This is a genomic window from Endozoicomonas sp. 8E (assembly GCF_032883915.1).
In the GTDB taxonomy this organism is placed as follows: Bacteria; Pseudomonadota; Gammaproteobacteria; order Pseudomonadales; family Endozoicomonadaceae; genus Endozoicomonas_A.
In genome coordinates, this window is the sequence record NZ_CP120717.1 from 3,102,771 (window position 1) to 3,333,456 (window position 230,686).

Consider the following 230,686-nt stretch of genomic DNA (forward strand, 5'->3'; position numbering starts at 1 on the left):
GGCGATTCAGATTAATACATCTGAGGAAGAGCAGAAGGAGCTGGAAAAAGGTATTGCTCAGTTTATGGACATGATTGATGGTACCCTGAAAAAAGGAGAATCCGGGACCTTTGAATACATACCTGGCAAGGGAGCGAGAGTCATTATTGCCGGAGAGGAGAAGGGGACCATACCCGGCAAGAAACTATTCAACGCAATACTTAAGGTTTGGATTGGTGAAACTCCGCCCAACCAGAAATTTAAGGAAGACATTCTGGGTTTGAATGCCAAGGGGTAGTGCTTTTCACAATGGGGTGCTTTCGGTTTTGTCTTCGAGGCTGTTTACAAGGCGACTTTCCTCCGCTGCCAATGTCGAGGCAAACCGGCCAGGTATTTATGACTTGAATTCAGGCAATGTTTTTCTCTTCTCAGCCGATGCATGGATAGAGGTGTCGTCGATCAGCCAAGAGGAGAAACTGATGAGTAAGTCTATAGAAAAAGCCGTTCTCACCATGACTGAATCGGCCCAGGGGGAATATGTTATCCGGGTAACCCAGGGTGGCACGATTCTCTTTGGGGATGTCATCCTTCGCCTGCCAGCAGGTTTGGGAGAGTCGCTAAAAAGTGATCTGGCCTCAGTCATGGCAAATGCTGTCCTGAGGCACATCAGTAGTGCTGACAAAGAAGCTATTCGCGAGGTTGAAGGTCTTTTCCTCCAGTGGGGATGCTTTGATATTGCGGATGATAGCTGCATCTAGCAGCCTGTCGGACTTAAGACTGTCCTACACGGCAACTGCTCCTGCGTTGCTCTAGCTCCTGCATCCATGCAGTCGTGCGGTTGCAATAAATTGGTCTAAAAATCCCTGTTTCTTCGTCAAATAGCTCGCTATTCTCCTCAGAAACAGAGATTTTTATCCTCAATTTCTTGCAATCCTCGCTACGGACGCTTAAGTCCGACAGGCTGCTAGCTGAATTAATATTCCCGTATTAAATATCTTGCCTTCTCAGGTTAGAGGTGCCTGTCACAGAAGTGCAATCACGAGTCAAATGTTCAGGATGGTATTTTTTGTCCTCTCTTGCAGTAGAATGTTTGAGAGTCGGTCAGTTCTGTCGGATACTGGCTGTATTGTATCGCTATTCTGCAGTGATCGTTTCAGTGCGACGAAGTGCAGATGAATTGTACAATGGAGCTTTTTGCCGAATCGGCATTATGAGCATCAACAAAAACTAGAGATTACCATGTCTGATCAAGTTAGTATTGTCATCGTTTCAGCTTCACGTTCTCCCATGGGAGGCTTCCAGGGGAGTCTTTCAGAAGTCTCAGCGCCTGAACTGGGCGCTGTTGCTATCCGTTCTGCCCTTGAGAAAAGTGGCCTTGCTCCCTCCGATATCTCTGAAGTTCTGATGGGCTGTGTGTTGCCTGCAGGCTGTCGGCAGTCTCCTGCCAGACAGGCTGCCAGGGGAGCGGGTCTACCGGACTCTACTTGCACGACAACCGTCAATAAAGTGTGTGGCTCAGGGATGAAAACCGTCATGATGGGGGCAGCTCAGCTAAAATTGGGCGAGGCTGATGCAGTGGTTGCGGGCGGTATGGAGAGTATGACCAATGCGCCCTACTTTCTGGAAAAAGCTCGCTCAGGTATGAGATTAGGGCATGGTGAGATTAAAGATCACATGTTCACTGACGGGCTGGAAGATGCCTATGAAGGCCAGGCCATGGGCGTTTTCGCCGAGCAAACCGCCAAACGTTTTGAAGTATCCAGAGAATCGATGGATGACTATGCTCTGGAATCTTTGAGAAGAGCCCTGGCTGCCATTGAGGAAGGGGCATTCGAAGATGAAATTGCTCCGGTGGAAACACGTCGTAATGGTGAAATTTCGGTGGATGAACAGCCCGGCAAGGCCCGTCCTGAAAAGATCCGGAAGCTGAGACCTGCGTTCGAGAAGGAAGGGTCTGTCACAGCAGCAAACTCCAGCTCTATTTCCGATGGTGCAGCAGCTCTTGTTTTGATGCGTGAGGAAGATGCTTTGGCCAAGGGTTTGACTCCTATTGCACGCATCAAAGGTTATCAGAGCCATGCCCAGTTACCGGCAGAGTTTACTATTGCTCCCATTGCTGCCATCAGTAAATTGCTGGAAAAGGTGGATTGGCAGGTAGAAGATGTAGACTTGTTTGAAATCAATGAAGCTTTTGCGGTTGTGACCATGGCGTGCATGCAAGAGCTGGGTCTGGATCACAGCAAGGTCAACGTCTTTGGCGGCGCCTGTGCACTGGGCCACCCACTGGGAGCCAGTGGCGCCCGGATTATTGTGACGCTGCTTAATGCCCTGAAAAAGAAGGGTGGCAGCAAAGGTGTTGCATCCCTCTGTATTGGTGGTGGTGAAGCCACTGCTATCGCACTTGAGCTTATTTAATGAGTCTTGAGCTCAGGATTTTTGACGACTTGGTCGTTTATTAATCGCCACAAGCAAAAGGAGTCTGTAATGATTTTCTGAAGTCCGGCAGGCTCCGGAGGTTTACAAACAATAAGAGGCCGTTAATGAACTTTACCCTGACAGAAGATCAAATCGCTTTTCGTGATCTTGCCACCCAGTTTTCCCGGCAAGAGCTGTTGCCCCATGCGGCTGACTGGGATAGAGAGAGTACTTTTCCGATTGAAACCCTGAGAAGAGCTGGCGAACTGGGATTTTTATCCCTGTATGCACCTGAATCAATGGGGGGGATGGGCTTATCACGGCTGGACTCGAGCTTGGTTTTCGAACAGCTTGCCATGGGATGTACCTCAACTACAGCTTATATGACCATCCATAACATGGTGGTCTGGATGGTAGGACTGGCTGCCAGCGATGAAGTACTGTCCGAGTGGAGTGAGGCTCTGGTGACAGGTGAAAAACTGGCTTCTTATTGCCTGACAGAACCGGGTTCCGGGAGTGATGCTGCTTCTCTGAAAACCCGTGCCGTCAAGGAAGGAGATGAGTATGTCCTTTCCGGTTCGAAAATGTTTATTTCAGGTGCAGGCAGCACCGATCTCCTGTTGGTCATGGCCCGTACGGGACAAGAGGGACCAAAGGGTATCTCTGCTTTTGTGGTTCCCGCCGACAGTGATGGTATTACCTATGGTCGTAACGAAAAGAAAATGGGTTGGAAAAGTCAGCCAACCCGGCTGGTAAGTTTTGACAATGTCAGGATTCCCGGCAGCTCTCTTCTGGGTACGGAGGGAGAAGGCTTCACTCTTGCTATGAAAGGTCTGGATGGTGGTCGAATTAACATAGCCACCTGCTCTGTCGGTACTGCTCAGCAGGCGCTGAATACTGCCAGAGAATACCTCAGGGAGCGTAAGCAATTTGGAAAAGCTCTGGCCGAGTTCCAGGCTTTGCAGTTCCGGCTGGCTGATATGGCCACAGAGTTGACGGCAGCCAGGCAGATGGTCAGGCTGGCAGCCTTCAAGCTGGATCAAAAAGACCCTGAAGCCACTGCTTATTGTGCCATGGCTAAACGTTTTGCCACGGATGTTGGTTTTAAAATCTGTGATGAGGCGCTGCAACTGCATGGGGGTTATGGTTACATCAATGAGTATCCTCTTGAGCGGCATGTCAGAGACACCCGGGTGCACCAGATTCTGGAAGGGACCAATGAGATTATGAGACTGATCATTGCCCGAAGAATTCTGGCTGATGAATACGCAGGACTGGAATGAACTATGTCTGATCTTTTAAAGCTTTCTCTGGAAGGCCATATCGCCACCATCCAACTGAATAACCCGCCGGCCAACACTTGGACACTGGAAAGTCTGAATCTCCTTCAAGAGATGGTTGATGAATTGAATGAAAATCCGGGGGTGATCGCCCTGATTATTTTCTCTGAAGAAGATAGATTTTTTAGTGCCGGAGCAGATCTTAAGCTGTTTGCCGATGTTTCGCCTGAGCAGGCCCGGCCCATGGCAGAAGCATTTGGCAGGGCTTTTGAAACACTGACAGAGTTTAAGGGTATCTCTATTGCAGCAATCAATGGGTTTGCCCTGGGTGGTGGGCTTGAAGTGGCGCTGGCCTGTGATCTGAGGGTGGCTGAAAGACAGGCCTTGTTGGGTCTGCCAGAAGCATCAGTGGGTCTGCTGCCCTGTGCAGGTGGTACTCAGAATTTAATGTGGTTGGTGGGCGAAGCCTGGACCAAGCGGATGATATTGCTGGGTGAGAAAGTGGATGCTGAGAAAGCCTGTCAGATTGGTCTGGTGGAAGAAGTCGTAGAGCAGGGGCAGGCTTGTTCAATGGCCCGGGAGCTTGCTGAAAAAGTGAGTCAGCAAAGCCCTGATTCTGTTATGGCCAGTAAAAAGCTGATTCAAATGAATCGGCTTTCGTCAAGGAATAGGTACGCTGTCGAGCGAGATCTGTTCCTGAAGTTGTTTAAAGGTCAGAATCAAAATGAAGGTGTTAAGGCTTTTCTGGAAAAGCGCTCACCTGAATGGCGCTACGAGTAGGTAAAAGTTAAACCCGGCTTAGCCGGGTTGTTATTTGAGTATCAGTCGTTGCGAAACAGTGTTTGTATCAGGTGGAAGCCGAATTGGGTTTTGACCGGACCATGGATCTTAAGAACTTCTTTTCGGAACACCACCTGGTCAAAGGCTTTTACCATCTGTCCCTGACGAAACTCGCCAAGGTCTCCTCCCTTCTTGCCAGAGGGGCACTGGGAGTGCTTTTTGGCCAGCTGGTCAAAGTCAGCTCCCTTGTCCAGCTGTCTTTTGAGCCTTTCTGCTTCTTCCCGCGTTCTAACCAGAATGTGTCTTGCACAGGCACTCGCCATAAGATTACTCCTGAGTGGTTGAACTTTGGTTAGTGGCCGTTTTGCAAGTGTCACTTTGAGCGGGTTGTCCGGTCACCACCAGTTTGAGTTGCCCCACAAAGACTCGTTCATTCTTTTTCTGGCGAGTCAGTTGTCTTTGATACAGAAGAATTTCGGCGTTGACAGCTTCTTTCAGTTTGACTTTGCCAGCAGGTTTGCCATTCAGGTCGACGCGGTTTCTGCCTTCCTTGATCGATGATAGGTAGCGGTCCTGCTGAGTAAAGAGTTTCAGGGCTTTTTTGATGGTACTGACCGGAAATTCACCGGTCTGTTTCATTTCATTATGGATGCCGACTTTAAGGGGGCGCGGTGAAGCCACTCGAAAGGCTTCAGGCCAGCGTTCCCTGATCAGGCGGAGTGCTTCAGAACTGGATATTTCATCTCTATCGTTAGCTGAAGGCTGTTCATCAGAAGAAGAAAGGTTACTGCATTGAGTATCTGCCTTTGAAATAGTCAGATCTTCTCTTTCTGCATTGTGCATATTGTGCTCATGACTGATTACTTGAGATGTTTGTTCTGTACAATTGTACTGCATTGTGGGCTTCTATTGGTATATTTTGAATCTGAACTTTTGTCTCGTTTATTAATGAATATCAAGGGCTTTGGATTTCAATACCCCAAAGCTGATCATTTCAAGAGCCTTTTCGTGTGTCGATCTCAAATAGACTGGAGGGGCGACGCCGGCTTCATAGGCTTGTATCCACCTCTGTGCACACAGACACCATTGATCACCCTCTTTGAGACCGGGAAAGTGGTAAGCCTGATTGGGAGTAATCAGGTCGTTACCCTGTTCGAGGGAAAATTCCAGGAAATCCCTGGTGACTCTGGCGCAGACAACGTGCTGTCCAATATCATTCCTGTCAGTATGGCAATATCCATCCCGGTAGATTCCGGTGATAGGATCAAGGCAGCAGGGTTGAAGGGGTTCCCCGAGAACATTTTTTTGATCAGAAGCCGATGCGCTCATGCCATTTTCCATAGACAGTCCTGAGGAGAGAGTTAACAGCAGGTTGCTTCGGCAGTCAATGAAGAATTTTCAGTAAGATCCTGACAGTAAAGAGGGGAGTGTCAGGACCTTGATTTTTATTGTTATTTGCAGACATAGTCGTTTAGCTTTGTCTAAGACATTACTGCTTGTATCAAGGTCTGATAGATGTGTGGTTTTTTGCCTGTTTGAGCGTCATTTGCAGTGCCTGTTCTCTGGGCAGGACTTTGTAAATACTTCTCAGATATTCGGCTTCAAGCTCTAAAGAGTCTTCAGCGTTTATAGAACCTTCTGTCTTTACAGTTTCTTCTAATCTGAGGTTGTTGAATTCTTGATGTTTTTCTTTCAGTTGCACATTGGCTCTGAGGTATTTCAGATAAGCTTCCATGTGACTTTGTTCAGGTTTGCTCATTCTTGTTCCAAATCGCCTTGGTCGAAAAATGCGTGTTTAGCTAAAAAGTGATCTGTTTGAGCTAAACGTATTTTCAACATTAAAAATAATGAATCCTATTCAACTGTTGTCCTGACATCCTTTCTTCGGACGGGCTGCCCGTTGTGAGAGTGTGATATGCACAGCGCGTGCCAATGATAGAGGGGTGGGTATTAATACCTATTCTGGTGCGTTTTTTCTTTGTATGGGGTGAGTGCGTAAGTGGCTTTTTTGGGTTGTTCTTCACAGTGCTACGTTACGATTGGGATCGCGGGTTACACATTGTTCCAGGGTGAATCCCGTCGGCGAGTGCTTTTTCTCATTGGTTTGACAGATTTTTGTCACTACGAATCTTACGGGCAACCACCCATTAATGAAATCTGCTCTTTGTCGGCCAGCCAGACCTCCTGTTTGCCTGATCGTTTGTAGCGCTCTTTAGTCCTTATATAGCCAATAGTTTTGTTTCCCTTGGACATTGTCCCCAGAGCGCAGCTGAAGACGAGGATATTATGCATAGATGGGTTGTCATGCTGATTGGATTCACGCTTCACGCCAAGGCTGATAATACTGCCTATATCAACTGGATCGCCGGTTTACCTGACCAGGGGATTCCTGTGGAGGACCTGGACTGGCAGCGCCTCGTTGCCAGTCCCTCTCCGGCAGTGCTTCAACAAATGGTTCGTCGGTACGCTCTTTATGTTGATAGAGGGCGTCTTGATAAAAGATTGTTTCAGCCAGGCTGGCAGATAGATGATCAACCACGTAAAGAAAAAGATCAATCACAACGCTATTCAATTGATGACCTTAAGAGTCTTGAGCCTGATCTGCCTCAATATCGTGCTTTGATCAACAGTCTGAAAAAACTCAAGAACTGGAGCCTGATGGCTGCTCAGGAATTTCCGGATGATCTTATTTTCTTTAAAGATGACCAACACCCTGCTGTTGCCCGCCTGAATGAGTGGTTGATGGATCTCGATCTTGCAGAGCATTTGGAAGGAAGTGTTTATACTCAAGCGCATAAGGATGTCCTGACGCAAGTGCAGCTTCAGTTTGATCTGATGCCGGACGGCAGGTTGGGGATCATGACGCGTCAGGCATTGTTAGCCATAACTCACGAAAGAATCAGAACGCTTAAGGCTAATCTTGAGCGCCTTCGCTGGTTGCCATCGACACTGCCATACCCACACATTCGTGTGGATATTGCGGGTTTCAATGTTGCCTGGGTCAAGAATAAAACCCATCATAAGATTCATAAGGCGATCGTTGGAATGCGTCATAAACAGACACCCGTTTTCAATGATCAGGTCGAAAGTGTGACATTCAATCCCGTCTGGAAAGTTCCTCATTCTATAGCCGCCCATTCGATGTTAAGGGCTGAAAGGAAAGAACCGGGATTTTTAAAGCGTGAAGGTTTCGTCGTTTATGAAAGCTGGGAGGACCGGGCACCCGCTGTTGCAATCGATAAAGTCAACTGGCGATCCATGACGCCCGGAATATTTCGTTACCGGCTTGAGCAGCAACCCGGTGAGAAAAACCGATTAGGGCGCTTTAAGCTGGACCTGCCGAATCAGTTCGGTGTCTATCTCCACGATACGGATAAGCCTGAGTTGTTTGAAGAGGAAAGGAGGATGTTTAGTTCAGGCTGTACCCGGGTTGAAGGGATTGCCGATTTGATTCAAACCATCTTTCATCAGCAATCTATGGCATGGGTGCACAAAACCGCCCCTGAAGAGCTGACTTACAAAAGAATGCTTTTCCAGCCTGTGCCTATCTATTTTGTTTACTTTACAGCCTGGCCCGATGAATCGGGCAGAGTCCGGTTCAGAGAAGATATCTATCGGCAGGACGCTGCCATGACCAGCTGGTTCTGAACATCAGGCAGAGAGACATTATAAGTAGTTGACGGAGCAGGGTGTTTTGTGGAAAATGCGCTGCATCCAGACGAGATGTCTGTTTTTTGGTGGGCCCTGTCGGTCCCCTCGCAATGATCAGCTGTGAACCCCGCCAGGCCCGGAAGGGAGCAACGGTAGCAGTGACATCATGTGCCGGGGTGTGGCTGGCGGGGTTTGCCTCCATCTGTATTGCCCTGTCCTTTAAATATCCTTATCAGACCCCTGTGAATCGTGCATTCTTTCGTTTTCTTGGTTAGCATAGAGTCCTCAGTTTCAGTTACCGGTATTTAAGCTTTTCAATGAGCTATCAGGTTCTTGCACGCAAATGGCGACCCCGTTCTTTTAAAGAGCTGGTGGGCCAGACTCACGTATTACAGGCTCTGGTCAATGCGTTGGACCAGGATCGGCTGCATCATGCTTATCTGTTCACGGGCACACGAGGAGTGGGCAAGACAACCATTGCCAGAATTCTTGCCAAGTGCCTTAACTGTGAAACAGGGGTCAGCTCCACTCCCTGTGGGCAGTGCTCTGCCTGCTGCGAAATTGATGAAGGTCGTTTTGTTGATCTTATTGAAGTGGATGCTGCTTCCAGAACCAAGGTGGAAGATACCCGTGAGCTGCTTGATAATGTTCAGTATGCTCCTACCAGAGGGCGTTATAAGGTTTATCTGATTGACGAAGTGCACATGCTCTCGGTGCACAGTTTTAATGCGTTGCTAAAAACCCTGGAAGAACCACCTCCCCATGTAAAGTTCCTGTTGGCTACCACTGATCCTCAGAAGCTACCGGTCACCATTCTGTCGCGATGTTTGCAGTTTGGGCTGAAAAATATGACACCGGAAAGGATTGTCGGTCATCTGGAAAATATTCTCGGCCAGGAAGCTATCCCTTTTGAAGGTCCGGCCCTCTGGCAGCTGGCCAGAGCAGCCGATGGCAGTATGAGGGACTCTTTGAGCCTGACCGATCAGGCCATCGCATTCGGTAATGGTCAGGTAACCGAGCAGGAAGTCAGTGCCATGCTCGGTACTATTGATCAGGGTCAGGTCATGAAGATGGTCCGGGCTCTTTCGTCGGGTGGGGCTCCTGAGGTGCTGGCCGCTGTTGCTAACCTGGCCGAACATGCACCGGACTACAGGGCAGTATTGGATGATATGCTTTCCATGCTGCATCGGATTGCCATTGCCCAGGCAGTGCCTGAGGCAGTTGACAATAGTCAGGGTGATCGTGAGCAGGTTTTGGAACTGGCGGGTAATATGCTGGCTGAAAGTGTTCAGCTCTATTATCAGGTTGGTCTGATCGGGAAAAGAGATCTTCCGCTGGCGCCGGATCCACGGGGCGGCTTCGAAATGGCTCTATTGAGAATGCTGGCATTCAGGCCTGAGCCTGTTGCCATTCAGGTGCCACAAAGTGCCCGGCGTGAAGTGGAGGCCCAGTCAGCAGAGGCTTCAGAACCTGTTGTATCATCTCCTGATCCGGAACCTGAGCCTGCTGGTGTAATGCAGCCCGAGAGTCAGCAGCAACGGGCTACTGAAGCATACGAGCCAAAAAATCCTCTGTCATCACCTATGGCTGAAGAGCACCACCCTCATACCATTGCAGCTGACCAGCCCGCTACTGCCATTGCAGAAACCCCCTTACCGGAAGACTTTTCTCCTTCAACGGTATCCAATCTGGAGCCGGCTCAGGTACACGAATCCGATCAAAGTGTTGTTGAAGAGGTTTCGTCACTGCTTGAAGTCAGTCAGAAAGAGGAGGTGGAGGAAGATGTTCCGCCACCAATATCCACTTATGAAGCTTATGCGTCTGAGCAGGCATCACGAGGTATGGTCGATCAGCCAGAGCCTGAGTCAACACAAGTGAAAGAAGAACCTGTTCAGAGTACTGTTCCTGAAGAAAGCATTTCTTTTGCTGACTTGAATGTTGAATCCTGGGTGCCTGTTTTCAGAAGTCTTCCTCTGGGTGGTGTGACCCGAACGATTGCCTCTCACTGTGAGTATGTCAGTCATTCAGCAGGTAGAGTCGATCTGCGACTGGATAGTGGCAGAAGTACTTTGTACAACGACACCCATCGGCAAAGGCTTGAGAAGGCGCTGAGCGACTATTTTGATCAGCCGCTCAGGGTTCAGGTAGAGATTGGTCAGGTTCAGGCAGAAACTCCTGCCGCCTGGCGAGAGCGCAAAATGGCTGAACGAATGGCTGATGCTCGCTCCAGTATTTTTAATGATCAGCATGTGCAAGGTCTGATTAATGAATTTTCAGCTGTCGTCATCGAAGACAGTATTCAGCCAGTTGGCAATGTCGTTAAGTGATGAATAGCCGGGTATTTCAATCATCCGGCGGTCATATTTGTCTTTAGTTCGTCGCTTTCAATAAGCCAAAAGATAACGTAAAGGAGTTTTTATGTTTAAGGGCGGTATGGGTAACCTGATGAAACAGGCCCAGAAAATGCAGGAAGATATGCAGCGTATCCAGGAAGAGCTGGCGAACGCTGAAGTGACTGGTGAATCTGGTGCCGGTCTGGTGAAAGTGATTATGAACGGTCGTCACGATGTCAAGGATGTCCAAATCGATCCAAGCCTGATGCAAGAAGACAAGGAAATGCTGGAAGATTTGCTGGCGGCAGCAGTGAATGATGCGGTGCGTAAAGTGGAAGAAAACAGCAAGGATAAAATGAGTGGTCTGACCGCTGGTATGGGGCTGCCTCCTGGCTTCAAGATGCCTTTTTAAGCGTCATTTTCTTGCAGCAGGCTATTCGTCCAAAACACTTTTGGACAGTCATTGGCTACAGGATTTACTCAAGCTGAGTGGGTCCTGACCGGAATTTGAGTGCGTTTATGTTCAGTCCTCTGATCAAGGAATTGATGAAATCCCTGCGTTGTTTGCCCGGGGTGGGGCCCAGGTCATCCCAGAGAATGGCGTTGCATCTATTGGAAAAAGACCGGGAGGGCGCGCTTCGGCTGGCTAAAGCTCTCACCGAGGCAGCAGAAGGGGTAGGGCGCTGCAAGTCTTGCAGAACATTATGCGAGAGTGAATTGTGTGATATTTGCAGTAATCCGGGACGTGAGAAATCAACACTTTGTGTGGTAGAAAACCCTTCTGATGTGATGGCTCTGGAACAGGCTGGTGGCTATTCTGGACGCTATTTTGTTCTTATGGGGCATCTTTCACCGATCGATGGGGTTGGTCCTGACGAAATCGGTGTGACCGACTTGCTGGAGCGAGTGTCCGATTTTCAGGTTAAAGAAGTGATTCTGGCAACTAACCCTACGGTTGAGGGTGAAGCCACGGCTCACTTTATTGCAGAAGAGCTCAAAAATATGGGCGTAGAAGCCAGCCGGATAGCACATGGTGTGCCGTTGGGTGGTGAGCTGGAGTACGTTGATGGTGGCACTCTGGCCCATGCATTGGCAGGCCGACGAAAGCTTGAGCTATAAAGCAGCGAGGCTTGGAGATGTTGTAGATTATTTAGGACAAAAGTACTGAATTCGATTTACAAGGCCTGTGGTTTTCGCTTCACCTGTTCGTATTCGGGTGTATCGATCCGTAGTCATCCAGTTAATGGTTTTCTGTGTGCCTGTCAAAGAATCCGGGAAGTAGGTGTTGATATAGAGGGTGAAGCCGCCATTATCTGTACCAAAAGCGGTTTGCCAGCCTGTGTCACTATCGAGCTGAACTCGATAAAAACAATTTCTGCTGAAGCTGCTGGCCTGAAGCTTTCCGTCTCTGGCTTCATGAATCACTTTTTTAGTTGAATCCGGATCGGGAAACTCTTTCCATTCAATATTCTGACACTGGCTCAGTATTGTATGGGTCAGCACTTTACTGGCTTGCCCATCCGCTTTCTGAACAAGGGTAGTATTTTTTCTGTCCGACTGAATATGGGCTCTGAGTACGGTTTTCAGGCCGCCGAAGTCTCCGGGTATCAGTTCAAGCCGAGTTTTGTAGTAACAGGTGGGCAGGTAATTGTAAAAGGCCTGTTCCTCATTGATCCAATGGAAACAGTCAGGATTAAAGCTGGTGTTGCTGCTGAGGTCTAATTTCTCTGGAACAGAAGGGCACCATCTGCGAATGGATTCAAAGCCAAGAGGTTTTTCACTGGTGCCGTTAATGCTTTCAACGATCAGAGTGTTTTTCTGTGCGGCAGAAATTTTGAGTATATAAGCCTCGGCATTTTCCAGGCTGCCGTAGGGGGTAAACAAGAGAGCATCTTTATTGACAGCGGCTGCGAAGAACCAGGCTTGATCGAACTCTACCTGGTAGTGGCAATGAGGGTTGAAATCGTCCGGGGTGCCTGTTGCTACATCCACCCAGGGGGATTCGAGAGGCATCCAGGCAGCAAAAAATCCAAGAATTGTCGATAAGCCAGCAGCCATTGGAATACACCATAACACTATGATGTAACCATTCTAGTTATTGTTTTAGAAGGCTGCCGACTAAGTGATTACCAGTTGTAGCCAAATGTCACCGAATGAAAATCAATGGATTCATTCATGCTGTGCAGCCCGGCATTGGAGTAATGAAACCAGCCATAGCTGAGTTCAAATTGCTGATGAGCTCCAAATTCAACACCTGCCATAAGTCGGATCTCGAATTGGGAGTGACCGCCCATATTGATAGGCGATCTCTTCTCTTTCTCCAGATCTTGTTCAGAGAGGTAGGCGGCACCCACCCCAAGATCTATAAACGGACGCACGCTGGCGTTGGGAAGAAATCCCATTCTTAATACTGGCGAAAAACTAATAGTGGTTACTTTGTCTTTGCCGTCTGGACTGGGATTGTCACTGGCCGAGAGATGACTTTTCCATGAGCTGGCAGCCAATTCAAAATAGCTGCTGAGCACAATGCTATCAGACTGATAAAAGTCCTTTTTCCAGTCCCAGGTGATACCCAGGCGCAGATTGGTGTAATCTGCTGAACGACCTGAAACAAGGTCAAGGTAATGGCCATAGCTAACATTGATACCATCTGGAACAAAGTCCTCTGCGTGAACGCTCTGTGTCTGGGTCAGCAGCGACGCTGACAGGCACAGGCTGGCAATAGCACTCTTCATATACTTCCCCTTGATATTATTCTCTTAGTGGTTTCCACGCATTAGCTATCGGCCGATAAAAATGAAACTTTATGAGAAATTTGCAGATAGCTTATTGCCGGGGGGATTTGATTGGAGAAGAGGGCTAAAATCCTTTGCGCATTGGTCACGCAGACTTATTTGTAATAAAGAGTAGTTATTCCACAACTGTTCTCAACTTGCTTGGTATTTCAAGTGACTAAGGGGGATCTCCCACCGATATTAGGTAGAGGAGGGTGTTGAGCAGAGGTGTATACAAAGAGAGGGAGAGCCATTAAATCAATATGGCTCGGGTGGTCAGTGCTGCTCTACGCAGCACTGCTATAAGAGGAGGGCAGGGGGTCGGCTTGTCCAGAGATCAGGACGGGTGCTTGCTCTGATGGTCTGAATGTTGAAGTGGGTTTCAGAAATTCTTCGTAAAAGCTCAGACTGTTATTACAGGTAAGTCGGTAGTATTTGAAAAAACTGCCATTGATCTGGGTTTTCTGAAACAGGTAGGAATGCAGTTGTTTGAATAAATGACGGTCAACAGGCTCAGGACTTTTCCAGAATGACTCCAGAGATCCCTGATGGGTAATGCCCTTGATATCATAAAAAGCTCGTCCCATGACCTTGGTAGGCAGGTGGTGCAGAAGGGCGGAGATCCCAACGGTACTGTTAACGGTCACTACGCCACAGCTGTGATGATATAAATCGGGTAATGGGATGTCGTGGCAGTACAGCACTCTGTCCTGAATGCCCAGATTGGTTGCCAGGTCTTCAATAAACTGACCGTATTCTGTGTAGCCCCTGTCCATCGGGTGGTGTTTGAAGCACAACACCTTGTCTAAATCTGCATGCTTCCAGAAGGAGACTATGACTTCCTGAATAAAAGCTTTCACTGACTCATAAGGAGAGTGAAAAATCATCTGGGAGTCGTCGTGAACTTGCAACGGAACCAGATAAAATCTCTGATCAAACTCATTATCCAGACGAAATTGCGTTTGCTTGTCATAACTTTTAAACAGCAGTTTTCTGGCAAACCCTCTCAACCAGTAAAAGCCTTCTTTGACCGGATTAGTAGCCCTGTGATGCCTGTACTCAGAAAATTCATCCCTTGAGAAAGAACTGGCCCAATAATAAAAGGCAGCGTAGCGGGTTCTTCGTTTCATCGTGCCGCCGATTGTCTGGCTGGATTTAGCTGAGCACGGCGTTATTCTCTCCAGGCTTTCACGGCTGAGATCCATCTGGCTCAGTGAGTTAACGCCTCCGGACTCCAGTGTAATGGTGTCAGGTCTTAAGTAACCTTCTTCGAAGACACAAAATTGAACACCAAGGGCATCACAGACCGGCTTTGCAGTTCTGTGATAATAACGGCAGTCACCCAAGAGAAAAACGGCTTCGATACTATGTTCGGTGAGGTACTGTTCAAGAAAAGCGGCCCAGTTAGCTGGTTTTCCCTTATAGTGGGTCTGAACATTAGCCCATGAAAAAAGCCGGTCACCGCCATTAAAGTTGATTTTGTGGGTGGTGTAACCCGCTCTGGAAAAGGTTCGTGCCAGTCGCTTGAAAAATGGTCCCAGTGGACCCTGCAGAAAAAGTACGGCAGATTCAGTCATAGTCTAAACCAGATCCTTGTATATGACCTGGGTCGTTTTTTGGCAGTGGTGTGTTTTACAAATCCTAACATAAGCCAGTCTAAAAATATAACTGAAAGTAATCAAACTGTTGTCACAAGTAAGCGGGTTTAGAGATCTAAAGCTATTGCCTTAAATAATACTGTATTCTTCTTTGGGAAGGCTATACGTATAGTACGTTGTAATGATTAAACTCAACTTAACAGTTGATCCTAAAGTGCTTAAACAATTTACGTTCATGCAGCCAGCCAACAGAGTCTTTCCAAGCGTGTAGAAAATTTTCTGAGATCACTGCCAGAGTCTTGAGAGCGCGAAGAGATAAACTTATTGGGAGTGGTTGCAGTGCTGTCAGGAGTGATATGTAAGAAAGATTATTCTGAACTTGATCATACGTGCAGTGTCAGGTATCGAGCAAAATGACACTCTGACACATTACGGGAAAATCCACGTCCTTTCGACGTGGTCATGAGTACTTGTCACTGAAAATTCTTCATTGCTTCTTCAGCAAACAGCTTGATCTCCTGCACATGCTTATCGATAACAGCTTTGAGAATATCAATATTCAGTTTCTGGTACTCATGAACGGCAATATTCCTGAATCCGATCACTCTCATCATACTATCTGCCAGCTCGACAGGCACATAACCATGGTCTGACAATAGAGAAAACGAGTCCCGACTTCCCTGAGGGATGCCCAGCTGATTCAGGCGAATTACCCGGTTTGCCAGGTCCAGTGCGGCCTGTGATGCCCGCTGGATATTTAAAATAATGGAATCCTGACGGGTAAAATTCGTCGTCAGTTCATCTTCGTACCCGACATACTCTTCTTCGATACGAGCAAGGCCCCGTTGAATAATACTGTATTTGTTCAGAATCACATCATCCATTTTTAACCCTGCTCAATAAGTCATTAATAATCTCGCGGCGGTCTTCCTGAAGTTGCTGATATTTTGAGAAAACATGGGTTTCGAACAGGTCACATGCCATTTCATCTATCCTGGCCAGCCAAACGCCATGCTGAAATACTTCTTTCTGGAGAACCGTAGTTGCGTCTTTCAAGTCAATCAGGTCAACATCTTTACCAAAGTGGCAAGCAAGCTCTTGTGCTTTATCCCACAAAAGTTGTTGGGAGGTTTTTCCGGATATAAAGACCGCCAAATCTATATCGCTTCCTGCTGTGGCGTGTCCAGTCGCCTGACTGCCATACAAAACGATTCCAAGCAAAGTTTCACCAAAAGCTGCTTTGAGTAAATCTACAATATGGGAAGCGTCTAAATTTTCTTGCATGCTGTTTCATTGAGTGATGTTTATATCATTATCATAACACCGCTCAAAGTATTGTGGACCCCAGAAACTGGACAGGCGGTTAAGTTGACTCTGGTTCCCATGTCTTCTTCAGGCCCTTTTGGTTCCTGTGTGGGAAACCGGACTTTATATTAAGGTGAAGAGGGGAAACTCCAGAAGGGACTGGCAGCATTTGATAGAGGTCACAGTTGCCTTAGATGGTTGATATTAATGGCCATTACTTCGTGATATGCAAAGTTGTTATAAGCTCTCAGATCATCCGTTAAAATTAAACACCCCAAACTCTTTGCTGCCAAAATGACGGATGTATCAGTGATCCCAATATGATTAAGGCCATCTGTACTAATTACTTCATCTTTATGAATATATTCTTCATTCACTAGGGAGCGTTCTTATCTAACCAGACGATCAATTTACTGACGTTGTCATGCTAACCAGATCATGATGGCTGCTATCTGAAGCATTCCCATATAATTGCGTGCCAAGCGTTCATAGCGAGTTGCAACTCGCCGAAAGTTCTTGAGCTTTTGGAATAGTCGCTCAATTAGATTTCGCTCCTTGTAGATTTCTTTGTCATATTTTCGCTGATCTATCCTATTTCGCTTTGGAGGAATCACTGCTTCAGCACCTGACTTCTTGACCTCGAGGAGGAATGCATTTGAGTCATATCCCTTGTCAGCAAGAACGAAGTCCGCTGAAAACCCCTCTATCAAGGCATTTGCCTGTCCGTACTCTGATGCTTGTCCAGCTGTGAGAATGAAGCGAACAGGATTACCAAGTGCATCCGTCGCAGCGTGGATCTTGGTTGTTAAACCTCCCCTTGATTTTCCAACTGCTTCGGCACTGTTATCCGTTTTTTTGGAGCACCGTGTTGATGAACACGGGTGATTGATCCGTCAACCATGAGGTATTCCATATCACAATCCTGACTCAGTTCTTCAAAGACTTGATTCCATATTCCTTTCAAGCTCCAGCGACTGAATCGGTTGTATATATTGTGCCAATCACCGAACTCTTCAGGCATGTCTCTCCAAGGTGCTCCGGTACGAGCAAGCCAGAGAATCGACTCAATGAATAACCTGTTGTCAGCTGTTGGTCCGGGGTCAGAGACTTTACCGGGAAGCATGTCTTTGATCCGATCCCATTGTTCATCTTTGAGTACTGTGCGAGTCATAGCAAACCTAAATGCCATACTCTAGATCACTTTTAGGTGTCTTTCCGGTCAGGTTACTGATGTTTTTATCTGTTCGGTCGGTTGGATAAGAACGCCCCCTAAATAGAGTGTTGGGAGAATTGAATCTAAAAAGACTTTGAATCTGTGTTCGGGTATTTTTTCCAGAAAATTCCAAGCTTCAGCTAAAACCTGAGGAGTAACGACAATTTTTGAAAACTGAGACACATAACCATCAAACCAATGGAAATCTTGTTCAGAATACATTGTTGTACGTTTGAATTTTGGTACATATGTAGGTTGATATTTACCAACTAGATATAGAACAAGTAAATTTGTATCTAAGAATGCACCACCATTTCTGTACTGTATCAATAAATCAGTGAGCATTTTGAAATACTAGACTTTACGAATTTTCATAGAGATCACTTCACTTGTGTTAGCATCGACTTTAAATATTTTATAGCTTGTTACTTTATTTTCTATGCTTCCAAGTGCGTAAGAATCAGACATGCCAAGAGTAATTAACCAAAAGCCATCTTCCAGTTCAACTTCCTCAATTGACAGTTTTACCCATCTCTGAAGACACATCTTCGAAATACTTTGCTGCTGCTTGAGCTGCTTCTTTTGGGCTGATAGCCATCACGTTTTCCCATGGCTTATTAATGTTGAGCCGAATAGCGAAGGATCTAGTTAAAAACCAGTATCATCTTTGAGTTGATCAGAGAACTCAATTATATAACCAAAAATGCCTGACTTTACAACTTTTATGTGCACAAATTGTTTGATAGCAGTTTTTTCAAAACTATGAGTGGCTGCTAATCCCAACGCAGGCTCATTGAAATTTTTGGTATGCCCACATGGGTATGAACTTATGAGGTGAAAGTCTTCTATGGTTAAACCAGCATCAGATTTGGAGCTAAATACGCAGAGGATCTCATACACCGGACAGTAGATTAAGCTAAGTTTTCTGGCTGTAACAGGGCCCTTCAGGAGGGAATCGAGAATACCAATCAGCTATCTCAGAGAATGCCACTGAATGTATAAAAAATATCTAACTAAACAGAGCCTCTTTTAAATAGCCCACCTTTCGTTGTTTTCTGCTTAACCATCGGTTGATAAAGTGGCCACATCTCAGATGTTGAGCAACGTTCTTGCTCGATAGAAGCAATAACCCTCTCTGGTGTCGTATATATTCGGGTTTGCCAGTTGATTTACATAGGGTAGCAACACAACTCATCACATTGCTCAATGCAGTCAAAAATATCACCGTCCGTCACAATATGGTTGATCCAACGGGTTATCCTCAGAATGTATTTTCACGCAGGGATAGAAATGATTTACAGCCTTCCTTGATACAGTCGAAGGTCACTGCTAATTTAGTATTACTTATTTTTGATAGTAATACGGTGTGTTTATGCCTAAATTAACCAGTAAAAGACAAGTAACAATACCTAAGGATATCTGTAACAAGCTTGGGCTTTTGCCCGGCGATACTCTGAAGGTGTTTGAGCGGGACGGAGTTGCTCATCTGGTAAAAATGTCTAGTGAAACACTGTCGGGTACACTAGCTTGTTCTAAAGTCACAGAGTCAGAATCTGCGGCAAACCATGATGATTTGGATTTTAAGGAAGTTTTGAAAGAAAAAGCTGCCAGAAAATTCAGAGGACAGGAATGATTGCTGTAGATACCAATGTGCTGCTTCGCTATCTACTACAGCCACTAGACAGTCAAAACCCGGCCTGGCAAACGCAAAAGGCTCTCCTTACGATCGATTCAGCAGAGGAGGTTTTTTTGTCAGACATAGTGTTGGCTGAAACCGAATGGGTGATGGAGGCTGTTTTTAACCTGACCAGAAACGATATCCATCAAGTGCTTTATGAGTTGGCATCCAATACACGTTTTTTGTTTGAAGACTGGGAGGCATTCCAATGCGCCTTGATGGATTATAAAACTTACCCAAAAGTGGATTTTTCCGACTGCCTGATTGCCAGAAGGGCTCATAACAAGAAGGCAGAGACGCTCTATACGTTTGAGAATAATCGTAAATTGGGCGCATTACCAATAGTGACTACTCTTACAGATCGTCATTAAGGCAAGAAGAACTGCCCCCCCAAAAAAACTATCTAACTCAATAGAGCTTCTATCAGGTACCCCACCTTTCGTCGTTTTCTGCTTAACCATCGGTTTATAAAGTGCCCACTCTCTGATGTTGAACAACGTTCTTGCTCGATAGAAGCAATAACCCTCTCTGGTGTCGTATACCTTCGGGTTTGCCAGTTGATATACATGGGGTAATAACAGTGCGCAAAATAGATCAGTTCCTCCAGGTTTCTCGTACGATAACGCCTGTTGCAGGTTAGATGATCAACGGTCACCCCCCATCCCGCATAAAAAGGCTGGCCCCAGCAGTGGACTGTTTTTCCGAGTGTCAGGGCTTCAAAACCTGCCAGAGAGGTCATGACGTGTAACTCATCACATTGCTCTATGCAATCAAAAATATCACCATTCGCCACAACATGATCAACCCAGTTCAAGGCCAGACTCTCAGGAATATGTCCCTCTCTCCCTGCTAAAAGAACATCAGGGTGAGGCTTGTAAACAATAAAAGCATCAGGCGCATAGGTTCTGACCGCCTTGATCAACTCAAGATTGGATGAGATCTCAGGGCTGCCCCATTGAATAGAAGCATCGCTGTCCACCTGACCGGTAATCAGTATCTTGCGCTGATCCGTTCTGGCTGACGCAAACAGGGATTGTTCAGAGCCTTGCAGATTATATTTGCTGATTCTTTGCTCTTTCAGCCTTTTACGTAAAGCCTTCGCCCTTTCGAGCTGCTTATCATTGAGCTCAATGGTATTGATCGCAGTTTCAAGATCAGAAGGTCGTGAAGCATCAAAATAGATACCCGTTTGATCCAGAATCAATGAACTGGGTCTGCGCAGGTCAGCCCCCAGACCTACTGAACGAATAAATGCGTCTTCAGCTCTGAAAAGCTTAATATTCGATGGTGGATTATAATTATGATGTTTAGCTCCCCAAACCAGAATGCCATCTCCTGATTTAGCCTTTGCTTCAGCCTGCTGAACTGATTTTACAAACTGTATCTTCTCTGAAATTGCCCGGGTAAAACTCTTTAAAAAGGCTCTTTTCCATAAGCTGAAGCCTACCGCATAGAGCGTTTTGACGGGTTGGCAACGTGATCTTCTCTGCAACGGGATAAGCCCAAGAATGTCTTCCAGCTCACACTGTTGAAACGTTTCCGGATCAATATAACGAGTGTATTTCAGGCAGGCAGCAGCAAACAGGCTTTCAATAGTATGCATTTGTTTTCGACGAGGACAGGAAACCCGGTCATCGGTTAACCCCCAGCCACTGTAAAAGGGGACACCAAAACAAACGACATTTTTCCTGTGCCAGAGTGCTTCAAAGCCCAATTGGGAGGTAACAACGTAGACTTTTTCAAAATAGGGGAAAAGCGACTGAGCATTAACCTTGTCGGCAAGAATGCGTATTCTCGGGTTATCAGGAAGATTGCTGCCGAGGTAGCCCTTTTTGGTACCCAGAACAACATCGGGATGAATTTTTATCCAGACTTCAGAATCTGGATTCTCGGCAAGAGCTGCATCCAGCATTTTATTGAAGCTGGAGTCATCGGCTAACCCGAACTTGACGGAACAGTCCCCGTAAGTCTGATCGACCACAAGAATACGTTTCTGCTCTCCAGCTTCAGGCTTCCAGCTATCAACAGGCTCATGATTATATTTAGTGATTTTGTTTTCAGTAATCAGAGCCAGAAGGTTTGAAGACCGCTCTTTTAATGCTGAGCTGAACCAGTCTGGATGGTTAAGAAGGTCTTCAATATCTGAAGGGCAGGTAGCATCGTAATAAATGCCTCGTTTATCAACGATCAAAGCAAAGCGTTTGTCACCCAGGGCAGGGTGGCCCAGATAGCTGATAAAGCCGTCTTCAAGGTGCCAATAAGGGACCCGTTGTTTTTCTGAAAGTTCTACAGCCTGTTGTGTGTTGGCTTTTTTACCCCAGCCCAGAATAACGTGAGAAGGCTGTATTTTTGTGTAAGGCTTTTTCGTTTCTATGCCATCGCAGTGCAAGAGAGCTTTCAATTCTCTTGCTTTACTGATCCCGCGAGAAAGGGTGATAAAAGCTGGTTTTGGTTTTGGAGAAGGCGGCAAGGTAGTCACTGATAGCTGATTGAAATAAATAACTTGGAATCTGAAAATCGATAGGTCTAAAGTGAAAATGCGTAAGACAATGTGTAACCATGGGTAGTACAAGGGGTAGTACAAGACCTGCCTTCGGTACCTACCTCTCCAAAATCAGAGGTTTTGCCTTATCATCAATATGAGCCTTCAAAGGTTCATGAGTGATTGTTCCATAATCTACCAAATCAAACAAATAAGCTGTTGGAAGTTCATCCAGAGCCGCAGCAATACGAGCTACTGTGTGAGGATTATCGGTGGTTAACCAAATTACGATATCAACATCAGATCCTGCTCGATAAGTGCCGATAGCACGGGAACCAAAAATAGCCGCCTGACTGATTTCAGTGAATGCGGACAAGCAGGCAATAATTTGTTGCAGGGTTGCTTCAGGAGGCCCAAACATCAGGGTGTCACTCGCCCGGTAAAGCAATCTGACAGCGCCACTAAAGCTGGGTGATATCTGTGCTGTATAGCCTTGGCAGCCTGTTGCGCCTTCTGATTGTCATAGGCATGACTCATGGTACTGGCTTCCAGCATATCTATCCATAACTGACCATCTGATATTATCTGCTGTTGAAATGCCTGCTTAATTACCTGTCTGGGCGACGGTTGAACCTCGATACCCTCATAGTTCAGGTAGTCTTTCATTACTTTCCAGCCAAGCTCCCAACTGAACTTGAAAGACTGGATCAGGGCGATTCGATACAAAATATCTTCCGGTGCTGCCTGAACAGCAGCTACAGCGGAGTCCAGAACAGCTAGCGCATTCTGATAGTTCTCGAAGCGCTGTTTCCAGCGGTCATCAGGCGTTGGGGTCATGTGGATAAATCAGCAATGATAAAAGGATTAAAATAACAGAAAAACGTACATCAGGTGAATTTTTGGATTGTGGTGCGCAAGAACGGTTACCCGAAGCAGCTCTGGTCATTAAACGTCTTATAAGGCAGCACAGAGCCGCAATGATTGGCTCAGTTCTGCAAGAGGTGCTAGCTTGTTCAAACGATGCCGAACATTATCTCCATCCAAGACATAGGTATGATAACCCTGTCCATGCAGGAGACCATCAACTGCGTTGGCAACGGTAGACTTACCTGAGCCACTCAGGCCAGTGAACCAGATCAGGCTGGGCTTTTGCGATTTCAGGTTCGAACGTGCTTCTCTGGAAACCCTGTGGGAGTGCCAGGCAATATTTTCCATAAGACGAAGCTCCGGTTTCGGAGGCTGTAACATGGCAAAATCATGAAAGTGCCAGCTCAGCAAGAGCCTGAGCGAGAAAGCGTTTACTGTTTGAATTCGACACTGATTTTCTCATCGTAACATCAAACTTCCCAGTTAAGCTTATACTCGATGTGCTAATGTTTCCCGACCGGCCTTACCCAATTGCTCTGTCGTTAAGTCTGTCAGGCTGATGAAAGAGCAGGGGGGTTGTTAATCTTTCCCTGTCTTCAAACCAGGCAAAGCTCTTGATAACAGGATTTAATATTAGTTTTAAAAGACTCAGGTATCGCAGACCAGGACAATGCCTGCACAATTATGGGAATGTTGGAGTCACGTAAGGCTTCATTAAACGCCGCTAGCTGAGCGAAACTATCATTCTCGTCTTGCCCATCAGGGAAGTGAACGACAATGTCCAGGTCACTGGCATCATAATTAGTACCTTTTACGCGGCTTCCATGAGCCCACAGCACAGTGCCATAGGGGAATATCTGTGATGCCAGATCACAGACGGACTTACGATCTTTTTCTCGTAAATCAATCATCTCTGACTCTTCCTATATGCTGCACTATAGCTTTCTCCAAGGTAATGGCATCAGCGATAAAACCTGGCAGCAACGTTAGCGTGTATTCAGTAAATTTCTTACCATAATCGTGGGCCGTGTCATTACGATTATCCCGATAAATCAACCAGCGTTCGGTTTCCTCAACAGACAAAAGGCTATGTTGCGCCGCATGCCTGAAGACTTCTTTGAACACAAGGCGATTTATCGCCTTAGGGCTATGAGCAAAATCCTTCAGACACTTGCGGAGAAGTTTACCAGCCTGTTCGAGGATGATTTCAAACTCTTTCACACAGGCTGAACGGTACATATCGTACTCTATACTGTCTTCTTCACAGCCGAGTAAACGGTTATAAGCAGTATCCAGTGTCTTGATGCAACGAGAAAAAAAAGTAGTGTCTATAGTCATGTGTCTTACTGACAATTGATATTTAGACCATCATATCTCAGAAATTTGATTAGTACAGTCAGTGAAGCTTATTCTCGATGTGCCAATATTCCCTGATGGCCTCACCAATTGTTCAGCAGTTAGCTCTTCAGAGCTGATGTAGTAGTGAAGGCAGACATCATTCAGGCTCACCAGTTCACTCTCAAGTTATCACCGATAAATTACAACCCAATAATTACGACACATCCAAGTCAATCAAAAAGGCAGGGAGGAATCCAGAATAGAACAGAGTTAAACGATGTCAAGAATCAAGATCTGACCCCGCTTTCTTCTCATCCGCTACGCTACCTGATTAAAATCAATGCGTTCAAGGTTTGCTGTATCGACCACTTGCCTGGCTTTCCACAAGTCAAAGCTTTCCTGAAGTGTCATCCAGCTTTCAGCAGAACCACCCAGTACTTCGGACAATCGAATGGCCATTTCCGGTGAAACACCCGCTTTTTCATTCAACAAACGACTGAAAGTACTTCTGGCCACGCCCAGTTGGTCGGCAATTCTGTTAGCAGTCATTGAGGTGAACGGTTCAATGTAGGTACGGTAGATCAATGCCCCCGGGTGAGGTGGGTCAAATGGTTGTATAGCCATCAGTGGTAATCCTCATAGTTCACGATGTAGGCATCTCCGTCTTTAAATTCAAACACAATGCGCCAGTTACCTGATACGCCCACGGCCCAAAGTCCTTCACGGTCGCTCTTCAATAGATGGAGGCGATAGCCCGGCCTATCCATGTCATCAATGGTTTTTTGTTGCAATCAAAAAAAACCAGACGATCTACGAGTTCCCTGTTGTGCAACTAGTAATCATTGTTAAATCCGCTTTCCAATGACCTTCTTCCATCGGTTTGAGGTGATCCGTTTTCAGCAGTGTTTTTGAACTCAACTCAACGGTTAAGTTCACGGCTGTTCTTCAGATGGTTACATCTTTTCGGATGGTCGGATGTTAACGGATTGACCCCGAATTTCTCTTTCCAGTTTCGCGGGATCAGCTTTTGAATATAGCCATTGAGAACTGTATCTTCATTAATACACACCAAAGACTCGTGACCTTGGTACTCAGCATGGATATGTGGTGGTGGATGGTCATCATGATACATTCTGATGTAAATTCCAAAAAAAGAAGAGATCACAGGCATCACAATTAACATCAGCTAAAAGCCTATATAATTGCCTCCAAAGCTAGATTGGTCAACTGTGGGGGGCTTACAACTCCACACAATGAAAGAAATGGCCCAATCTCCTTATTGAAATCCCCCCCCCTTAAGAGGGTGTCGCGAAACTCTCTCCAGCGTGGGAACGAGTTGACTACCGTCATTCCCGGCTTCATTCTCGTCATTCCCGCCTTCGCGGGAATGACGACCTCAGAGCGTGGGAACGAGCTGTTGGAGTTTTGCGACACCCTCTTCAGGGCGGGGCTCAGTGACCATAAAATATACTTTTTGCCTCCTAGTACATAACTCCAGTTTCTTTGTCCTGCAGCAATGCCGGAATTTTCCATTCTGGCATTCTTCTCCCTGATTCAGATCAGGGTGACCTATGCCAGCTCAATACCGTATCCGCCTGTCCATAGACGAACAGCAGCAATTAAAAGACCTCATTCACCAGACCAAGGTGGCCAAGCATAAACGTATTCATGCCCAGATCCTCCTGTGTCTCGATGAAAACGGGCCAAAACTGACGGAGCTCCAGACCAGCCAAACCTGTGGTGTTTCAACGAAAACGGTTCAGAGAACACGCAAACGCTGTGTACTTGAAGGGCTGGATATTGCTGTTAATAGCAAGTTCAATGGCATTGCCCGCCCAAGAAAACTCCAGGGGGAGCAGCAGGCGGCATTGACAGCTCTGGCTTGCTCAACACCACCAGAAGGTCATAGCCGCTGGACGCTACAGCTTCTCGCTGACCGTATGGTTGAGTTGGAGCATGTCAATTCCATCTCGCATCAAACCATTGGCCGAGAGTTAAAAAAAACGAGTTGAAGCCTTGGCAGAAAAAGGAGTGGTGTATTCCAAAAAAAGCAAACGCAGAATTTGTTTGCGCTATGGAACGTGTTTTGGATGTTTATCAACAACCACATGATCCGAATCGACCACTGATCTGTATGGATGAGAGCAGTAAGCAGCATACTTTGGAGGTCAGGACTCCACTCCCTATGAAGCCTGGCCAACCCCTAAAATATGACAATGAGTATGAGCGCAATGGTGTGAGTTCTCTCTTCATGTTTTTTGCGCCACTGGAAGGTTGGCGACATATCGAGGTGACTGATAGCCGAACTGCCTGCGACTGGGCTCACCAGATCAAACAGCTGGTTGATGTTCACTTCCCAAAAGCTGATGTCATCCGTCTTGTCATGGATAACCTGAACACACATACACCTGCATCTCTTTATAAAGCCTTTGAACCAGGAGAGGCTCATCGGTTGGCCAGTAAGTTGGAAATCATCTATACACCCAAGCATGGAAGCTGGCTCAACATGGCAGAGATTGAATTGAGTATTCTCAGTCGTCAGTGTTTAAGTAGACGCATACCCGATCAGGCCGCACTGAAATCAGAGATTGAAGCGTGGGAGTCCCAGCGTAATGGTGTAGAAAGCAAAATGGAATGGCGATTTACGACCGAGGATGCTCGGGTAAAACTCAAGAAGCTTTACCCGACGATCAAATCGGAGTGATGTACTAGGAGGAGATCCCGTGCTTTTTTCGGTTAGATCGGTTTTTAGTTTGATATCATTCAAATTTAATCGTATGTACACTGTATGTGCGTGTTGAGATCTGTCAAGTTTTACTGAGGCGTGACACGCGGCAAATAATGAAGGTGTCTCCACAGTTTTGACTTCAGCGAGAGAGCCTGTGCTAATAGCCGCTTTCTTTTATATTCTCTTCAGGCCTGTTTTGAAGGTTTTCGTATTGTTCAGTAGATTGACTGCAATATGTCCTGCTGTGTCAGGGTTTGCGAGCCGATAAGGTAATTAATTTATGGCTTTATGATATTTTATATTTCTTTATTGAGAAAAAAATAAATCTTATTGATTTATTTAGAGTGAGCGGCTATCAGGAATGGCATTGATAAAAAGAAATGAAGGTCAGTAAGGAAGTAGCTTGTGTGATGTGTCGATTTTGGTTGATTATATTTTCTGTGTTTTTAATTGAAAGTAAATAAGCCGATTTAAGTGAATTTAAAATCGACTTGTTTATCTTAAACTGCCCAGTCAATTAAACCAACAATCTTATTGTCATCAGCAGTTGCGACAAGACATTTTACATGACTGGCTTTCATGGCATTTTCTGCCTCAGAAAGCATAGCATTCTCCGATATACACACAGGGTTCTGGCTCATTAAGTCGTTAGCTTTTAAACCAAGAAGGTTTTCATGGGTTGTCATATAACGTCGCAAATCACCATCTGTAATGACTCCAGCCAGATTATTGGTGTCATCCATGACAATAGCCATGCCAGAGCGGGTTTCAGTCATAGTTAAAATAACATCGTTGACTGGAGTTGATATCGTCACAAAGGGTAAGCGATCTTTTTGCATGACATCTTTTACACGAGTCAGGAGTCGACGACCCAAACTACCCCCGGGATGGAACTTTGCAAAGTCCTGAGGCTGGAAGTTACGAGCTTTAATCAGGGCGACGGCTAACGCATCACCAATAGCGATTGCCACTGTTGTTGAAGTAGTAGGTGCCAGATTGTTTGGGCAAACTTCTTCTTTAACAGAACCATCCAACACAACATCAGCATTTTTTGCCAGTGTTGAATTCTTCCCGCCGGTAATCGCAATAATCTTGGTATCAAAGCTTTTCAGTGAAGGAATCAGCTTTAGCACTTCATCAGTTTCACCGCTGTATGAAATTAAAACAATGGCATCAGCTCTTTCATCAAAACGAATCATGCCCAAGTCGCCATGGAAAGCCTCTCCGGGGTGCATGAAAAAGCTCATAGTGCCTGTAGAGGCCAGTGTTGCTGCTATCTTCTTTCCGATCAGGCCTGATTTACCCATGCCAGAAATTATGACTCGGCCTTTGCAGGCAAGCATTAATTGAACAGCTTGTTCAAAAGAGTCATCAACGCGCTCACTCAGTGTTAAAAGTGCATTACCTTGTTCACGCAGGGAATTGGCCATTATTTGGCGCATATCAATAGTCATTATCTGTTAATCCTTTAATATTTAAACTCAGTAAGTTTTTAATGGTTGAGTTCAGCCCGAACTCGTTCCAGATCATCAGCTGTATCAACCCCATGACCCGGTTGCTCGGGAATACTCTCTACATGTATTCCAATCCCAAGCCAAAGAGCTCTAAGTTGTTCAAGTGCCTCTTGATCTTCAATCGAAGCGGTTGGACTTTGGGCTAGCTGCTGCAGTGTTGCAGCTCGATAGGCGTACATGCCTAAATGTCTTTGAGGTTGAGGAACAGATAAGCTTGTCTTGTCTGAGCTATATAAATCTCGATCCCAAGGGATCGCAGCTCGACTGAAATACAGTGCTAGTCGATTCTGGTTTATTACTACTTTTACAATATTGGTGTCAAATAAGTCAGCCGCTGATGTAATTGGAGTTGAAAGTGTTGCAATACCGGCCTGAGGATTATCTGCAAGGTTCTGAGCCACTTTGCTGATTAGAGCATGGGGCATTAATGGTTCATCACCCTGCAGATTAACAATGATGGTATTATCATCCCACCCCATAATATCTGTAACCTCTGCCAAACGGTCAGTACCTGATTGATGATCAGTGGAAGTCATCACAGCATGAGCACCAAATTGGTGGCAGGCTTCCAGAATTCTTTCATCGTCTGTAGCAATAACGATATTGCCGTCAGCGTTGACACCTGTTTCCAGTGCACGTTCATAAACGTGCTGAATCATTGGCTTACCGGCTATATCCAGCAGTGGTTTACCAGGAAGACGAGAAGAACCAAAACGCGCAGGAATAACGACTTTAAATGTATTTGGAGTCATTTGATTCACGTAGAAAAAACATTAAAACTGTTCTTGGCTGATGAACCAGCCATAGGGAATAAATCAGATTCGATTACTGAGTAATTTCAGTTTGTGGAGATACAAGCTTGTGATATGCCTGTTTTAAATCTGTACGTGAGCCAATCAATAAATCAGCTACTTCTCTTACTACACCTTTGCCGCCATTTGCTTCAGTGACAATATGAGCCATATCTCGCACCTGTTTATAGCCATCGGCCGGAGAAATAGCCAAGCCAACCTGTTCCATTACTGGCAGGTCTAAAACATCGTCGCCCACATAGGCCGCCTCATCGTTATCAATGCCAAGCAAACGTTTTAGCTACGGCAAAATCATGAAAGTGCCTGCCCAGCAAGGACTTCAGCCAGATAGCGTATACTCATAGCCGCTTTCTTTTGTTTTCTCTTCAGACCTGCTTTGAAGGTTTTCGTGTTGTTCAGTAGATTGACTGCAATATGTCTAAAGCCTGCTAAAATTTCTGCTCCGTCATTTCTGCGGATGCGACACTCGTCTTCTCTCATCGCAACATCGAGTTTCCAGTGAAGCTTATTCTCTATGTGCCAATGCTCCCGGCTGGCCTTACCCAATTGCTCAGCCGTTAGCTCTGCAGAGCTGATGTAGTAGCGAATGCAGACATCATCCAAGCTCACCAGCTCACCCTCAATTTCTCTCGATGACAGTGCTATTCCCTGGGTTTTTAAACCCGGCCAGTCGAAGGAAAATTTACAAACTCATCGAAGATATCACTGACAAAATACATCCGGCTTTCTGTGCGACCATGGCCCGGTTTCTCGGGTCATATAGCTATCACCTTGCCATTGGTGCAGCTTCTCCAAAGAGAAGTGATGATCGAAAGCCTTTTCAAGCTTGCCCTGATTGCCTTTGACCGCTAGCAGATAGTCAGCTTCCTTTTCGACTATGGCCTGGGTTATATCTCGCTGACATCCCATGGCATCGAGTGTCGCAAGACAACCCTTGATTTCCAAGAGCTTCAGGAGTTCAAGGATGGCGGTTATTTCATTAGATTTCTCTTCTGTTTTAAGCTGCCCCAGCACCACGTTATTGGCCGCAGAAAAAGCACTAACCCTATGAATCGCACCACGATTTTTACCTTTATCGTAAGGACGTCCGAGCGTCTTGCCGTCGATGGCTATAACGTCTCCTTGAGAGACGTTATGACAGGCATTCATCCAGTCAATAAAGCACTTCTGGAACTGCCTTGGGCTGATGGTATTCACGACTCGCGCTATGGTTTCATTAGAAGGAATACCTTCTTCAAAGTCACCATACTGCTTAAGCCAGTCCAGGCGTTCATGACCAAAATCTTCGATTTCACCCCAGCCTTCTGCGCCAGCAATGACAGCGCAGGTGGTCAGAAAAAGGATGTCTGTCAGCTTGTGGCCGACTTTCCAAGCTTGGCGTGGGTCACTGATAATAGAGAGTTGTGAAATCAAATCGTGAGCATTCATGCTGAGGCCTTATCCTGATGTGAGTTATAAGGCCATAGACGTATTAAAAAGAAAACAAATATAAGCTACAGGTCAATAATTTCAGGGGGGGTCATGATTTTTCCCTGGCCTGTCACCAGACAACCAATGGTGAGATAATTGCAATTGATGGAAAAACAGCAAGAGGCTCTTACGATAAAGGCATGGACAAAGGTGCAATTCACATGGAGAGTGCATTTGCGTCTGAAAACGAATTGGTTCTTGGCCAAATTAAAATTAACGATAAAAGTAACGAGATTACCGCCATACCTGAATTGCTTGATCTCCCGGAAATCTGTGGTTGCCTCATAACTATAGACGCCATGGGGTGTCAGAGGAACATTGCCAAGAAAATAGTTGGTAAAGGCGCTGATTATTTGTTAGCGTTAAGAGGCAATCAGGGTAAGCATTATGAAGCATTTGAGAAACATTTTTCTGTTGAAAAAGTGAATCAATGGAATGGTGATACTTTCAGAATCGAAGAGAAAAGCCATGGTAGGATGGAAACACGCCTTCACATAGTATTGATACCTTTGATGAGTTCGTTAATTTTTCTTTTGATTGGAAAGGAATGAAAACACTCGGGATTATTTTCTCTGCCAGAATGGAAGATAAAGTGTTCAATGCTGATGATATCAGTGTGCGTTATTATATCTCCTCTGCGGAGTTAACAGCAGAAGAATTTTCACATGCTGCAAGAGAGCATTGGGCGATCGAAAATAAACTCCATTGGAAAATGGATGTTGTAGTAATGCGAGAAGATGATTGTCGAATCAGAAGGGGCAATGCCGCTGAAATGCTCACAGGTTTTTGACATATGGCAGTTAATATGTTGAACAATAACAAATCCTTTAAAGCGGGCTTGAAGCGTAAACAGAAAAAGGCAGCCATGAGCACACAATACCTGTCTGAAGTCCTTGCTGGGTGCGGGGTTTCATGATTTTTCCCTAGGACCGGTGGTGTACAAGAGTCATGTGGTCAAAGATAGAGCCTATGAAGAAAGTAGCTAAAACTGTTCGGCGAGACACGCCACTGATCCTGAATTGGTTCAAGACAAAAAAGCATTTTCCAGCGGAATTGTGGAAGGTCTGAACACCAAGATAAAACTCACTACGAGAAAATCGTATGGTTTCAGAACCTATAGATGTGCAGAAATCGCTTTATATCATACAATGGGTAACCTGCCGGAATCAGAAATGACCTACAGATTTTACTGCCGAGGCAAAAATAGGAATAATGCGCCAGATAAAAAACTGGCGCATTATTCTATAGGGTGATAGTTTATAAATATGAATGTTATTTATTACTTCAGCAGCTCTTGATATGGAAATGCAGACAGAAGCGCATCTCTATCAAACTTTATATTCACCGTTTTAGGCATCTTTTTAATAAAGTGTTTACTATCAATACTTCCAACCTCAGAAAGATCAATTACTTTTTGAACTGGGAGGCCTGCACCTAAGAAATAATCATCAAATTTAGTATTATCACCATGAACTTGTGTTTCAGATTGCGATACTGTAACCCACTGTGCAGGTATTCCATAGGCATTGGCAATAATTATTCCATGCAAGGAAGATGATATTATATATTTACACTCAAGCACTTCATTGATGAAACGTTCAATATCTTGATCTGAAACAGATAGTATATCTATAACCTTTGCATCACCAGGGAAATTAATTGCTCGATGTTGATAGTGTGGGATATAACCAAGTTTATACTTTTTCTTTACATTCGGGTTGTAGAACAGGGGTAAAAGTAAAGCAGGGTCACCATATACTGCTGGGCAGTAACCACCATTTCTTAAGACTTCAGCTCGTGTTAGTGGACCTCTTACTGAATGATAAATTGCATTTGGATTTAGTTTCTCTGGTCGTCTAGAAGTACCAGATCCCCACACATGGCATCCATTTTGGGCCCATTTTATTACACTACCAATTGCTAAAGTACCTTTACCCCTTTCAACAAAAACAGGTGGAATACCGGTCATCTTTTCAATTAAGTAAGGGTTTAATATATCTCCCCAATTTCCAGGATATGGGGTTTTAGCCCACCACAATTTAACTCTTTTTTCACCTTGAGCAACTAAGTTTTTAGCACGAACTTCTCTCTCCAAATCAACAAGCTTTGAACGGGCCAAGTTTCTCCAGTCTTCGTACTCACATAATGTTAATTCTTTTAACACATCTAAAGCATCTTTTTGTCGACCCATTTTAATAAAAATATTTGACATTAAGAGGCGTGATTCATATTTCCTAGGATATAGGTATGCTGCTTTAATTGCGAGCTGGAGAGCATCTTTTGGAATAAGGCTGGTGCCTATCTTAGCTAGGTCAAGCAAAATATCAAGATCGGTTGCATTCAAGTGTTTTACTTTTTGAAAGAGCATTTTGTTATGATTGATATTTTTTGATCTCTTTATCCATCCAAGAATTGTCTTTGCTACAAAGTTTGATTTTTTTGAATTCTCATGCTGATCAACAAGGCTTTTGAAATCCTTAACATTGCCTGAATCCCCAAAAAAGAATGCTGCATCATCATTATCACCATTCACAGAAAGAAATTTACGAGGAATTGGAAGAGCTACAATCTCACTACCTATAGCTTTCCACCCCTCTTCAAGGAAATAGTCATCAGTTGCGTTACCCTGATAGTTTTGTTCTGCCTTGTAAATTTCTTCTGTCAATTTCAAGCCACCATCCGAATATGAAAAATATAAAAATGATGGAGCCCATGTTCTTGCAAACTCAATTGGATTAAAGGAGCTTACATCTTTAAAGCCTCTATAAAAAGCAGAGAAATCAACATTGCCTGAGCATAAAAACTCTGGTATGTATTTGATGTCACTATCCACATCTATCCATAAAATAGGCTTTCTCAGTTCTCTAAGCTTATCATAATAAAATTTACTTTTTAATCTGCAAATCTTTGCCCAATCAGTTCCTTCCTCAATATCAATGGAAACAATTGAGTGTTGAAAACCTAATTCATCACAACGCTTTTTTAAATGCTCTGCAGCTTCAAAATAATATTCGTCACCTGCGCAAAAAGAAACAATAACCGGCTTAATCATTTATACTTTCGTCACTTCACAGAAATTAATATATGGGACATAAGGTGAAATAAAGGATTTCTTGTTACAATGCCATAAATTAACGCCTCTATCTTTTAATAAAACAAAGGCATCAAAAATGTTTTTAATTTGTACACTTACTCTTGAGTCTTCGAGTTGTGGTGATTCTTCTTTGTAAAATCTTTCCCCCCCAAGACCATAATTCAAGTCTAAACCAAGCAAATAAATATCTTTGCAACCTAGATATACGGCAGTTTGAATCGCTAAAAGAGTTGTTGTACATCCATAATAAAAACCAATAGCAAGATCAAACGAAAATCCATCACGCTCTAATGGCCTAACATAAAACGTTTTATCCTGATAAAATTTATCATCATGAATGCTTAAGTCACTACGTAAAATCCTTTTGGTTGAAGGGTTTAATAAATCAAAGCAGGAGCTGTTTTTTGAAGGATTTGATATAAATCTACCATCAGAAACGACGTAATAGCTTTGGAGAAAATTGTAATTAGCTTCAAGAAGAGTTGTTGCATTCATTCCTATAACCAACTCTTGATTAAGCATGTTTAAATCATGGTCTAATATTGACGGCCCGTTACACAGTACAAAACATCTTTTACCGTATTCTTTATTAATGAGATCTTTTATGTGATTTTTCGAATACTTCTTGATAAATCTCAACATACTTACCGATTAGTTTATTTGGCAATAAGTGAGTAGAATAATAATCTTTCGACTCCCTCTTTAGCGCATTTGTTAATTCAACGTTCTCTGCAAACATTATTAGGTTACTTTCTAACGACTTGGGTTCAGTGTAAATAAATGGTGGGCAGTTTTCAGAGCCAGCTACATTTCTTAAGCTAATCTTTGAAAAATAATCCGCACGATTAAAAACAATATTCCCTGCACATAAGCCTTCCAAGCTAACCTGGTGATATGCACCAGTTAATACTTCATCAATTGTTACATGAGCTAAACATCTAGCTTTGAATAGTTTGTTTGGGTGCTCAGGTTTATTTAAAAACAACACTTCAACATCATTTCTTGAAGAAACAGCTTCGATTGCTCTTTCAGTCCTGCTACATACCTTGATATTCCAGCGACCACCTCTTTTATGGGAGGGGCTAAACATTACCTTTAGAGGTTCACCTACTTTTCTGTATGTCACACATGGTTGGTATAAAGTTATATTTGGCACCAATGTATAATTTGGATACAATCGTGGTTGATACTGTGCGACTACTAGTTTTTTTGAGAAGTCAAGCCCTAGGTACTTAGAACGTTCATAGTACAAAGGCCCTTCTCTTAGTGGGGAGTGTACTTGATAAATAAATATTTTATGGTTCAGAGTAAATAATTTCTTTGCCAGACTCTGGGGTATGTCGTTATGAATATGAATTATGTCTGCACACTCACACTTGGCCATAATTTCGTCAAAACTATCATTTGCCAAAGTGGCATGACTAATAAAAAAGTTAGAAAGTCCACTATGAGGAGGGTAGTCCCTTAAAATAACACATGATGAATTAATTCCAATATCACAAAGAGTTTTACTTATTTTAGCTGGAGCCCCCACCAGCGGGGTGGGACTTAGATGCACAACTTTATATTCTGACATCTATAAATACACCATTTTTTGTTGCAGATAATAAAAACTTAGCTAATTTAGCTTTATTAATATCTGTCAATAAATTTTTGTATCTGTATAAAATGGACTCTGTAACCATCAGTTTTTTTGTTCGTATTGCTAGCTCATTACACAGGGTGGCATGATCATTAAAGTTACTATTAATATCAGTAGTTAACTCCAATATCACTTTTGATCCGCTATCATTTTTTTTTGAAATTTCAAAATCAAATTCATACGCATTCATTATTGGTAAAAAATAATCTATATCTCTAGGTCCAAGCTCCTGAAGTAAGCGCCTAGCCGTCATAGCAAATCCATCTTTATCTGTAGATATTAAGCGTGGCAAATCTTCTGGAAGTGACTTAGATAAAGAATCCAATATTATTACCGCAGAAACCTGAAGTTGAAAATCTAAATTGGCATACCCATTTGTAACCCAAATAACGTCCCTATTATTAACTAAAGAGACTATATGATGTATTAATCTTTCCCTAGATGTAAATACAAATATAAAACTAAAATCACTTAAATAATCAAAGTATTTCTTGTAAAAATCATCAAAGCTTCCTATCGATTCTTGGATGTTAAGAATTGATAAATTTTCCCTTCCTAAAGGTGAAAAATCATGAGCTACTTCCTGCAATAAAAAAACGAGACTTTCTATATCAGCCTTATGTTTACCATCAAATATAAGTAGTGTTCTCCAATCCTGATTACTATTTTTTCTATTATTTTCTTTTGCTTTTTTTTTACCTTTTTTTTTAATGCCTTCTCTCAGAAAAAATGGTAAAAATCTAGAATCTCTAAAAAATGATGCTGGATCTCTCATAAGCTTTTTCAGCTTCCTGCTAGATCTTTTTTCCATATGAAGCCTGTTTATTTCCAAGGTGTCAAAATCGATTGTTTTTGGTGGGAGTGTACCCAGTGCAGCACTTTCAAAACCGCTGACAAAGTACCTATTAATTGATTTAACTGCCAAATCAAAGTCGCATTTTCTTGCTTTATGATGGCTTTCGGTTATTTTTTTTACAAAATCATTACTGTTCCATGGTTCTGATGATAGCAGTACTGGTTCTTTCACCCACTCTGTAACACCTAAGTTTTTCCAGCATACGACAGTAGTTCCTCTAGATAATGCTTCTCCAGCAACCATTGAAAATGTCTCAAAGAGGCTTGGTATAATAATTATATCAGTAAAACCAAATTTTTTATTGTTGCCTTCAAATTTAACATTTCCATATTTTTTTAGCTCGGTATTATAAAAATCAAATAGCTTTTCATCACCAAGTAAATAGAGATCTTCTGACAAATTTTCAATAATGTTGCGAAGAAATCCAATTCCTTTAAGCCATTCGCCGCGGCCTAGAAAATATATCTTACTATTTCCAGTTTTGTTCTGAAAACTTTCTAATGGGTTGGGGTAAACATAGATATCCCGTTTGAATCCTATTATCTTTTGTGAAACAGATGCGGCATAGCTTGAAGGAGCACTTATAAAATTTGCTCTATTGATCTCCTTTCTTTCATCATATACAGAAGGATCAATCTTTAACCCTTGGCAATAATTTCCAATGCTCTTACTACCATGCAGTCTTATATGTAACTTAGAGCTGTCATGAATCTTCGCTGATGCGTGTAAGGTTTCAGGGGCTTCTATAATGAATATTTTTTTTCTATTTTCTTCATAGAATTCAGCGACCCTTTCTCTAAAGCAAGATATCTTTTCATCTTTCATTCTTGCCACGACTCTGGTCTCAAAATTTAAAGCAAGATCTAAACAGTTTTCAATATATTTACTAACACCACTATTCTCTCTGGCAAAAGGGTCAACAAACACATACATTGCTACACTACCATTGCTAACTAAATGCGCTGTAGGCTTTTAACGCCTGTCAAAACGGACATTAAAGGCTCAGAGCAACCGCAGACTCATAGTTACCTGATAAACACTGACAAATCATGAAAGTGCCTGCCCAGTATTGACTTCAAGCAGATAGCGTGTACTCATTGCTGCTTTCTTTCGTTTACTCTTCAGGCCTACTTTGAATGTTTTGCTATTGTCCAGCAGATTGACTGTGATATGTCCAAAGCCTGTCAAAATTTCTGCTCCATCATTTCTTCGGATATGACACTCGTCTTCTCTCATCGTACTGACAAGTTTCCATTGAATCTTATTCTTGATGCGCCAATGTTCACGACTGGGTTCATCGATACCTCAGCCATTAACTCTTTAAAGCTGATGTAATAGCTAATGCAGATATCATCCAGGCTCACCAGCTCACTCTCAATTTCTCGAGCTGACATTGCTATTCCCAAGGTTTTTAAACCCAGCCAGTCAAGGGAAAAATTCACAAACTCATCCAAGATATCACTAACAAAAAAAACAACCGGCTTTCTGTACGGCCATGGCCTATTTCTCGAGTTATCTCAAACCCTTGCAAGAAAGTAATTTCAAAGCGGAGTCAATACCAGACTCTAAACGAACCGAACACCTTCCAGCTTGGCAATTCGATGAATAGATATTTCCGGGTACTGTGTGTCGTGAAACAGAATAACCACCTTTTACTCACCCCATCGGTCTTCAAGAGCCAGATGTAGGTGAATTTTCTTTCCGAACGGATTGCTTAAACCATTGACTTCAATCAACAAGTCAATATCGCTACCCCTTGCGTTATTTCTGACCCTAGAGCCAAAAAGCCAGACCCGGGCCTGCTGGCCGATCTCTTTCCTGACCAATTCTATGATGTCGTTTTTCTGTTAAGGACTGATTCTCAATGGTCACCACCTAACTTTATATTGTGGAGCTTGATTAGGTACGCTTCGATCTGATCGGTAATTTTAATCAGTTCGGGAGCTATAGCCCAAGTCATGTTGAGCGCATCAGCCCGTTGCGATTCAGCTTCCGGATAGTCGTGAGAAAATGCATTGCGTATCTCACGCATTTTCCTCCAGCTCTCAGCAGAACTCAGGATATGTCGCTTTTCCATCCTTGATAACGTATCTGCCATATTCAAGCCTTCCTCATCTTCCACTCGTAGCAAGTTTCTGAAGAGCTTGTTGCCAATACAGTCTTGCAGGCCTGCAAATCGAACCCTGAAAGCGTCAAGTTTTTCAAATAGCGCTTCGTCTTCCGACTTGAGTGCTAGAGCCGTCAATGGAAAGTACTGTTCAAGCCTTCTGAGCGAAACTTCCATGCGTTTAACGGCTATTTGAGATTCAGACCAATTTTGCTCAAAAAGAGATAGATATTTGGTATTGAGTGGCATTGTAAGTCTCAAAGATCAGAAAGCTTTGAAGTCAGTATGCTGCCAAGAGTGTCCACTTACCAGTTTAAGCGCGAAGCATTGCCCGATAGGCCGGGAGAGTCATCTCTGATAAAAAAGTTGCCCCACCCTCTGAATATGCTCAACCAACGCTGGGTTATCAATGCCTGCTAGAATCGAGAGGTCAAAACTGTAAGGCAATAGCAGATTATCTAGAGCATCATCAATTTTGATCAGCAGGTTTAAATCCAGTGTTTCACCTTTTGCAGCCACCAGGGTCAGATCAATATCCGAACCAGTTCGGTAATTTCCTTTTGCCCTGGAACCGTAAATAACGGCGCGCCCGATTTGCCGGTGCTGGCTTAATACGTCTTGAATGGCTTCTATGGTTTTATCACTTAAGCCAAATTTCATGAGTTATCGTCACTCAGCCTTTTTAACATCAGCTCCAGTGCACTAAATTCGGAGAAGTACTGGTTGATGATGTTTTCATAGATTTCCTGAGCGACTTCTTCCTTATAGGTATGGGATGTCAGGCTTCTGCTTTTAACCATACTCATCCAGATTTCACCCTGGTCTATAAGCCCTTCTTTGAAGGCGAGGCGAGTGACGTCTCTGGAACCGTATATTTTTTCAGCCCCCCGCTCAGTCAAAAAGTCTTTCAGGGTATTGCAGGCCAACTCATGGGTAAACTCAAAGACTTTGATCAAACCCAGTTTTTCAAGCTCACTCAACACACGATGGTTGGCCAGACTGACAGCTGCCTGCAATCGGCTCAGGGCGCGCTGGTAGTTATCAAATTGCTGCTTCCAGCAAATATCTTGCTCTTTGTCCATACATTCCAACTCAAGAAACCTACCACTGTTAATAGTTTCAGGTGTTGAGCAAGAATAGTTCAAATGATGGCTCCTGCGGGAGCCGGTCTATTCCAACCCTACAAGCTGAGCACCACAGCCGTACTCATAGCCACCTGATAAATAACCTGCATAAGATCACTGGTGTACTGCATGGTTTTCTCATCAACTTGTGGCATAACCAGAATTTCATCGCCGGGCCTGACGTCGTATTTGGCCAAACCGCTGCTAAACCAGCCATCGTTATACTCAATTCGTGAAATAGTACCGTCACTATGCAGTATCAGAACACGGGATTGATCCGCTTTTTGAGAGTAGCCCCCTGCTGCAGAAACGTAATCCGCTATGGTTTTGCCATTGTCAAAGACCATGGCATTGGGGAACATAACTTCACCATGCACCTGAACCAGAACGGTTTTATTAGGAATAACGATTCTATCCTGATCTTTCAGTAGCACTTCCATGCGGGTCTTATTCTGGCCTAACAACACCTGACCACGTGGTTTTGCCTGTCGGGCTCTCTCTACAAACTGAAGGATTGATTCTGCATCGGCTTTTCTAAGGTTTGCTTCACCTATGCTTTTGCTTCGTGCTGAAAGTGCCGCTTGTTCAAGCTGTTTTAACTGTACATCGAGCATGGCTTTTTGGCGTTCTGCTACAGACTCTCTGAAGAGCTGCATCGCTTCGATATTGGAGCGGTCGTTGGGGGAGAGGCGGGCCATTAGATCTTTGATGGTGCTGCCATAGGGAAGGATATAAACGGCCTGACCATTGTGTTCACCCTCGACGGAAACGCTGATGGTTCCGGGCATTTTGTCAGAAACAACCGTCACTTCATCGCCACTCTGGAGTTGCACGTCAGCTGTTTTGGCAATAGGCAGGTATTCCACGTTGCGCTTGGCCATCTGGTTTCTGGCAATCCGAACGTGGGTGGCTTCGGGTAATACACCGACCATATCCAGAGCGTCTTTCAAAGCCGTCTGGCCGTTGGCGAATTCAATTTGAACCGGGTTTTCAACCAGTCCATCAAACGCCGCTACCCCTTGTCGTGTGTTGACAACCAGAGTATCACCATCGCCCAGTTGAACCTGTTCAATGGTGCCAGTGAGAAGAAACTCATAGAGGTTAAAAATGGCTCGGGTCTTGCCGTTGCGTTTTAGCTCAACGTTCAGATAACTACCAGACTCTGGACGTATACCACCGGACTTTGCCAGAAAGGCCAGTATTGAATCCGATGAAAAGCCGCCATAAAGGCCGGGTGATTGTACAAAGCCGGTCACAAACAGTTTAACCGGTTCTGCTGCATTCAGGCTGGAGTATACGTTGACATTTTTTTGGTAAACACTGCGAACTTTTTTCTCGATAACCTGGTTCAGGTCTTTGTTGGCAACACCTTGCAGCTTTACAGGCCCTACTTGTGGGATAAAGACATTGCCTTGTGCATCAACCGTAAGTTCTACAGCCACTTCATAGGCACCCCACATTTGTAGGGTCACTCTATCGCCAATGGCTAGCGTGTACTCAGGGTTGAAGCCTTTAAACTCAGCCTGTTTGAAACCTTCAAATAAATTTTGACCGAATACCGGACGTTGTGTGACGGTTTCAACCAGTTCCGGGCCCACTGTTTCCGTTTCAGTGGATTCGGGGATCGGTGTGTTTGCGTAAGCAGCCATACTCAGCATGAGTGCGGCTGTTGATGAAGTGAGTTGTAGTTTCATAAATTCATAGTCTGGGAAATCAGGAATGCTTTAACGATGCTGTTGTCTTGATCCTTCGTCAATCACGATGCTCATGGATAGTGGCGCGAATCATTCGAGCCAGAGCAAATATCATCAGCAAAATCAGCAGTATGTTTATAAGGGAGTAGGCCACTCTGGGGTACTTGGCATCTTGCGCCTGATATGGACTGCTGACGACGACCAGCTGCTTTAATTTACGGCTTGCCTCTGTGCGTGTCGTTTCCAGGGCAACCAGTGCCGATGTATAGGCCTGAGTAGCCAACTCCAGATCCAGTTGTAACTCTTGTTGTTGTGCAGCAAGTTCGTTCAGCGAAGTAGCTTCACTATCGACCAGCTTGTCCTTTTCTGTGGTGATCTGGGATTGAAGTGCACTGATCCGTTGTTTTAATGCAATGACTTGAGCGGAGTTTTCGTTCAGGTAAGACGTCAGGGTCTGTAACTCGGTCTGGCTTCTGATCAGTTCAGCCTGAAGTTCATTCATTATGCCGCTTAGTGCAGCTCCCTGTTCTTCGACGCTCAGTAATCCGGTTTTGTTCTGGAAGTTTAACAACCTTCGTGTGAAGTCCTTCAGTCTTTGTTCAGCCCGCTCGACTTCGGAACGTACAAAGGTTAATTGTTCATTGGCCAGGTTGTGACTGATGTCATTAACAAAGCTCTCACTCTTTAAAAGGATCAGGTCGGTGACTTTTTTGGTGTATTCGGGCTCAAATCCTTGAACTTCCATATCCAGCATGCCATTGGTATCGTTGTATCGCACATTGATATGGCTGCGATAAAAGTCGAGAAAATCTTCCTGACTGGCAGATGGTGTGAGTCTGGAGATCCAGTCAGCAGATTCAATGTAATGCTGTTTCAATGAAAGCTTTTGATCCAGGTGCTCCAGCATATCGGGCGACTGTATAAAGGTCTCCAGAATCTTCTGGTCATTGCTGGCTTGTGGGATTACGCCAAACAGACTGAGGCCTTCAATAGAGCCGCCGCCTGAGTCACTTCGCTCAATAAGAAAGCTGGCTTCGGACACATATCGATCCGAAGCGATCAGGGTAAAGTATATTGCACAAAGTGCCCAGGGAATAAGAACAATAGCAGTAAACCACTGTCCGGTTTGATGAGTCAGAAGTGCTGACTTGAGCTTATGAGCAAGGTTAAGCTGTTTTAGCTTTTTCTTGATGGTGTATGCTGGAGTAACAGGTTTCTTGAGCTGTTCTGGAGTTCGAAGTGATTCGCTTTTGCTGGCTGGTTTTTCTTCATTAGGCGGTGTTTGAGGCGGTGCTTGAATAGTGTCTGGCATATCGAGAGGGTCAGGTAAATTACATGGAGTTATAGGCGGCAATGGCATCATCTATGCTGTTATGCACATGGATAGAGCCGTCTTTTATATAAATGCCAATGTCGCATTGCCGCTTTAGCTCATTAATGTTGTGTGAGACAAAAAGAAAATTGGCTATCCCTTTTTTGGCATCAAAGGTTTTGCGACATTTTTCTCTGAATCGCTTGTCACCTACGGCTGTAAGTTCATCAATCAGATAGTAGTCAAAGTCAAAAGCCATGCAGACTGCAAATGAGAATTTGGATCTCATTCCGGAAGAGTAGCTTTTGAGAGGCATTTCGAAAAAGTCATTTAGTTCAGAAAAGTTTTTGATGTATTCGATCTTATCCTTGATCTCATCTTTGTCTTTTCCATAGATCCGGCAGATAAATTCAGCGTTCTCACGGCCCGTCATACTGCCTTGGTAGCCAGAAAGTCCCAGGGGCCATGAGACATTGCCTTCTATTTTAATGCTGCCCTTATTGGGCTGGTCGACACCAGCCAGCAGTTGCATTAGAGTAGATTTACCACTTCCGTTTGCTCCAAACACTCCGATGTTTTTATCACCTGGTAAAACAAGGTCAACATCTTTGAGTATGTAGTGGCGGCCTTTGGGAGTCGGATAATACTTGGTGACGTTATTGAAAGTGATCACTGTGTCAGCATCCTGCGCCAGTTGGCCCGGAGCATCAGAAGGCCTAAAGTTAACGTTGTTAAGGCCCACATCTCCACGTATTCAAGGCTGAGCAGGCTTGTATCATAGTCGTATGAAAAACCTGAGCGCATAAATTCAAAAATATGGATCAGTGGATTCCAGAGCAAGATTTCCTGTGCAGCAGAAGGCAGCTCGTTGATGGAGAAGAACGTGCCAGAGATGAACATGAGCGGTCTCAGTAGGGCGGGTATAAATTTTCCAGGCTCTGGGTGAAGCGTATTGATAACGCCGAAGATCAAGCCCAGCCCGAATGCAATGATGCTGAGCAAAAGGTAGGCGTACATGATGATCAGACTGTTTACCAGGTTGACTTCATAACCAACCCACCAGGTGATAAGAATTATCCCGGATAAGACAACAAAAGATGTTATAAATTCAAGTATGAAGCGGCTCAAAAAAGTGTCGAAGACTCTTACCTGACGGTATATGAGTAGATTTTTGTTGGCATTCACTGCGCTCAATGATTGCGTTATGACTTTCTTGAAATATAGAAAGGGGGCAATACCGGTGGCCAGAAATATGGGGATTTCAAGGCCTCCGACAGAGCTTCGTCCGCCGAAATAAAACAGCCCCATGAAAACGGCTATCTGCAGGACTGGTTCAATAAAGGCCCAGGCTATGCCCAGCCTGTATGCTCCAAAGCGAGTTTTAAGCTCGCGTGTGAGCAGCGCATGCAGTACAGCATACTGAATTTGTAGAGGTGATCTTGATTGCATCAGAAAAATAAGGTCAGCCAGTCTAGACCGTTAGTAGGTTTGAAGCTTGGAGTTGCATCGATTTATATCCAGGCACGCTACCGCCCTTCGAGATTTGCTTCATGAATTGTCATAGGACAGGTACGAGCACGCATATACTGAAACAGCGTGTTAGGAAATTTGGCTGAGTACTATAAGCTTTGTGTCTTATTCAAGTAATCGTGTATTGTCGCACTTGATTGTTTCGTTTTTGTTACACTGCTTATTGCGGCTATGTTCTTGTACGGGTGCGAAGACAAGGAAGGCGATAAGCTCTAGGTATTAGGGCGGATCAGGTATTTCGGTTGCTGTTGTTTATATGCATATTTTGTTCATGAAGTGTCTGGTTTTGTATGTTTTTTGTAATTTATATGGGACTAATGTCTCATGCAATAGGTAGTATACCTGCTTGGAAAAATAAGAAAAGAATGATAGTCGTCTATCTTGTTGGGCGGCCATGTTGGTGCTTAGCCAGCTATGAAAGGCTTGGTGCATGGTCAGTGTCGTTTAAAGAGTCGTCAATATCGGGCAATCCATCAGCACTTTTGGTGCGATAATATCTGTGGTCATTTTGCTCAGCGGCACTGGGTGATCTTTCGCCCTGGTTTCCTCGCTTTTAGGCCCTCTTTGTAACTGAGTTGCAGCTCTTCTTTTATCTGCTACGTTCAAATCTTGAATAAAAAACCATTAGGGGGCGTTCTTATCCAACCGACCGAACAGATAAAAACATCAGTAACCTGACCGGAAAGACACCTAAAAGTGATCTAGAGTATGGCATTTAGGTTTGCTATGACTCGCACAGTACTCAAAGATGAACAATGGGATCGGATCAAAGACATGCTTCCCGGTAAAGTCTCTGACCCCGGACCAACAGCTGACAACAGGTTATTCATTGAGTCGATTCTCTGGCTTGCTCGTACCGGAGCACCTTGGAGAGACATGCCTGAAGAGTTCGGTGATTGGCACAATATATACAACCGATTCAGTCGCTGGAGCTTGAAAGGAATATGGAATCAAGTCTTTGAAGAACTGAGTCAGGATTGTGATATGGAATACCTCATGGTTGACGGATCAATCACCCGTGTTCATCAACACGGTGCTCCAAAAAAACGGATAACAGTGCCGAAGCAGTTGGAAAATCAAGGGGAGGTTTAACAACCAGTGTCCACGCTGCGACGGATGCACTTGGTAATCCTGTTCGCTTCATTCTCACAGCTGGACAAGCATCAGAGTACGGACAGGCAAATGCCTTGATAGAGGGGTTTTCAGCGGACTTCGTTCTTGCTGACAAGGGATATGACTCAAATGCATTCCTCCTCGAGGTCAAGAAGTCAGGTGCTGAAGCAGTGATTCCTCCAAAGCGAAATAGGATAGATCAGCGAAAATATGACAAAGAAATCTACAAGGAGCGAAATCTAATTGAGCGACTATTCCAAAAGCTCAAGAACTTTCGGCGAGTTGCAACTCGCTATGAACGCTTGGCACGCAATTATATGGGAATGCTTCAGATAGCAGCCATCATGATCTGGTTAGCATGACAACGTCAGTAAATTGATCGTCTGGTTAGATAAGAACGCTCCCTAGGGTAAGTAGTGTCAGTCTTGAGGTAAGAGTCACGGTATTGGAAGAGCGTTGGGACAAGGTGCTTGTTGGTATTGAAGCTGCTGTGAAGTTGATTCTCAGGGAGCAGGATGGGGTGAAGAAAGAGATCACCGGGGTGAAGAATGAGATGGACAGGCGCTTTAATGAGCACGATCAGATACTCACTGGCCTTGAAGGCACAATGGCCTTGATTCTGAGGGAGCAAATATGGGTGAAGGAAGAGTCGGCGGATCACAGTAGGCGCTTCGACAAAGTTGAAGAGCTGTTGGTCCAGATCGTCAACAACCTTGCCAGCAAGTAATCAACTTGTTTTCATGCATGGATCAATAGAGCCTTAGAGCGTACGAACAAGTCATATCGCTAACGACCAATGATTATTTTCAGCCATGAGCGTCAGCTGCTCGATGACTTGGACCTCTTCGCTCTGTGCAAGAAGGTTGAGGAAAAAGCTGATTTTACTGTTCGTGTTTATGGTTTCGAGATAGATGGATCGAAGTACTGCGTCCGAGGTCCTTGGTATAGTGATTTGATCCTTCTCCCAGCGAGCGACTGTTTGGCTATCAACACCCAATATTTCCGCCATGTTTTTCTGAGACATGCCACACTCTATTCTCAAAAATCGCACGTCCTAACCCAGGAGCGGGGTTTTCTTTTCAGTAATATATTTGGCAATGATTCGGTGAAGACCGTGAACATCTTTCACGCCCACATAAGTCTCACCATCTATGGTTTCAATATCGTACCCATCAGCAAGGTAAATGTAAGATAAACCACACTCTGTATAGTGATAACTCATATTTCAGTCCTTTATTCTCGCTGAATGAAAATTGTGCGCGGTTTTTTCGAACATACCTGCGAATGATTATTTTGAAATCTGTCATCATGATAGACAGTTTTTGAAATTCAGAGTGGGCAAAAGAGAAAAATTCAGGAGGGTGAAAAAACGGTATCGGACGGCTCACGCCCTGTTTTATGAAATGGGCAAAAAACTCTGGAACCCTTGGTATAACTGGTCGGAGCGAGAGGATTCGAACCTCCGACCCCCACAACCCCATTGTGGTGCGCTACCAGGCTGCGCTACGCTCCGACGTGCCGCTCTGTGCGGCGGAGCTGTATATTACCTTTCTAATGCGGATTTGCAAGTCTTAGTCTGATTTCCTTCTATAGCCACTTCTGTAGCAACTTCTATGGCAACTATGGATTAGCGTGCAGAAAATGAAGAAATGTTTACTTTTTCTGCGTGTCGCACTATAGCCTTAATGATGAATCCAGTAGGATAACGTCCTTAATCATCTTTCTTATGGGTAACGCCAGTGTTAAATGCAATCAAAAGGGTTCTGACGCTATCTTTTTTACTTTTTGCCAGTCAGCTGATGGCAGAGCAAAAAACAACCGCTCCGGATAAACCGGCTTCAGAAGCTGTGCAGCCTGTTGATGTGGTGATCAAGACCAGTAAAGGTGATATGACGATTCGCCTGAATCCAGAGAAGGCTCCCGTCACCGTAGAGAACTTTCTCACTTACGTAGACAAGGGGTTCTATGAAGGTCTGGTTTTTCACAGAGTGATGCCTGGCTTTATGATCCAGGGCGGTGGTATGACCGCAGATATGAGTCAAAAGCCGACGGATGCACCTATTACGAATGAGTCTGGTAACGATCTTCGAAACAGTCGTGGCACTATCGCTATGGCAAGAACCTCTAATCCGGACAGCGCCACCTCTCAGTTCTTCATTAATCTCGTTAATAATGATTTTTTGAATAATCGTCCGGGTCGTCCGGGCTATGCGGTGTTTGGAGAGGTGATTAAAGGTGACGAGGTTATGGATTCCATAGCTTCCGTGGAAACCGGGAATAGAGGGCCTCACGCAAATGTTCCTGTTGACCCGGTCACCATTCTGGCAGTTGAAAGAGTCAAAACGGCCCCCAATTAAGTAAAACAGCTATAAGCGTCGCTGTTACCTCAATAACTATCAGGTAAATAAGGTTCCATGAAGCGTTGGGCAAAAAATGGTCTGTTAATCATCTTGTTGCCGGTTATCACAGCCTGCGACAGCTTTTGGAATAACAGGCTGGCATTAAAATCCGTTGATCAGCTTGAGATGGAAGCATTGGTTCGGGAGCAGGGCTGGGTTCTGGTCGATGTTCGAGACAGTAACTGGTACAACGGATGGCCTTCGGGCAATGACCCGGATGGGGGGCATATTCCAGGTGCCCGAAACTTTGACCTGGCTTTGATAACAGCCGACCCTGAACGTGTTCAGAACCTTTTGACCAACAAGGGTATATCGCCTGACAGTAATATCGTTGTTTATGGTCGCGACAAGCAGGATGCCCAGGTGCTCGCCCAGTGGCTGGTGGATGAGCAGGGCTTTAATGAGGATCGGATTCGTGTTTTTGAAGAAGGCTTTTCTTCCTGGCTGACCCAGGGTGGCAAGCCTGCCAAGTTACCGGGTTATGAGCGGCTGGTCACACCTGAGTGGCTGGATGAGCAGCTTAAGGTAAATTCCGATCTTATGGTACTGGATGTCTCCTGGGGCAGGGGGGCTCGTTATGTTGTTGAGCATATTCCCGGTGCCTTGCATGTTGAAACCGGCAGCCTGGAGTCGATTATCAAGGAGTCAAAAAAACTGGTATCGGTCCTGCTCAGGCTGGGTATCACTAAAAATACGCCTATTGTCGTATATGGTGATGATATGATTGCCGCTGCACGTGTTTTGTTTGTTCTTCAATATGCCGGTGTCAAAGATGTCCGACTTCTAAATGGTGGGCTTAAAGCCTGGACAGGTTCAGGCTTCCCGGTAGAAAGAGGGATCAACCACGCGACACCTGCCAGACAGTTTGGCAGCCTTATATCTGTTGACCCTGAACTGCGGACCGATACGCTGGCGTTAGAAAAAATTTCGACGGCAAATGGATAAAGTTGAGTCTATCCTCAGGCAGGCAGCTGAAAACAATCATCGTGCTCTGTTGGTTTTATCCGGGACAGAAGTCTGGGCACAGCAGCAGGCTGAATGCCTGTTTCAAAATGCACTCCAGTGCTCAAGTAATCGGGAGCTGCAACCTCTCTGGGTAGGTGAGCGCAAGCGGGGAAATGAAAAATCGATCTCTGCATCTAAAGCTACAAGCTGGTTAGGGCGTGAGATTGATTTCCTGGTATTTAACGGCTTTTCTGGTTTTGATGTCGATGCCTTTGGTCAACTCAGTGGTGCTTTGAAGGGGGGAGGGCTTTTCGTACTTCTGGTGCCAGACCTGGATAGCTGGCCTGATTACTGCGACCCGGACCATAAAAGACTTACGGTTTACCCCCATCAGCCTGAGCACATCGGGGGGCTCTACCTGAAAAGGCTGGCAAACCTTATCAAGTCTGAAACGAGTCTCTCTCTGTTATACGAGAACGGCGACGCTCGATGGCAACAAACTGTTTGTTACGCCGATTTATCTGATTCTCGTCAGGCTGAATCACAAGGCGACAGTGCTTGTAGAACATTGGATCAATCCACGGCTGTTGAATCCATTCTTCGTGTGGCAAAAGGCCATCGGCGTCGTCCATTAGTGCTGAGCGCAGATCGTGGTCGGGGCAAGAGTGCTGCACTGGGTATTGCCTCCGCCCGTTTACTGCAATCGGGGCTTGCAAGGATATGGTTAACGGCACCCTCTCTGGCTTCTGCCGAAGTCGTCTTTAATACTGCTGAATCATTGCTTGATGGGTGTGAAGTCCACCGGGGAAAACTGCTTTGGGAAGGTAATATACTTGAGTTCAAAGCGCCCGACGAACTCCTGCATCCTGATGATGACTCTGTTTGCGACCTCATGCTGGTCGATGAAGCGGCTGCTATCCCGGTGCCACTGTTGACCCAATTGTTAAGGAATCATTCCAGAATCGTTTTCTCATCCACCCAGCATGGTTATGAAGGAACGGGCAGGGGATTTGCTATTAAGTTCAAGTCAACACTGTCTGAACTGACGCCAAAATGGCAGGGTCTGCATCTGAAGCAGCCGATTCGTTGGGTTCGTAATGATCCTTTCGAGGCGTTTGTTTTCAGAGCGTTGATGCTGAATGCTTCACCTGTTTCAGAGGAAACGATAGACGGTGCAGGTATTGGGAACTGTTCATTTGATCGTCTTGAATCGACTCAACTGATTCAGGACGATCAGCTGCTGGCGGATGTGTTTGGTCTGCTGGTATTCGCCCATTATCGAACCCGTCCCTTTGATCTCAGGCATCTGCTGGATGGCCCGAATATCGAGGTCTACTGCCTCAGGTATCAGGAGCGTGTCGTGGCAACGGCGTTACTGGCGCTGGAAGGTGGTATAGAAGACAATTTGAAGGAAGCGGTCTGGCTGGGGCAGCGAAGGGTTCGGGGTCATCTTATCCCGCAGTCTCTCAGTAATCATTGTGGTTTTCCGGAGGCTTCAGGCTTTAGAGGTTTGAGGGTTATTCGAATTGCGGTACATCCTTCATTGCAGGGCAATGGTCTGGGCACTCATCTGTTGAAATGTATTGAAGAGCAGACAAAACTCAGAAAACTGGATTATCTGGGCAGTAGTTTTGGTGCAACCTCAGAGCTGGCGGCTTTTTGGGGTGGTTCAGGCTATCTTCCGGTTCGTGTTGGTATAACCCGTGAAGCGGCCAGTGGCTGTTATTCAATGATGGTTTTGAAGTCGCTGAATGAAGCATTTTGTGTTCTTGTTAAAGAAATGCAGTGTCGTTTTACCTCAGGTTTTCTGACCCAGCTGCCCGGGGTATTCAGAGAAATGGCTCCTGACCTGGCTCGAGTGATACTTCGCTTGAGTCATTCAAACATTGAATCGGTTCTGGATCAGCGAGATCAGATGGATCTGAAATCTCTTGTCTGTTCGGATCGTCTGTTCGAGAGTTGTCTGCCTGCCATTCGCTCCCTCCTTTTATCAAAAATTTCTGACAGCTCTGTCTCTAAGGTCGCTTTGAATGTTTTAATAGCCAAAGTACTTCAGTTGAATGACTGGTCAGAGATAGCCAGGGCGAATGGCCTGACGGGCAGAAAGCAGGCCGTTCAATTTTTAAAGCAATGTGTCCGGGACTTATGCCCGCGACAAACAATCGCTGAAAGCCAGAGTAGCTCCCAGCTTTAAGGAGTCAATTAGAGAAATTTGAGCAATTAACCTCGCCGCCAAAGTTCTCTCTCTTGCAAAGCTTAACGTTTCCGCTTTCAGAATCCAGAACCCATATTCTATGATCCTGGTCTTTACTCTGGATGGGGTAAGCCGTATACCTGCCTGTAATGATGTTTCTTAAAGAATCCGCCGCCCAAACTGCGCTACTGAATAAAGCAGCAGCCAAAATCATCATCAGATAGTTCTTTGGATAGTTCTTTTTCATAAATGAGACCTCATCAACTCTTCAACATGGTTAAATGCAATGCAAGCTTATTAATTAATCATTAGGTAAACCCCCGGCTATGCCGGGGAGACTCGCATAGGTTATACCGAGGCTTCGGTAGCTAACCTCAAAGGTTCCGCCAAGAACCAAGAGGTTTAACTTATGCCAGACTACAAAAGTCTGACTCATACTCGATGGGATTGTAAGTATCACATTGTCTTTATTCCCAAAAAAAGGCAAAAGGTTATTTATGGGAGCTTGAGAAAATTTCTGGGAGCCATTTTCCACGATCTTGCCAGTCGCAAAGGGTGTGAAATTGTGGAAGGGCATTTGATGCGAGATCACGTTCATATTTGCATTAGCATTCCGCCGAAATACTCTGTTTCCAATGTTGTTGGCTATTTGAAGGGTAAATGCGCAATAGCTATTGCGAGACACTTCAAAGGTAAGCAGAGGAATTTTTCTGGTGAGCATTTCTGGGCAAGAGGGTATTTCGTCAGCACAGTAGGTCTTGATGAAGATGTGGTTAGGGAATATATCCGAAATCAGGAGAAAAATGATGAAACACGAGATCAGCTGAAACTTGGTTTTGACACGCGCCCTTGGGCGCAATAAAAGCCCTTTGAGGGCGTCACCTAATAAGCCTCCGGCTCTGCCGGAGGTCATTTAACTTGTCCATATATCTATAGACAACAGCTAAAAGAAATCGTTCACTGCTGAAAGTCCGGCTGGTGTATAAGAGTAGCCCAGGCTGGGCAATCCGTTGTTGAAGTCGGAATGACAGGCAATAAGGAGGTTCGGTAATGACGGATAGACTTTCTCTATCAAACCATTAAAAAATACTGATTTCAGGCATCACACTGACTCGTTTATAGTCAGTGGCACCCTTTTATTTGAGTTTAAATCCTGAATAGAGTTAGGTGGATTTTATGGATCGTTTTACCGTGTTTGGACGTCCGGGCTGTGGCTACTGTGTGCGAGCTAAAGAAGTGCTGGAAAGCCGTGGACTGCCCATGCTGTATGTGGATATTCATGCGGAAGGTATCACCAAGGCAGATCTGGAAAAAACCGTAGGAAAGCCGGTTGAAACCGTGCCTCAGATCTTCCACGGCCAAAAGTACATTGGCGGTTACACAGAGCTGGCTGCCTATTTGAAAGAAGAGCTGGTGGAATCCCTGCAAGGCTGAGGACAACTAGTCGCTGCATCACCGCCACCGCTGCTGCTGCACAACCACAGGCTGCACCGCAGGCCAGTCATTCGGGGTATGGCCAGGCCCGTCGAAGTTCGGCAGCAGCCAGAATGCCCGACGTTACTATCAAAGGCAAAACCACTACAACCAATGAGCCTTTGTGTTAGTGAAAGTGCCAGTTAATGACAAAGACGCTGACAATGGTGGTAATCAGACTCAGAAAGGTAATGAGGTATTGCCGGGTGAAGGAACCCATTTCGGCTCGAACATCGGTGATTTCAGTGCGTACATCGGTGATTTGAGTGCGTACATCGTTGATTTCGGCTCGAACATCCGTGATTTCAGTACGTACACCGGCTATCTCTTTATGCAGTTCAGTACGCACACCGGCTATTTCCGTATGCAGCTCAGTACGCAAGGCGCTGATATCCGAACTCAGTGACTGATAATTCCGCTCACTTTGCAGCTGTATCTGCATAATGGCTTCCTGCATAATCAGGATATCCTTTTTACTGGCGTTGTATTCCGGATCAAGGGAAGCACTGACCTTACTGGCCAGTTCTTCATCAATGCCAATACGCTTGAGCTCTGAAAATAACGACTTTTCCATAACCACCCCGACAAAAACTGAAAAAACAGCATAGATCAGGGATGACACTATGACCAGCTGGCAAGACTAGACCGCAGACCCTATTTTCCAACAGGCTGATGATGCTGAAAAAGAACGTCTGCGCAACCAGTATTGGGAACAGAATCTGGCCCCTGCCATTCCCATGGAAAACTGGGCCGAAGCGAAAAGCATTTTTGATGAGCAGACACGCCCTACCGGTAACCCGACAGGGTTATCTGGGTGATGATGGCAGAAAAGAGTTAAAAGCTGACCACTGCCCACCATCTACCATCAACTACCTACTGACTTTCGAATTCACGCATATTTATAAATTCTGGAGTGCGGGTTTTCTGATATTTTCACCAGTCTGGTGTCACTGCGAGTGAGTCGCTCTTGTTTGGCAGAGGGGTCAAAAGGTTTAATTCGGTTGAACTCTGGTAATGGTTGTCCTTTTTCCAGCTGGACAAAAACAGGCAGGGGTGTATTGATCTGGCCAGGATAGAGTTTACGAAAATCTCTATCCGTTTTTCTCAGTTGTTCAATATCCTTTGCCCAGGTCAGGTTGGCACGCAGATGTGGGCTCAGAATTCTTTTGATAATAACGGTCTCGCCGGCAGGCATCTGCTCAAGCATCTGGATGTCGGTCTGGATCGCGCTGGAAGTCAGGTATTTCTTGCGCAGGTGATCAACTGCCTCATTTGCGGAAAGCTTTACAGAGCCGCTGTGATGGGCTGCCCAGCTGAAGCCAATACGACGGGGTGGAGTCTCAAAGAGTTTGAGTTGACGGTAACTCTGGACGAAATGTATGTGGGCAAACTGCAAGCCACCCAGCATCTTTTGCCTGATCTCGTCCGACGTTTCTTCAATGGCCTCAATACTGTCTCCGTAGAGTTTCCTGAACTCGGACATCGCCTGCTTGAAGTTTTCCCGGGCTTCGTTGAGCTTTATGCCGGTCTGTAGCGTCTCTTTAGAAATACCAACGATTCCGGGCAGTCGGGCTGTTTCCTGTTTATTTTGCTGATCGCTATAGATCAGTCGGGTGCTGGTTTCTGCCGCCAGAGCACGGTCATTCTTGTCCTCGTCCGGGGATTTCATAACCCAAACGGGCAGGAGCTGGTCATCATAGACCTGATCACGAAACTGCCTGTTGACGGTCACCATATGAATCAGGCTGTCTCTGACGGCAATCCTGGCCGCCGTCTTCTGGCTCATGGTGACAGCCTTTCTATTGACCAGTTGGATTCTGTTCGTTTAAACAGGAAACGGTCGTGTAAACGATTGGGTCGCCCCTGCCAGAATTCTATGGCTTCAGGGATGATCCGGTAGCCCCCCCAGAAATCCGGTAAAGGAACCTTGCCTTCCTTGAATTTTCTTTTCATTTCTTCCAGCTTCATCTCAAGCACTTTTCTGCCAGTGATGACTGAACTCTGCTGTGAAACCCAGGCACCCAACTGGCTGCCGTGGGGGCGGCTGGTGAAATATTTTAACGAGTCGGTTTTGGAAATCTTTTCGGCCCGGCCCCGGACGGTGACCTGCCTCTCCAGAGCAACCCAGGGAAACATAATGGCTACATTGGGGTTGTCGGCAATGTCCTGAGCCTTGCGGCTGCTGTAGTTGGTGAAAAAGACAAAGCCCTCAGGGCTCACGTATTTCAGCAGGACGGTGCGCAGGCTGGGTAAACCTTCTCTGGATGTTGTGGCCAGGCTCATGGCGTTGGGTTCGGGCAGTTGTGCTTCGACCGCTTGTTGAAACCACAGGTCAAACTGTTGGAATGGATCGGGATCAAGAGAGTCCAGATCCAGGCCCGCCTGAGTGTAATTCTCTCGCAGATGGCTGATATCCATGTTCATACTTCGCTGATGCAGTGAGTTTATTGTATATGAACCGGTCAGGTCGTGAAACCGGAGTCAACTCTGGCCAATCTTTGCACTGGGCCTGTCGAAGTGCGATACCATTTTGGGTATAAATTAATAAGAAATGATTAACGACACTGTGAACCTAATGCCCTGGTCACACGTGCTTTTTTAAAAAGGGCCACATTTGTGAATAGGGTATTACTTTGTTTTTATTTGAACTTCTGGTTTATTTTTTGTTGTGCGAGTTTTTATTGGTTGAAAGTACTGTGTTCATTCGTATTAATACGATTTGTTGAGCTGGTCTATATCAATGAGAATACAGCCTCTTGTTCAAGATTATAATAATGAGTGGGTGCAGATGTTTGAAGGTGAAAGAGTTTAATCTCTGAGGGTTTTTCCCCCGTCGATTGCGACGAACGACCCACAGAACTCACTTCATGCCCTGTCCCTTGAGGCAGGGTAATTGATTTAGTTTAAGCCATTCTGACTGAAATTAAAGTCAAACATACTCAATACCTTAACCCTGTCTTTCCAATTCCTTTCAGAAGGGAAGGGCCCTCAGGCCTTTGGCTTCCTATACCCAGAGAAAGGGCAAATGAAAAATACAAATACCTGGTTAGGTATTTAACTCTTGTTAAACAGGCTGGTTTTAATGAGCACAACGTCAACGGTCGCACCTTCTGCCAATGACGGCAAGAAGTCCATTATTGAAAGAATCGGAAAAAAGATACCCGACCCGGTCATAATCTTTATCTGGTTATTCGGTCTGACTCTGGCAGGTTCTTTCCTGATGGGAGGCCACAGTTTTGAAGTTATGGGCGCTGATGGTGGTCAGATTGTTCATACTGTCAAAAACATGCTGACCACAGAAAATGTCCGCTGGATGTTTGAAAATGCCATTTTGACAAACTGGTTGTCCTTTGGTCACGGCGTTCTCGGTATCATCCTGATTGTTATGCTGGGGGTCGGTGTTGCAGAAGACTCTGGTCTTCTATCCACCCTGATCAAGAAGGCCGGTCTGAAAGTGAACGATAAATACCTGCCTGCTTTACTGGTATTCATTGGCATCATGAGCAGTGTTGCCACCGATGCCGGTTATCTGGTTCTGATTCCATTGGCAGGCCTTTTATATGCGGGCCTCGGCAAGAACCCTCTGATTGGCATGGCGGCTGCGTTTGCCGGTGTATCTGCCGGGTTCAGCGCCAATCTGCTGCCTGCCACTCCGGTGGATGTTATCGTTGGTGTCAACGCTCAGATTTTTGCTGAATCTCAGGGGGTGCCTTTCACTAATGCAGCAGGTGAAGCACTGACGCCTGCCACCATGCACTATTTCTTTATTTTTGCATCAACTTTTATCCTGGCGACTGTGGGTGCCTGGGTAACCCATAAGTTTGTTACTCCCAAACTTGAGAAAATGGATTATCAGATACCTGAAGATCTGGATATCACCAATTTCGAAGTCACCGAAGCTGAGAACAAGGGTCTGAAGGCAGCACTTTTTGGCCTGCTGGTTTCCATTGCCATTATGACAGGTCTGGCAATGGGGCCGCTGGCTGAATACACCAATGAAGCCGGTAAGGTGGTCAACCCATTCCTTAATAACATCATCCTGATGATTACCATGACTTTCCTGATTGCTGGGGTTTGCTACGGCAAATCGACAGGTAAATTCAAGGTTATGCAGGATGTTATCAATGCCATGGTCAAGCAGATGAATACTGTCGGCTATGTACTGGTGTTGACCTTCTTCTGCTACAATTTTCTGGCTCTGCTGAGCTTTACCGGACTGGGGACTTACATTACCTTTCTGGGCGCAAGTTTCCTTCAGTTCCTGGGGTTGGATAATTTCCCGATTCTCTTGATCATTGGCTTCATTATCACTACGGCAGTCATCAACCTGTTTGTCGGCGGCCTGACCTCCAAGTGGATGCTGCTGGGTCCAATTTTCGTACCCATGCTTTACCAGGCAAACCCTGCTATGACCCCCGATCTGGTGGCCGCGGCATTCCGTGTTGCAGATTCTTCCACCAACATTGTTACACCGATGATGACTTATGCGGGTGTTATTCTGGCCTTTATGAGGAAGTACAAGCCTGATCTGACCATTGGTGACATGATCGGAATCATGATGCCTTACTCTATTGCCTTTATCACTATCTGGACGACTGCGTTGATAGGGTTCTTCGCCTTCAATATTCCTCTGGGTTTCTGATCCCTCAAAGAAGAAAACCGGCCTTCAGGGCTGGTTTTCTTTATCTTCAAATAGTTGGATCCACTCAGTCTTGCTTCGCCCGATCACTTTCTGCCAGAGAGTCCCCTCTTTGAGGCAATGACCCGGAGAGTCGCGGTGAGCCCCGCACCAGTTGTATATTGCTGACCCTGATCGCAAGATAGGTCTACAATACATGACCGATTAATACCAATCGTGCTTTCTAACTCCTGTGATGAGCATGGAGATTTGGGCCTTAAGACAAGGCGGCGTGAGGAGTCATAGCCTTAGCTATGGCGACAATCGCCAACGCAGGATTAAGGCTCAAATCTTCAGCGCAATAGGGAGTTAGAAAGTTCGATTGGTATAATACTCGAACCTTTAATCCTTTCTGTGGTACAAGTGTAATTAGATTGCGACTGCTACTTTTGTACTCTGGTTTAAAAATCTTGACGAATAGAAAAATAGATATAAATACAGGCACCCTTTGTACGTGCGTCTACACGGGCATCTTTTCGAACAGTAAAAGGATGGTAAATTGGCTGTCTCAGTGCTTGATAATTAGCCCTGTCTGCAGAAAGTATTCAGCTGGGATCAAGACCTTTACAAGGTGTGGGAACTTTTATGCTACGAAAGCACATGTCTCTGATTGTCGGAGTGCTGGCAATGATGCTGGCAAGTGGGTGTACAGTGACAGCTGAACGAGATGCAATGGAAAAAAGTCGGGTGGTGGTGAAAAGTCCAGCGGATGATCGGGACTATCGTTTTGTCGAGCTGGACAATGGTCTCAAGGCTCTTCTGATCTCCGATCCGGATACGGATAAGGCCGCTGCCGCAGTGGATGTGAAAGTGGGTAGTTTCCAGGATCCGGACAATCGTCTGGGGCTGGCTCATTTTCTTGAACATATGTTATTTCTGGGCAATGAAAAATACCCGGAAGTGGATGGGTATTTTGAATACATTCGGGCCAATGGCGGTAGTGCCAATGCCTATACGGCTGATACCCGAACCAACTATTTCTTCGATATCAACAGTGACAAGCTGAGACCTGCGCTGGATCAGCTGGCACAGTTTTTTGTCTCGCCTACGCTGGATCCTGCTTATGTTGATCGTGAGCGTAATGCGGTTGATTCTGAATATAAGCTTCATGCCAATGAGGATGGCTGGCGTCTGATGACTGCTCAGAATGCTACTTCAAATCCGGCTCACCCTCGCAGTCGTTTCAATATCGGTAGTCTGGAAACCCTTTCCAATGAAGACGGCAGGTCACTCTGGAAAGACCTCAAGAGGTTCCACGATGCCTACTATGTAGCCGAGAATATCGGAGTTGTCGTCTATGGCAAGGAATCAACAGATGTTCTGGAAAATTGGTTAAAAGAGTCTTTTGCCGGAGTACCTGAAGGCCAGTCGCCGGACACTCATATTGGTCTTGCCCCTTATACACCTGAGCAGCTGGGTGTTCGTATTGATCTGGTGCCTCTGAAAGACGTCCGAGTACTCTCTTTGAGCTTTCCAATGCCCAGTCAATATGAGAATTACCGCAAGAAGCCTCTGGGCTATCTGGCGAGAATACTGGGTTATGAGGGTGAGGGCAGTCTGCACAGTTATCTGAAGGAGCGTGGTCTGATAGAGTCGCTGTCCTCTTATTCCAGCCATTTACCCGGAGAGTTCAGTGAGTTCACGGTTCGAATGGAGCTGACCCCAAAAGGTCTGGAGCAGGTCGACGATATGACTGCCCTGGTGTTTGATTATCTGGATCTGGTTCGCAAAAAGGGGCTGGAGCCCCGGATATACGAGGAAGCTCGTCAGCTTGCAGAACTGGGATTCCGTTACCAGGAAGATGCCAATCCACAACAGACCGCATCCGGACTGGCTTCTCGCATTCACGATATTCCGCCTCAGGATATTTTGCGGACCAGCTACCTGTACGAAGACTTTGATCGCGAGCTGATCAGTGACCTGCTTGATCAAATGAAGCCTTCGAACATGAGGCAGGTTGTTATTGCCAGAGGCCTTGAAACGGACCAGGTCGAGACCTATTTCAAGACCCATTACAGTATCAAACCTCTGTCTGATACCCTGGTGAAGCAACTTTTATCGCCTCAGGTTCATGCAGAAATGACCATTCCCGAGCCTAATGACTTTATTGCCCGGGATTTGAAGCTGCGTGAAAGCACTTCCGCTGATAAGCCTGGGGTGTTAGTGGAAGAGCCCGGCTTTAAAGTCTGGAGTATGACAGACAGCAGCTTTGAAGTGCCCAAAGCTAATGTTCGCATCAAGATATCCTCCGGGAAGGCTTCCGAAACAGAAGCCGATCTCGTAGAGATGCAACTCTACAGCATCCTCTTGAGACGAAGCCTGAATGAATACGGCTATCCAGCCAAAGAAGCGGGCCTCAACTACGGTGTTTCATCCAGCCGGGAAGGCCTGACCATTGCGCTGTCCGGCTATCAGGATAAGCAGGAGCTTCTGCTGAAAGACATTCTCAAGGCCGTCAGGCAATTCAACCCCGATCAGGCCGGGTTTGATCAGGAGAAGGCGCTGCTGATCAGAAGGCTAAAAAACAAACAGTTCCAGCCACCCTATCGACTGGGTATGGATCGTTTGAGTCAGGAACTTTATCCCACCTATCGTGACGATAAGACGTTACTGACAGCCGCCGAAAAGGTCACCTTGAGTGATGTTAAACAGTTTGCCAGTGACTTCTATCGTTCGATTTATATCCAGATGCTGGTCCATGGTAACCACAGTTCGCAAGAGGCTATGAAGCTGGCTGAGCTGGTGGAAAAAGCTTTGCTAACGAAAGAGAACCGTGGTCGTCAATTCAGGCAGCCTCTTAATCTTCTGAAGGACAAGAAGCGTACCATCAAGACTGACTTTAACCACAATGACTCTCTCTATATCACTTACTACCAGCGCCCTGGTACTGATGACAGAGATCGTGCCGTATACTCCCTGCTGGGCAGACTGATGGCGACCCCCTTCTTCAACCAGTTGCGGACTGAGCAACAGCTGGGTTACATCGTCTTTGCCGGTCCCCGTCCTGTTGAACGACATCCTGGCTTAATCTTTGTGGTGCAGTCTCCCGTGCTGGGGCCGGAGGGTATCGAGGAGAGGGTAGAAGCCTTCCTGAAGGGCCAGAAAGAGAGGATAAAATCTCTGACCGATGAAGAGTTGGAGCAGTATCGTCAGGGTCTGATGGGTGATCTTTTGAAGAAAGATGCCAACCTGGATGAGCGCAGCTCCCGTTTCTGGCAGTCCCTGGATGGTCAGGAAGCCGGTTTTGATTTCCAGATGCTCATTGCTGAAGAAGTGAAGACTGTCTCTGTTAAAGAGATTCAGCAGGCGCTGGATACCCTTCTCGAAGATAAGGGAAGATTGACTGTTGAGTCTGTTGGCAAAGCCCAGGCGGACAGGGAAAGCTGAGTTCTCGTATCCAGACCAGACGATTTATCTGGTTTGGATTTATCCCAGAAAAATAGTTGGCTATGGACTTTTCTTGCAGGTGTACTATTTTGTGTACATGCGAACACAATGGAGGCACACAATATGAATTCCACTATGACGATCAGGCTTGAAGACAGTCTCAAAGACCGTTTGGAAAAGCTTTCTGAGGCCATGCAAAGGTCAAAATCCTTTCTCGCAGCGGAGGCAATCAAAGATTTTGTGGAACTCAATGAGTGGCAAGTGGATGAGATAAAGCTTGCTGTTAAGGAAGCAAATTCAGAAGAATTCGCTAGCGATCAAGAGGTTCAGGGGCTTTTTGATCGCTGGGGGCTGGAGAATGGAGATTAAGTGGCTTAGAAAAGCACTAGAAAGTCTGAATAATGAATTAGATTACATTTCACAAGATGATCCAGCAGCGGCACAGAAAATTTTGGAGAGAATACACAAGACCGTTTTAAGTCTTGCTGATAATCCTTCAGCGGGTCGAGCTGGGAGGGTTTCTGGAACAAGAGAGTTGGTTGTGCCAAACACAAGGTGTCTTGTGCCTTATCGCGTTAGGCTCGACCTCAAGAGAGTAGAGATACTGAGGGTTTTCCATTGTTCACGCAGGCCACCCGAAAATTGGTAAAAATAAGTAAGAAGTAATTAGTGTCGCCAAATTATCCACCACAGCCACTCTTTTCTTAAACCCCACCTTAAGAATCCACCGGTTTTTCTGCCTGAAAGAAATGTCTCCCCGAAAAAGCACCACTATTTCCCAACTTTGCTATTAGTTAGAGTCATTGTGAAACTAACGCATAGCGACGGTTGTTGATGAAATGTTGTTGCAGCAGACAGGGGGGGCGATCACCCCGGCGGGCGATGCTGTTCTGGCAGAGTTTGCCTGGTGTGGTTGTGATTGCTGCCGGTTGTACCGGTCACCTGCCAACCGGGATGGTCGGACTGATTCCTTTTATTATGGCTCTGGGTGCCCTGCTGAATATTATTGGCGAGCGTTTGAGCTGGATTCGTAACTATTTGGGCGGAGGGCCGGTTGTTATCATTTTTGGCTCCAGCCTGATGGTAGCGACGGGGGGTATTCCTGCCGAGGTCAGTGAAAGCGTCTCTGATTTTGTCCGAAATCAGGGTTTTCTCACTTTGTTTATATCAGGACTTATTACAGGCAGTTTGTTCGGTATGGACAGGCAGCTGCTGCTGCGATCAGCACTCCGGTATTTGCCGGTAATCGTCGGCGGTGTTCTGGGTGCCATTACTCTGGTGGGGCTGGCAGGGATGCTCATTGGTACTGGCTTTGTTGAAGCTGTCTTCTATGTTGGACTGCCCATCATGGGTGGTGGAATGGGGGCGGGAGCCGTGCCGCTGGCAGAGATTTTTGCCAATATTCTGAACTCCGATGCTACAACGGTTTTGTCAAAAATGGTCCCGGCTGTTGTACTGGGTAATCTGGTCGCCATTATTGCAGCGGGGTTTCTGGAAAGGCTGGGTAAGATCAGACCCGGTTTGACAGGCAATGGCAAACTGATGAAAAGTCAGAAGGCTATCTGCCATAAAGAGCGCCATGAGGATAAAGTCGAGCGTATTCCCGATCTGGCAAAGATAGGAACCGGACTTTTTGTTGCGACCAGTTTCTATGTTTTGGCAAATTTGCTCAGTCTGTTCATTTCCTTGCATCCTTACGCCTTAATGATTTTCTGTGTCGGTCTTGTCAAAGCTCTGGGTGTGTTTCCTTCCAGCGTTGAAGAAGGGGCTGCTCTGTGGGGCAACTTTATGGTGATGTCTCTGACGCCTGCTTTACTTGCTTGCATAGGAATAGGTTTTACGGATCTTCATCAGATTGCACAAGTGATCTCTTTGCAGTATTTCATCCTGGTGCTAACGACTGTCACAGGCGCCATACTGGGTGCGGGACTGGCTGGAAAAATACTGGGTTTTTATCCCATAGAAGCCTCGGTAACGGCGGGGCTGTGTATGGCAAATATGGGGGGAACCGGAGATGTGGCTGTATTATCAGCCAGCCGTCGTATGTATCTAATGCCCTATGCACAGGTCTCTTCAAGAATAGGAGGGGCCTTTATTTTGCTATCGGCAAATGCATTGGTGTGGCTGATGTAGTTCAGATCAGTGAGGGTCAGGCTTGAGTGAAAATTATTCAGGTTTGAAAAGCCCACGTTGGTCTCATATAGTGGATCAGTGAGAGGATCAGCAGCCTGTCGGACTTAAGACTGTCCTACTGTGGTTGCAATAAATTGGTCTAAAAATCCCTGTTTCTTCGTCAAATAGCTCGCTATTCTCCTCAGAAACAGAGATTTTTATCCTCAATTTCTTGCAATCCTCGCTACGGACACTTAAGTCCGACAGGCTGCTAGCTATCCAGTGACCCTGGGTAAGCACAGGATAATGATTGAACGGTTTATCGCCGGTCATGGCAGGAGAAGAAGAAATGACCGAAAAGGTCCAATTTGACAGGCTCGATACAGCCTCCGGGCATCAGGTTGGTGTTATCACTCTGAATGCTGAGCGCAGTCTTAACTCTCTCAACAAAGCGATGTTAGACAGCCTTTATGAACAATTCAGTGAATGGCAGGAAGACAGCAAAATCGTCTGTATTTTTCTTCAGGGGGCTGGAGAAAAAGCGTTTTGTGCAGGAGGAGATGTCCGTTCTCTCAGGCAGAGTGTTCTTGATGGGGATACCAGTGCCCCGGGGCAGTTTTTTGAAAAAGAATACCGTCTTGACTACCTGATTCATACCTACCCTAAACCCGTGATCTGCTGGGGTAACGGAGTCATTATGGGGGGAGGTTTTGGCCTCATGGCCGGAGCAGACTTTCGTGTAGTGACCGACACTTCTGTTATGGCCATGCCTGAAATTACGATAGGACTTTATCCGGATGTCGGCGGTTCATGGATTCTGAATCGCCTGCCCGCAAAAATTGGTCTGTTTATGGCCTTGACCGGGTGTCGTTTAAATCCTGCGGATGCCATGTACCTGGGTCTGGCTAACCGATTTATTGATCATGCCTTTAGAAAAAATGTGCTGGAATCACTTCAGGAGGCTGACTGGTCCGGAGATCATTATCAGGTGACCTCTGATGTCGTTCAATATTATGCAGATAACAGTGCTGGCTGGTTGCCTTACTCCAAGATCAGGGAACACCGTGATCTGATAGCCCGAATGATGGACAAGTCAAACTTTTCGGCGATCATTGCTGATCTGAAAGCGCTGGAAACAGAAGACAGCTGGCTTGAGCAGGCACGCAATATAGCTTTGACGGGTTCGGCTCTGTCGGCTGTGGTTGCCTACGAGCAATTTAAAAAGAGTCGTTATGTCTCTTTGAAAGAAGTCTTTCAGAGTGAACTGGTGCTCTCCATCAACTGTGTGCTGAAAGGCGATTTTCAGGAAGGTGTCAGAGCTCTGCTGGTGGATAAAGATAATCAGCCACAATGGGCTTATCCATTGATTGAAGAGGTTCCCCGTGAAAAAGTAGTAGAAATGTTTACCCCCCCCTGGGGAGAGTCAGCCAATCCATTGTCTAATCTCTGATGTATGTCGGTTGCTGGTTCCCATGCGGAGCGCGGAAGCCAGTTGAAATTGATTATTGAGATAAAATGTGATCCAGATTCATCGGGATGCGTAGGATGGGTGACGCACCTAATTGAGGCTTCTATGAAAATATTGGTTGCTGGTGGCAGTGGTGGAATTGGTCGGGCCTTCGTCGAAGAGATCGTGCATGAGATGCCAAAAGCTGAAGTGCATGCCACTTTTTTCAGAAGCGCTCCGGATTTCAAAAGCTCTCCAGAAAATAATAATTCCGAGAACTCTGTTCGATGGCACAGGTCAGACCTTACCGATGCCGATTCCGTAGAACAGCTTGCCAATAGCGTTGGGCCAATTGACTGGATTATCAATGCTTCAGGAATGTTGCATACACCCACTCAGATGCCTGAAAAATCGATTACTCAGATAGATTCAGATTTTTTTCATAAAACAATGGCAGTGAATGTTCTGTCTACACTTTTTTTAGCCCGTTACTTCCTGAAAAATTTTAAGGGCAGTGAATGCCCCCGGTTTGTTGCACTGTCTGCAAGGGTGGGCAGTATTGAAGATAACAAAGTGGGGGGCTGGTACAGCTACAGGGCATCGAAATCAGCTCTTAATATGGTGTTGAAAACACTCAGTCATGAGTGGCGAAGGAAAAAGCCCGACGGTTGTATTGTGGCCATTCATCCCGGAACGGTAGATACCCAGCTTACCGAACCATTTAAAAAAAATGTTCCACCTGAAAAACTCTTCTCTTCGAAGCACTCAGCTCAACGGATGTTAGAGGTGATTCGTCGTTTAAGTTCTGAGCAGACAGGTCAGTTCCTGGCATACGATGGCTCCCTGATTCCCTGGTAGTTTTTCGAAACAGATTGATCTTCCGGGAGAGTCGGCGGCATTGTTGGCTTGGTTACTTCAAGAGAAGAGAGTAGCTGTTTTCAAAGCCTGCTTTGAAAAGAGATTGCCAAAGCAGGCCTTGAAGGCTTACCAGCGTCAGCTAAGCATCGACAGGACAACTTCTGCAACAGCTTCTGAAGAAGCTGGATTTTGCCCGGTTACCAGCAAACCATCGGTGATGCAGTGGGGTGACCAGTCGTCTCCCTGACTGTATTCGCCCCCCTTGTTTTTGAGCTCATCTTCCAGCAGAAAGGGAACCACATCGGTTAAACCTACAGCGGCCTCTTCGCTGTTGCTGAAGCCCGTAACTCTCTTGCCCCTGATCAGTGGTGTATTGTCTCCTTTCTTTGCATTCAGCAAAACTGCTGGTGCATGACATACGGCAGAGACAGGCTTCCCCTGTTTGGCGAATGCTTCTATCAGGGCTATAGAGTTTTTGTCATGGGCCAGATCCCATAAAGGGCCATGGCCACCCGGATAAAAGATGGCATCATATTCGTCAGCAGACACTTCAGACAGCTTTAAGGTATTTGACAGCTTGTTTTTCAGGGCTTCGTCCGAATCAAACCTTTCTGTGGCTGCAGTCTGAAAGTCCGGCTGGGCACTTTTGGGGTCAATGGGCGGCTGGCCACCTTTGGGGGATGCCAGGGTTACCTCGGCATTGTGATCCGCAAACACGTAGTAGGGCGCTGCAAACTCCTCGACCCAGAAACCCGTTTTCTCACCTGTATCTCCCAGCTTGTCATGGGATGTCAGGACGAATAACACCTTCATAAGTTCATCTCCATATGGTCAGGCGGCATGCCTGAGAATTTGGGTGGCAACTTCAGGAGTAATATTCTGTTTTTCTCCCAGTGCCGTCATGTTATGCCGTTTCAGCTGATCAACAAGGTCAGCAATGGCGCTTTCCTCAATGCCATAATCGGACAAACGCGTTTTAATACCCATCTGTTCAAAGAATTCACGGGTTTTGCTGATGGCTGAATCCATCTTCTCCTGGTCGTTGCCTTCCTTAATACCCCAGATCCTGTCAGCATATTGAAGCAGCTTGGACGCTTTCTCTTCTCTCATGACATGCATCACTGAGGGGAGCACGATGGCCAGTGTCTGGGCATGGTCCAGGCCAAACAGGGCAGTGATCTCGTGGCCAATCATATGAGTGGACCAGTCATGGGGTACACCCACACCAATCAGACCATTCAAGGCCTGGTTTGCAGCCCACATAATGGTGGCTCTTGATTCATATTCCCGGGGTTGTTTGAGTACAACCGGGCCTTGCTCAATCAGGGTTAACAGCAAACCTTCGGCATAGCGATCCTGAACAGGGGCATTCTCACGGGTGGTCAGATACTGCTCCATTACGTGAACAAAGGCGTCTACTACTCCGTTAGCAGTCTGGCCTTGTGGAAGGCTGTAAGTGGTTTCCGGATCCAGCACAGTAAATTGTGGAAAGACTTCGGGGCTGCTAAAGGCCAACTTGTCATTGGTGGCTCTGCGGGTAATAACTGACCCTGAGTTGCTTTCCGAGCCTGTTGCCGGAAGGGTAAGAACGTTGCCAGCAGGAATGGCCTGATGAATCCTGGCGTGCTCACTGAGAATGGTCCAGGGATCTCCTTCAAATGGAATGGCTGCGGCAATAAATTTTGTGCCATCAATGACCGAGCCACCACCTACGGCCAGGAGGAAATCAATGTTTTCCTGTTTTGCCAGAGCTACCGCTTCCATGAGTGTTTCAAAGGAAGGGTTTGGTTCAATGCCGCCAAACTCGGTAATGGACTTATGATCTTTCAGGGCTTCCCTGACTTGATCAAGAGTGCCGTTCTTTTTAATGCTACCACCGCCATAGGTGATCAGAATTCTGGCATCACGAGGTACTTCATCAGCAATACGGGCGATCGTACCCTTGCCAAAATGAATGCGTGTCGGGTTGTGAAACGAAAAGTTTTTCATAAATGATCCTGATACCAATCAGTTGAGTTTAACGAGCATTTTGCCGGTATTAATGCCTGAGAATAGCCCCAGGAAAGCTTCAGGGGCCTGCTCGATACCTTCAAAAACCGTTTCTTTCCAGGAGATATCGCCTTCCTGTATCCAGTGGCTCATCTGTTGGACAAACTCGGGGTAATGCTCCCAATGTTCGAACACAATAAAGCCCTGCATTTTCAGTTTTTTCACAATTATCTGGGACAGGTTGGCCGGTCCGGGAACAGGTGCGGTAGAGTTGTACTGATCGATCATGCCACACACGGCTATGCGTCCATGATCGTTCATGAGATTGAGGGCGGCTTCAAGGTGCTGGCCGCCGACATTTTCAAAATAGACATCAATGCCTTCAGGGCAAGCTTCGGCAATGGCGTTTGCCAGGTCAGGGGCGGTCTTGTAATTGACGACAGCATCGACTTTCAATTCTTCCTGCAGGTAACGAGCTTTATCGTCAGAGCCAACACTGCCGACAACATAGCAACCTTTAAGCTTTGCAATCTGGCAGACGGTCGACCCTACTGCACCGGATGCTGCAGAAACAAAAACACGGTCGCCTTTTTTTAGCTCAGCAATTTGTGTTAATCCTACCCAGGCTGTCATACCAGGCATACCCAATATTCCCAGGAAGGCCTGATCGTCAATCTCTGTCTGGGGTAGCAACTGAAGGTCTTTATCGTCAGAAATGAAATACTCGCGCCAGCCTTTCATGCTGGACACTTTGCTGCCTGTCGGCAGGGATGGATTTCGTGACTCTATGACTTCGCCGATGGCAGCACCTTCAAGGGGCGCATCCAGAGCAAAGGGTGGCACATAGCTTTTACGATCGATCATGCGTCCACGCATGTAGGGGTCAACAGACATCCAAAGGTTTTTAACCAGAACTTCACCATCCTTCAGCTCTGCAACGGGCTGAGAGACCAGCTTGAAGCAGGTGCTGTCTGGTACACCTTCGGGGCGTCTGGCAAGATGAATCTCGCAATTTTTCTCTATAAACATGAACGGATGTCCTGAAAACGATAGTTCAGGAGGTAATTTATCGTTGTACTTAATATGACTCCAATGCATCATTGTTATATTGATCATGATTGTGAGTAATGAGCTTGCCTGTTGATAATCTGTCGTCTTCCGACTTAAATTTGCTGCCGGTGTTGCAGGTCCTGATGGAAGAGCGAAGTGTGACCCGTGCTGCCGGTCGGTTAAATCTGACTCAGCCTGCTATCAGCCGCAGTCTGGCCAGACTTCGGGTACTTTTTGATGACCCTCTGTTTACCCGGACTCCCCAGGGGCTGGCACCAACTCCACGGGCTCAGGGTATAGCCCTGGATTTGCAGAAATCATTGCAAGACATCAGCCAGTTAATTGAGCCTCCCCGTTTCATAGCGGCAGAGTCTGAACACAGCTTTCGGATGGCGTCTTCAGATTATGGGGCTCATGTATTACTGCCTGAAGTCATAAGGAGGCTCAGTCGGGAGGCTCCGGGAATCTCGCTCGAAATTGTGCCTTGGCGTTCGCATTTGCTCCATGAGATGGATCAGCAGAATGTAGATCTGGCTGTCTGCTCAATCACCGACGCGCCGGCAATGATTCATGGGCGAGGAATAGGTCAGGACAAGTTTGCCTGTGTTGTCAGAGATTCTCACCCCCTGGTGGAACAGGGCATGGATATTGAGCGCTATGCCAGCCATTCCCACGCACTGATTACCATGGGCGGGGAGCGTAAGGGGGCTGTTGACTATCTGTTGGAAGAGCGGGGATTGTCCAGGCGCATTGCCCTGAGGGTGCCGCACTTTATTGCCGCACTGGCTCTGGTGGCCAATACCGATTATATATTGACAGCACCTTATGGGTTGGTGAGAAGCTGTGCCAGTCACTATGGACTGGCGATACTGCCTTTTCCCATGGAGCAAAAGCCTTTTACCTACTCAATCATTTGGCATGAGAGGTATATGAAAGAGCCGGCTCATATCTGGTTCAGGCAGCTTGTCTATGAAGAGCTGACTCAAAAGATCAGTCGGCTTCAGCTCGAGTGCACGGTTTGAGCAGCTGTGGCTTATAACACAAATTTGAGAAGAAAAATTTCATTTCTTTGTTAATTTTCTGTCAATATGGGAAGCACACATAACAAACAGGGAGTGTTTGACATGAAGGCTAAGGGGTTAGCACTGTTGCTGATTTTATTTCCATTGCATTTGATGGCTGAACAGGTGGTAGATAATAAACGCTGTTCATCAGGTCTGGCCATCTATATCGCAGGTGATTATGCCAAAGCGTTTGAGGTACTCAAAGTAGAGGCCGACAATGGGCTGGACTGTGCTCAGCATTGGGTGGCCAGAATGTACCAGATGGGTCATGGTATTCCCATGAACAAAGAGCTTTCTAAAACCTATTATAAATTGGCCGCCGGTCAGGGATTTGAACAGTCCATTTTGCAGCTTGAGTTGTTGAAGAACAATTGAGAAGTGTTGCTGAAGAGTGTCTGGCTCAGCATGGGTATTTTCTCTGCGGCAGTGATAGCACAGAGTTATTGAAATGAAAAAAAGCCTCTGACTACTTCTTATGCTGATCAGGGGCTTTTTTTAATGACGGAGGGTCAGGGGGCAAGTCTGTCCAACTATCTCAATAGCTTAGGGTAATAGTTGTAGAGTAATATCCTCCCCGTGACACACTGTCATCATGATACGTCGAATACCAGTCTTTAATAAGATGATCGGGGTCTCTACGTATCCATAGATAAGGTAATTCGTTACTTGCTTTTTTGTACCACCTTATGAGTGCACTATGTCCCTGGACATCACTGACATTGAAATCGAACCAGGACTGATGCCATGCACAGTGAAAAAACGACGAGGAATAGTATATATGTGTCACTGCTCCCGGCGGAACCCGGGTTCTAAGTCCATTGAAACCAAAATCATCCATAGGATTATCATACATACACTTACCGTCATCCGTGTGCCTGACCCAGTAGCTGTTATCTGTGTTGCTTTTAAAATATAAAACAGCGGTTTTTGCCTGTGCAGTCGAACAAGTTGCCAGTGCAGCAATCAACACAGCACAGCGTATATATTCTTTCTGTATCATGGTATTGACTCTAAAGAACAAGTTCATCGGGACAATTTAGCAAATAGTTAAACAGAAGTATGAAGCCATTTTTGGGGGACCAGTGTCTTCTGACAGGTACGAAAATAAAAAGAAGATAAATTAAATATCTTCAAATTTAAGGTCTATTGTTATGTCTCAATTAATAAAGCCTGCAGGCAAATCCAATTATGAAAACAGCAAGATTTCTCACTATGACTCATCTGTTTCTCTTGTTTGTAGTGTCTGTCATTTTGCCGTTTATTGCCCACAGTGCTGAATTTACCAACCTATTAAGCTGGACTGATGGGTGGAGTTCCTCCAAAGCCATTGAAAAAAGGAGTGAGACATCGGAAGGGATTAGCAAACTGTCATTTATAGGTGGCAGTCCGCCTCTCCATCTTAGTTATGATCGCAAGGCGGTTGACAAGAACATCAAGACAATTTCTGAACTGGAGAACAATCAGCTTTATATCATCCTCAATGGCCAACCAGGCGACTTGTTTAATTTTTGTTTCAGGACACCACCCGCATTTTCGTCGGGAAATTTACCTTACCCCCCGGTAATTAAAAAGCCTTTGAAGGACCAGGGTATGCCGGATATACAAAACGGGGGAGTGAGACTGGTTCCATTAGCGCCAGACAGTGATCGCTGGCAACATGAGTACTCGGCCAGTTGGCGCTTGCCGAAAGGTAATAAGTCGCTGGTTCTGTCCATTGAAAACAATGAGAATGGATGGGTCTTAGAGCCGGAATGTAGCGGTATAGTTTCAGAAAGCACAGGTTTACCGTCGCCTTCGAGAAGCAATATTTATGGCAATATTACTCACGGAAACAAAGAAGCATCATTTGTTGAAATTTTTTTCCTCAGCAAACAGGCTGTAAAAAATGGGCCTGATTATCTTAATGACAAAACTCGTTTAAATGGCCCTTTTTCAATACCCGGAGCCGCTGATATTGCCGATAACAGCCAGCCATTTGCAAGCTCTTCTGGTGGTGGTTTTGGCGGTAGTGATGATTTAGACGATTTATTCAAGAAAAGGCCGGGAAGCGGGTTGGCTCCACTTTACTCTTTTGAATGGGTGAGTGAACTGTTCAGCAGAATGGTGCTGGTGCCTGTCCCTGGCACTGACCGTCAGACGGTTAAAAAACAGGTCTGGGATAACCGGATTGTGCTCAAAATCAGGCAGGGTTGGAATGAGCAGAGGATTATAATTTCGCAGGAACTGTGGAACAGGATAAGGGAGGCAAATCTTGAACGGAGTTCAGAACTTTTTCTGGCATTGTCCGGCAATCCCCATAATCCGGAAGCTGTATTTGATCATTACCTGGACACTAAACCGGCACAATCGCTACAACCAGAAGACTACAGTCGCTATGCAAAGCAAGAGTTCATTCTAAGTCCTAAACAATTACGAAGTGTATCTGTTTTTCCGGGCCATTGCCCCTCTGTGAGCGGTTGCTCCGGAGGAGCCAGTCAGGTTGAGAAGGAAATGGCTGACCTTAGTCTGAAACCACCCACCAATGCCCAATCTCAAAGAGGTTATGGTCTGCACAATCAAGGCAGCCGCAGTGGAAGAGGGAGTGGAGGAGACGATGGGCCAGGAGGGTCACCCAACACTGGGTTATGCCAACATTGTAATAAACCTGCTGTCGCCTCCAATAAGTGTCTCGAATGCCAGAATCGAGAATCTGAACTCGTTGAGCAGGAAGTGACTAAAGGATCGCCTCCTGTAATAAGAGGAGATAAGAAAATACCAGAGCCTGTGGCAAAAGGTGTTGATAATTCAGCAGCGGCTCATCCTCGGTATCAGTCATCAGATACAAGCAAACTGAACTCTGTGACTATGGATTCTGACGCTCACAGGGAAGATGTACAAAATGCCAGGCATCATTCTGACGCACAGGGTTCGGAAGAAGGCTGGCAATTGGTCGCTGATTCACGAGCACGGAAAGGCAAAAAGAAAAAGCGCTCAGGTTTCGTGGGCAAGTCTGTTGTCAGGTATCCACCCTGTGCTGCCCGCCATCATAATAACCCAAGTTCGGGTGCAGCTCAGGGGCAGCAGGCTTTGGTTGATATAGGACTTAAGTTCCGATATGACCAGAACTCAACCCTGACCGGTTTGCAGCTGACTGATTCTGACAGAGGTGATGGTTCCACTGGTTCTCAGTTAACTCCTGCAAAGTTAACTCCTGCAAAAAAAGGGGCAAAAGTAACATTGAAACCTCTGTTGGAGAGACCCCTGTATGATACTCCGCTGATAGATATCGGTGCCAATCTGGTCGGGAAGAATAGGTTTCAAAACTTGCCTGCAGTTGTTGCTGACGCTGTCCGATCGGGGGTCGGCACTATAATTTTAACCGGTGCATCCATCCCAATATCCAGACAGGCCCAAAATGAGGTAATGACATGGGGGAAGCCCTTCCCTGCGTCAGGCAGAGAAACTGATCAGGCAACAGCTATTGGCGATTCCTCTGATGCCTTCCGATGTTCTTTATACTACACCGTGGGCTGTCATCCTCACATGGCCAAAGACTTCTTAAGAGATGGTGGCATCCCGGAAATGAAAAAAATACTTAAGAGGGATCGCAAACGCTGCATCGCAGTGGGTGAGTGCGGGCTTGATTACGATCGAAACTACTCGCCTGTGGAAGATCAGAAAAAAGCTTTTCGGCAACAGCTGGCACTGGCTGTAGAAATGAAAAAACCGTTGTTTTTGCATGAGCGTAACGCTCATGACGATTTCAAGGAAATTCTGGTGGATTATATTGAGCAACTGCCCGCGAAAAAAATGGCCTGCGTTCACTGTTTCACCGGCAATAGCGAGGCTCTGCAAGATTACATCGATCTGGGGTGCTCTATTGGAATTACCGGATGGATTGCTGGTAGCCGCAACAGAGATCTGGTGGAAGCATTGCGTACTGTTGGATGGGATGTTTTGAGGAACCGTCTGATGATTGAGACTGATGCACCATTTTTACGCCCTTTCCGGGTGATGTCCCGTAAAGATAATCCATGGACGGATGGTAAAAAAAGAGTTGATAATGTTCCCGCTAATCTGCCCTATGTGGTCCATGCACTGAGTGTAGTACTGGGTGTAGATGCTGAAGAGATTGCTGCTGCAACCACCCGTAACGCCAGGGAGATATTCTCTCTGTTTGATGATGATTGAAAAGTCAAAGTGCATTTGGAGGGTTGCCCGTGTTCAGGGAATGAACGCAATTCAGAGACGGCTGACCGTATGAAAATAGCTGCCAGAAACTTGGTGATCGGGATTGGTGATCGGGATAGGTGTCTTGAAAAATTCTGAAGGTCTGGAGTCTTCAATTAAAGCGGACAGATAAGGATGTCAGAAGCAACGAAGTTCCAAACAAACGAAACCCGCAAACAAGTCAGCAGGGCTCCAGACGTTTTCGTAATAAATGGCGGTGGGTCAGAGATTCGAACTCTGGGTAGGCTATTAACCTACGCCGGTTTTCAAGACCGGTGCTTTCAACCACTCAGCCAACCCACCGTATTTAGGTGAAAATTCACAATGAAACAACCCCGTCACGTAAGCAAATGCTTATAAGTGCATGATTTCAATGGAAATTTAAATATGGCGGAGGGACAGGGATTCGAACCCTGGGTGGGCTATTAACCCACGCCGGTTTTCAAGACCGGTGCTTTCAACCGCTCAGCCATCCCTCCGCAGCAACGGGATTGAATATTACCTGAAAACGATCAACTGTCAAACCCTTGAAAACCAAAGGATATCTCCTGAATGAAAAAATATTTATGGCAAAGCCTCGGTAAGAAGCAACGGCTGTTACGATTTTGTAACGCCCTCAGGGTACTGTGGGCATCATGTAAAATGAGGTTCTGGATATAGCCGGTATGTTCAGCTCTGGTATACTCCCTATATAAGTCTCAATATGAGGAATAAAAGATGGAACGAAAATCTACCGTTATAGCGTCAAGGCCGACACAGGTTGGCAGCGGCATTGAGATCAACAGTGTTTTGCGCAACACCTACCTGTTGCTGGGTATGACACTGCTGTTCAGTGCTTTTACTGCAGGTGTGGCCATGGCGCTGGAAATCAGCCGTATCACTGCCCTGGTGCTGAGCCTGGTAGGTTTTGGTCTGATTTTCGTTGTTAATAAAACCGCTGACTCAGGCAAAGGTCTGGTGGCTGTTTTTGCTTTCACCGGCGTTCTGGGCGCAGCTCTTGGCCCTATGCTGAACTTCTATCTGGCTCTGCCTAATGGTCCTTCTCTGGTGATGCAGGCTCTGGGTGGAACAGCCGTCGTATTCTTTGCTCTGTCTGCCTATGTACTGGTTACCCGTAAGGACTTCTCATTCATGGGTGGTTTCCTGATGGTTGGCCTGATTGTGGCCGTTATTGCCAGTATCGCCCTGATCTTCTTCCAGATCCCGGCGGCATCCATGGCACTGTCTGCGGCTATTGTCCTGCTGATGTCCGGTTTTATCCTGTTTGATACCAGCCGTATCATCCATGGCGGCGAAACCAACTATATCCGCGCTACCGTCTCTCTGTATCTGAATATCTACAATCTGTTTACGGCTCTGCTTTCTCTGCTGGGCATGTCTGACGACTAAGTATTCGACGGTCTGTATAAATACCCCGGTATCCCCGGGGTATTTTTTTGTCGAAGGGAGTCTTTGAATGAAATACGCACTGGCTGTTTACGGTGCTTCCGGTACCGGGCAGTCTTCACTGACAGCACTTTCTTTTGCCAGGGCTCTGTTGGCTTGTGGCCATGAGATTATTCGGGTGTTTTTTTATCAGGAAGGTGTGCACAATGCTTCCAGCCTGGTTTCTCCGCCTCAGGATGAGGTGAATCTGCCGGAACAGTGGCAAAAGCTGATAACAGAGCAGGGTATTGATGCCGTTGTCTGCATCGCAGCGGCCCTTCGCAGAGGTGTGGTGAACACTGAAGAAGCTGAAAGGTACGAACTGTCGGGAAGCAATCTCAGAGAGGGTTATGATCTCTCGGGACTGGGCCAGTTACTTGAAGCGACGATTGAGGCCGATCGTCTGGTTACTTTTGGAGACTAAGCATGAGTCAATCCATTTGTATCATATCGACGCAGGCCCCTTACCGTGGTCAATTTGCCAAAGAAGCCCTGGACGCTGTACTGGTTTCTGCATCCTACGAGATCCCAACCAGTCTGTTGCTGATGGGGGATGGTGTTTATCAGATCCTGGATGGGCAGTCTCCCGGACAGCTGCAAAGGAAAAAACTTTCAGCCCTTTTTCAATCCCTGGAGCTCTACGGCATTGAAACAGTTTATGTGGATGGAGAATCGCTGGCAGAGCGTCACCTTGATCCAGAGCAGTTATTACCCCTGTACACACTTCTGGAAGGGGACGCGGTGGCCTCTTTCCTGGCACAGCAAGATAAGGTATTGAGTTTCTGATGGCTACTCTGCATACAGTCAATAAAGCCGGACAACCCTTGGAGCTCTGCCTGAGAGCCCTTAATGCCGGTGACAGTATCCTGCTTCTGGAAGAGGGCGTTTACGCTTTGTATGAAGCCAGTGATGTGTTATCAGATCTTCTCAGGCATGTTGCCGTCTATGTGCTGGAGGCGGATGTACTGGCCCGGGGAGTGACGAACAGAGACGATCTGGATATCGGTATGGTGGACTATCAGGGATTTGTTGAGCTGACGGAGACCAACGACAAGGTGGTTAGCTGGTTTTAGAATATGTCGGATTTAAAGCTTGATAAAGACGGTTATCTGGTGAACCTCAGTGACTGGAATCCTGAGGTAGCGGGTCAGTTAGCGGCTGAAGACCATGTTATTTTGACCCATGAACACTGGGAAATCCTTAATCTGCTCAGAGAGTATTATCAGCAATTTGAACACGCTCCCAGTCAAAGACCTTTTGTGAAATACGTTGCCAACCAGCTGGGAAAAGAGAAGGGGAACAGTCTTTATCTGATGAAGCTGTTTCCCGGCAGTCCCGCCAAACTGGCTGCCAGAATTGCAGGTCTGCCCAGACCTACAAACTGTTTCTAGGAGCCTGACCGAGAATAGCGCCCGTAGCGAGGACGGCAGAAAATTGAGGATGAAAATTCGGTTTTGTAAGGAGAATAGCGAGCTATTTGACGAACAAAAGCGGATTTTCAGACCAATTTGCTGCCGCCGCAGTAGGGCAGTCTATTCTCGGTCAGGCTCCTAGCAGCTTGTGGAGATGTTGAAAGTGCGGTATACCACAGAAGTATTGCCAGTACGGGTCCTCAATCCAACGCTCAACGACCTGTTCATCGGAAAGTGCAAAAGCGTGTTTGAGGTAATGCACTCCGACCGTCAGCCGAGTGCGTTTGGGTGGCTGTCCAGATTCACCGGGAAGCTTCTGAGGCATTGCTATCTTGGCGATAGACATGCCAGCAACGCAGCTCCAGTCCATAATTTTCCAGGACAGATTTGATATGATCGCGAGGTCCGATTGCTTTATTGTCTAACCTTTTTCCCCTGAGATAAGCATTAAAAATGTAATCCGGCGTGAATAGCCTGGGTTTTAAGTCTATTTGCCGTTGTAATCTCTCTGTCATTGCGGAAGTCATAGCCAGATAGTGACTCCGCTGCTCAGGAAGTTTTGCCAGAAACTGGTTTAACCGGTCAATATCACCATTTTCTGCATTCATTTCTGCGGCTTTTGCCTCTTGAAGGGATTTTGTCTCATTATCTTCCGACGAAACGCAATTCGGTAATGCATGGTAATGCTTGGTATACACCAGTTCCGGGGGAATATAAAGCTGGGGAGAGGATGCATACGGATCTTCGGTGGCCAGGACAAAACAACCGGGATTGTTTTTTATGAGTGTGGTGATGTAATACTCAGTTTCCCCCCGTACAATCTCCCCGGAGAGTTTTTCTTCTTCTGAAGGCGTGCCGGTGAAAGGATGTAAGACGGTAAACAAAGTGGTTGCCGGTGTAGCGTCAGCAATTTCCTGGGCCGGGATTATGTTGATAGGCAGTGGCTTGTTGTAGAAAACTGCATAGAGACTACCGTAAATATTTGCGATATCCACAGGAATTACTTTAATGTGACATTCCCGCTCATTGAGATAGTTTTGCATTAACAGAGATATCTTTGCGTTACCACAACCAATATCAACAATGTATTTGATTTCGCTGTTTTTGTGCAAAAAATCAACCAGGAAGCTGAAGTTAAAGAGTTCCACATTGTCCCTGTCTGCCTCCTGGGCTGAATCAACAAATGATTGCGAAGTATCCAGTGTCATCAGTTTCTGGTTGCCGATCTGGGCAGTTTTCGGTTCAGCCGTACCCGATACATTGGCATGGCTCGCACAGTAATTGCGCCGGGGATTATTATACATACGGGCATATCCATACGAGTGAGTTTCAGGGTATGCTGCGGAATGAGGGTTTAAACCAGTAATGGTTCGGCTTGAAAGACTGGCGGCCTGTTGTTCCTGAATTCCATCGCCGTCGGTTTGCAATTGTGGGGCGATGTTATGTTTTTGCCTGACATGATCAGGTTTGTCAGGGGGAGTTTCTCTGGTAAATTCCTGTTGTGTCGTCGGAGCCTGTAAATTGGCAGTGTCCATACTTCTAATCATGACATTTCTCCTTGTCGACGAGTCATCAAAAAGATCAGACATTTTATTCAGCTTGGGCCGGTTTTAGTCTGTGCTTTCATATTTAGACCAAAGTACTAGTTATTAGTTCAATCCATAAACCGGGCGTTGTTGACGGCTCATTCCCAGGCTGGAGAGGGTGTCGGGCAGCTTCAATTTGAAGAATAGGGCTCTTTCGCAGTTTCGCTGGTCACTTCTGAGGCACTGATGTCCTGACGATAAACATGCCAGCAACGCAGCTCCAATTTATTAGTTGCTACGTGATGTTTGATACTTTCGAAAAGTGCGACATTTTCCTTGCATAACATTCCATTAACATGCAACCGGAAGATGTTATCTGGCCAGAATTCCTCGGGCTCTGTGAGTATGTGCCTATAGCATCGGTCGGCAATGTTTGAGATCGAATCCAGATAACGATCCCGCTGTTCAGGAAGTTTTGCCAGCAACTGGTTTAGCCGGTGAATAACACCGCTTTCTGCATTCATTTCTGCGGCTTTTGCCTGACGACCTGGCTTTGTCTCTATATCCCACGGCCAAAAGCAATTCGCGTACGCCCAGTAATGTTTGGTGTACACCAGTTCCGGGGGAATATAAAGCTGGGGTGAAGATGCATGCGGATCTTCGGTGGCCAGGACAAAACAGCCGGGATTGTTGATTATGAGTGTGGTGATGTAATAGCAAGTTTTCCCCTGAGCAATCTTGCGGGTCAGCTTTATTGCTTCTTCTCTCACGCCGGTGTAAGGGTGTATGGCGGTAAACAAAGTGGTTGCCGGTGAAGCGCCAGCAATTTCCTGGGCCCGGATGATGTTGATGGGCAGTGTCTTGTCATAGAAAGTGCCATTGGCACGAGCATAAACATTGCTGACATCTACAGGAATTACTTTGACCCGGAATTTCAGTTCATTAAGGTAGTTTTGCATTAACAGGGATATTTCCCCGTCACCACAGCCAATATCAACAATGTATTTGATATCGCTGTTTTTGCGTAAAAAATCAACCAGGAAGCTGAAATTATAAAATTCGATAGTGTTCCTTTTTGCTTCCATTGCTGGATCAACGAATGACTGCGAAGTATCCAGCGTCATCAGCGACTGGTTGCCAATCCGGACAGTTTTTGGTTTAACCCTGCCCGGTACATTGGCATAGGTCGCACAGTAGTTGCGCTGGGGGTTATTATTCATATAGACATCAAATGTGCGCTTGGAACTACCTCGGTATGGCCTCAAAGAAGTGCTGTTCTGTCTGGGATGTTTATCCTGTCTGTGGCTGCGCGAGGCTGTGGCGCGGCGTTTCTTTGGTATGGTGGGTTCAGAATGCTCGTCGAGCGCTTGTAAACGGCGCTTTTTTGCTACTTTTTGGTTTTTCGTGAATGCGGTTGGGCATCTGTGTTTAAGGCCTGACGAACCCCCGGTAATGAGCTCACTGCAAGTGGGACAAGACAAAGATTGCTGGTTTATCTGTTCTTGCCTTCCATTCCTTTCGGTAGGTGCTCTGCCGGGTTCCGGGGTTTGTTCTGAGCTGCGTCCTGAGTGGCGCATTGCATGGTTTTCAGATCGGGTCGATCTATCATTTCTCCTATTATTCCTGCCTTCAGGGTTTACGGGTCTTCGGGCACCAGAACGGTTATTGGTATCCTTTTCAGGGGGATGAAAAGGCTGCTTGCGAATAAAGCGGTTCCATTGATGCCAGCCGCCACCCGCTGGCAGCGACGGACCGAAAATCTCCGGATACAGTGACTCAAGGAAGCTCTGGCTATACAGACTGAACCGCAAGTGGGCTTCAAATCGGCTGATGGATAACAGCTTGCCGTTGTGTTGGATGATGTATGACAGTTGTCCACTAGTGTCCTGCACATAAAAGGCTGCCCCGTGAATGAATGCAAGAAATCTTAATAATGGGTCATCGTACAACGAGTTCAGCAGCCGTTGATTAGCCCACCTGAAGACAGATCCGACACCGGCAGTACTTCTGTAAACAGACTCAGCGGTAATAAGTTGCGGCCAGTTTTCATTGTCCATATCGCTGACTTTCGCCACAGCAGGAAACTCCGAAGGCACAAGAACCAGCGATTCTTCCTGATTAAGCCTTAGCCAGATTGAGTCCTGGAATAAAACCGGGATGTCGGGCTCGGCATGACGGATTGGCAGGGAGAAGGGAGCAGGGAGGAGACGGACTAACGGGTTTTTTTCCGGGACGGCTGAAACGGTGGCATCAAACGGAAATGAAGGGCTCTCGTCGTCTTGTGCAGGCAGGGGTGGTGGATTCAGTTCTGGCAACAAGTTCTTTGCTTCGGGAATGCTCCGATAAACGGTGGCCAGCAGGGGTAACAACGAACTCAGTGCAATGGGCTCAGCGAGACTACCCACGGCCATTGTCTGCGGTATGGTTGCCAGTTGCATCATAAGACAGAAAAAAAGCATCCTGCAGACGGCCAGTGAGTCATCTATTTTCCTCATGCTATCGGATCAGCCTATGACGAATCCAATGTTGCATTGCAGGGTAGTATGATGGACCCCACTGTCAAGTCAGTAAATCAACAAGTCCAGGTTAATTTTCGGCAGTGGTTGACATTCCCTTATGCAAAGTGAATTGCCTGGGGTGTCTTGCACTTCAATTGGAAGAAAAGGCCCCTCTAACCGCCTGACTGTTAACTTTTAAGGCATTGCTATCCTGACGATAGACATGCCAGCAACGCATCTCCAACTTCTTTACTGCTAAGTCATATTTAATTCTAAGAAATGGTTTTACAGGCTCGAAAATTCTCACCTGTTCAAGATACGAATTGAAGATTTTCTCTGGCCAAAGTTGCTCAGGTTCTTCGGGTAAGTCCTTTTGCAACCTTTCCCTGATTAGAGGGATCGAGCACAAATAATTATTCCGATTAATAGTAGGAAATTTTGCCAGCAACCGGTTTAAACAGTAAATATCACCGTTTTCTGCATTTGTCTTCGCGGCTTCTGCCTGACGATGAGACAATGTCTCATAGTCGTCCGGAAAAAAGGCATTTGCGAATGCGTGGTAATGTTTGGTGTACACCATTTCCGGGGGAATATAAAGCTGGGGTGAAGATGCGTGCATATCTTCGGTGGTCATTACAAAACAGCCGGGATTGTTTTTCAGGAGTGTGGTGAGGTAATAGTCGGTTTTCCCCTGTGCAATTTCCCTGATCAGTTGCTCTGCTTCCTGGCCCTCTTCGGTAAAAGGGCGTATGGCAGTAAACAAAGTGGTTGCCGGTGTAGCGCCAGCAATTTCCTGAGCCGGGATAATGTTGATGGGCAGTGGCTTGTTGTGGTTGTATACATTGTCGTAAGCATTGGCAATATCAACCGGAATCACTTTAATCTGAACTCCCTGTTCTTTGAGATAGTTTTGCATTAACAGGGATTTTTTTCCGTCACCACAGCCAATATCAACAATGTATTTGATTTCGTTGTTTTTGTCTAAAAAATCAACCAGGTAGCTGAAGTTATGGTGTCCCAAATCTTCCCTGTCTCCTTCCAGATCCGGATCAACAAATGATTGCGAAGTATCCAGCGTAATCAGTTCCTGGTTGCCAATCTGGACAGTTTCCGGCTCAAACATAGGCGGTACATTGGCATAGGTCGCATAGTAGTTGCCCCGGGGGGTATTATCCATATGGGCTCTGCGTGTAGCCTCGGAACTACCTGGGTAGGGTTTGCAAGGAGCGTTCAGTTCTATGGGACGTTTTTGTCCAATGTGTTCACTGGTCTCAGGGGCACACTGGCTGAGTGAGGCTGTCTCAAAAGTCTTGCGCATTTTTGCTGCGCCGGGATCAAAACGTTCAATTACTTTTTGTGAACTGCGGTTGTTCGCCAATTTTTGCCTTGTCTCAGTTTTGCTGGCTACTTCTGCGTCTGACTCGTGGGGAGGAGGCAATAGGCTATTGGAAGAAAAGGCCCCTCTAACCGCCTGGCTGTTAACTTTTGAGGCATTGGTATCCTGACGATAGACATGCCAGCAACGCATCTCCAAATTGTTTCTTGTTAAGTCATCTTGAATTCCAGGACATGAACTTACAGGTTCGAAACATCTGATATTTTCAAGAAACGAATTGAAGATGTTGTCTGCCCAAAGTTGCTCAGGTTCTTTGGGTAATTCCTTTTGTAACTTTTCCCTGATTAGAGGGATCGAGTACAAATAAATATTCCGATCTCTGGTAGGAAATTTTGCCAGCAACTGGTTTAAACAGTAAATATCACCGTTTTCTGCATTTGTCCTCGCGGCTTTTGCCTGACGATCAGACAATGTCTCATAGTCATGCGGCGAAAAGGCATTTGCGAATGCGTGGTAATGTTTGGTGTAAACCATTTCCGGGGGAATATAACGCTGGGGTGAAGATGCGTTCGGATCTTCGGTGGTCAGTACAAAACAGCCGGGATTGTTTTTCAGGAGTGTGGTGAGGTAATAGTCGGTTTTCCCCTCTGCAATTTCCCTGATCAGTTGCTCTGCTTCCCGGCCCTCTTCGGTAAAAGGGCGTATGGCGGTAAACAAAGTGGTTGCCGGTGTAGCACCAGCAATTTCCTGAGCCGGGATAATGTTGATGGGCAGTGGCTTGTTGTCGTTATATCCATTGTCATAAGCATTGGCAATATCAACAGGAATCACTTTAATCTGAACTCCCTGTTCTTTGAGATAGTTTTGCATTAACAGGGATTTTTTTCCGTCACCACAGCCAATATCAACAATGTATTTGATTTCGTTGTTTTCGTTTAAAAAATCAACCAGGAAACTGAAGTTAAGAGATTCCACCTCACTCCTTTTTGCCTCCAGGGCTGGATCAATATATGACTGTGAAGTATCCAGTGTTATTAGTTCCTGATTGCCAATCTGGACAGTTTCCAGTTCAAACGTATGCGGTACATTGGCGTAGGTCGCATAGAAGTTGCTCCGGGGGTTATTATCCATATGGGAATAACCTTCATCGTCGGAACTGCCTGGGTAGGCTTTGCGAGGAGCGTTGAGCTGTATGGGACGCTTATCTTGTTCAATGTATTTACTGGCCTCAGGGACACTATGGCTGTTAGTTTTGCTGGCTACTTTTGCGTCTGCCTCGCGCAGATTGGGTAATGGGCTGTTTATATCTGCATTCAAATCAGTAACGGTTCGGCTTGAAAGATCGACGCTCTGTTGTTGAATTTCATTGCCGTCGGTTTTCAGATGAGGTGGGGTGTCATGTTTTTGTACAACATCATCAGGTTTACCAGGGTGAGTTTCTTTAGTATTGCCCGGTAATGTCGTCGGAACGACAGGGTTGTCCATACCTCTAATCATGACTGTTCTCCTTGTCGATGAGCATGCAAAAAGATTAACGATGTTTATTCAGCTTGCGCCGATAATAGTCAGTGCTTATGGATTTAGACCAAGGTACAAGTTATTAGTTCAATCCATAAACTGAACTTTGTTCTGGGGGGGGCTGTATGCATAGGTTTCTGAGAGTTATACATCCCTGCAACAGAACCTGTCTGCTAGCTTGAATTTGAAAAAGAGGGTTCTTTAACCGCTTGGCTGTTAACTTTTGAGGCATTGGTATCCTGACGATAGACATGCCAGCAACGCATCTCTAAATTGTTTTTTGTTAAGTCACGTTGAATTCCAAGATATGAACTTATTGGCTCGAAACATGTGATATTTTCAAGAAACGAATTGAAGATGCTGTCTGGGCGAAGTTGCTCAGGTTCTTCAGGTAATTCCTTTTGTAAATTTTCCCTGATCAGAGGGATCGAGTACAAATAAATATTCCGATCTCTGGTAGGAAATTTTGCCAGCAACTGGTTTAAACGGTAAATATCACCGTTTTCTGCATTTATCTCTGCGGCTTTTGCCTGACGATCAGACAATGTCTCAAAATCGTGCGGCGAAAAGGCATTTGCGAATGCATGGTAATGTCTGGTGTACACCATTTCCGGGGAGATATAACGCTGGGGTGAAGATAGGTACGGATCTTCGGTGGCCAGTACAAAACAGCCGGGATTGTTTTTCAGGAGTGTGGTGAGGTAATAATCGGTTTTCCCCTGTGCAATTTCCCTGATCAGTTGCTCTGCTTCCCGATCCTCTTCGGTAAAGGGGCGTATAGCGGTAAACAAAGTGGTTGCCGGTGTAGCGCCAGCAATTTCCTGAGCCGGGATAATGTTGATGGGCAGTGGCTTGTTGTGGTTATATACATTGTCGTAAGCATTGGCAATATCAACAGGAATCACTTTAATCAGAACTCCTTGTTCTTTGAGATAGTTTTGCATTAACAGGGATTTTTTTCCGTCAGCACAGCCAATATCAACAATGTATTTGATTTCGTTGTTTTTGCGTAAAAAATCAGCCAGGAAACTGAAGTTAAGAGACACCACATCACTCCTTTTTGCCTCAAGAGCTTTATCAACATATGACTGTGAAGTATCCAGCGTTATCAGTTTCTGGTTGCCAATCTGGACAGTTTCCGGTTTAAACCTACGCGGTACATTGGCATAGGTCGCATAGTAGTTGCCGCAGGGGTTATTATCCATATGGGCTTCACCTTGACGCCTGGAACTACCTGGGTAGGGTCTGCATGGAGCGCTCAGCTCGATGGGACGTTCATCTTGTCTAATGTGTTTACTGGCCTCAGGGGCACTCTGGCTGTGCGAGGCGGTCTCAGAAGTCTTGCGTTTTTTTGATTTGCTGGGATCAAAACGTTGCTCTAATACTTGTGAACTGCGTTTGTTCGGCATTTTTTGCCTTGTCTGATTTTTGCTGGCTACTTTTGCGTCTGCCTCGCGCGGATTGGGTAATGGGCTGGTGTCAGTGTTTACATCTGCATTCGTAACGGTTCGGCTTGAAAGATCGACGCTCTGTTGTTGAATTTCCTTGCCGTCGGTTTTCAGATGAGCTGGGGTGTCATGTTTTTGTACAACATCATCAGGTTTACCAGGGTGAGTTTCTTTAGTATTGCCCGGTAATGTCGTCGGAACGACAGGGTTGTCTATACCTCTAATCATGACTGTTCTCCTTGTCGATGAGCACGCAAAAAGATTAACGACGTTTATTCAACTTGAGCCGATAATAGTCAGTGCTTATGGATTTAGACCAAGGTATAAGTTATTAGTTCAATCCATAAACTGAACTTTGTTCTGGGGGGCTGCATGTATAGGCTTCTGAGGTATTCATATCCTGGCGAAAGACGTGCCAGCAACGCAGCTCCAATGCATTTCTTTTAACGTCATATTGGATATCATCATAAGACCTGACACCCTCGATACGGGACCTTTTATCAAGATACAATCTGAAGATCTCATCTGGCCAAAATCGATCGGGCTTTTTGACTATTTCTGGTTGTAATTGATCTTTCAATGCAGAGATCTCAGCTTGATAGCTGTCCCGCATTTCAGGAAGTTTGGCGAGCAACTGGTTTAACCGGTGAATATCACTGTTTTCTGCATTCATTTCTGCGGCTTTTGCCTGACGAATGGCTTTCTCTGTCTCACAAGCCTTTGGAATAAGGAAGTTCGGGTAGGCATAGTAATGCTTGCTATACACCAGTTCCGGGGGAATATAATGCTGTGGTGAGGATACATAAGGATCTTCGGTGGTCAGGACAAAACAGCCGGGATTGTTTTTTATCAGTGCGGTGAGATAAAAGTCAGTGATTCCCTCTCTAATTTCCTTATTCAGTCTTCTTGCTCCTGAGCCTGAGCCGGTAAAAGGGTGTGTGGCGGTAAACAAAGTGGTTGCGGGTGAAGCATTGGCAATTTCCTGGGCCGGGATCAGGTTGATGGGCAGTGCCCTGGCACCGGTAGCTTCATTGGCATAATCATTACGGACGTCCACAGGAATTACTTTGATCCGCAATCCCTTTTCATTGAGATAGTTTTGCATTAACAAGGATATTGTTCCTCGGTTACAGCCAATATCAACAATGTATTCAATTTGGTTGTTTTGGTATAAAAAATTAACCAGAAAGTCGAAGTGATACAATTCCAAAAAGCGCCTTTCTGCCGCCAGATTCGAATCAACAAATGGTTGCGAAGTAGCAAGCGTGATCAGTTGCTGATTACCAATCCGGACTGTTTCCGGTGTAACTGTTTCCGGTAGATTGGCATAGCTAGCCGAGTAGTTACCCTGGGGATTATTATCCATATAGACTGATGTACATCTGGAAGTACCGGGATATGGCCTGGAAGGCGTCTTCAAATAAGCAACGTCACGGCAGGAAAGACTGAAGACTTGTTGCTCGTGGATTTCCTCACCATCGGTTTTCAGAAAAGGGGTGATCTCTTGTTTTTGCGTACAATGAACAGGTTTGTCAGGGGGAGTTTTTTCAGTACTGACCTGTTCTGTCGTCTTGACGTTTAAATGAGCAGTCTCCATATCTCTAATCACGATGGTTCTCCATGTCGATTAATAAGCAATAAGATCAAAAATCCTTATTCAGTTTGAACTGGTAAAAGTTTTGCGTTTTCTCTTCAGACCAAAATATTAAGTACTCAGCCATACGGAATCGAATATTTCTGGCTTATTGGGCAGGTGCTCTGCAAGGCGCAACGACGGGAACATAGCAAGCTATGTGACCAGAGTTGCAACGCAGGAGCAGTTGCCGCGAGTGCCTGAAGAATGAGTCAGAAAATATGATTTCGTATGGTTGAGTACTTAATACTGAGTTCCATTCATAAAACGGACTGTCTGGTAGTTTCCATTTGAAAAATACGGCTCTTTAGTAGCCTGGCTGGAAACCTCTGAGGCATTGATATCCTGACGATAGACATGCCAGCAACGCATCTCCAATCCATTTTGTACCAGGTCATATTTAATATCACGGTATAACCTGAAACCCTTGATAGATGCCATCTTGTCAAGATACAACTTGAAGATCTTGTCTGGCCTGGCTCGCTCAGGTTTTCCGGGCAATTCCACTTGTAATTTTTGTTTAATTGCAGGGATTGAGGCCAGGTAATGGGCCCGCTCTTCAGGAAGTTTTGCCAGCAAATGGTTTAACCGGTGAATATCACCTTTTTCTGCATTCATTCTCATGGCTTTTGCCTCTTGGTTGGGGTTTGTTTGATAATCATCCAGCGTCATGTTACTTGCGAGTGCCTGATAATGTTTGGTGTAAACCAGCTCAGGAGGAATATAATGCTGGGGCGAGGACAGGTAGGGATCTTCAGTTGCCAGGACAAAACAGCCGGGATTGTTTTTTATCAGCCTGGTGAGGTAATAGTCAGTCATCCCCTGTGTAATCTCCCTGCTCAGTCGTCTTGCTACTGAGCCAGAGTCAGTATAAGGGTGAATAGCAGTGAACAAAGTGGTTGCCGGTGCCGCGCCAGCAATTTCCTGGGCCGGTATCAGGTTGATGGGCAGGGTCGTGGCGACGTCAGATTTACCGGCATAAGCATTGCTGACATCCACAGGAATCACTTTGATCGGTAATGTCTTTTCGTTGAGATAGTTTTGCATTGACAGCGATGCTTCTGCGTTACCACAGCCAATATCGACAATGTATTCGATGGTGTTGTTTTGGCGTAAAAAATCAGCCAGAAAATTGAAGTTATACAATTCCGAATCAATTCTGTCTTCCGCCAGGGTTGGATCAACAAATCGCTGCGACGTATCCAGCGTAATCAGCCGCTGGTTGCCAATCTGGACAGTTTCCGGCTTAACCGAAGCGGGTACATTGGCATAGGTTGCAGAGAAATTGCCGCGGGGACTGTTATCCATAAAGGCAGGCTCGTACCTGGGATGACCAGGGTATGGTCTGGAGGGAGCGATCTGTTGTGTGGGACGTCTGTCTTGTCCAATAGGTCCACTGGCCTCAGGGACGCTCTGGCAATGCGAGGCTGTTGCAAGAGTGGGTCGCTTCGCTGATACAGCGTTAAAAAGTGGCTCAAAATACTCACCTGCTTCTTGTAAACGACGATTTTTGGCCGCTTTTTGTTTTGTCACAGCGTTACTTGCTACTTTTTCGACAGTCTCGTGCAGAGGGGAGGGCGACGGACTGATTTCAGGGTTGTTTGAGTCCGAATTTAAATCAGTAATCACTCGGCTCGAAAGACTTATGGTTTGTCGTTGTTGAATTCCGTCGCCGTCGGTTTTCAGATGTGGGGTGATGTTATTTTTTTGCGTAATATCATCAGGTTTGCCATAGGGGCTTTTTTCTGTACTGCCCTGTTTTGCCGTCTGAATGGGAGAATTGGCTGTGCCCGTACTACGAATCATGACTAGTCTCCACGTCTATGCAACAAGATCAATAACTTTATTCACCTTGCACGGGTTAAAAATTGGAAATTGTTTGTTTAGACCAAAATATCAACGCTTAGTTCAACTCAAGCTCTTCAGGGATAACTGTGCCAATTTGAAAATTAGGTGTTTTTCGCCGCCTGGCTTGCCACTTCTGAGGGATTGATAGCCTGACGATAGACATGCCAGCAAAGCATCTCCAATTGCTCATGTCTGACTCCAGGTCTCGATCAACCAATGATTGCGAAGTATCCAGGGTCATCAGATTCTGTTTGCCAATCCGGACAGTTTCCCGTTCAACCGAAGCCGGTACATTGGCATGTCTCGCACAGTAATTGCGCCGGGTATTATTATCCATCAAGGCAAATACGCGTCTGTAACCGGAAGTATCAGGGTATGGCGTTAAGGGAGTGTTCTGCTGTGTGGGACGTTTATCTTGTCCAATGTGTTCACTGGTCTCAGAGACGCTCTGGTTGTGCAAGGTCATCTTAAAAGTTTTGCGCTTCTCTGGTACGGTGGGATCAAAACGTTCATTGACTTCTTGTGCACTGCGTTTGTGCGCCACTTTTTGCCCTGTCTCAGTTTTGCTGCCTACTTTTGCGTCTGCCTCACGCGGTTTGGGTAATGGGCTGGTGTCTGAGTTGTTTATACCTGAATTCAAATCAGTAACGGTTCGGCTTGAAAAATCGACAGTCTGTTGTTGAATTGCGTTGCCGTCGGTTTTCAGATGAGAGGTAATGTCATGTTTTTGTGCAACATCATCAGGTTTACCAGGACGAGTCTCTTTAGTATTGCCCTGTTTTGCCGTCGGAACGAGAGAGTTGAAAGTGTCCATATCTCTGATCATGACTGTTCTCCTTGTCGATGAGTATGCAAAAAGATTAAAAACGTTTATTCAGCTTGATCCGATAATAGTCGGTGCTTATAGATTTAGACCAAGGTACAAGTTATTGGTTCAATCCATAAACCGAATCTTCTTCTATGGGGGCTGCATTCACAGGGTTTCTGAGAGCTATACATCCGAACCTGTCTGGTAGCTTCAATTTGAAAAAGGGGGTTCTTTAACAGCCTGGCTGGCAACTTCTGAGGTATTGATATCCTGGCGATAAACATGCCAGCAAAGCATCTCCAATTTATTATTTTTTACTTCACGTTTGATACTTCTGAGAGTTTTGCCAACTTCTTTAAACAGGTTGCCATTAAGATGCAACTTGAAGATGGTATCTGGCCAGAATTTAGAGGGCGTTCTGAGTATTCGCTGTTGTTCCCGAGCTGTAATTGTGGCGATCGAAGCCAGATAACTCTCGCGCTGTTCAGGCAGTTTTGCCAGTAACTGGTTTAGTCGGTAGATATCACCGTTTTCTGAATTCATTTCCGTGGCCTTCGCCTGCCGAAGGGCCTTGGCCCCATCGGTCTCCAACGAAATCCTGTATACGAATGCCTGGTAATGTTTGGTGTACACCAGTTCCGGGGGAATATAACGCTGCGGTGAGGAGGCACAGCGGTCTTCGGTGGCCAGGACAAAACAGCCGGGATTGTTTTTTATGAGTGTGGTGATGTAATAGTCAGTTTTCCCCTGTGTAATGTCCCTGCTTAGCTCTCTTGATTCAGCGTAGTGGCCGGTAAAAGGGTGTATGGCGACAAACAGAGTGTTTGCCGGTGTAGCGCCAACAATTTCCTGGGCCGCTATTATGTTGATGGGCAGTGACTTGACAGCTTCTTCGTCGTAATAATTGTAAACGTCTACGGGAATTACTTTGATCTTGAAATTCTGTTCGTTGAGAACGTTTTGTACTAACAGGGATGTTTGTCCGCCACCACAGCCAATATCAACAATGTATTCGATAGTGTTGTTTTTACGTAAAAAATCAATCAGGTAGTCGAAGTTAAACTCTTCCCAATTGCTCCTGTGTGACTCCAGGGCTGGATCAACAAAGGGCTGCGAAGTATCCAGCGTCATCAGATTCTGGTTGCCAATCCGGACAGTTTCCGGTTCAACCGTTATCGGTACATTGGCATGTCTCGCACGATAATTGCGCTGGATATTGTTATCCATCAAGGTATACACGCGTCTGTAACCGGAAGTATCAGGGTATGGCGTGGAGGGAGTGATCTGCTGTGGGGTACGTTTATCTTGTTCAATGTGTCCACTGGTCTCAGCGAGACTCTTGCTAAGAGACTGGCTAATGCTAAGAGACTGGCTACGTGAGGCTGTGGCAAAAGTGCGGGGTTTCTTCGCTGGTATGGCGGGTTCACAATGCTCTTTTACTTCTTGTAAACGGCGCTTTTTCGCCACTTTTTGGTTCATCATGAAGGCCGGTGGGCAGCTGTGGTCAGAGTCTGAGGAACCTCTGGTAATGGGCTCGGTGCAAATATGACAATACTGGCGTTGTTGGTTTATCTGCTCTTGCCTTCTATTCCTTACGGTAGATGCTGTGCCGGGTTCCGGGGTTTGTTCTGAGCTGCGTTCTGAGTGACCCATTGTATGGGCTTCAGATCCAGTCGATCTATCATTTCTCCTATCATTCCTGCCTTCAGGGTTTACAGGTTTTTGGACGGCAGAACGGTTATTGGCATCCTGTTCAGGGGGATGAAAAGGCTGTTTGCGAATGAAGTGGTTCCATTCATGCCAGCCGCCACCCGCTGGCAGCGACGGACCGAAAATCTCCGGATACAGTGACTCAAGGAAGCTCTGGTTATACAGACTGAACCGCAGGTAGGCCTCAAATCTGCTGACGGATAACAGCTTGCCGTTGTGTTGGAAGATGTATGACAGTTGTCCACTAGTGTCTTGCACATGAAAGGCTGCCCCGTGAATGAATGCAAGAAATCTTAATAACGGGTCATCGTAAAACGATTTCAGTAGCCGTTGATTAGCCCACCTGAAGACAGATCCGACACCGGCAGTATTACTGTAAACAGACTCAGCGGTAATGAGTTGCGGCCAGTTTTCATCGGACATATCGCTGACTTTCGCCACGGCAGGAAACTCCGTAGGCACAAGAGCCAGCGATTCTTCCTGATTAAGCCTTAGCCAGATTGAATCCTGAAATAAAACCGAAATGCCGGGCTCAGCGTAACGGATTGACAGGGGGAAGGGGGCAGGGAGGAGGTGGGTTAACGGTTTTTTTACCGGGTCAAGGTCATTGTTATCCGATCTGTCATGGTCATTGCTCGCAAAAAACCGATATTTGTGACAATGACCAGTTGGATCAATGTGTTTTGCGACGCTGGTCAGGTAAGACGGGTTCTGTTCTGGCAACAAGTTCTTTGCTTCGGGAATATTCCGGTAAACAGTGGCCATCAAGGGTAACAGCGAACTCAGTGAAATGGGCTCATTGAGACTACCCAGGGCCACTGCCTGCTGTATTGTCGCCTGCATCATAAGACAGAATAAGAGCAGCCTGCAAATAGCCAGTGTGTAATGTATTTTGTTCATGTCACCCCAATACCTGTCTTTCACAATACCGGTCAGGAAGCCATTGATGAGTAACTATGACAGAACATAAAAATTATTGCCGATGGGCTCTCCGTAATACCAGCTGCTCCATTACTTCCGTTGTCCAGATATGGATCAGACCTAACGAATTCGATGCCGGATAAAGGGTAGACTATCAGGCAGAGAGTCATCGCCAACAACAAGGCTTAATATCAACTTATGCCTTCAATAAAAGCGGGCTGTCTTGTGGCTTCAATTTGAAAATCAGGGTTCTTTCCCAGCCTGGCCTGCAACCTCTGAGGTATTGATATCCTGACGATAGACATGCCAGCAACGCATCTCCAATCCATTTTCTATGAGCTCAGTTTGGATGCTTTCGAAAGGTTTGAAAGGTTTGATAGCTGCCTTGATTAATGCATAGTCAATATGCAACTTGAAGATATTATCTGGCCAGAATTCCTCTGGCTCTTCGAGCATGTACTCTTTTATACCATCTGTAATCTCGGAGATTGAAGCCAGATAACTATCCCGCTGTTCGGGAAGTTTTGCCAGCAACTGGTTTAACCGGCTAATATAACCGTTTTCTGAATTCATTTTTTCGGCTCTTTCCTGACGAACAGACACTGGCTCAGAACAGGGCGAGCGAAAGCAAATCGGGTACGCATGGTAATGTTTCGTGTACACTAATTCCGGGGGAATATAACGCTGGGGGGAGGATGTGTACAGATCTTCGGTGGCCAGGACAAAACAGCCGGGATTATTTTTTATCAGTGTGGTGATGTAATAGTCAGTTTTTCCCTGTGTAATCTCCCTGCTCAGTTTGTCTGCTGCAAACTCCAGCTCGGTAAAAGGGTGTATGGCGGTAAACAGGGTAGTTGCCGGTGAAGCACCAGCAATTTCTTGGGCCGGAATTAAGTTGAAGGGGATTGGTTTGTTGTCATTATATTCAGTATCTGCACAAGAATTGTTGACATCCACAGGAATGACTTTGATCTGCGATCCAAGCTCCCTGAGGTGATTTTGCATTAACAGGGATATCTTTCCGTCACCACAGCCAATATCAACAATGTATTTAATTTTGTCGTTTTTTTTCAAAAAATCAACCAGGTAGTTGAAGTTAAATGATTCCAAAAAGCTTTTTTCTTCCGCCAGATCAGGATCAATAAATTTTTGCGAAGGATCCAGTGTCATCAGTTTATGATCACCAATCCGGACCGTTTCCGGTATAAACTCATCCGATAGATTGGCATAGGTAGCATAGTAATGGCCAATGGAACTATTATCCATAATGCTTTTGTGCGATTCGGATGAACCGTAATACGGCCTTCTGGAAGGCGTCTTCAAATCACTAACAGTTCGGCTTGAAAGATCGACGTTCTGTTGTTGAATTTCGTTGCCGTCGGTTTTCAGATAAGGGGTGATGTCATGTTTTTGCGTAACATCATCAGGTTTACCAGGGCGAGTTTCTTCAGTATGGCCCTGTATTGTCGTCGAAACGACAGAGTCGAAAGTGTCCATAGCTCTAATCATGACTGTTCTCCTTGTCGATGAGTGTGTAATGTGACTAAAAACTCTTGTTCAGAAAGAACTGATTAAAAGTTTGTCCTGAATTTTTTGACCAGAATATCAATTGAAAGTTCCATTCATAAACCGGGCTGTCTTTTAGTTTTAATTTAAAAACCAGGTTTTTTTTGCTGCCTGGCCGGCAACTTCTGAGGCATTGATATCCTGACGATAGACATGCCAGCAACGCAGCTCCAATTCATTTGTTGTTGCTTCATTTTGGATGCTTTCGAATTTGATAATTTTGAAAGGTTTGAAAGTTGCCATGAGTAATATCTCATTAATATACATATTGAAGATGTTATCTGGCCAGAATTCCTCTGGCCTGTTGCGTATGTGCCATTCTGAACTACGTGTAATTCGGGAGATCGAAGCCAGATAACGACCCCGTTGTTCGGGAAGTTTCGCCAGTAATTGGTTTAATCGATGAATATTACCGTTTTCTGAGTTCATTTCTGCAGCTTTTTCCTCTAAAAAAGTCACCCTCTCATCATCCTCCCAAAACTTTAACAAAGAGCTATTCGCGAAGGCATGATAATGTTTGGTGTACACCAGTTCCGGGGGAATATAATGCTGGGGTGAGGATGCATGAGGGTCTTCGGTGGCCAGGACAAAACAGCCAGGATTGTTTTTTATGAGTGTAGTGATGTAATAGTCGGTTTTACCTTGTGTAACCTCCCTGCTCAGTTCTGTTTCTTTATCCTCGAAGCCAGTAAAAGGGTGTATCGCGGTAAACAAAGTAGTTGCCGGTGTAGCGCCAACAATTTCCTGACCCGGGATAATGTTAATGGGCAGTGGCTTGTCGTCGCAATATACATTGTCATACTCATTGGCAATATCAACAGGAATCACTTTAATTTGAATTCCCTTTTCATTGAGATAGTTTTGCATTAACAGGGATATTTTTCCGTCATCACAGCCAATATCAACAATGTATTTGATTGAGCTGTTTTCGTGTAAAAAATCAACCAGAAAGCTGAAGTTATAGTATTCCAGATTTTCCCTCTTTGCCTCCAGATCCTGATCAACAAATGCTTGCAAAGTATCCAGCGTAATCAGTTGCTGGTTGCCAATCTGGACAGTTTCCGGTTCAATCCCGAGCGGTACATTGGCATAGCTCGCATGGTAGTTGCCTCGGGGGTTATTATTCATATGCTCCCAATTCTTACGCTCGGAACTGCCCGTGTACTGTTTGGAAGAAGCATTCAGTTGTATGAGACGCTTATCTTGTCCAATGTATTTACTGGCCTCAGGGACGCTCTGGCAGTGCGGGGCTGTCGCAAAAGTGGGTCGCTTCGCCAGGGAATTAAAAATTTTCACAAAATACTCATCTACTTCAAGTAAACGACGATTTTTTGTCACTTTTTGTCCTGTCTCAGTTTTGCTTGCTAATTTTGCGACTGCCTCGTGCCGAGGGGACGACTGGCTGGTGTCAGAGTTGTTTGAGTCTGAATTCAAATCAGTAACGGTTCGACTTGAAAGATTGACGGTCGGTTGTTGAATTTCGTTGCCGTCGGTTTTCAGATAAGGAGTGATGTCATGTTTTTGCGTGACATCACCAGGTTTGCCAGCGGGAGTTTCTCTAGTGTTTCCCGGTATTGTTGCCGGAACGAGAGATTTGAGAGTGTTCATACCGTTAATCATGACTTTTCTCCTTGGCTATGAATGTGCAATAAGACTAAAAACGTTTATTCAGCTTGTAATGATTAAAGACTGTTCTTTTTATTTAGACCAAAGTACCAGTTTTTAGTTCAATCTATAAAATGAACCTTGTTATGGTGGGCTGCATCCAATACGGAGATACCCTTGATGAGGCTGTTCCCGGTATCGAATAAAAGTTCCCTGAGACAGAACTTTTTTAGTTATCAGTTGTCTTAAAAAGACAGCGTGCATTAAAAAAAGCTGGCTGATGCTGGCAAGATTTTCAGGAGGGAAACAACAATGCTGCCAACAGGAGGGGCATCGTCCAATCTTCCAAGCCTGAATGGGCAAGTTTGAACCTTGATAATTATGGTCGAGACACGTTACAGCCCGACCCTAAACCCTACGCAAGAGATAAGCCTTTCAATAATAAGGTGCTGGCAGCACTGCTTCAATTTGGACGCTATAAAAAACTGCTGCCATAGAGGGTGTCGCAAAACTCCAACAGCTCGTTCCCATGCTCTGAGGTCGTCATTCCCGCGAAGGCGGGAATCCAGCGCCAACAGTGGGTCTCTGCCTTCTCGGGGATGACAAGGCCAGGGGGGCACCGGGCAGTAGGGTTCTGGTGGTGAGTCAGTGTGGATTCCCGCCATCGAGGCTGTCGCAAAAGCCCAACAACTCGTTCCCACGCTCTGAGGCTGTCGCAAAACTCCAACAGCTCGTTCCCATGCTCTGAGGTCGTCATTCCCGCGAAGGCGGGAATCCAGAGCCAACAGTGGGTCTCTGCCTTCTCGGGGATGACAAGGCCAGGGGGGCACCGGGCAGTAGGGTTTTGGCGGAGAGTCAGTGTGGATTCCCGCCTTCGCGGGAATGACGGGAATGAAGCCGGGAATGACGGGAATGAAGCCGGGAATGACGAGAATGAAGTCGGGAATGACGAGAATGAAGTCGGGAATGACGAGAATGAAGTCGGGAATGACGAGAATGAAGTCGGGAATGACGGGAGTCAACTCGTTCCCACGCTGGAGAGAGTTTTGCGACACCCTCAGAGCGTGGTAACGAGTTGTTGGAGTTTTGCGACAGCCTCCATAAGGGTAATCATGAAGTAGTTTACTGGAGTGAATCAGGTTATACTTGCAAACGACGACTGACGTTCATATAACAAGACCGGAATTCAAGTTCAGGTGTCAAATTTTCACATAAGGAATCCCATCACCACCTAAACTGGAACAGAGACTCTTGTTCCTTTCGGAGATTTCCGATGTTCAGAAACCTTATCTGGATATTCCTGTTTTTTTCTTTCAGCGCCTTTGCAGAAAACACCACTACCCAGTCCCTGTCAGCAACCGGGCTTATTGCTTCACAGGCTTCGGTCATCAGCAATATTGAAGCTGCCAGCAAACGGGTGGTTCAGATGGAGGCCAACTGGGAGGATACCAGCTCTGAGATGACCCGCGATTTAATTCAGCAACAAGTCGTTTCCGATATTCGCACCACTACCCGTCTGGTTAATGATTTCCTTGACCAGGTTCAGGCTATTAATACCCCTGAGACCATAAAACTGGGTGAAGAGGTGGTGAACGCTGAAAACCGTTTTTTTGAAGCCCGGCTAACCCCCGCCTCAGCTGATCTGCGTAAACTGTTTGAACAATATGAGAAAGCCAGTGCCGATGAGCAGCTACTGGTGTTGTTCAACATTAACGACTTCTACGCCTACATAAACTGGCTGCTGAATGAACGGCTGGATAATCTGAAATTACTGAAAAGCTGGAAGGTTGATGCCGCCGCTGCTCAGCAGCAACTTGACCGGGAGATAACCCTCTACGCCGAGTTTATGGCGACCTATCTCCGCAATAATAACCGCCAGAAAGAGTTGTTACAGACGGAGCTGAAATCCCTTCCTGCCGATGCCCGAAGCTCTTTGGAAAGCAAAATTGCCACTCAGGACCGTCTGGTACGCAGTGCCGTGGCGAATCTGAAGCAGATCGTGATAATGATGCAAGAACAGGGACTGCCGGTGGAACAGTATAATGAACTGATTTTCAAAACTACCGGTAATCTGGCAGAAGCTGTCGTTAACATCGATACATTGCACACAGTCATTGCCGGACTCTGGGGTGATTTGATTCATTGGTTCAAATCCAATCTGGGCGGCATACTCTCCCGCCTCTTGCTGTTTGTCGCTCTGATGGCAGTCGCCATAATGCTATCTCGTCTGGTTCGGCGGGGGATATCCCGGGCCGTTACTCTTAAGAAAGCTCGTTTCAGTACATTGGTTCAGGATTTCTTTATCAGTGTTGGCGGTAACCTGGTGGTGGTTTTCGGCCTCCTGTTTGCCCTGGCACAGGTGGGACTGGATTTAACACCGGTACTGACCGGTCTGGGTGTGGCCGGTATCGTTATCGGTTTTGCCCTGCAGGATACCTTGTCCAATTTTGCCTCCGGGATGATGATCCTGATCTATCGCCCCTTTGATGTGGGTGACTATGTTGAGGCCGGAGGTGTTGCAGGCAAAGTGGGCAAAATGAGTCTGGTCAACACCACAATTCGCACTTTTGATAATCAGATTTTTATGGTACCCAATGCCAAAATCTGGGGAGAAACCATTAAGAACATCACATCGGAGCGCATCCGTCGAGTCGATATGGTCTTTGGGGTTGCTTATGGAGACAATGTTGAGCAGGTAGAAAGCGTTCTTGAAGATATTGTCTGCAGCCACCAGAAAATACTGAAAACACCAGAGCACATCATTCGTCTGAATATTCTCAACGAGTCATCCGTGGATTTTGTGGTTCGTCCCTGGGTAAAAACAGACGACTACTGGGATGTATACTGGGACATCACCCGTGAGGTGAAAGTCCGGTTTGACCGGGAAGGTATCACCATTCCATTCCCGCAACGGGAGCTTCATTTTTATAGCAACGCGCCAGCAGACCTGCCGGGCGAGCAGGTAACAGGCTGTCAGTGAGCAATTCTGTAGGTCATGGTTCAAACTCCTGAACCGAACACCTCCATTTAGCAATGAACTAAATCATTTCTTCGTTGTCAAAGATATTAGGACTTTAGTGTCATATTTATATAAGCGCGCTCTCTTGAGATTACCTGAAATACTCTCAGGCAGGGTTCAACGTGCTGACTAAATATGCTGACTTCAAAAAGGTATTAACAGCAAGCATAAGAAATGGAGGATAAGAAATATGTATACTGAACCTGCAAGCTTTCAACCCGGCACAAATCTCCAATTCCCGGCAGGAGAGTCTTCTGAAAGAGCTTCTGAAGTAGGGAATACCAAAACATTTTTGGGTAACCCCTCAAGGCTTGTATCATCTTTGTCATTAGATTATGAAGATGATTCAAAACTTTTTAGGCCAATCGATATCAATGGGAAACCGATACAGACAGCTATTACCTCCAGGTGTGTATTATCTTCTGGTGCGGAGTTCACTCATGACGACCCTAATGAAAAGGTGGATTCATGCGTGCAGAAGTCGAATATAATGAATGGGGGAAACGATGGTGTTGGAATTGGCGCAGGCTTTCCTGTCGTCTTTGACTCAATTTCTAAAAAAGTCTCATACCACGATAAGTGTGTTTTTAGAGATCATATCAAATCTTTACACCAGATAACCCCCCCTTACAACGCCTTCCCGAAAAGTCTCAGCACTAAACCCTTGGCTGAGCAGTTTGCCGAAAAAACAATTCACTGGCTCCAGCTCGTTAACACACCATACGATCAACGGGGCTCAGTCACGACAAGCTTTTGTCATGAAGCGGATAATTATTGGGCAGAAGAAGAAAAACGTCTGGGTGTTTTTTATCGGGAGGATTATCTGGCTCACGAACTTCGCAAGCTGACAAAAAGTACCTACCTCGGGGCGCACTCACTACCGGAATATTTTGACACGATGAACAGGCGTAGCTTTGTAGCAAGGGACAATGGGCATAAACCAAGTGAGTGTCTGAATGCTTTTTTTCATGGCCCCACCAGTGCAGACTGTGCAATGACCCTTTTGGCCTGTCAGTATCGGGCCATAGAAACCATCATTGGCACAGACGAATTCGACCGCATCTTTGGTGCACCGATCTCAAAGTTTAGAATTCCCTGCGACCTTTTCAGTCACATCAGCCATGTTTCTGAATTCTTCCAAGAACACGCAAAAGAAGGTGAATCTTTAAAACTGATCGATTTTAGCAACCCTCTCCATCATCTGTTTAATTATCTTGAGTTTTACAAAGGTTCATGGAGCACTGAGCAGTCAGAACAGGAGATAAAAAAAGGTGATATCCTCTATATTCAGGGCGTAAAAGGCTACGATTTGAAGCACGCAACTGGTCATGCTATCGGTTTCAATCTGGTATGCACCGGACAAAACAGCAGCGGACAGAATCTCTATCTGGGGTTTGGTCCGGGTGTATTTGATGAACCGAAAACCTACGACCAGGTCAAAAAAATACTGATTGATGGCTACAATAAACCACAGAGTCCTGAGACAATTTTTGCCATTAAAGAAGGGAAAATGAACTATGCAGAGCGGGCCAGCGATATCCTGCCCTATGACCACCCTATTGGTGGTATCCTTATTGCGGCTCGCTTTTATACTGAGTTCTGGGAATATTTTTTGTCCCAGTGCGATCAAGTCTGGCACCGTCAACCGCTTTTGTCTGTCACTCCGACTATGGAACCAAAGCCGGTGCATCACGGGTCACAGCTCCACACTGAAAATCTTGATGCTGATATAGATCAATACAAACCCTACTCAACACAGCAGGAACTCATGCATGAGAAGGCCCTGAAGTTCACGCACGCTGTGATTAATAATCAGGGTGAAGCCTGGTGTAAAAAGTCCATGGGACTATTCCTGACCGGATCACCAGGAATAGGAAAAACACATCTTTGTGTAGCTGTTGCCAAAAAAGCAGCCAAGTATGGTGTCAACACCCTGTATCTGGACGCAAATAAGATAGGTGAGCTTTATCAGCACTTACAGGCTGATATAGTGCGATGTTATGTAAAGATCGACGAAATGCTTGCCGGTAAAGATTTGGTGGTAATCGATGATGCCCGCGGCGATCGCTTTAGCAACGAACTTCTGGCAAAAACAATGAAACATGTGATGAATTATGATAAAGCCATCATGGTCAGTTCAAATCATCATATTCCTGTCAAAGCTGCATTCCCTTGCAATATCGATCCCTTAACCGACTACGCACATAATTTTCTTTATCTGAGCGATTTGCAGGGAGACAGTTACCGTTCCCGATGGTGGCACAGCCCTGAAGTACAGGCTGCTGATGCAATATCGCAACTGGGTCAGTATCACGGCCGCAATGCGGCAGCAGTGATCACTGAACACGCAGTATCAATAGAAGAATTGGTCAGAGTACTCAGTATTCCGGCCGAACAGATCCGCCAGGTGGGGAGCCCCTTTTTACCCGGAAGATATGTTGTAAGCCAGGATTACGATCTCAGAGATTTAACCAAAACACAGCATCAGGCTGTTTTTATGGAGTGTGATGGTATTGATGATGATACTCATATCAAGCAGTTTTTAAATGTTATTCAGAGAGTACACAACGAAGGCTTGAAGCTGGTGGTCAAAACCAATGACCGCTTATTATTGTTAAAATCTGTACGGGTTTTTTTAAATCAGCCAGATTTATCTCTTAACTATAATGAGGTCTGTGTCAGGGAGCGGCTAGCGCATATGTTCCCGGACTTTGCGGAGTTCGGACTGCAGGACCAGCTCAAACAGCAAAGTTTGCCGGGAGCGTTTGGTGGGAACAAAGCTTCTTGATAAATTGGCAAAAAGACACCAGCTTAACAATAAGGCATGATTGCCCAAAGTGCAGTCATGATGTCGCCAGAAGAACGGGGTCCGTTGACGTGCTGTGGGCCCAAGGCAAATAACTGCAACCATGCAGACCAACCAGCGGTGTTTGTCAACAAGGTTGAGTCTTGGCCCACAAAACTGCTTTTACGTCAGAAAAATCGCTGAATTAATGTTTATAATGCGGAATTTCCACTCTTTGGCACGCCTGCACTGACCGGGTAGACGTTGCCATCGATCATGACAGTGGAGCGCAGACAGTGACCAATCAGGTTTAATGACGCAATTCAGTAGATCATGGTTCAAATTCCTGAACCGAATACCTCCATTCAGCAATGTGAAAAATCCGGATCGTGGCTCCTTCCAATCTAAAAAATAACTTGTGTCAGTTGAGCAAAAACGAATATTATTCGTTTTTATTTCCAAGTGTTAGCGTCCTTATGTCCAGACAGCAGAAACGTATTCAGAGAGAAGCCGAGATCGTTGCTGCCACACTCCTTCTGATGAAAGAGAAAAGCTTCCTTGATTTGCGAATGTCCGATGTTGCCCAGGCGGCGGAATGCTCCATGGGAGCTATCTATTCTCATTTCTCCAGTAAAGAAGATCTGCTTCTGGGGTGTGCTTATTTTCTGGCCCGGCAAAAAATTCAGGTACTGCATCGTGTTCTGGATACGGATCTGGCTTCCGTCGAAAAGATGGTCATGATCTGTCTCTGCCTGTGGCAGGTGAATCAGGATAATCCAGAGCACTTTTCACTCAGTCAGCTGGCTATGAACCCGAGTGTCTGGCAAAGAGCCTCTGCCAATCGCAGTAATGCCATGAATGAGCTGGGTAACTATATTGACAATCAGCTCAGGGCTCTGGTTCGGCTGACGCTTGTTGAGAATGGCTATGAAGATGTTTCTGATGCGCTGGTTGCCGAGCTGTTGATGGGGCTCTGGGGCCTGTCCTGCGGTCTTTATCAGATTAAGGAATCAGGCTTTGGCGTTTTCAATGCAGACTTTCGAGAAGACGACGGAGTGGATCTGCACTTGTCAAATATTGAACGTTATCTGGCGGGTTGGAATCTTCATTCTGTCGTTCCCAGATCACGACTTAATCAGCTGGTGAGCGTTGTGACTACCTATACAGTCCTTGAAGCAGACTGATGAAAGTTTTACTTTAAGACGGTTTGATTTGCCACATTCTGAAATGTGCAGCTGGCACAGAGTGTTTTTCTTTGCTTGTAGCTGTTTATGTTGATCCCCTCACGCAGGGGATTTTTTAGACTGTTTTGCGAATGATATTCGGGGTTGGGATGCCCTGTGTCCACGAGGGAGAAAGTTTATGAAATCGATGTTCAGCCTGCCCAAAGGCAAGGCTTCAATCAATAACAACAAGTTGGGTTACACTCCATTCCTTCTGAGCTCATTGGTCACTGCGATTCTGGTGCTTTCAGGTTGCTCGCAGCCACAGGAAGAACAGAAAGTGGTGATTCGTCCAGTGAAGTTGTTCAAGGTGGAAGATTCCAATGCCGGCAACTTACGACAGTTTCCGGCCAAGGTCTATGCCAGCAAGGAAGCCGAGATTTCTTTCCGTATTCCCGGAGAACTGGTGGAGTTTCCTGTCAAACAGGCTGAAGAGGTAAAGAAAGGGCAGTTGCTGGCCAGGCTGGACGACCGTGATATTCGCAATGAGCTGGCTGCCCGACAGGCAGATTTTGATCTGGCAGAAACGGACAACAATCGGATTAAATCACTGTTTCAGAAAAAAGTTGTCTCCCAGTCTGAGCTGGATAACTCCAACGCCAAACTCAAGTCAGCCAGTGCCGCGCTGGAGTTGGCCAGGGATAAATTGAAGTACTCTGTGCTGAAGGCACCGTTTGATGGTCGGGTAGCCCAGACTCTGGTGGAGAACTATCAGTTTGTACAGGCACAGCAGGCCACTCTTATTCTGGAAGGCAGCAATACCCTTGATGTCAGTATTCAGGTTCCAGAGAGTATTGTTGCCAATGTCCGGGAAGAGGATGTGGATTTCAGCTATCAACCGATCGTCACTTTTGCCGGAAGACCCGGTACGGAATATAAAGTCAGTTACAAAGAGCACGCCACCAGAGTGAGTCCCGGTACTCAGTCTTATGAGGCCGTTTTCACCATGCCTATTCCTGAAGACTTAACGGTTTATCCCGGTATGGGCGCGACCCTGACAATGGATTTGGCAAAAATTTCACCGGGAACCAACGGCGGTCAGCACTTTATTGTGCCTCTGTCGGCGGTTTTGAAAGACAATGACAGCGGCAGGGAGCAGGTCTGGATATACGATGAGCAGAATAACACCGTGAATCCGGTTGCAGTGACCACAGGTACCATTCTCCAGTCGGGTATTGAAGTCACTTCAGGGCTCAAAGAAGGTCAGCGCATTGTTTCAGCCGGTGTTAATCGTCTGCGTCCGGGCATGAGTGTCAAGCCACTGCAGCGTGAGCGGGGGCTGTAAGCATGAATATCGCTGAGTATTCGATTCGAAACAAAGTCATCAGCTGGATGTTTGTGGTCCTGCTGTTGATTGGCGGTACGATATCCTTCTTTGGACTGGGAAAGTTGGAGTTCCCGGAATTTCCGATTCCCCAGGCGATGGTCAACACGGCGTATCCCGGAGCTTCACCCCAGCAGGTTGAAGAAGAAGTCACTTTGCCTCTGGAACGGGCCATTCTGGAGATGGAATACGTGAAGAATATTGATTCTGTCTCCAGTGCCGGTCTATCCCAGATCATGATAGAGCTGAAAGATGAGTTTACGGCCAGCGATCAGCCGCAAATATGGGATGAGCTGCGCAGTAAGGTTAATGATACTCAGTCGTCTATGCCTCCGGGCGTCTTGCCTTCCAGTGTTAATGATAACTTCAGTGATGTCTTTGGCATCATGCTGAGCATAAGTGGCCGCGACTTTAATTATCGTGAGCTGGAAAGTTATGGCGACTTTCTTCAGCGCGAGCTTTCTCTGGTTGATGGTGTCAAGAAAGTCAGTCTGGCGGGTACGGTAGATGAACAGGTGGTTATTGAAATCTCTCAGCCCAAAGCCGCGGCCCTGGGTGTCGATCCGGCCTATATCTTCAGCTTGATCCAGAATCAGAATGTTGTGTCCAATGCCGGTAAGATGTTTATTGATGGCTTTTCGGTACGTATTCATCCCACGGGAGAGTTCAGGGACATTAGTGAGTTGAAGCAATTGCTGGTCAGTTCACCCGGTACCACTGAACTGATCTACCTGGGTGATATTGCTGATGTTCACACCACATTTGATGACACACCTCAAAACCTTTATCGAAGTAATGGCGAGCAGGCGATTTCCCTGGGCATATCATTTGCCAAGGGCGTGAACGTAGTGGATGTGGGAGATGCCGTTAATGCCCGTCTGGCGGAACTGGAGTCAAGCCGCCCTGTAGGCATCGATGTTACCACTGTCTATGACCAGCCTGAAGTGGTCAGAGCCTCAGTGAATGGCTTCCTGATCAGCCTGGCTGAAGCTATTGCCATTGTCATAGTCGTCTTGCTGTTTGCCATGGGTCTGCGTTCCGGTCTGCTAATGGGTGGTATTCTGTTGCTGACCATTCTGGGCACTTTCATCGGTATGAACGTACTGGGCGTCGATTTGCAGCTTATTTCACTCGGGGCATTGATTATTGCCCTGGGGATGCTGGTGGATAATGCCATTGTGGTCACCGAAGGGGTTCTGGTGGGCTTACACAGAGGGCTTTCCCGAATGGAAGCCATCAAGCAGGTGGTGGTTCAGAATCAGTGGCCTTTGCTGGGTGCGACAGTGATTGCCATTATCGCCTTTGCGCCGATTGGTCTGTCACCTGATACCACTGGTGATTTCATGGTTTCCCTGTTTCAGGTACTCTTGTTGTCCCTGATGATCAGCTGGGTTCTGGCTATCACTTTGACACCTTTTTTCTGTCATCTGGTGTTCAAGGAACCGTCTGAGGCGATGGTGGGCAGTGAATCTGATCCCTATAAAGGAGCTCTGTTCTCTTTTTATCGCTGGTTTCTGAACCAAGCCCTGAAGCACAGAATTATTTCTCTGTTACTCACGATGGCCGCTCTGGCAACGGCCATTGTTGGTTTTGGTTATGTTAAGCAGTCTTTCTTTCCACCTTCAAATACGCCGATCTTCTTTGTCGATGTTTGGATGCAGGAAGGCAGTGATATTCGTGCCACTGAAGAAGCCATCAAGCAACTTGAGCAGGATGTTCTGACTTACGAGGGCGTCGTGAATGTCACTTCGGTGATGGGCAGGGGGGCTCAGCGTTTTATTCTGACATATGCTCCGGAAAAGAGTTACAGCAGCTACGGACAGCTGATTATCGAGGTGGATGAAAGGGATCGGATGAAAGCGCTGATTGGTCCCATGGAAGAGGCTATGAACGCCAAATACCCGGGCATTGAATTCAAATTCAAGCTGTTGCAGAACGGTCCTTCACCCGCCGCAAACATAGAAGCAAGGTTCTACGGCTCAGACCCTGTGATACTTCGGGAACTGGGCGCCAAAGCCATGGCCATCATGGAGGAAGAGCCCTCAGCTGCAGACGTGAGGCAGTCCTGGAGAGAGCAGGTTACTATTGCCCGTCCTCAGTTTGATGAAGCGGCAGGCCGCAGAAGCGGTATTTCAAAACAGACGCTGGATGAAGCCCTGCTGGTGAACTTTACCGGCAAGCAGGTGGGTGTGTATCGGGATGGCAGTCATCTGTTGCCGATCATAGCCAGAGCTCCGGAGGAAGAACGCCTGAACGCCAATACGCTGACCGATCTCCAAGTATGGAGTCAGGAGCGTAGCGCGTTTGTACCGGTGGCACAGGTCGTGAGCAGCTTCGAATCGGCTACAGAAAATCCGCTGATTGTGCGACGTAACCTGAAGCGTGTTCTGACGGTCATGGCAGACGCAAGACCCTTCACAGGTGAAACGCCTGAATCGGTTCGATTGAGGCTCAAGGATACAATTGAGTCCATCAGCCTGCCCGAAGGTTACACCCTGGAATGGGGCGGTGAATTCGAAATGTCCAGTGATGCCCAGGGCAGCATCTTTAAGTCATTGCCGATGGGTTACCTGATCATGTTTATTATTACGGTTTTGCTGTTCAGTACAGTTCGGCAGCCACTGGCTATCTGGTTTACCGTACCTCTGGGTGTCATCGGTGTGTCGGCAGGTTTGCTGTTACTGAATATGCCTTTCACATTCACAGCGCTGCTCGGTTTACTGAGTCTTTCAGGCATGTTGATCAAGAATGGCATAGTCCTGGTGGAACAAATCAATATTGAAGAAGAGAAAACCGGCGATCTTGCCAGGTCCATTGTTGATGCTTCTGTCAGCAGGGTACGTCCGGTTTGCATGGCTGCACTGACGACCATGCTGGGTATGATACCGCTGGTGTTTGATGCTTTCTTCAGCTCAATGGCGGTGACCATTATCTTTGGTCTCGGCTTTGCAACCGTTTTGACACTGATCGTACTGCCAGTGACTTATTCACTGCTTTACAGGGTTCGATTCGACGGATAAGGCAATTGCTGACTCAAAGAAAGAGCCGTGATCCCCATGAGCACGGCTCTTTCTTTATAGAGGGTGTTTAGTTTTGAGTTACGACTGGTTCATGAATACTCTGGTCATTTCGAAGGGCGTAGTAATAAAGGTTGTTAAAAACCTCTGGATAATCCACACCGGCAAATTCCAGAATTTCAGCGAGCTGACGTGCAGTGTAACCCTGACTCAGTAAAGTGCTCACGCTGCCCTGAAAATCTTCTTTGGAGGTGATAAATGCCCGATAGTAAGGACGACCGGACACATCGATTAACCCCTGGGCATAAGATGGAATCAATTTCAGCATGGCGCTTTTCAGCAGGTTAGGGTCGATCAGTGTACTGGATTCAATTCTGGTCAGGGATTCTGCCTGATGGCAAGAACGACGTTTGGCGGGATCACTGGAGGGTTGAGGTGTCATTCTTTTGCAGGCCTTAATCTGCTGTTCGAGTTTGGGCATGATTTCAGTGGACTCCAGGGTAGGCGTAATCTGTCCTGACAGGCTTTTCTGACTCCACTCGGCCAGTTTGTCCTGCATGCCACTTTTAATACTCAGGAGTGTCTCGGGTCCAAAACCCTCACGTCCCAGTCTCATCATCCACTGTGCCAACAGTGCCTCATTAATTTTTTCAACGGTATGACCTGGCTTTGCCAGCATCTCTTGCAGATAAGAAAGGTAGAGGCTTCTGATTTGAAAACGATAGCCTTCTGTCACCATCCCGCTGGGGCTGTTCAAATAAGCATCAGCCATCATTCCATAGCGCACTGCAGCAGAAACCAGTGGCAGGGGAGATTTATCAGTGAGTTCGGGTTGAGTGGCAGATTCAACAGTCAGTTCAGCCTTTATGGGGTCAACCGGTTTGATGGTTTTTTGGTTGGCTTGCATGACAGGAGATAGAACCAGGAAGAGGGGAAACAGATAGTTTTTATTCATCAGGTCATCCAGTGATCAGTTGCAGGGAAGCGCTAGATTTGTATCGGCAGAAATGGATGGGGATGAGGCTGTTGAAAGAGGTTTTTTTTATTATTTTTTGCGTAAGAAGTGAACGATCTATTGTTTTGTTGGTCTACGCTGTATCAGGGTTTTTATAGAGTGTTCAGATTAAATTATGTTATTTATGTTATTAAGAAATAGTCATCGAATAGTCGGTCTGTCATTACTGTCAATGACGCTGTTACAGGTAGGCTGTGCAGGTAGGGATGCACATCCGGTTGCTGTACGACAGTATGGAGATATCAATCGCTCCTGTGCGGCTCTGGAAAGCGAAATAGTCTTTATCGAAGAGGAAATCAGAAGGCTGATCCCCAAGACTGACAAAACCGGTAAAAACGTAGCCTTGGGTGTGGCCGGTGCGTTTCTTTTGGTTCCCTGGTTCTTTATGGATCTCAGTCAGGCAGAGCAGATTGAAATTGATGCCTTTCGTCAACGTTACAATTACCTGCTAGGTCTGGCACAGGATAAAAACTGTACCAGTAATTCAAGAGTGCCCATTCCTGAATTCAGCAATCCCGGTGCAACCCAATAGCAAAAGCCATCCCAGTAACAACCGAGAATGCAGATTCATCGAGCGATGTATCTGCAAGAGCCGGGAAAGATACCCATCGACCCGATGAAGTGACAGCAGGAAATGATGAAAAAATCTGGAGAAAAAACAGGGTCATGATCAGGGGAGCCGGGAACGATTTCCCGGACCCCTCTGACTGAAGCTCGAAAATGTGGATGTTGTTCATCCAGTCAGCTTAACAATCAGAACCACCCATGTGCCTGCAAAGCATAGATTTCATCACTGTCATATCGGGTATTGAAATGGAATGACCTATCTGTTTCTGTCAGGTTTGTCGAATCAATCAGACAGTGTTTCTCGTAAGATTTTGATTGCGGGGTTTTCCACTGGCCTTTCCCTTTCCAGCAGCATTTCCACCATTGCGTTCGGTAGCAAAATTGACTCGAAGGGGCCTACCATTCAATTCTTCACCATCCATAGCTAAAGCAGATTGAGCATCATCACTTTCTGCAAAAGTAATAAAGGCAAAACCTCTGGAGCGGCCGGTTTCCCTGTCGGTAATCACGCGAATTTCATCGATCTCACCAAATTGTTCGAAAGCTTGCTGAAGGTCACTTTCATCACTGCTGAAAGGAAGGTTACCTATAAACAGTTTATTCTGTTGCATGGTAAATAGGTCTCCAATTTTCCAAGGCTACTGTAACCCGGAATCGAGACACACAGCTTGGCTCGAACAAGGCATTGGGCAGCGTCGTTATTTAAATTCAGGATGACATCAAAGGGCTATTCAGCGGAAACCCGGCAGAAACATTTTGATCTCTCTTGTTATTATGAAGGGAGGGGCTAATGGCCTCTGGGCACATGGTTTCCCGAATCATATCCTGAATATTCTGGTTCTCGTGAACGGAGCACTCAGTGCAGCCAGACAGTCAATATTCTGACGTCGTGAGTATCATTATTATCATGGCCTGTCAGCCAAGCCATGCAACCAGATTATAACCTCATTGCTTTATGTCAAGTATGAAGTTGAAACGGATCATATTTAGAGACATTACAGAAGGTAAAGCTGCAAGGCTCAATAGCTTGATATCGAAAGATACTCTCTGCCGGGGATTTTTATATAGCAGCAACCCCTGAAAATCATGTGATCCTGATTTTTTTCTTAGCTTTCTGTTGTGTTATCTTCCACGAAGGGTGGCACAAGAACCGAGACCAGCAGTGTCAACGGAAGCCCAATGAGCATTGGGCAGTTAATGAATCGGGACATTTCGGGGCTCATATTGATGAAAAAACTGGTACTCAATGGATCAGCCAAAAACCGGGGGCGTATCCATGGTGAGCAGATGCGCGATGAAATCAGCGAAGTGCTGGATTACTACCGGTCACGTTTTCTTAAAGACAGGGAACGTTTACAGTCTCATCTTGATCTGCTGATGCAGAAAGTTCTGTCATTCAGACCTCACTATAAAGAGGAGATGGATGCTATTGCCGCAGCCGCAGGCGTTGAACCTTTTTGGATTTATTGCATTAACGCCCGCAGTGAGCTTATGTCCTCTCCCATTGAGTGTTCTTCTGTCGCTTTCCCAAGGCAGGGGCTGATAGGGCAAAACTGGGACTGGGCTGAAGCACTGGCAGGCAAGTTGGCCCTGGCAGATGTTGAACTCGAAAACGGTCATCGATTTCTAACCATGACCGAGCCGGGTATGTTGGCCAAAATCGGAATGAACTCTGCGGGGCTGGGTGTTTGTCTGAATATTCTGCCAGCCACTCGAAAACTGACCGGCTTACCTGTTCACTTTTTACTGAGAGCATTGCTGGAATCTCAAAACCTTCAGGAAGCCCGTTCCCTGATTGAGACTCACGGGGCAGGCAAGGCCAGTCATATTATGGTAGCGGATAAAAATGAAACCATAGCGGTAGAGCTGGCACCTGATCAGCCCTGGTTTCAATCCACTGAACAGGATACTTATCTACATACCAATCATTACCTCCAGTCGGGCCAGGCCCAGCCAACTTCATCAAGGCCGTGTACTGAGACCCGGCTCAAACGGTTACAGGATGCGTTACTGTATAATCCTCAATTAAACCTTAAGACTATGCTGCAAATGCTTGATAATAATGAAAAACCTTTTCCGGTTCTCAGGTCCTACAGTTATCATGAGCTGACCGGAAATGCGGGAACTCTGGTGACCCTGATGATGGATCTTGGTAAACGACAAATGTTGTTGAGAGAGGGCCATGACCCTGAGCAGGGGTTTGAGAGTTTCCGCTTGGCGTAATATTCAATGCTGGGACCCTGTGTTGGTTGCATGGTATCTTGAAATAAACCGTGAGCTGCTCTGCGCGCAGAGCAACTATTGATCAGACTGTCAGGAGATTAAACGGGAGTCGAATGTCCGAAAAGATCACCGAGAAGCGTAAGCGAGCCGCAAAAGAAAAGCCGATGCTCAAAGCCATAACGGGCATTCGTGATGCGGACTCTGGCGCAGGGACTGAAGAAGCCAGTGCTCTGGTGCTGAGACTAAGAGAAGCGGGTATGTTATTCCTGCTGGTGCTGGCTGCTTTTACCGCATTGGCGCTGTTTTCTTACAGCCCTACTGATCCCGGCTGGAGCTACGTGGGCCATGAAGGAGAAGTGGCAAACAGCACAGGCAGAGCGGGAGCCTGGTTCAGTGATGTTCTGTTTTCCCTGTTTGGTGTATTTGCCTGGTGGATACCGGTTCTGCTGGTCATCAAAACGGTGCTGGTTTTTCAATATCGATACAGTGCCTGGCGCTGGCAACCCGGCTGGTTTGTTATGCGCTCACTGGGATTGCTGCTGGCTCTGGCTACAGGGGCAGCACTGGCTGCTATTCATCTGGAAAGAGTGGGCAGAGGCTTGCCTGCCCAGAGCGGTGGTATTATCGGTCGCATGATCATGGAGCAGTCACTGCCTGCTTTTAATCTGATCGGCAGCACATTGATTTTGCTGGCTATTTTTCTGGTGGGATTCACTTTATACACCCATCTGTCATGGTTTCAGGTTCTGGATGCAACCGGGCGGTTATCAAAGATAACTTTTGCCAGAATCGGCAAGGGTATTATCCGGTTGGTTGAAATCATCCAGGCTCGCATCGCTGATTGGAAAGAGCAGCGTGAAAGGGATCGTGAAGCCTTTCAAGCCGCTCAGCCTGAGCCTGTTGAGGAGCCTGTCGACTTTGCTCCAAGGCAGCGTCGGGAGGAGCCTGTAGTGGTTCTCCCGGCTCCTGAGCCCGAATCAAAAGCTACCAGACTCGGCAAAATTGCCGTGCCCGGGAAAAGCCCTTTTGCTGATATAGAAGACGCCATTGAAATACCGCCGGAAGGTGAACTACCCGGCGTGGGCTTGCTCGATAAAATCAACGATCATGGCAACGGTGTTAACCAGGAAGAGCTGGACATTGTCTCCCGACTGCTGGAAGCCAAGCTGGCAGACTTTGGTGTTAAAGCTGAAGTGGTCGCTGTGCATCCGGGTCCGGTGATTACCCGTTATGAGATTCAGCCTGCGCCTGGAGTCAAGGCCAGCAAGATTTCCAATCTGGCCAGGGATCTTGCCCGTTCTCTGGCCGTGGTCAGTGTCCGGGTGGTTGAAGTCATACCCGGCAAGTCAGTGATGGGCATCGAAATTCCCAACGACGACCGGGAAACGGTGTTCTTTGCAGAGTTGATTGCATCCAGAGCTTATGAAAAAGCCGCATCCCCACTCAGTCTGGCACTCGGACATGATATTGCCGGTCAGCCGGTGGTGGTGGACCTGGCAAAAATGCCTCACCTGCTGGTGGCAGGTACTACCGGTTCCGGTAAGTCGGTTGGCGTTAATGCCATGCTGCTCTCCATGCTCTTTAAGTCCGGGCCGGAAGACGTTCGTCTGATTATGATTGACCCGAAAATGCTGGAGCTGTCCATTTACGACGGCATTCCTCATTTGCTATCTCCCGTCGTGACGGACATGAAAGAAGCCGCCAACGCCCTGCGCTGGTGTGTGGCGGAAATGGAGCGTCGCTACAAGCTGATGGCGGCTCTGGGGGTAAGGAATATTGCTGGCTACAACAAAAAGGTCAAAGATGCGGAGGCTGCGGGTGAGCCTCTGCGTGATCCATTCCACGAAGCCATGACCCTCGGTGATCTGGCCCCTGAGCTTGAAACATTGCCTTTCATTGTCGTGGTGGTGGATGAGTTTGCCGACATGATGATGATTGTCGGTAAGAAAGTCGAAGAACTGATTGCCCGGATTGCCCAGAAAGCCCGTGCGGCGGGTATCCATTTGATACTGGCAACTCAGCGTCCTTCGGTGGATGTCATTACCGGCCTGATCAAGGCAAATGTTCCGACTCGCATCAGTTTCCAGGTGTCCAGTAAAATTGACTCCCGCACCATCATTGATCAGGGTGGGGCAGAACAATTGCTGGGTCATGGCGACATGCTCTACCTGCCACCAGGCACCAGTGTTCCTATTCGTGTTCACGGTGCTTTTGTCAGCGATGATGAAGTGCACCGGGTGGTAGCCGACTGGAAGAAACGGGGCAAGCCTGATTATGTGGAAGCCGTTCTCAGTGGTGCCGATACGGCTTCCGACGGCAGTGCTTTCAGTGGTGGACTGGATGAAGATTCAGAGCAGGATGCCCTGTATGATGAAGCGGTCGCTTTTGTGACTGAAAGCCGCAGAGCGTCAATTTCGTCAGTGCAGCGTAAATTAAAGATCGGTTATAACCGCGCTGCGCGTATCATAGAGACTATGGAAACGGCCGGTGTGGTGAGTCCGGCAGGTCATAATGGTAATCGTGAGGTGATCGCACCACCTCCCGTGAAGGGTTGAAGTTGAGTGTTTAATAAAATTTCCCAGGTGGTTGTAATGACCGCTGTTTTCAGTGTCTCAACGCAGGTCATGGCTGCCGCGCTGGAAAATGTTTCAGCCACCACCCTGAAGGTTCAACCTGTCAAGAAGCTGGATGTCAGCAAGGGTCTGAACGATGAGAAAGCCTCTCTGGCTCTTTCGGAAAAACTGCAGTCCCTGAAAAGTCTGACCGCTCATTTCCAACAGCAAGCGGTCTCTTCCGATGGTCGTACCAAGACAGAGTCCGGTGAGATGCAAATGAAACGCCCTGATCTTTTTCGTTGGCTAACCAGGGAGCCTTTTGAACAGGAGATCGTTGCCCATGGCAATAAAGTCTGGATGGTAGACCGTGAACTCCAGCAGGTGATTATCCAGAAGCAGGATGCCCGCACGGCCAATACGCCAGCAAAACTGCTGACAGGAAATGCCCGTGAGATGCTGAAACAGTACAACGTTTCTGTTTACAGCAAGGATCGCAATGAGAGATACACTCTGACACCCAAAGAGGACTCAGACCTGTTTGAGAAGCTGGATATTGATTTTCGCCATGGGATGTTAACCGCTATTGAGCTGTCTGATTCTCTGGGTGGCAAGCGCAGAATCCTGTTCTCAGGGGTTAAGGAAAACACTCAGTTGAATGACAGCCTGTTCGAGGTAAAACCTCCCAAAGGTTTTGATGTGATTGATGAGACCCGGGGTTAAGTGTGTATTCTGCCGGTTTGTTTGACGACGATTCATCCCGATATGAGCCCCTTGCCGCGCGCATGAGGCCCCGCAACCTGGATGAGTACTTGGGGCAGGAGCATGTTCTGGCCAGAGGCAAACCTCTGCGTGAAGCTTTGCAGCAGGGTGCCATTCACTCCATGATTTTCTGGGGGCCACCAGGAGTCGGGAAAACAACCCTGGCCCGGTTGGTTGCCGGTGTCTGTGATGCCCACTTTGAAACACTGTCTGCGGTGCTCTCTGGTGTCAAAGACATTCGGGCTGCGGTTGCCAGAGCCCGGGATGAGCAGATGACCCGTCAGCGAAAAACCATTTTGTTTGTGGATGAGGTGCATCGTTTTAACAAGTCCCAGCAGGACGCTTTTTTGCCCCATATTGAAGATGGCACTATCACATTTATCGGTGCTACTACCGAGAATCCTTCCTTTGAGTTGAACAACGCCTTGCTCTCCAGGGCCCGGGTTTATGTATTAAAACCGCTGACAGACGATGCGCTCAGAGAAGTGCTCCATCAGGCTCTGTCTGACGAACGGGGTTTTAAGGGCAGTCCTGTTTCACTGGAGCCTGAAGCTGAAGATATTCTGATTCGTTATGGCGATGGCGATGCCAGACGGGTTCTGAATACTCTGGAAGTAGCGGCAGATCTCAGTGAGGATGGCCGGATTAAAGCGGCAACGGTGACCGAGATTCTCGCCGACAGTGGCCGACGCTTCGATAAGGGCGGTGACGCATTTTACGATCAGATATCAGCCTTTCATAAATCCGTAAGAGGTTCTGATCCCGATGCCGCACTTTACTGGGCTGCCAGAATGGTGGATGGTGGCGCTGATCCACTCTATATCATTCGCAGACTGGTAGCGATTGCCAGTGAAGATATTGGCAATGCTGACCCAAGAGCGCTGGAGATGACCATGAATGCCTGGCAGGCTTATGAGCGGCTGGGCAGTCCGGAAGGGTTGCTGGCTCTGGCCCATGCCACGGTTTATTGTGCTTGTGCGCCCAAGAGTAACGCTGTCTATCTGGCCTGGAAGGCGGCGATGGCCGATGTCAAAGGAAACCCTTCCTTTGACGTTCCGAACCATCTCAGAAATGCTCCCACCCAGCTGATGGGATCCCTGGGCTACGGTTCTGAATACCGCTATGCCCATGACGAGCCCAACGCCTATGCAGCCGGTGAATGCTATTTTCCAGAGAATATGGAGGCCCGAAAGTACTACCAGCCCAATGATCGTGGGCTGGAAATCAAGATTCGGGAGAAGCTCGAGAAACTGGCGCAATGGGATCAGCAGAGTCCTGTTCGCCGACGCCAGGAAGACTGATCCATACTGGTTCTCGTGACAACTGAAAGATAGCCAGCATGGGTTCCGAAACCTCACACATGATGAAGGTATTCTGCAAGCGCAAAGTTTCCCCGGGTATTTAAAATGAAGTTCTGGATATTCCTGTCCAGCCTGCTGATGTCAGGCATAACCGTTGCCGGTGACTATCGCACCTGCTCAATCAGTCATGGTCAGATCAGCCAATGTGGTGGCAAGTATACCGGCGCAGCGGTGATTAAAAATAATGGCGCCTACCGTCAGTGTGAAATCACTCAGGGAAGGGTTTCTGGTTGTGACCGTAAATACAGCGGGTCGGCTGTTGTTCCGGATAAGGGCATTTACCGCCAATGTAAAATCACCACAGGGTCTGTTTCTTTCTGTAGTGTCAGGTTCAATGGGACGCTACCGGTATACAGAAGATAATACTCAAATCGCCTGAAAAACCATGATCGCCGCCGGATAGTCTGGCAGCTCTTTCACTATCTGGTGATCCAGCAGGTGCCACCGGGCCTGCTCACCGATTTCACAAAGCTGCGCAATACTCTCCGGGAAGTCGAACTGGCTGACGTGATCCAGAACAAGGTTCTGCCAGTCACCCTGAAGTTCCGAAATACTTTTGAAGTACTGGCCAACTTTTTCAATGTATTGATCCCGGCTCTGTTGATCAAGCCTGATGGCATCAATCATCACAAACAGGCTGTTGGGTTCTGCCTTGTTCCTGAGTTCCGAGAAAAGCGCCTGTTTTTCCGACAGGGAGCCATGATGAATGGCGAAACTGCTGAAGATCAGGTTATATGAGCCCTTAACTGGCAGGGGGTCGAAAATATTACTGAGAAAGAACTGTGAATCAACACCGGTTTTTTGCATGTTCTGTTTGGCCATGGCTAAAACAGATTCAGCAAGATCGACTGCCGTGTAAGAGGTTAGCGATAGCTCTCTGGTCATCTCTGCTGCCAGTGACGCATCGCCACAACCAAGATCGAGCAGATCTACTTTTTGATCGCCATAGTGCTGCATGAGTTTACTGGTAGCAAGACGCACCAGCTGCTGATGGCCCATAACATTGTTATCGACCAGCCAGCGGTAGCACTGCCACTGTTCATTGAAAATATCGACTTCTGAACGATGTTTCATCGGCTTACCGGGGTGTACTCTGATGATGGAATGAAAGACGGGACGCCCACTGTTATTGAAGCAGGTCAGAGATATCTGTCCAGTCGGCTGACTTGTTTGTCCCACTGCCAATGCCAGGGAGCTCGCGGAATCTGGAAAACATGGAATAAGGTGCTCTTCCGCTGCAAATCAGAGCATCAGGCGCTGGTCGAGATCAACCCTGAAGCTCATGGTCGTCGATGACATCGATCATATAGAGCACATAAGAACCGCGTTGGCGGTTCAAGCTGCAACAGTGAGTTTAACGCCCAGTGATTTCAGCAGGCGGTGAACCGTATCCCAACGGGGCTGCACCCTGCCATTGAAGGTTTTGTAAAGGCTCTCCCGGCTCAGCCCGGTTTGCCTGGCCAATTGAGCGACCCCCTTTTTCTTAACCACGTCACCCAGGGCCAGCACGAAAACAGCTGGGTCGTCGTCCAGATAAGCTTCAGCCAGAAAGTGTGCAATCTCGTCATCGGTTTCCAGCATTTCCACAGGGTTAAAAGGTTCAAGTTTCAGTGCCATCGTCATCCCTCATTTGTTCTATCAATGTGTGGGCTTTGAGAATATCCCGCTTTTGGCTGCTTTTTTGGCGAACCGTTCTGGCAGTTCAATTGAAGCAGGTCAGAGATATCTGTCCAGTCGGCTGACTTGTTTGTCCCACTGCCAATGCCGGGGAGCCCGTGTTATCTTGGCACAGATCAAACACTATTAGTCTGGTCACGCCTGACGTAGCAAAAGCTGCTGGGGCAGAACTGTGACCAGAAAACAAACAGGAATTATGATGCAAGCTACACACTGGATAGCCGTCGCTGCGGGTGGTGCACTGGGAGCCCTTCTCAGAGCATTTGTCTATGAGCTGTTTGTTCTGACCCGTAATCCTCATCTGCATCATTTTCCAACGCTGACGGTTAACCTGGTGGGATCAGTTATCATGGGGGTTTGCTGGTACCTGCTGACAGAAAAAGCCATGTTATCACCCACCTGGAAGGTCTTTGTGATGACCGGTTTTCTGGGCGCACTGACCACTTTCTCAACCTTCTCGCTGGATCTGATGAGATTGCTTCAATCCGATCAGCTTCTGACTGCCCTGGCCTATGGGTTTGGCAGTGTTCTTGTTTGCCTGCTGGGAACCTGGCTGGGTTATCAGGGGGTCCGCTGGGCGCTTTAGAACCTGGATACAGGCTCAACCGTTTATCGCTATTTCTGTACCTGCCATTAGATTGTCCTATGCTTCCGGGGTTTGTTAAGGAAAATATTCTTTAAAGAAAAGGAGGTATAGGATGTATCTTTTTCGAATAATTAGTTCCGTTTTTGTCAGTCTTGTGTTGGTTGCTTCCTGTTGGGGCAGTGTTGATTCACCTGAGCAGAAAGCGCTCAGGTACGCCCGGGAAAATCTCAACAGACTCTATTTTGACTACGTCTTTGCAGAAGAAAACGAGAAGCTGTTAAAAGCCATCATGGTTTCTGTAAGGCGACTCTATGACCACTATGAGCTGGATCATTGGCTGGAAGGCCACCCTGCAACAGGCAATCAGACCGAAGCCCGACAGCAGCTTCTCACCGGGCTGGTCCAGCAGGCAACCCGGCATACTATCGCAAAAATCAATGGTGACGAGGAGCTGGATGGCAGTGATCGTTCCATGTTTCATCTCCTGCAGGCAGTCAGCAATGCGCCATCCATGCGGGAATCCCCGGATGTTGCTCACTGGTTCCACACCCGGCCATTGCTGCTTCAGGGGGTTCTGGCGGAAGATCGCATGGATTCCATGGAAAGCCTGATTCAGGAGGCTGTGCAAAACAGTTTCAGAGAATTCCCGTCCAACCAGCTTTCCCGGGAGCAATTAGCTCAGCAAATCGGTTTTGTTCTCCTGGAAATGCAGGAGCGTTTTCTGCGTGGCAAGGTGCTTCGTTCTCTAAGCCACAAGGTAGATCGGCAAAAGCAGAACCCGAAGATTGCCAGAGACCCGGCATTTAGCATTTACCTGTCCCTGCTGACTAAAACCTTTAACAACCATCCCACCCTCTGGCATACAGACAGTAAACGTCGTGAGTATCAGGAAAATCTCTCCGCGCTGTTTATGAAAGCCACAGATCGTGAGGATTATGGTCATGAGTGGTACCAGCAGATCCGCAGGATTCTGGCTGTTGAAAAGATGGTGCCTGTTACACCACCACCGCCGCCGCCCGGTCAGAATCCGGGCAGCCATCACAATCGGCATGAAAGTAATGGGGATGCCTGGTATCAACCCACTGTGTTAAAAGCAGCGCTTGGGATGGGGGTTATGCTTGGCGTGTTGTCCTGCGCTGCGGTTTACATGGCGATCTTCGAATATGAAACAGAATCGGGTATCGACAAACCCGGGCGGAAAGGTCCGCAGGGAAGGAACTTGAGACCTACCAGTGCGGAAAGGAACCGGCTCAATTACATGCAGTCTCCGCAGCCAAGGCTATACAGCTATTCGTGGGAAGAAGGCTATATCTGGGCAGAAGAAGAGGAAAGACGCCTAAGACACCTAAGAAGTCAGCAGGAAGAAGCCTATATCTGGGCAGAAGAAGAGGAAAGACGCCTAAGACACCTAAGAAGTCAGCAGGAAGAAGCCTACAGACAAGACACTCATTTTTGGGAAGAAAGCAATATCTGGGCAGAAGAAGAGCAAAGACGCCTGAGAAGACAGGAGGAAGAGGCTAAAAGACAAGCCACTCAATCAACTCATCATCAAGACGGGTTAGGGGAGGCATTCGGCTCCATTTTCAGTCCTTCAGGCAGCGGTAATGGCGGCAGTGGTTATGACATCTTTGGTGGTTATGGCAGCTCTGGTGGTTATGGCAGCTTTGGTGGTTATGACAGCTTTGGTACACCCTCTACTGAACAAGTTCAAAGTCGGGATGCGGTCTGGGACTGAAGTCATGTATCTGTTTGATTCTACGTCTGTGTGCCCGGCATTGTTCCTGTCTGCCTGTCGGCAGCCTGTCTGGGTTATCAGGGTATCCGGCCACTCTTTAAACCGAACGCAGCCTGAGCCAATAATTTTTTCAGAACCTGCCAGACGCATGTCCTATGCTTTCTGAATTTGTCAGGGCGCAGGGGTGCCAGATGTTTTTTTTTTCGCGGTGTGTGGTCCGTGTTTTTCAGTCTGATGCTGGTAGCTTCCTGTTGGGGCAGTGTTGATTCACCCCAGGAGAAAGCTGCCAGGAATTTCCGGAACAATATCAACAGACTCTATTTCGATTACGTCTTTGCAGAAGAAAATGAGAGGCTGTTAAAAGCCATCATGGTATCAGTGCGGCGTATCTATGACCGCGATGAGTTGTATAAGAGGCTGGAAGGTCAGTCTGCACTTGGCCATCAGACAGAAGCCCGACAGCAGCTACTCACCCAACTGGTTCAACAGGCCACCCGCCATGCTATTGCGAAAATCAATGGTAACGATGACACGGATGACAGTTATCTTCCCATGTTTCATATTTTGCAGGCACTGAGCAATGCGCCATCCATGCAGGAATCCCTGGACGTTGCTCATTGGTTCCAGACCAGGCCGCTGATGCTTAAGGGGGTTCTGGCTGAAGATCGTATGGACTCCATGGAGAGCCTGATTCAGGAGGCTGTGCAGAACAGTTTCAAAGAATTCCCGTCTGACCCGCTGACCCGGGAACAGTTAGCCCTGCAACTCGGCTTTATTCTGGTTGAAATGCAGGAGCTGTTTCTCCGGGGTAAGGCGCTTCGTTTACTCAGTTACAAGGTAGACAAGCAAAAAAAGAACCCGCAGATTGCCAGAGACCCTGCATTTACAATTTACCTGACCCTGCTGACGGAAGCCTTTAACAAGCAACCCACCCTTTGGTATACCGACAGCAAACGTCGTGATTATCAGGAAGACCTCTCCGCCCTGTTTATGAAAGCCGCTGATCGAGAAGGTTATGGCAATGAATGGTACCAGCAGATTCGCAGGATTCTCGATGGTGAAAAGCCAGTGCCTGTCACCCGACCACCGCCCGCCCGGAAACCGCACAGGCATTACTACCGGGATGATGATGATGAGTGGGAAGGCTGGTTTGAACTCACTCCCTTTAGAGTGGTGCTTGGGATGAGTGTAATGTTTGGCGCATTTGTTACCACCATGGTCTGTCTGGGAATGTCTGAACATGAAGCTGAGCAGGGCAGGCAGGAGCGGCGGCAGGAGGAGGATCTGCAAAGGAAATTGGGCAAAACACTCAACAAACCCGGGCGGGAAGATCCGCAGGGAAGGGACTGGAAACCCAACGAAACTGACAGGAAGGAAGTCAAAGAAGCTACGGAAGGCTTTGAAGAAAAGATCATAAAAAATGTACTGATCCAGGCCGGGGTTCTGAATCCCCTTTTCTGTAACATGGATATAGCTGATATCTACATGCAGATATCGCTGACAGAGCTTTACAGCTATTTGAGAAAAGAACGCTATATCTGGACAGAAGAAGATGAAATTCGCCGACAAAGGGAGCAGGAAGAATATAAAGAACGCCACAGAAAAGAGCGGGAACAGGCTAATGAAAGAGCCTGGACGCCCTCATACACTGAAACAACCTCGCAACAAAACGGGTCGGAGTCTTCATCGAGCTTCACTTATAATTTTCTAAGCAGCGATGACGACAGTGGTTATGTCAGCTTTGGTACTGCCACTGCTACTGAGGTTCAGGGACGGGATGCGGACTGGAATTGAGGTCATTTATGTGCCTGATGACTCGTTCCCAGGCTCCAGAGGGTTTTGCGACACCCTCCTTCGAGGGTGTCGCAAAACTCCAACAACTCGTTCCCATGCTCTGAGGTCGTCATTCCCGCGAAGGCGGGAATCCAGCGCCAACGGTGGATCTCTGTCTTCTCGGGGATGACAAGGCCAGGGGGGCACCGGGCAGTATGGTTCTGGTGGTGAGTCAGTGTGGATTCCCGCCTTCGCGGGAATGACGAGAATGAAGCCGGGAATGACGGGAGTCAAGTCGTTCCCAGGCTCCAGAGGGTTTTGCGACACCCTCCTTCGAGGGTGTCGCAAAACTCCAACAACTCGTTCCCATGCTCTGAGGTCGTCATTCCCGCGAAGGCGGGAATCCAGCGCCAACGGTGGATCTCTGTCTTCTCGGGGATGACAAGGCCAGGGGGGCACCGGGCAGTATGGTTCTGGTGGTGAGTCAGTGTGGATTCCCGCCTTCGCGGGAATGACGAGAATGAAGCCGGGAATGACGGGAGTCAAGTCGTTCCCAGGCTCCAGAGGGTTTTGCGACACCCACCTTCGAGGGTGTCGCAAAACTCTGGTTCCCATGCTTTCAGGCCCTGTGGGTCCCAGCGTGGGAACGAGTTGTTGGAGTTTATTCTAGTGACTTTCTTCTCACCCACCAGTTGATTGTCCTATGCTTTTTGAATTTGTTAGGGAATAGGGTAGTAGATGCTTCTTTTTCGTAGTTTATAGTGGTGGAAATGCAGGAGCTTTTTCTCCGTGGTAAGGCGCTCCGTTCTCTTAGCCAGGGCACCCGTTTCGTTAAACAATTTCCACAATTAAATGTTCTGCCCTGAATTCATTGGTTTTTTCTCTGCAGCTGCCATTTCCTTGTCCTATGCTTCCTGAATTTGCCAAGGCACAGGGGTGTTGGATGCTTCTTTTTCGTGGTTCTTTGCTTTTGTTTCTCAGTCTGATAGCGGCGGCTTCCAGCTGGAGCAGTGTTGAGTCAATCGCACAGAAAGCCAAGAGGAATGCCGAGAAGAATCTCAACAATATCTATTTTAATTATGTCTTTGCCAAAGAAAATGAGAGGCTGTTAAAAGCCATGATGGTTTCTGTTCGGCGAATCTATGACCTTTATGAGCCGAATCAGTGGCCGCAAGACCTCTTGGCTCCAGACAATCAAAAAGAAGCTCGACAGCAGTTTCTTACCAGACTCGTTCAGAAGGCTGCCCGCCATACAATTGCGAAAGTTAACGATGAATTGGACAGTGACCCGGACCGTCCCATGTTTCATCTCCTGCAGGCATTCAACAGTGCTCCCGTCATGAAGGAGTCTCAGGATGTCGTTCACTGGTCTCAAACCTATCCGGTCATGCTTCAGGGGGTGTTGGCTGAAGATCGTCTGGACTCCATGGAGAGTCTGATTGAGGAGGCTGTGCAGAACAGCTTCAGAGAATTTCCCTCCAACCCGCTTTCCCCGGAGCAGTTAGCCCGGCAACTCGGTTTTATTCTGCTGGAAATGCAGGAGCTTTTTCTCCGTGGCAGGGCGCTTCGTTTGCTTAGCTTTAAGGTAGACAAGCAAAAACAGAACCCGCAGATTGCCAGAGACCCTGCATTTAACATATACCTGAACCTGCTGACTGAAGACTTTAATAATCATCCCACCCTCTGGCATATATACAGCAAACCTCGTGACTATCAGGAAAACCTCTCCGCCCTGTTCATGGAAGCCGCTGACCGTCAGGATTATGGTATTGAGTGGTATCAGCAGGTTCGCAGAATTCTGGATGGTGAAAAGCTGGTCAGTAAAAAGCAGGTCATTGAAAAGCCGATCAGGCAAAACCTCCAGGATGACAATAACTGGGAACGCTGGTTTAAAATTGGGGTGATCGCTTCGGCAAGCGTCATGGTCATCGGCATGCTGGCCTCTTTGGTGGTCGATCAATATCAAACGAAATGGCGAAGGTTGGAACGGCAGCAGGAGAAAAAGCTGCAAAAGAAGCTGGGCAGAGCACTCAACAAGCCCTGGCGGAAAGATCCGAAAGGAAGGGACTGGACACCTAGCAGAAGGGACAGGAAGCAGGTAAGAGATATCATCGAAGGCTTTGATCGAAAGATTTGGGAAAAAGTCATGATCAGAGCCGGGGTTCTGGATCCCCATTTCTGTGACATGGATCTGGATGATCTCTATATGCAGTGGTCGCTGACAGAGCTTTATGGCCATTTGAGACAAGAACAATATATCTGGACAAGAGAAGATACAATACGTCATGAACGTGAGCAGGAAGAAGCGGCTGAAAGGGCCAGAGCAGCCAGCTGCACCGCAACATCCCATCAACAAAACGAGTGGAATAACTCATTCTTATCCAATTCCGGCTTCAGTTGGGATTCTTCAGACGACGATGATGGTTTTGGCTTTTCCAGCTGGGATACACCGACCACTCTTTTTGTTCAGGGGCTGGAGGCTAGCTGGGATTGATTATCTAAAGCTTTGTCAGCTGATTCATTTCTGTAAACAATTTCCGCATTAAAGGTTCTGGCCATGAATTCATTGTTTTTATTCTGCAGCGGCCAGTTGCTTGTCCTATGCTTTCTTTATTTGCCAGGTGACAGGGAGGTCAGATGTTTTTTCTTCGTGGCTTATTGTTTGTCTTTCTCAGCTTGCTGCTGGTGGCTTCCTGTTGGGGCAGTGCTGAGTCACCGGAGCAGAAAGCCGCCAGGAATGTCCGGGATAATCTGAACAGTCTCTATTTTGATTACGTGTTTGCCGAAGAAAATGAGAAGCTGTTAAAAGCCATCATGGTTTCGGTTCGGCAAGTTTATGATAGCTATGAGCAGGATCAGGGGGCGCAAGACCGCTCTTTCCCGGGCAGTCAGACAGAAACCCGACAGCAGTTTCTGACCAGACTGGTCCAGCAGGCTGTCCGGCATACTATTTCGAAAGTCACCGGTAGCGATAGCCCGGACCACCCTATGTTTCATCTTCTGCTCAACAAGGCACCTGGCATGGAGGAATCCCCGGATGTTGCTCGTTGGTATCGAACGCGGCCTGTGTTGCTTCAGGGGGTTTCGGCTGAAGACCGAACGGACTCAATAGAGAGCCTGATTGAAGAGGCAGTGCAGAACAGTTTCAGAGAATTTCCGTCCAACCCGCTTTCTCAGGAAAAGCTATCCCGGCAGCTCGGTTTTATTCTGGTAGAAATGCAAGAGCTTTTTCTCCGTGGCAAGGCGCTTCGTCATCTTGGCTACAGGGTCGATGAGCAAAAACAAGACCCGGAGATTGCCAGAGACCCAGCCTTTGTTCTTTACGTTTCCTCTTTGACTGAACTGTTTAACAACCATCCCACCCTCTGGCATACAGACAGTGAACGCCGTCAGTATCAAAAAGATCTTTCCGCCCTGTTTATGGAAGCCGCGGGTCGTGAAGATTACGGCATTGAGTGGTACCAGCAGGTTCGCAGAGTTCTGGAGGGTAATAAGCCGGTCACGTATCACCCCGGAGTACAGGATGCAGCAAACGACGAAAGCCAAAGTAAAAAGCAGGTCACGTACCACCCCCGAAGTCCCTATGATCTCGAGTATCTCAATTATAAAGCACTGCTCCTTCCATGCGCCTTGTTCGGAGGGTTTTTAATTGGCGTGATGAGTGTTGTCATTGCGGATGGCCAGATGCTATCACAAAATGAGCAATGGGCATGGGAGAGTCAACAGGCGGGGGAGTTGCAAAGAAAGTTAGGCAAAGCACTGGACAAACCCTGGCGAGAAGATTGGGATGTAAGGGACTGGGAACCTGACAGCAGAGACAGGGAAAAGGTCAGAGAGATTATGAAAGGCTTTGATAGAAGAATTACGGAAAAGTTACTGATCAGGGCCGGGGCTCTGGATCCCTATTCCTGTAACATGGGTATGACTAATCTTCACATGCAGATATCGCTGTTAAAGCTATACGCTCATTTGTGGGAACACAATTATATCTTGACAAAAGAAGTCAAAAGACGCTGGGAGATGGAGCAGGAAGAGGCTGAAGAAGGGGTCCGAACAACCACCTGCACCGGAACTACCCATCGACGCAAAGAGCAGAGTAGTTCTTCAAGCCAGCAAAGAGAAAGGGGCTTTACCAGGTGGGGCACTCCAACTACCTCTGAGGTTAAATGTCGGAAGGCCGCCTGGAGCTGAATGTCACCTTTATAAAGACTCCCTGATAAACAATTTCCGCAATTAAGGGGCCTGCCCCTTGTGAATTGGCAGACTTTCCTTATTATTGATGTTTCACGGAGATCTGCTCAGGATCTCTGCACTCGTCCTGGTTCAGGACCCTCAGAATTGTTCAAGACATAAGGTTACGGAATTCACATGCTGGATCCCAAATACGTTCGCAGTCACCTCAATGAAGTGGCTGCCTTGCTTCGTAAAAAGCATTTCGAGCTGGATGTAGAGCGACTGATCGCTTTGGAAGAGCGTCGCAAGTCCCTGCAGATTCGCACCGAACAGCTTCAGAGCGAACGTAAATCCGGGTCGAAGGAGTTCGGCAAGATCAAATCCCGGGGCGGTGATATCTCCGAACTCAAGGCTCGTATGGACCAGCTCTCTGCGGAGGTGAAAGAGTCCGAGCATGAACTGTCAGCCCTGCAGGTAGAACTGAATGACTTGTTGCTGGAGGTTCCCAACCTGCCCCATGATTCAGTACCAGAAGGTGCTGATGAAGAAGACAATGTTGAAGTGCGCCGATGGGGGACCCCGGCTGATTTCCAGTTTGACATCAAGGATCACGTTGATCTGGGTGAACCCCTGGGTCTGGACTTTGAAACCGGCACTAAACTCTCTGGTGCACGTTTTACACTGATGCGTGGTGGCATTGCCCGACTGCACCGTGCCCTGGCCCAGTTTATGCTGGATGTTCAGGTCGAAGAACACGGTTATGAAGAGGTCAATACTCCGGCTCTGGTACATGATTCCGCTCTGCTGGGGACTGGCCAGCTGCCAAAGTTCAGTGAAGATCTCTTCAAGACCGAATGTGCTGAAGCCGAGAAGCCCTTTTACCTGATTCCAACGTCCGAAGTGACCTTGACCAATGTAGTGCGCGAAAGCATTCTGGATGAAGCGGAACTACCATTAAAACTCACGGCTCACTCCTGCTGTTTCCGCAGCGAAGCAGGCAGCCACGGTCGTGATACCCGGGGTCTGATTCGCCAGCATCAGTTTGAGAAAGTGGAAATGGTTCAGATAGTGCATCCGGAAAAGTCGTTCGAGGCGCTGGAAGACATGACCGGTCATGCCGAGGCCATTCTGCAGAAGCTGGACCTGCCTTATCGTGTGGTGGCGCTCTGTGGTGGTGATCTGGGCTTTGGTGCCACTAAAACTTATGATCTGGAAGTCTGGTTGCCGGGTCAGGGCAAGTACCGTGAGATTTCTTCTGTCAGTAACTGTCTGGATTTCCAGGCCCGCCGAATGCTGGCCCGTTTCCGTAATCCTGAAACCGGCAAGCCGGAACTGCTGCATACCCTCAATGGTTCGGGCCTTGCGGTGGGCAGAACGCTGGTGGCTGTTCTGGAAAATTATCAGAATGAAGACGGCTCCATTACCATCCCGGAAGTGCTTCAGCCCTACATGGGTGGTGTTACTGTGCTGGGCAGATAGTTCTGAAACAGATAGTTCTGAAACCAGGGCACCTTCAGGTGCTCTGGGTCACAGGCTCCGAGACCAGGTTCTTCAACCACCGTCGTGAGAATACCCTGAAAAGCACCATCATCGCCTTAAACAGCTCTTCAAACAGGCTGAATATAAACACCAGGTACAGCGGCAGTCCCCAGTGTGCTGCGAGCCAGGCCATGGGGATGCCAATCCCCCACATGGCAAAAGTGCAGATGATAGCGGTGGCTTTAACATCTCCGCCACTTCTCAGCAGGCCGATAATTCCCATCAGGTTGATAACCCGGATACACAGGCCAACACTGGCTACGATCATAGCCTGCTGAGCCATAGTCATGGTAGAGCCTTCAAAGTTTCCGAACAGGGTAACTACATCCGTCCGGAAAACGATCAGCAGAGTACCAATAAACAGCGCAATAAAGGGTGACATGATCAGCATTATCCAACCCTGTCGCCAGGCTTTATCAAAACGACGGGCTCCCAGTTCCTGACCCAGAATAATTGAGCCGCCCACACCGAATCCGATAAACAGTGAAATCAGGATGGCCTCGATAGAGGAGATCGCTGACATGATTGCAAGCTCGTTCACACCAATACTGGCATAGATGATACTGTATACAATCAGGCCAAAAGCCCAGGAACCATCCTGGAGCACAATGGGAACACTGACTTTAAAATAACGAGTCAGTTCTTTCTTTTTCAAGCCCAGCTCAAGATCCCATTTTTCGGGAATCAGGTGGCTTCTGAATTGTTTGATGTACCAGAGCAGAAGGACTGTCTGGAAGAGTCTGGACAGCGTTGTTCCCCAGGCCGATCCGGCAACGCCCATTTCCGGGAATCCAAAGTGCCCAAAAATCAGCACGTAATTCAGGAATACATTCACCAGAATGGCATAAAAGCCAATTCGTGTGGGTGTTCTGGCATCGCCAGATGCTCTCATCGCGGCTTCCAGAGGTACGACAATTGCCGTGCAGATAATGGAAGGGGCGGTAATCAAGAGGTATTCAATAGCCAGTCGGGTTAGCTCAGGGTCGCGGGTCGAAAGGCCAATCACGACATCAGGCAGCAACATGTAAAAGGCTACGAAAGGAATCGTGATGAGTACCGAAGTCAGCAGCGACTGCACCAGTGTTCTTCGCAAGCCCGCAGTATCCCCCGAGCCTATGAACTGTGAGGCCAGAATGCTCATACCACTACCCAGAGAAGCGGTCAGAATCAGGTTAAAGAAAAAGATTCGGTTTCCCAGACCCACCGCTGCAACGGCCGTCTCACCCAGCTGTCCGACCATCAGAATATCGATGAGTCCGAGCAGGGAAAACATCATGGATTGCAGGGAAACAGGCAGGGCGAGGCGCCAGAGTTTATGAAAAAATTCCCTGTCCGCACTAACACTGAGTGAAGCGGATGTATTCATGCAGTTCCTGATAAAAAGGGTATGAGACTGTTCGAGATTCAGTCTTGAGTTATTCGGCGTAGATTATATGAACTAAAGTGTTGCTCATCTGCTCGGAAATACCGAACTCTGAAGTGGGAAAGGTAAGCGTTGGGCTTTAAGGCCTTAAAGGATGGAATAAGGATCAAATTTATTCTTATCAAAAGGATAAGCATTCACTGTTATAATGCCGGACAACGAGAGGAATGGGTTCAGTCTCAGGTTAAGCCGCTGAAAAACCGTTTCCCGGATACAATAATGATAACTGTAAGAGAGTCGTCCGAGTGGATTATTTGCCATTATTCCTCGAAGTCCGTGATCGTCCCTGTCTGCTGGTTGGAGGGGGGGACATCGCGTTGCGTAAAGCAAGGCTTCTGTCTGATGCGGGTGCAGTGATTCAACTGGTAGCGCCCGAAATTCATCCGGACCTGATGACTTTGATCAATGCCGGAGACCATCACTTCCGGCAAAAAACCTTTGAGCCTTCTGACTTGACCGGCGTTTGTCTTGTGATTGCGGCCACCGACGATCCTGAAGTGAACTCGGAAGTGGCCCGGCAGGCAAAGCTGCAAAATCTGTTTGTCAATGTCGTCGATGACGCTCAATCCGGTAATGCCGTAATGCCTTCTATTGTGGATCGCTCACCGGTTATGGTGGCTTTCTCAACGGGAGGAAAAGCACCTGTTTTAGCGCGAATGCTGCGACAACAGTTGGAATCCATCTTGCCCGCTGGCTATGGCCGTCTGGCCGAAATGGCGGGGCAGTTTCGTGCAGAAGTGTCCCGGAAATTCAGCCATATCAATGATCGCAGATATTTCTGGGAGCGTGTGTTAACCGGGAGTGTTGCGGAAAAAGCCATTTCCGGCGATGTTGAAGCAGCCCAACGTTTAATGGCAGAAGAGCTGGCCAGCTCCGAACCGGTGACGACCGGCGAAGTCTATCTGGTTGGTGGTGGGCCAGGCGACCCGGACTTGCTGACATTCAAAGCACTGAGGTTGATGCAGCAGGCTGATGTTGTGTTGCATGACCGGCTGGTTTCAGAACAGGTGTTGTCACTCTGTCGTCGGGATGCGGATTACATTTACGTAGGCAAGAAGCGCGACCGACACACCCGCCCCCAGGAAGAAATTAATCAGCTACTGTTGGATCTGGCAAAAGAAGGTAAGCGGGTGTTGCGTCTGAAAGGAGGAGATCCATTTATTTTTGGTCGGGGAGGTGAAGAGATTGACACTCTGGCTGAAGAGAATATTCCTTTTCAGGTGGTGCCGGGTGTTACGGCGGCATCCGGCTGTGCCAGTTATGCCGGCATTCCCCTGACCCACAGGGATCATGCCCAGTCTGTAAGGTTTGTAACGGGTCATCTTAAAGACGACAGCTATAACCTGAACTGGCACGAAATGGTTGACACTTCCCAGACTCTGGTATTCTACATGGGGCTGATGGGACTGCCACGAATCTGTGAAGAGTTACACAAGCATGGGCGCAGTTTAGACACGCCCATAGCCTTGATTGAGAAGGGAACCACCCAGAAACAAAGGGTATTTACCGGAACTCTGGAGACGATCTGCAGTATTGTTGAAGCGAATGCTGTAAAGGCACCCACTCTGATAATTGTTGGTGATGTGGTGCAGCTCCACGACAAGCTTAATTGGTTTAATCCTGAAGCTAACTAGCAGCCTGTCGGACTTAAGCGTCCGTAGCGAGGATTGCAAGAAACAGGGATTTTTAGACCAATTTATTGCAACCGCACGACTGCATGGATGCAGGAGCTAGAGCAACGCAGGAGCAGTTGCCGTGTAGGACAGTCTTAAGTCCGACAGGCTGCTAGCCTTGCTTTTTGATGAGATCCCTGAAAGAAATAACTTCAAACAATAGGCCCCTCATCAAAGGGGTTCCCGCGCTCTGCGCGGGAATGCATCAGGTTACAAAGTTGTCAATATGGCCAGGGTGGTCATGATACCCAAGGCAGTCGTCAACGCAGCTTTACCCGCTGATGAAGTGGGTAAGACTGTCCTGTTTGTACTTGATGAAGTGGGTACGTCTGTCATGTTTGTACTCGATGAAGTGTGGAGTGCGGTCATAACAGTGCTGGATGAGTTGGAGGCCCCTGCCGAACTCACATTGAAGGCATTGAAGAAGGCTCCGAAACTTGCCACGGAGTCACGGGGCGGACTGACTGGCTGGCAGACTTCTGAAACAAAGAAGAGCTGATCTTTCAAGTTGACCAGCCCGGCGCAGGCATTGGCGGTAGAACCACTTATGGCGTTCCAGATATTCATGGTTGTTTGAGTGGGAATTGGCCAGACACTGGGTGAACTCACAACTTTTTCGCAAAGTTTTTGTTTTGCTGCATCACCCAGTGTGATGTGAAATATTTTAAGGCCGAACCTTTCCAGAGGTTGCCACCATGGCTTGACTGCCTGAAGGTGGTTACAAACCATGCTCATACCGAGCCGTCCACTTATGGTCAGAGCAGTCTGTGTTGTTTTGATCTGATTTCCAATCAGGTAAAAAACAGGATATCTTGTTTCGTTATCTGCGGTTCCAACAAGAACAAACCCGCCTTTGCGAAGAGGGTCGAGACGTGTGATACCGTCATTGGAAATGTCAACAGTGTTTTTGAAGACATCCATGGTGATTTTAGGACCCAGTCTGAACTCTGCCGCCTCTGCCATATCGCCCTGGAATGTGTTCCCGATAACGGCCAATAGCCTCGACTGGTTTCTAATCGCAGGAAGATTGATTAATATTCCCTGATCAGGAATAAGATTGGAAAGAATGCGGTTGTGAAGCCTGGTGTATTTTCTCCCAATGACTGTGTTATTGGCAAACTGCAGGCCTGGGCCTCGGTACCAATAAGTGGCGGATAAATTCAAAGGTATCTTGCAATCAAGATTAACTGCGGCCCGAACAGGAAGATGGAATACGTTTTCTTCTAATATCAGTCTTCGGTTATAACACTCTGCAAAAACAATGGAGTCAATTAAAGGGAGGTTATTCTCTCGGCTTGGCTTGAAAGTGACGTGTCGTATATTACTCTCTCTTCTTTCCCCGAACAGGAAGTTATCAGGGGCTCCAATCCTAACCATATTACTGCCTGTAAATCCTGGCCGATCCCTGATAACGATTTCAAAATCGATATTGGCAGCCCCAAGAATGTCCTGACCGTCTTTCAATCGAATTTCACCGTCTATAAAGTATTCAACGGGAGTTTTACCAGGCACAGACGTCGTTGACGGAGAAGGCATTGCTGTGGTGCTATTTGACTGAACTACCGAGGAAGAGGTCATATTCATCGAAGAGCTGGAAGTAACATTGGCAGGGGCAGTGGTTGTAGCAGAAGCAGAAGTAGTCGCAGAAGTAGAAGCAGAAGCAGAAGCAGAAGCAGAAGCAGGGGTAAGCGCGGTTTCGGAGGAGAGCAAAATAACAGTGTTCTCAGGAATCCGTTCGATCAACTTATTTAAATTCTCTGTCGGGTTGGCTTTGAGAACAATGCACTGTCGATTGTAAACAAGGTTGCTATAAAGGTTCAGTTGTGCATCAACCCCCATCGTCTGTGGTGAAAGCTGTTCGCACAGTTCAGTCTGAAGGGGGGGAGCAGAAGCGGTTACAATTGGAGATTGAGTTGTGTTTTGTGCCTGCAGAATCAGAGCCTGTAACAGGAGTACAGGAGCGATTAAGCAGGCAAGATAATACTGTAGCTTGGTCATGTTAAGGTCTCCCGATAAACCTAGATAGGAAGCCTAGACTCTGCATTTATACTTATCCATTAATATGATTAAGATGTTTCAGGAAAATAGTTGGACTTTTCTTTCTACTCTCTCTTCAGTGCTCTTTCCCGGACTGCCAGCACTGACTCCAGAGCCATTTTATATCACTCGTTTTGCTCTTGAAGGGAATGTTTATCTCCCGAGATAATGTCTGGAGTCCCACGCAGGGACTTACAGGACCTGAAAGCACAGGAATCATGATAAACGCAGCTTACGCTTATAGATTCAACATTACAGCCAGAGTTGTTATAAAAGTTGTTATGACACCCAAAGCAGTCGTCGTGGCGGTTAAACCGGCAGTTGAAGTGGTCACAACATCAGAGTCGTCTAAACCCGCTGATGTGGTGTTAACAACAGCAGGGGCAGCGACTGTAGGGCAGTTTGCTGCATTATCAAAGTAGAGCTGACCCTGGATATTGGTCAGCCCGGATAGAACAGAAGCTCTGGAATAATTGATGGGAGTCCAGGTATTCATGATCTGGTTGAGTGTCGGTCTTCTGGTCGTCATGCCGGCGGTTGAACTCACGGATCTTTGGCACTCAGTTCCCAGCCGTAAGGAGTTAACTGCTATCACTGCATAATATTCGCTGTATTGGTTCCACAGAGCCGTTCCCAGAAAGTCGTTACAGGCCAGGGCCAGTTCAATGCTGAAAGAGATGTTTATATCTTTCGTTGTGACGTAGATATAATTACCAGCCAGTTTATAGCGAGGAACTTTACCGCCAAACCGATCACCTATAAGAGCGAATCCCCCTCGTCGGTCTGGAATTCCTGATGCAATTTCGTCACGCGTCACGCCTTCAGTATCAATGGTAACCGTGTTTCTGAAGATATCAATACTGCTTTCGGACGCAAGGTGAATCTCAGCCAATTGTGAGGTTTTGCCCCGGACTATGTTCTCAATTATTTTGAGCTTGTTTGACTGTCTAGTGATGTAGCCAAAATTAATGATTATTGCTGCCAAGGGAATCATGCTGTGCTGTGTTGTGCGGATGGTTTCACCTATTACCACGTTGTTGGCGAAACGCAAGCCTGGACCCGTTTGCAAATTATTGGCGGATGCATCCAGAGGTGTAGCGCATCTCATGTCGACTGCGGCCAAGGTAGGGAGATATAAAACGTTGTTTTCTATAGCCAGTGTCCGGTTATAACAGTTTGTGTAAAAAATATTGTAGATTGGTCTATCAGGATCAGTTCCGGTTGGCCGGAAAGTTATGTGTTTTATATGATTGTCTATTGCTTCGCTGAAATTGAATCCGCCATTGTATTCAACTCCAACCTCGATCATGTTTCTGTCTGAAAAACCTGGGTGAAGCTTGATAACAATTTCATAACCGTCATCAGCAGCCCCGATGATGTCCTGACCGTTCTTCAAAGTTATTGCATTGGCGATAAGATATTCAACAGTGGGCTTACCTGTCACGGGGGCAACGGTTGGAGAAGTTGTTTTGGAGGAAAGCAAGATAACAGTGTTATCAGGAATCTGTTTTATCAACTCACTTAAATCATCTGCAGGGTCGGCACTGAGAACAACGCACCGTCGTCTGCTAACAAGACCACTGTACTGTTTAAGCCGTTGTTCAACTCCCGTCGTTTGACCTCTGAGAGAGCTGCATAATTCCGGTAGGAGAGCTGCAGTAGTGGGCGTTGCAGTAGTAGCAGGAGCTGCAGTCGTAGGAGCTGCAGTTGACGATTGAGCTGTAGCTGTCGATTGAACAGCGGCTGTTGATTGAACTCTGGCTGTCGGTTGAACTGAGGCTGTCGATTGAACTCCAGCGAACGGTTGAACTCCAGCGAACGGTTGAACTGCGACTGTTTGTTCAACTGCCGCTGTCGATTGAACTGCGGTTGTCGATTGAACTGCGGCTGTCGATTGAACTACGGCTGTCGATTGAACTGCGGCTGTCGATTGAACTGCGGCTGTCGGTTGAACTGCGGTTGACGATTGAACTGTTGCTGCCTGTTGAGCCATGGTTGTTGGATGAACTGCGGTTGTAAGTTGAGTCGTGTTTTGAGCCTGAAGGTTCAGGGGCAGTAACAGAAATACAGGAGCGATGAACAGGGCCGAATAATGCCGCAACTTAATCATTTTCAGGACTCCTTGGAAAGTCGATAGGAAGCCTAGACTCTGCATTAATACTTATCCATTAATATGATTAAGATGTTTCAGGAAAATAGTTGGACTTTTCTTTCTACTCTCTCTTCAGTGCTCTTGCCCGGACTGCCAGCACGGACTCCAAAGCTATTTTATATCACCGGTTTTGCTCTTGATGGGAATGTAAATATGCCGAGATGATGTCTGGAGTCCCACGCAGGGACTCACAGGACTTGAAAGCACAGGAATCAGGATAAACGCAGCTTACGCTTATAGATTCAACATTACAGCCAGAGTTGTTATAAAAGTTGTTATGACACCCAAAGCAGTCGTCGCGGCGGTTAGACCAGCAGATGAAGTGGTTACCAAGTCAGAGTCGTCTAAATCCGCTGATTTAGTGTTAATTAAAGCAGGGGGAGTGGCTGTCGGGCAGAGTGATGTACCAAAGTAGAACTGACCCTCGACGTTGGTCAGCCCAGTTAAAGCAGTAGCTTTGGAATCATTGATGGGAGTCCAGCTATTCACGATCTGGCAGAGTGTCGGTGCACTGGTCGTTGCCATGCCGACGGTTGAACTCACGGATCTTCGGCACTCAGCTGCCAGTGGTAATGGATCAACGGCTTTCAGGGAGAAATATTCGTTACGTACATTCCACAGAGTCACTGCCATAAAGTGATTGCAGGCCAGGGTCAGATCAAGCTGTTTAATGATAGTTAAAGCTGTCGTTGTGAGGTAGATATCATTACCAGCCAGATTAATCAGAGGAGCTTTTCTATCGGTAAACCCAAGACCTCTTAAAGCGAATCCCCCTCGTCGGTTTTCAAATCCTGTTCTAATTTCACTGCGTGTTGTGCCTTTATTGTCGATGGAAATCGTGTTTCTGAAGATATCGATACTGCTTCCGGATCCAATTGAAATTTCAGCCAATTCTGAGATTTTGCCCCGGAATGTATTCTCAATTATTTCGAGCTTGTTTGACTGGTTATTGATCTTGCCAAGATTAATGAATATCGCTTCCTCGGCAATCATACTGTGCCGTGTTGTGCGGATGATTTCACCTATGACCTTGTTGTTGGCGAAACGCAAGCCCGGGCCCTTGCGCAAATCATTGGCGGATGCATCCAGAGCTGAATTGCAACTCATGTCAACTGCAGCCCAGGTAGGGAGATATAAAACGTTGTTTTCTATAGCCAGTGTCCGGTTATAACACTTTGTGTAAAAAATAGCGTAGATTGGATTATCGGGATTAGCTCCAGTTGGCCGGAAAGTTATGTGTTTTATATGATTGTCTATTGTTTCGCTAAAATTGAATTTACCATTGTATTCAACACCAACCCCGATCATGTATCTGTTTGTAAAACCTGGATGTAGCTTGATAACAATTTCAAAACCGTCATCAGCAGCTCCGATGATGTCCTGACCGTTCTTCAAAGCTATTGGACTGGCAATAAGATAATCAACAGTGGGCTTACCTGTTGTGGGGGCAACAGTTGGAGAAGTCGTTTTGGAGGAAAGCAAGATAACGGTGTTATCAGGAATCCGTTTTATCAACTCACTTAAATCATCTGCAGGGTCGGCACTGAGAACAATGCACTGTCGTCCGCTAAAAAGATCACTGTACTGATTCAGGCGTTGTTCAACCCCCGTCGTTTGACCTCTGAGAGAGTTGCATAATTCCGGTAGGAGAGCTGCAGTAGTGGGAGCTGCAGTAGTAGTAGGAGCTGCAGTCGTAGGAGCTGCGGTTGACGATTGAGCTGTAGCTGTCGATTGAGCTCTGGCTGTTGATTGAACTCCAGCTGTCGATTGAACTGCAGCGAACGGTTGAACTGCAGCGAACGGTTGAACTGCGACTGTTTGTTCAACTGCCGCTGTCGATTGAACGGCGGCTGTCGATTGAACTGCCGCTGTCGATTGAACGGCGGCTGTCGATTGAACGGTGGTTGTCGGTTGAACTGCGGCTGTAGATTGAACTGCGGTTGTCGGCTGAACAGTGGTTGTAGATTGAGTCGTGTTTTGAGCCTGAAGGTTCAGAGCCAGTAACAGAAATACAGGGGCGAAAAACAGAGCCGGATCACGCTGCAACTTAATCATTTTCGGGACTCCATGGAAAAGTCGATAGGAAGCCTAGACGCTGTGTTTATACTTATCCATTAACATGATTAAGGTGTTGCAAGAAAATTAGCAAAATCGTCGTAAACCCTCGCCTAAGAGGCTGTCGCAAAACTCTTCATTCTCGTCATTCACGCGAAGGCGGGTGTCGCAAAACCCTCTCCAGCGAGGGAACGAGTTGACTCCAGTCATTCCCGGCTTCATTCTCGTCATTCCCGCGAAGGCGGGAATCCACACGACTCACCACCAGAACCATACTGCCCGATGCCCCCTTGGCCTTGTCATCCCCGAGAAGGCAGAGATCCACCGTTGGCGCTGGATTCCCGCCTTCGCGGGAATGACGACCTCAGAGCATGGGAACGAGTTGACTCCAGTCATTCCCGGCTTCATTCTCGTCATTCCCGCGAAGGCGGGAATCCACACGACTCACCACCAGAACCATACTGCCCGATGCCCCCTTGGCCTTGTCATCCCCGAGAAGGCAGAGATCCACCGTTGGCGCTGGATTCCCGCCTTCGCGGGAATGACGACCTCAGAGCATGGGAACGAGTTGACTCTCGTCATTCCCGACTTCATTCTCGTCATTCCCGACTTCATTCTCGTCATTCCCGCGAAGGCGGGAATCTACACTGACTCACCACCAGAACCACACTGCCCGGTGCCCCCTGGCCCTGTCATCCCCAAGAAGGCGGAAGCCCACTGTTGGCACTGGATTCCCGCCTTCGCGGGAATGACGACCTAACTCTGGTTTCCACGTTCCAGCATGGGAACGAGCTGTTAGAGTTTTGCGACAGCCTCGATAAGGCGGGGAGCGTCACGTGGATCTTTCTGTCAATCCTCCCTTTAGTGCTGCTATCCAGGGTGTTGCAACAGCCTCTTTAAACCGGGGGGATGAGTCAGCTCAGGTTATAGTTTCAACAAAATGACCAGAGTGGCTATGAACTCCAAACCATTGGTCATTGAGGCTTTGACCGCCGATGAAGTGGAAACCGGGCTGTTACTGAAAGTCATATTGGTAATAGAAGCAGAGGACTGAGGCTCTGTCATGCAAACAGCTGAGCCAAAGTAGAACTGACCCTCGACGTTGGTCAGTCCAGTCAAAGCAGTGGCTTTGGAATCATTGAAGGGAGTCCAGGTATTCACGATCTGGCAAAGTGTCGGTGCACTGGTCGTTGCCGGGCCGACGGTTGAACTCACGGAGCTTTGGCACTCACCTGCCAGTGGCAATGGATCAACGGCTTTCAGGGGGAAGTATTCGTTGTCTACTTTCCACAAAGTCATTCCCATAAAGTGGTTACAGGCCAGCGCCAGATCAAGCCTGTCATAGATAGTTAAAGCTGTCGTTGTGACGTAGATGTTGTTACCAGCCAGATTAATGAGAGGCGCTTTTCTATAGGCAAAAAGGAAAAGACTTTTTAAAGCGAATCCCCCCCTTCGGGTTTCAATTCCTGTACGAATTTCGCTACGTGTCTTGCCTTTATTGTCTATAACAACAGTGTTTCTGAAGATATTAATATTGCTTCCGGACCCAATTGCAATCTGAGCCAATTCCGAGATTTTGCCCCGGAATGTGTTCTCAATTATTTCGAGTTTGTTTGACAGGTTGTTGATGTTGCGAAAATTAATGAATATTGCTTCCAGGGGAATCATACTGTGTTTTGTTGTGCGGATGGTATCACCAATGACCTTGTTATTAGCGAAACGTAAGCCCGGGCCCGTGTGCAAATCATTGGTGGATGCATCCAGATACGCAGTGCAATGAATGTTAACTGCGGCCCAGACAGGGAGATAAAAAACGTTGTTTTCTATAGACAATGTCCGGTTATAGCAGTTTGTGTGAATAATAGCGTCAGTCAGAGTATCGGGATTAACTGCAGTTGGCCGGAAAGTAATATGTTTTATATGATTGTCTCCTGTTTCTCCAGAATTGAATTTGCGACTGTATCCAACTCCAACCCCGATCATATATCTGTTTGTAAAGTTATCATGAAGCTTGATAACAATTTCAAAACCGTCATCAGCAGCCCCGATGATGTCCTGACCGCTCTTCAAAACTATTGCACTGGCAATAAGATATTCAATAGTGGGCTTTCCTGTCACAGGGGTAAGGGTTGGAGAAGTCGTTTTGGAGGAGAGCAAGATAACGGTGTTATCAGGAATCCGTTTTATCAACTCACTTAAATCATCTGCAGGGTTGGCAGTGAGAACAACGCACTGTCGTCCGCTCACAAGATCACTGTAGTGGTTTAGCCGTTGTTCAACCCCCGTCGTTTGATCTCTGAGGGAGCTGCATAATTCTGTTGGAATGAGAGGTGCAGTAGTAGGAGCTGCAGTTGACGATTGAGCTGCGGCTGTCGGTTGAGCAGTGATTGTAGATTGAGTCGTGTTTTGAGCCTGAAGGTTCAGGGCAAGTAACAGAAACACAGGAGGGATGAACAGGGACGGATGGTGCTGCAAGTTAATCATTTTCAGGACTCCCCGGAAAAGTCGATTGGAAGCCTAGCAGCCTGTCGGACTTAAGTCTGCCCTACTGCGGTTGCGATAAATTGGTCTAAAAATTCCTGCCTCTTCGTCAAATAGCCCCGCTATTCTCCTCAGAAGCAGAAATTTTTATCCTCAATTTCTCGCAATCCTCGCTACGGGCGCTTAAGTCCGACAGGCTGCTAGACGCTGTGTTTATACTTATCCATTAATATGATTAGGGTGTTGCAAGAAAATAGATGGACCTTTCTGCCTGTCCTCTCTTGCGTTTCTTTTACTCAGGGTGTTGGCCCTGACTCCTGAGCCATTCATACACAGGGTTTTGCAACAACCGATTTAAACCGAAAGGATGAATCAGTTCAGGTCTATAGTTTCAACAATATGGCCAGAGTGACTATGACCCCCAAACCATTGGTCACTGGGGCGGTACCTGATGATGAAGTCGGAACCGGACTGGTAGTGAAAGTCGTATTGGTAATAGAAGAAGAGGGCTGAGCGTCTGCCATGCAAGCAGCTGAGTCAAAGTAGAACTGACCCTCGACGTTGCTCAGTCCAGTTAAAGCAGTCACTGTGGAATCATTAATAGCCGTCCAGGTATTCACGATTTGGCAGAGTGTAGGTGGACTGCCAGTTGCCATGCCAACAGTTGAATTCGCGGACCTTTCGCACTCATCTGCCAGTGTTAATGGGTCAACGGCTTTCAGGCTGTGATTTGTAGGTTTTTGCCACGGACTGCCAGCCTGCAGGTGGTTACAGGCCAGAGCCAGTTGAATGCTGTCACTAACGACTATAGCTGCTGCTGTTACCCGGATCTGATTGCCTGCAAAATTATAAAGAGGAGGTTCTTCAATTTTACTGGTATGACCTATCAGAATGAATCCCCCTTGTATTAATTTTCCTTGACCAGCAAGTTCCTTGAAGGTCAGACCGACATTGGAAATATTGACCGTATTTCTGAAAACATCCATACTGGTTCCGGCTCCAAGCATTATCTCTCCCGCTCCTGCCATTGTGCTTTGAAATATGTTCTCTATAGCAGCGACCCTCTGTGTCTGGTTCTTGATGGCAGGAAGTCGAATACGTATCCCTCTCTCGGGAGTTAAGTCTTTTATATGCGTTGGGACAGTGTTACCTGTAACTGTGTTATTGACGAACAGCAGGCCCGGGCCCGGACGACTGTCATTTTGGGCCGCATTCAGATGTTCTCTACACTCAAGGTTAACCGCAGACTCGTAAGGAAGATGGAATACATTGTTGCCTAAAATCAGTCTCCGGTTAAAGCACTCTGCTAAAACAATCACATTAATTGGTCTGGGTAGCTTAGGTCCAGTTGGCAGGAAAGTAACGTGTCTTATATGGCTGTCTTCTGTTTCTCCAAACTGGAAGTTATAAGGGTTTCCAACCCTGACCATCTGTTCATCTGTATAACCTGCGTCATTCTTGATGACGATTTCAAAACCGTCATTAGCGGCCCCAAGAATGTTCTGACCGTCTTTCAAAACGATTGCACTGCCAATAGGGTAGTTAATCTGGGTAATGCCCGATGCAGGGTCAGGGGTGACGGATGGTATAGGTGTGGTTACATTAGTGACAGCCTCTGAGGAGAGCAGTATCACGGTGTTTTCAGGAAGCCGGTTTATCAACTGAGCAAAATCTTTTGTCGAATTGGCATTGAGAACAACGCATTGCCGCCCGCTGACAAGGCTACTGTATAGATTTAGCCGTTGCTGAACCCCTGTCGTTTGTCCTGACAGAGAGTCACACGCCACCGCTGCAGGGTGTATTGTGGTTGGAGTCTGGGTCGTCTGAGCCTGCAGACTCAGAGCCAGTAGCAGGAATACTGTGACGATTAATCGAGCAAAATAATGTTGCAACTTAATCATTTTCAGAACTCTTCATAAAAAGTCGATGGCAAGCCTGGACTCTTCATAAATACTTATCCATTAACGATAACAGGGCGTTTCTATAGAATAGGTGGTTTTTTCTGCCTATTCTTCCCCTGGCTTTCTGCCAAAGTTGCAGTTCTGACGACAGAGCCATTCACATGCGGGGTTTTGCCACGGCCTCTATAAACCGGAGGGACGTATCATTTCAGGTATAGATTCAATAATAGGGTCAGAGTGGTCATGACACCCAAAGCAGCTCTCATGGAGGTCACAGCCGCCGATGAATGGTGGGCCACTGCTATACGGATACCTGGAGCTGAGAGAGCACTGAACAGCTGGCAGACTTCTGAGTCAAACAAAAACTGACCTTCGAAGTTGACCAGTCCAGTGCATGCAGTCGCTGTGGAGTTATAGATTGCCGTCCAGGTATTTGCATCCCTGCTAGTGTATGAAGTGTGTGCTGGTCTGGCAACGGGTGGACTCAATGGTCTTAGACATTCATCTGCTATCAGTAATGGATCAACCGCTTTCAGGCTGAATTGTTTTAAAAGTTGTCGCCACGGAGTGACTGCTTGCAGGTGGTTACAAGCCATTGCCAGTTCAAGAGGTGGACTGACAGCTAAAGCTGTCCCTGTCACCCGTATCTGATTGCCTGCAAGATTAAAGAGAGGACGTTCTGAACCGGTATTTTTTATATGGCTCACCAGAGCAAATCCACATTCTCTTTGTTGTCGTTGACTTCTGGCGGCGCGATGTGTGGTACCGGCATTGTTAATATCGATTGTGTTTCTGAAAACATCCATACTGGTTCCGGGTCCAAGAATAAACTCACCCGCGTCTGCCATCCTGCCACGGAAGGTGTTGCCGTTAACAGCGATTCTCATCGACTGATTCTTGATGGCAGGAAGATGAATAAATAGCCCTTCTTCAGGGATATAGTCCAGGTACCATGTGTTAATTTTGTTGCCTATGACCGTATTGTTGGTGAACAGCAGGCCCGGGCCCGGGCGTCTGTCATTGACCGACGCATCCAGAGGTTGTTTGCAATCAAGATCCACGGCGGACCAGTCAGGAAGATGGAACAGGTTGTTTTCTAAAATCAGCCTCCGGTTGTAGCACTCGGCGAAAACAATAGCGCCGATGGGCGGAAAGTACTCAGGATAAGTTGGCAGGAAAGTAATGTGACTTATATGACTGTCTCTTGTTTCTCCAAACTGGAAGTTGGCAGTGGCTCCGACCCTGACCATATATTTGTTTGTATACTTTGACACCGGCGTGATGATGATTTCAAAACCGTCATCAGCAGCCCCGATAATGTCTTGCCCGTCCTTCAAAACGATTTCGCTATTAATGAAGTACTTGACCGGTACTGTACCTGTCACAGGGTAAAAGGATGAAGAAGGCGTCACGTCAGGGACAGTGTTGGACGAAAGCAGTATCACAGTGTTTTCAGGAATCTGATTGATCAAATGAGCTAAATCCTTTTTCGGTTCAGCACTGAGAACGATGCATTGTCGTCCACGAACAAGGTTTGCGTACTGTTTGAGCCGTTGCTGAACCCCTGCCGACTTTCCCAAAAGAGAGTCACAGGAAACCCTTGCAGGGAGCTGGGGAGGCGGAGTTTTCTGAGCCTGAACAGTCAGAGTCTGTAAAAGGAATACTGTGGTGATTAAACAGGCCAGATAATGTTGCAGCCTGTTCATAGTCAGGGCTCCCTGGAAAAGTAGATAGGAAGCCTGGACTCTGCACTTGTACTTATCCATCAAACTCTATTCCCGCGCTTTTGAGTGTCGTAAAACCCATGGTAACCAGATTTTTGCAACGGCCTTTTTAAACCTTAGGGATGAATTAGCCCGGGTTACAGAGTCAATAAAATGGCCAGAGTTGTTATGACAGCCAAGCCAGTAGTCACTGCGGTTGTACCTGCTGAAAAACTGGGGAACGCGGCGTTAATGGAAGCTGTGTCGGTAATAGAAGCAGGGGATCTGATTGCTGTCTGGCAGATGTCTGAGTCAAAAAAAAACGGACCTTCGAAGTTGATCAGTCCGCTGCAGGCAGTCGCCGGGGAGTTATTTATAGCCGCCCAGGTATTCATGACATGGCCGTTTGAAAACAGAATGAGTGTGGCCGTGACAGCTGCAGAACCTGGAGTGGGCAATAAAACGGTTGAACTGACGAAGGTTTCGCACTCAGCTGCCAGTGGTAATGGATCTGCAGCTTTCAGGATGAATTGTGGTTGAAGTTGTCGCCATGGGTTGACTGCCTGCAGCTGGTTACAAGCCAGAGCCAGTGTAAGGGGTGTGCTGACGGTTATAGCCGTCCCTGTTACATAGATCTGATTGCCGGCCAGATTAAAGAGAGGACGTTCTGCGTCGGTATTAGCATAACCTGTAAGAACAAAACCTCGTTGGGGTTGTCCTTCGGCAATGTAAATCACGGCTCTATTTCTGAAAACATCCATACTGGCTCCGGGTCCAAGATTAAACTCACCTGCATATGCCATTTTGCCCACGAACAGGTTCCCAATAACTGCGACCCTCTTCGAATGGTTCATGATGTTGGGAAGGTTAATATAGACCCCTCCATCGGGAATAGTTCCATGGTGCATCGCACTGACGGTGTCAACTCTGAGCGTGTTATTGGCGAACAGCAGACCCGGGCCGGGACGTGTGGCATTGGCCGATGCATTCAGAGGTTCTTTGCAATCAATGTAAACTGCGGCCGATTTGGGAAGAAAGAAAAAGTTGTCTTTTACAATTAATCTTCGGTTATAGCACTCTGCGAAAATAATGGTGTTGACCGGCCTGTGGTGTTTAGGTCCAGTAGACAGGAAAGTAATGTGTCTTATATGACTGTCTCTTGTTTTTTCAAACTGAAAGTTGTCAGTGGTTCCAGCCCTGATCATCTCTTTCTTTTGATAATATGAGTGAAACGTAATGACGATTATAAAACCGTCATCAGCAGCCCCGAGAATGTCGTGACCGTCCTTTAAAACTATCTCTCTGCCAATAAAGTACTTAACCGGTATTATACCTGTCGCTGGGGTGACAGTTGGGGCAGTGGTATTGGAAGAGAGTAGTATAACGGTGTTCTCGGGAATCTGTTTTATCAGCTCACTTAAATCATCTGCAGGGTTGGCAGTGAGAACAATGCATTGTCGTCCGCTAACAAGTTTACTGTACTGGTTTAGTCGTTGACTAACCCCCGTCGTCTGTCCTCTAAGAGAGTTGCACGCTGTTGGAAGGCTTGTTGTGGCTGAAGATTGAGTCGTTGTCTGGGCCTTTAAACTCAGAGTATGAAAGAGGAATACAGGGGCGATTAACCAGGCCGTATAATGCTGCAACTTAATCATGTTCAGAACCTTTTGGAAGAATCGACAGGATGCCCGGACGCTTCATCCCTCTGGCCTTTAAGCCGAAGGGATGGGTTCGGTTACAGATTCAACAATAGCGCCAGGGCTGTTATGACAACCAAACCCGTTGTTACTGAGGTTGTAGCCGTTGATGAATCGGAGCCTATGTTACCGGCAGGCCTGTTGTTATTGCCTGGAGATAGTGTAGTCGCTTTCAGACAGTCTTCCGGGCCAAAGAAGAACTTTCCTTCAACGTTGGTCAGTCCACTCAAGGCGTTGATCGAGCAGTTATTGATGGCCGTCCAGCTATTCTCGATCTGGCTGATTGTATAGGAACCGGAAGCGGGTGTTGACATAACAAAGGTTGAACTCACGAATTTTTTGCACTCACCTGCAAGGGGAAATGGATCAGCGGCTTTCAGGGTGAATTCTTTGTATAGTTGTAGCCACGGGCTGTATCCCTGCAGGTGGTTACAAGCCAGAGCCAGTTCAAGGGGTGGAATGACAGTCAGGGCTCTCCCTGTTACCCGGATCTGGTTGCCTGCCAAATTGTAGAGTGGACGTTCTGCATCACTTTCTGAATGACCTTTGAGAACGAAACCACTTCTTCGTGTTTTTCGCAGGCCAGTAGTGTCGAGAAGAGTGGGGCCAGCATTGATAATGTCGACCCTGTTTCTGAAAACATCCATACTGTTTCCGGGTCCAAGTTCAAACTGACCTGCATCTGCCATTACGCCCCTGATTGTGTTCCCGATAAGCGCGACTCTCTTTGACTGATTCCTGATGGCAGGAAGACTGATAAATACCCCCTCTCTGGGAATGGTGATTGTGTAGTCTTTCGTACTGATGATCTTACCGATAACCGTGTTATTGGTGAACAGCAAGCCAGGGCCCTGATTCCAGACATTGACAGACGCATCCAGAATATTTCTGCAATCAAGGTCAACCGCAGACCAGTTAGGAAGATGAAATAGGTTGTCTTCTACAATCAGTCTCCGGTTATAGCACTCTGCGAAAACAATGGTGTTAACGGGGTGCTGGTCCAAAGGTCCGGTCGGAAGGAAAGTCAGATGACTTAGACGATTGTCACTGGTTCTGCCAAAATGGAAATTGTCAGCGGTTCCAACCCTGACCATATTTTTATCCCGAAAACGTCCCCAAAGCGAAATAACGATTTCAAAACCATCATCAGCAGCCCCAAGAATGAACTGACCATTCTTCAAAACTATTTCATTCTTAATGTAATAGTGAATCCGGGTTTTTCCTGTCAAGGAGGGAGTGGTTGGGAAAATCGTGTGCGAGGAGAGCAGTATAACTCTGTTATCCGGAAGCTGTTTTATCAACTCACTTAAATCTTCTGCAGGGTTAGCACTGAAAACAGTGCAATGCCGTCCGCGAATCAGTTTGCTGTATTGGGTCGCTCGTTGCCTAACCCCCATCGTGTGATTCATAAGTGGCAATGCAACAGACTTGCATTCGGTCGGGTCAAGTTTATTATTGCGGTGAGCGCCCGGAACCTCCTGGTTCAGAGCCTGTAACAGAAATAAAGGAGCAATCAACCGGGCCAGATAATGTTGCAGTTTGATCATGCTGGGTCATACTCTTGGACGCTGCAATTTTACTCATCTATTAATCAAAACCGTTTGCCATGCTTGCGTGGGGATGAATAAGCTCAGGTCATAGAGATAACAATATGGCCAGAGTGACTATGACTCCCAGGGCAGAAGTAGTCACCAGATTTGTAACCGCTGACGAAGTGGGGATTACAGGGGTAATGAAAGTCTTGACGGTATCATGGGTCCTGCTGTTAATGGCTGTCGTATCGGTAATAAAAAAAGCGTGGGTCATCATATTAACTGTCTGGCAGACTTCTTTGTCAAAGAAGAACTGACCTTCGAAGTTGAGCAATCCGCTGCAGGCGTTGGCAGTGGAACCATTGATGGCGGTCCAGGTGTTCCTGATCTGGTTGATTGTATAGGAATTGGGTGTTGGCATGACAAGGGTTGAGTAAGGAGTTGGTCTGTCAAAGGTTGAGTTTGGAGTTGGCATACCAACGGTTGATTCCAGACCTGGCATGACAGAGGTAGAGTTTGGAGTTGACAGGCCAGCGGTTGATTCCAGACCCGGCATGACAGAGGTAGAGTCTGGAGTTGATAGGCCAGTGGTTGATTCCAGACCTGGCATGACAGAGGTAGAGTCTGTAGTTGACAGGCCAGCGGTTGATTTTGGAGCTTGTGTGGAAACGGTTGAATTCAGGGTTGGTATGTCAACGGTTGAGTATAGAGTTGGCATGTCAATGGTTGAGTCAGGTGTAGGTATGACAATGGATGAACTCATCACTCTTCCGCACTCATTTCCCAGTGGTAACGGGTTAGCAGATTTCAGGCTGATTGTTGGTTGAAGTTGTAGCCAGGGACTGACAGCCTGCAGGTGATTGCAAGCCAGGGCCAGTTTAAGGGGACCACTGACGGTTATAGCGGCTGCTGTAGCCCGGATCTGATTGCCTGCCAGATTATAGACAGGAGGTTCAGAGTCGCTGTCTTTGTGGCCTATGAGAGCAAAGCCTCCCTGCAGTGATTGTTGTTGACCACGGGCGCTGCGCAGTGTGATACCGATATTAGAAATGGCGACTCTGTTTCTAAAGACATCCAAACGGGCACCGGGCCCAAGAATAAATTCACCGGCTTCTGCCATTCTGCCCAAGAATCTGTTGCCAATAACCGCGAGTCTCTGTGACTGATTCTGGATGGCTGGAAGGTTAATGTGTATCCCTTCTTCGGCAAAAAAGAGGCCGAACAGCGTTCTGATACCAGCACCAAGGATCAAATTATTAGCGAACAGCAGGCCCGGGCCCGGTTGATTAACATTGGCGGATGCATCCAGAGGTTTTTTGCAATCAAGATTAATCGCCGTCCAATAAGGAAGAAGGAACTCGTTGTTTTCCATAATCAGTTTTCGGTTATAGCACTCTGCTAAAACAATTGCGTTAACTGGACTACGGTACCTGGGGCCTTTTGGCACGAAAGTAACGTGCCTTATATGACTGCTTTTTGTTTTTTCAAACTGGAAGTTGTCACGGGTTCCAACCCTGATCATAAATTTCTCTTTATAACTTGGCTTAAGCTTAATCACGATTTGAAAACCGTCATCAGCTGCGCCAATAATGTCCTGCCCGTCCTTCAAAACGATTTCACTATTAATAAAGTAGTCAATCGGGGTGTCACCTGTTGGGTGGATAATGGGTCGAATCGTCGTATGGGACGAGAGCAGTATCACAGTATTTTCAGGAATTCGATTGATCAGCTGAGCGCTATCCATCCTTGGGTCTGAACTGAGAACAACACACTTTCGTCCACGAACAAGTTCACTGTACTGGTCAAGCCGCTGACGAACCCCCGTCGGTTGTTTTGAAAGAGAGTCGCACCAATCTGTTGGAAGTGGTGGCTGAGTCACCTGAGCTTCCGGATTCAGAGCCTGTAAAAGGAATACAGGAACGATAAAACGGGCTAAATAATACTGTAACTTGTTCATATTCAGGACTACCGATAAATCTAGATAGGAAGCCTAGACGTTGCATTTACAATTAGCCATCAGTCTCTTTAAGGAGGAGGAGATTTAGTTTACAGGTTCAGCAGAAGGGCCAGAAAAGTCATGACGCTCAAACCGGTTATCGTGTTTGTAGCAACTGATGAAGTGGTAACTGGAGTGGTAATAGAAACAGAAGACGCATTGACTGTCACGCAGACTACCGGGTCAAAGTTGAACTGACCCTCGACGTTGGACAGTCCACTTAAAGCAGTCGCTGTGGAATTAATATCGGCGGTCCAGGTATTCACAATCTGACAGAGTCCGGGTGGACGGGTCGTTGCCATGGCTGCGGTCGAATTCACAGGTTTTTCGCACTCACCTGCCAGTGGCAATGGATCAGCGGCTTTGAAGCGGTGTTCCCGTTTGGTTTGTCGCCACAGTTTGAATGCCCGCAGCTGGTTACAAGCCAGGGCCAGTTCAATTAGTGCCTCGACATTTATAGCGGTACCTGTTACGTGAATCTGGTTGCCTGCCAGATTGTAGAGAGGTGGTTCTTTAGCGGGTTCACTATGACCGACAAGAATGAAACCACCTTTTCGTACTATTGTTCCATGCATTTGTTGCAGTGTCATGCCATAGTTGTCAATGTCGACACTATTTCTGAAGATGTCCATACTGCTTCCGGGTCCAAGGTCAAAATGACCCACATCTCCCATCTTGCCCTGGAATGTGTTCTCAATAACAAAGACCCTCCGGGACTGGTTCTCGATTTCAGGAAGAAAGATATATAACGCATACACAGGGATATGCACGTCGCCGTTCGAGTTGATTGAGTCGGCCAGTACCGTGTTATTGATGAACTGCAGGCCAGGGCCCGGACGCAAATTATTGGCAGCTGCATCCAGAGGTTCTCTGCAATCAAGTCTGACTCCAATCCAGTTTGGGAGATAAAATACGTTGTTGTCCACAAACAGTCGGCGGTTAGTGCACTCAGCGAAGATAATTGTGTGAATGGGTGAACTGTTGTCAGGTAGAATGGGTTGGAACGTAACGTGTTTTATATGACTGTCTCTTGTTTCTCCAAACTGAAAATCGAAATGGTAACCCATCCTGACCATATAATGTTGATCAAAACTTGGCCAAAGCGAAATAACGATTTCAAAACCGTCATCAGCAGCCCCGATAATATCCATACCACCTTTTATAAATATGTGACTGTCAATGAAGTAGTTAACCGGTTTTTTAGTTGTCGCAGGGGTAACGGAGGGAGTAGACGTCGCTCCATGGATAATGTTGGAGGAGAGCAGTATCACGGTGTTTTCAGGAGTTCGATTAATCAGCTCAGCGGTATCCTCTATCGGATCGGCACTGAGGACAATGCACTGTCGTCCACGAAAAAGATCATTATACTGGTTCAGCCGTTGCTGAACCCCCGCTGTTTGCCCTGTAAGATTGTCGCACAATGTTGACGGCAAGGATGTTGTGGTTGGAGACTGAGTCGTCCGGGCGTTCAGGCTCAAGGCCTGTATCAGAAATAAAGTAACGATTAACCGAGCTATATAACGCTGCAACTTAATCATTTTCAGGATTCCTTGGGAAGGTCGATAAGAAGCCTAGACGCTGTATTTATACTTATCCATTGACCTGTGTTGAGAAAGTACAACTCGTTTCCATGCAATGCCCGGGAAAGCATGTAACCCGAAAACCGGTCTCGATAACTTGAGACAGGCTATTGGGTTTCAACTCTGGGCCCAAAGCTTGAAAAGGAACCAGGTTTTTTAACAGCCTGCCTGAACTGGAAGGATGAATTAGCTCACATCACACAAAACAGACCCATGAGGGTCATGAGAAAACACAGACCAAAAAATTTGACGGTGTGATCTGGTAATCTTCTGTAGTTCATGCAGATACTCTCAGTTGTAGTGGTGCTGTCAGTTGTGCGGGTACTGGAAATAAAGGATGGAGCGAAGGACTGGCAGTTACCTGTGTCAAAGAAGAGCTGGCCTTCAAAGTTGACCAAACCGGAACAAGCCGTATCAGAGGAATAATGTGTGGCCGTCCAGGTATTTGCAGCCCGGATGTTTTCACGTGGGGTTGGTATAACATCGTTAAAACTCACAACGTTTTCACACTGTCTTCCAATATCACCAAATGTTGCCGGGAGTGCCTTCAAGTTGTATTGCGGTTGAAATTGCCACCATGCATTGAAGGCTTGCAGGTGGTTGCAAGACATAGACAGTTCAATCAGTCCCCCGATAGTTATAGCTGTTGCTGTCACCCGGATCTTATTGCCAACCACATTAAAGAGAGGCGTTTTTGCACCACTATTGGCATGACCTAAAAGAGCAAAACCACCTTTGAGGAAAGCGGGGCGACCAATGCTGCCGTAATTGCTAATATCAACCGTGTTTTTGAAAATGTTTATACCGCTTCCGGAGCCAAGCTTAAATTCACCCGCTTCTGCCATTTTGCCCCGAATTCTGTTCCCGCTAACAGTTAATGCCTCTTGCTGATTTCTGATGGCAGGTAGATTAATAGATATTCCTTTTTCGGGAACAAGGGTTTTGTTGAGCTTTTTGAAGCTTGTACCTATGACTGTGTTTTCGGCGAACAGCAGGCCCGGCCCCTGGCGGTTGACATTGTCTGATGCATCCAGAGATTTATTACAATCAAGGACAAGTGAAGCCTGGAGAGGAAGGTGAAATACGTTGTCTTTTAAAATGAGTTTCCGGTTATAGCACTCTGCAAAAACAATGGAGTCAATTGCGGGGGAGCCATTTTCCCGACTGGGCTGGAAGCTAAGGTGTCTGATATGACTGTCTTTGGTTTCGTCAAACTGGAAATTGTCAGTGGTTCCGACCTTAACAAAATGTTTATCTACAAATCCCGGCCGGTCCCTGATGACGATTTCATGGCCATCATCAGCTGCCCCGAGAATGTCTTGACCGTTTTTTAAACGTATTTCACCGCCAATAAGGTACTCAACCGGGACTTTGCCCGAGACAGGGTAACCTGATGGAGAAGGCGTCTTCACTGCGGGGGCAGTATTGGAGGAGAGCAGTATCACGGTGTTTTCAGGAATTTGATTGATCAGCTGATCGGTATCCACTGTACGGTCGGCACTGAGAACAATGCACTGTCGACCGCGAACATGGCTTTTATACTGGTTTAGCCGACTCTGAACCCCTGGCGTCCGCCCTGAAAGAGCGTTGCAGGACATCGTTGGAGGGGGAGATGAAGGAGAAGGAGCTTCGAATGCAGTCGATTGAGTTGTCGTTTGGGCGTGGAGACTCAGAGCCTTTATAAGAAACACAGGAGCGATTAATCGGATTAAATTATGAATCACTTTAAAAACTTCCGGAAATCCTAAAACAAGGAAGCCTAGACTCTGAATTTATACCTATCCATTAATATTATGCGATCTCATGTAATTCGATCATGAAAAAATTTGCAAGAACGTATCGGTTCCCAAGTGTCGGACCACAGGACCTGAAAGCATGGGAACCAGGGTTCTGTAATGCTGTTTTGCGGGGAATGATTGCGTCAAAAGGATGAATTATCTGAGGTTACAGATTCAACCGCTACTAAAAATCTAACATAATCTGTAATTATGTAGACTTATCTACGCCGTCGGCATGGATGCACGACGAATCGTGTCTAACTCCACTCTTGCGTAGGGTTTAGGGTCTGGGCGACCCCGTCGAGCTGCAACGTGTCTCGACCATAATTATCAAGGTTCAAACTTGCACTGTAATCTCTGTCATGCAGGGTTTTACATTTTGGACACCGCCACTCACGATCAGACAGAGTGAGATTGTCATTTATGTAGTCGCAAGTGTGAACCGCACACTTTTTTGAACTTGGAAAGAACCGATCTGCAATCACAACCTGGCATCCTCTCAGCTCTGCCTTGTATTCAACAAGTTCTCTCAGCTTACCGAAACCTGCGTCACTGATTGCTCTTGCCAGTTTGCGGTTTTTTACCATGCCTTTGACATTCAGATTTTCGAGGGTGATTATTTTGAATCTTGACGTCAGATAATCACTTACCTCATGTAGTACGGCTGATCGCTGGTTACTTATCCGGTAATGCAGTTTGGCAACCGCTCGCTTGGCTTTCACATAGCGGTTGCTTCCCTTTGTTTTGCGGCTTAACGCCCTCTGTTTTCTGTTAAGGCGTTTCAGAGAGCCTTTCAGTTTCTGATTAGCAGCAAAGGTTTTGCCATTCGAACAAATAGCTAAATCCTTGATGCCAAAATCAACGCCTACAGACTCATTGCTTTGTGCTTTTGGGTCGTAATCCTGAGTGTCTACCAAAATAGAAGCGAAATACTTTCCGGCTCGCTTACTGATCGTCACCTGACAGGGTGTTCCTGTGAATCTCAGCTCTTGGCGCATCTTGATGCGGGTTTTCAGTTTCTCAATGCGAAGTGTTCTGTCATCAACATCGAACTTGGGTTTTTCTCTGAGAGAAAAACTGTCGTGTAGTCCTCGCTTCTTGAACCTTGGATAACCTGCTTTTTCTCCTTTCTTCACCCGACGAAAGAAGTGAGTAAAGGCGTCATGAAGATCGTCGATTGTGTTCCTGGTGACACGTTGGCTGACTTCGGCATACCAGGGAAACTCAAGCCTGAGTTCCTGGTATTTTTCATTCGCAGCCTTCTTTGACCATTTAACGCCTTCTTTATTGAAATGTGCTAACAGTTGATTGAACGCATGACGACGAGAACCACAAGCCCTATCAAGATAATCGGCTTGTTGTTTTGTCGGTCTGAGTTCAATCTTGTGAGCTAACAACATCTCGCAAAGTCTCAAGCATTTTTTCGTATAACCTGAGTTCGCCAACCTTCTATAGAACAGTAGGCTTCCAGTAACTCTTGCTGCCTGTCTAAGTCTGGCTTTTGGTCGTGACCGGATACTCTGCAATAGCAAAGCGTAGGCGCAGCTTCGTTACTTTAGCCCATCAATTCAGACACGTCGTAGTAACAAGTTCCAACTTTGGTCTTTCTGGCAGGAAGCAGCTCACCTGTACTTTCCGATTTTCGTAGTGTTACTGGGTCTGTACCATGTAAACGAGCTGCCTCACCTATCTTCAGTAATCACTTATCAATGCTTGAGATTTTATAAGATAGTTTTGGATTATAATAGATTTCTGCGAACTGTTTTTAACCCTATGACCAGACTAGCCAAAACACCCAAACCATTAATCTCTGCGGTTGTTCCCGCTGCTTTAGTTGGGGTCAAAAGGGAACTGGACGTTGTATTAGCAACAGAAGCAGAAGCAGAACCAGAACCAGAACGTAGAGTGAATGGTTGGCAGATTTCTGAGTAAAAAAAGAACTGACCCTCGAAGTTAGCCAGACCGGCACAGGCAGTGGACGAGGAATTGTTTATGGGAGTCCAGGTATTTGCAAACCGGATGCTTCCATGTGTTGTGGGAGTTGGTATGGCAACCGTTGAATTTACAGCGGGAGTTGACATAACAACGGTTGAATTTGGAGTGAGTGTTGACATGGCAAGGGTTGCATTTGGAGTGGAAGCCGATATAACAACGGTTGAGTCCGGACCGGATGTCGGCATGACAGTCGTTGGGCCCACAAGGCTAGCGCACACTCCTGACACTTCTCCCAAAGGTGCTGGCATTGCTCTAATGCTGGATTGTTTTAAGGGTTGCCACCATGGATTGAAGGCCTGCAGGCGGTTACAAGCCAGAGTCAGTCCAATCTGTCCCCTGACGTTTATAGCGGTCCGTGTTACCTTGATTCGATTGCCTGCCAGGAAAAAAACAGGCAGTTTTGAAGGGCTATGTGTAGGCCCAACCAGAACGAAACCTCCTTTGCGAGCAGAGCTTCGAATTGTGAGGCCAGCATTGGATATATTGACAATGTTATTGAAGACATTGATTTTAGATCCGGGTCCAAGTCTAAACTCAGCCGCTTGTGCAATATGGTCCTCAAATGTGTTTCCAATAACCGATAGTCGATCTGACTGGTTAATAATAGAAGGAAGATTAATCAATATCCCTTGTTCCTGAGTCACATAGTAATAAGTATTGTCCATAATCCAGCTGTATTTTCCTCCATAGATTTTGTTATTGGCGAACAGCAAGTTTGGGCCAGGGTTCCGGGTTGAGTCAGAGGCATCGGAGAATTTTTTGCAATCAAGAGCGAAGGCGGCCTTTGCAGGACTTACGAATAGGTTATCCTCTATGATCAGCTTCCGGTTGAAGCACTCTGCAAAAACAATGGATTCAATGGGATGGTGTATACTTCTCTTCCATGGCGAGAAAGCAAGGTGTCTTATATGGCTGTCTTTCGTTTCTTCAGGTTTGAAGCTTTCAGGGTATCCAACTCTGAGTATGTGTCTGTATTTAAAATATGAGCGATCCTCGATGACAATATCAAAACCGTCATCAGCCGCTCCGATAATGTCCTGACCGTTTTTCAAAACTATTTCACTGTCAACAGAATACACAGCTGGAGTTTTATCTGTCACGGGGAAAGCGGACGGAGAAGGTGTCGCGCCAGGTGCAGTCGCGGAGGAGAGCAAGATAACGGTGTTCTCTGGGATCTTTTTTACCAACGCACCTAAATCCTCTGATGGGTCGACACTGAGAACAACGCACTGTTTTCCATTAACAAGTTCTCTGTATTGCTTCAGCCGTTGCTCAACCCCTGACGTCTGTCCCGTGAGAGTGTTGCAAGATGATATCTGAAGGCATGATATATAAGAAGAGATGGTCGGCACATGGGCCTGAAGAATCAGAGCTTGCAAAAGGAATAAAGGCGCGATCAATCTGGTCAGATAATTTGGCAGCTTGGTCATGTTCCGGGCTCTTTGGGGATATCTGTGGGTAATTGAACCCACAAGGCCTGTAAGCACCTGAACCAGAATTTTGCAACAGACGCTTTGTGGGGAATGATTGCCTCGAAAGAATTCGCTCAGGTTATAGATTCAACCATATGGCCAGCGTAGCTAAAACACCCAAACCACTAATCTCTGCGGTTGATCCCGCTGCCGTAGTTGGGACCAAAAGGGAACCGGACGTTGTATTAGCAACAGAAGCAGAAGCAAAAGCAGAAGCCAGAGTGAATGGTTGGCAGATTTCTGAGTAAAAAAAGAACTGACCCTCGAAGTTAACCAGACCGGCACAGGCAGTGGACGAGGAATCCTTTATGGGAGTCCAGATATTTGCAAACCGGATGCTTCCATGTGTAGTGGGAGTGGGTATGGCAACCGTTGAATTTACAGCGGGAGTTGACATGACAACGGTTGAATTTGGAGTGGGAGTTGACATGGCAAGGGTTGCATTCGGAGTAGAAGCCGACATAACAACGGTTGAGTCCGGACCGGATGTCGACATGACAGCCATTGAATCTGGAGTGAAGGTTGACATAACAAAGTTTGAATTTGGACCAGCTGTTGGCATGACAGTAGTTGGGCCCACAAAGCTACTGCACACTCCTGATACTTTTCTCAAAGGTGCTGGCATTGCTTTAATGCTGAATTGTTTTAAGGGTTGCCTCCATGGATTGACGGCCTGCAGGTGGTTACAAGCCAGGGTCAGTCCAAGCTGTCCACTGACGGTTATAGCGGTCCGTGTTACCTTGATTTGATTGCCAGCCAGGAAAAAAACAGGCCGTTTTGAAAGGCTATAGGTAGGCCCAACCAAAATGAAACCTCCTTTGCGAGCAGAGCTGCGAGTTGTGGGGCCAAAATTGTTTATATTGACAATGTTATTGAAGACATTGATTTTAGATCCGGGAGCCAGTCTGAACTCAGCCGCTTCTGCAATGTCGTCCTCAAATAGGTTCCCAATAACCGATAGCCGATCTGACTGGTTAATGACAGAAGAAATATTAATAAATATCCCTTGTTCCTGAATAAAATAGGAATACATTTTGTTCATAATCGAGGTGTATTTTCCTCCGTAGATTTTGTTATTAGTAAACAGTAAGCCTGGGCCAAGATGCCGGGTTGGGTCGGAGGCATCGGAAAATTCTTTGCAATCAAGAGCAAGGGCGGCCTTTACAGGGGTACGGAATACGTTATCTTCTACGATCAGCTTCCGGTTGTAGCACTCTGCAAAAATGATAGAGTCAATGGGGAGGCGTGCATTATTCAGTGATGGCGAGAAAGTAAGGTGTCTTATGTGGCTGTCTTTCGTTTCCTCAGGTTTGAAGCTTCCAGGGTATCCAACTCTCAGTAAGTGTCTGTGTATAAAATCTGATCGATCCCTGATGACAATCTCAAAACCGTCATCAGCTGCTCCAATAATGTCCTGACCGTTTTTCAAAACTATTTCACTGTCAACAAGATACTCAACCGAGGTTTTATATGACGCGGGGGTAGTTGGAGAAAGCGTTGCGCCGGGTGTAATACTGGATGCGGGGGTAGCTGGAGAAAGCGTTGCGCCGGGTGCAGTATTGGAGGAGAGGAAGATAACGGTGTTCTCTGGAATCTGTTTTACCAATTCACCTAAATCCGTTGAAGGGTTGGCATTGAGAACAACGCACTGTCTTCCATTAATCAGTTCTCTGTATTGCCTTAGCCGTTGTTCAACCCCTGTCGTCTGTCCCGTGAGAGTGTTGCACGATGATGTCGGAAGGCTTGATGTAGAAGAAGAGATTGTCGGGGTCTGGGCCTGTAGAATCAGAGCCTGCAAAAGGAATAAAGGCGCGATCAATCGGGCCAGACAATGTTGCTGCTTGATCATGTTCCGGGCTCCTGGCGAGTCTGGCAGCCTGTCGGACTTAAGCGTCCCTAGCGAGGATTGCAAGAAACAGGGATTTTTAGACCAATTTATCGCAACCGCAGTAGGACAGTCTTAAGTCCGACAGGCTGCTAGGAGGCTGACCGAGAATAGACTGCCCTACGCGGCAACTGCTCCTGCGTTGCTCTAGCTCCTGCATCCATGCAGTCGTGCGGCGGCAGCAAATTGGTCTGAAAATCCGCTTTTGTTCGTCAAATAGCTCGCTATTCTCCTCACAAAACCGAATTTTCATCCTCAATTTTCTGCCGTCCTCGCTACGGGCGCTATTCTCGGTCAGTCTCATAGATAGGAAGCCTAGACGCTCCATTAATAGTTGGCCATTATCAGGCATTAAGAAAATAAACAGGACTTCTTTTTAATCGTTCCCATGTTCCCGGAATGCCTGCGAGGATAAACAGGCTCTGGTTATAGATTCAACAATATGGCCAGAGTGGTCATGATGCCCAGAGGGGTTGCCACTGTAGCTGTACTTGTTGATGAGGTAGGGACTGCTATCGTGCTGGTATCGGGAGCAGAATCGGAAATGACGGGCTGGCAGACTTCTGTAGCAAAGAAAAACTGACCTTCGAAGTTGACCAGACCCTTACAGGCAGTGAAGAAGGAGCCGTTGATGGCTGTCCAGGTATTTGCAAACCGGCTGCTTATTGAAGGTGGAATGGACGTTGACTTGTTATGGGCTGAGCCTGAAGTGGGCGTGACAGTCGTTGAACTCACAACGTTATTGCACCGTTCTGGTTCTCTTCCCGAGGGAAAGGGGAGTGCTTTCAGACTGAATTGTTTTTGGGGTTGCCACCATGGATTAACTGCCTGCAGGTGATTACAAGCCAGTATCAGACTGAGTTGCCCCCATAGGGTTATAGCTGTCCGTGTTGCCATGATCCGATTGCCAGCCAGAAAAAAAACAGGGGGGATTTTCGTGTTATCTGCAGGTCCTGCAAGAACGATCCCCCCTTTGCGAACAGAGTAGCGCGTTGTGTTGCCAACATTGGAAATGTTGATAGTGTTTTTGAAGATCCCCATACGGGTCCCGGGTCCAAGTCTGAACTCAGCTGCTTCTGCAATATTACCTTCGAATATATTACCGAAAACAGCTATTTTCTCCGACTGTTTCACGATGGCAGGAAGATTAATAAACAGGCCTTGGTCGGGAATAATATAGGGAAAAAGTTTGTCGAAAATCGAGTCGTACCTTTCACCGATGATCCTGTTATCTGCAAACTGCAACTTTGGGCCCTGGAGCCGTTCATTGACAGATGCATCCAGATTTTTTTTGCAATCAATAATAACCGCGGCCCGGACAGGGGGATAAAATACATTTTCTTCTACAATCAGTTTTCGGTTATAACATTCTGCGAAAATAATGGAGTCAATGGGGAGGCGCTTATTATTTCGAGTGGGTCGAAAAGTAATGTGTTTTATATTGCTGTCGCCGGTATAGGCTGGCTGAAATTTGTTGGCGGTTCCCACCCTGATCAGATGTCTGCCTTCAAATATTGGCCGATCCCTGATGACGATCTCAAAACCGTCATCAGCAGCTCCTATGATGTCCTGACCATTCTTTAAACGTATTTCATGGTCAGCAAAGTACTCAACCGGTGTTTTACCCGTCACAGAGGTAGCCGTTGGAGAGGATGTTACGGCAGGGGCAGTGTTGGATGAGAACACTATAAAGGTGTTTCCGGGAATCTGTTTTATTAACTCACTTAAATCCTTTGACGGGTTGGCACTGAGAATAACGCACTGCCGTCCCTTAACAAGTTTTCTATACTGGTTCAGTCGTTGCTGTACCCCTGTCGTCTGTAGTGCAAGAATTGCTGGCCTCAGAAGATCGTCGCAGGATGTCGTCGAAGTCGGAGTTATGGCAGAAGGGGTTACTGTTGAAGATTGCGATGTTGTTTGAGCCGGTATACTCAGGGCCTGAAACAGGAATAGAGGCACGATTAATCGGGCCAGATATCGCTGTAGCTTCGCCATGTTCCGGACTCCTGAGAAATTCAGATAAGAAGCCTAGACGCTACATTTATAGTTAGCCATTGATCGATGTCAGGTAAAAGGATAGATCTTCCGAGCTGTCAAAACACTGACTGGCACATCGCTTCATAATGGGTCACAGTTTCCAACGGCAGAGCCTCTGCTATGGTCTTAACCATCGACCAGATAATAACTCTGTGGGAGAAGATTCATAATGACCTTTATGAGTCTAAGGCAGCAGGTATAGCCGAAGTCTTCCAGATCTTTCATGGAGCCGTCGCGCGTTGCAGTGAGCTTTACCTCGATGAAAGGCTTCATGAATCTTCCTGATTTTTCACTGCCAGTGAAAAACCTTCATCACTAACCTGAGAATCGTGCTGGCTATTGAGGCTCTGGTGCATAAAAAGCTACGAATTCATCTTTCCCTAAAGCTGTTCAATGTAAAAAATCCCACATCTATTTCAAACTATTTTAATTGTTGGAAATATTTTTTCTAACTTATTAATTATCAGTTTTTTTATATCTGAAGTTAAACGACTAATTACTCAAACATTCTGTCATTGAAGATGCGTTTGGTTTTTTATTAATTTTTATAGATATGGCTTACTAATTATTATGAAAAGTTCATGTGCAACTATTTGTTATCCGTCGTATAAAATACGATGTTTTTTATCGGTTTTTTTCCTGGCATTCTGCGCTCTGTCTCTTTCCGCTTATAGTGTCGGTGATGATAGTGCTCCAGACACGACTGCGGCCCCACCAGATACTCCGACTAATACGACTGCTCCTCCAGAAGCCACTCCGACTGGCCTGTCACCAAACAGAACTTCAGCTACGGCTACGACATTAGCAACAACAATAGCCCCGACAACGGTATTCAGCGCCAGTGCTCCAGACACGACAGCGCCCCCACCAGAGACTCCGACTGGCCTGTCACCAAACAGAACTTCAGCTACGGCTACGACAATAGCCACAACAATAGCCCCGACAACGGTAATCAGCAGAAGCAATCCCTGTGATGATTTATTCCGTAATCAGTTAGCCCTGGAGACTTGTAACAGGTTTTTCAACAATGAAACAGCGGCCGGAGAGACGGAATCCTTTGAAACGGCACGGGTTGTCACTAATGCCAGTGAACTAGTCAGTGCGGTCGAAAGCGCCAGGCCCGGAGGCACTATTATTGTTCTGGCTCCCGGAACTTATACGCTTACCAAAGTATTGAAGCCCGCTCAGAGAATTGCTCTGGTGGGTATTAAATCGGCCGGAGCCCGAGCAAAGATCACTGCAAATGTTGATTTGGCGAAGACTAATCCAAACGGTCTGGTTCATTTGCAGCAGCCAAAAGAGGGGTCTTCAGCTGGCTTTTACAGTGCATTTATAAACTGGGAAACCAACGTGATTTCGAATCACGGTGATGCTAACAACTACAGCACCATTTTCGGGGAGAATTATCCGGGGGAAATCAGGCTTTATGACAACATATTTACACAAAAGAACAATAGCTTTCATGCCAGTGAGCTTGTTTATCTGTCGAACAAGCGTGACACAGCAAAAAAAATAGTGATCGACAGCAACCAGTTCAATACCAGTAACATCAGACTTTCTGCGGTATACTCAGAGACGAGTGCCTCCGGTAGAGACCAGGATGAAATCATTATTACCAACAATGTATTATCCAGCGAGAGTGGTGCGAGCAGTGTCAGTGATAATGCCTTTCGTCTTACCAATCACAAAAAATTCACGATCAAAAATAATATTTCGCTGAGCCGTCGGGCTAACGCTTCCATAGTGGTTGAATTACTTAACCAGCCCGGGGTGCAAGGCTCTATTGAAGACAATATCGCTGATCCTGCCGCAAATGAGCTCAATCGATTAATCAAGGTAGAAGTAGCAAAAAAAACAGGCGAGGAAGATTCCAAAGTTACGGGTGTTCTGGCCATTTCAGGCAATGACTATTTCGTCCTTGGGAGCAAGGATGAAAAGGGCGCTTATATTACCTTCACGCAAGGAAAAAAGATTCCTGCCGAAGGTTCTCCATTACCAATCTGCGGCAACTTAAGTCGGGACGCTGCTGCCTTCAAGATCTGTAACGACTTTCTCAATAACTCGCTGGCAACAGGCGGCGATAAAAACTTCTCTCACGCCTTTGCGGTAAGCAACGCAGAGGAGCTGCTTAACGCAGTTGAGCGATATTACCCTGACGACAGTGGATTCACAGGCAGCATTATCGTGTTACGCGCAGGAACCTACCTGCTACCCAGACAGTTAATCACCAACCATAAATTGGCTCTGGTTGGTGAGAAATCCGGTGACTCTTTTCCCAAGATAAAAGCTACTAACGAGATCCTCCTGACGTCCCGTGAACGGTTATCGCTGGTTGATTTGAGGAACAGTTCATCAGAACCATCCTCCGGCTTTTACAGTGCTCATATCAAGTGGGATACCGGCATTGATAATATTGGTGATATTTATCATGTGCATGAAGCGGTTTCTGAAGACAGCACAATCAGCGGGGTGTCTTATTCGGGCAAGATCAGGATTTTTGATAACTACTTTATGCATCATTTGGACACTAACAACGTTCGCTACTTCCTGATGCTGAATAATTTTAACGACGATGCTTACATAGGACATAATACATTTGATAGCACCCGTCTTAAATTTTGGGCAGTTGCTGCCCAATGTGCCGATTGTTCTGAGCTTGGTACAAAAATGGAAGTTGTCTCAAACCGTTTTATCAGTGATCAGGCTTCACCGACCTATTCAGTTGCTCACGGCATTGAACTCAGGGGCTACAAACAATTCCGGATTGAAAATAATCGACAGGAAAACAGCAAAGCTGCCGCTAAAATCAGTGTTTTTCTGAAAGATAATACCGGGGGAGTTAGTGGTGTAATCCGCAACAATACCGTGAGCACAAGTGCTCCGGGAAACCAGAGGATGATAAGAATCGAGTCCTACATGCTTGAAGGGCTCCCACATGTCACCGGATCGCTGATTGTGGCGCAAAACAGCGGTTATACATTCTTTGACCCGGACAATCTGATGGCTCTTATTGGATTGACCGTCGATGCTACGACCACTGCCAGGGCATCAACCACTACTCAACCCCTGGTGTCGCCTTCGCAGGTCGTCCGGACATCCGCCCCGGGAATGTCTGCACAAGCACATCGGGATATTGCCAGTAGCACAACGCCTTTACCGACTCGGGCAATAGCGTCAAGCTATTCCGTTACTCCAACAGGTTCTTCTGGGCCAATCTGCGATCGCATGCAATCAACTACAGAGGTCACGGCCAGTGAAATTGACGCCTGTAAAGCCTTTCTTAACAATAACAAAGCATCGGGCGGTCACTCTTTTTCCCTGGCGGTTGTCGTCAGTAATGCCAGGGAACTGGATGCAGCCGTTACCGGCAAGTTCCCGAAAGGCCATCCGGATGCCAGCAGACTGGTTGTATTAAAAAGCGGAACCTATCCACTCACCGAGCCCCTGGATATTACGCGCAAGGTAGCTCTGGTTGGAGTCCTTAAAGACGGTGAATATCCTACTATCAAAGTCGCCGAGAAACGGAAATACCGTTTTTTGGCTAATCTTCACCACAATCCAAAGGTAGCTGAAACCGGCTTTTACAGTCACCATATTCACTGGGACATCTCTAGTGCTCCATTCTTTTCATTCTTTTTTGGGTTTATAAAAAAACGAGCTATCTACAGTAATTCCTATCAGGGGGATATCCGAATTTATGAAAACAAATTCTCGGAAGCAAGATTGAGTTATATCAACTCTTATATCGAGTTAAGGGATGCTATTGGTGGTGCGTTTATAGAAGACAACAGGTTTGATACCGCTTATTTAACCGAGTGTACTATTATCGCCAGATGTGAAAGTGAAGTCTGTCGGGCAGCAGAACCACCGCTTGATGTTAGTGATAACCATTTCTACATCGAAACCGCCCCATCCCCAGACGCCCTGGAATTCTTAAAGCGCTATAGAAAAGAACCACCGAAATCGATATGCGTTTTAGGTTATATGCGCTTCAGGATCGCTGGTAACCAGCAGAAAACCAAAGACGCAACAGGTAGCATTATTTTAAGAGATCATTACGACGTTAAGCGCTTGCATGGCTATGTGTTGAATAACATTGCCCACAAAGATGCACCTGAGCTTCAACGCAGAATTATCTACCAGTCTTACCACTTTGCCGAACATTATCTGAGGGTTACCGGAAAACTTCATGTTTCAGGAAATGATTATTACACCTTTGATGAATCCGGACTCGCCCCGAGTTTTGTTGATTACTCCCCGGGCAAACAGGTTATTGTGCCTTCACAGACAGCTGCAGCGTCATCGACGGTAAAAGCGGCCTCATCAGCCAATGTTTCTCCTGATGTTATTACGCCAAGTACACTGATATCTGCCACCGCCTCTGTCCGCCTGCCTGCGAAAAAGAAACCCTGTAACGATATCCTGGAGCATCCGACCGCATTTGCTACTTGTGAGGCATTTCTGCAAAACGAACTGGCCTCGGGGCCCGCTGCCAATAAGCCAGCCTTTTCTCACGCCATGGTAGTTAGCACTACTTCGGAGTTGATCGACGCCATCAATAAAACGATCGGTTATGATGGCAAACCTGTTAGCGGTAGAATTATTCTATTGGAGCCGGATACCTATGAACTGTCAAAAGCTCTGCTCGCCAGCCACCGGGTTGCCATGGTCGGCTTAAAAAGTGCAGACGGATTGCCTGTTATAACGGCGGCACGCGACTTCAGTGGCAGCCAGGGGCCAAATCGTTCACTGCTTTACCTGAAAGCTGTCTCTAATCCTGTGGATACCGGCTTTTACAGTTGGAATCTGGAGTGGAGAACCAGAATGCCTTATCCCAAGTACTTTTTTGAATTTCAAGCCTTCATCTTCGCAGAAGGTTACAACGGAGATATACGGATTTACCAGAATCGCTTCAGTGACCGGAACCACTACATATCCTGGCCCTTGCACTCTGTAGTGTTGAACGACAATGCGGGTTACGCGTACTACGTTGGTCACAATATATTTGATACAGAGGCAGTGACGTATAATGTGATTGAATCCACTGCCAGCCCAAACTCCCGGGCAGCTATCGAGGTCGACGCCAATGAGTTCAGAAGTGTCGATGCATTTCATAGAGACAGGCCAAACGCTATTGTTCTTGCTGATTACCAACAGCTGAAAATTAACAACAACATACAAAAAGACAGCAGTGCTGCGGGTGCGATAAAAGTTGGATTTAAAAATAACCAGCGTATTGAAAGTGCCTCTATAAAAAACAACAGAGCACACATAGATGCATCGGGAGAAGACAGAACCATTGAGCTAAAACTCAACAAGAAATCATTTGATGAAAGGTCCAACTTATCGGGTTACGTAGAAGTAACCGGAAATGACTACTATGAATTGGCGCTTCTGGATGTAACGGATAGCAATTATCGCTACACCGCTGGTCTGGATGTAGCTACTGCAAGGTTGGCACACTCCAAATCCACTGTAACGCCCTCTTTGTCAGTCACGACCGCCGGGATGAGAGTAAAGCCTTCGCAGTCTTTGCCGACTCCGCTTGAGACCACTGTCGTATCATCCGTCACAGCAGGCTCGACACCGTCATCTCTTCCACCACTCAGCAGCCCATGTGATCAGCTGATCGACTCAGACAAGGCTCAGCTCTGCCAGCGATTTCTGAATGAGCTTGAGGAAATGAATATAAGGACTACGTTTTCCGAGGTGGTGATTGTAAAAAATACGTGGGAACTGCTTCACGAAGTAGACATGACATCGGAGTCTGGCAAGGTTATTTTACTTCAGGCAGGCAGCTATGAACTGTACGAGCAGCTTCGTGTGGTTCGGCCTGTGGCACTGGTCGGTATTGGCAATACGGTTATTAAGCAAGCCGTTGATTATCCTGCCGAGGAAGAATCACTGGTTCTGCTCGATTATGCCAGTACGGGTTTGGGTTTCTTCAGCAAAGGCATAACCTGGGATATTTCCGCTGCAGACAGTATCCGGAGCAACCCCCTCAGCACGGCAGTCAAGGCCGTCGACTATCGTGGAAAACTCGTGATGAGTGGTGATGAGTTTCAATATAACGCCATCAGGGAGAACGAAAAAGCACCTTCCCACTATGTTGAGGTACGGGGCTCATCAGGTGATGTGATAATTACTGGCAGTACGTTTTTTTCCGGAGGTCTGAAAAAAGCCGCCATTTACGCCGATTGTAAAGATTGCCTGGAAGAAGTCCAGAAGATGGATATTTCCGATAATCGCTTCACAGACTCAAATTCTGGCGAGTCTGCACCGTCTGCCATTGATGTTCGTCACTACAGAATCCTGAAAGTTCATGACAATGTTCAGGAGACCGAGTCTGTTTCGGTGAACATCAATGTTGAACTGCCAAATAATAGGGGCGGTATCTTTGCTCTTATCGTTGACAACATTGCCATGGGTTCAGCTATTGACGAGAAGAAAACCATTGACGTCACGGTTGGCAGGCTGGCTAAAGAGCCTGCCAGAATTGATGGCCTGGTTCGGGTGTACAGTAACCGTTGCTTCTCCGTTAACCTCGATGAAATACCTTCTGATGTTGTTGAGTTTGCTGAGGGTAATTGCAGCGCTTTGCCCAATATTCAGGCCTTGAGGGGGGCACCGACACCTTCACACAATGGTCTGAGCACGGGCCAATGGGTCGGCATAGGGTTCGCTGTCGGTGCAGCTGCTGTTTACGGCGGGTGTGGTCTCTATGGTCTTACAAATCTGCCTGGACATGCGAGAGCCTGGTCATTCTTTATCTTGCCCAAAACCCTTGCGCTAGCTGCCACTGCTAAAGTGCTTGCATGGTGTAACCAACGCAAATGGCGCAGTTTAAGTGAGGATGATGATGCAGTTAGTTATTCGCCATCCGCGGGCGTAGAAATGAAAACAGCACTGCCGAAAGAACCTGAAATGAATTTGGGCGAAAGCGAAGGTGATCAATTCCCTTTGATTGAAAATCCGATAGTAGAAGGTCAGCTGTAAGTTTGTTTGAGAGGGTCTTAAAAGCCCTCTTAATCAAAGGTAAAGGCTCAGCGGGACTCGTTTTTGGCATAGTGCTCAATATGTTTTGTGAACTTGTCATGCCGATCCAGAAACGAATCGTAAGCATGTTTGGCCGGAAGCGTGATGACTTTGCCGGTATGGGACAAACCACTGATAAATTTTCCGGCAAGCGTCACCGGGTCTTTGCTGACCTTATAATGGGTGACCTTCTCGTGGGCGCTGGCCAGATTTTCTCTGGGAATGTCTGATAAAGCTGCACGACTCAGCTCCGCACTTGAGAAGCAAACCGCTTCCACTGGGGGCACCATGGAGAGCGCTGCATAGCTTGCTTCGGCTCCCCCTTTGGAATGGCCATTGAGTTTCAGAGAAAAAGGCTCGCCTTCAGGCGTTACAGGTAGATTTTTCATAAGACTGGCGGTCAGGGCTTTGGCTTGTTTATAGCTGTCAGGGATGCCTCTTCCCGTAAGATTCTTGATATTGGCTTGCCATTGCTTGCCTGAAAACTGCATGTTTTTTCTCGAACGTTCGACTAGCCCTCCTGCTGCCAGTCCGGATGTCGTGCCGCCAAACACCAGACGGACTTCCTTACGTTCAGGATTCATTAGAACGTAAGCCGTGAGTCCTGTTTTCTTGTCGTACAGGAATCCGGGTTCCTTGGTGCTGAGAGTCACTCCTGTCTCATCGGAAATCAGTTTTGCGATATCCTCAGAAGGTTGCCATTGAGCGGCAAAATCCTCTTTTTCTGGTTTGTGAATATCTCCGGCTTCGCTGATTTTCTCAAGCGAGCGGTGATAGGGATAAGCGGCCAACTGAGCATCAATGGCCATAGATCTGAGAACTCTGGGTTCTGTGGGCGGTTGGCTGTTCATGGCCAGTTTTTTGATTTCCCGTTGCTCGAGTTTTATGGGGGCATCGTTTTTAAGAGTGGCTTTTTGGGGAGAATATTTGCCCATGGACTTGGAAAGTTTGACTTTCCACCGGCCAAATACACCTGTTTTCTGAGACTTATCGAACTGTTTTTCAGAAATAGGCCTGAATTGAGCCGCTTGCGTATCGAGTCTGGATCTATCCATGATGATCTGATTCTTATGCCTGTTGTGAAACTTTTCAACTCAGCTCTTAAGGCAGAGTGTCTTTCCTCAGTATAGGGGGCATATTCAAAGTCTGGTAACACTGCTTTTTATCGGCGGGTCAGTCAAGTATTCGGTACAGGTGCCAGCTTTGAACCCAGCCTTCCGGATTGGTGGAGTAGAAGCCACCGATATCAGGATTGACGAGTGTTATCCGGGAAGGGTGGAGGACAGGAATCAGTGGTAATTCTCTGGCCAGAATAGCCTCGGCATTCTGATAGTTCGGTAAACGGGCTACAGCGGTTTGCTTGCTTGCAGCCAGGGAAAGTTCTCTGAGATAGGCTGGATCCCTGAAGGGGCCAAAGAATTTACTTTCGGTTAGAGGAATCAGGAAAGCCGTGGCATCATTGTAGTCAGCTAACCACTCAAACCATGCCAGCTCGTAGTCTCCTTTGGATATGTGCTCGAGGTAACTACTCCATTCCTCACTCTTACTGCTCAGGGATGTGCCCAGAGTGCTGTTAATCTGGTGGCAGATCTCTGGCAGAATATCCAGAGAATCGTACCTTGGGCTTGATAATACAGTTAGTTTTATATCACTCCCTTTAATGCCTGATTCGGCCAGTAACTTGATGGCCTGTTCCCTGCGATCCGGATTATCGAGCAGTCTTTTGCAGTTGGCCGGGTCCGGGTCGAAGCCCCGGGTATGGGGGGGCACGAAACTGCACGCTGGTGTGGTATGACTGTGGGGGTAGATCTTTTTGACCAGCGCATTCCGGTCAATAGCCATCGATAGAGCCTGCCTTGCTTTTACATTATGAAGGGCTGTTACCCTTGGGCTGACCATAAGGCTGGCAGTGGCAAGAACCTGATCTTCAAACACAGACACAGGGTGCTTTTTCTTCAACTCCCGAATATGCAACGCTGGCAATTGAGCCGTTACATCCAGTACGTGATTCTCAAATTGTTCTATCTGACGATGGACGGATGGAATAATCTGGTAATTGACCCGTTGCAGGTCAGTATCCAGATGACGGAAATAATGGGGGTTGCTGCTTAACTCTATACGGGTTTCAGGGACTACTTGATGAATCTTGAAGGGACCGTTGGTGACCGGAATGGTTGAGGTATCGCCCTTGAGATTACTCTTGTGGACAGGCAGGAAGCTGGGAAAGGTCATCAGGCCCAGAAAATAAGGAGCAGGCTGATCCAGTTCGATAATGACCTTGTCGTCGAATGCCTTCACCGCCAGGGCATCAAGATCGCCATTCAGAGCCTGCTCAGCTCCTTTTATTCCAGCGACTTTCAAGTACCAGCGGTAGGTGGCTCGACGTTCAGGATCGGCCAGTGCCCTGAAGCTACGGGGAAAGTCTTCAGCCGTGAGGGCGCTGCCATCTGACCATTTCAGATTTTTCCTGATGATAAAGGTATATCGGGTGCCGTCAGGGGCGAGTTCAACATCGCTGGCCACTCCGGGCACGGGTTCACCGTTTTTGTTCTGCACCATTAACCCTTCAAAAACATCCTTGAGCACCTGGGCGCTGGGAGAACCCCCAAAATAGTGGGGGTGCAGGGATTTTGGGTTGGCTAGCAGACCTCTTTCAAGGGGCAAAGAGAAAACCTGCACAGAAGCAGTGAAGGCCAACAGGAAACAGGGCAGGGCAAGGAGGGTTCTATGCAGCCAGTCGCGAACCCTGAACATAAGGGGCTTGAATGTAAAGGACATTTAGGAGGTCAGATCAAAAAACTACACGAATCTTTTGTATAGCTTATTCATAAAGCTTCTGCCGAAAAAAGTCAGAAAGATGCATCTGGTTTTCCACGCTAAAGACTTTTTTGAAGGCTGCGCTCAACCACTGGCTGGCAGACTTCTGTATTGATCTATCCTTCCTTTCTGGAAACCAGAAGGCAAGGATAAAATCATTAAACACTCTCGCTTTGCAATACTGCTGTTATTGTCGTTGTCTGTCATCTGCCGGGCCAAATCGTTGACCGGAGGTTTTATTATCGAGCTTGAACAGAATACAGATTTCTCAAACCAGGATTTTTCTATCAAGCCTGACTGGCCTGCATTGTCAGGCACGCGATCAGATTTTGCCGGCTCAAGCCTCTATCCAGAACCCGATTTGCAATCGGATCACAAGCGACACAGACCTGACAGTTACGAGGTGGAAACGCCCCCTGTTGAGTCGACTTCGTGGCAATGGCCTTACGTCACGAACCTGCTGGTTGCTTATGAACTGATCCTGGCCACCAAAGACAAGCCTCTAAGCTACAACCCCTATTCATGGGTAGCTGCTAAAGCAGTTATCGCCGTCGGTTGGCTTTTAAAAAGCTATTGGAACCGCGATTCACTGCTGTTTAACCTGATTGAACAACAAGAAGTGAGTCAAAATCGCCCGTTTGCGGTTACTACTGTGATGCCAGGCTCTGAACATGACCAACCACAGGGGCAGCCTCCAGAATCATCCGGCCAGCAGGCAACAGAGGTCGCCGCCCACCCTGCAGGCTATTTAACCCATTTTCTGTACCCTGACTCCGGCGACGGTAACGAAGATCCGCAACAAGACTCGCATACTTTGGGCTTAAATTGTTTCGTCCACCCCTGTAATGGCGTTTGTCGATTACGACAATCTTCCGGCTCAATAGCTACAGGGACAGACGATACAAACACTCCTGCCGGACGATTAGTCTGCAATGTGGTAGTATTCGAAAAGCATGGCCATCTGCGGCAATGCGGGAAGGTCTGTAAAAACGAAAGAAGACTATCGTGTCACAAAAGCAAATGCCATACCGGGGAAAAAACCTGTGACGTCATGGTGACCGGGGAGGATAACCAGTCGCAACCATGTGGAACCTTCTGCCAGAATGCCGGAGCCCTGTCGATTCACAAAGCCAGAGTCCATGGCAATCAACGAATCTGTAAATTGACCTTACTCGGGAAGGATGGCCAGCTGCGGCCTTGCGAGAAAGTCTTCAAGAACAATCGATCTTTTGCGACTCACAAATACAAATTCCACATCGGGCAGAGAACCTGTGACTTTATGGTGACCGGGGAGGATAGCCAGCAGCGGCCATGCGGGGTAGTCTGCAAGAATGCCCAAGACCTGTTGACCCACAAAAGAAGTGGACACATCGGGCAAACAAGCTGCGACGTGATTGTGGTCTCGGAAGATGGCCAGAAGCGGTCATGCGCGTTTGTCGGCAAGAATCCTCAGGCTCTGTGGTCTCACAAAAGCAAAATCCACAGTGGACAACGAATCTGTAACGTAACCCTGACCGGTGAGAATGGCCAGCAGCAATCATGCGGAAAGGTCTGCAGGAATGCTGGAGCCCTGACGGATCACAAAAGAACTGGCCACAGCGGGCAACAAACCTGTTACTTCACAGTGGTCGGAGAGGATGGCCAGCGTTGGCGATGCGGAAAGGTCTGCAAGAATACAAAAGCCCTGTCGAGCCACAAAAGAACACATCGAAAACACAAGACTGTTGATATGAACCAGAGCATCGACATGGGTTCCCAAAAAGTAAAGTGAAGAAATAAGGATCAAAAGTGACTGAGTTTTCACTGCTACTTTGTTTGGTTGTTGGCTCGCTGAACAAAAAAGTGCTTTCCTGAAATCAAGGTCAAGATGCCGCCGAGTATCATCAGTGAAGACAGAACCAGCCTCATAGATAAGGTCTCATTGGCAAACAACACACCTCCTGTTGCGGCAATAACAGGAACGAGCAACTGCACTACAGCCGATTGTGTGCCAGAAAGCCCTGGCAGCGCAATATACCAGACCATGTAACCAATCCCCGATGTGATGCCACCAGATACCACTGCCAGTAAGACACCTTCGGTGGACAAGCGGCTCTCCTGAATGGATACAAGCCCCAAAATCAATACAAAAGGTAGCGTACGAACGAAATTATAGGTGGTATCACCCAGCGGATTTTGTGAGCCCCTGCCAGCAAGCGTATAGACGCCCCAGGCTACGCCAGAGATAGTCATCAGGATAAATCCCGTAAGTGATGGCGTTGACAAACCGGGTATCACTAAATAAACAAAACCCAAGAAAGCAATAAAAACTCCAAGGCACTCAACAAGCAAAAGTTTTTTTCCTGTAACAAGCTCAGCAGCAATAATCGTAATTTGTACCGAAGCGAACAAGATTAATGCCCCTGTTCCCGTATCCAGAGACAGGTAGGCAAAAGAAAAAGCGATGGCGTAAAGAAATAACATGAAGGAAGCTTTCCAGCTCCCTTTTGATGTTGAAAGGCAATTAAATTGAGATAACCTGAGTATCAGCAGCAATACCAAAACGCCGCTAAGTAATCGAATCCACGTAAAGCTAACGGCGTCAATCTCGTTATTACCCAAAGCCAATCTGCACAGAATGGAATTTCCCGCGAATGCTATCAGGGCAAGGCTCGTTAACAGAATGGTTTTCATGTCGAGAGATAATTGCAGCGAAAGGAAATTCTACAACCAGCATTCGAAAAGAATGCTGGCTGGGATGACGAGAAAGATCAGCTGAGAGCTGCTTCCATTCGATCAAGGGCTTTTTCCAGGGCTTCATCACTGGTGGCGTAGGAGAGACGCATACAGCCTTCCATGCCAAAGGCTGAGCCCGGTACCAAGGCAACTCCTTTTTCCAGTAGCATCTCTGCCAGTTGGGTGTCTTTTTCAAAGCCCAGCTTCTGCATGGCTTCGCTGAAATCAGGGAAGGTGTAAAATGTACCGTCACTTTCGATGGCGCTAACACCAGGCAGCTTCTTCAGGCGACCTACGACGTAATCGTGGCGTTTTTTGAAAGAGACCAGCATTTCCTTTACGCACTCCTGTGAACCGGCCAGAGCTTCAGTCGCTGCAGCCTGGGCAACAGAGCAGGGGTTGGAGGTACTCTGGGACTGAATCTTTTTCATGTTCTTGATCAGCCAGGCGGGTCCACCGGCATAGCCAATACGCCATCCGGTCATGGAGTAGGCTTTGGATACACCGTTCAGAACAATTGTTCTGTCGTACAGTTCCGGGCAGGCCATCAGGATGTTGCAGAAAGGCTCGTCACTCCAGAGGATGTGCTCGTACATATCATCGGTAGCCACCATAACATGAGGGTGTTTCAGCAGAACAGCGGCCAGACCTTCCAGTTCTTTGCGGGTGTAGGCTGTACCGGACGGGTTGGAGGGGCTGTTCAGAACAACCAGCCTGGTTTTTGGTGTAATGGCCGATTCCAGAAGCTCAGGAGTCAGTTTGAAACGGTTCTCAAGGCTGCCCTTGACGATCACCGGGACACCTTCAGCAATAGTGACCATATCCGGGTAGGAAACCCAGTAAGGGGCGGGAATAACGACCTCATCGCCCTTATTGATCAGCGCCAGACAGAGGTTGAAGAAGCTCTGTTTACCACCGGAGGAAACCAGAATCTGGTCTGGCGCGTATTCGTGACCATTGTCGCGCTTGAACTTATCAATAATGGCCTGTTTCAGTTCCACAGTACCGTCAACGGCAGTGTACTTGGTTTTTCCTTCGTTAATGGCCCTGATCGCAGCAGCCTTGATGTGATCAGGCGTATCGAAGTCGGGTTCACCGGCACCGAGGCCAATAATGTCGTGTCCGGCAGCGCGAAGTTCAGCGGCTCGGGCAGTGACTGCCATGGTAGGTGATGGTTTGACCATCTGAACGCGGTGGGAAGGTTGACCAGTCACGATGTTCCTCGTTAATCGTTATTCAAACCCGTATGAAATCAGACAGGCTCCTGGCGCAATGCTCAGCCAGTGTCCTGACTGATACTGATTCCGGAGCGAATCTTATAAGGTTGACAAGCTGACTTGTCAGGGAATCATGCATCAGCAATGCGCATCATACACAAGCCCTCTTCACTGCGCCATCTGAAAACCGAAAGTCTGGTTGCATTTTTGCAACTCAGCGAGTGTGGCTGCTTTTCCTGATTAAGCGCAGTTTTCTCTGGCTGCATTTACTGACCGGGGCTGTTTATAATCAACAAATAATTTAAGTGCTTCTGTCAGTGGATACGTATGGGAAAGACATTCAAGGTATCATCAAAATTCCAGCCTTCCGGAGATCAGCCTGAAGCCATTGAAAAGCTGCTGGCCGGCATACATTCGGGACTGGCCTGCCAGACATTGCTGGGGGTGACTGGTTCAGGGAAAACCTTCACCATTGCCAATGTCATTGAAAAGCTGCAAAGACCCGCTATAGTTATGGCCCATAACAAGACCCTGGCTGCCCAGTTGTATGGCGAATTCAAGGAGTTTTTCCCTGGCAATGCGGTGGAGTATTTTGTTTCCTACTACGACTATTATCAGCCTGAAGCTTACGTGCCCAGTTCAGACACCTTTATCGAGAAAGATGCCTCGGTCAATGAACACATTGAGCAGATGAGACTTTCGGCCACCAAAGCGCTGATGGAAAGGGAAGATGCCATTATTGTTGCGACGGTTTCAGCGATTTATGGTCTGGGTGATCCCAAGTCGTACCTGAAGATGATGTTGCATATTTCCCGGGGTGAAATGATTGACCAGCGGGAAGTGTTGCGCAGGTTGGCTGAGCTGCAATATACCCGCAACGATACAGAATTGAAAAGGGCTACTTACCGTGTACGCGGTGATGTCATTGATATCTTCCCGGCAGAATCTGAAAAAGAAGCCATCAGGCTGGAGCTGTTTGATGAAGAGGTGGAGGAGATCAGTGAATTTGATCCTCTGACCGGTGAAGTGCTCAGAAAACTGCCCCGGGTGACTATCTACCCCAAGACTCACTATGTCACACCACGGCAGACCATTATTGAGGCGACAGAAGCTATCAAGGAAGAGATGGTTGAACGTCTGCAAGTGCTCAGAAACAACAATAAACTGGTGGAAGCCCAGCGTCTGGAGCAGAGGGTCAAGTACGATGTGGAAATGATGCTGGAACTGGGATACTGCACCGGTATTGAAAACTATTCCCGCTATCTTTCAGGCACTCAACCCGGCGAAGCACCTCCAACACTGTTTGATTATATTCCCGATAACGCCCTGTGTGTGATTGACGAATCACACGTCACGGTGCCTCAGGTGGGCGGAATGTATAAAGGCGACCGTTCTCGTAAGGAGACCCTCGTGGAGTACGGCTTCAGACTGCCTTCTGCGCTGGATAACCGGCCCCTGAAGTTTGAAGAGTGGGAAGGACGACGCCCGCAAACTATTTTTGTTTCCGCGACTCCCGGTCCTTATGAAGCGGAACATCAGGGACAGATAGTGGATCAGGTGGTTCGACCTACCGGGCTGGTTGATCCGGAGATTGAAGTTCGTCCTGCTACGACCCAGGTGGATGATCTGTTTACTGAGCTCAATAAAACCGTGGCTAAAGGCGACAGAGTTCTGGTAACGACTTTGACCAAGCGCATGGCGGAAGATTTAACCGATTATCTCCATGAAAACGGTGTTCGCTGCCGCTATTTGCACTCTGGTATCGACACAGTAGAGCGGGTTGAGATCATTCGTGATCTGCGGATAGGGACGTTTGACGTACTGGTGGGCATTAACCTGTTGAGAGAAGGTCTGGATATGCCGGAAGTTTCATTGGTGGCTATTCTCGATGCCGACAAGGAAGGTTTCCTTCGTTCTGATCGCTCTCTGATTCAGACCATTGGTCGTGCAGCTCGTAATATTAATGGTAAGGCTATTCTTTATGCCGACAAAATAACGGGCTCGATGCAGCGGGCGATCGATGAAACCGAGCGTCGCCGAAAAAAACAGCTTGCCTACAACGAAGAGCATGGCATTACACCGAAGAGTGTCCATAAATCGGTTGCCGATATTCTTGAAGGCGCCGTCATTCCCGGCAAGAAGAAAGGGCAGCCCAGTCGCAAGGTTGCTGAGCCGAAAGCGGACTATCACCATGAGATGTCGGCTCAGGAGCTGGCTAAAGAGATCAGCAAGCTGGAAAACAAGATGATGGAACATGCCCGCAATCTGGAGTTTGAAGACGCGGCAGCTGTCCGTGATCAGGTGGCCAGGCTCAGGGATCGGGTATTGAAATGATTTTACTCTCTTCCTGAGCCAGCCCGGCAGCGATTGTCTATGGGGGGGCGCCTGACGCACCGGTATTAAGCCCGGTGCGACTGGTGTTAATGGATAAAATTGTGAGAAAAAGCCTCAGCCATATCCATTGCATCGAGCAGTTTGCCATTGTGGTTTGAAACAGCTTGCAATTCAGCTCTGACCGTCTCACTACCATTATCTATAAATACTTCCTTTACCGGGAAGTTGGGGGTATCAAAGCTGGCCAGCCGAGTATTACCTACGTATACATTGAATCGTTTAGTAGAGCCACTGACAGACCAGCTTAAATGAGCTTTACCGTCAATCGCACTTGCACCTCTGTTGATTGGGATGATGTTATGGGTACTTTTTTTCTGATTTGAAAATGCAGCCTGAGTTATCTGGAAATATTGTGGCTGATTGAAAAGTGTCAGCATCACATATTGCCCCTTGTCAGCACCCATCAAAGAAACCTTGATTTCATTACTTCCACTTTTAATGTCCGAGCTGATAGTCAATAGACCAGCCCCGGCATAAAAATCATGACGAGTCAGGCTCTGTGGTCTAGTGACTACAGAAATAATCTTGCTGTTTTGTGAGTGACTTTTTATTTCTTTAAAGCTCTTTAGTTTTCCATTAACCGATTTGCTTTTCGTCACTGTAGTAACCTTGCTCTCAAAGATAGTAGCCTTGACTAAAAAACCACTTGCCTGAGCTTTTCTTTTCTCTTCCTCAATGTCAAATGCTTGTGCTTTACTAGCGCCGATACCTGAAGAAAAAACAAAAAGAAATAAGAAGACGGATTTTAAACGAAGTTTTTTATTAATTAGTAACATGTTTCTCTCCTAAATCAGTTTATTGATACGAAAATATATGCTTCTGGATAAAAATTAATTTTTCTGAAGGGATGTTTATCTCACCTACATAATACTTTGACCTGAAAAATGAGTGATAGTTCAAAAGTACCAGGTCAGGGAGTGATGATGCCCAGGAGCCTCAAAAAATTGCCGACTGCCTGCTGGCGGTAAAAGGGCAAAAAAATGAACGTTTTTTGCACAGAAATCTGGACTGATTTTTAGCTATATCTATGCTCTGTTTTGTACATATTTTAACCAAGCTGATGTTCAGCTAAGCGCCTGATTTTCTTTTAGATTAATCGGGAATCGGGGGTTGCATTTTTCAGCAACGTTGATACTATACGCAGCAACTTCAGGCGGTTAGCTCAGCTGGTTAGAGCGTTACGTTGACATCGTAAAGGTCGCTGGTTCGACTCCAGTACCGCCTACCATTTAATTGATTGATTTCAATAAAGAAAAGCCCATTTTTTACAATGGGCTTTTTTGCGTCGTAAAAAAATCGTAAAAAAATCGAAAAAAACGATCAAATCTCCAAACCTTCCAAGCTCAGTTCAGCTTCTACAGACTCGTATGTGATCTCGTGTGCTTCCTGGTATTCCGTCGTCACTTTTCCAGTTGAATGGCCCATCGGCATCTGAACATATCTACTTTCAGGTCCCTGTTTTTCTGCTGGGCCGACTCGGAAACCTGGCGAACGCCATGGATGAAGAAGTCCAATATCTTCATGCTCAACACGGGAGTTGGAAAACACGATGGGTGTTACAACTCCGGTTGAATGGTTACGGCTATTCAATAACGAAAAAAAATACAGAGGACCAAGGAACTGAAAGAGTTAACGCAAGTCAAACAAGCACAATCAGGCGAATAGGAATAAATATTATGAACAGAATAACAAGCTCTTCTGGCCAATATTACCAGCCCACTACTGAATACATGCAAGAGGACGAATGTACTATTTGTAAACTCAGTCTTGCAGGAAGAGCAGTATCGGTTACCAAATGCAACCATAATTTCCATATATCCTGTCTAGAAACCTGGCTACAGCATGGAGATCAATGTCCTTTGTGTAGAACTCCCCTCAAGAATAGGACAATCCAGCAAGAGGACTCACCTGTTGATGCCTTGATAGCAGTTTATAGCTTCACATCTATCCAGCATCCGGAGGACCCTGACCTTGATCACTCGCAAGCGCTAAATCTGTTGATTGAAGCTGGTAACTATACATCTAACAGGCACCTGGAGAACCCTGACCTTGATCACTCGCAAGCGCTAAATCTGTTGATTGAAGCTGGTAACTATACATCTAACAGGCACCTGGAGAACCCTGACCTTGATCACTCGCAAGCGCTAAATCTGTTGATTGAAGCTGGTAACTATACATCTAACAGGCACCTGGAGAACCCTGACCTTAATCACTCGCAAGCGCTAAATGTGTTGATCGGAATTCGCAACAGCCTGGGAAATGGCGATAGCACGCAGGCCAGCGGACTTTAAACTTTGAGGTAAGAGCTTGCTCCTGTTGTTGTATCTCCTACTCATACAGACTTTAACTCGAAAAATGATTAATAGTTCAAAAGTAAAAATGTTTATTTTCCAATGAACTTTAAAGCGAAGTAATGGTCAAAAAAGTAATGCGAATTACGAGGCTCATACTATGGATAGACTAGCGACAAATTGTTCAAGACATGAAATTTCATCACTTGTTGTCAATCAGCAAAGTGATAGTCATGTCAGTGGTTCTTACGGTGATTTTTTCTATGCATTTTCAAAGAGCGTTGTACTCCACGAAATGATAGGGTGTGGACTTTTTTCCCATGTTTATGCCGGGTCATCGTCTACTGGAGAAAAAAGGCTGCCTGAGAGATTTGCGGTAAAAGTTTACGATGGTTTTTTTAAGGATGAAATATTTTTTAAGGTAGAAGTTAAAGCCCTGACTTTAATGAAAGAATGTCCCTTTATCGTTGATATCTTCGCATCTTATATTGATAAGTATCCGCACGTCTTATTGGAATTGGGAGATATTGATTTAGATAGCCTGGTAAGGGAAATGATTGGGCATAAAATTAAGTTCACTGAAGGTCATTTGAATTTTATCATTGATAACCTGTCAAGAGCTGCTGAATTCATGTTGAAAAATGGGATTGAGAACAAGGATCTTTTTGATGATAATGTCGTGTATTTTTTCAATCAGGGAGTTTTGAAATTCATAGACTTTAACAGTGCATGTTTTGACATTGCTGCCGAGAAAAATGAAATCATGAAAAATGTCGGATTAATTGTTCTTTATTGTAAATTGAAAGAATCTCATGAGTGCAAAGAGAGTGTTACTTATAAATGCAAAGTCTGCCATCAGGCTGAAGATAAGCTTAAAGATAAGGTTGAGCTTGATAGATTCATAGATGAAACAATGCGGGGAAGCGTTTCTTTAAATACATTGATCAAAAGATTAATCAAATTAGACGCTTCTTCCCCAATAGACCCTTCACAAGTATACAGCTCGCTTGGATTAAAAGAGGCCCTCCCGCAATTGACTCGCAGCTGACGTCTGGTTCAGGTGCGCACGACGGCCTTCAGAGCACGGGGACGAATTGAGGCCAGGTAAAAGTTCCACACGAGTAAGAGGGTGTCGCAAAGCTCTGGTTCCCATGCTCCAGCGTGGGAACGAGTTGTTGGAGTTTTGCGAAGTGGCCAGCATGCAATAAGGTTTCTGGAACTGCTCTGAAGTCAGATACCGAAAATCCTGGCTTGCTTGAATATCTTTCAGTGTTTAAAAAAAACACTCTGTCCTGAACTTTTTTATATATTGACGGTCTAAGTTAATGTCTGAGTTTCATTAATTTCTAGAAAGTTCCATTAATTGTTATAGGGGGAGTTATGTCTGATTCGAGTTATTTTATGCGTGCTTGTTCTGCTTCTCTGTCTTTCTTGTTGCTGGTTATTTCGAGTCTGGTTCAGGCGGATGAAGCTGTCCAGGACTATCGTAGTCTGTTGTCGGAATATCATATTGATATTAACGACGATCTGAGTTACACCCGTATCGTCACCTTTGAGTATCAGGTGTTGACTCCTGCAGGTGCAGAGGAGTTGCAGGAATACCACTACAGTTATTTTTCCGAGAATGAATCCCTGAAGGTTCTGGAAGCTTCGATTACCCATCCGGATGGTAAGGTGTTCCCTGTTGAAAACGATAATATTTACGAACAGGACCTGGGAGGGCGTGATCAGGAGCGGCGTTCCAGGGAAGTCGTGGTGATTTTCTCCCGGTTGACACCAGGCAGTACCATGAAACTGAAGTTTGAGCATGTGGTGAACAAGGACAGTCCCATGGGCTTTAATATGGTGATGCAACCCGAATTGGAACTGGAACAAAAGAAATTGGCTGCTACCATTCTGCTGCCTGAAAACGTACCCATGAAATGGGGGAGCAGAGGCAATTTCTCTGTTAAAGAACTCTGGAAAGGCAAGCGTAAAGCGTTGACGGTCAGCCTTGAAAACTTCCCTTATCAGGAGATGGAGCCAAATATGGTCAGTCCGGATGATGTACTGCCGATGTTTGCGATAACCTCTCTGAAAAGCTGGGAAGAGATCGGCCAGATATACTACGAGAGTAGCCTGAACAGACAGACTGACAGTGAAGAAATCCATAAGCTGGCTAAAGAGATCACCCGGGGAGCCAGGCATCCACGGGAGGAGGCAGAACTCATCTATAACTGGGTGGCCCAAAATATTAATTACCTGTCTCTGAGCTTCAACCTTGAAGATACGCTGGTCCCTCACCCGGTGGAAGATATTCTTCTTCATGGTTATGGCGACTGCAAAGATCAGGCCCTGTTGTTGCAGGCATTGCTAAAAGCCCGTGGTATAGAGTCAAAGTCGGCATTGGTCAGCTGGGATAACAGCTATAAGGATTGGCCGGTGCCGACTTCCATGCAGTTTAATCATGCGCTGTTATACATTCCTGAAATGAACACCTGGCTCAATCCTGTTTCACCCCTGTCTCCATTCGGATTACTGGATTACAGCCTTTCGGGCAAGCGGGTGGTGTTGGCCAGCCCTGAAGGTGAAACTCAATTTCTTCCCGTCATGCAAGCGGATCAGAACCGTTATTGGGTAAAAAACCAGTCGCTGCTGTCCGGGAATGGATTTTTGAGAGGGGAGAGTAAAGTCACCGGGACTGGAACCATCGGAGAAGAGATTCGCGAGCTGCTGGCATCCAGTGGCAGCGGTAAATGGAAGGCCGGTAATCTTCTGGCGGACACCCTGATCGGCGGTTTTGGCTCTATCTCTCAGGGTGCGTCTGCTTATGATCTGACAACACAGCCCGCCTATAAGGGTAATTGGCACAGTCCCTATGCTTTTGAACTGGGCAAGGTAGGGTTTATCACCACTGCACCAGGGCTGGATTTTCAGGATGTGCTGGCTCTGAGAACCTATCTGGTGGATGGAGAGCGCAAGTACCCATTTACGGTCGGACCCCGACATTATCAATGGGAACACCGAATGAAACTCCCCAAAAATTATAAAGTCACCCGGCTTCCGGAAAATTTGCAGGTGGATAACCAGGCCGGCACTTACAGCAGTCATTACAGAATGGAGGGTGACACTCTGGTTGTGAAGCGGCAGATCGTCATCAAGAAAAACCTCTATCAACCCGGTGAATACCCTGAATTCGAGCGGTTGGCGTACCTGGCTATTAATGATCGCCGTGCCGTTATCGCTTTGAAGCGACGCTGAGTTTTAATCATAAGGTGCTGTCAGGCTGTTGCTCTGGACTGGCATCAATAAACGCATTGAGTTCATTACAGTGCTGGTGGATTTTCTGGATTTTTGGATAATCCGTCAACGGCACCTTAAACCGCAAGGCATTGTAGACCTGAGGTATCAGACAGATGTCGGCCAGGGTAGGGGTGTCTCCGATACAGAAACGGTCATCCCCCAATTGCTGCTCACAGGCATCGAAGCCTGTCTTTATCCAGTGCTGGTACCATTGGTTTTTTTGCTCGTCGCTGATTGTAAATTCTGACTTCAGATACTTTAGTGTTCTCAGATTATTCAGGGGGTGGATATCACAGCTGATGATATTGGCCAGACTTCGAATCCGGGCTTTCTGCCAGGCATCACCGGGAATAATGGCCGGGTCCGGGCAGGTTTCTTCAAGCCATTCCAGAATAGCCATGGACTGAATCAGTCTGTTATTGCCGACTTCCAGTGCCGGTACCAGTCCCTGGGGTTGAATGTTTTTATATTTATCCTTTGTCTGTTCTGACTTCAACAGGTTAACCGGAACCAATTCGTAATCCACCCCTTTCAGGTTCAGGGCGATCCTGACCCGATAAGCCGCTGAAGATCGGAAGTAGCTGTATAGCTTCATTGTGTTATCCCTTTGCAGGCAGAAGAGTGGCCGAGACTTCACCAAAGCCGATTCTGGCAGCGCCTTCTTTCTCGCACCAGCCTCTCATGACCACGGTATCTCCGTCCTGCAGAAACGTTCTTTGTTCACCATTGGTCAGGTTCAGAGCCTCCTTACCGCCCCGGGTCAGTTCCAGCAGAGAGCCTGCTTCCTCGGGCCTGGGGCCTGACTGGGTACCCGTTCCCAGTAAATCGCCGGATTGCAGGTTGCAACCATTACTGGCGTGATGAGTCACCATCTGAGCCACACTCCAGTAGGAATGTTTGAAGCTGGATTGAGACAGCTTTTCCATGCTTTGTTGAGAACCTTTCATGGCGAGTGTTTGCAGCAGGACTTCCAGCTGAATATCCAGAGCGCCCAAAGCAGTGTTTTCTTCCGAGCTTAAATAAGGCAGAGGTTGAGGATCACCGGCAGGACGAAGGTAACCGGTTCGGTATGGAGCCAGTGCTTCCAGCGTCACAATCCACGGCGAAATAGTTGAGGCAAAGCTTTTCGCCAGAAACGGTCCCAGGGGCTGGTATTCCCAGGCCTGAATATCTCGTGCAGACCAATCATTGAGAAGACACAGGCCAAATACATGTTGATCGGTCTTATCCAGCACAATAGGGTCACCCAAAGGGTTGCCCTGACCAATGAAAATGCCCATTTCAAGCTCATAGTCCAGTCGTTTACAGGGACCAAAGGAAGGTTGTTCTGCATCCGGCGCTTTGGTTTGACCAATCGGACGGTGAAAAGTTTGCCCTGAAACCCCAATAGATGAGGCTCTGCCGTGGTAGCCAATGGGCACCCACTTATAGTTGGGTAGCAGAGGATTGTCGGGTCTGAACAGCGAACCGACGGCTGTGGCATGATAGATAGAGGAATAGAAGTCGGTGTAATCCCGAATCTGGCAGGGCAGGGAAAATTCGGCTTTGTTCATGGTGATCAGACAGGGCTTCAATTGGCTTTCCAGTTCCGACCCTGTTCTCAGTGCTCTGGACAGGCTGAGCCTGAGAGCGCTCCAGTATTCAAAACCCAACTCCATCAGGGGCGTTAAATTTTCCTGAGCACAGGCTGTCAGTGCCACGGCTGCCTTGCCGTCAAATGGCTTCAGGGCGTCTGTTGCCTTCAGGTCCAGAATCTGGTTGCCAATGGCTACGCCACAGCGGAAAGGCTCACTGCCTGAGCGAAAAACAGCAAAAGGCAAATTTTGAATGGTAAAGTCGGCATCAGATTTGTTAGCACAAATTACCCAGCTGGTTAGATTAACGTCATGGGTCTCGTTCAGTGAAATCATTGGTTATCCTGAATGCATTGAGAAACAGGGTACCAGCAACTGCAAACAGCCTGATCTGGCACGCGTGATTTTTCTTGTTAATGACTGTCTGACTTAAGGCTTCTGACTGGGATCAAAATGCTTCTTCAGGCCAGACCAGCATTTAAGATAGTCTTTTTGTCGAAGGTCGCTCTCCATGGCAAACTTTGAGGGTACGTAGACATATCGGGATTCAAACATGAACGCCAGAGTGTTTTCATAACGCACGGGCTTCAGCTCCGCTTCGCTGGCTTTCCTGAATACGTCCGCTTCGGGGCCGTGGGGTGACATACAGTTATGCAGACTGCTGCCACCGGGTACGAATCCTTTTTCCTTGGCGTCGTAAACACCCTGAATCAGACCCATGAACTCACTCATAATATTTCGGTGATACCAGGGGGGCCGGAAGGTGTTTTCAGCCACCATCCAGCGGGGAGGGAAGATGACAAAATCCAGGTTGGCTACGCCGGGTGAGTGAGACTGAGAGGTCAGAACCGTAAAGATAGAGGGGTCCGGATGGTCGTAACTCACCGTATTGATGACATTAAAACGGGACAGCTCGTATTTATAGGGTGCCGAAGTTCCTACCCAGGCAACGACATCCAGGGGTGAGTGATCGAGCTCACAGGCATAAAGCTGACCAGCAAATTTAGCGATCAGTTCGAAGTTACCTTCTTTGTCCTCATACCAGGCAACGGGGTATTGGAAATCCCGGTCATTGGCGAAGCCATTGGCGCCTGCCGGGCCGCGTTCCGGCAGTGTCAGAGGGGCTCCATAGTTTTCACAAAGATAACCGCTGGCCTGACTCTCCAGAAGATCTACCCTGAATTTCATACCTCGCGGAATCACGGCGATATCTCCCGGGCTGACCTGTAATCGACCCAGTTCGGTACAGATCATCAGAGCGCCTGACTGGGGCACAATCAGCAGCTCGCCATCGGCATTATAAAAAAAACGCTTTTCCATGCTTTGGTTAGCGGCGTAAAGATGAATGGCACTACCGATCTGTGTAATGGCTTTACCATTAGCCGCAAGAGTGGTCAGACCGCTGATAAAATCAGTGGGTTGTTGTGGAGCGGGCAGCGGGTCCCAACGAAGTGGACTTGGCACAGGCGGCAGGTCTGTCAGGGGAGCGGTTTCCAGCAGGGGACTGTTATCCCAGGGCTGGAAGTCTCCCTGCACAACAGAAGGGCGGATTCGATAGGTCCAGGTTCGGCGGTTCTGGTGTTTGGGCGCCGTGAAGGCCGTGGAGGAAAACTGTTCACAATAGAGACCATAAGCCACTTTCTGAGGGTTGAAGCAGGCCTTGGGCAGGGCACCGGGTAATGCCTCTGATTCGTGTTCGTTACCAAAGCCCGTCTGGTATTCAAGATCGTCAGGTAATGTCATCAAACTGAACCTATCGTTTTTCTTATTTTCAAGCCTAATTTCCGGGTAAGAGTGAAAGTTGTTTGTTGAGGTCCTGAATTGTTTCCATTTTTAGCCAGTCCTGAGAGTTTGTCCATACGGATTCTGGATTTTTAATCTCCCGGAGATATTGCGGCAATGTTAATATCTCTCAGAACCTGATTGACCGGATAGACCAACGTTTGAGAACTGACTTGCCAAATACCCAGCCTGTACAAAAAGGCTTTCTTCTTAGCCGACATAGCCAGGACCGCAGAGGACAGACGGAAGTTATTTTGTGGGCCGTCACTGATGACGGCCCTGCAAAGTTGGTGGTTGAAGGGGAGCGTCCCGTCTGTTTTGTTGTTTCCTCCGGGTTTGAGCCGCTACAGAGTGAGTTTTTCAGGAGTTATCCAACGATTGAGGCAAAGCCGCTGTCTCTTAAGAACTTTCGTCATGAGCCAGTCACGGCCCTTTATAGTCAAAACGTGAACCAATCGTTTCAGGTGCATGATTATTTTCGTACCAGAGGCGTAGAGTTGCTGGAAGCCGATGTCAGGCTGGCTGACCGGTTTCTGATGGAGCGTTTTGTAAACGGTGGCATGGCATTCACTGGTGATTTGGTGCAGAAGTCAGGCTATCAGGAATACCACAAGGTGCGAATTCGTCCTGCTGAGTTTAATCCCGACTTCAAGGTGGTCTCCCTGGATATTGAATGTTCCGAGCGAGGTGAACTTTACTCCATTGGACTTTCAGCCGGGGACTTTGAACGGGTCATCATGGTGGGCGATCAGGAGCCGGTTGACTGGATACATTGGGTTGCTAATGAGAGAGCGCTTCTGGAGGCACTTGAAGAGACGCTCGGAACTCTGGACCCCGACATAGTGATTGGCTGGAATGTCATTAATTTTGATTTTCGGCTGCTGCTTAAACGGGCAGAACGCCATGGCATGTCGTTGAAACTGGGCAGGGGGCAACAGGCAGCCACCTGGAGAAGTCGCAGAGGTGATAGTGGGCAGGGGTTTATTACCCTGCCGGGTCGAATGGTCATTGATGGCATTGAGGCTTTAAAGGCGGCCACTTATCAGTTTGACAGCTTTAGTCTGGAGTTTGTGGCACAGACGCTTCTGGGCAAAGGTAAGGCGACAGAAGACGTAGATAACCGGATGGCTATCATTAATCATGACTTTCACCATAACAAGGAAAAACTGGCCCGTTACAATCTGCAGGACTGCCGACTGGTTGAAGAGATTTTTCAACACACCAACATTCTTGATTACCTGAGATTACGAAGTCATCTGACCGGGCTGGAGCTTGATCGTATGGGCGGCTCAGTCCAGGCATTCACCAACCTTTATATGCCCCGTTTGCACAGGGCCGGTTATGTGGCTCCGAATTTACCGGAAGGGGGTGGTCTGGCCAGTCCGGGGGGGTATGTTATGGATTCCATACCCGGACTCTATCGCAATGTCATCGTTCTGGATTTCAAGAGCCTTTATCCTTCGATCATCAGAACCTTCAAAATCGATCCACTGGGACTGGTGGAAGGTTTGCAGGAACCGGAAGGGGCGATCCCCGGTTTTCGTGGCGGCCTGTTCTCCCGCGACCGGCATTTTCTTCCAGATATTATTGCTTCTTTCTGGGCTCAACGGGATGAGGCCAAGAAGCAAAAGGATGCTGCCCGCTCCCAGGCGCTGAAGATTATTATGAATTCCTTTTATGGCGTGCTGGGCTCAGGCGGCTGTCGTTTCTATGATACCCGGCTGGCCAGCTCCATTACCCTGCGAGGGCATGAAATCATGCAGCAGACGGCCCGCTGGGTAGAAGAGCAGGGCTATCAGGTGATTTATGGCGATACCGATTCTACGTTCGTGCTCTTGAATGAAGACTATTCCGATGAGCAGGCCAGGTCCACCGGGAAAGAACTGGAGCGGCTGATTAACGACCGCTGGACAGCCAAATTAAAAGAGGATTATCAACTGGACTCGGCGCTGGAGCTTGAGTTTGAAACCTGTTACCGAAGGTTTCTGATGCCGACCATTCGAGGAGCGGATACCGGCAGTAAAAAACGCTACGCCGGCATTACAGCCACTGCCAGCGGGCAGCAACTGGTATTCAAGGGGCTGGAAACGGTTCGTTCTGACTGGACGGCACTGGCAAAGTATTTTCAAACAGAACTGTTTACGTTGGTGTTTAACGATCAATCTCCGGAAAACCTGGTCAGGGAGACTGTGCAGAAAACGCTGGCCGGAGACTGGGATGACAAACTGGTGTATCGAAAGCGACTGCGGCGTAATCTCAGGGACTACGTTAAAAACATTCCTCCCCAGGTCAGGGCGGCCAGAAAAGCCGATGAGATCAATCAGTCACTGGGAAAACCACTAAAGTACCAGCGAAAAGGCTGGATTCAATACCTGATGACCGTCAACGGCCCTGAGCCGCTGGAATATCGCACCAGCCCTATTGATTATCAACATTACATCGACAAGCAGCTAAAGCCGGTGGCAGAGGGTGTTCTTCCGTTTATAAATCTCGATTTTAATACCTTGATTGACGAACAGATGGGACTGTTCTGACGGTCCAACCCATAGGTCGTCTCTCGCATCAATTGTCTGTCAGTTAAACAAGGTATACAAATAATCCAAAGGGGCTTGAAATTTCTTCCACTGGTTACGGACTGTTTCGGTGAAACTTTCTTCAAGTGAGTAACCATAAACCGCATTGTTTGAAAAGCCATTGATCAGAGCGAGAGTCAATGCGGGAGCCAGAGTAAGAGCAACGTTTTTCAATAAATGATTTGAGTCCAGTGCTGAGCGTTGATGACTGAGAAGAGCCAAGGCCAGGTTTCCGGCCATCAATCCTCCCACCATTCCAACAGCGGTGTCCCTTCCTCTGGTATAAGGAGAAATCAAAATCGCGGTGTAAACTATGAAGGCGGCGCGCGAGGATAGGTCTGATGTGTGCGCGGCCCTTACGCCTCCGGATATGGCTGTAGCCCATGATCCAGCTAAGGCTCCGACTCCTGTTCCAGCCAAGACATCTGCTCCTGCTTCTGTCCAAACGCCGGCAACACCATTTGAGTTGTGTTTTGAAAGAGGGTTTATTGTTGATAATCCCTCAACCAATGCATGGGATATTATGTAAGCAAAGATTGCTTTTACGTGTGAGACATCTCTGGCGATCATCATGTCATAGACTATCGACCCGACCATCATGCCAGCGATTGATGACAACATGGAAAATTCATTTTGTGCATAATCCAGGGGTTGAGTTGTGCTTCTGTCCTGATACCTTGAGCTCCGGATAGAAGTGGCTCCGGCTACCGTTCTTGCCATTACCTCATGGGTAAAGTAACCCGCAGTCACTATGGGTATAAGATAAGGATTGCGGTTAGTGTATGCTGCATAACCACTGTAGGCTGTTCCAGCATATCGCAATGTCTGCCACCAGGGTTGCTTAAGGGGCCAGGGTGATGCGTGCCCGGCTAAAGCGACCTCGGTGGATGTGATAACGGCTGCGAGTTGATTACAAAAAGATGATTTGACCTCCTGTAGCTCTTTTTGCTCTGTGCCTGACAGATCAAAGCGACCTGCAAGGGCAGAGACCACCTCGGGTGTTTTGCAGATGCCGTACCAGAATCCATAATTGATCACGGTGGAAATGGCCAGGCCGGAGCTGCTGGTTGCCAGCTTCAGGCTGTCTTCAACCAACGATGTATTACTGTAGTGGCTCAATAACTTAACTTGTTCTTCTTTTGATAGGCCTGAATGAGCGACTGAGCATAAAAATAATAAGCACGAGAAAAGCGCTGTTAGTTTACCGGATATTTTCATTATTGAAATCCATAATCAGGGTAACTGACTTGTTATAAAGCAAATGACCAGTCAAATTTTTCCTGCCAGAATTAATCTGTTTTTTTTATAGCATTCAGCATGAGGTTCAAGGGTGACAGATGCTTAATATACGCCCTCCTTTGGCTGGTCTTTGCAGTTATGAGAGTTCGATCAGTATATACAGGAAGCGGTAGTGCCTGACCTTTTATTGTTTACGGGAGATTTTATAGTACAGCAACTGAACTTTCGCTACTCAGAAACAGTAATTGTTTGGCGATTCACGAAACTGGTTAGCTGTCTCTCGCATCTAACCTAACCATTTGTTAATTAAACAAGGTGTACAAATAATCCAAAGGAGCATGAAATTTCTTCCATTGGTTACGGGTTGTTTCGGTCAAAGTGTCCTCAAGTGAGTAACCGTAAACCGCATAGTTTGAAATGCCGTTGATCAGGACGATTGTCAGTGCAGGACCCAGGGTAATAGCAATATTTCTCAATAAATGGTTTGAGTCCAGCTCTAAGCTTTGTTTAAACAGAATGATCAGGACTGTGAGTCCGGTTCCAGCTCCGGCCATAGTTCCAAGCAGGACTTCGTCTTCAACTCCAGATAAAAATTCAGTTTTACTGAGTGAGAAGGCCATATAACCCACAACGGCTGTGGACAATGCCAAGTCAAAGAACCCAACATAGAAGGCTCCGTTTAAGGCTCCGGCTATTGATCCAGCCAAGGCGCTGGCTAAGGTTTCTGCCCCTGCTTTCAGCCCAACAGCATGGGCACTGCCTGAATGAGATGCTGAAAAATGGCTTACGGGTAGTAATAACTCTATCAATGCAGCAAACGCAAGATAAGCAGAGATGGCTTTACCCGTTGAAGAGCCTGCGGCGAGAAACTGGCGATAAAACATTGCTCCAAACATCACGCATGTGATTGATTTGACTACGGCATATTCACTGCAGGTATAATTTTCAGGTTGGATTGAAGGTCTGTCACGAGTCCTTAAAGCCAGTGTGGTCAGAGCTCCGGCTACCGTTCTCGCCACTATTTCATGGGTAAAGTAAGTCGCAGTCATTATGGGTATAAAACCAGGGTCGCATTTTGTGTATGCTAAATAACCAATGTATGCGGTTCCAACAAATCGCAGTGGCCGCCACCAGGGCCGCTTAAGGGGCCAAAGTGATAGCTGTCCTGCTAATGCAACCTCAGTGGAGGTGATGACGGCTGCGAGTTGATGACAATAAGAAGATTTCAATTCCTGGAACTCATTTCGCTCTCGGCCATCCGGGCCAGAGCGACGACCCGCAAGGGAAGAGACCAGCTCAGGTGATTTGCAGAAGATGCCGTACCATAATCCGTAGTTGATCACTGTGGAAAAGGCCAACACGGTACCACTCCTGACCAGTTTCAGACTGTCTTCGGCTAATGATGCATTATTGTAGTGGTCCAATAAATTAAATTGCTTTTCTTTCGATACGCTTGAATGAGCGTCTGAGCCTATGAATAGCAAGCATGAGAAAAGCGTGATTAGTGTCCTGTGTACGGCGTTCTGCCATGCTGAGAGGGTGAAAGAACTTATAAACTCTCTGTCATTGAAACAAGGTGTACAAATAATCCAAAGGAGCATGAAACTTCTGCCATTGTTTACGGGTTGTTTCGGACAAACTGTCCTCAAGTGAGTAACCATAAACAGCATAGTTTGAAATGCTATTGATCAGGGCGAGAGCCAATGCAGGAGCCAGGGAAAGAGCAACGTTATTCAATAAATGGTTTGAGTCCAGTCTTAAGCATTGTTGCTTCAGAAGGACCATAACTCCGGCTCCGACTATCGCTCCGGTATTCATTCCAGCGACCCCCCATAGTCCAATAGGAGGAGCAGTCAAAAACAGGGTGAAAGCTGCGATTATGCCCGAGAGTTCACTGGGTGATGACAGCGCAACTGTTCCGGCTCCGACTATGGCTGTGGCCCATGCTCCAGCTATGGCTCCGGTTCCGGCTAAGACTTCTGCTGCCGTTACTGTCCCAACTCTAAAAATGCAGTCTGAACGATGTCTTGAGAGAGAGCTTATTGCTGATATTCCGTCCGTCAATGCGGCGGATATAACGTAACCAAAAGATGCTTTTACCGACGAGAACTCTCTGGCGATCATCTTCTCATAGACTATTGTTCCGACCATCATGCCAGCGATTAATGACATCATATTATATTCAGTGCAGGTATAGTCTAAAGGTTGGATTGCACTTTTATTCTGATGCCTTAAACCCGTGACAGCAGTGGCTCCGGCTACCGTTCTTGCCACTACCTCACCGGTAAAGTAAGCCGCAGTCGTTATGGGTATAAGATCAGGATCGAAGTTAGTGTATACATCATAAACACTGTATGCTGTTCCTACAAATCGCAGTGGCTGCCACCAGGGCAGCTCAAGGGGCCAGAGCGATAAGTGTCCTGCTAATGCAACCTCAGTGGAGGTGATAACGGCTGCGAGTTGATTACAGAAAGATGATTTGACCTCCCGTAGCTCATTTTGCTCTGTGCCTGACAGATCAAAGCGACCCGCAAGGGCAGAGACCACCTCGGGTGATTTGCAGATGCCGTACCAGAACCCATAATTGATCACGGTGGAAATGGCCAGCCCGGAACTGCTGGTTGCCAGTTTCAGGCTGTCTTCAACTAACGATGCATTACTGTAGTGGCTCAGTAATTTAAGTTGTCCTTCTTTTGATATGCCTGAATGAGCGGCTGAACATAAAAATAACAAGCACGGGAGCAGCGCTCTTACTTTACCGGATGTCTTCATCATTGAAGTCCTCAATCAGGGTAACTGGTTTGTTGTAAGCAAATGACCAGTCAAACCTTAACTACCAGAATTAACCTGCTTCTTTTATAGCATCCAGTATCAGGTTCATGGGTGACAGATGCTTAATATACGCTCTCCTTTGGTTGGTCTTTGCAGTTACGAAAGCTCGATCAGCATACACAGGAAGCTGAAGTATCCGACCTTTCATTGTGCTGCCGCCGTACGACTGCATGGATGCAGGAGTTAGAGCAACGCAGGAGCAGTTGCCGCACGACTGCATGGATGCAGGAGTTAGAGCAACGCAGGAGCAGTTGCCGCACGACTGCATGGATGCAGGAGTTAGAGCAACGCAGGAGCAGTTGCCGCACGACTGCATGGATGCAGGAGTTAGAGCAACGCAGGAGCAGTTGCCGTGCAGGGCAGTCTATTCTCGGTCAGGTTCCTGGTTAGCTGTCTCTCGCATCTAACCTAATCATTTGTTAATTAAACAAGGTGTACAAATAATCCAAAGGAGCATGAAACTTCTGCCATTGTTTACGGACTGTTTCGGTGAAACTTTCTTCAAGTGAGTAACCATAAACACGATGGTTTGAAAAACCATTGATCGCAGCGATTGCCAGTGCCGGACCCAGAGTGTGAGCGATGTTTTTCAATAAATGTTTTGAGTCCAGTTTTGAGTGTTGCAGCATCAGAATTCCAATGACTTGTGTCCCGGCTAGCAATCCGACGAAGGCTCCAAAACAGACTTCCAGCATAACTGTGGGGACGGCTATGACCAGAGTGACAAATGTGGTTCCTCTGAAGACTAAATCTGAGTGCTCAGCAGACATCATTAGGGCTGCGGCTGTGGCTGCGGCTAATGATCCAGCTATGGCTCCGGCTCCGGCCAGGACTTCTGCTCCTGCCTCGACTCTATCAGTATCGCCTGAATTAAGTGTTGAAAAAGAACTTCTTGTAAATATTCTCTCTGTCAATACAGACGATATCAGGTAAGCACTGATCGCTTGTGCCGTTGTAAAACCTCCGGCGAGCATAGTGTCGTAGACTACTGCCCCGACCATCAGACCCGCCATGGATGACAACATAGTATATTCACTACGGAGATAATCCAAAGTTTGGGTCGTGCCTCTGTCTTGCTGCCTTAAAGCCTGGATGGCAAAGGTTCCGGCTACCGTTCTTGCAACGACCTCATGGGTGAAGTATGCCGCAGTGACCACGGGTATAAGAAAAGGAGGATTGCAGGTAGTGTATGTTTTATAACCAACGTATGCAGTTCCCGGAAATCGCAGCGGCTGCCACCAATGCAGCTCAAGGGGCCAGGCCGATACGCGTCCGGCTAATGCAACCTCAATGGAAGTGATAACGGCCGCGAGTTGATAACAAAAAAGTGATTTAATTTCTTGCAGCTCATTTTGCTCTGTGCCAGACGGATCAGAGCGACCCGCAAGGGCAGAGACCAGCTCGGGTGATCTGCAGAGGCCGTACCAGAATCCGTAATTGATCATGGTGGAAACGGCCAGCCTGGAACCACTACTGACCAGTTTCAGGCTGTCTTCAACTAAGGATGCATTATTATTGTAGTGGCTTAATAAGTTAAATTGCTCTTCTCTTGTTAAGCTTGAGTGAGCGACTGAACATAAAAATAATAAGCACGAGAATAATGGTATTAGTTTACCGGATGTTTTCATTCTTCGTGTCCACAATCAGGGTGGCTGATTTGTTACAAGCATCTTTTGCTCTCAGAAGGTCTCATTTATAGAACAGCAATGGAGTTTTCGCCAACCATTGGCAGACACCCGCGTGAGAACGAGTTGTTGGAGTTTTGCGACACCCTCTAAAAGTACGGAGCTTTACGCCTACTCGGTAAATCCATTCGGAAGCCAATATGGCTCAGCCTTGTTTTATTGGCAAAACGACAGAGACATGTTATGTGGAAGAGCAGGAGAAAGCATTGGTTTTCACTGGCTTAAACGATATTCAGGAAATGAAATGTCCAATTCAGCTTGCTGATTGTAAAAGGTATGACAAAGAGGGTGCGATTGACTTCACTCTGTCAATGAAACAAGGTGTACAAATAATCCAAGGGCGCATGAAATTTCTTCCATTGGCTGTGGGCCGTTTCGGTGAAACTTTCTTCAAGTGAGTAACCAGAAACAGCATTGTTTGAAACGCCATGGATCAGAGCGAGAGCCAATGCAGGAGCCAGGGTAAGAGCGATGTTTCTCGATAAATGGTTTGAGTCCAGGTTTGAGTTTTGTTTCATCAGAAGTATCATGACTCCGGCTCCAACTGCCATTCCGCACAAAGCTCCAGACAGGACCTCACTTTTAACTCCGGATAAAGATTCAACTTCAGCAAGAGAGCAGGAGGCCAGGGTGCCAACTGTGGCTATGAACAAGACTGGATCAAAGCTCCCGCTGGCTATGGCTCCGATAGCTCTGTCTTCGTCTCTGACTGCTGCTACGGATATGACTATTGATCCAACTAAGGCTGCGGCTCCGAGGGCAACGGCCAGAGCTTCGGCTAAGGCTCCTGCTCCGGCTAAGGTTTTTGCTTCTGCTTCTACCTCGACTGCATGAACACCGTCTGAATGAGATGCTAAAAAAAAGCCTGTTAATATTGATTTTGTCAATAAAGCAGACAACAGGTAAGCCAAGATTCCTTCTAAAGCTGAATAACCTCTTTTAAGCGTCTTTCTATAGGCTACTGACCCGACTATCAAGCCAGCCATTGATTTCAACGTGTCATATTCACTGGACACAAAATCTTCAGGTTGGATTGAACCTGTGTCATGAGACCTTAAAGCCTTTATAGTATGAGCTCCCGCTGCCGTCCTTGCCGCTAACTCATGGGTAAAGTAAGCGATTGCCGTTATGGGTGTAAAATAAGAATCGTCGGTAGTGTACGCTTTGAAACCAGCGAATCCTGTTCCTACAAATCGCAGTGGCTTCCACCAGTGCTGCTGAAGAGGCCAGGTCGATAGTTGTCCGGCCAAAGCAACCTCAGTGGAGGTGATAACGGCTGCGAGTTGATTACAAAAAGATGATTTGACCTCCTGTAACTGATTCTCTTCTGTGACTGACAGGCCAGAGCCACCTGCAAGGGCAGATACCACCCCGATTGATTTGCAGAGGCCGTACCAGAATCCATAACTGATCGCGGTGGAAATTACCAGCCCGGAACTACTACTAACCAATTTCAGACCATCTTCAACTAACGATGCATTATTGTAGTGGTTGAATGAGTGTAATTGCTCTTCTTTTGATAGACCTGAATGAGCGGCTGTGCATATAAATAAAAAGTGCGACAGAAGCACTATAACTTTACCGGATGTTTTCATCACTCATATCCTGAATTAGAGGAACTGATTCTTGACTAGAATCAGTCAAACCCTAGTGTAAGAATCAGCTCTATCAGTGAAACAATATGTGCAAATAATCCAAAGGGTCATAAAATTTCTGCCATTGGTTGCGGGCTGTTTCGGTGAAGCTTTCTGCCAGTGAGTAACCATAAACAGCATGGTTTGAAACGCCATTGATCAAAGCGAGAGTTAATGCAGGAGCCAGGGTAACAGCGACGTTTCTCATTAAATGCCTTGAGTCCAGTTCCCGCCTTTGTTGCAATAGAAATTGCAAGAGTACGAGTCCGACTGTCATTCCGACTTCGGCTTTAAGTCCGATCAATCCGTCTATGTGTCCAACTTCAGGTATCGCTAAGGCCATGGTAAGAATTGCGGCTATGTTCAAGAAGAGATCTGATCTGTGCCAAGTAGCCACAGCTCCGCTTGAGGCTACAGCCATTGATCCCGCAATGGCTCCGGTTCCGGCCGCAATCACGGCTCCTGCTTCTTCCACAAGCGCATGACCACTGTCTGAGTTAACTATTAAAAGAGAACTTATGGCTGATATTGTCTTCGTCAATGAAGCAGATATCATGTAAGCGAAGGCTGCTTTCACAGGTGTCAAACCTCTGTCGAGCATCTTTTCGTAGACTATTGCCCCGATCATCATGCCAGCGATTGATGACAACATTTTATATTCAATACGGGCAAAATTTAGCGGTTGGATTGTGCTTATGTCCTGATGCCTCAGAGTTCGGATGGTAAGCGCTCCGGCTAAGGTTCTTGCCACTACCGCATGGGAAAAATAGGCAGCAGTCTCAATGGTGGCATGATTAGGGTTGTTGTGTGTATATGACTGATAACCAACGTATGCTGTTCCTACAAACCGCAGTGGCTGCCACCATGGCAGCTCAAGGGGCCAGGGCGATATGTGCCCGGCTAAGGCAACCTCAGTGGAGGTGATAATGGCTGCAAGCTGGTTACAAAAAGATGATCTGACCTGCTGTAACTCATTTTCGTCAGAGCCTGACAGGCCAAAGCGACCCGTAAGGGTAGATATCAGCTCGGTTGATTTGCAGATGCTGTACCAGAATCCATAATTGATGACAGTAGAAACTGCGAGCCCGGAACTGCTGGTTATCAGTTCCAGGCTATCTTCAACTAACGATGCATTATTGTAGTGGCTCAACAAGTTAAATTGTTCTTCTTTTGATCTGCCTGAATGAGCGACTGAACATAAAAATAATAAGCACGAGAAGAGTGTTGTTAGTTTACCGAATGTCGTCATTATTGAAGTCCTTAATTGGAGTAACTGATTTGTTATAAGCAAATGACCAGTCAAAGCTTAATTGTCAGAATTAATCTGCTTCTTTTATAGCATTTGTTATGAGATTCAAGGGCGACAGATGCTATGTATACACCGCTCTTTAGACAGTAATATTAATAACAGCGGGTGAGCGTTTTTGTTGGTTCGTTATGTAAAGAGAAAAGTTAAAGCCAACCAGCTGCTTCCCGAAGCATTCAAAGCAACTCTAGCAGGTTCAGAACCTGCTCACTCCTGTTAAATCTTTTTACACTTTGCTGTTTTTTAAACAGGTTCGCAAAGTTGTTGCCAATAATTTTAACCATTGAATGTCTCTCGCTTCGACTACCTGTTAATTAAAAAAGGTGTGCAAATAATCCAGGGGAGCATAAAATTTCTGCAATTGGCTACGGGCTGTTTCGGATAAACTTTCTTCAAGTGGGTAGCCATAAATTGCATGGTTTGACAGGCCATTAATCAGAGCGATTGACAGTGCAGGTGCCAGGATAACAGCGGCGTATCTCGGTAAATGCCTTGAGTCCAGTTCCTGGCCTTGTGTCCGAAGAAACCGCTCGAAAATGGTCCCTACGAAGCTTCCGGCTCCGGCGCTTATAAAGACTCTGTATCCAGCATTAGGTAAAGAGAAAGTGAAGGTGCTAACTGCGGTTCCAGTCAAGAATAGATTTGACCTGTGCGAAACGTATTCAGTTGCGATTGCGGCTGTGGCCACTGACCCAGCAAGGGCCCCGGCTCCGGCTAAGGCTGCTGCTCCTGTATCGTTTCTATCACCAACGTCTGAATTATACGCTGAAAAAGAGCTTAATGATGACATTCGCTCTGCCAATGTAGAAGACAACAAGTAAGCAAAGACTGCTTTTGCAGGTGTAAAACCTCTGTCGATCGCCTTCTCATAGGCTATCCTGCCAACGACCATGGCAGCCATTGATGACAACATGGTATATTCACCACGGGCATAATCCAAAGATTGGATTGTAACATTGCTCTGGGACCTTAAACCCCGGATAGCAAGGGCTCCGGCAAATGTTCTTGCTATTAGCTCTTTGGTAAAGTGTCTGAAAATTGTTATGGCCGCAAGATGAGGTGCCTCGTCAGTGCCTGCTTTATAAACACTGTATGCTGTTCCTGCAAATCGCATTGGCCGCCACCAGGGCGGCTCAACGGGCCAGGGCGATATGTGTCCGGCTAAAGCAACCTCAGCAGAGGTGATGACCGCTGCGAGTTGAGAACAAAAAGATGATCTGATCTCTCGTAACTCATTTTCTTGTGGGCCTGACAGGTCAAAGCGACCCGCAAGGGCAATTACCACCTCAGGTGATCTGCAGATGCCGTACCAGAATCCATAATTGATCGCGGTAGAAACTGCCAGCGCGGAACCGCTGGTTACCAGTTTCAGACCGTCTTCAACTAAAGATGCGTTATTGTAGTGGCTCAATAAGTTGAATTGTTCTTCTTTCGATACGTCTGAATGAGCGGCTGAACTTATAAATAATAAGCATGAGCATAGCGATATGCGTTTAATGGTTGTTTTCATTGTTTATGTCCTTATTAAGTGTGACTGATTTGTTATTAGCAAATGACCAGTCAAACCTTAAATACCAGAAGCATACTGCTTCTTTAATTACATCCGGTATAAGGTTTATAAGTGGCAGATGCTTTATATTCGCCCTCCTTTGGCTGAACTTTCCAGTTAAGAAACCTGTTTGGCACATGCAGGAACCTGTCATGGGCTCTCAGCACTATGGGCTTTACTAATTTAGCCAAGATATATAGTACAATAATGGATCTTTCGCCATTTATTGTCAGGAATTGACTGTTCTGCCAATACCCATTGATAGTCTTTCGCATCAGCTATCTGTCAGTTAAACAAGGTGTACAGATAACGCAAAGGAGCATGAAATTTCTGCCATTGGATTCGGATAGTTTCTGTCAAACTTTCTTCAAGCGTGTAACCATAAAGAATATTCTTTGAAAAACCATTCATCAGAGCGATTCCCAATGCAGGAGATATGGTAACAGCGATGTTTCTCCATAAATGGTTTGAGTCCAGAACGAAGCTTTGCATCACCAGAAGCTGCTTGAATCCTGTTCCGGCTATGATTCCGGGAAACACAGCATTTCTGGCTATGAATTGAAACTTGGACATAGATATGAACAGCTTGGCGAATGTGATTAGAGACGCGTACACATCTGATGACAACCCAACAATTGCGACTCCGGTTAAGCCTGTGGCCAGTGAACCCGTTATGGCTCCCATTCCGGCTAAGACTTTTGCTTCTGCCTCGACTGAATCAACAGCGCCTGAATTATGTGCTGAAGAAGAGCCTATTGCTAATACTTGCTCTATCAATAAAGCCGATATCAGGTATGCAGAGACTGCATCTAAAGTTGTAGCTCCTCTGCTGACCATTTTGTTATAAGCTGCTGTCCCGACCATCGTGCATGCCATTGCTGACAAGAAGGAATATTCACTACGGGCATAATCTAAAGGTTCGATTTCGCCTCTATCCTGATACCTTAAAGCACGTGCAGTATAAACTGCGGCTACCGTTCTTGCCATTACCTCATGGGTTAAGTAAGCCGCAGTCGTTGTGGGCCTGTAATATGGATCCTGGTCAGTGTACGCCAGATAACCACTGTATGCTGTTGCTACAAACCGCAGCGGCTGCCACCAGGGTGTCTCAGGCGGCCAGAGCGATACGTGTCCTGCTAATGCAATCTCAGTGGAAGTGACAACGGCTGCGAGTTGATTGCAAAAGGAAGATTTGAACTCCAGTTGCTCATTTTGCTCTGTGCCTGACAGATCGGAGCGACCCGCAAGGGCAGAGATCACTTCGGGTGATCTGCAGATGCCGTACCAGAATCCATAATTGATCACGGTGGAAATCACCAGCCCGGAACTGCTGGTTGCCAGTTTCAGGCCATCTTCAGCTAACGATGTATTGCTGTAGTGGCTCAATAAGTTAACTTCTTCTTGTTTTGATAGGCCTGAATGGGCGATTGAACATAAAAATTGCAGGCACAAGAACAGTGGTAGTGATGTACGGGATGCTTTCATTACCTATGCCTTTAATTCGGGTAACCGATTCAGATATAAGCAAACTACCAGCTTAACCCAGCCTATCGGGAGTACACAGTTGCTTTGATTACATCCACCATAAGGTTCATGGGTGAGAGATGCCTTATATGTCCCCTCATTTGGCTTACTTTCAGTTGCAAAAATCTGATCGTTATGCACCAGGGCCTTTAATGCGTCAGCTTTTGGCTACCTCTGTTTTTCAGAAGAATTTATAGTACAGCAATACCATTTTCTTCATTCATTGGTATGAGGTTGAGTTGCTCAAGCAAAGAAAAAAAGTCGGCTGGCCTATAACTTTGCGAAGCGTTCAGAGCAGCTCAAACACTTCCCTGCGTAAGATATAGCTTCAGAGGTCCTGATGGGTTCTATATTGCCCTGATTGATAGTCAATCGAGTATATCCTGAACTTATCTGAAGAAGTGCTGTAGGCGGCTGAGGGGCAATAGGAAAAGCCCACCAGGGCACCCTCCTGATCAAATATTGCCACCGTGTTATGAACGTACCAGCCTTCCATATTTTTGGTCAGATGATTGCTTACAGGCGCTACGTAGATCTCTGGATAGATGTCCGGGCTGGTATTCACAGGTGTGACCGAACGCATTTGCCATCGCCAGCGGGTATCGTCCCAGTCCCCGGCCAGGGCAAGACACTGCCAGTGAGGTGTTGTCTTGATTGGGTGTGCCAGTTTGGAGAGTTTGGCAATGCTTTTATTTTCCGGGTGCTGTTCCAAAGTGATTTTTACAATCTGGTTTTCATCAGCCGCTTCCTGTCTGTTTCTTCTTGAGGGCCAGTCAGGCTGGATAGCGCCTTGCCAATGACTGAGGTCTTCCAGGCTGCTGTAGATGGCGTAGCTGCCAAACCCACCGCCCTGTGCGCAGGGCGCTGTGGTCGTGACCTCTTTCTCTCCAGTTAATACGCCCAGACAAAAGCCAGTGGCAGACCGGGCATTGTTAATGACAACGAGACTGTCTTCCGGGTTGGTCGGTGCTGCCAGCGTCTGAAGAGAAAAGGTGCCTGCCAATATCAGAAACAGCATGGCGGATAACGGGTCTGGTCGATGCTTTTGACAGGGTGGGGGCGATAATCTTCTCATGATACTGCAGGCCTTTTCGGATTAAATCTGGAACGATTGAATGTTTATGTCCTTATTAAGTGTGAGTGATTTGTTATTAGCAAACGACCAGTCAAACCTTATCTACCAGAAGCATCCTGTTTCTTTAATTACATCCGGTATAAGGTTTATAGGTAGCAGATGCTCTATATTCGCCCTCCTTTGGCTGAACTTTCCAGTTAAGAAACCCGTTTGGCACATGCAGGAACCTGTCATGCGCTCTCAGCACTATGGGCTTTGCTAATTCAACGGGAATACATAGTACAATAATGGATCTTTCGCCATTTATTGTCTGGAGGCATCACCTATCTGTCAGTTAAACAAGATGCACAGATAACGCAAAGGAGCGTGAAATTTCTGCCATTGGTTTCGGACAGTTTCTGTGAAACTTTCTTCAAGCGAGTAACCATAAATAACATTTTTTGAAAAACCATTCACCAGAGCGATTCCCAATGCAGGAGACAAGGTAATAGCGACGTTTCTCCTTAAATGGTTTGAGTCCAGAGTCAATCTTTCTAAGAACAGAAGATTCGTTAACACGGTTCCGGTTATAATTCCAGCTGTAACCGGAACTCTGACTATGGGTTCAAACTTGGGCACAGATAAGGTCAGCTTGGCAAATGTGATCAGGGACGAGAATACATCTGATGACAACACAACACATACGAACCCGGCTATGCCTGTGGCTATTGATCCAGCTAGCAGCCTGTCGGACTTGAGCGTCCGTAGCGAGGATTGCGAGAAATTGAGGATAAAAATTTCTGATTCCGAGGAGAATAGCGAGCTATTTGACGAGGGAGCAGGAATTTTTAGACCAATTTATCGCAACCGCACGACTGCATGGATGCAGGAGCTAGAGCAACGCAGGAGCAGTTGCCGCGTAGGACAGTCTCAAGTCCGACAGGCTGCCAGGGCTCCAGTTCCGGCTGAGGCCTCTGCTTCTGCCTCGACGGATTCAACAGCGCTGGAATTATGTGCTGAAAAATAGCCTATTGCTAATACTTTCTCCATAAACAGGGAGGACATCTGGTAAGCAAGGGCTGCTTCTATAACGCCAGCTCCCCCGGTGACCATCTTGTCATAAACTGCCCTTGATAACCGGCGTATGCTGTTCCTACAAACCGCAGCGGCTGCCACCAGGGCGTCTCTGGCGGCCAGAGCGATACGTGTCCTGCTAATGCAATCTCAGTGGAAGTGACAACGGCTGCGAGTTGATTGCAAAAGGAAGATTTGAACTCCAGTCGCTCATTTTGCTCTGTGCCTGACAGATCAGAGCGACCCGCAAGGGCAGAGATCACTTCGGGTGATCTGCAGATGCCGTACCAGAATCCATAATTGATCACGGTGGAAATCACCAGCCCGGAACTGCTGGTTGCCAGTTTCAGTCTGTCTTCAACTAACGATGTATTGCTGTGGTGGCTGAATAAGTTAAATTGTTCTTGTTTTGATATGCCTGAATGGGCGATTGAACATAAAAGTTGCAAGCACAAAAACAGTGGTAGTGATTTACCGAATGCTTTCATTATTTACGCCCTTAATTCGGGTAGCCGATTTTGATATGAGCAAAATAGCAGCCTGACCCCACCTATCGGGAGTACACAGTTACTTATTACATTCAGCGTAAGGTTCATGGGTGACAGATGCTTTATATGTCCCCTGGTTTGGCTTACCTTTCAGTTGCAACGCAGCACGACTGCATGGATGCAGGAGCTAGCAGCCTGTCGGACTTAAGACTGTCCTACGCGGCAACTGCTCCTGCGTTGCTCTAGCTCCTGCATCCATGCAGTCGTGCGGTTGCAATAAATTGGTCTAAAAATCCCTGTTTCTTCGTCAAATAGCTCGCTATTCTCCTCAGAAACAGAGATTTTTATCCTCAATTTCTTGCAATCCTCGCTACGGACGCCTAAATCCGACAGGCTGCTAGAGCAACGCAGGAGCAGTTGCCGCGAGTGCCTGAACAATGAGTCAGAAAATATGATTTCGTATGGTTGAGTACTTATGCACTAGAGCCTGTAATGCGCCAGCTTTTGGCCACTTCTGTTTTTCAGAAGAATTTATAGTACAGCAATGTCATTTTCTCCATTCATTGGCATGAGGCTGAGTTGCTCAAGCAAAGAAAAAAGTCAGCTGACATGTAACTTTGCGAAGCGTTCAGAGCAGCTCGAACAGATGCAGAACCTGCTGATTGCGGGCAAACCTTTTTACGCTATGCTGGCTGTCAAACAGGATGACAAAGTTAGTGTCGTTGACTTCAATGACTTTACCCTTCCCGAAAATGCTGTGTTTCAGCCTCCGGTTAAGTTGCCAGGGGGCGTTTTCTGGTACTTCCCTGCGTAAGATATTTTGTCGTGCTGACAGATAGGCCGGACTGTGAGGCGAAGCGGAAGGCTTTGAACGATGCTTTTCTGCCAGTGAAGGGATGGTTTCAATCCTTTGTGCCAGGTTCGGCTTTATTGCCTGAAAGTATCGACGTGCTGCTTTACTCAGGCCATTTTTATTGAGTTGGTTGACCAGTTCATCTTCTGAAACCTGGTTGAGTGACTGGCAAACGGATTTGACGTGAGGGACCTGCATCTCTTGCAGGAACAGGCTGATCTGTTGTGAGCCATTATCCATCCAGCTTTTGGCTTTGGGCTGGAGAGATCCGTTGCTGGTAAACAGGTAGAGTTTTTCTCTGGCCCGGGTCATGGCCACGTAGAGCAGTCGCCGTTCACTTTCCAGATCTTCCCTACTGCCCGGGGCCAGTTCATCGTCTCTTTTGAACGGCCAGTATTTTGTGGTCAGCCCCGGAATCAATACTGTCGACCATTCCAGCCCTTTGGCCCGGTGGCAGGAGCTGATCACGATCTGTTCGGTTCCATGAGCGGTCTCTTGTCCCGTGGTTCTGGTTGGTGTTTTCTGTTTGGATCTCAATTCTTCCAGATGCAGGCAGCTTTCACTGACGGACAGGTTCATTTTTCTCAGATAACCGAGGAATCCATCGATGGCCAGCAGCTGCTCTTCCGTTCTCTGATCATTAAGGCTCATGGATTGCAGGCTTTCCCTGAGCTCTGTGCGTTGAATGTAGCCTTGCAGCAATTCAGCAGCAGGTTTCTGATCGGATGTCTTTTCCAGCGACCATAATATCTCTCCCCTGTCGTAAAGCTTCTGACGTTGATAATCACTGATTCCTGAGACTTTGCTGGCGAGCTGACCCAATTCTTTTCCCCATTGTTGATCCTGTTCCTGAAGACGGGTAACCAGTTGTTTTAACAGAGCTGCTTTAACGCCCAGGTGAGGGAGGGTAAACAGCGAAGTCAATACCTCGGAGCGAACAGCAGGGTTCAGGTGCTGCAACCCACCTGAAGCCATTCTGAGAGCCGCGATCAAGGCTGATATTTCGGGACGGTCAAACAGGGAAGGGCCTTCACACTGGTAAGAGAGACCGTTTGCCAGCAGTCTCAGCTCCAATGGGACTGATTGTGCCCAGACCCTCAAAAGCACAGCAATCCGGGAGTCGGAGTTGGCAATATGTTGCCGGATGGTGGCCAATACCCGTTCGGTATCTTCGCCTGCCCCTTGTGAGATTGAGATACTCGAATCCGGGTTGTCCGGGTGGGCAATACAGATCACATCTTTTCTGTTTTTATTGCGACTGATCAGGTGACTGGCTGCCATGGCGATCTCGTGGCCGTAGCGAAAAGTGTGAGGCAGAGTCAACTCATGAACGGCATCGGTGCTGGCGTAATCTGCTTCGAAGTGCCGGAGAATATTCTGGATATTGGCTCCGGCAAATTCATAAATGGTTTGATCGGGATCGCCCACGGCAATCATTTTTGCCCGTTCACCAGCGATGATACGGGTCAACCTGTGTTGCAGGGTCGAAGTGTCCTGATATTCATCTACGATGATTCGATCTATTTTGTTGCTGATGCGGGGGATGACATCCGGGTTGGCTTCTATCAAACAGACTGTGTCGTACAGCATATCTGTGAAGGTTATTCTTCGATGCTGGTGGCGCCACTGCTCAAAGGCCTCAAAGAGTTCCACCAGAAATCGAAAATAATCAGGATAGTCTGTCCGTTCCAGAACTTCGGAGGGGGGGGTAAGACTGGCTTTAACGTTATCGATAAAACCGGTAGCCACTTCAATGTATCGGGCGCTGTCTGCTTTGATCCGGTCTTGCAGTACGTCAGGTGCCAATGCCAGCAGCAGTTCCCGGACTTTCAGTTCGATCTCTTTCTCTGTCAGGGGGCGGTGGTTGTAGGTCGCTCTCAATCCCCAGCCTTCCAGCGACTTCAAGAGTTTCAGGCCTGTTGAGTGATAGGTCCGGACTTGCGGAAGTACCGGCCACTGTTGGCAGCGCCTTCGAAGCTTGCGGGTAAAATCCAGCTGGGCTGATTTGTTAAACATCATGACCATGATGCGTCGGGGAGGAACCCCCTGGTTCAGCAACTCATGAATGAGAAAGGAGAGGGTAGTGGTCTTACCTGAACCGGCTACGGCTATGCAAAGGGCATGTCCATCTACATGCTGGGTTACCCTCTGTTGAGGGCCGGTCAGTTCCATACAATCAATACGCCAAGGATCTATCGGACAGAGTAATCATAGTACCAGATAATGGTCTCAGGGCGCATACTCATGAAGACTTTATCGAACAGAACGGACGATCTTCAGATTCTTGTACAGGCCTCACAGCTTTCAAAATTGTAGATCGAAACGCAGGTCCAATCCCGAGGCTTCAAAGTCGCCATCGCCGATTCCGTCATAATAGGCTGAACAATAAAAACTGATACCGTTGCTGCTATAGAGGTTAACACCGGTCTTGAACATTGCTCTAAAACCCTCACCAGCCAGTTCAGATAAACCAGACGGAACCGCTGCAGAGTTTTTTTGTTTGAAGGTCCAAATTCCCTTGAACGTGAGAAAGGGTGACAGCTGAGTGCCCGAGGTGATTTTGTAGTCTTTTCTGACCGTTGGTCCAAACTGAAAAACGCCGGTTTCGACTTCAACCGAAGAAATGGCTACGTTCAACGAATCCAGATAGTCATCACTTTTTTCCTTGTAGTAGGACAGTCTAGCCTCTGGCGTGATTCGAGTTTTCTGTATCTGCCAGATTCCGATCAGCGCAGCCGTTGCGAGCCAGCGTTCAGAATCAAACGAATCCCGGTAGGTGCCATAGGGTGAAATCTTGTTCTCTACCTTACCCCAACCAGCACGGGCATCGACATAGAAATTGTCTGACAGCTCTGTGGTCAGGTACGGAGTAACCAGAAACCCAACCCCTTCTGCTTCACTGCCGGGGGCTGAATCCTCTAAATCAGTCCAGTCACCCTGAACGGAAAGGCCAACAAGAAGCTTTGGCCGAAACAAATAATCCATACCAATATGGAGAACTCCGAAACTGCCATCACCTTCTGTGTACTTGAACCTGCTGATTTGTCCCTCGGTCCAGACGTCGAACTTAAACGGGACCTCAGAGTTGGGTGCGAGCTCAATCTGTTTGCTAACTGCGGCCGGGAATTGTGGGCGATGGTCTGGATTTTCCGGGGCGCTATGAAGATCATCCTGAGAAAGCCCGGGTTTTGAAGTTGAGGGCAATGTACCGACTCGCTCAGACTTTAATGCCGCGATTAAAAGGTCGAGATTTGCAAGAACCTGCTGAAGGTTCGCGTGCAAACCAGAAGAGTGCGCTGTCGAATGCGCATTGCTTCTGCTGAAGGCAAAACTAACCTGATCTGCCCCGAGACGTGCGGAGAATGGCAAGCTCTCGGCATTGAATGCAAAGCCGAAACCTTCGATGCCAGCAGTTCCTGGCATGCTATTTTCCAGTCTGTTGATGCGCCGGACGACATCGGGTTGGTGTTGCAGGATCAGCCTGGATCGTGCCTCCAGAAATTGCCTTATCTGATGCGTTGTGGCGCGCCGCGAGTCCTTCACATCAATCGTACAAACAATGGACTCTGCAGAGGTAATCAGGAGCGTACCCGTCTGACTTTGTGCGTCCAGAACGCCTGAGGGATTGTCGCATGTCGCACTTTCTACCCCGATACCATCCGGTACCGAAAAGTTTATGGGATAACTGCCGGGGGGCAGAGGAATGGCTCCGGAACTGCCCGATCCAGATCTGACCGGAATGGCAGTGTTCAAGTCAGGAGTTGACGAGCGTATATAGAAAGTTCCGTTGACGTCAGACCGGATCACAAGTGTTACCGAGGCAAGTGGTGAAGCCGAGATGATTACATCAAAGCTACAGGTCGCGACGTTACCCGCATGATCTGTTGCAGTATCCGTAAGGGTCGTTACTCCCAATGGAAAAGCGCTTCCGCTGTTTAAGCCGGCAGTAGGGCTCGATGTCAGTGTTGGTGTCACCGGGCCATCTACATCGTCTGTTGCAGTGGGTGGTGTAAATGTTACAACGGCTGAGGTCTGCCCTGGTGGGGCGGTTTTGTAGATGTTTGAAGGAACCCCCGAAAAAACGGGTGCGGTCTTGTCAACATGTGGTGAAGTCGTGACGATCACACCAAAACTGTAGGCTGCTATGTTGCCCGCCCGATCTGTCGCGGTATACGTAAGGGTCGTTACACCCAGTGGAAAGGCGCTTCCGCTGTTCAATCCGGGGGTAGGGCTGGATGTTAGTGTTGGTGTCACCGGGCCATCAGTATTGTCTGTTGCAGTGGGTGACGTAAACGTTACGACGGCTGACGTCTGTCCCGCCGGAGCGGTTACGTAAATGTCAGAGGGAACCTCCGAAAAAACCGGCGCAGTAATATCAAATCTGCCACCATTTGCGACAAATGGCAGTATCCCCTCCGAGCCAGAAGGGACAGAGAGATTCAAGTTGACAATTTGTCCGTTGTCCTGAGTGTAGTCGTGATTGATAGTGCAAGAGCCGAGGCCTGGATTGCATTCATAAAAGAAGCCTGGTCTGAAATGGGTAGGTGTGACGCAACCTGGTCCCGCGCAGCTGCCTGAATAGTCGGAGATATTATAATTGGGTGCACCTGCTTCACCAAAGCCGATAAAAACCCGCTTGCTTTGCAAACGATTGATGACAGAAAACCCGTTGTTTGGATGTGCACCCCCGTTGAAAACGCAACTACTGGGTGATGTCGTGTAATCTCCTTCGGCCAGATCACCAAAGGAAGGGAGTCTCGGACACGCTACCTGTGCCGTCGATATCCTTGGTTCTAATACAATTAGCGTGAGAAAGGCGAGAACCACGAAGCGCTCTGAACAGTATCCCATGATGAGATCCAATTCTTAAGAAACCATTAGTGGACAGAGTCAAGTTGTCGTTAATTACATCAGAGTATCATTAGCACCAGATTTTAGTCGGAGAGTAAATTTGTAGCAATTTTGCAGGTTGCCGGAGTCGACGGCAGACTGAATGAAACCTTTGTACCCGTTTACAGGCGAATCCTACACGACATAGGGTGTGTCATTATTATGTTTTTATGCGGTAATTACTTTCTATTAAAGCCAATAAATATATAAGTATAATGCCTCAAAAATCCGTTTTAAGGTGACCACCCCCTATGCAACACATGCTTATAAGTCTCGTAGGAATCGCAGTCCTATTGGGTATTGCAATATTATTATCGGACAACCGCAAAGCGATAAAATTGCGAACCGTGGGTGGTGCATTTGCCATTCAGGCGGGTATCGGCGCATTCGTTCTTTATATCCCCGCCGGGCAATACATTCTGGAAGCGATTACTAACGGCGTAAATGCTGTTATGGGATATGCTAACAATGGTATTGGTTTCCTGTTTGGCGAACTGGCCAGTTTTAAACTTGGCTTTATCTTCTTTGTCCATGTTCTCTCTGTCATTATCTTCTTTGCTGCTCTGGTAGCAGTGCTTTACTACCTGGGTATTATGCAGCTTGTTATTAAGTTGTTTGGGGGGGCGCTGCGCAAATTATTGGGTACCAGTCGCACAGAATCGCTTTCTGCTGCCGCTAACGTTTTTGTTGGTCAGACAGAAGCGCCTCTGCTGGTTCGACCTTTCATCAGCCGTATGACTCAGTCCGAACTGTTTGCCGTTATGGTGGGCGGTCTGGCTTCTGTTGCCGGTGCAGTCATGGTGGGTTACGCCAGTATGGGGGTTGAGCTTAAGTACCTGATTGCTGCCAGTTTCATGGCAGCTCCCGGTGGCCTTTTGATGGCAAAAATTATCAAGCCTGAGACCGAGACACCTCATGATGACGTAGACGACATTGAGGAAGAGGGCACTGAAGAAAAGCCAGCTAATATTTTTGATGCTGCTGCTTCGGGTGCTGCCAGTGGTCTCAAACTGGCTGCCATGATTGGTGCCATGTTGCTGGCTTTCATCTCTCTGATCGCCATGCTTAACGGTTTGCTGGGCTGGGCTGGTGGCTGGTTTGGTTATCCTGAGCTGACCATAGAACTGATCCTGGGTTACGTGTTCTCTCCTCTGGCTTACCTGATCGGAGTACCCTGGTCTGAAGCCCTGACTGCAGGCAGCTTCCTGGGTCAGAAAGTGATCGTTAACGAGTTTGTTGCTTTCAGCAGTCTGGCTAACTACATCGATGCTGAAGCAGCAGCCAAGGCCGGTGTTGCCTTGTTGTCTGATCGTTCTCAGGCAATTCTGACCTTTGCCCTCTGTGGCTTTGCTAACATTTCATCCATTGCTATTCTGCTGGGTGGTCTGGGATCTATGGCGCCTAACCGTCGTCAAGACATCGCCCGTTTTGGTTTGAAAGCGGTGGTAGCGGGTACACTCTCTAACCTGATGAGTGCCACTATTGCCGGTCTATTCCTGGCCCTGGCCGTTTGAACGAAATCAAGGGCGCAATCCCGCTTCTTTAGAGGCGGGTCGAGCCCAGACTAATTTCTTTTGCCATCCAATGAAGCATGATCATGCTGTTCTCAGGTTTCAGTCTTGATTAAATTGTATCTGACAGACTTTTTTTTAGACATCCCTTGTCGTAGAGTAATGAGTTCTCTATCAGACTGGGGAAAGCCGGGCAGAATACTTTAATCAGATTCAGGGAGTATGCTCAATACCTGTCTGACAGGTGATGCAAAATCGGTAGCGGAACTTTGGGCGATCGCTTTATCCAATCATTTTTAACGGGTGTGTTCATGCAGGAACGAGGGCGAGTTGCCTCCTGGGGTATCATTACCGTGGTGCTCCTGATTCATTTAATCATGGCATCCGGAGTGCCACTGGGTGTTGATGAAGCTCACTATGCACTTTATGCCCTTCATCCGGCCCTCAGTTATTTTGATCACCCACCTATGGTGGGCTGGTTACAACTTCTGGTAGCACCGCTGGGGTACGATGAATTTACAGTCAGGCTTGTCCCTGGGATTCTTTATGCGTTAAGCAGTTATCTGGCATTCAGGGTCAGCAGGATACTTTTTCCTGATGGTCCAGCCTGGATCGGACTGATGGCTGTCTTTCTGATCAACACGGCACCTATTCTGCAACTGATGGGCTGGGGGCTGGTACCTGATCTGCCCCTGATGGTCTTTGGTCTTCTGTCGCTGGAATTGATTTACCGTATCCATCATGACAATTGTTTACCTTATTGGCTGGCCCTGGGCATGGTCTTTGGGTTGGCGGGATTGAGCAAATATACGGCGGTATTCCTGCCCCTGGGAATGGTCCTTTTCATGATTCAGCATCAGGGACTGAGATGGCTTCGACAGGCCGGTCCATGGCTGGCAGCTTTGATAGCACTGGTGTTGATCTCTCCTGTTCTCATCTGGAATGCTGACAACGATTGGGCATCTCTGGCTTACCAGTTTAATCGTGGTGTCGGGGTTGAGGAGTGGTCATTAAAAGAAGCTCTGGTCATGCAATTGGCGCAAATGCTTCTTTATTCCATACTGGCCTATGTTGCCGCCATAGCGGCCATTTTTTCACTGATCAGGAAACGAATCCCGGAGCACGACAGGGCATCCTCCTGGCTGATTATCTGGACTGCTGTGCCGTTACTGGCTGTGACCAGCTGGTCTGCCGGTGATGGTACAGTGTTGCCTAACTGGCCAGCCCTGGGCTGGACACTACTGGCGCCTTTGTCGGCTTATTGGATCTGCCGTGGCTGGTCCCGTTTGTGGGTGAAAGGTCTGGCTGTTTTTTCTTCCATCCTGTCACTGGGACTGATTGGCTTTGTGTTTTTCTTTCTGGCCTTTATGCCCCTCTCTACTTTCCCTTTTATGACCTCAGCCATCAAGGACCTGGTGGGCTGGAAAGCAGCGGCTGAACAGGCTCAGTTATTGAAGCAGAAGTGGCAGAAAGAAGAAGGAGTAGAACCGGTTCTGATGGTGGATAACTGGACCAAGGCCAGTCGCATAGCCTGGTATGCCTACCCTGAACCCGTTCAACTGCTGACTGACCGATTAACCCAGTTTGATTTCTGGCATGGCAAACCAGAATCCGGTAGTTATGGTCTGCTGGTGCGCGATAAGAAATCAGCCCCTGAGAATGGCCTCCTTAGAGTACAGAACTTTTCCTGCATACTGGTCGATGAGACAGAATCCGGGCTGGACACTGTTACGGTTAATCGATTCCAGTTTTATCGGTGTCAAGCCGCTCAATAACCAAGGTCTTACTTAAAGCCCTATCCATGGCTTATTGGTGGGGTTTTTGAGCTTTTCTGCACAGCTTGCGTTTAACATTGATTTCATCCGTTTTTTTATTCTGTCTTTGCATATTCTTCTGTTTGCTGTACCTTGGTTTTTAGTGTTGGATAATTTCATCTATTCAGGATGAATCATCATTTTTATCGCTGAAAGCTGTTCTGACAGAGTTTCGAGGTTATATAAGGAATGTCCGATTTGCTCGGAGTCGATTCTGGCCGGTCTCGCTCAATAATCTATAAAGCCAGCTGCTTTCTGCTTCCCTTCGTAGCGCTGTTTTCAGTCACTGGGGTCAATCATTCAGTTTTTTATCAGGTCAATGACTGGGGTGCCGAGTCGCCCGCTTCTGTTTTCTGGGTGTTATTAACCAACCTGGGGGATGGCTTTTTCCTGTTTCCTCTGGCCATGTTGTTGTTTTATAAAAAGCCCGACAAACAGCTGGCCATTATTTTCACCATGTTAGTGGGTGACTTTTTATTGAGTGGTGGCAAAGCTCTTCTTCCCTTCTCACGTCCGGTCGGTGAGCTGGGGCTTGAAGCCGTTAATGTCCTGGGGCCTGTTTTAAAAACAGATACCATGCCATCCGGACATACCGGTACGGTTTTTCTTTTGGTTGGACTTTCGTTGCTTTATTTGAATTCACCCACTTATTACCTGCTTCTTTCGGTTGCAATTTTTTCTGCAATCTCACGCATTGTTGTCGGGGCACATTGGCCGTTCGATATTTTTCTGGGCGCCTGGGTGGGTATTTTAGCCGCTGTGATAGGGGACTTCCTGGCCAGTAAAGTGGTATCTGGCCCTAAAAGTCGGATGATCTTTATTCTTCTGGGTTTGTTGTGTGTGGTTGTACTGCCATTCTACGACAATGGGTTTCGCTCTTATAAAGTGATTATGTATTTACAATTTGTACTTGCGTTGCTGGCTCTGGTTTTATCCGCTCACTGTATGATTTCTCTTTATCAGGACGAGCTGGAAGCTCCCATGAAGCAATCAGGAACCCTGTTAAACAAGCTCTTTCTGACAGGGCAGAGAATGACCAAGTTCGGCATGGTAGGAGCCAGTGGGTTCCTGGTGGATATGGGGTTTTATACTCTGTCAGTGCAGTGGCTGGGAGTGCCTCACTTGCTGGCAAGGGGGGGGTCCTATTGGGTCGCTGCCAGCTGGAACTGGTTCTGGAATCGTACTTTTACTTTTTCCCATGTCCCCAAAGAGAAAAAACTGAAGCAGTGGAGCAAATATCTGACCATGTGTATGGTCAGCTTTATTCCAAACTGGGGCACTTATTATTTATTAACGTCCTTTGTACCTTTCTTTACGGAATACAAACAGCTGGCACTGATATCTGGTGTTTTGGCAGGCATGTTATTTAATTTCACCATAGCAACGGTATTTGTTTTTTCAGGACGAAAGTCCAGTTTAGCTAAGGGAGCCAACCTGTGAAAGTAGATACTATGCGATGGGTTGATCACTATGTAGGTGTTCCACTCTGTTTTCTTTTGAAACTGGTTTTCTGGCCTTTTGACCGGATTCACAAGGGGCAGAAGACGGTTTCTAACAATGTATTGTTGATTGAGTTGTCTGAAATGGGCAGCGCTATTCTGGCTGACCCTTCCATGCGCTGGCTGAAGGGGCAGGGCAAAACCCTGCATTTTGTCATTTTTGAGAAAAATGTGACCAGCCTGCAGTTATTAAATACCATTCATCGGGACAATACTTTCCTGATTAAACCGGATAATTTATTCAGCCTGGCAATCAGTAGCCTTAAATTCCTGATCTGGTGTCGGAAAAAGAAAATTGATACGGTGATCGACTTGGAGTTGTTCTCCCGTTTTACAGCCATACTGAGTCGACTTTGCGGTGCCAGCAACCGGACAGGTTTTGATCGGGTTCATGAAGAGGGTCTGTACCGGGGTAATCACTTAACTCACCCGGTGATGTATAACCCTTACAGCCATATTTCGAAAAACTTTATGACTCTGGTGAGGGCTTCTCAAAATACACCTTATCAGCCTTATCAGAAAGAGATATTTGATGAGTCAATTCAACTGGCCAGAGCAGAAGTAAGCAGTGACCTGAGATCATCGGTGATCACCAAGCTGAAATCGCTTTATGTCGCTTTTGAACCGGGCGTTCAGCGTCTGGTGCTTGTGAACCCTAATGCCAGTGACCTGCTCCCCCAGCGGCGATGGATGAAAGATCGTTACGTTGACGTTATTCGCACTTTGCTGGCCGAGTACCCTGATATTCTGGTGGTCATTACCGGTGCTCCGTCAGAACGTCCAGAAGCTGAAATTCTCAGACAACGGGTGAAACATGAACGCTGTCTCAACAGTGCCGGGGTTTTTAAGTTTAAGGAGCTGGTTCCCCTTTACTCTCTCTCTGAACTGATGTTGTCCAATGATTCCGGACCTCCTCATTTTGCCTCCGTCACAGAACTGAAAACCTTTGTGATATTCGGGCCTGAAACACCCGCACTCTACGGTGCCCTGGGGAATTCAACTCCGATCTATGCCGGATTGCCTTGTTCGCCTTGTGTCAGCGCTGCGAATCACAGAAAGACCAGTTGCGAAGATAACCAGTGTCTGAAAGCCATTGACTCTCGACAAGTACTGGATTTACTGAGGCCAGCGCTGGATAACAGCCTGATATTGAAAGCAGGTTAGGGTCGGGGAGAAAGGATTCTCTAATTGCAACCGGTCATTACCAGAGCATGTGTTACACTGAATTTTAATAAAGTATCTTTTTCGATTATCGACGAGAGTTCAAGGATGAACCTGACAACAAGGATTCTTCGCTCACGCAAGGAAAAGCGTTATTCCCAACAAGTTTTGGCTGATCTGATTGGTGTTTCCCGAAGTGCTCTGGCTCAGTGGGAAACCGAAATGAGCAGTCCCAGTCTTGAAAATCTCCGAAAAATGGCTGAGCTTCTGGAAGTTTCATTTGAATGGTTGGCGACAGGCAGGGGGAATCAATACCTGACTTCACCTGCTGATAGCATTTGCGACACCCAAGTTGATGATGAAATCATTCGCAGCCTGAACAGAATGAACCTGAAGAAAAAGCGGGCCATTCTTAATGTCATGAGAGCCATGGGGTGATGGGCGTCAGAGCCACATATTCTCACTTCATTGACTCGGAGGTGGCTTGTTAAAAAGTTGATTCTATTACCGTTTTTTGCCGTTGCAGCCACAGGTGCGAAAGCCAAAGTGACATTTGAAGGCTCATTGGGCGTCTTGAATGGGGAAGCGACCGAGTTAGTCTACTTCGACGGGGAAAGAGCCAGTCAACTCGATTGGGAAACTTACGATGCACCTGTTATCAAGCTAGGTGCGATTTGGGATTTAAACTCAAGATGGACATTCAACGCAGACTACTGGACGACCCTGACTGAAGGCCATGGCTATATGACAGACAGGGATTGGGAGTCAGGAATAGCTGAACCATCTGACATATCAAAACACCCTGACACAAAAACAACCAAAGCCTCTGCAATAGATCTAAGTGCTTCTTATTGGCTGCTTTCACAAAGTGACTATAAAGTAGGCGTTACTGGAGGCCTGTTGGGTCAAAAAATAAAATATGAGGCGCGTGGAGGTTCATATAATTACGATTTCGGTGAAGATTTAGGCACTATACCTCATGACACTCTTGCAATTTCATATCGGCAAACATTTTTAACATTATATCTGGGGTTGGGTGGAGACTACAGAGTCGGAAAATCTCAGTTTGGCGCCCAAATAAAATGGAGCCCCTTAGTTAAAGCTGAAGATTTCGACACGCACCACCTTAATGATACGACTTATGACGGCGAAGGAAGTGGCCATTCAACTTACACCTCCTTATCGTTTAATTACGCCTATCATCTAAGCCCGAGAATGAAAATATACAGTGAATATGCTTACACAAAATTTTCTGAGAAAAACATTAATCTTAAGGTCGATGATGGTTTTGACACATTCTATGTAAAAGACGGAGGCGGAGCAGTCAGCGAAAGTTCATTAATATCCGTTGGACTAAAGTACAGCTTCTGATAACTTTTATACGCTATTGCTTGATAAAAGGCGCTGAAAAGCGCCTCTTCAACAAGCATGAATCAAACAACTAGTTTTGGCTGCAATGAAAGACTCACCAAAGACCTGTCAGAACAGAAACCTTGTGGGCTTTGTCCAGACAGGTCTTCAGCATTGTGCTTTGATCGAGGCGGTTTGGGTGCTGACGCGGTAGACAACTTTGTGTTGTCTGGCTATTTCACCACTTCCCGCAGTTTGTTTCCCGGTTTGAATTGCGGCAATTTACAGGCGGGTATATGAATTTCCTGGCCTGTTTGCGGGTTCCTTCCCTTGCGTGCCGCTCGATCCACCACTGAAAAAGTTCCAAACCCGATCAGCTGCACGATATCTCCTTTTGCAAGGGTATCCTGGGTATTTTGAATGAAGGCATTGACGGCCTGCTCGGCCTTGTTCTTTGAAAGGTTGGATTGTTCCGCGACCTTTTCAACAAGTTCTTTCTTGTTCATAGCGCGTCTCGACAATGATTACCTGTGGGTGAGAAGGAATACCCACCCGGAGCAACTCTCTGGATGGGCGACGGGCATCTCTGGTATCAGACGTACTCAGGATGAAGGATAGAGGCAATATTGCAGTTCCTCATAATTCACAACCAGAAGTGGCTGATGTGTGGGATCCGGAAAGTTGATGGTGTAAGCCGGATCATCAATGGACTGAGAATTGCAATGGCTGTCAATGGCATCCTGTTTATGGCAGACGAATACCTGATCAATCAGATCTTCTCTGCCTGCCTGCTTCGGGATACAGGGCAGGGCAGCCGGTTCCGGGACGCCGACAAAATTTGCGCGATCAATAGTCGTAAAGATAATTTTCTGTTTGCCCCGCATCAGAGGGTTAGCAGGTGTCAGCTCCCAAGCCTCTGTATCAGGGTTGTAGTGGGCCAGATTCGTGTCGTTATCAGTGGTCAGGGCAAGGCTTTTCAGAAGTTCGTGAGCCGTGTGCTGCCTGACAGGGAACACAGGCTGGTTACTGGTGTAAATATCCGACAGTTCCGTCTGAAAAACAGGTCCGGTTCGATCAACGACGATCTGAGCCCCGAACTGTCTGGCAGACATTCCAGTGTCAGGGTCTTCAACCCCATGTGTTGTGATAGCGGTTATTACTGAATCTTCGTTGGCCATCAGTTTCCTCAGCAAATTCAATTCGGCGTTTTACAAAATTGGAAACCGCTGAATCAGGAGTCAAGACCGATGGATTTCAGTCTTGGTCACAGGCTGTCTGTTCTTGGTCAGTTTCCTACTATTCAGGCTTCTCTCAGAGCAGAACGACGAGCGCTGATGATCAGCTTAAGCAAGTAATCCAGAACCAATTTTTCTCTGTGAGAATGTCGACGCTGGTCTGCATTCCAGAAATAATCGGTAAGGGCTTCTCGGAAGTGCCCGGATGGTTTTTTCCATTCTAACCCGAACAATATAGAAGCTCTTGCCGTTTTCGTCCCGAATCGTGTCGGCACCGATGTGTCCACTGTGCTCTGGAGGCTACCATAAATGACAAAATTATAGGCAGTCACCTTGACAATGGCATTGAGCCAAGACTGATAAAAGCAATGTATCCCAAAGTTAAGCCCGGTTTTGGCAACTGGCGGCGTCGAAGATGCGCATCATCATTGCTACATCGAAGACCCGGAAGATCAGACACAGGAGCTGGGTATGAAGCTACTTTCTCCCTACCTGGTTGGCCTGACAGAAAGCAGCACTCAGGAACCTGGTCGGTTCCGGTCAGGCTTCCAGTTCACGCTCCAGGGGTAGCATGTGGTGCCTGGATTGAACCGCAAGCAGGTCACAGTCGATATTGCTGGCCAACTTTTCAGCCGTATTGCCCAGGGTTAGTCCACTGAGACCTGAACGGGCATTAGTGCCCATGATCAGCAGTGATGCCGCCAGCTCACGGGTCAGATCCGGAATCATGGTCTCGGCAGGTGCAGTGACCAGATGGATTGCGTCCTCGGTAATTCCGTAATCTTTTGCAAAATGCTGACAATTCTGGAGGTAACGCTCCTCACAGGTCTGACCGTCACCCTTGTCGGATATTGCCAGCGTTGTGGTGGGGTAGGCAGAAGCCAGATGCAGGTGTGCATCAAAATAGTCTCTGACCGCTCTGGCATTTTCCATGATGGCCTTATTTAGCTGCTGATGATCGGCATCTCCGGGATCGGCCCTAATGGCCGCGAGCATGGGCTCATTTTCCCACGGACGATCATGACTAACCAGAAGGACTGGAACCCTGCTTTTTCTTAGTAATGCCCAGTCTGTAGGCGTTGAGAAAGGCTTTTCCATAAAGCTTTCGTGCCGGAAATCCTTGATGACCAGATGACTGCGTTCCATTTGTCTGACATGGATAATGGTGTCGAGAAGGTTATTTCGCCACGACTCCTGACTGGTGACTTCTGTGCCGTCGGCCTCGACATTTTTGCTAAGGGCAGTGAGCACCTCAGCAGACGTTGCGTCAGGTTTGGGGTTCGCAGCCAGAATATGAAGACTGCACTGAGCTGCCCTGGCCAGCTGGCTGGCTCGATTGAGTGCGACATGACGGGCTTTGCGAGTATCTACAATAACGAGTATCCGTTGTATTCCTTGCATGGCCTGCTCCTTTATACCTTAAGAATTTCTATAACCCTGAAGGGGTCTCAGCTCTAACTGTTTTTTTTATAGACTAATGGCATCGAACTGAATAGTCGGATGAGGAAAAATGATCTGTATTAATATCATTAACACATTAATCATAATTTTGTGACGATGGCTCTATTAATAGCCACCAACCCATGACAGCATTCAGCTTTAAAGGTAAGGTAGTGCCGGAATTTTTACCCTTATTCAAACTTAATCAGGGCCGTTTACCAAGACCTGGTTGTTTGGAGTTTGTTGCTTAGAGACATAGAAATAATGAGTGACCAGAGCCTGACCGAACTTTTTCCTGAACTGGATGCTTTTTTACCCTGTGTGACGCCAGATGAATGGATTGCAGAAGCGTTGAAACATCAGGATATTCTGCTGATTGATCACGCCAATTGTGAAAAAAAAGCGGCTTCCACAGCCTTGAACCTGATGTATCGCTACAGCGGGCATTTTGAGTTGCTCAACAAAATGTCGCGTCTGGCTCGTGAGGAGTTAAGGCATTTTGAACAAGTTCTGGCCATTATCAAAAAACGGGATATTCCTTATGGAATCCTGTCAGCTTCACGCTACGCCGGAGCGCTAAGAAAGCACGTAAGAACCTGGGAGCCCGCTCGAATGGTGGACACTCTGATTATTGGTGCTTACATTGAAGCCCGCTCCTGTGAACGATTTCACAAGCTGGCCCCATATCTTGATGATGAGCTGAAGAAGTTTTACCTGTCACTGCTCAAGTCGGAAGGTCGACATTTCAAAGATTACCTGACTCTGGCAGAAAGTCTTTCAGAGGAATCCATAGAAGAGCGGGTGGCTTTTTTTGCCAAAGTAGAACGGGAAGCCATTGAATCCGTTGATGAAACGTTCCGTTTTCACAGTGGCGTGCCGGCTTCTGCCTGAAATATAGCTAATCAAGGGATGATAGATCAGCTTCGTAGTCTATAATCGGATACTTAGTTGGTTTGCCTTGTGCTATAAATTTTTGTTTATATATAGCGGTTGCGTAAGGTGCTTTCGACTGACTCTTTCTTATGGCTTCTCATCTCTAAGTTCCCACCTTCATTCTGATTCGGTTTGACTGGGATACTGGTTTCCGGGAGATATGCAATGCCCCTGCTGAAAAGAAAATCACTGCTGCTAATCGTTTTTCTTTCTGGAGCTGGACAGTTATTTTCCAGTTTTTCTCTTTCGATTCTTGACCCAGAAGATCTATCGAATAATTTCAATGCTCTGGTACGAGAGGTCAGGCCAAACTTTTGGGGGAACTGGGGTCTGGATGTCGCCATTAAGCCGGGTGTGATCGGTGTGATTGATACTGATACCGGGACGTTTCATTCTGCAGGGCAGCAGATTTCCAAAATCTCTGTGGTCTCCGGTGACATTTCTGAAGAGCTGAAATTATCGACTTCTCATGTTAAAGGCCCTCATGTAGTCTCGTTTCCAATGAATGATCAGTCGTCAAAAACGAGCGTAAATACGGATCTTAAATGGCAGTTCAGCAAACGGGGAGCAATGATGGCTCAATGGGATCTGGTACAGGAGCATAGTCTGAAGGAGCCATTTCGGGTTATCAATGAGAATATGGATTTCTTGAAATCAGTCGCTGCAGATATGGAGATGTATGATCCTGAAGCCAATGCCATTTCCCAGGGATTTGGGGTGGTAACCAGTGTGCTTCTGGCAAAAAGCGGGATGAATGTTGCGTCACTCTCAGACTCTTCTCAGTGGAGTATTACCGGTAAGGCCAGCAACCTACAGAGCATGCTGGGGCATGGTTCTGCAAAAGCATCGTACTCCAGCGCCGGGGGGGACACTGATGTGATCAGCATTATCTGGCCCAGCCAGCCGAACACTACAACTGAAGATCTGGTTCCTGTTGCATACACCTTTGCGTCAATTAGTGGTAAGCAGGTCATTCCCTACTGGACAGAAGAGATTGAAGCTTTTCAAATCATCTTCGAAAACAAGGGAAGTTACTTCATCAAGGCAACCTTAAAATTCCAGACTCCGGAAGGTGAGAAGGAGTTGCATCAGGATATTGTTGGTTTTATGACCAGAACTATGGAGGGTATTCCATTGAATGCAACAGAACTGGCCCTGAAAATGGAGTTTGTTGATGCAATACCCAGTACCACAGAATTCTATCATTGGGATACGCCACTGGGTACATGGTCTTCAGGGAAAAGACATGTCGAGATTAACGGGTGGTGGCCATGGCAGCCTTCATTCATTGTTCGGGAGGATCGCATGACTACAACGTCAATGGGGGAGTACCAATGAACGAAAGATAACCCATAAGAAGTTATTATCGCCATTGGATGACCAGATGGATAGAGGCGCGGGGGGAGGTGCAGGTTCGGTTTTATATCAACTTACAGGAGTGGCTCGATACAGAAAGCATCCATTTTCAGTCCTGATTCGTCACAGGTCAGGACCCAACCCTGCCGGTCCCAATCGCCAAGTACAATCCGTTTTCCGGCTCCTGAAGCCAGTTCGACTTCATGGATATCCGGGCGATGAGTGTGACCATGAATCAGCGTTTTGACTTGATACTTGTCCATCACCCGAACCACTTCCTCCGGAGTGACATCCATGATGGCCAGGGACTTCCTGGATTTGGCTTTCTTACTGTTGCTGCGTAGTTTTTGAGCCAGTTTTTTCCGATAACTCCTTGGAGAAAGGCGAAGTATGCCCAGAACCAGAGGGTTGCGGATAATCTTGCGGTAGCGAAGGTATTGTTTGTCACCCGTGCAGAGCAGGTCACCGTGCATCAGCAGAACCGTCTCGCCATTCAGGTCAATGACGCAGGGGTCATTGAGCCAGGTAGCTCCGGTCATTCTCAGGAAATCCTTGCCGATGGCAAAGTCACGATTGCCTGCCATCACAAACAGTGGCTTGCCAGAATCAGTGTAGGCTTTGAGTTGACGGGCTATGTCATGATGAAAGGGTTCCATGGCGTCATCGCCCAACCAGTATTCAAAGAAATCGCCCAAAATGTAAAGAGCGTCTGATTGAGAAGCCTGCTCCTGCATGAAAGAAGCGAACGCCCGGACAATGTCCGGGCGTTCGGGTGTCAGATGCAGGTCAGAAATGAACAGTATGTTCATTCAATAGGATTCCTATACTACGACTGCAGACTCAATCACAACGTCATCTTCAGGAACATCCTGATGACCGGCCCGGAAGGTGGTTTTAGCCGCCTTGATCTTGTTCACAATATCCATACCTTCAGTGACCTGACCAAATACGCAATAGCCCCAACCATCCGGCGTCTTGGAGGTGTGGTTAAGGAAATGGTTGTCAGAAACATTGATAAAGAATTGCGATGAAGCTGAATGAGGGTCCATCGTCCTGGCCATGGCAAGAGTACCAATGGCGTTTTTCAGGCCGTTATCTGCTTCGTTTTCGATAGGTGCCTGTGTCTCTTTTTGAACCATACCCGGCTCAAAACCACCGCCCTGGATCATAAAACCATCAATGACCCTGTGAAAGATGGTACCGTCAAAGTGGCCACTCTTTACATATTCCAGAAAGTTAGCCACAGTCTTGGGGGCTTTTTCAGCGTCCAGTTCCAGTTTGATATCGCCGAAATTGGTGTGCAGTACAACCATAGGGTTACCGTAATCTCTGTTCAGATGATCCGCGAACGGAAAACCTGCAATTCTAGGTGGTTATGGGACAGGTGTAAAAGGTCAGAGTGGAATAAACAGCCCAGAGCGACTTAATCAGGCTGCTTGACACGCAGGAAATTATTTACAGAAACCGCAAGCCAAAAGTCGGTCTGACCTGTACCCTTCGACGGGAAAATGTTAGTCTCAGTCGTTAGCCAAACAGCCATGGGCGATTGAAAAGTCTATTATCGCTTTGGATGGCAAAAGATTTTTTTACGGTAAAATAATGCATTCCCTCAAGAGCATGGCCGGGTCAGATCCTGAAGGGGCTGATGTCTCCGGGTTTCTGTATCAGAGAGGGCTTTCTCTTCCAAGACGCTGGTTGCAATGAGCACAACAGACACTTCATCCAACAAATCATCAAAATCCGGTAACTTCCTTGAGCAGATCATTGAAAAGGATCTGGCGACAGGTCTGGTTCAATCGGTTCAGACCCGATTCCCACCGGAGCCCAACGGCTTTCTGCATATTGGTCACGCCACCTCTATCTGTCTGAACTTTGGACTGGCTGAGCAATTCAATGGCCAGTGTAACCTGAGGTTTGATGACACGAATCCCGAAAAAGAGGAGCAGATGTATGTCGATGCCATTCAGGAAGATGTTCGTTGGTTGGGCTTCAAGTGGAGCGGAGAGGTTCGCTATGCTTCCAGCTACTTTGATCAGTTCTACGAATGGGCTCTCTACCTGATCAAAGAAGGTAAGGCCTATGTCGATCATCAGGACGCCGAGTCCATGGCTAAAAACCGGGGTGACTTTAATACCCCCGGCGTTGAAACACATTGCCGCAAGCGGTCTGTAGAAGAGAATCTGGCAGAGTTTGAAAAGATGCGTGCCGGTGAGTATGAAGAAGGTCAGTGCAGCCTGAGGGCCAGGATTGATCTGCAGAACCCTAATATGAATATGCGTGATCCGATTCTTTACCGTATCCGCAAGGTGCCTCACCACCAGACTGGTGATAAGTGGTGTATCTATCCAAGCTATGACTTTGCCCATGGTCAGGAAGATGCCATTGAAGGGGTGACGCACTCGATCTGTACACTGGAATTTCAGGACCACCGTCCGTTATACGACTGGTTTATTGAGAACCTGCCGGTGCCATCAAGGCCGAGACAGTACGAGTTTGCCAGAACGAACCTGAACTACACCGTTACCAGCAAGCGAAAACTGAAGCAGCTGGTGGACGAAGGTATCGTAGAAGGGTGGGACGATCCTCGTATGCCTACCGTATCCGGTATGCGTCGACGTGGTTACACACCGGCTTCTATTCGCAAATTCTCCGATATGGTGGGCGTCAGTCGTTCCGATGGTATTGCTGATGTTTCCATGCTGGAACATGCGATTCGTGACGACCTGAACAACAGCGCAGCACGTGCCATGGCGGTTATGAATCCGCTGAAAGTCGTGATTACCAATCTGCCTGAAGGCGAGGTACAGGAAATGACCGCAGCGGCACACCCTAACAAGCCTGAATTGGGTGAGCGTAAACTGCCGTTTACACGTGAACTGTATATTGATCGTTCAGATTTTACTGAAGACACCACTCTGTCTCGCAAAAAGTTCAAGCGACTGGTGTCGGGTGAATACGTACGCCTGCGCAGTGCCTATGTCATCAAGTCAGACCAGGTGATTAAAGATGAGCAGGGCAAAATTACTGAGATTCACTGCAGCTATGTACCCGGTACAGTGGGAGAAAACCCTCCTGAGGGCATTAAGCCTCGTGGTGTGATTCATTGGGTGTCGGCGAGCCATGGCAAGCAGGCAGAAATCCGTAAGTATGATCGCCTGTTTAATCACCCTGCTCCAGACAAGGGTGATGAAGATTTTATGGCCCACGTGAATCCGTCTTCCCTGGAAGTGGTGACAGGCTGGGTCGAACCCTCTCTGGTAGAAGCGGAGCCGGAACAGGGCTTTCAGTTCGAGAGGGAAGGGTACTTTGTTGCCGATCGACATGAACACTGTTCTGAAAAACCCGTGTTCAATATGACGATTGGTCTCAAGGATACCTGGGCCAGTAAAGTCTAACGAGTGGAATCAAACTCTCCCGTATCAAGGGAGAGCATACAGCCTGAATCATCGGGCTACAGGACAAAGAACGTGTTGCAGATATACAACTCCCTGACCCGAACCAAAGAAGCCTTTAAACCGCTGGATGAAAATCATGTGCGGATGTACGTCTGTGGTATGACAGTTTATGACCTGTGCCATATTGGTCATGCCAGAACGGTTACGGCTTTTGATGTGGTCTCCCGTTACCTGAGAGCTAAAGGCTACAACCTGACTTACATTCGCAATATCACTGATATTGACGACAAGATCATTCGTCGCGCCACTGAAAATGGTGAAACTATTGACGTTCTGACGGAGCGTATGATCGCCGCCATGCGTGAAGATTTTAAGCGTCTGGGCAATCTGGAGCCAGACCAGGAGCCCAGGGCGACCGAGCACGTGGAAGGTATGATCGAAATGATCAGTGACCTGGTCGGGAAAGGCTTTGCCTATGCACCGGGCAACGGCGACGTTTATTTCCGGGTTCGCAAATTTGACGGCTACGGCAAGCTGTCTGGCAAAATTCTGGAAGAGCTGGAAGCCGGTGCCCGTATTGAAGTCGATGAGCAGAAAGAAGATCCCATGGACTTCGTGCTCTGGAAAGGGGCCAAAGAAGGAGAGCCCAGCTGGGCTTCACCCTGGGGTAATGGCCGTCCTGGCTGGCATATAGAGTGTTCGGTCATGGGTAAATGCTGCCTGGGAAAAACCTTTGATATTCATGGTGGCGGTTCTGATCTCAAGTTCCCTCACCATGAAAACGAGATTGCCCAGAGTGAAGCAGCCAACGGCCAGACTTTCGTGAATACCTGGATGCACTCGGGGGCGATTCGCATTGATAATGTGAAGATGTCCAAGAGCCTGGGTAACTTCTTTACGATTCGTGAAGTGCTCGATAAGTACCCGGACGAAGTCGTGCGTTACTTCCTGATTTCCAGTCATTACCGAAGTCCGGTCAATTACTCGGAAGACAGTCTGAAAGAGGCGTCTATTCGTCTTGAGCGTCTATACACTGCACTGAAAGGACTGGATGTGGCCGGTGTCACTACGGCTGAGGGCACTCGTTTTGAAGAAAAGTTCGTGGCTTCCATGGATGACGACTTCAATACACCAGAAGCATTAGCGTCCCTGTTTGAGCTGGTACGTGAGCTGAATACCATTCGTGCCGAAGATGAGCAGAAAGCCTTGCCGCTGGCAGCTTTGCTGGTCAAACTGGGTGGCATTCTGGGTATTCTGCAAGGTGATGCCGAGTCTTTCCTGAAGTCCGGAACCGATGTCGATGAAGCCTGGATTGAAGCAATGATTCAGAAGCGCAAAGATGCCAAGAAGGCTCGTGACTTTGCTGAAGCGGATCGTATCCGTGAGGAGCTGGCCAGTCAGGGTATTATCCTGCAGGACAGTCGGGAAGGAACCACTTGGCGTATTGAACGCTGACAGTCCTTACAGGACCTGAAATCTTCAGGTCCTGCCAAACCTGAAGAATTTTTACTCTTGTAGCCAAAAATTAAGCTCTAATATCTGCCCTTCAATAAAAAATACTGGCACAATGTCGCTCAATAGAACCTGTTTACTCATCCAACCAGAATGCTATTGAGCCAAGGGATAAGTGCTTGTCTGCTGTTTCGGCAGTTGTAACTCTCAGGGCGGTAGCGTGCCTCTTACATTCTGCACCAAGGGCTCTTTTCTGTATGATCGCACGGGTTTGCTACATCAATGTAGATCCGGGTTGTCTTTTTGCTAAAGAAACCGTCAGCTTAGTTTTAAAGTTTTAGCGCCTCACTCTCAGAGAGTTGCTTGCTTCAGTCATAAAAGTAGATGGCATGGTAAACTCATTAACTGTTAGGCTTCTAGCAAACCTCTAACTCTCAACCATTTCTCGACGCCACCGATATGATAATGTATAGTCTTCACCTCAAGGGTGAACTATATTGGTTTTGTTGTGTCTATACTTAGGGTGTCATGGTTTGATAGTCAAGTTCCGAAACAAGAAGCTTGAGAAGTGCTTTTTGCAACATAAACAAGCAGTTAGAGAGTTTGGTGATCCGGTCGCAAGGAGATATATAATGCGTATCAAGTTGATCCAAGCAGCCAAGAACCTTGACGATCTTATGGCTCTTCCAAGTTTGAAATGCCATCCCCTTAAAGGTGACCGGAAAGGTCAATATGCAGTAAAACTTACGGGGTTTTATAGACTGATATTCACAATCGAAGGAAACATGCTGAATATCGCAATGATCGAAGAAGTGAGCAAGCACTATGATGACTGAACAGACATACATGTCCGATTTAGCCATTCCCCCAGGTGAGTATTTGGAGGAAGTGCTTGAAGAGATGGATATTACCCAAGCTGAGTTAGCTCGTAGAATGGGACGTCCTCCTCAAGCCATCAACGAAATTCTCAAAGGGGAAAAGGCTATAACTCCAGAAACTGCTCTTCAACTAGAGCAGGTTGTTGGTGTGCCAGCATACTTTTGGAGTTCTCTCGAGTCTGAATACCGTTTGGTAATGGCAACAGAGGCTGATGAAAGAAAAGCAGAGGATGAAATAGATACAGCCTCTGCATATCCATATTCAGAAATAGCTAAGTTGGGACTTGTTAAAAAAACAAGAAAGCAATTAGAAAAAGTTAAAGAACTTAGAAAGTTTTTTGGCGTTTCATCTCTATTTAATATTCAATCTGTTAAAGAATATGCGCCAGCATTTCGACAAGTCGAGAAAGACACAACCTCACATGAAGCTTTAGCATCTTGGTTGAGAGCAGGCCATGTTATAGCATCCAAAAAGGAAGTTGAGCAATTCAATAAACTAAAACTGCAAAACTCAATTCCTAAATTGAGACAGTTGACGTTTGAAACAGAGCCTAATTTACTTCTGCAAAAACTAAGCAAACTATTAGCTGAATGTGGTATAGCGTTAGTTTTAATTCCACACTTTTCTAAAACCTACACTACTGGTGCAACCTATTGGATAGGTAAACACAAAGCCGTAATAATGATGTCATTACGAGGTAGTTGGTCAGACATATTTTGGTTTAGTCTATTGCATGAAATTGGACATATTTTGCTTCATGATAAACGGATTACCTTTTTGGAGAATGCTTCGAAAGATAATCAGTATATGAGTCAAGAAACTGAAGCGGACTCTTTCGCCCAGAAAACGTTGATTCCTGAAAGTGAATATTTATCTTTCTTAGATAAAGCGGTCTTTACTCGAAAATCAATCCATGACTTTTCTTCTGAAATAGGTATTTTTCCTGGAATTGTCACAGGTCGTTTGCAATATAATAAAAAGCTTCCACATACCTCAAACTTTCATAGAGTTCGCTTTAAGTGGAAAGAAGCCTAACAAATGCTTCCAGTTCGTGCAGGGGCTTCGCCCCTGCACCCGACCTCGCTGGCGCTCGGCGGCTGAAGCAGGCGTTATTTTGTACAGTGTTATTGAAGAAAATGCCAAAAATGCAAATAACTCACTTGCGGCCTATTCGGGACGGTAGGTAGAATAGCTCATAGTCTGTTGATAATTAATGACTTTTTGACAGATTGAAAAAACGGGATATATCTCAAGTGAGTTAATTTTCTCTGATTTGGGGGGATATAACGCGTGTGAGTGTAATATCTGATATCACTCGCTTGAGTTCTAATAGCTGTTATACGGCTCAACCTAAATTCAAGAGTTAAAATTTGGTGATGATTGAAAGATGCAAAATAAATTTGTTTTTACAGGTGGTCCTTGTGGTGGTAAAACAACAACATTAGAAGAACTCAAACGAGTTGGATATTGTTTTGTATCAGAAACGGCAAGAGAAATAATTCAAGAGAGATTATCTAAAGGGCTATCACCTCGCCCAAAACTCGAAGAATTTGCTAACGAATGCTTGAAATTAGACATTCAAAAATATGATAAATATGCTAAAAGTAGCACTACATTATTTTTTGATCGAAGCATATTAGATTCATTATATATGCTAAATAACGAAGCTAAGATAAATGCTTCTGAGTTAAAGAGTCACATTGAACAATATGAATACAACCCTATTGTATTTGTATTCTCTCCATGGCAAGAGATTTATGTAACTGATAGCGAACGTGATCAAACTTTCGAAGAATCACAAAAAGTTAGCTCAGATCTAATCAAGTGGTACAGTACTCATGGGTATAAAACAATCGAAGTTCCAAAAACATCAGTTAAAAATAGGGTAGAGTTTATCCTAAAAACTATCAAGAACGCCGTATAACAAAGCATTCAAGTTCGTTTCGGGCTTCGCCCTCCACCCGACGCCGTCTGCGGCGGCGCGGCTTAATGCGGCGTTAGCACCAAGGAGAGATCGTGTCTTATTCGATAGAAGAGCATAAACATAGATTTGCAGCATGGGCGGCAGGAAGAGCTGCTACGGTTAATGGGTGCAGATTTAAAGTGGAAGATGGAAAGAGAATACTTGAATCTTCAGGAATGAATGAAGTTGCAAAATCGATAGATAATCTACCTTCTGCTAATGAGTTTGATAAAGCTCATAGAGAATGGAGAGAGAAGGTAATTAATTCTGCAAAAGAATTAAATCTCAATTTTACGCATGGAGTTGCTGCAAAGCTCATCAATATATATTTAAAGTCCGTTTATGTTTGTGGCGATAATCACAATGATTCAAAAGTAAAAGCTATTCACCCGCCAATCGATAGTGTCCTTCTTGATGATTTGTATAAACAGGATATCGGCAGCCAAAAATCAGAGTGGCAAAAGGCCAGGAAGGCAAGGTGGTCGAAACTTACGTCAAATGAATATGAAAGTGTTATTGCAGCTGTTAAAAAATCAGTACCTGCGAATTGCGGCCTATGGCAAATTGAAGAATATTGGCAAGGTTTCCAGTAAAGTGCTAACAAGTGGCTGCAACCGACCGCAAAAACTGTCACTTGTTTTGCCAAAAAGCGGCAAAACAACCGCCATTTTTTGCGGCGGCTGAGCCAGGCGTTAGCCGGCAGCAGTATGGAAGTTTTTTCTATTTTTCCAACGGATGAATCACGAACCAAAATTTACGCCAGCAACCAGTCTGGTCAATTCCAGTTCTGAGTAATTCTCAGTAATGCATGTCTGTAGATTCTGTGTCAGTCGATGAAAAATCTGCGGTGTCTTGATGGGCATGTCAGCGTGGTTTCACGGTGTTTATGAGTATTTGGTCCGGCGCACTAAACCAGTTAAAAGTTTTATCAGCATTGGCGTTGCCTGCAAGTTTTCCAGCGGTAACTTTTATGCACTTCAATCGGTGCAGCAGGTGCAGGTTTTACTGAAGCTCCTCTGCAATAATCAACATTGTCCCAGGCAGCAGGGCTGCCGGGCTAACAAATACAGGCAAAGGGATGGCTCACTGCGTTCGCCACCCTTGCTGCCAGCGTTAGGCGCTCCAAGCATTCCGCCTGGCAGCTTCCCTAAGAAAGGATGCTTTAAGGAAAGAAGAATGTCAAAGAGCGATATTTCAAAATATACCTCAGATGAATTGGATACAGAAAAACTTTCTGAGCTTATATCAAAAAGAGAATCTTTTAAAATTGTTGCTGTAAAAGATATTTCTTTTTCAGTAAATAAAATCGAGGGAGCTATCGAGAAAAAAGGGTTAAAGTGCAGGGTTTACACAGAGAACCGTTCTGCTGCAATGGCCGGTATGGCAATACCAACAGGTGTAACCCAAATTGCAGGGCTATTTTCAGCTGTAGGCATCGCAGCTCATAATTTAGCTACATTTAATCCAGACTACGAGATTGCTAAAAATAAATTAGGTGGCACTATTACAGTTAAATACAAAAATGAGTAGGCTGCCTAACAAGTTGCAGCAAAAGGACGGTTAACACTCCACGCGTTTTGCCATTGCTTCGCAATTTTATGGCAAAACCCGCTCCGCGTTAACCGCCTCTGTGCAAGGCGTTATGTGAAGCAAAATACACCATCAAGTACAATGGATAATTAAAGAATGCTAGAGACTGAGCGTTTAACTCTTCGAGAATTTGAATTAAGCGATGTGGAATTTATGTATGAGTTAATGAACTCACCTCTTTATATCAAGAACATTGGTGACAGAAACATTAATTCCATAGAAGATGCAAGATCATTTCTAGTTAGCAAGATTATTAGTAGCTATAAAAAGAATGGCTATGGTCTGTATGCTGTTGTTTTAAAAGAGTCGAATCAAGTAATTGGCATGTCCGGTTTGGTTCGTAGGGATAATTTGCCAAGTACAGATATTGGGTTTGGATTCTTACCTGAGTTTATGGGTAAAGGCTATGCCTATGAAGCATCTGAGCGAGTAATGAAATATGCCAAAAACAAACTAGCTCTTAATCCAATCCTTGCTATCACAATCAAAGAAAATGAACGTTCAATAAAGCTATTGAATAAACTTGGTCTTTTGTATGAAAGTGTCATCAACTGGGAGGGTGAAGAAATTTTGCTATTAAGCAACAGCCCACAATAGAAAGCTTCACATAACGAATAAGGATAGATTGCGCCCAGCCGCAATCTTATCCTGTTGTTGCACAACGAATAAGGATAGATTGCGCCCAGCCGCAATCTTATCCTGTTGTTGCACAAGCCCGGGTTGAATTCTGGTAAGAAAGATCTATTGAAGTTTACTTTTCTGGCGGACCTTGAATCAAAACGTTTTTTCTGAACGCTATTTATTCAGGATGAGTGTCTCCAGACCACTGCATTACGGTAGTCTTGGATATGACGGATCTGTCTGGCTGAGCTTACATTTCCTCCTTGCTTGTGAATGGCGGTGTTTGTTGCTGTGGCAATACTCAGGTCGGTTTCAGGAAACTGAACGCAATGTGTTTCATAGACTCACCGCAATGCCTGCATGTGAATTTCGGGCGAATGACAGGTTCGACTGCTTTCACCATCACGTTTAAAACCAGTTGCACCATTGATAATTGTTTTTTGCGTTGCTGTGTAAAAATCCGTAATCCCGCGATCGTCGAAGTCGTCTGGGTAATACATGTTTCAGTACCAGCCACAGGAAGTCTTCTCCTGGCAGGGTTCGCTTCTCCTTTTTGCCGGTTTCACTGTTGAGGTAAGAAAAGGTCACCTTTCCTCGTTTGCTGGCCAGGATATTGTTGTCACTGATCACGCCTCGGTACAGATAGCGGGATAGATATTCAAGTGCTGGTAATCCTTTGCCTACCCGTTTGCAATTGACGACCCACTCTTTGGGCAGCCTTGTTTTCAGGCTCGGCGATAGTAGTCCCTGTTCGTCCAGGGCGCGAAGGAGTTTGGCTCGAAAGACCATGGCCAGGTTCTTGCCATTGAACAGGTAGTTGCCTGTGAGTTTGCGCCACTCTTTTCGTCGGGTATTGATGCCGCCACCTGGCACGACAAAGTGTATATGGGGATGGTAATCCAGTCGTCGGCTATGAGTGTGCAGGACGCCGGTCATTCCCAGGCCTGCATCCAGTTTTTTGGAATTGCTGCCGAATTCTTTTAGGGTGTCAGCTGCCGTTCTGAACAGTAAATCGTACACCTGTCGTTGATGTTGCCACGCCAGGTTTCGAAGTTGCGCTGGCAAGGTGAAGGTCACCATAAAGTATTCAACGGGCAGTAGTTTTTGTCTTTGCCGCTGCAGCCACTCGCTGGTATCGGTGTTCTGGCAGCGGTTGCAGTGGCGATGCCCGCAGGACATGGGCTTTTGATCCCGTGTCCGGCAGCTGTTGCATTCCAGCAAGGTCATACCGGCTGCCGACGTTCGACAGTGCTGTATCGCTTGCAGTGCTTTGATATGGCCAGGTAAAAGACATTGACTGTATTTTTCCAGAAACCGATCAGCGTATTGCGCTGCTATATCGGAAAGCTTCATTGATCATCTCCTTTCAGCTTGAGTTCATTGATCAGATGATTCATCACTTTCCTGGTATTAAGTTGGGCGGTTTCTGTTAACTGGGTATAGATAGCGGTGGTTTTTGGGCACATGTGCCCGAGCAGCGTCTGAATAGCCCTGAGACTTAAACCCTGTTCAAGAAGGTGCATGGCAAAGCTGTGTCGTAAACTGTGAGGGCTGACCTTTTTATTAATCCTGCATTCTTCAACCAGCTGTCTCATGGCTTTCTGGGTGCAGGAACGGCTCATGGGCTGAGTCGCCCGGTGCCGTTGCTGTGCGCTCTGGCCTTCAGGAAAAAGAAACTTTGGGTTTCGGTGAGTGGCCCAATAGCGGCGCAGGGCCTTAAGTGTTCGACTGGGAAGATCAACATAGCGATCCTTGCCGCCTTTGCAGTTGCGCAAATGGACTCTCATGAGTTCGGAATCAATGTCGGCAATGGTCAGGTTCAGGCCTTCGGCCAGCCTTAAGCCCATGCTGTAAAGTGTCAACAGAATGGTGTAATAGCGTAGTTTCCGTGCAGTATTAAGCAGTCGTTCTACCTCTGCAGGCGTCAGGATAACGGGCAGTCGCTTGACGGTCGGTGGTTTGATGATTTCAACAAAGTCCCAGTGTTTGCCCAGAACATGTTTCCAGAAAAACTGCAGGCCATTACGATCGGTTTTGACCGTGCTCCAGGAATGGCTTTCCACCAGGGCGGCAAAATAGGTTTTTAAATCCTCAGGGCTGAGTCTGTCAGGACAACGATCAAAGAAGGTTGCCAGCCGCCGCAGCGGCCTGCTGTATAGATCAATGGTTGATTTTCTTTTGCCCTGAAGCTTCAGGGTGGTGATGTGTTTTTGATACAGTTTGTCAAACCGGATTTGCTCAGAACGTTCCATGTTGCTTCCTTATATAAGCCGCGCCGGAGTGGTGCGGATATCAGGAAGTATTGGCAATGCCGGGGTGGCTGGGATGAACGGTATTTTTTTGCCGCGTTAGCGGCTTGGTTCAACAAGTTGCTGGTGTCGCCCCTAAAGGGGCTGGGACGCCGCTGTGCGGCGCCCCACAGCATGGCGTTATGTGGCACAAATCAACAATTGAGTAAAACGAGAAAATATGAAAACTATTGGTCTGCTTGGAGGAATGAGTTGGGAATCTACTGCAAGCTATTACAAAGCAATAAATGAAGGTGTCAAAGAAGTACTTGGTGGCTTACATTCAGCCAAAATCTGCCTCTATAGTGTTGACTTTGATGAAATAGAAAAGCTGCAACATTCCGGTTGTTGGGAAGAGACAGGAAAAATTCTTTCTCAAGCCGCGCAATCAGTTGAAGCGGGTGGGGCTGATTTTATTCTCATCTGTACAAATACAATGCACAAGGTCTCAGAGGAAGTTCAATCTTCTATTTCAATACCACTTGTTCATATTGCAGACGCAACCGCAGAAAAACTTGTTACTGATGGAATAAAGCGGGTTGGTTTGCTTGGTACAAAGTTCACAATGGAGCAAGGATTTTACAAAAATCGGGTTTCAGAAAAATATGGTATAGAGGTTATTGTTCCAAACGATCAGGATCAAGACACTATTCATCAAGTAATTTACAATGAGCTGTGCCTTGGTGAAATAAATGATGAATCGAGAGAAAAGTATCTGGAAATCATCAGCAACTTATATTCGAAAGGTGCTGATGCGGTAATTCTAGGTTGTACAGAAATCGCATTGCTTGTTGAGCAGCAGCATACAAGTATCCCGCTATACGACACAACACAAATTCATGCAGCACAAGCTGTGAAGTTGGCAATCAGTCAAAGCTCCACATAACAAGTGCGTGGTGTCGGCAGCAAGCTGCCCGGGACGCCGCCTGCAGCGCCGCCCCACACGCAGGCGTTAGCCGGCAGCAGTATGAAAGTTTTTTCTATTTTTCCAATGGATGAGTCACGAACCAAAATCTACGCCAGCAACCAGTCTGGTCAATTCCAGTTCTGAGTAATTCTCAGTAATGCATGTCTGTAGATTCTGTGTCAGTCGATGAAAAATCTGCGGTGTCTTGTTGGGCATGTCAGCGTGGGTTTACGGTGTTTATGAGTATTTGGTCTGGCGCACTAAACCAGTTAAAAGTTGTATCAGCATTGGCGTTGCCTGCAAGTTTTCCAGCGGTAACTTTCATGCACTTCAATCGGTGTAGCAGGTGCAGGTTTTACTGGAGCTCCTCTGCAATAATCAACATTGTCCCAGGCGGCAGGGCTGCCGGGCTAACAAATACAGGCAAAGGGATGGCTCACTGTGTTCGCCACCCTTGCTGTCAGCGTTAGCCGGCAGCGGTATGAAAGTTTTTTCTATTTTTCCAATAGATGAATCACGAACCAAAATCTACGCCAGCAACCAGTCTGGTCAATTCCAGTTCTGATTAGTTCTCAGTAATGCATGTCTGTAGATTCTGTGTCAGTCGATGAAAAATCTGCGGTGTCTTGATGGGCATGTCAGCGTGGGTTCACGGTGTTTATGAGTATTTGGTCCGGCGCACTAAACCAGTTAAAAGTTGTATCAGCATTGGCGTTGCCTGCAAGTTTTCAGGCGGTAACTTTCATGTACTTCAATCGGTGCAGCAGGTGCAGGTTTTACTGAAACTTCTCTGCACCAATCAACATTGTCCCAGGCGGCAGGGCTGCCGGGCTAACAAATACAGGCAAAGGGATGGCTCACTGCGTTCACCACCCTTGCTGCCAGCGTTATAAGCCTAAAGGAACATTTGTGGAAACCGAGAGAATCAAGTTATCTCCTCCTTCAATGGAGTTAGTATCAAAAGTTCATGATGCTATCAAAGAAAGTGAGAATAATTTCAGTGTATATTTG

The 230,686-nt window shown here is 46.9% G+C and carries 191 protein-coding genes, 4 tRNA genes, 1 other RNA gene and 4 pseudogenes (2 of these 200 only partly in view); 87 read left to right on the top strand and 113 right to left on the bottom strand.

What is annotated here, in order from left to right; translation table 11 throughout:
• From P6910_RS09920 to P6910_RS09940, 5 genes are all read left to right on the top strand, one after another.
• On the top strand, positions 1 to 277 hold the final stretch of the coding sequence (locus P6910_RS09920; RefSeq protein ID WP_317146105.1) for a chalcone isomerase family protein. The gene continues 299 nt to the left of window position 1, outside the view; 277 of the gene's 576 nt are visible here — the last part of the coding sequence; its start codon lies off the left edge, out of view; it ends in the stop codon at positions 275 to 277.
• A gap of 181 nt (positions 278 to 458) precedes the next feature.
• The gene (locus P6910_RS09925; protein ID WP_317146106.1) at positions 459 to 737 is read left to right on the top strand and encodes a hypothetical protein; all 279 of its coding nucleotides are present in this window, start codon (positions 459 to 461) and stop codon (positions 735 to 737) included.
• Between the two features lie 481 nt (positions 738 to 1,218).
• Positions 1,219 to 2,394, top strand: a complete 1,176-nt coding sequence (locus P6910_RS09930) for a thiolase family protein (protein ID WP_317146107.1) — start codon at positions 1,219 to 1,221, stop codon at positions 2,392 to 2,394.
• A gap of 125 nt (positions 2,395 to 2,519) precedes the next feature.
• Positions 2,520 to 3,677, top strand: a complete 1,158-nt coding sequence (locus P6910_RS09935; RefSeq protein ID WP_317146108.1) for an acyl-CoA dehydrogenase family protein — start codon at positions 2,520 to 2,522, stop codon at positions 3,675 to 3,677.
• 3 nt (positions 3,678 to 3,680) lie between these two features.
• Positions 3,681 to 4,454, top strand: a complete 774-nt coding sequence (locus P6910_RS09940) for an enoyl-CoA hydratase (RefSeq protein ID WP_317146109.1) — start codon at positions 3,681 to 3,683, stop codon at positions 4,452 to 4,454.
• Positions 4,455 to 4,495: 41 nt separating this feature from the next.
• Here the strand turns inward: P6910_RS09940 and P6910_RS09945 are convergent, their stop codons facing one another.
• From P6910_RS09945 to P6910_RS09960, 4 genes are all read right to left on the bottom strand, one after another.
• A complete protein-coding gene (locus P6910_RS09945; RefSeq protein WP_317146110.1) occupies positions 4,496 to 4,777 on the bottom strand; it encodes a peptidylprolyl isomerase in 282 nt (93 codons plus the stop codon).
• Positions 4,778 to 4,781: 4 nt separating this feature from the next.
• Positions 4,782 to 5,297, bottom strand: a complete 516-nt coding sequence (locus P6910_RS09950) for a ProQ/FinO family protein (protein ID WP_317146111.1) — start codon at positions 5,295 to 5,297, stop codon at positions 4,782 to 4,784.
• A gap of 102 nt (positions 5,298 to 5,399) precedes the next feature.
• Positions 5,400 to 5,783, bottom strand: a complete 384-nt coding sequence (locus tag P6910_RS09955) for a DUF2237 domain-containing protein (RefSeq protein WP_317146112.1) — start codon at positions 5,781 to 5,783, stop codon at positions 5,400 to 5,402.
• Between the two features lie 172 nt (positions 5,784 to 5,955).
• Entirely contained in the window at positions 5,956 to 6,213 is a 258-nt protein-coding gene (locus P6910_RS09960) for a hypothetical protein (protein WP_317146113.1), read from the bottom strand.
• A gap of 527 nt (positions 6,214 to 6,740) precedes the next feature.
• Here P6910_RS09960 and P6910_RS09965 point away from each other — a divergent pair.
• From P6910_RS09965 to recR, 5 genes are all read left to right on the top strand, one after another.
• Positions 6,741 to 8,102: a L,D-transpeptidase family protein gene (locus P6910_RS09965; protein WP_317146114.1), complete on the top strand. Its 1,362-nt coding sequence runs from the start codon at positions 6,741 to 6,743 to the stop codon at positions 8,100 to 8,102.
• 97 nt (positions 8,103 to 8,199) lie between these two features.
• Positions 8,200 to 8,296, top strand: an RNA gene (gene ffs / locus P6910_RS09970) — signal recognition particle sRNA small type.
• Between the two features lie 126 nt (positions 8,297 to 8,422).
• Positions 8,423 to 10,432 carry a DNA polymerase III subunit gamma/tau gene (gene dnaX, locus P6910_RS09975; protein WP_317146115.1) on the top strand — a complete coding sequence of 670 codons (2,010 nt, stop codon included), beginning with the start codon at positions 8,423 to 8,425 and terminating at the stop codon, positions 10,430 to 10,432.
• Between the two features lie 91 nt (positions 10,433 to 10,523).
• Positions 10,524 to 10,850 carry a YbaB/EbfC family nucleoid-associated protein gene (locus tag P6910_RS09980; protein WP_317146116.1) on the top strand — a complete coding sequence of 109 codons (327 nt, stop codon included), beginning with the start codon at positions 10,524 to 10,526 and terminating at the stop codon, positions 10,848 to 10,850.
• A 107-nt stretch (positions 10,851 to 10,957) separates the two neighbouring features.
• Positions 10,958 to 11,557, top strand: a complete 600-nt coding sequence (recR, locus tag P6910_RS09985; protein WP_317146117.1) for a recombination mediator RecR — start codon at positions 10,958 to 10,960, stop codon at positions 11,555 to 11,557.
• 27 nt (positions 11,558 to 11,584) lie between these two features.
• On the opposite strand, the gene P6910_RS09990 is transcribed toward recR, so the two are convergent.
• The 8 genes from P6910_RS09990 to P6910_RS10025 all read right to left on the bottom strand — a co-directional run bounded on the left by P6910_RS09990 (position 11,585) and on the right by P6910_RS10025 (position 17,673).
• A complete protein-coding gene (locus P6910_RS09990) occupies positions 11,585 to 12,496 on the bottom strand; it encodes a hypothetical protein (RefSeq protein ID WP_317146118.1) in 912 nt (303 codons plus the stop codon).
• A gap of 68 nt (positions 12,497 to 12,564) precedes the next feature.
• Positions 12,565 to 13,173 (bottom strand): acyloxyacyl hydrolase, encoded by a 609-nt coding sequence (locus P6910_RS09995; RefSeq protein WP_317146119.1) that lies wholly within the window; start codon positions 13,171 to 13,173, stop codon positions 12,565 to 12,567.
• Positions 13,174 to 13,499: 326 nt separating this feature from the next.
• A complete protein-coding gene (locus P6910_RS10000) occupies positions 13,500 to 14,789 on the bottom strand; it encodes a capsular biosynthesis protein (protein WP_317146120.1) in 1,290 nt (429 codons plus the stop codon).
• 494 nt (positions 14,790 to 15,283) lie between these two features.
• A complete protein-coding gene (gene hepT / locus P6910_RS10005; protein WP_317146121.1) occupies positions 15,284 to 15,694 on the bottom strand; it encodes a type VII toxin-antitoxin system HepT family RNase toxin in 411 nt (136 codons plus the stop codon).
• Positions 15,687 to 16,094, bottom strand: a complete 408-nt coding sequence (mntA, locus tag P6910_RS10010; RefSeq protein ID WP_317146122.1) for a type VII toxin-antitoxin system MntA family adenylyltransferase antitoxin — start codon at positions 16,092 to 16,094, stop codon at positions 15,687 to 15,689. The genes hepT and mntA overlap by 8 nt, the downstream gene beginning before the upstream one ends.
• A gap of 200 nt (positions 16,095 to 16,294) precedes the next feature.
• Positions 16,295 to 16,492, bottom strand: a complete 198-nt coding sequence (locus P6910_RS10015) for a hypothetical protein (RefSeq protein ID WP_317146123.1) — start codon at positions 16,490 to 16,492, stop codon at positions 16,295 to 16,297.
• A 45-nt stretch (positions 16,493 to 16,537) separates the two neighbouring features.
• Positions 16,538 to 17,286, bottom strand: a protein-coding gene (locus P6910_RS10020) for an IS5 family transposase (RefSeq protein WP_317144204.1) whose coding sequence is annotated in 2 segments (ribosomal slippage) — positions 16,538 to 16,962 and positions 16,962 to 17,286 — 750 coding nt in all. Because the reading frame shifts where the segments join, the coding sequence is not laid out codon by codon here.
• Positions 17,287 to 17,334: 48 nt separating this feature from the next.
• Positions 17,335 to 17,673 carry a hypothetical protein gene (locus P6910_RS10025; protein ID WP_317146124.1) on the bottom strand — a complete coding sequence of 113 codons (339 nt, stop codon included), beginning with the start codon at positions 17,671 to 17,673 and terminating at the stop codon, positions 17,335 to 17,337.
• Positions 17,674 to 18,700: 1,027 nt separating this feature from the next.
• On the opposite strand from P6910_RS10025, the gene P6910_RS10030 reads away from it, so the two are divergent.
• Together P6910_RS10030 and P6910_RS10035 are read left to right on the top strand one after the other, a co-directional pair.
• Positions 18,701 to 18,961, top strand: a complete 261-nt coding sequence (locus P6910_RS10030) for an AbrB/MazE/SpoVT family DNA-binding domain-containing protein (RefSeq protein WP_317146125.1) — start codon at positions 18,701 to 18,703, stop codon at positions 18,959 to 18,961.
• Positions 18,958 to 19,377 carry a type II toxin-antitoxin system VapC family toxin gene (locus P6910_RS10035; RefSeq protein ID WP_317146126.1) on the top strand — a complete coding sequence of 140 codons (420 nt, stop codon included), beginning with the start codon at positions 18,958 to 18,960 and terminating at the stop codon, positions 19,375 to 19,377. The genes P6910_RS10030 and P6910_RS10035 overlap by 4 nt, the downstream gene beginning before the upstream one ends.
• 32 nt (positions 19,378 to 19,409) lie before the next feature.
• On the opposite strand, the gene P6910_RS10040 is transcribed toward P6910_RS10035, so the two are convergent.
• The 9 genes from P6910_RS10040 to P6910_RS26765 form a co-directional block, all read right to left on the bottom strand.
• Positions 19,410 to 21,407 (bottom strand): capsular polysaccharide biosynthesis protein, encoded by a 1,998-nt coding sequence (locus P6910_RS10040; protein WP_317146127.1) that lies wholly within the window; start codon positions 21,405 to 21,407, stop codon positions 19,410 to 19,412.
• Positions 21,408 to 21,606: 199 nt separating this feature from the next.
• Positions 21,607 to 21,909 carry a nucleotidyltransferase domain-containing protein gene (locus P6910_RS10045; RefSeq protein WP_317146128.1) on the bottom strand — a complete coding sequence of 101 codons (303 nt, stop codon included), beginning with the start codon at positions 21,907 to 21,909 and terminating at the stop codon, positions 21,607 to 21,609.
• Positions 21,909 to 22,325, bottom strand: coding sequence for a nucleotidyltransferase substrate binding protein (locus P6910_RS10050; RefSeq protein ID WP_317146129.1), 417 nt, complete (start codon positions 22,323 to 22,325; stop codon positions 21,909 to 21,911). The genes P6910_RS10045 and P6910_RS10050 overlap by 1 nt, the downstream gene beginning before the upstream one ends.
• Positions 22,326 to 22,442: 117 nt before the next feature.
• A complete protein-coding gene (locus tag P6910_RS10055; RefSeq protein WP_317146130.1) occupies positions 22,443 to 22,736 on the bottom strand; it encodes an adenylyl-sulfate kinase in 294 nt (97 codons plus the stop codon).
• Positions 22,737 to 22,951: 215 nt separating this feature from the next.
• Positions 22,952 to 23,266 (bottom strand): nucleotidyltransferase domain-containing protein, encoded by a 315-nt coding sequence (locus P6910_RS10060; protein WP_317146131.1) that lies wholly within the window; start codon positions 23,264 to 23,266, stop codon positions 22,952 to 22,954.
• On the bottom strand, positions 23,259 to 23,693 hold the full coding sequence (locus P6910_RS10065) for a nucleotidyltransferase substrate binding protein (RefSeq protein ID WP_317146132.1): 435 nt from the start codon (positions 23,691 to 23,693) through the stop codon (positions 23,259 to 23,261). The genes P6910_RS10060 and P6910_RS10065 overlap by 8 nt, the downstream gene beginning before the upstream one ends.
• Positions 23,694 to 24,011: 318 nt before the next feature.
• On the bottom strand, positions 24,012 to 24,317 hold the full coding sequence (locus P6910_RS10070; RefSeq protein WP_317146133.1) for a HigA family addiction module antitoxin: 306 nt from the start codon (positions 24,315 to 24,317) through the stop codon (positions 24,012 to 24,014).
• Positions 24,317 to 24,484, bottom strand: coding sequence for a type II toxin-antitoxin system RelE/ParE family toxin (locus tag P6910_RS10075; protein ID WP_317146134.1), 168 nt, complete (start codon positions 24,482 to 24,484; stop codon positions 24,317 to 24,319). The genes P6910_RS10070 and P6910_RS10075 overlap by 1 nt, the downstream gene beginning before the upstream one ends.
• A 128-nt stretch (positions 24,485 to 24,612) precedes the next feature.
• Positions 24,613 to 24,876: a DUF4160 domain-containing protein gene (locus P6910_RS26765; RefSeq protein ID WP_410493894.1), complete on the bottom strand. Its 264-nt coding sequence runs from the start codon at positions 24,874 to 24,876 to the stop codon at positions 24,613 to 24,615.
• Between the two features lie 120 nt (positions 24,877 to 24,996).
• Between P6910_RS26765 and P6910_RS10080 the strand changes: the two genes are divergently transcribed.
• On the top strand, positions 24,997 to 25,185 hold the full coding sequence (locus P6910_RS10080) for a hypothetical protein (protein WP_317146135.1): 189 nt from the start codon (positions 24,997 to 24,999) through the stop codon (positions 25,183 to 25,185).
• 79 nt (positions 25,186 to 25,264) lie between these two features.
• Positions 25,265 to 26,397, top strand: a protein-coding gene (locus P6910_RS10085; protein WP_317141894.1) for an IS630 family transposase whose coding sequence is annotated in 2 segments (ribosomal slippage) — positions 25,265 to 25,685 and positions 25,685 to 26,397 — 1,134 coding nt in all. Because the reading frame shifts where the segments join, the coding sequence is not laid out codon by codon here.
• Positions 26,398 to 26,921: 524 nt separating this feature from the next.
• Here P6910_RS10085 and P6910_RS10090 read toward each other — a convergent pair.
• The 4 genes and pseudogenes from P6910_RS10090 to P6910_RS10105 all read right to left on the bottom strand — a co-directional run bounded on the left by P6910_RS10090 (position 26,922) and on the right by P6910_RS10105 (position 30,175).
• The gene (locus P6910_RS10090) at positions 26,922 to 27,875 is read right to left on the bottom strand and encodes a KpsF/GutQ family sugar-phosphate isomerase (RefSeq protein ID WP_317146136.1); all 954 of its coding nucleotides are present in this window, start codon (positions 27,873 to 27,875) and stop codon (positions 26,922 to 26,924) included.
• Between the two features lie 38 nt (positions 27,876 to 27,913).
• On the bottom strand, positions 27,914 to 28,687 hold the full coding sequence (gene kdsB / locus P6910_RS10095) for a 3-deoxy-manno-octulosonate cytidylyltransferase (RefSeq protein WP_317146137.1): 774 nt from the start codon (positions 28,685 to 28,687) through the stop codon (positions 27,914 to 27,916).
• 73 nt (positions 28,688 to 28,760) lie between these two features.
• Positions 28,761 to 29,018, bottom strand: coding sequence for an HAD hydrolase family protein (locus P6910_RS10100; RefSeq protein ID WP_317146138.1), 258 nt, complete (start codon positions 29,016 to 29,018; stop codon positions 28,761 to 28,763).
• 20 nt (positions 29,019 to 29,038) lie between these two features.
• Positions 29,039 to 30,175, bottom strand: a pseudogene (locus tag P6910_RS10105) (ISAs1 family transposase).
• Between the two features lie 104 nt (positions 30,176 to 30,279).
• Here P6910_RS10105 and P6910_RS10110 point away from each other — a divergent pair.
• The 4 genes and pseudogenes from P6910_RS10110 (at position 30,280) to P6910_RS26775 (ending at position 31,470) form a co-directional block, all read left to right on the top strand.
• A complete protein-coding gene (locus P6910_RS10110) occupies positions 30,280 to 30,768 on the top strand; it encodes an ISAs1 family transposase (protein ID WP_317146530.1) in 489 nt (162 codons plus the stop codon).
• On the top strand, positions 30,765 to 31,007 hold the full coding sequence (locus P6910_RS10115) for an ISAs1 family transposase (RefSeq protein WP_317146139.1): 243 nt from the start codon (positions 30,765 to 30,767) through the stop codon (positions 31,005 to 31,007). The genes P6910_RS10110 and P6910_RS10115 overlap by 4 nt, the downstream gene beginning before the upstream one ends.
• Before the next feature lie 149 nt (positions 31,008 to 31,156).
• A pseudogene (locus P6910_RS26770) lies at positions 31,157 to 31,285 on the top strand (hypothetical protein); the annotation flags it as partial.
• Positions 31,237 to 31,470, top strand: coding sequence for a transposase (locus P6910_RS26775; protein WP_410493895.1), 234 nt, complete (start codon positions 31,237 to 31,239; stop codon positions 31,468 to 31,470). The pseudogene P6910_RS26770 and the gene P6910_RS26775, both read left to right, overlap by 49 nt.
• A 26-nt stretch (positions 31,471 to 31,496) precedes the next feature.
• Here the strand turns inward: P6910_RS26775 and P6910_RS10125 are convergent, their stop codons facing one another.
• From P6910_RS10125 to P6910_RS10180, 13 genes are all read right to left on the bottom strand, one after another.
• The gene (locus P6910_RS10125; RefSeq protein WP_317146140.1) at positions 31,497 to 33,269 is read right to left on the bottom strand and encodes a polysaccharide pyruvyl transferase family protein; all 1,773 of its coding nucleotides are present in this window, start codon (positions 33,267 to 33,269) and stop codon (positions 31,497 to 31,499) included.
• On the bottom strand, positions 33,270 to 33,833 hold the full coding sequence (locus tag P6910_RS10130) for a hypothetical protein (RefSeq protein WP_317146141.1): 564 nt from the start codon (positions 33,831 to 33,833) through the stop codon (positions 33,270 to 33,272).
• A 67-nt stretch (positions 33,834 to 33,900) separates the two neighbouring features.
• Positions 33,901 to 34,887 carry a hypothetical protein gene (locus P6910_RS10135; protein ID WP_317146142.1) on the bottom strand — a complete coding sequence of 329 codons (987 nt, stop codon included), beginning with the start codon at positions 34,885 to 34,887 and terminating at the stop codon, positions 33,901 to 33,903.
• On the bottom strand, positions 34,874 to 36,742 hold the full coding sequence (locus P6910_RS10140) for a glycosyltransferase (protein WP_317146143.1): 1,869 nt from the start codon (positions 36,740 to 36,742) through the stop codon (positions 34,874 to 34,876). The genes P6910_RS10135 and P6910_RS10140 overlap by 14 nt, the downstream gene beginning before the upstream one ends.
• Before the next feature lie 299 nt (positions 36,743 to 37,041).
• Positions 37,042 to 37,263: a hypothetical protein gene (locus P6910_RS10145; RefSeq protein WP_317146144.1), complete on the bottom strand. Its 222-nt coding sequence runs from the start codon at positions 37,261 to 37,263 to the stop codon at positions 37,042 to 37,044.
• A gap of 198 nt (positions 37,264 to 37,461) precedes the next feature.
• Positions 37,462 to 37,635: a nucleotidyltransferase domain-containing protein gene (locus P6910_RS26780; protein ID WP_410493896.1), complete on the bottom strand. Its 174-nt coding sequence runs from the start codon at positions 37,633 to 37,635 to the stop codon at positions 37,462 to 37,464.
• A gap of 35 nt (positions 37,636 to 37,670) precedes the next feature.
• Complete coding sequence (locus P6910_RS10150) at positions 37,671 to 38,165, bottom strand: hypothetical protein (protein WP_317146145.1); 495 nt, start codon at positions 38,163 to 38,165, stop codon at positions 37,671 to 37,673.
• A gap of 99 nt (positions 38,166 to 38,264) precedes the next feature.
• Positions 38,265 to 38,576 carry a nucleotidyltransferase domain-containing protein gene (locus P6910_RS10155; RefSeq protein WP_317146146.1) on the bottom strand — a complete coding sequence of 104 codons (312 nt, stop codon included), beginning with the start codon at positions 38,574 to 38,576 and terminating at the stop codon, positions 38,265 to 38,267.
• Positions 38,573 to 39,061 (bottom strand): nucleotidyltransferase substrate binding protein, encoded by a 489-nt coding sequence (locus P6910_RS10160; RefSeq protein ID WP_317146147.1) that lies wholly within the window; start codon positions 39,059 to 39,061, stop codon positions 38,573 to 38,575. Before P6910_RS10160 ends, P6910_RS10155 begins: the two co-directional genes overlap by 4 nt.
• 35 nt (positions 39,062 to 39,096) lie before the next feature.
• Positions 39,097 to 40,734, bottom strand: coding sequence for a polysaccharide biosynthesis/export family protein (locus tag P6910_RS10165; RefSeq protein WP_317146148.1), 1,638 nt, complete (start codon positions 40,732 to 40,734; stop codon positions 39,097 to 39,099).
• A gap of 58 nt (positions 40,735 to 40,792) precedes the next feature.
• Positions 40,793 to 42,088 carry a hypothetical protein gene (locus P6910_RS10170; protein ID WP_317146149.1) on the bottom strand — a complete coding sequence of 432 codons (1,296 nt, stop codon included), beginning with the start codon at positions 42,086 to 42,088 and terminating at the stop codon, positions 40,793 to 40,795.
• Positions 42,066 to 42,719, bottom strand: coding sequence for an ABC transporter ATP-binding protein (locus P6910_RS10175; protein ID WP_317146150.1), 654 nt, complete (start codon positions 42,717 to 42,719; stop codon positions 42,066 to 42,068). Before P6910_RS10175 ends, P6910_RS10170 begins: the two co-directional genes overlap by 23 nt.
• Complete coding sequence (locus P6910_RS10180; protein ID WP_317146151.1) at positions 42,716 to 43,495, bottom strand: ABC transporter permease; 780 nt, start codon at positions 43,493 to 43,495, stop codon at positions 42,716 to 42,718. Before P6910_RS10180 ends, P6910_RS10175 begins: the two co-directional genes overlap by 4 nt.
• Positions 43,496 to 44,302: 807 nt before the next feature.
• Here P6910_RS10180 and P6910_RS10185 point away from each other — a divergent pair.
• Positions 44,303 to 45,051 (top strand): IS5 family transposase gene (locus P6910_RS10185; protein WP_317146152.1). Its coding sequence is split into 2 segments (ribosomal slippage): positions 44,303 to 44,627 and positions 44,627 to 45,051, totalling 750 coding nucleotides; the frame shifts between segments, so codons are not numbered across the junction.
• Positions 45,052 to 45,134: 83 nt separating this feature from the next.
• The gene (locus tag P6910_RS10190; RefSeq protein WP_317146153.1) at positions 45,135 to 45,416 is read left to right on the top strand and encodes a hypothetical protein; all 282 of its coding nucleotides are present in this window, start codon (positions 45,135 to 45,137) and stop codon (positions 45,414 to 45,416) included.
• Between the two features lie 51 nt (positions 45,417 to 45,467).
• Here P6910_RS10190 and P6910_RS10195 read toward each other — a convergent pair whose 3' ends face one another.
• The 3 genes from P6910_RS10195 to P6910_RS10205 all read right to left on the bottom strand — a co-directional run bounded on the left by P6910_RS10195 (position 45,468) and on the right by P6910_RS10205 (position 46,202).
• Positions 45,468 to 45,740 carry a helix-turn-helix domain-containing protein gene (locus P6910_RS10195; protein WP_317146154.1) on the bottom strand — a complete coding sequence of 91 codons (273 nt, stop codon included), beginning with the start codon at positions 45,738 to 45,740 and terminating at the stop codon, positions 45,468 to 45,470.
• A 3-nt stretch (positions 45,741 to 45,743) separates the two neighbouring features.
• Entirely contained in the window at positions 45,744 to 45,911 is a 168-nt protein-coding gene (locus P6910_RS10200) for a hypothetical protein (protein ID WP_317146155.1), read from the bottom strand.
• A gap of 214 nt (positions 45,912 to 46,125) precedes the next feature.
• A tRNA-Pro gene (locus P6910_RS10205) sits at positions 46,126 to 46,202 on the bottom strand.
• Positions 46,203 to 46,488: 286 nt separating this feature from the next.
• Here P6910_RS10205 and P6910_RS10210 point away from each other — a divergent pair.
• Genes P6910_RS10210 through P6910_RS10220 form a run of 3 tightly spaced genes read left to right on the top strand, consistent with a single transcriptional unit; the run spans position 46,489 to position 50,227 of the window.
• Positions 46,489 to 47,046, top strand: a complete 558-nt coding sequence (locus tag P6910_RS10210) for a peptidylprolyl isomerase (RefSeq protein ID WP_317146531.1) — start codon at positions 46,489 to 46,491, stop codon at positions 47,044 to 47,046.
• Between the two features lie 57 nt (positions 47,047 to 47,103).
• Complete coding sequence (locus tag P6910_RS10215; RefSeq protein ID WP_317146156.1) at positions 47,104 to 48,033, top strand: rhodanese-like domain-containing protein; 930 nt, start codon at positions 47,104 to 47,106, stop codon at positions 48,031 to 48,033.
• Positions 48,026 to 50,227, top strand: a complete 2,202-nt coding sequence (locus P6910_RS10220; protein WP_317146157.1) for a tRNA(Met) cytidine acetyltransferase TmcA — start codon at positions 48,026 to 48,028, stop codon at positions 50,225 to 50,227. The genes P6910_RS10215 and P6910_RS10220 overlap by 8 nt, the downstream gene beginning before the upstream one ends.
• 4 nt (positions 50,228 to 50,231) lie before the next feature.
• On the opposite strand, the gene P6910_RS10225 is transcribed toward P6910_RS10220, so the two are convergent.
• A complete protein-coding gene (locus P6910_RS10225; protein WP_317146158.1) occupies positions 50,232 to 50,474 on the bottom strand; it encodes a hypothetical protein in 243 nt (80 codons plus the stop codon).
• Between the two features lie 162 nt (positions 50,475 to 50,636).
• On the opposite strand from P6910_RS10225, the gene tnpA reads away from it, so the two are divergent.
• Complete coding sequence (tnpA, locus tag P6910_RS10230; protein WP_317142097.1) at positions 50,637 to 51,089, top strand: IS200/IS605 family transposase; 453 nt, start codon at positions 50,637 to 50,639, stop codon at positions 51,087 to 51,089.
• Between the two features lie 314 nt (positions 51,090 to 51,403).
• Complete coding sequence (locus tag P6910_RS10235) at positions 51,404 to 51,661, top strand: GrxA family glutaredoxin (RefSeq protein WP_317146159.1); 258 nt, start codon at positions 51,404 to 51,406, stop codon at positions 51,659 to 51,661.
• 166 nt (positions 51,662 to 51,827) lie between these two features.
• Here the strand turns inward: P6910_RS10235 and P6910_RS10240 are convergent, their stop codons facing one another.
• From P6910_RS10240 to pdxH, 3 genes are all read right to left on the bottom strand, one after another.
• Positions 51,828 to 52,274, bottom strand: coding sequence for a hypothetical protein (locus P6910_RS10240; protein WP_317146160.1), 447 nt, complete (start codon positions 52,272 to 52,274; stop codon positions 51,828 to 51,830).
• A 315-nt stretch (positions 52,275 to 52,589) separates the two neighbouring features.
• Positions 52,590 to 53,486 carry a DNA replication terminus site-binding protein gene (locus P6910_RS10245; RefSeq protein WP_317146161.1) on the bottom strand — a complete coding sequence of 299 codons (897 nt, stop codon included), beginning with the start codon at positions 53,484 to 53,486 and terminating at the stop codon, positions 52,590 to 52,592.
• Entirely contained in the window at positions 53,483 to 54,118 is a 636-nt protein-coding gene (gene pdxH, locus P6910_RS10250) for a pyridoxamine 5'-phosphate oxidase (RefSeq protein WP_317146162.1), read from the bottom strand. The genes P6910_RS10245 and pdxH overlap by 4 nt, the downstream gene beginning before the upstream one ends.
• Before the next feature lie 664 nt (positions 54,119 to 54,782).
• Here pdxH and P6910_RS10255 point away from each other — a divergent pair.
• From P6910_RS10255 to P6910_RS10280, 7 genes are all read left to right on the top strand, one after another.
• Complete coding sequence (locus P6910_RS10255; protein ID WP_317146163.1) at positions 54,783 to 56,342, top strand: AbgT family transporter; 1,560 nt, start codon at positions 54,783 to 54,785, stop codon at positions 56,340 to 56,342.
• A 621-nt stretch (positions 56,343 to 56,963) separates the two neighbouring features.
• On the top strand, positions 56,964 to 59,765 hold the full coding sequence (locus P6910_RS10260; protein ID WP_317146164.1) for an insulinase family protein: 2,802 nt from the start codon (positions 56,964 to 56,966) through the stop codon (positions 59,763 to 59,765).
• Positions 59,766 to 59,798: 33 nt separating this feature from the next.
• Complete coding sequence (locus P6910_RS10265) at positions 59,799 to 60,134, top strand: CopG family ribbon-helix-helix protein (protein WP_317146165.1); 336 nt, start codon at positions 59,799 to 59,801, stop codon at positions 60,132 to 60,134.
• Complete coding sequence (locus P6910_RS26785) at positions 60,124 to 60,414, top strand: type II toxin-antitoxin system RelE/ParE family toxin (protein WP_410493897.1); 291 nt, start codon at positions 60,124 to 60,126, stop codon at positions 60,412 to 60,414. The genes P6910_RS10265 and P6910_RS26785 overlap by 11 nt, the downstream gene beginning before the upstream one ends.
• Positions 60,415 to 60,647: 233 nt before the next feature.
• Positions 60,648 to 61,898 carry a 2-hydroxycarboxylate transporter family protein gene (locus P6910_RS10270; protein ID WP_317146166.1) on the top strand — a complete coding sequence of 417 codons (1,251 nt, stop codon included), beginning with the start codon at positions 60,648 to 60,650 and terminating at the stop codon, positions 61,896 to 61,898.
• A 328-nt stretch (positions 61,899 to 62,226) separates the two neighbouring features.
• Positions 62,227 to 63,327 (top strand): enoyl-CoA hydratase/isomerase family protein, encoded by a 1,101-nt coding sequence (locus P6910_RS10275; RefSeq protein ID WP_317146167.1) that lies wholly within the window; start codon positions 62,227 to 62,229, stop codon positions 63,325 to 63,327.
• A 99-nt stretch (positions 63,328 to 63,426) separates the two neighbouring features.
• Positions 63,427 to 64,182, top strand: a complete 756-nt coding sequence (locus tag P6910_RS10280; RefSeq protein ID WP_317146168.1) for an SDR family NAD(P)-dependent oxidoreductase — start codon at positions 63,427 to 63,429, stop codon at positions 64,180 to 64,182.
• 135 nt (positions 64,183 to 64,317) lie between these two features.
• Here P6910_RS10280 and P6910_RS10285 read toward each other — a convergent pair whose 3' ends face one another.
• Genes P6910_RS10285 through P6910_RS10295 form a run of 3 tightly spaced genes read right to left on the bottom strand, consistent with a single transcriptional unit; the run spans position 64,318 to position 67,200 of the window.
• On the bottom strand, positions 64,318 to 64,995 hold the full coding sequence (locus P6910_RS10285; protein WP_317146169.1) for a type 1 glutamine amidotransferase domain-containing protein: 678 nt from the start codon (positions 64,993 to 64,995) through the stop codon (positions 64,318 to 64,320).
• An 18-nt stretch (positions 64,996 to 65,013) separates the two neighbouring features.
• Complete coding sequence (locus tag P6910_RS10290; protein ID WP_317146170.1) at positions 65,014 to 66,171, bottom strand: iron-containing alcohol dehydrogenase; 1,158 nt, start codon at positions 66,169 to 66,171, stop codon at positions 65,014 to 65,016.
• Between the two features lie 18 nt (positions 66,172 to 66,189).
• Positions 66,190 to 67,200: an NADP-dependent oxidoreductase gene (locus P6910_RS10295; RefSeq protein ID WP_317146171.1), complete on the bottom strand. Its 1,011-nt coding sequence runs from the start codon at positions 67,198 to 67,200 to the stop codon at positions 66,190 to 66,192.
• Between the two features lie 104 nt (positions 67,201 to 67,304).
• On the opposite strand from P6910_RS10295, the gene P6910_RS10300 reads away from it, so the two are divergent.
• The 3 genes from P6910_RS10300 to P6910_RS10310 all read left to right on the top strand — a co-directional run bounded on the left by P6910_RS10300 (position 67,305) and on the right by P6910_RS10310 (position 72,455).
• A complete protein-coding gene (locus P6910_RS10300) occupies positions 67,305 to 68,243 on the top strand; it encodes a LysR family transcriptional regulator (RefSeq protein ID WP_317146172.1) in 939 nt (312 codons plus the stop codon).
• A gap of 102 nt (positions 68,244 to 68,345) precedes the next feature.
• Positions 68,346 to 68,660: a hypothetical protein gene (locus P6910_RS10305; RefSeq protein WP_317146173.1), complete on the top strand. Its 315-nt coding sequence runs from the start codon at positions 68,346 to 68,348 to the stop codon at positions 68,658 to 68,660.
• An 813-nt stretch (positions 68,661 to 69,473) separates the two neighbouring features.
• Positions 69,474 to 72,455, top strand: a complete 2,982-nt coding sequence (locus P6910_RS10310) for a TatD family hydrolase (protein WP_317146174.1) — start codon at positions 69,474 to 69,476, stop codon at positions 72,453 to 72,455.
• 251 nt (positions 72,456 to 72,706) lie between these two features.
• Here P6910_RS10310 and P6910_RS10315 read toward each other — a convergent pair.
• Positions 72,707 to 72,797, bottom strand: a tRNA-Ser gene (locus P6910_RS10315).
• Positions 72,798 to 72,882: 85 nt separating this feature from the next.
• Positions 72,883 to 72,973, bottom strand: a tRNA-Ser gene (locus P6910_RS10320).
• Between the two features lie 238 nt (positions 72,974 to 73,211).
• Between P6910_RS10320 and P6910_RS10325 the strand changes: the two genes are divergently transcribed.
• The 5 genes from P6910_RS10325 to P6910_RS10345 all read left to right on the top strand — a co-directional run bounded on the left by P6910_RS10325 (position 73,212) and on the right by P6910_RS10345 (position 75,310).
• Complete coding sequence (locus P6910_RS10325) at positions 73,212 to 73,883, top strand: Bax inhibitor-1/YccA family protein (RefSeq protein WP_317146175.1); 672 nt, start codon at positions 73,212 to 73,214, stop codon at positions 73,881 to 73,883.
• Between the two features lie 67 nt (positions 73,884 to 73,950).
• Positions 73,951 to 74,343: a sulfurtransferase complex subunit TusD gene (tusD, locus tag P6910_RS10330; RefSeq protein WP_317146176.1), complete on the top strand. Its 393-nt coding sequence runs from the start codon at positions 73,951 to 73,953 to the stop codon at positions 74,341 to 74,343.
• 2 nt (positions 74,344 to 74,345) lie between these two features.
• Positions 74,346 to 74,705, top strand: coding sequence for a sulfurtransferase complex subunit TusC (gene tusC, locus P6910_RS10335; RefSeq protein ID WP_317146177.1), 360 nt, complete (start codon positions 74,346 to 74,348; stop codon positions 74,703 to 74,705).
• On the top strand, positions 74,705 to 74,992 hold the full coding sequence (gene tusB / locus P6910_RS10340; protein WP_317146178.1) for a sulfurtransferase complex subunit TusB: 288 nt from the start codon (positions 74,705 to 74,707) through the stop codon (positions 74,990 to 74,992). The genes tusC and tusB overlap by 1 nt, the downstream gene beginning before the upstream one ends.
• A 3-nt stretch (positions 74,993 to 74,995) precedes the next feature.
• Entirely contained in the window at positions 74,996 to 75,310 is a 315-nt protein-coding gene (locus P6910_RS10345; RefSeq protein ID WP_317146179.1) for a TusE/DsrC/DsvC family sulfur relay protein, read from the top strand.
• Between the two features lie 175 nt (positions 75,311 to 75,485).
• Here the strand turns inward: P6910_RS10345 and P6910_RS10350 are convergent.
• From P6910_RS10350 to P6910_RS10405, 12 genes and pseudogenes are all read right to left on the bottom strand, one after another.
• Positions 75,486 to 75,629 (bottom strand): annotated as a pseudogene (locus P6910_RS10350) (transposase); the annotation flags it as partial.
• A gap of 4 nt (positions 75,630 to 75,633) precedes the next feature.
• Positions 75,634 to 76,878, bottom strand: coding sequence for a hypothetical protein (locus P6910_RS10355; RefSeq protein ID WP_317146180.1), 1,245 nt, complete (start codon positions 76,876 to 76,878; stop codon positions 75,634 to 75,636).
• A gap of 170 nt (positions 76,879 to 77,048) precedes the next feature.
• Complete coding sequence (locus P6910_RS10360; protein ID WP_317146181.1) at positions 77,049 to 79,352, bottom strand: hypothetical protein; 2,304 nt, start codon at positions 79,350 to 79,352, stop codon at positions 77,049 to 77,051.
• Between the two features lie 154 nt (positions 79,353 to 79,506).
• Positions 79,507 to 82,188, bottom strand: coding sequence for a hypothetical protein (locus P6910_RS10365; RefSeq protein ID WP_317146182.1), 2,682 nt, complete (start codon positions 82,186 to 82,188; stop codon positions 79,507 to 79,509).
• Positions 82,189 to 82,382: 194 nt separating this feature from the next.
• Entirely contained in the window at positions 82,383 to 83,414 is a 1,032-nt protein-coding gene (locus tag P6910_RS10370; RefSeq protein WP_317146183.1) for a hypothetical protein, read from the bottom strand.
• 574 nt (positions 83,415 to 83,988) lie between these two features.
• Positions 83,989 to 85,266 (bottom strand): hypothetical protein, encoded by a 1,278-nt coding sequence (locus P6910_RS10375; protein WP_317146184.1) that lies wholly within the window; start codon positions 85,264 to 85,266, stop codon positions 83,989 to 83,991.
• A 267-nt stretch (positions 85,267 to 85,533) separates the two neighbouring features.
• Positions 85,534 to 87,096: a hypothetical protein gene (locus P6910_RS10380; RefSeq protein ID WP_317146185.1), complete on the bottom strand. Its 1,563-nt coding sequence runs from the start codon at positions 87,094 to 87,096 to the stop codon at positions 85,534 to 85,536.
• 97 nt (positions 87,097 to 87,193) lie between these two features.
• Positions 87,194 to 87,964 (bottom strand): hypothetical protein, encoded by a 771-nt coding sequence (locus P6910_RS10385; RefSeq protein ID WP_317146186.1) that lies wholly within the window; start codon positions 87,962 to 87,964, stop codon positions 87,194 to 87,196.
• Positions 87,965 to 88,156: 192 nt separating this feature from the next.
• Positions 88,157 to 90,556 carry a hypothetical protein gene (locus tag P6910_RS10390; RefSeq protein WP_317146187.1) on the bottom strand — a complete coding sequence of 800 codons (2,400 nt, stop codon included), beginning with the start codon at positions 90,554 to 90,556 and terminating at the stop codon, positions 88,157 to 88,159.
• Between the two features lie 264 nt (positions 90,557 to 90,820).
• Positions 90,821 to 92,086: a hypothetical protein gene (locus P6910_RS10395; RefSeq protein ID WP_317146188.1), complete on the bottom strand. Its 1,266-nt coding sequence runs from the start codon at positions 92,084 to 92,086 to the stop codon at positions 90,821 to 90,823.
• Between the two features lie 138 nt (positions 92,087 to 92,224).
• On the bottom strand, positions 92,225 to 93,763 hold the full coding sequence (locus tag P6910_RS10400) for a hypothetical protein (RefSeq protein WP_317146189.1): 1,539 nt from the start codon (positions 93,761 to 93,763) through the stop codon (positions 92,225 to 92,227).
• Positions 93,764 to 94,143: 380 nt separating this feature from the next.
• Complete coding sequence (locus tag P6910_RS10405) at positions 94,144 to 94,803, bottom strand: hypothetical protein (protein ID WP_317146190.1); 660 nt, start codon at positions 94,801 to 94,803, stop codon at positions 94,144 to 94,146.
• Positions 94,804 to 95,021: 218 nt separating this feature from the next.
• Between P6910_RS10405 and P6910_RS10410 the strand changes: the two genes are divergently transcribed.
• From P6910_RS10410 to P6910_RS10430, 5 genes are all read left to right on the top strand, one after another.
• Positions 95,022 to 96,728 (top strand): mechanosensitive ion channel family protein, encoded by a 1,707-nt coding sequence (locus P6910_RS10410; RefSeq protein WP_317146191.1) that lies wholly within the window; start codon positions 95,022 to 95,024, stop codon positions 96,726 to 96,728.
• A 529-nt stretch (positions 96,729 to 97,257) separates the two neighbouring features.
• Positions 97,258 to 99,555: an ATP-binding protein gene (locus P6910_RS10415; protein WP_317146192.1), complete on the top strand. Its 2,298-nt coding sequence runs from the start codon at positions 97,258 to 97,260 to the stop codon at positions 99,553 to 99,555.
• A 473-nt stretch (positions 99,556 to 100,028) separates the two neighbouring features.
• On the top strand, positions 100,029 to 100,736 hold the full coding sequence (locus tag P6910_RS10420; RefSeq protein ID WP_317146193.1) for a TetR/AcrR family transcriptional regulator: 708 nt from the start codon (positions 100,029 to 100,031) through the stop codon (positions 100,734 to 100,736).
• 178 nt (positions 100,737 to 100,914) lie between these two features.
• Complete coding sequence (locus tag P6910_RS10425) at positions 100,915 to 102,060, top strand: efflux RND transporter periplasmic adaptor subunit (protein WP_317146194.1); 1,146 nt, start codon at positions 100,915 to 100,917, stop codon at positions 102,058 to 102,060.
• Between the two features lie 2 nt (positions 102,061 to 102,062).
• Complete coding sequence (locus P6910_RS10430) at positions 102,063 to 105,119, top strand: efflux RND transporter permease subunit (RefSeq protein ID WP_317146195.1); 3,057 nt, start codon at positions 102,063 to 102,065, stop codon at positions 105,117 to 105,119.
• 67 nt (positions 105,120 to 105,186) lie between these two features.
• Here the strand turns inward: P6910_RS10430 and P6910_RS10435 are convergent, their stop codons facing one another.
• Positions 105,187 to 106,071 carry a hypothetical protein gene (locus P6910_RS10435; RefSeq protein ID WP_317146196.1) on the bottom strand — a complete coding sequence of 295 codons (885 nt, stop codon included), beginning with the start codon at positions 106,069 to 106,071 and terminating at the stop codon, positions 105,187 to 105,189.
• Between the two features lie 175 nt (positions 106,072 to 106,246).
• Here P6910_RS10435 and P6910_RS10440 point away from each other — a divergent pair, with 175 nt between their 5' ends.
• On the top strand, positions 106,247 to 106,663 hold the full coding sequence (locus tag P6910_RS10440) for a hypothetical protein (protein ID WP_317146197.1): 417 nt from the start codon (positions 106,247 to 106,249) through the stop codon (positions 106,661 to 106,663).
• 322 nt (positions 106,664 to 106,985) lie between these two features.
• Here the strand turns inward: P6910_RS10440 and P6910_RS10445 are convergent, their stop codons facing one another.
• Positions 106,986 to 107,309, bottom strand: coding sequence for an RNA-binding protein (locus P6910_RS10445; RefSeq protein WP_317146198.1), 324 nt, complete (start codon positions 107,307 to 107,309; stop codon positions 106,986 to 106,988).
• A 568-nt stretch (positions 107,310 to 107,877) separates the two neighbouring features.
• Between P6910_RS10445 and P6910_RS10450 the strand changes: the two genes are divergently transcribed.
• The 5 genes from P6910_RS10450 to P6910_RS10470 all read left to right on the top strand — a co-directional run bounded on the left by P6910_RS10450 (position 107,878) and on the right by P6910_RS10470 (position 113,959).
• The gene (locus P6910_RS10450) at positions 107,878 to 108,921 is read left to right on the top strand and encodes a C45 family peptidase (protein ID WP_317146199.1); all 1,044 of its coding nucleotides are present in this window, start codon (positions 107,878 to 107,880) and stop codon (positions 108,919 to 108,921) included.
• Positions 108,922 to 109,034: 113 nt separating this feature from the next.
• On the top strand, positions 109,035 to 111,476 hold the full coding sequence (locus P6910_RS10455; RefSeq protein ID WP_317146200.1) for a DNA translocase FtsK: 2,442 nt from the start codon (positions 109,035 to 109,037) through the stop codon (positions 111,474 to 111,476).
• Between the two features lie 36 nt (positions 111,477 to 111,512).
• Positions 111,513 to 112,196, top strand: a complete 684-nt coding sequence (lolA, locus tag P6910_RS10460) for an outer membrane lipoprotein chaperone LolA (protein ID WP_317146201.1) — start codon at positions 111,513 to 111,515, stop codon at positions 112,194 to 112,196.
• 62 nt (positions 112,197 to 112,258) lie between these two features.
• Positions 112,259 to 113,536, top strand: coding sequence for a replication-associated recombination protein A (locus P6910_RS10465; RefSeq protein ID WP_317146532.1), 1,278 nt, complete (start codon positions 112,259 to 112,261; stop codon positions 113,534 to 113,536).
• A 105-nt stretch (positions 113,537 to 113,641) separates the two neighbouring features.
• Positions 113,642 to 113,959, top strand: coding sequence for a hypothetical protein (locus P6910_RS10470; RefSeq protein ID WP_317146202.1), 318 nt, complete (start codon positions 113,642 to 113,644; stop codon positions 113,957 to 113,959).
• A 3-nt stretch (positions 113,960 to 113,962) separates the two neighbouring features.
• Here the strand turns inward: P6910_RS10470 and P6910_RS10475 are convergent, their stop codons facing one another.
• Both P6910_RS10475 and P6910_RS10480 read right to left on the bottom strand, forming a co-directional pair.
• On the bottom strand, positions 113,963 to 114,670 hold the full coding sequence (locus P6910_RS10475) for a class I SAM-dependent methyltransferase (RefSeq protein WP_317146203.1): 708 nt from the start codon (positions 114,668 to 114,670) through the stop codon (positions 113,963 to 113,965).
• 261 nt (positions 114,671 to 114,931) lie between these two features.
• Positions 114,932 to 115,213: an addiction module antidote protein gene (locus P6910_RS10480; protein WP_317146204.1), complete on the bottom strand. Its 282-nt coding sequence runs from the start codon at positions 115,211 to 115,213 to the stop codon at positions 114,932 to 114,934.
• Positions 115,214 to 115,469: 256 nt separating this feature from the next.
• Between P6910_RS10480 and crcB the strand changes: the two genes are divergently transcribed.
• From crcB to P6910_RS10495, 3 genes are all read left to right on the top strand, one after another.
• Positions 115,470 to 115,859 carry a fluoride efflux transporter CrcB gene (crcB, locus tag P6910_RS10485; RefSeq protein ID WP_317146205.1) on the top strand — a complete coding sequence of 130 codons (390 nt, stop codon included), beginning with the start codon at positions 115,470 to 115,472 and terminating at the stop codon, positions 115,857 to 115,859.
• A 112-nt stretch (positions 115,860 to 115,971) separates the two neighbouring features.
• Positions 115,972 to 117,594: a hypothetical protein gene (locus P6910_RS10490; protein ID WP_317146206.1), complete on the top strand. Its 1,623-nt coding sequence runs from the start codon at positions 115,972 to 115,974 to the stop codon at positions 117,592 to 117,594.
• 219 nt (positions 117,595 to 117,813) lie between these two features.
• Positions 117,814 to 119,388 carry a hypothetical protein gene (locus P6910_RS10495; protein WP_317146207.1) on the top strand — a complete coding sequence of 525 codons (1,575 nt, stop codon included), beginning with the start codon at positions 117,814 to 117,816 and terminating at the stop codon, positions 119,386 to 119,388.
• Between the two features lie 6 nt (positions 119,389 to 119,394).
• Here P6910_RS10495 and P6910_RS10500 read toward each other — a convergent pair whose 3' ends face one another.
• On the bottom strand, positions 119,395 to 119,946 hold the full coding sequence (locus P6910_RS10500; protein ID WP_317146208.1) for a hypothetical protein: 552 nt from the start codon (positions 119,944 to 119,946) through the stop codon (positions 119,395 to 119,397).
• 364 nt (positions 119,947 to 120,310) lie between these two features.
• Between P6910_RS10500 and P6910_RS10505 the strand changes: the two genes are divergently transcribed.
• From P6910_RS10505 to serS, 3 genes are all read left to right on the top strand, one after another.
• Positions 120,311 to 121,861 carry a hypothetical protein gene (locus P6910_RS10505; protein WP_317146209.1) on the top strand — a complete coding sequence of 517 codons (1,551 nt, stop codon included), beginning with the start codon at positions 120,311 to 120,313 and terminating at the stop codon, positions 121,859 to 121,861.
• A 143-nt stretch (positions 121,862 to 122,004) separates the two neighbouring features.
• Positions 122,005 to 123,558, top strand: coding sequence for a hypothetical protein (locus P6910_RS10510; protein ID WP_317146210.1), 1,554 nt, complete (start codon positions 122,005 to 122,007; stop codon positions 123,556 to 123,558).
• Positions 123,559 to 123,735: 177 nt separating this feature from the next.
• Positions 123,736 to 125,019 carry a serine--tRNA ligase gene (gene serS / locus P6910_RS10515; RefSeq protein WP_317146211.1) on the top strand — a complete coding sequence of 428 codons (1,284 nt, stop codon included), beginning with the start codon at positions 123,736 to 123,738 and terminating at the stop codon, positions 125,017 to 125,019.
• Between the two features lie 34 nt (positions 125,020 to 125,053).
• On the opposite strand, the gene P6910_RS10520 is transcribed toward serS, so the two are convergent.
• Positions 125,054 to 126,445, bottom strand: coding sequence for an MATE family efflux transporter (locus P6910_RS10520; protein ID WP_317146212.1), 1,392 nt, complete (start codon positions 126,443 to 126,445; stop codon positions 125,054 to 125,056).
• A 302-nt stretch (positions 126,446 to 126,747) separates the two neighbouring features.
• Between P6910_RS10520 and cysG the strand changes: the two genes are divergently transcribed.
• Complete coding sequence (cysG, locus tag P6910_RS10525; protein WP_317146213.1) at positions 126,748 to 128,136, top strand: siroheme synthase CysG; 1,389 nt, start codon at positions 126,748 to 126,750, stop codon at positions 128,134 to 128,136.
• Between the two features lie 249 nt (positions 128,137 to 128,385).
• On the opposite strand, the gene P6910_RS10530 is transcribed toward cysG, so the two are convergent.
• Both P6910_RS10530 and P6910_RS10535 read right to left on the bottom strand, forming a co-directional pair.
• Positions 128,386 to 130,173, bottom strand: a complete 1,788-nt coding sequence (locus P6910_RS10530) for a hypothetical protein (protein ID WP_317146214.1) — start codon at positions 130,171 to 130,173, stop codon at positions 128,386 to 128,388.
• Positions 130,174 to 130,450: 277 nt separating this feature from the next.
• Positions 130,451 to 131,728, bottom strand: coding sequence for a hypothetical protein (locus P6910_RS10535; protein WP_317146215.1), 1,278 nt, complete (start codon positions 131,726 to 131,728; stop codon positions 130,451 to 130,453).
• A gap of 230 nt (positions 131,729 to 131,958) precedes the next feature.
• On the opposite strand from P6910_RS10535, the gene P6910_RS10540 reads away from it, so the two are divergent.
• Positions 131,959 to 132,231, top strand: a complete 273-nt coding sequence (locus tag P6910_RS10540; protein WP_317146216.1) for a hypothetical protein — start codon at positions 131,959 to 131,961, stop codon at positions 132,229 to 132,231.
• Positions 132,232 to 132,598: 367 nt separating this feature from the next.
• On the opposite strand, the gene P6910_RS10545 is transcribed toward P6910_RS10540, so the two are convergent.
• Entirely contained in the window at positions 132,599 to 133,879 is a 1,281-nt protein-coding gene (locus P6910_RS10545) for a hypothetical protein (protein ID WP_317146217.1), read from the bottom strand.
• 230 nt (positions 133,880 to 134,109) lie between these two features.
• On the opposite strand from P6910_RS10545, the gene P6910_RS10550 reads away from it, so the two are divergent.
• Entirely contained in the window at positions 134,110 to 134,292 is a 183-nt protein-coding gene (locus P6910_RS10550; RefSeq protein WP_317146218.1) for a hypothetical protein, read from the top strand.
• A gap of 290 nt (positions 134,293 to 134,582) precedes the next feature.
• Positions 134,583 to 135,179 (top strand): hypothetical protein, encoded by a 597-nt coding sequence (locus P6910_RS10555; protein WP_317146219.1) that lies wholly within the window; start codon positions 134,583 to 134,585, stop codon positions 135,177 to 135,179.
• A gap of 164 nt (positions 135,180 to 135,343) precedes the next feature.
• On the opposite strand, the gene P6910_RS10560 is transcribed toward P6910_RS10555, so the two are convergent.
• The 14 genes and pseudogenes from P6910_RS10560 to P6910_RS10620 form a co-directional block, all read right to left on the bottom strand.
• Positions 135,344 to 136,903 (bottom strand): hypothetical protein, encoded by a 1,560-nt coding sequence (locus P6910_RS10560; RefSeq protein WP_317146220.1) that lies wholly within the window; start codon positions 136,901 to 136,903, stop codon positions 135,344 to 135,346.
• Between the two features lie 380 nt (positions 136,904 to 137,283).
• Entirely contained in the window at positions 137,284 to 138,801 is a 1,518-nt protein-coding gene (locus tag P6910_RS10565; RefSeq protein WP_317146221.1) for a hypothetical protein, read from the bottom strand.
• A 203-nt stretch (positions 138,802 to 139,004) separates the two neighbouring features.
• Positions 139,005 to 140,567, bottom strand: coding sequence for a hypothetical protein (locus P6910_RS10570; protein ID WP_317146222.1), 1,563 nt, complete (start codon positions 140,565 to 140,567; stop codon positions 139,005 to 139,007).
• A gap of 95 nt (positions 140,568 to 140,662) precedes the next feature.
• Positions 140,663 to 142,156 carry a hypothetical protein gene (locus tag P6910_RS10575; RefSeq protein ID WP_317146223.1) on the bottom strand — a complete coding sequence of 498 codons (1,494 nt, stop codon included), beginning with the start codon at positions 142,154 to 142,156 and terminating at the stop codon, positions 140,663 to 140,665.
• Positions 142,157 to 142,236: 80 nt separating this feature from the next.
• Complete coding sequence (locus P6910_RS10580) at positions 142,237 to 143,745, bottom strand: hypothetical protein (protein WP_317146224.1); 1,509 nt, start codon at positions 143,743 to 143,745, stop codon at positions 142,237 to 142,239.
• 88 nt (positions 143,746 to 143,833) lie between these two features.
• Complete coding sequence (locus P6910_RS10585) at positions 143,834 to 145,687, bottom strand: hypothetical protein (RefSeq protein ID WP_317146225.1); 1,854 nt, start codon at positions 145,685 to 145,687, stop codon at positions 143,834 to 143,836.
• Positions 145,688 to 145,776: 89 nt separating this feature from the next.
• Positions 145,777 to 147,264 (bottom strand): hypothetical protein, encoded by a 1,488-nt coding sequence (locus tag P6910_RS10590; protein ID WP_317146226.1) that lies wholly within the window; start codon positions 147,262 to 147,264, stop codon positions 145,777 to 145,779.
• A 233-nt stretch (positions 147,265 to 147,497) separates the two neighbouring features.
• Positions 147,498 to 149,030 (bottom strand): hypothetical protein, encoded by a 1,533-nt coding sequence (locus tag P6910_RS10595; RefSeq protein ID WP_317146227.1) that lies wholly within the window; start codon positions 149,028 to 149,030, stop codon positions 147,498 to 147,500.
• Between the two features lie 311 nt (positions 149,031 to 149,341).
• Positions 149,342 to 150,484 (bottom strand): RNA-guided endonuclease TnpB family protein, encoded by a 1,143-nt coding sequence (locus tag P6910_RS10600; protein ID WP_317146228.1) that lies wholly within the window; start codon positions 150,482 to 150,484, stop codon positions 149,342 to 149,344.
• Positions 150,485 to 150,495: 11 nt separating this feature from the next.
• Positions 150,496 to 150,606: pseudogene (locus P6910_RS26790) on the bottom strand (IS607 family transposase); the annotation flags it as partial.
• A gap of 217 nt (positions 150,607 to 150,823) precedes the next feature.
• The gene (locus P6910_RS10605; protein WP_317146229.1) at positions 150,824 to 152,131 is read right to left on the bottom strand and encodes a hypothetical protein; all 1,308 of its coding nucleotides are present in this window, start codon (positions 152,129 to 152,131) and stop codon (positions 150,824 to 150,826) included.
• A 499-nt stretch (positions 152,132 to 152,630) separates the two neighbouring features.
• A complete protein-coding gene (locus P6910_RS10610; RefSeq protein ID WP_317146230.1) occupies positions 152,631 to 154,400 on the bottom strand; it encodes a hypothetical protein in 1,770 nt (589 codons plus the stop codon).
• Positions 154,401 to 154,862: 462 nt separating this feature from the next.
• On the bottom strand, positions 154,863 to 156,431 hold the full coding sequence (locus tag P6910_RS10615; RefSeq protein WP_317146231.1) for a hypothetical protein: 1,569 nt from the start codon (positions 156,429 to 156,431) through the stop codon (positions 154,863 to 154,865).
• A 168-nt stretch (positions 156,432 to 156,599) separates the two neighbouring features.
• On the bottom strand, positions 156,600 to 156,746 hold the full coding sequence (locus P6910_RS10620; protein ID WP_317146232.1) for a hypothetical protein: 147 nt from the start codon (positions 156,744 to 156,746) through the stop codon (positions 156,600 to 156,602).
• A gap of 297 nt (positions 156,747 to 157,043) precedes the next feature.
• Here P6910_RS10620 and P6910_RS10625 point away from each other — a divergent pair, with 297 nt between their 5' ends.
• A complete protein-coding gene (locus P6910_RS10625) occupies positions 157,044 to 163,469 on the top strand; it encodes a hypothetical protein (protein ID WP_317146233.1) in 6,426 nt (2,141 codons plus the stop codon).
• 47 nt (positions 163,470 to 163,516) lie between these two features.
• On the opposite strand, the gene P6910_RS10630 is transcribed toward P6910_RS10625, so the two are convergent.
• A complete protein-coding gene (locus P6910_RS10630; RefSeq protein WP_317146234.1) occupies positions 163,517 to 164,563 on the bottom strand; it encodes a hypothetical protein in 1,047 nt (348 codons plus the stop codon).
• 118 nt (positions 164,564 to 164,681) lie between these two features.
• Positions 164,682 to 166,286 carry a peptide ABC transporter substrate-binding protein gene (locus tag P6910_RS10635; RefSeq protein WP_317146235.1) on the bottom strand — a complete coding sequence of 535 codons (1,605 nt, stop codon included), beginning with the start codon at positions 166,284 to 166,286 and terminating at the stop codon, positions 164,682 to 164,684.
• A 235-nt stretch (positions 166,287 to 166,521) separates the two neighbouring features.
• On the opposite strand from P6910_RS10635, the gene P6910_RS10640 reads away from it, so the two are divergent.
• On the top strand, positions 166,522 to 168,096 hold the full coding sequence (locus tag P6910_RS10640; RefSeq protein WP_317146236.1) for a hypothetical protein: 1,575 nt from the start codon (positions 166,522 to 166,524) through the stop codon (positions 168,094 to 168,096).
• 35 nt (positions 168,097 to 168,131) lie between these two features.
• On the opposite strand, the gene P6910_RS10645 is transcribed toward P6910_RS10640, so the two are convergent.
• Together P6910_RS10645 and P6910_RS10650 are read right to left on the bottom strand one after the other, a co-directional pair.
• Positions 168,132 to 168,998, bottom strand: a complete 867-nt coding sequence (locus P6910_RS10645; protein ID WP_317146237.1) for a DMT family transporter — start codon at positions 168,996 to 168,998, stop codon at positions 168,132 to 168,134.
• 77 nt (positions 168,999 to 169,075) lie between these two features.
• Positions 169,076 to 170,224 (bottom strand): pyridoxal phosphate-dependent aminotransferase, encoded by a 1,149-nt coding sequence (locus tag P6910_RS10650; protein ID WP_317146533.1) that lies wholly within the window; start codon positions 170,222 to 170,224, stop codon positions 169,076 to 169,078.
• Between the two features lie 360 nt (positions 170,225 to 170,584).
• Here P6910_RS10650 and uvrB point away from each other — a divergent pair, with 360 nt between their 5' ends.
• Complete coding sequence (gene uvrB, locus P6910_RS10655; RefSeq protein WP_317146238.1) at positions 170,585 to 172,591, top strand: excinuclease ABC subunit UvrB; 2,007 nt, start codon at positions 170,585 to 170,587, stop codon at positions 172,589 to 172,591.
• An 86-nt stretch (positions 172,592 to 172,677) separates the two neighbouring features.
• On the opposite strand, the gene P6910_RS10660 is transcribed toward uvrB, so the two are convergent.
• Positions 172,678 to 173,427, bottom strand: coding sequence for a hypothetical protein (locus P6910_RS10660; protein ID WP_317146239.1), 750 nt, complete (start codon positions 173,425 to 173,427; stop codon positions 172,678 to 172,680).
• 375 nt (positions 173,428 to 173,802) lie between these two features.
• Between P6910_RS10660 and P6910_RS10665 the strand changes: the two genes are divergently transcribed.
• The 4 genes from P6910_RS10665 to P6910_RS10680 all read left to right on the top strand — a co-directional run bounded on the left by P6910_RS10665 (position 173,803) and on the right by P6910_RS10680 (position 178,182).
• A tRNA-Val gene (locus tag P6910_RS10665) sits at positions 173,803 to 173,879 on the top strand.
• Positions 173,880 to 174,147: 268 nt separating this feature from the next.
• Complete coding sequence (locus P6910_RS10670) at positions 174,148 to 174,942, top strand: RING finger protein (RefSeq protein WP_317146240.1); 795 nt, start codon at positions 174,148 to 174,150, stop codon at positions 174,940 to 174,942.
• A 160-nt stretch (positions 174,943 to 175,102) separates the two neighbouring features.
• A complete protein-coding gene (locus P6910_RS10675; RefSeq protein ID WP_317146241.1) occupies positions 175,103 to 175,990 on the top strand; it encodes a protein kinase domain-containing protein in 888 nt (295 codons plus the stop codon).
• 332 nt (positions 175,991 to 176,322) lie between these two features.
• Positions 176,323 to 178,182: a DUF3857 domain-containing protein gene (locus P6910_RS10680; protein ID WP_317146242.1), complete on the top strand. Its 1,860-nt coding sequence runs from the start codon at positions 176,323 to 176,325 to the stop codon at positions 178,180 to 178,182.
• A gap of 7 nt (positions 178,183 to 178,189) precedes the next feature.
• On the opposite strand, the gene maiA is transcribed toward P6910_RS10680, so the two are convergent.
• The 3 genes from maiA to hmgA all read right to left on the bottom strand — a co-directional run bounded on the left by maiA (position 178,190) and on the right by hmgA (position 181,541).
• Positions 178,190 to 178,819 (bottom strand): maleylacetoacetate isomerase, encoded by a 630-nt coding sequence (gene maiA / locus P6910_RS10685; protein WP_317146243.1) that lies wholly within the window; start codon positions 178,817 to 178,819, stop codon positions 178,190 to 178,192.
• A 4-nt stretch (positions 178,820 to 178,823) separates the two neighbouring features.
• Positions 178,824 to 180,134, bottom strand: coding sequence for a fumarylacetoacetase (gene fahA, locus P6910_RS10690; RefSeq protein ID WP_317146244.1), 1,311 nt, complete (start codon positions 180,132 to 180,134; stop codon positions 178,824 to 178,826).
• A gap of 93 nt (positions 180,135 to 180,227) precedes the next feature.
• Positions 180,228 to 181,541, bottom strand: a complete 1,314-nt coding sequence (gene hmgA / locus P6910_RS10695) for a homogentisate 1,2-dioxygenase (RefSeq protein ID WP_317146245.1) — start codon at positions 181,539 to 181,541, stop codon at positions 180,228 to 180,230.
• A gap of 212 nt (positions 181,542 to 181,753) precedes the next feature.
• Between hmgA and P6910_RS10700 the strand changes: the two genes are divergently transcribed.
• Positions 181,754 to 184,114: a DNA polymerase II gene (locus P6910_RS10700; RefSeq protein ID WP_317146246.1), complete on the top strand. Its 2,361-nt coding sequence runs from the start codon at positions 181,754 to 181,756 to the stop codon at positions 184,112 to 184,114.
• A gap of 39 nt (positions 184,115 to 184,153) precedes the next feature.
• On the opposite strand, the gene P6910_RS10705 is transcribed toward P6910_RS10700, so the two are convergent.
• From P6910_RS10705 to P6910_RS10760, 12 genes are all read right to left on the bottom strand, one after another.
• Entirely contained in the window at positions 184,154 to 185,272 is a 1,119-nt protein-coding gene (locus P6910_RS10705; RefSeq protein ID WP_317146247.1) for a hypothetical protein, read from the bottom strand.
• Positions 185,273 to 185,694: 422 nt separating this feature from the next.
• Positions 185,695 to 186,816 carry a hypothetical protein gene (locus P6910_RS10710; protein WP_317146248.1) on the bottom strand — a complete coding sequence of 374 codons (1,122 nt, stop codon included), beginning with the start codon at positions 186,814 to 186,816 and terminating at the stop codon, positions 185,695 to 185,697.
• 139 nt (positions 186,817 to 186,955) lie between these two features.
• Positions 186,956 to 188,167 (bottom strand): hypothetical protein, encoded by a 1,212-nt coding sequence (locus P6910_RS10715; RefSeq protein WP_317146249.1) that lies wholly within the window; start codon positions 188,165 to 188,167, stop codon positions 186,956 to 186,958.
• A gap of 476 nt (positions 188,168 to 188,643) precedes the next feature.
• On the bottom strand, positions 188,644 to 189,669 hold the full coding sequence (locus P6910_RS10720; protein ID WP_317146250.1) for a hypothetical protein: 1,026 nt from the start codon (positions 189,667 to 189,669) through the stop codon (positions 188,644 to 188,646).
• Positions 189,670 to 190,217: 548 nt separating this feature from the next.
• Positions 190,218 to 191,504: a hypothetical protein gene (locus tag P6910_RS10725; RefSeq protein WP_317146251.1), complete on the bottom strand. Its 1,287-nt coding sequence runs from the start codon at positions 191,502 to 191,504 to the stop codon at positions 190,218 to 190,220.
• Positions 191,505 to 191,577: 73 nt separating this feature from the next.
• The gene (locus P6910_RS10730; RefSeq protein WP_317146252.1) at positions 191,578 to 192,693 is read right to left on the bottom strand and encodes a hypothetical protein; all 1,116 of its coding nucleotides are present in this window, start codon (positions 192,691 to 192,693) and stop codon (positions 191,578 to 191,580) included.
• Positions 192,694 to 193,159: 466 nt separating this feature from the next.
• Positions 193,160 to 194,260 (bottom strand): hypothetical protein, encoded by a 1,101-nt coding sequence (locus tag P6910_RS10735; RefSeq protein WP_317146253.1) that lies wholly within the window; start codon positions 194,258 to 194,260, stop codon positions 193,160 to 193,162.
• 423 nt (positions 194,261 to 194,683) lie between these two features.
• Positions 194,684 to 195,883 (bottom strand): hypothetical protein, encoded by a 1,200-nt coding sequence (locus P6910_RS10740; protein ID WP_317146254.1) that lies wholly within the window; start codon positions 195,881 to 195,883, stop codon positions 194,684 to 194,686.
• A 367-nt stretch (positions 195,884 to 196,250) separates the two neighbouring features.
• Positions 196,251 to 196,997, bottom strand: a complete 747-nt coding sequence (locus tag P6910_RS10745) for a hypothetical protein (RefSeq protein WP_317146255.1) — start codon at positions 196,995 to 196,997, stop codon at positions 196,251 to 196,253.
• Positions 196,998 to 198,061: 1,064 nt separating this feature from the next.
• Positions 198,062 to 198,538: a hypothetical protein gene (locus P6910_RS10750; RefSeq protein ID WP_317146256.1), complete on the bottom strand. Its 477-nt coding sequence runs from the start codon at positions 198,536 to 198,538 to the stop codon at positions 198,062 to 198,064.
• Positions 198,539 to 199,166: 628 nt separating this feature from the next.
• Positions 199,167 to 201,563, bottom strand: coding sequence for an ATP-dependent helicase (locus P6910_RS10755; RefSeq protein WP_317146257.1), 2,397 nt, complete (start codon positions 201,561 to 201,563; stop codon positions 199,167 to 199,169).
• 132 nt (positions 201,564 to 201,695) lie between these two features.
• Entirely contained in the window at positions 201,696 to 204,254 is a 2,559-nt protein-coding gene (locus P6910_RS10760; RefSeq protein WP_317146258.1) for an HYR domain-containing protein, read from the bottom strand.
• A 278-nt stretch (positions 204,255 to 204,532) separates the two neighbouring features.
• Between P6910_RS10760 and P6910_RS10765 the strand changes: the two genes are divergently transcribed.
• The 6 genes from P6910_RS10765 to P6910_RS10790 all read left to right on the top strand — a co-directional run bounded on the left by P6910_RS10765 (position 204,533) and on the right by P6910_RS10790 (position 211,637).
• The gene (locus tag P6910_RS10765; protein WP_410493899.1) at positions 204,533 to 205,795 is read left to right on the top strand and encodes a NupC/NupG family nucleoside CNT transporter; all 1,263 of its coding nucleotides are present in this window, start codon (positions 204,533 to 204,535) and stop codon (positions 205,793 to 205,795) included.
• A gap of 308 nt (positions 205,796 to 206,103) precedes the next feature.
• Positions 206,104 to 207,567 (top strand): glycosyltransferase family 39 protein, encoded by a 1,464-nt coding sequence (locus P6910_RS10770; protein ID WP_317146259.1) that lies wholly within the window; start codon positions 206,104 to 206,106, stop codon positions 207,565 to 207,567.
• Between the two features lie 228 nt (positions 207,568 to 207,795).
• Entirely contained in the window at positions 207,796 to 209,046 is a 1,251-nt protein-coding gene (locus P6910_RS10775) for a GtrA family protein (RefSeq protein WP_317146260.1), read from the top strand.
• Positions 209,043 to 210,269, top strand: coding sequence for a glycosyltransferase family 9 protein (locus P6910_RS10780; RefSeq protein ID WP_317146261.1), 1,227 nt, complete (start codon positions 209,043 to 209,045; stop codon positions 210,267 to 210,269). Before P6910_RS10775 ends, P6910_RS10780 begins: the two co-directional genes overlap by 4 nt.
• Before the next feature lie 105 nt (positions 210,270 to 210,374).
• Complete coding sequence (locus P6910_RS10785; protein ID WP_317146262.1) at positions 210,375 to 210,704, top strand: helix-turn-helix transcriptional regulator; 330 nt, start codon at positions 210,375 to 210,377, stop codon at positions 210,702 to 210,704.
• 57 nt (positions 210,705 to 210,761) lie between these two features.
• The gene (locus P6910_RS10790; protein ID WP_317146263.1) at positions 210,762 to 211,637 is read left to right on the top strand and encodes an omptin family outer membrane protease; all 876 of its coding nucleotides are present in this window, start codon (positions 210,762 to 210,764) and stop codon (positions 211,635 to 211,637) included.
• Between the two features lie 212 nt (positions 211,638 to 211,849).
• Here P6910_RS10790 and P6910_RS10795 read toward each other — a convergent pair whose 3' ends face one another.
• The 4 genes from P6910_RS10795 to P6910_RS10810 form a co-directional block, all read right to left on the bottom strand.
• The gene (locus P6910_RS10795) at positions 211,850 to 212,122 is read right to left on the bottom strand and encodes an HU family DNA-binding protein (protein WP_257254590.1); all 273 of its coding nucleotides are present in this window, start codon (positions 212,120 to 212,122) and stop codon (positions 211,850 to 211,852) included.
• Between the two features lie 96 nt (positions 212,123 to 212,218).
• Positions 212,219 to 212,794, bottom strand: a complete 576-nt coding sequence (locus tag P6910_RS10800) for a hypothetical protein (RefSeq protein ID WP_317146264.1) — start codon at positions 212,792 to 212,794, stop codon at positions 212,219 to 212,221.
• A gap of 122 nt (positions 212,795 to 212,916) precedes the next feature.
• Positions 212,917 to 213,126: a hypothetical protein gene (locus P6910_RS10805; protein ID WP_317146265.1), complete on the bottom strand. Its 210-nt coding sequence runs from the start codon at positions 213,124 to 213,126 to the stop codon at positions 212,917 to 212,919.
• Between the two features lie 265 nt (positions 213,127 to 213,391).
• A complete protein-coding gene (locus P6910_RS10810; RefSeq protein ID WP_317146266.1) occupies positions 213,392 to 214,252 on the bottom strand; it encodes a universal stress protein in 861 nt (286 codons plus the stop codon).
• Positions 214,253 to 214,555: 303 nt separating this feature from the next.
• Here P6910_RS10810 and P6910_RS10815 point away from each other — a divergent pair, with 303 nt between their 5' ends.
• Positions 214,556 to 215,182: a tRNA-(ms[2]io[6]A)-hydroxylase gene (locus P6910_RS10815; RefSeq protein WP_317146267.1), complete on the top strand. Its 627-nt coding sequence runs from the start codon at positions 214,556 to 214,558 to the stop codon at positions 215,180 to 215,182.
• Between the two features lie 207 nt (positions 215,183 to 215,389).
• Positions 215,390 to 216,562, top strand: a complete 1,173-nt coding sequence (locus P6910_RS10820; protein ID WP_317146268.1) for a hypothetical protein — start codon at positions 215,390 to 215,392, stop codon at positions 216,560 to 216,562.
• Positions 216,563 to 216,654: 92 nt separating this feature from the next.
• Here the strand turns inward: P6910_RS10820 and P6910_RS10825 are convergent, their stop codons facing one another.
• Complete coding sequence (locus P6910_RS10825; protein ID WP_317146269.1) at positions 216,655 to 217,389, bottom strand: UDP-2,3-diacylglucosamine diphosphatase; 735 nt, start codon at positions 217,387 to 217,389, stop codon at positions 216,655 to 216,657.
• A gap of 12 nt (positions 217,390 to 217,401) precedes the next feature.
• The gene (locus P6910_RS10830; protein ID WP_317146270.1) at positions 217,402 to 217,893 is read right to left on the bottom strand and encodes a peptidylprolyl isomerase; all 492 of its coding nucleotides are present in this window, start codon (positions 217,891 to 217,893) and stop codon (positions 217,402 to 217,404) included.
• 387 nt (positions 217,894 to 218,280) lie between these two features.
• On the opposite strand from P6910_RS10830, the gene P6910_RS10835 reads away from it, so the two are divergent.
• The 8 genes from P6910_RS10835 to P6910_RS10870 all read left to right on the top strand — a co-directional run bounded on the left by P6910_RS10835 (position 218,281) and on the right by P6910_RS10870 (position 226,456).
• Positions 218,281 to 219,975, top strand: coding sequence for a glutamine--tRNA ligase/YqeY domain fusion protein (locus tag P6910_RS10835; protein WP_317146271.1), 1,695 nt, complete (start codon positions 218,281 to 218,283; stop codon positions 219,973 to 219,975).
• 75 nt (positions 219,976 to 220,050) lie between these two features.
• Positions 220,051 to 221,430: a cysteine--tRNA ligase gene (gene cysS, locus P6910_RS10840; protein WP_317146535.1), complete on the top strand. Its 1,380-nt coding sequence runs from the start codon at positions 220,051 to 220,053 to the stop codon at positions 221,428 to 221,430.
• 530 nt (positions 221,431 to 221,960) lie between these two features.
• Positions 221,961 to 222,263, top strand: coding sequence for a type II toxin-antitoxin system RelE/ParE family toxin (locus P6910_RS10845; protein ID WP_317146272.1), 303 nt, complete (start codon positions 221,961 to 221,963; stop codon positions 222,261 to 222,263).
• Positions 222,264 to 222,273: 10 nt separating this feature from the next.
• On the top strand, positions 222,274 to 223,341 hold the full coding sequence (locus P6910_RS10850; protein WP_317146273.1) for a HigA family addiction module antitoxin: 1,068 nt from the start codon (positions 222,274 to 222,276) through the stop codon (positions 223,339 to 223,341).
• A gap of 352 nt (positions 223,342 to 223,693) precedes the next feature.
• Positions 223,694 to 224,230 carry an AAA family ATPase gene (locus tag P6910_RS10855; protein ID WP_317146274.1) on the top strand — a complete coding sequence of 179 codons (537 nt, stop codon included), beginning with the start codon at positions 223,694 to 223,696 and terminating at the stop codon, positions 224,228 to 224,230.
• A 92-nt stretch (positions 224,231 to 224,322) separates the two neighbouring features.
• Positions 224,323 to 224,862: a hypothetical protein gene (locus tag P6910_RS10860; RefSeq protein WP_317146275.1), complete on the top strand. Its 540-nt coding sequence runs from the start codon at positions 224,323 to 224,325 to the stop codon at positions 224,860 to 224,862.
• A gap of 262 nt (positions 224,863 to 225,124) precedes the next feature.
• Positions 225,125 to 225,799, top strand: coding sequence for a hypothetical protein (locus tag P6910_RS10865; RefSeq protein ID WP_317146276.1), 675 nt, complete (start codon positions 225,125 to 225,127; stop codon positions 225,797 to 225,799).
• Positions 225,800 to 225,955: 156 nt separating this feature from the next.
• Positions 225,956 to 226,456, top strand: coding sequence for a GNAT family N-acetyltransferase (locus P6910_RS10870; RefSeq protein WP_317146277.1), 501 nt, complete (start codon positions 225,956 to 225,958; stop codon positions 226,454 to 226,456).
• 432 nt (positions 226,457 to 226,888) lie between these two features.
• On the opposite strand, the gene P6910_RS10875 is transcribed toward P6910_RS10870, so the two are convergent.
• Positions 226,889 to 227,833, bottom strand: coding sequence for an IS91 family transposase (locus tag P6910_RS10875; RefSeq protein WP_317146278.1), 945 nt, complete (start codon positions 227,831 to 227,833; stop codon positions 226,889 to 226,891).
• Positions 227,830 to 228,732 (bottom strand): site-specific integrase, encoded by a 903-nt coding sequence (locus P6910_RS10880; RefSeq protein ID WP_317146279.1) that lies wholly within the window; start codon positions 228,730 to 228,732, stop codon positions 227,830 to 227,832. The genes P6910_RS10875 and P6910_RS10880 overlap by 4 nt, the downstream gene beginning before the upstream one ends.
• Positions 228,733 to 228,949: 217 nt before the next feature.
• Between P6910_RS10880 and P6910_RS10885 the strand changes: the two genes are divergently transcribed.
• Both P6910_RS10885 and P6910_RS10890 read left to right on the top strand, forming a co-directional pair.
• Positions 228,950 to 229,654 carry an aspartate/glutamate racemase family protein gene (locus P6910_RS10885; protein ID WP_317146280.1) on the top strand — a complete coding sequence of 235 codons (705 nt, stop codon included), beginning with the start codon at positions 228,950 to 228,952 and terminating at the stop codon, positions 229,652 to 229,654.
• Between the two features lie 930 nt (positions 229,655 to 230,584).
• Positions 230,585 to 230,686: the beginning of a GNAT family protein gene (locus P6910_RS10890; RefSeq protein WP_317146281.1), read on the top strand. Its footprint extends 423 nt past the window's final position; the window shows 102 of its 525 coding nt (coding positions 1-102); the start codon lies at positions 230,585 to 230,587; its stop codon lies beyond the right edge, outside the window.

Excerpts from the sequence above, each read along its gene's own strand:
- P6910_RS10220 (WP_317146157.1), top strand. The coding sequence starts at position 48,026 with ATGGATAAAGTTGAGTCTATCCTCAGGCAGGCAGCTGAAAACAATCAT.
- P6910_RS10590 (WP_317146226.1), bottom strand. The coding sequence starts at position 147,264 with ATGATTAAGTTGCAGCGTTATATAGCTCGGTTAATCGTTACTTTATTT.
- P6910_RS10680 (WP_317146242.1), top strand. The coding sequence starts at position 176,323 with ATGTCTGATTCGAGTTATTTTATGCGTGCTTGTTCTGCTTCTCTGTCT.
- P6910_RS10715 (WP_317146249.1), bottom strand. The coding sequence starts at position 188,167 with ATGATGAAGACATCCGGTAAAGTAAGAGCGCTGCTCCCGTGCTTGTTA.
- P6910_RS10270 (WP_317146166.1), top strand. The coding sequence starts at position 60,648 with ATGCTGTTCTGGCAGAGTTTGCCTGGTGTGGTTGTGATTGCTGCCGGT.
- P6910_RS10130 (WP_317146141.1), bottom strand. The coding sequence starts at position 33,833 with ATGCTTAATCAAGAGTTGGTTATAGGAATGAATGCAACAACTCTTCTT.
- P6910_RS10365 (WP_317146182.1), bottom strand. The coding sequence starts at position 82,188 with ATGATTAGAGGTATGGACAACCCTGTCGTTCCGACGACATTACCGGGC.
- P6910_RS10090 (WP_317146136.1), bottom strand. The coding sequence starts at position 27,875 with ATGACTATTGATATGCGCCAAATAATGGCCAATTCCCTGCGTGAACAA.
- P6910_RS10530 (WP_317146214.1), bottom strand. The coding sequence starts at position 130,173 with ATGACCAAGCTACAGTATTATCTTGCCTGCTTAATCGCTCCTGTACTC.
- P6910_RS10450 (WP_317146199.1), top strand. The coding sequence starts at position 107,878 with ATGAGCATTGGGCAGTTAATGAATCGGGACATTTCGGGGCTCATATTG.
- P6910_RS10420 (WP_317146193.1), top strand. The coding sequence starts at position 100,029 with ATGTCCAGACAGCAGAAACGTATTCAGAGAGAAGCCGAGATCGTTGCT.
- hepT (WP_317146121.1), bottom strand. The coding sequence starts at position 15,694 with ATGGATGATGTGATTCTGAACAAATACAGTATTATTCAACGGGGCCTT.
- P6910_RS10070 (WP_317146133.1), bottom strand. The coding sequence starts at position 24,317 with ATGGCTATACAACCATTTGACCCACCTCACCCGGGGGCATTGATCTAC.
- P6910_RS10825 (WP_317146269.1), bottom strand. The coding sequence starts at position 217,389 with ATGAACATACTGTTCATTTCTGACCTGCATCTGACACCCGAACGCCCG.
- P6910_RS10870 (WP_317146277.1), top strand. The coding sequence starts at position 225,956 with ATGCTAGAGACTGAGCGTTTAACTCTTCGAGAATTTGAATTAAGCGAT.
- P6910_RS10855 (WP_317146274.1), top strand. The coding sequence starts at position 223,694 with ATGCAAAATAAATTTGTTTTTACAGGTGGTCCTTGTGGTGGTAAAACA.
- P6910_RS10000 (WP_317146120.1), bottom strand. The coding sequence starts at position 14,789 with ATGACTGAATCTGCCGTACTTTTTCTGCAGGGTCCACTGGGACCATTT.
- P6910_RS10345 (WP_317146179.1), top strand. The coding sequence starts at position 74,996 with ATGTCGGATTTAAAGCTTGATAAAGACGGTTATCTGGTGAACCTCAGT.
- P6910_RS10480 (WP_317146204.1), bottom strand. The coding sequence starts at position 115,213 with ATGGCACTGAAACTTGAACCTTTTAACCCTGTGGAAATGCTGGAAACC.
- P6910_RS10400 (WP_317146189.1), bottom strand. The coding sequence starts at position 93,763 with ATGATTAACGGTATGAACACTCTCAAATCTCTCGTTCCGGCAACAATA.
- P6910_RS10520 (WP_317146212.1), bottom strand. The coding sequence starts at position 126,445 with ATGAATACATCCGCTTCACTCAGTGTTAGTGCGGACAGGGAATTTTTT.
- P6910_RS10720 (WP_317146250.1), bottom strand. The coding sequence starts at position 189,669 with ATGATCAATTACGGATTCTGGTACGGCCTCTGCAGATCACCCGAGCTG.
- P6910_RS10285 (WP_317146169.1), bottom strand. The coding sequence starts at position 64,995 with ATGAAGGTGTTATTCGTCCTGACATCCCATGACAAGCTGGGAGATACA.
- P6910_RS10475 (WP_317146203.1), bottom strand. The coding sequence starts at position 114,670 with ATGAAACATCGTTCAGAAGTCGATATTTTCAATGAACAGTGGCAGTGC.
- P6910_RS09940 (WP_317146109.1), top strand. The coding sequence starts at position 3,681 with ATGTCTGATCTTTTAAAGCTTTCTCTGGAAGGCCATATCGCCACCATC.
- P6910_RS26765 (WP_410493894.1), bottom strand. The coding sequence starts at position 24,876 with ATGTTAATTGTGATGCCTGTGATCTCTTCTTTTTTTGGAATTTACATC.
- P6910_RS10610 (WP_317146230.1), bottom strand. The coding sequence starts at position 154,400 with ATGATCAAGCAGCAACATTGTCTGGCCCGATTGATCGCGCCTTTATTC.
- P6910_RS10200 (WP_317146155.1), bottom strand. The coding sequence starts at position 45,911 with ATGAGTTATCACTATACAGAGTGTGGTTTATCTTACATTTACCTTGCT.
- tusD (WP_317146176.1), top strand. The coding sequence starts at position 73,951 with ATGAAATACGCACTGGCTGTTTACGGTGCTTCCGGTACCGGGCAGTCT.
- P6910_RS10575 (WP_317146223.1), bottom strand. The coding sequence starts at position 142,156 with ATGATTAAGTTGCAGCATTATACGGCCTGGTTAATCGCCCCTGTATTC.
- P6910_RS10865 (WP_317146276.1), top strand. The coding sequence starts at position 225,125 with ATGGGCATGTCAGCGTGGTTTCACGGTGTTTATGAGTATTTGGTCCGG.
- P6910_RS10325 (WP_317146175.1), top strand. The coding sequence starts at position 73,212 with ATGGAACGAAAATCTACCGTTATAGCGTCAAGGCCGACACAGGTTGGC.
- P6910_RS10505 (WP_317146209.1), top strand. The coding sequence starts at position 120,311 with ATGCTTCTTTTTCGTGGTTCTTTGCTTTTGTTTCTCAGTCTGATAGCG.
- P6910_RS10570 (WP_317146222.1), bottom strand. The coding sequence starts at position 140,567 with ATGGATAAGTACAAGTGCAGAGTCCAGGCTTCCTATCTACTTTTCCAG.
- P6910_RS10815 (WP_317146267.1), top strand. The coding sequence starts at position 214,556 with ATGAGTGACCAGAGCCTGACCGAACTTTTTCCTGAACTGGATGCTTTT.
- hmgA (WP_317146245.1), bottom strand. The coding sequence starts at position 181,541 with ATGACATTACCTGACGATCTTGAATACCAGACGGGCTTTGGTAACGAA.
- P6910_RS10470 (WP_317146202.1), top strand. The coding sequence starts at position 113,642 with ATGAAGTTCTGGATATTCCTGTCCAGCCTGCTGATGTCAGGCATAACC.
- P6910_RS10650 (WP_317146533.1), bottom strand. The coding sequence starts at position 170,224 with ATGGTCAAACCATCACCTACCATGGCAGTCACTGCCCGAGCCGCTGAA.
- P6910_RS10740 (WP_317146254.1), bottom strand. The coding sequence starts at position 195,883 with ATGAAAGCATCCCGTACATCACTACCACTGTTCTTGTGCCTGCAATTT.
- P6910_RS10060 (WP_317146131.1), bottom strand. The coding sequence starts at position 23,266 with ATGATTGATTTACGAGAAAAAGATCGTAAGTCCGTCTGTGATCTGGCA.
- P6910_RS09925 (WP_317146106.1), top strand. The coding sequence starts at position 459 with ATGAGTAAGTCTATAGAAAAAGCCGTTCTCACCATGACTGAATCGGCC.
- P6910_RS10235 (WP_317146159.1), top strand. The coding sequence starts at position 51,404 with ATGGATCGTTTTACCGTGTTTGGACGTCCGGGCTGTGGCTACTGTGTG.
- P6910_RS10065 (WP_317146132.1), bottom strand. The coding sequence starts at position 23,693 with ATGACTATAGACACTACTTTTTTTTCTCGTTGCATCAAGACACTGGAT.
- P6910_RS10165 (WP_317146148.1), bottom strand. The coding sequence starts at position 40,734 with ATGAAACTACAACTCACTTCATCAACAGCCGCACTCATGCTGAGTATG.
- P6910_RS10835 (WP_317146271.1), top strand. The coding sequence starts at position 218,281 with ATGAGCACAACAGACACTTCATCCAACAAATCATCAAAATCCGGTAAC.
- P6910_RS10795 (WP_257254590.1), bottom strand. The coding sequence starts at position 212,122 with ATGAACAAGAAAGAACTTGTTGAAAAGGTCGCGGAACAATCCAACCTT.
- P6910_RS10455 (WP_317146200.1), top strand. The coding sequence starts at position 109,035 with ATGTCCGAAAAGATCACCGAGAAGCGTAAGCGAGCCGCAAAAGAAAAG.
- P6910_RS10635 (WP_317146235.1), bottom strand. The coding sequence starts at position 166,286 with ATGTCCTTTACATTCAAGCCCCTTATGTTCAGGGTTCGCGACTGGCTG.
- P6910_RS10810 (WP_317146266.1), bottom strand. The coding sequence starts at position 214,252 with ATGCAAGGAATACAACGGATACTCGTTATTGTAGATACTCGCAAAGCC.
- P6910_RS09965 (WP_317146114.1), top strand. The coding sequence starts at position 6,741 with ATGCATAGATGGGTTGTCATGCTGATTGGATTCACGCTTCACGCCAAG.
- fahA (WP_317146244.1), bottom strand. The coding sequence starts at position 180,134 with ATGATTTCACTGAACGAGACCCATGACGTTAATCTAACCAGCTGGGTA.
- P6910_RS10875 (WP_317146278.1), bottom strand. The coding sequence starts at position 227,833 with ATGAAGCTTTCCGATATAGCAGCGCAATACGCTGATCGGTTTCTGGAA.
- P6910_RS10050 (WP_317146129.1), bottom strand. The coding sequence starts at position 22,325 with ATGACCCCAACGCCTGATGACCGCTGGAAACAGCGCTTCGAGAACTAT.
- P6910_RS10675 (WP_317146241.1), top strand. The coding sequence starts at position 175,103 with ATGGATAGACTAGCGACAAATTGTTCAAGACATGAAATTTCATCACTT.
- tusB (WP_317146178.1), top strand. The coding sequence starts at position 74,705 with ATGGCTACTCTGCATACAGTCAATAAAGCCGGACAACCCTTGGAGCTC.
- P6910_RS10660 (WP_317146239.1), bottom strand. The coding sequence starts at position 173,427 with ATGTTACTAATTAATAAAAAACTTCGTTTAAAATCCGTCTTCTTATTT.
- P6910_RS10240 (WP_317146160.1), bottom strand. The coding sequence starts at position 52,274 with ATGGAAAAGTCGTTATTTTCAGAGCTCAAGCGTATTGGCATTGATGAA.
- lolA (WP_317146201.1), top strand. The coding sequence starts at position 111,513 with ATGACCGCTGTTTTCAGTGTCTCAACGCAGGTCATGGCTGCCGCGCTG.
- P6910_RS10245 (WP_317146161.1), bottom strand. The coding sequence starts at position 53,486 with ATGAGCCAGAAGACGGCGGCCAGGATTGCCGTCAGAGACAGCCTGATT.
- P6910_RS10775 (WP_317146260.1), top strand. The coding sequence starts at position 207,796 with ATGTCCGATTTGCTCGGAGTCGATTCTGGCCGGTCTCGCTCAATAATC.
- P6910_RS09990 (WP_317146118.1), bottom strand. The coding sequence starts at position 12,496 with ATGGCTGCTGGCTTATCGACAATTCTTGGATTTTTTGCTGCCTGGATG.
- crcB (WP_317146205.1), top strand. The coding sequence starts at position 115,470 with ATGATGCAAGCTACACACTGGATAGCCGTCGCTGCGGGTGGTGCACTG.
- P6910_RS10850 (WP_317146273.1), top strand. The coding sequence starts at position 222,274 with ATGTCCGATTTAGCCATTCCCCCAGGTGAGTATTTGGAGGAAGTGCTT.
- pdxH (WP_317146162.1), bottom strand. The coding sequence starts at position 54,118 with ATGGATATCAGCCATCTGCGAGAGAATTACACTCAGGCGGGCCTGGAT.
- P6910_RS10885 (WP_317146280.1), top strand. The coding sequence starts at position 228,950 with ATGAAAACTATTGGTCTGCTTGGAGGAATGAGTTGGGAATCTACTGCA.
- P6910_RS10115 (WP_317146139.1), top strand. The coding sequence starts at position 30,765 with ATGAAAACACTCGGGATTATTTTCTCTGCCAGAATGGAAGATAAAGTG.
- P6910_RS10560 (WP_317146220.1), bottom strand. The coding sequence starts at position 136,903 with ATGATTAACTTGCAGCACCATCCGTCCCTGTTCATCCCTCCTGTGTTT.
- P6910_RS09945 (WP_317146110.1), bottom strand. The coding sequence starts at position 4,777 with ATGGCGAGTGCCTGTGCAAGACACATTCTGGTTAGAACGCGGGAAGAA.
- P6910_RS10125 (WP_317146140.1), bottom strand. The coding sequence starts at position 33,269 with ATGATTAAGCCGGTTATTGTTTCTTTTTGCGCAGGTGACGAATATTAT.
- P6910_RS10745 (WP_317146255.1), bottom strand. The coding sequence starts at position 196,997 with ATGAGAAGATTATCGCCCCCACCCTGTCAAAAGCATCGACCAGACCCG.
- serS (WP_317146211.1), top strand. The coding sequence starts at position 123,736 with ATGCTGGATCCCAAATACGTTCGCAGTCACCTCAATGAAGTGGCTGCC.
- P6910_RS10155 (WP_317146146.1), bottom strand. The coding sequence starts at position 38,576 with ATGAAATTTGGCTTAAGTGATAAAACCATAGAAGCCATTCAAGACGTA.
- P6910_RS10410 (WP_317146191.1), top strand. The coding sequence starts at position 95,022 with ATGTTCAGAAACCTTATCTGGATATTCCTGTTTTTTTCTTTCAGCGCC.
- P6910_RS10255 (WP_317146163.1), top strand. The coding sequence starts at position 54,783 with ATGAGCACAACGTCAACGGTCGCACCTTCTGCCAATGACGGCAAGAAG.
- P6910_RS10210 (WP_317146531.1), top strand. The coding sequence starts at position 46,489 with ATGGCAGAGCAAAAAACAACCGCTCCGGATAAACCGGCTTCAGAAGCT.
- P6910_RS10310 (WP_317146174.1), top strand. The coding sequence starts at position 69,474 with ATGAAAACAGCAAGATTTCTCACTATGACTCATCTGTTTCTCTTGTTT.
- P6910_RS26785 (WP_410493897.1), top strand. The coding sequence starts at position 60,124 with ATGGAGATTAAGTGGCTTAGAAAAGCACTAGAAAGTCTGAATAATGAA.
- kdsB (WP_317146137.1), bottom strand. The coding sequence starts at position 28,687 with ATGACTCCAAATACATTTAAAGTCGTTATTCCTGCGCGTTTTGGTTCT.
- P6910_RS10395 (WP_317146188.1), bottom strand. The coding sequence starts at position 92,086 with ATGATTAGAGCTATGGACACTTTCGACTCTGTCGTTTCGACGACAATA.
- tnpA (WP_317142097.1), top strand. The coding sequence starts at position 50,637 with ATGCCAGACTACAAAAGTCTGACTCATACTCGATGGGATTGTAAGTAT.
- P6910_RS10045 (WP_317146128.1), bottom strand. The coding sequence starts at position 21,909 with ATGTTTGGGCCTCCTGAAGCAACCCTGCAACAAATTATTGCCTGCTTG.
- P6910_RS10380 (WP_317146185.1), bottom strand. The coding sequence starts at position 87,096 with ATGATTCGTAGTACGGGCACAGCCAATTCTCCCATTCAGACGGCAAAA.
- P6910_RS09955 (WP_317146112.1), bottom strand. The coding sequence starts at position 5,783 with ATGAGCGCATCGGCTTCTGATCAAAAAAATGTTCTCGGGGAACCCCTT.
- P6910_RS10225 (WP_317146158.1), bottom strand. The coding sequence starts at position 50,474 with ATGAAAAAGAACTATCCAAAGAACTATCTGATGATGATTTTGGCTGCT.
- P6910_RS10055 (WP_317146130.1), bottom strand. The coding sequence starts at position 22,736 with ATGTTACAGCCTCCGAAACCGGAGCTTCGTCTTATGGAAAATATTGCC.
- P6910_RS10150 (WP_317146145.1), bottom strand. The coding sequence starts at position 38,165 with ATGCCACTCAATACCAAATATCTATCTCTTTTTGAGCAAAATTGGTCT.
- P6910_RS10275 (WP_317146167.1), top strand. The coding sequence starts at position 62,227 with ATGACCGAAAAGGTCCAATTTGACAGGCTCGATACAGCCTCCGGGCAT.
- P6910_RS10180 (WP_317146151.1), bottom strand. The coding sequence starts at position 43,495 with ATGCAATCAAGATCACCTCTACAAATTCAGTATGCTGTACTGCATGCG.
- P6910_RS10295 (WP_317146171.1), bottom strand. The coding sequence starts at position 67,200 with ATGTTTATAGAGAAAAATTGCGAGATTCATCTTGCCAGACGCCCCGAA.
- P6910_RS10670 (WP_317146240.1), top strand. The coding sequence starts at position 174,148 with ATGGATGAAGAAGTCCAATATCTTCATGCTCAACACGGGAGTTGGAAA.
- P6910_RS10370 (WP_317146183.1), bottom strand. The coding sequence starts at position 83,414 with ATGGATAATAACCCCTGCGGCAACTACTATGCGACCTATGCCAATGTA.
- P6910_RS10415 (WP_317146192.1), top strand. The coding sequence starts at position 97,258 with ATGAATGGGGGAAACGATGGTGTTGGAATTGGCGCAGGCTTTCCTGTC.
- P6910_RS09935 (WP_317146108.1), top strand. The coding sequence starts at position 2,520 with ATGAACTTTACCCTGACAGAAGATCAAATCGCTTTTCGTGATCTTGCC.
- P6910_RS10880 (WP_317146279.1), bottom strand. The coding sequence starts at position 228,732 with ATGGAACGTTCTGAGCAAATCCGGTTTGACAAACTGTATCAAAAACAC.
- P6910_RS10490 (WP_317146206.1), top strand. The coding sequence starts at position 115,972 with ATGTATCTTTTTCGAATAATTAGTTCCGTTTTTGTCAGTCTTGTGTTG.
- P6910_RS10305 (WP_317146173.1), top strand. The coding sequence starts at position 68,346 with ATGAAGGCTAAGGGGTTAGCACTGTTGCTGATTTTATTTCCATTGCAT.
- P6910_RS10140 (WP_317146143.1), bottom strand. The coding sequence starts at position 36,742 with ATGTATGTGTTTGTTGACCCTTTTGCCAGAGAGAATAGTGGTGTTAGT.
- P6910_RS10465 (WP_317146532.1), top strand. The coding sequence starts at position 112,259 with ATGAGGCCCCGCAACCTGGATGAGTACTTGGGGCAGGAGCATGTTCTG.
- P6910_RS10765 (WP_410493899.1), top strand. The coding sequence starts at position 204,533 with ATGCAACACATGCTTATAAGTCTCGTAGGAATCGCAGTCCTATTGGGT.
- uvrB (WP_317146238.1), top strand. The coding sequence starts at position 170,585 with ATGGGAAAGACATTCAAGGTATCATCAAAATTCCAGCCTTCCGGAGAT.
- P6910_RS10435 (WP_317146196.1), bottom strand. The coding sequence starts at position 106,071 with ATGAATAAAAACTATCTGTTTCCCCTCTTCCTGGTTCTATCTCCTGTC.
- dnaX (WP_317146115.1), top strand. The coding sequence starts at position 8,423 with ATGAGCTATCAGGTTCTTGCACGCAAATGGCGACCCCGTTCTTTTAAA.
- P6910_RS10645 (WP_317146237.1), bottom strand. The coding sequence starts at position 168,998 with ATGAAAACCATTCTGTTAACGAGCCTTGCCCTGATAGCATTCGCGGGA.
- P6910_RS09950 (WP_317146111.1), bottom strand. The coding sequence starts at position 5,297 with ATGCACAATGCAGAAAGAGAAGATCTGACTATTTCAAAGGCAGATACT.
- mntA (WP_317146122.1), bottom strand. The coding sequence starts at position 16,094 with ATGCAAGAAAATTTAGACGCTTCCCATATTGTAGATTTACTCAAAGCA.
- P6910_RS10390 (WP_317146187.1), bottom strand. The coding sequence starts at position 90,556 with ATGAACAAAATACATTACACACTGGCTATTTGCAGGCTGCTCTTATTC.
- P6910_RS10630 (WP_317146234.1), bottom strand. The coding sequence starts at position 164,563 with ATGGATAGATCCAGACTCGATACGCAAGCGGCTCAATTCAGGCCTATT.
- P6910_RS10800 (WP_317146264.1), bottom strand. The coding sequence starts at position 212,794 with ATGGCCAACGAAGATTCAGTAATAACCGCTATCACAACACATGGGGTT.
- P6910_RS10785 (WP_317146262.1), top strand. The coding sequence starts at position 210,375 with ATGAACCTGACAACAAGGATTCTTCGCTCACGCAAGGAAAAGCGTTAT.
- P6910_RS10135 (WP_317146142.1), bottom strand. The coding sequence starts at position 34,887 with ATGTCAGAATATAAAGTTGTGCATCTAAGTCCCACCCCGCTGGTGGGG.
- P6910_RS10425 (WP_317146194.1), top strand. The coding sequence starts at position 100,915 with ATGAAATCGATGTTCAGCCTGCCCAAAGGCAAGGCTTCAATCAATAAC.
- P6910_RS10385 (WP_317146186.1), bottom strand. The coding sequence starts at position 87,964 with ATGATCAGAGATATGGACACTTTCAACTCTCTCGTTCCGACGGCAAAA.
- P6910_RS10580 (WP_317146224.1), bottom strand. The coding sequence starts at position 143,745 with ATGATCAAACTGCAACATTATCTGGCCCGGTTGATTGCTCCTTTATTT.
- P6910_RS10585 (WP_317146225.1), bottom strand. The coding sequence starts at position 145,687 with ATGAACAAGTTACAGTATTATTTAGCCCGTTTTATCGTTCCTGTATTC.
- P6910_RS10820 (WP_317146268.1), top strand. The coding sequence starts at position 215,390 with ATGCCCCTGCTGAAAAGAAAATCACTGCTGCTAATCGTTTTTCTTTCT.
- P6910_RS10725 (WP_317146251.1), bottom strand. The coding sequence starts at position 191,504 with ATGAAAACATCCGGTAAAGTTATAGTGCTTCTGTCGCACTTTTTATTT.
- P6910_RS10355 (WP_317146180.1), bottom strand. The coding sequence starts at position 76,878 with ATGATTAGAAGTATGGACACTGCCAATTTACAGGCTCCGACGACACAA.
- P6910_RS10755 (WP_317146257.1), bottom strand. The coding sequence starts at position 201,563 with ATGGAACTGACCGGCCCTCAACAGAGGGTAACCCAGCATGTAGATGGA.
- P6910_RS10600 (WP_317146228.1), bottom strand. The coding sequence starts at position 150,484 with ATGTTGTTAGCTCACAAGATTGAACTCAGACCGACAAAACAACAAGCC.
- P6910_RS10440 (WP_317146197.1), top strand. The coding sequence starts at position 106,247 with ATGTTATTTATGTTATTAAGAAATAGTCATCGAATAGTCGGTCTGTCA.
- P6910_RS10215 (WP_317146156.1), top strand. The coding sequence starts at position 47,104 with ATGAAGCGTTGGGCAAAAAATGGTCTGTTAATCATCTTGTTGCCGGTT.
- tusC (WP_317146177.1), top strand. The coding sequence starts at position 74,346 with ATGAGTCAATCCATTTGTATCATATCGACGCAGGCCCCTTACCGTGGT.
- P6910_RS10615 (WP_317146231.1), bottom strand. The coding sequence starts at position 156,431 with ATGGCGAAGCTACAGCGATATCTGGCCCGATTAATCGTGCCTCTATTC.
- P6910_RS09930 (WP_317146107.1), top strand. The coding sequence starts at position 1,219 with ATGTCTGATCAAGTTAGTATTGTCATCGTTTCAGCTTCACGTTCTCCC.
- P6910_RS10025 (WP_317146124.1), bottom strand. The coding sequence starts at position 17,673 with ATGCTCACTGATTTATTGATACAGTACAGAAATGGTGGTGCATTCTTA.
- P6910_RS10260 (WP_317146164.1), top strand. The coding sequence starts at position 56,964 with ATGCTACGAAAGCACATGTCTCTGATTGTCGGAGTGCTGGCAATGATG.
- P6910_RS10035 (WP_317146126.1), top strand. The coding sequence starts at position 18,958 with ATGATTGCTGTAGATACCAATGTGCTGCTTCGCTATCTACTACAGCCA.
- recR (WP_317146117.1), top strand. The coding sequence starts at position 10,958 with ATGTTCAGTCCTCTGATCAAGGAATTGATGAAATCCCTGCGTTGTTTG.
- P6910_RS10830 (WP_317146270.1), bottom strand. The coding sequence starts at position 217,893 with ATGGTTGTACTGCACACCAATTTCGGCGATATCAAACTGGAACTGGAC.
- P6910_RS10620 (WP_317146232.1), bottom strand. The coding sequence starts at position 156,746 with ATGAAGCCTTTCATCGAGGTAAAGCTCACTGCAACGCGCGACGGCTCC.
- P6910_RS10625 (WP_317146233.1), top strand. The coding sequence starts at position 157,044 with ATGAAAAGTTCATGTGCAACTATTTGTTATCCGTCGTATAAAATACGA.
- P6910_RS10445 (WP_317146198.1), bottom strand. The coding sequence starts at position 107,309 with ATGCAACAGAATAAACTGTTTATAGGTAACCTTCCTTTCAGCAGTGAT.
- P6910_RS10360 (WP_317146181.1), bottom strand. The coding sequence starts at position 79,352 with ATGAGGAAAATAGATGACTCACTGGCCGTCTGCAGGATGCTTTTTTTC.
- P6910_RS10290 (WP_317146170.1), bottom strand. The coding sequence starts at position 66,171 with ATGAAAAACTTTTCGTTTCACAACCCGACACGCATTCATTTTGGCAAG.
- P6910_RS10770 (WP_317146259.1), top strand. The coding sequence starts at position 206,104 with ATGCAGGAACGAGGGCGAGTTGCCTCCTGGGGTATCATTACCGTGGTG.
- P6910_RS10510 (WP_317146210.1), top strand. The coding sequence starts at position 122,005 with ATGTTTTTTCTTCGTGGCTTATTGTTTGTCTTTCTCAGCTTGCTGCTG.
- P6910_RS10430 (WP_317146195.1), top strand. The coding sequence starts at position 102,063 with ATGAATATCGCTGAGTATTCGATTCGAAACAAAGTCATCAGCTGGATG.
- P6910_RS09995 (WP_317146119.1), bottom strand. The coding sequence starts at position 13,173 with ATGAAGAGTGCTATTGCCAGCCTGTGCCTGTCAGCGTCGCTGCTGACC.
- P6910_RS10030 (WP_317146125.1), top strand. The coding sequence starts at position 18,701 with ATGCCTAAATTAACCAGTAAAAGACAAGTAACAATACCTAAGGATATC.
- P6910_RS10565 (WP_317146221.1), bottom strand. The coding sequence starts at position 138,801 with ATGATTAAGTTGCAACATTATTTTGCTCGATTAATCGTCACAGTATTC.
- P6910_RS09980 (WP_317146116.1), top strand. The coding sequence starts at position 10,524 with ATGTTTAAGGGCGGTATGGGTAACCTGATGAAACAGGCCCAGAAAATG.
- maiA (WP_317146243.1), bottom strand. The coding sequence starts at position 178,819 with ATGAAGCTATACAGCTACTTCCGATCTTCAGCGGCTTATCGGGTCAGG.
- P6910_RS10750 (WP_317146256.1), bottom strand. The coding sequence starts at position 198,538 with ATGAAAGCATTCGGTAAATCACTACCACTGTTTTTGTGCTTGCAACTT.
- P6910_RS09960 (WP_317146113.1), bottom strand. The coding sequence starts at position 6,213 with ATGAGCAAACCTGAACAAAGTCACATGGAAGCTTATCTGAAATACCTC.